Here is a 225637-nt window from a genome sequence, read left to right as displayed (position 1 = left end):
GGTCTTCATGCTCTATCTGCAGCCCGAGTTCATGCTGGGCATGGCCGACCAGCTCTGGGCCTGCTTCTGAAATTGAAGCGCGGCAAAGGCCTGGCGGCACAATGGCGGCCGCTTTCAATTCATTTCCGAAATTTCACATGCACGCAGCCACGCCGCCTTCGCCCTGGATCCAACGCTGGTCGCATCTTCTGGCACCCGAGGCCACCGTGCTCGACGTGGCCTGCGGCCCTGGCCGCCACATGCGCTGGTTCCATGCACGCGGCCATGCAGTGACGGGCGTGGACCGCGATGCCCAGGCCCTGGCCGGCCTGCAGGGCGTGGGCGAGCTGCTGTGCGCCGACATTGAAAACGGCCCCTGGCCCCTGCCCGGCCGGCAGTTCGGTGCCGTGGTCGTGACCCACTATCTGTGGCGCCCGCTGTGGCCGGCGCTGCTGGGCAGCGTGGCCCCCGGCGGCGTGCTGCTGTACGAAACCTTTGCCCAGGGCAACGAGGCCTTCGGCAAGCCTTCCCGCCCCGATTTCCTGCTGGCGCCCGGCGAGCTGCTGCAGGCCTGCGCGGGCTGGCACATCGTGGCCTACGAGCACGGCCAGCTGGGCGAGCCCGATCGCGTGGTCCAGCGCATTGCGGCACTGCGCCCCGATGCAACAGGCCGGGAACCCGTGGCCATGCTGGCGCATCAGAAGGCGTCAGGCTCTGCAATCGCCTGAATCCCTACAGGCGACCGCCTTGGGCCTGCCTCCGACACTCGTTAGAATGATCCTTTCCCGTTTTTTCTTGCGGACATGACATCCTCCTCCGTCGCTCTCACTGGCAGCATCGTTGCCCTCATCACGCCCATGCACGAGGACGGTAGTGTTGACTACCCGGCGCTGCGAAAACTCATCGACTGGCATGTGGCCGAGGGCACGGACTGCATCGGCGTGGTGGGAACGACAGGCGAATCCCCCACCGTCAACGTGGAGGAACACTGCGAAATCATCCGCGTGTCCGTCGAGCAGGCTGCGGGCCGCGTTCCCGTGATGGCAGGCTGCGGCGCCAACAGCACGCACGAGGCCATCGAGCTGGCCCGCTACGCCAAGAAGGTCGGTGCCGACAGCCAGCTGCAGGTCGTGCCCTACTACAACAAGCCCACGCAGGAAGGCCAGTACCAGCATTTCAAGGCCATTGCCGAAGCGGTGGGCGACCTGCCTGTGGTGCTCTACAACGTGCCCGGCCGCTCGGTGGCCGACATGCAGCACGACACCGTGCTGCGCCTGGCGCAGATTCCCGCCATCATCGGCATCAAGGAAGCCACGGGCAACATCGAACGCGCCCAGTGGCTGATCCGTGAAGTGCCCGAAGGCTTCGGCGTGTACTCCGGCGATGATCCGACCGCTGTGGCACTGATGCTGTGCGGCGGCCACGGCAACATCAGCGTCACGGCCAACGTGGCGCCGCGCCTGATGAGCGATCTGTGCAAGGCGGCCCTGGCCGGCGACGTGCGCACCGCCATGGACATCCAGATGCGCCTGATGCCTGTGCACAAGAACCTCTTCGTCGAGGCCAACCCCATTCCCGTCAAGTGGGCCGCAGCCCGCCTGGGCCTTTGCGGCCCGGCCATGCGCCTGCCGATGACACCCCTGAGCAAGAATCTGGAAGCCACCGTGGAAGCCGCCCTGAGCTCCGCTGGCCTGCTGTGAGGCGCCCCGCCCCACCGACCGAACGCACCAAGGATATTCGCGTGAAACAGCCCATTGCACGTCTGAGCCTGCTGAGCCTGGCCATCGGCCTGACAGCCTGCACGACCACGTTCCAAGAGAGCAAGATCGACTACAAGAGCGCCGGCAAGCAGCAGGCGCCCACCCTGGAAGTCCCGCCAGACCTGACACAGCTGTCCACGGACTCCCGCTACGCCGTGCCCGGCGGCGTGGTCTCCGCCGCCGCCATGGAAGCCAACTCCAAGGCGCAAAAGCCGGCAGAGGGCCGAACGGCCACCGCCGCCCTGGGCGATGTGCGCATCGAGCGCAATGGCGAGCAGCGCTGGCTGGTGATCAAGCGTCCGGCCGACCAGCTGTGGGAGCCCGTGCGCGACTTCTGGCTGGAAAACGGCTTCATCTTCACCACTGAAGACCGCCAGCTCGGCATCATCGAAACGGATTGGGCCGAGAACCGCGCCAAGATCCCGCAGGACGTGATCCGCAAGACGCTGGGCAAGGTCTTCGACGGCCTGTACTCCACCAGCGAGCGCGACAGGTTCCGCACCCGCCTGGAGCGCTCGGCCGACGGCTCCACCGAGGTCTACATCACGCACCGCGGCATGCAGGAGGTGTACACCAGCGCCCAGAAGGACCAGACCATCTGGCAGCCGCGCCCCTCCGACCCGGAACTGGAAACCGAATTCCTGCGCCGCCTGATGGTCAAGCTCGGCGTGAGCCAGGAGCAGGCCGACGCCGTGGCCAAGGCCAACACCACCACGGCAGCCGCCACCGGCAGCGTGCGCATGGAATCCGCCAACGGACAGCCCGTGCTGCAGATCGACGAAGGCTTTGACCGCGCATGGCGCCGTGTCGGCGTGGCCCTGGACCGCACGGGCTTCACCGTGGAAGACCGCGACCGCAGCCGCGGCATCTACTTCGTGCGCTATGTGGCGCCCGATGCCAAGGTCGAGCCCAAGGGATTCTTCAGCAAGCTGTTCAGCCGCTCGCCCGACGCGGCTGCGCCGGTCAAGTACCAGATCCAGGTGCGCAGCGAGGGCGACAAGTCCACGGTCACCGTGCTCAACACCCAGGGCCAGCCAGAGACCTCGGCCAATGCCCAGCGCATCGTGCGCGTCATCACCGACGACATGAAGTAGGCGATCCTCACGTCGGGATTGAGGCTGCAGCCGCCGCCCTCGCCTGCAGCCACCGCGCATTCACTTGCCGGTGGCTTTTTTGCATACGGGCCGTCGTGCATAGACCATGGATATGCATGACCGGGCCCTGGTGGACGAAAAAAAACCGCAGCCCGAAGGATGCGGTTTTTTCGCAGCACAAGCCTAAGCCTGTGCCACCAGCGAAGGCCGGATTACTGCTTGGTGGCTTCCTTGGCGGCAGCGTCGGCAGCAGCCTTGGCGGCGTCTGCAGCAGCAGCGTCAGCAGCGGGAGCGGCAGGTGCAGCTGCGTCAGCGGCGGGCGCTGCGGGAGCAGCTGCGTCGGCGGCGGGAGCAGCAGGAGCGGCTTCTGCGGGAGCGGGAGCTGCCGGCGCGGGAGCTTCAACAGCAGGAGCGGGAGCGGGGGCCGGAGCCTCTTCCTTCTTGCCGCAAGCGGCCAGAGCTGCAGCAGCGATCACGGTAGCCAGGATCAGAGAGTTCTTCATCACAGTTTCCTAGAGAGTAGGTAAGAAGACAGTAAACAGGAGGGCCCCGCCATTGCGACACCGGATGCAGGCAACCGGAGCGCTACGGCCAAGCCGCGTCAAAACATTCATTCGACTCGCGTCAGATTATAGGGAGGTTTTCCCGAAGCTGACCGAAACTGACAGCCTCAGAACAATTCCGCACAAATCCTCTTGCAAAGTCCGGATGGGGCAGTGGATTGACTGCCTTGACATGCACTGTGTAACAAAAGCAGGTGGCTGTCAATTTACTGACGGACTCAAGACAATTCTTTACAAATCTAACGAAGTCCGCCCTTGTTCAGCAGCACGCTGTCAACAGTGAATGCCCGAACTTAGCATGCCTGTGGCGCAGCGTCTACCCGGTTCAGGACAGCTTGCCGCCACGCACCCAGCCTGCGTCAAACCACGAGGACAGCAGCTCCAGCGCATCGTCGCTGGCCTTGGCCAGATCGGTGCGCGACAGCGCGCGCGTGTCGGCCAGCTTGCGCATCAGCGTGGCATCGCGGCCACCGGCCAGATAGCTTTCTCCGTTGATGAAGATGTGCCTGGCGTCATACATCATGCGGGTGCGGCGGTCCAGGACCACGCTCTCGAACATGCCGTTTTCCTCGCCATGCTCGAACCACACATTGGCCTTGGGCTCGGTCATGTACTCGCCCAGAGCGCGCTCCAGCGCCAGCGGCTCGGCCAGCGCGCGTTCCAGCGACTTGCGGGCGAAATCGTGCAGGCTGGCGGGAATCTCGCCCGGGGCTTCGACGGCCGGCTGGTCGGGATCGCGGTAGACGACCGGCACTTCGGGCTCATCGGGCTCGTCGGACATGCGCAGCAGCAGCTCGCGGGCCAGCTCGTCGCGCGCGGGCGAGCGAAAGCCGATGGAGTACGTCATGCACTCGCCTTCGGCGATGCCGTCATGGGCCCACTTCGGGGGCAGGTAGAGCATGTCGCCGGGCTCGAGCACGAATACCTCTTCCGGCTCGAAATGCGAGAGCACCTTCAGCGGCACATCGGGCTGCAGCGACAGGTCCTTCTGGCGGCCGATGCGCCAGCGCCGGCGGCCATGGGCCTGCAGCAGGAAGACGTCGTAGCTGTCGAAATGCGGGCCGACGCCGCCCTGGTCGGTGGCAAAGCTGATCATCAGGTCGTCCAGCCGCGCCTCGGGCACAAAGCGGAACTGCTGCATCAACTGGTGCACGCCGTCGTCGTGCAGGTCCACGCCCTGCACAAGCACGGTCCAGCCGGGCTTTTGCAGCGAAGGCAGGCTGCGGCGCGACAGCGGGCCGTGGCTGAGCTTCCAGTGGCCACCGTCCTGCTGCTGGATCAGGCGCGATTCCACACCGTCCTCGCCTGCCATGGCCAGCAGCCTGGCGCGCGGAATCAGGGGCTTGAAGCCCGGGATCGCCTGGCGCACCAGCAAGGGCTTCTTGTGCCAGTGGCGGCGCATGAATTGGGAAGCGGTAAGCCCGCCCAGCAGGGCAAGCGGGGTGTTGGTGTCCATGAAATGGTCCGAAATGAGCAGAAAGACAGGGCGGCATTGTCCTATGCGGCCATTGCCCTGTCCTGGCGCCAGCGCAAGCCGGCCCGAAATGGCCGGACGACGCTCAGCCCGCAGCCTTGCGCATGGCCCTGAAATCCGAGGGCGCCAGGCCCGTATAGGCCTTGAAGGCCCGGCTGAAATGCGCGCTGCTGCCAAAGCCGCAGTCCATGGCGACTTCGGTGATGGTGCGCTGCGCATGCTCGGGCAGCAACAGCTCGCGCATGCACAGCTCCAGCCGGCTGTGCTGTATGAAGGCGCCCAGGCTGGTCTGGCTGTCCGCAAAGGCGTTGTGCAAATGGCGCTTGCTGCAGTTGAGCGCGGCGGCCACGGACTCCACCGACAGGCCCGGATCGCGCAGATGGGCCACCACATGGGCGCGTATGCGGTCCTGCAGCGCCAGTTGCTGGGTGCCTGCCGTGCCCTGCCCGGCCAGCTCCTGCAGCGAAAGGTGGACCATGTCCACCAGCAGCTCGCCCGCGCGGCGCGCCAGATGCGGGGCCATGCCGGGCAGCTCCTGGTAGGTGCTGCGCATGGTCTCCAGCGCGATGCGGGCGATGCCCGAGCTGCCGCCCACGTTGCGCCCCATCAGTCCTTCCAGCCGGACGCCCCGGTCCACGATGGCCTGGCGCGGCAGCATCACGATGAGGTGCTCCGACCATTCGGGATTGGCCACCTCGTACTCCTGCGCCGTGTCATAGATGACCCAGCTGCCCTTGCGCACGCTGGCCTCGCGGTTGTGCTGGCGCACGCTGGCCACGCCCTCCCAGGGCGCAACGATCTTCAGATAGGGCGACTCATGGGCACGCAGGCCCTGCATGCTGCGCATGACGCGGTGGCGGCCCGCCTCCAGCCGGGTCAGGACCACATCGCCGGCATTGGCCACGCGCACATGGCCCTCGAACAGGCGTTCGCCATAGAGATCGGTATCCAGGCCCGCAAACAGGCTCGACATCCAGGCATGCCAGGCCGACGCCGTCTCGCCGGGCGGCAGTCCGTCGGTGCTCAACACCATGGCATCGGTCATGTGCGGTCTCTCCTGATCGCCGCACGCGGGAAGGATCTGTGTGCGGCCATGGACGTGATTATGGGAAAGTGCAGGCCCGTCGCGCCCCATGGCTTTCCCCGCGGACAGCCAGGACAAGGGTAAACCCCGGAGCCTGTGCACGATCCGTCATGCGCTTTGTGCGCGCAGCGGGCTGCCTGCGCCATCGCCTGCTTCTACGATGACCGGCACGCCCGGCAGCGCCAATGCCAACGCCATTGCCAACGCCACAACCGCATACCAAGGAGACAGTCATGATCGAACAAACCATGCTCATCGCAGGCCAGGCCGCACAGGCCGGCAATGGTGCCACCTTCGAGCGCCGCAACCCGCTGGACGGATCGGTGGCCACGCGCGCCCCGGCCGCGACGCCGCAGGATGCCGTGCGCGCGGTCGAAGCCGCGCAACAGGCCTTCCCCGCCTGGGCCGCGCTGGGCCCGACCGAGCGCCGCCAGATGCTGATGAAGGCATCGCAGGCGCTGGAGGCCAAGACCGAGGCCTTTGCCGCCGCCATGGCCGCCGAGACGGGCGCCTCGGGCATCTGGGCCGGCTTCAACGTGCACCTGGCCGCCAACATGTTCCTGGAGGCCGCATCGCTGACCACCCAGATCAATGGCCAGATCATTCCCTCGGACGTGCCCGGCAGCCTGGCCATGGCCGTGCGCCAGCCCGCTGGCGTGGTGCTGGGCATTGCGCCCTGGAATGCACCCGTCATCCTGGCCGTGCGCGCCATCGCCACGCCGCTGGCCTGCGGCAACACCGTGGTGCTCAAGGGCTCGGAGCTGTGCCCCGCCACGCACGGCCTGATCATCGAGGCCCTGCAGGAAGGCGGCCTGCCGCCCGGCGTGGTCAACTTCGTGACCAATGCGCCCGAAGATGCCGGCGCCGTGGTCGAGGCCATGGTGGCCCACCCGGCCGTGCGCCGCGTGAACTTCACGGGCTCCACGCGCGTGGGCCGCATCATCGGCCAGACCTGCGCCAAGTACCTCAAGCCCGCCATCCTGGAGCTGGGCGGCAAAGCGCCCTTCGTGGTGCTGGACGATGCAGACATCGACGCCGCCGTGGCCGGCTGCACCTTCGGTGCCTTCGCCAACTCGGGCCAGATCTGCATGTCCACCGAACGCATCATCGTGGACGAGGCCGTGGCCGGGGATTTCCTGGACAAGCTGGTGGCCCGTTCCACCTCGCTGCCGCTGGGCGATCCGCGCAAGGGTCCCGTGGTGCTGGGCTCGGTGGTGGACATGGCCACCGTGGAGCGCGCCAACCGCCTGATCGACGACGCGCTGGCCAAGGGCGCAAAACTGCTGTGCGGCGGCAAGGCCACCAACACGCTCATGGCCGCCACGCTGATCGACGGCGTCACGCCCGAAATGGACATCTTCCGCGAGGAAACCTTCGCCCCCGTCAAGGCCATCGTGCGCGTACGCGGCGAGGAGCAGGCCATCGCCATGGCCAACGACAACGAATTCGGCCTGTCCTCGTCCGTCTACACCCGCGATACCGCACGCGGCTGGCGCGTGGCCGCGCGCATCGAGGCCGGCATCTGCCACGTCAACGGTCCCACCGTGCATGACGAGGCACAGATGCCCTTTGGCGGCGTGAAAAACTCGGGCTACGGCCACTTCGGCGGCCAGGCAGGCATCGACGCCTTCACCGAGACGCGCTGGATCACCATGCAGACCGCGCCCCGCCACTATCCGTTCTGATCGGCAGGACTCGCCGCCCGGCCTGCGCAGCAGCCGGGCCGCCGTGGGAAAATCGCGCCAACGCGGCCGCCGGCACGCCTTCGTCAAACAAGGGCGCGCGCGGCGGTCTTTCTTTTTCCCCACTGCGGCATGGGCCGCACAAGCTGCACACCATGGAAATCACAGAACAATGCGTGGTCGCTCTGACCTGGACCCTCAAGGACACCCTGGGCGAGGAACTGGACGTGCTCGATGAGCCCGTGGAGTTCCTGGTCGGCGGCGACGACCTGCTCAAGCGCATCGAGGAGGCCCTGCAGGGCCACGGCCAGGGCAAGGTCCTGGACCTGCACCTAGAGCCCGAGGAAGCCTTCGGCGACTACAACGAAAGCCTGATCTTCCTGGAGCCGCGCGCCCTGTTCCCGGCAGAGCTGGAAGAAGGCATGAGCTTCGAGGCCAGCGCCCTGCCCAAGGGCTGCAGCGCCGTGCAGCCCGACCTGCTCTACACGGTGACCGAGATCTATCCCGAGCATGTGGTGCTGGACGGCAACCATCCGCTGGCCGGCATCGCGCTGCGCCTGCACCTGAAGGTCGAAGGCGTGCGCGAAGCCACCGAGGAGGAAATCGGCCGCGGCTCGGCCGGCACCGGCTTCTTCCGCATCCAGCCCATGGCACCGGGCAACGACACGCTGCACTGAAATTGCCGCGCTGAAATGGCAAAGGGCTCCCTTCAGGGAGCCCTTTTGCATGGAGCGAGCCTGGTACTCAGCGCAGAAGCTGGTTGTTGTCCACGCGCACGCTCTCGCCTACGCGCAGCTGCGGATTGCTCTGGTAGTCGAACACGCGCGTGCTGCCGTCGTTCAACTGCACGGTGACACGGTAGACATCGCGCAGGTCGCCAGGGCCGGTGTTCTTCTCGATGGCATTGCCCGCCATGGCACCGCCCACCACGCCCGCAATGGTGGCGATGTCGCGCCCACTGCCCTTGCCCACCTGGCGGCCCAGCACCCCGCCGACCACGCCGCCCACCACGGCCCCGGCGCCTATGCCCGAGCCGCCAATGCCGCTGGGCTGCTGGATCTGCACCAGTTGCACATTGGTCACACGCCCCTGCTGCACATAGCCACCGCCGCCCGGGTAGGCCGTGCCGGGCTGGCCGCCGCCGGGATAGCCACCGCTGGGGTAGCCGCTGGTCGGATAGCCCCCGGCTGGATAGCCGCCGGCAGGGTAGCCGCCACCCGGGTATCCGCCCTGCTGGGGGTAGCCCGCGCAGGCGCTGAGCATCAGCGCGGCAATGCAGCCGGCGCCCATGGCGCTCAAGCGATGAATGGAAGGCATGAGATTCTCCTGTGTACTGTCCGTGGATCGATCAAGGGCAGCCACCGGACCGGCCAGCGGCTGCATACCGCTTCAACGTCCCAGGCCCCATGCCTGCCGACCGGACAGAACACTTGCTGACAAAAATCAGCCCGCCGGCCCGGCCTCAATTGCGTGCGCGAATGCTGAGCACGTTGCCGTTGTTGCCATCGACATAGAGCTTCACGGGACGGCCATCGCCGGTCTGGCCCTTGACCTGGTAGAGGCCGTCTTCCCACTCGATCTCGCGCAGGTCGCGGTAGCCCAGGCCTTCCATGCGCTCGAAGACTTCGCGGATGCTCAGCCCCGGCCCCTGGAAGGCGCCGCGCACGGAGGCCACCGTGGTGGCCACGGCTTCGCCGGCCTGCACGGTCACCGAAGGACCGCCCGTGGCGGCGGCCTGGGCCTGCACCTGGGCGACCATCCCGGCAGTGGCGATCAGAACAATGCCCAGGCCCGTCAGGCCATGGCGTGCAGCGCGGGAAATCAGTTGTCGGATGGAAGGCATGAGGTTCTCCTTGGCATGTGAAGGTCGGCGTCTGGGCCGGCGTCTGGGCCGGCGACTGGGCCGGCGACTGGGCCGGCGACTGGGCCGGCGACTGGGCCGGCGACTGGGCCGGCGATTGGGTCGGCGATTGGGCTGGCGATGCATTCGAAAAGGCCGCATCTGCCGGCTGCTGCGCCTTCGTTTCCGGTGGATTGCGACGGCGTGCAGCCATTGTTCGATGCAGGCCATGAACGCAAGCTGAAGCAGCCGTTCATCCGAGGTTCATCCACGCTGGGCTATAAAGTTTTCCATGCCCACTCCATCCTTCTCCATTCCTCGCAGGTCCTGGATGCTGCTGGCCGCACTGCTGCTGATGGCGGCGGCCCTGGCCTCCTGGACCACGCCCTCGGATGCCGGCGACAGCGACCATGAACTCGCTCGCCAGGCCTTGCAGCAAGGCCGCGTGCTGCCGCTGCGCACCGTGCTCGACCAGGTCGAGCGCGACTACCAGGGCCAGGTCATCAAGGTCGAGTTCGAGCATGACGACGGCCGCTTCATCTACGAGATCCGGCTGCTGCAATCGGGCGGCCGCGTGGCCAAGCTCAAGATCGATGCACGCGATGGCAAGGTGCTGAGCTTCAAGCGCAAGGACTAGACGCAGATGCGAATCCTCGTGGTGGAAGACGAGCCCACGCTGAGCAGCCAGCTCGTGCAGGCGCTGCAGCAGGCCGGGCATACGGTGGAGACGGCGGCCGACGGCGCAACGGCCCAGTACCTTGGCGAGGTCGAGGAGTTCGATGCCGCCGTGCTGGACCTGGGCCTGCCCGTGCGCGATGGCCTGACGGTGTTGCGCGCCTGGCGCGACCAAGGGCGGGTCATGCCGGTGATGATCCTCACGGCGCGCGGCGCCTGGCATGAGAAGGTGGCCGGCATGGATGCCGGCGCCGACGACTATCTGGCCAAGCCCTTCCACATGGAAGAGCTGATGGCCCGCCTGCGCGCCCTGCTGCGCCGGCTCAGCCCGCACGCCAGCGCCCAGTGGCAATGCGGCCCCATCGTGCTGGACTCGCGCCAGGCGCGTGTGAGCGTGGCGGGCCAGCCGCTCACGCTGACCAGCCATGAATTCAAGGTGCTGGCCCTGCTGATGCAGCGCGTGGGCCAGGTGATATCGCGCACCGAGCTGTCCGAACACATCTACCCGCAGGACAGCGACCGCGACTCCAACACCATCGAGGTCTTCGTCGGCCGCCTGCGCAAGAAACTGCCGGCCGGCAGCATAGAAACCGTGCGCGGAATGGGCTACCGGCTGGTGGAAGGCGCGCCCGCTGCATGAACGCACCACAGGAAAGACAGGTATCCCGGCTCGGTGATTCGCTGCGCCTGCGCCTGCTGGCCGGCACGCTGGCCTGGGTGCTGGCGGCCGTGCTGCTGGCCGGCTGGGGACTGCGCGGACTGTTCCGCGATCACATCGCGCAGCAGTTGCAGGCGCAGTTGGTGCTGCAGCTCGACCAGCTCAGCGCAGCCGTCAACAGCCTGCCTGGAGGGCGCATCGAAGTCGGACTGGCCGTGGGCGATCCGCGCCTGGCGCAGCCGCTGTCAGGCCTGTACTGGCAGATCGACCAGGTGAGCGATGGGGCGGGCCCACCCGAGAAGGCCGGCCTGCTGCGCTCTCGTTCGCTGTGGGACCAGACGCTGGACTGGCGCCAGTTCCGGGCCGATGCCGGCAATCCCGGCGAACACCGGGAAGACACGGCGTTGAGCACGGGCATGCTGCCCGATGGCCAGGGCCACCCGCTCGTGGCCGTGGCACGCCCCCTGCAATTGCCCGAAGCCGACGCGCCGCCGTTGCGCCTGATCGTTGCGGCCGACAGCGCCCTGCTGGCCGAGCCCATGCAGCGCTTCACCACCATGCTGATCGCCGCACTGGGCACGCTGGCGGCCGGGCTGGCGCTGGCCGTGGTGCTGCAGCTGCGCCTGGCGCTGCGGCCGCTGCAGTTGCTGCGCACAGGCCTGGCCGACGTGCGCAAGGGCGCCACGCCGCGCCTTGAAGGCCGGTTTCCGCAGGAACTGCGCCCCCTGGTGCAGGAGTTCAACCATGTGCTGGATGTGAACGCCGACATGGTCCAGCGCGCGCGCACGCAGGCCGGCAATCTGGCCCATGCGGTGAACACGCCGCTGTCCATCCTCGGCAATGCCGCCGCGCAGGAAGGCGGGACGCTGGCCGAGTTGGTCCGCGAGCAGGTCGCCAGCGCCAGCCGCCAGGTGGACCACCATCTGGCACGCGCCCGCGCTGCGGCCCGCCAGGCCACAGGCCTGCGCACGCCGCTGGAGCCGCCGCTGGCCTCGCTGGTGCGCACCATGGAGCGGCTGCACGCCGGCCGCGGCATCCGCTTCACGCTGAAGGGGGATGCGCAGCCTTGGGACTTTCTGGGCGACGGCCAGGACCTGATGGAAATCCTGGGCAACCTGCTGGACAACGCCGGCAAATGGGCGGCCCAGGCCGTGAGCCTGGAAGTCCAGGGCCTGGAGCACGATCAGGCCGGCGGCCCCTTGCTGCTGACAGTGGACGATGACGGCCCCGGCATCGAAGACGCCGACCTTGGCCGCATCTTCGAGCGCGGCGAGCGCCTGGACGAACGCAGGCCCGGCGCAGGCCTGGGCCTGGATATCGTGCGTGACCTGGTGCAGACCTATGGCGGCAGCATCGCGGCCAGCCGCTCGCCGCTGGGCGGCCTGCGCATGCAGCTGCGCCTGCCCGGAGCGCGACGAGAGGCATGAGCGCGGGAGGCCGCAGGGCAGCGGCTCAACCCCCTCTCAGCGCACGCAGCACCTGCACCAGGGTGTCTGCCTGGGGAAACAGCCAGTCGGCCGCAGCGCCCAGCGCCACGGCGGCCACCAGCGCGCCCAGCACCGGCTTCCAGCTCAGGCGCAGCGCGGCCAGCAGCCAGCCTTCGCGCTCCACCACGTAGAGCGTGCGCGCCATCAGCAGCGCAAAGGCCACCTCCACCGCCACGGCCAGGAACAGGTCGGCCCCAAAGACCAGCCACAGCAGCGACCCGGCGCCCGTGACCGCGACCAGCAGCGCCGCAAACACCAGCAGCACCGGCACCAGGACGACAGCGCCTTCGTCCAGCCCATCGATGCCGGGCACGTCAAAGCCTTGCGACGCCGAGGAAGCGGCCTCGGACATGGCACCGCCGTCGTCCCAGCTGCCGCTGGAGCCACCGCCGCCATAAGAGCCGCCCTGCCCGCTCTCGAATCCGCCAGCCTCGGGCGTGCGGGCCGGTGAAGAACCGCTGCCGCCGGGCGTCACATCGGGAACATCGGACACCTCCCAGTCGCGGCGCAGCATGCATTCGGCCCACAGGCGCAGCAGCAGCAGATACAGCAGATAGCCGCAGACCAGGGCCACGCCGTAGCGCAGCGCCATGCTGTGCAAGCCCGCATGCAGCAAGGCCAGGCTCAGCAGCGACATGCCGGCCAGGCTGAGGCCGCCCGTCAACGCCGCATGCAGTCGCAGCCAGTGGCGCTGCTGCAGGCGCCACCGCATGCGGTCTTCCTGCGTGAGCACCACGCGCGTCCACGACGCGGATGGGCGATGGCGCGTGCGCCGGGATGGCCTGGCCATGCGGACTCCTCCCTGAAGCGATGCCCTGGCAGCGCAGCTGCGGGCGATGTCTGGCGGAAAGCCTTATTGCTTGCCGGTGGAGCCGTAGCCGCCCGCACCGCGCTCGGAGGCCGACTCGAACTCCTCGACCACATTGAAGCTGGGCTGCACCACGGGCACGATGATCAGCTGGGCCAGGCGGTCCATGGGCTGCAGCGTGAAGGCCGTGGCCGAGCGGTTCCAGGCGCTGACCATGAGCTGGCCCTGGTAGTCGCTGTCGATCAGGCCGACCAGGTTGCCCAGCACGATGCCGTGCTTGTGGCCCATGCCCGAGCGCGGCAGGATCATGGCGGCGTAGCCGGGGTCCTTGAGGTACATGGCCATGCCCGTGGGCACCAGTTGCCATTGGCCGGGCTCCAGCGTCAGCGGCGCATCGATGCAGGCGCGCAGGTCCAGGCCCGCGCTTCCCGGCGTGGCGTAGGCGGGCATGTTCTCGCGCAGGCGCGCGTCAAGGATCTTGATATCAACGTTCATGGAAACAATCTGGGGAGCGCCTCACGGCAGGCTCTCTTGAAAAGCAAAGCGCGCATTGTGCCCCGCGCCGTCACCCGGACGACTTGAGCCCGCTGCGAAAGCCTTTGACGATGGCATTGATGATGGTGAGCAGCAGGATGAAGGGGCCGACGCCCGGAATCACCACGGCCAGGATCAGGCCGATCACGATACCCAGCAACTGGCCCGGACCTATCTTGAAGACCGTCTTCTTGACAGCCTTGGCGGCGGAGGAGGCCTGGGCTTGCTGTGCCCGCGCCGCCTGCCGGCCGCGATCGGCCCTGCCACCATTCCTGTCGCCTGCAGACGGCGGGCGCCCCGGCAGGGCAGGCACCGACGCCTGCTGCGCAGCAATGCGCGCCTTCTCGGCCGCAGCCTGCACCTGCTCGCGCACGCGCTCGACCACGGACTGGGACTGCGCGCCCGGAGTGGCCACCGCGTCGGTGAAATCGCTGCGTCCCTGCGCCATCCAGCCATGGGCCGCAGAGCGGTACAGGGGGCTGGCGCGCAGCAGCTCATCCACATAGCGCACATAGTCGCCGTGGCGGGGACCTTCGTAGGTGTTCTGTGACATGCGGGCCTTCGGTGGTGTCAAGGGGCGGGCGGCAGGCGCCGGGCGATCTCGGCCACCAGCTGGCGCGCCAGCAGGGACTTGGAGGCGTGCGGCAACTCCTGGGTGCCGGACTCGTCGATCAGCAGCAGGGCATTGTCATCCCTCCCAAAGGTTGCGGGACCGATATTGCCCACCAGCAGCGGCACCTGCTTGCGCAGGCGCTTGGCGCTGGCGTACTGCAGCAGGTCATGGCTTTCGGCGGCGAAGCCCACGCAGTACAGCCGTCCGCTGCGTGCGGGCTCGGACTGCGCGGCGGCCGCCAGGATGTCGGGGTTCTCGACGAAGGTCAGCGTGGGGGTCTGGCCCGAGCCGTCCTTCTTGATCTTCTGGTCTGACGCCGTGGCCGGGCGCCAGTCGGCCACGGCCGCCGTGGCGATGAACACGCCAGCCTGGGGCAGTTGCTGCTGCACGGCATCGAACATCTGCTGCGCCGATTGCACGTCGATGCGCTGCACGCCGCGCGGCGTGCGCAGGTGCACGGGCCCGGCCACCAGGGTTACCTGGGCGCCCGCCTCGCGTGCGGCGCGCGCAATGGCAAAGCCCATCTTTCCGCTGGAATGGTTGGTAATGCCGCGCACGGGGTCGATGGCCTCGAAGGTAGGGCCCGCCGTGACCAGCACCTGGCGGCCCTGCAGCAGCTTGGGCGTGAAGAAGGCAGCCAGCTCCTCCATGATTTCCTCGGGCTCGAGCATGCGGCCGTCGCCCACCTCGCCACAGGCCTGGTCGCCCGTTCCCACGCCCAGCACCAGCGCGCCGTCGGCGGCCACCTGCGCCAGGTTGCGCTGCGTGGCCGGGTGTGCCCACATCTCGCGGTTCATGGCCGGAGCCAACAGCAGGGGCACGCGGTCCATGGGGCGCGCCAGGCACATCAGGCTCAGCAACTCGTCGGAGCGGCCCTGCACCAGGCGCGCGATGAAGTCGGCGCTGCAGGGCGCGATCAGCATCGCGTCGGCCTCGCGGCTGAGGTTGATGTGGGGCATGTTGTTGGGCTCGCGCGCGTCCCACTGCGATCCGTAGACGGGGCGGCCCGACAGCGCCTGCATGGTCACCGGCGTGATGAACTGCTCGGCCGCCTCGGTCATCACCACCTGCACGGTGGCCCCGGCCTGTACCAGCAGGCGCACCAGCTGGGCAGATTTGTAACAAGCCACGCCTCCGGAGAGGCCGAGCACCAGATGTTTACCAGCGAACACTTCAGTCATGGCGCGCAATTTAGCAGAGCCGCAACGTCCGAGCAGCCCCGCGCGGCGCGGCGAATTCGGCAGCGCATCTATAATCCTGCTTTACCACCACCAATAAAAGACATGACCAAATTTGTCTTCGTCACAGGCGGTGTGGTGTCTTCCCTGGGCAAGGGAATCGCCTCAGCCTCCCTTGCTGCGATCCTCGAATCGCGCGGCCTCAAAGTCACTCTCATCAAGCTGGACCCGTACATCAACGTGGACCCGGGCACCATGTCGCCCTTCCAGCACGGTGAAGTGTTCGTGACCGACGATGGCGCAGAGACCGATCTGGACCTGGGCCACTACGAGCGTTTCATCGAAACGCGCATGAAGCAGTCCAACAACTTCACCACCGGCCGCATCTACCAGAGCGTTCTGGAGAAGGAGCGCCGCGGCGACTACCTGGGCAAGACCGTGCAGGTGATCCCTCACGTGACCAATGAAATCCAGGAGTACATCAAGCGCGGCGCCGGCATCGGCACGCCGGATGCCGTGGACGTGGCCATCTGCGAAGTCGGCGGCACGGTGGGCGATATCGAGTCCCTGCCCTTCCTCGAAGCCGTGCGCCAGCTGGCCCTCAAGCAGGGCCCCAACAACACGGCCTTCGTGCACCTGACCTACCTGCCCTGGATCGCCACGGCCGGCGAGCTCAAGACCAAGCCTACGCAGCACACCGTGCAGAAGCTGCGCGAGATCGGAATCCAGCCCGACGCCCTGCTGTGCCGCGCCCAGCACCGCGTGCCGGACGAGGAAAAGGAAAAGATCTCGCTGTTCACCAACGTTCCCGAATGGGGCGTGATCTCCATGTGGGACGTGGACACCATCTACAAGGTGCCCCGCATGCTGCACGAGCAGGGCCTGGACGGCCTGATCTGCGACAAGCTGCGCCTGAACACGCCGCCCACCAACCTCAAGCGCTGGGATGACCTGGTCCACGAGACCGAGCACCCGCAGGGCGAGGTCAAGATCGCCATGGTCGGCAAGTACGTCGAGCTGTCGGACGCCTACAAGTCCGTCAACGAGGCGCTCAAGCACGCCGGCATGCAAAGCCATGTGGCCGTGAAGATCACCCATGTGGACTCCGAGACCATCAGCGACGCCAATGCGCGCGACAAGCTCTCGCAGTACGACGCCATCCTCGTGCCCGGCGGCTTCGGCTCGCGCGGCGTGGAAGGCAAGATCTCCACGGCCCGCTACGCCCGCGAAAACAAGGTGCCCTACCTGGGCATCTGCCTGGGCATGCAGGTGGCCACCATCGAGTACGCCCGCCATGTGGCCGGCCTCGAAGGCGCCAACTCCACCGAGTTCGACCCCAAGTCCGCCAACCCCGTGATCGCCCTGATCACCGAGTGGAAGGATGCCGACGGCACGGTCAAGACCCGCGACGAGAACTCCGACCTGGGCGGCACCATGCGCCTGGGCGCGCAGTCCTCCGACGTGCAGGCCGGCACGCTGGCCCACAGCATCTACGGTGACGTGGTCACCGAGCGCCACCGCCATCGCTACGAAGCCAACGTCCAGTATCTGGACCAGCTGCGCGAAGCGGGCCTGGTGATCTCGGCGCTGACCCAGCGTGAGCAGCTGACCGAGATCGTCGAACTTCCCAAGGAAGTTCACCCCTGGTACATCGGCGTGCAGTTCCACCCCGAGTTCAAGTCCACGCCGTGGAGCGGCCACCCGCTGTTCAATGCCTTCGTGAAGGCTGCGATCGAGCGCCAGAAGGCACCGCGCAAGTCCTGAGCCCCGCAACGCCGCCCACCATTTCCCAAGGAATCCCCACCATGAAACTCTGCGGCTTCGACGTCGGCCTCGACCGGCGCTTCTTTCTCATTGCAGGTCCCTGCGTCGTCGAGTCCGAGCAGCTGCAGATGGACGTGGCGGGGCAGCTCAAGGAAATCACGGCGGCCCTGGGCATCCACTTCATCTTCAAGAGCAGCTACGACAAGGCCAACCGCAGCTCGGGCGCCAGCTTTCGCGGCCCGGGCATGGACAAGGGCCTGGAGATCCTGGCCAAAGTGAAGAAGGACCTGCAGGTCCCCATCCTGACCGACGTGCACACCGAGTCCGAGATACCGGCCGTGTCCCAGGTCGTGGACGTACTGCAGACGCCGGCCTTCCTGTGCCGCCAGACCGACTTCATCCGTGCCGTGGCCCAGTCGGGCCGGCCGGTGAACATCAAGAAGGGCCAGTTCCTGGCCCCGCATGACATGAAGAATGTCATCGACAAGGCCCGCGCCGCCGCCAAGGAGGCCGGCCTGCCCGAGGACAGCTTCATGGCCTGCGAGCGCGGCGCCAGCTTCGGCTACAACAATCTGGTCTCGGACATGCGCAGCCTGTCCATCATGCGCGAGACCGGTGCGCCCGTTGTCTTCGATGCCACGCACAGCGTGCAGCTGCCCGGCGGCAACGGCACCAGCAGCGGCGGCATGCGCGAGATGGTGCCCGTGCTCTCGCGTGCGGCCGTGGCCGTGGGCGTGGCCGGACTGTTCATGGAAACCCATCCCAATCCTCCCTGCGCCCTCAGCGACGGCCCCAACGCCGTGCCGCTCAAGCACATGAAGGCCCTGCTCGAAACCCTGGTCGCGCTCGACGACGTGACCAAGAAGAACGGCTTCCTCGAAAACGATTTTGGAGTCTGACCCATGGCCAGCGGCTACATCATTGCGTCCGTCACCGTCACCAAGCCCGAGCAGTACGAGGAGTACCGCAAGTGGAGCACCGAGGCCATGCGCGCGCATGGTGCCGAAGTCTGCGTGCGCGGCGGCAAGGTCGAAGTGCTCGAAGGCGACTGGAATCCCGGCCGCACCGTGATCCTCAAGTTCCCCAGCTTCGAGGCCGCCAAGGCTTTCTACGACACGCCCGAGTACCTGCGTGCCCGCGAAGCCCGCGAAGGCGCGGCCATCATGCGCATGGTCTGCGTCGAGGGTGTCTGACCAGATCAATCAATCCATCACTTCCGGAGGAGGACACATTGAAAAAAGCCACAAAAATCATTTCATCGACGAGCATTGCCTTCATCCTGGCCGCTTGCGGCGGCGGCAGCGATGGTCCTCACGAGACAGTATCTGCGGAAAGCTGTTTTGACATCGCAACGTATTCCCCTGGGAGCGCGATCCAGCAAAAATACGAGGATACGAGGTCAAGCCCACCAGGAAGATCTCTCTCGATCAGCATTGCAAGCACCAATGCCACATTCAATGGGAAATCGGATCTTCTTGCATATGAGGAGATGAGAAGTCCTACCGAATATCTGCCAATGGGATTTGGTAGCTCACTCCAGACAAGCTACCTAAGCCCAATAACAGAAAAGGAGCTTACGACTCATGGAAAAGAATCAGAATTTGCCGCAGCGCAATTAAAATCATTTGAAAAAGTAATCTACACCCCCGCGTGGACAGATAAAAAATTCAAGCTAAAGCAAGGCGAATCTCTGAAATATTCCATAGCCGGCAATAGCACAACATCCTCCATCAGTAGCCCCATCCCGGTGAGCAAGGACATCAGCACTGAAATAGAGGTGGTTTTTGAAGGAAAAAATGCAGTAGCCATTGGATCCAGATCGGTCACTGCCTGCAGATTCAATTACAGCACACACCGCGAATGGATCTATAAAGGAATACTCATCAAGATGGATGATGGCACTGGCAAGACCATCTTGACAACTGAAGAACTGACCCGGAACGGTCAGCCTTATTAATCGTATTCTCCAACTCTCTGACAAGAGGTAAAAATTGAGTGCAATCGTTGACATCGTAGGCCGCGAAGTGCTGGACAGCCGCGGCAACCCCACCGTCGAGTGCGACGTGCTGCTGGAATCGGGCGTGATGGGCCGCGCGGCCGTGCCTTCGGGCGCGTCCACCGGCTCGCGCGAAGCCATCGAGCTGCGTGACGGCGACAAGAGCCGCTACCTGGGCAAGGGCGTGCTCAAGGCCGTCGAGCACATCAACACCGAGATCTCCGAAGCCGTGCTGGGCCTGGACGCCTCCGAGCAGGCCTTCCTGGACAAGACCCTGATCGACCTGGACGGCACGGACAACAAGGGCCGCCTGGGCGCCAACGCCATGCTGGCCGTCTCCATGGCCGTGGCCCGCGCCGCTGCCGAAGAGGCCGGCCTGCCGCTGTACCGCTACCTGGGCGGCATGGGCGGCATGCAGCTGCCCGTGCCGATGATGAACGTCATCAACGGCGGCGCACACGCCAACAACAGCCTGGACCTGCAGGAATTCATGATCATCCCCGTGGGCGCGCCTTCGTTCCGCGAAGCCGTGCGCTGGGGTGCCGAAGTCTTCCACGCGCTCAAGAAGATCATCCACGACAAGGGCATGAGCACGGCCGTGGGCGACGAAGGCGGTTTTGCGCCTTCCGTGGAAAACCACGAAGCCGCCATCCAGCTGATCCTGCAGGCCATCGAAAACGCAGGCTACAAGGCCGGCGAACAGATCGCCCTGGGCCTGGACTGCGCCGCCAGCGAGTTCTACAAGGACGGCATGTACGTGCTGGCCGGTGAAGGCAACCTGACGCTGACCGCCACCCAGTGGACCGACATGCTGGCCGGCTGGTGCGACAAGTACCCCATCATCTCCATCGAGGACGGCATGGCCGAAGGCGACTGGGATGGCTGGAAGATCCTGACCGACCGCCTGGCCGCCAAGGTCCAGCTGGTGGGCGACGACCTGTTCGTCACCAACACCAAGATCCTGAAGGAAGGCATCGACAAGAAGATCGCCAACTCCATCCTGATCAAGATCAACCAGATCGGCACGCTGACCGAAACCTTCGCCGCCATCGAAATGGCCAAGCGCGCAGGCTACACGGCCGTGATCTCGCACCGCTCCGGTGAAACCGAGGATTCGACGATTGCCGACATCTCCGTGGGCACCAACGCAGGCCAGATCAAGACCGGCTCGCTGAGCCGTTCGGACCGCATCGCCAAGTACAACCAGCTGCTGCGCATCGAGGAAGACCTGGGTGACATCGCCCACTACCCCGGCCGCGAGGCTTTCTACAACCTGCGCTGAAAAGCGTTAGGCTTGCAAGCCATCGGGCCTGCAAGCCTTTTTCCTGTCAGCGATATCTGCCCCCATGGTCAACCGCGTCGTCCCCATTGTCCTGCTCGCCCTGCTGGCTGCCGTGCACGCGCAGCTGTGGCTGGGCCACGGCAGCGTGGCCTATGTGAAGGAACTGCAGCAGCAGATCCACGACCAGAACGTGGCCAACGCGCTGGAAAAAGCCGAGAACGACCGCCTGGCCTCCGAGGTCAACGACCTCAAGGACGGCTTGGCCATGGTCGAGGAAAAGGCCCGCAGCGAACTGGGCATGGTCAAGCCCAACGAGATCTTCGTGCAGATCGTGCGGCGCTGAGGATTGGGATTTCCTGCACCAAGGCCGGCTTCATGCCGGCCTTGTGCTTTTGCAACAAGGCGCCTGCGCCCCTTGCCCGGGCCTGCGCGCAAGCCGAGACAGGTACTTGGACACAGACCGCTTGCCCCCGCCCCCGGTGATTCTTCTGGGATCGCCACCCGCGCTCGCGCTTTCCATGGCCCATGCACTGCGCCAGGCCTGGCGGCACCACGGAGCATCTCCTGCCGACTGGCAATGCCTGGCGGCCGAGCCGGGGCAGTCTCTGCCGGAACATGGGGCCGTCTACCTGCTGGGACTGGATTGGAGAGCCTCCGTCACCGAGCACGAAGGGGTGAGCGATGGCCCTGCCGCACAGCTCCAGCATTGGCGCGACCAATTGCAAAGCCAGTCACGCGACTACGTGGTGCTCTACGGCAATACCGCCCGGCAATGGCAACAGCTGGCCGAGTCGCTCAGGCTCAAGGCTCCGCAAATGGACTGGTCCTGGCTGCCCGCAAGCCCCGCGCAACGCGGCGCCCGCCTTCGCCCCTACGGCTGCGAGCAATGCAGCGACCCGGACTGCGAGCGGCGATTGTTCGACGCGCTGCGCAGCGGGCGAGACTGAAGCCGGGCGTATTTACTGGACGTTCGTCGAGGTCGGCGGCTGCTTGCCGGCCTCGGTGAACAGCTGAGCTGCGTCGATGGGATCGAATTCGTACTGCTTGCCGCAGAAGTCACAGCCCACCTCGATGCTGCCGCGCTCCTCCAGGATGCTCTCCACCTCTTGGGAGCCCAGCGACACCAGCATGGACGCCACACGGTCACGGCTGCAGGTGCACGCAAAGCGCGGATGCTCCTCGTCCTGCTGGGGCACGAAGCGCATCAGCTTCTCTTCCCAGAACAGGCGGCGCAGTATGGTCTCCACATCCAGCGTGAGCAGCTCGTCGCGCGTGAGGCTGGAGGCCAGCGTGGCGATACGGTTGTAGTCCTCGTTCAGCCCGATGGCATCCTGACCCGACTGCTCGCTTTCGGTGGCAGCGGCCAGGTTGGCCTCACCCTTGACCGGCATGCGCTGGATCAGCAGGCCGGCGGCCACCTGGTCGTCGGCCGCCAGCACCAGCACGGTGTCCAGCTGTTCCGACTGCAGCATGTAGTGCTGCAGCGCATCGGACACCTTGGTGAAGCGCCGGCCCTGCGCATCCTGCAGCGGCACCACGCCCTGGTAGGGCTGCTGGCCCGGCTGGCGCCCCTTGGGGTCCAGCGTGATGGCGCAGCGGCCGCCGCCGTGCACATTGAGCAGTTGTTCCAGCGTGGCGCCTTCGGGAGGGTCGCCGATCAGGGTGGCGGTGGCGCGCAGGCCGAAATCGGACTGCACCTCGGCCACAGCCAGCTTGACCGGGCCATCGCCCATGACCTGGAAGACCAAGGCGCCGTTGAACTTGATATTGGACTGCATGAGCACGCCCGCAGCCGCCATTTCTCCCAGCAGTTCGCTCACGGCAGCGGGGTAGGCGCCGGTCTCGCCGTTGCCCGCGCGGCGCTGCAGGATTTCCTGCCAGGCATCGGTGAGGCGAACGATGGAGCCGCGCACGGGCAGGCCTTCGAAGATGAATTTATGCAGTTCAGACACGCTGATGGATTCCGTAAAAAAGTGCCGGGCCTCGCTCAGCCCAGCTTGCGCAGCCCGGTCTTGAACCGGCGCGCATTGTCGACATAGTGTTGGGCGCTGCGGCGCAAGCCCTCGATCTGCTCGGGCGTCAATTGGCGCACGGCCTTGGCCGGGCTGCCGATGATCATCGAGCCATCGGGAAATTCCTTGCCTTCGGTGATGAGTGCTCCGGCGCCGACCAGGCAGTTGCGGCCGATCTTCGCGCCGTTGAGCACCACGGCACCAATGCCTATCAGCGACTCGTCGCCAATGGTGCAGCCATGCAGCATGACCTGGTGGCCCACGGTCACGTGGCGCCCCACGACCAGCGGCTTGCCCAGGTCGGCATGCAGCACGCTCGCGTCCTGGATGTTGCTGCCCTCACCGATGGTGATGCTCTCGCAGTCGCCGCGCAGCACGGCGCCGAACCAGATGCTGGCGTCTTCGGCCAGCTGCACATTGCCCATCACTTCGGCGCTGTCGGCCACCCAGGCCGACGCCGCCACTTCAGGGGCCACTCCATCCAGTTCATAGATCGCCATGGGTCTTTGTCTCCGTCAATTATTGGTGATGGCAGGAAACCTAGAATTGTAGGGATGGAGTTACGTCACCGCGCCCTTGAGGTCTTGTGCCTCACGGACCCCGAAGAAAAGGCCGCCGCCGCGTTGGACATGTATGCGCGGCAGGCGCTTTATTCAATAGCACCGCAGGCACCGGCCCTGCCGGATCCCGCGCCGGACCTGCCGGGCCGCCCGCTGCGGCCCGAGCTGCGCCACCACACCGCCGTTGCAAGGCGTTCGCCGGCGACGCCGGAAGGCCGGGCCGTGCTGATCCACGCCATAGCCCACATCGAGTTCAACGCCATCAATCTGGCGCTGGACGCCGTCTGGCGCTTTGACGGCATGCCGCAGCAGTACTACCTGGACTGGCTGCAGGTGGCCGCCGAGGAGGCCAAGCACTTTCGCCTGCTGCGCGAGCATCTGCGTGCGCACCTGGGCCACGACTACGGCGATTTCCCGGCCCACCAGGGCCTGTGGACCATGTGCGAGAAGACCGCCCATGACGTGGTGGCCCGCATGGCCCTGGTGCCGCGCACGCTGGAGGCGCGCGGCCTGGACGCCACGCCCCAGATCCAGAACAAGCTGCGCAACACGCGCGCGCCCGATGCGCTGGCGGCGGTGGACATCCTCGACATCATCCTGCGCGAGGAAGTGGGCCACGTGGCCATAGGCAATCATTGGTACCGCTGGCTGTGCGAGCGCGAAGGCCTGGAGCCCGAGGCCCACTACCAGGCGCTGACCCTGCGCTACGAGGCGCCGCGCCTGCGCCCGCCCTTCAACGAACGCGCACGCCGCGCCGCAGGCTTCACCGATACTGAACTGGCCTGGTTGCAGCAGGTCTGAAGAAAGCCTGCCTGCGCCGTGCGGACAGGCCCAGGCCGCTCGTGAAGCCACACAATGGTTTACAAACTAGGATGGGTCCGACTCCGCAATCGGACTTGTCCCAGCAGACACTGCCTGTCGGCATATTTATTCAGAACATTCCTACAATCAGATCTGCTGCTTCCCGTGTCCCTTCGACCGAACACTCCATGACCGAATTGCCTGTCCATCTCTTCAACGATGCCCCTGTGGCCAGCCCCGCGTCCACGGATCGGGGAATGATTGCGCGCCAGGCCATCGTCAACGGGGTGCAGCAGATCATCGGCTATGAGCTTTTCAACCGTTCGCGCGCCTACCCGGACCATACGGCGGCCTCGGATGTGTCCCTGGTGTTCACGGCCCTGTCGCATGCGGGCGAAGAAGATCTGGTTGGCACCAAGCTGATGTTCGTCAACTGCACGCATGAAAGCCTGGCCGGCGGGCATCTGGAGCTGCTCAACCCCGACAAGGTGGTGCTGGAGATACCGCCGCTGGGCCTGGCCGCCCAGCAGGAGGTACAGGCCCGCCTGCCCATCCTCAGCAATCTGCGCGCACGCGGTTTCAACCTGGCCTTCAATCACACGGTGCTGGAGTCCGCCTATGCAGCCTGGCTGCCCCTGGCCGACTACATCAAGTTCGACCTGTCCGTGCTGGCCCCTGACCAGTTGGCCGTGCTGGTCAATTTTGCCGGCCGCCACACGCGCGCCGAGCTGATCGCCGAGAAGGTGGAAAGCGCCCAGCAGCATGAGCAGGTGGGCCGCCTGGGCATACAGCTGTTCCAGGGCTTCTGGTTCGCGCGGCCCACGGTGGTGCGCACCAAGCTGCTGTCGCCCTCGCAGCAAAGCATTGTCCAGCTGCTGAATCTGGTGCGCCAGCAGGCCAGCACCGATGCCATCGAGGATGTGCTCAAGAAGGATGCGGGCCTGGCCTTCAACCTGATGCGCCTGATCAATTCCGTGGGCTTCGGCGTGCAGCGCGAGATCACCTCGTTCCGCCAGGCCGTGATGCTCATGGGCCTCAAGAAGCTGTTCCGCTGGGCGGCCATGCTGCTGACCGCATCGCGCAACGGCGGCCCGCCGCCGGCCATCGGCCAGACCGCCGTGATCCGCGGGCGGCTGATGGAGCTGCTGGCCCAGGAATCGCTGAGCGAGGAAGACTCCGACCAGGCCTTCGTCGTCGGCATCTTCTCGCTGCTGGGCAGCATGCTGGACCTGCCGCAGGACGTGGCCATGAGCCTGATCCCCGTGCCCGATGCCGTCTCCGCCGCCGTGCTGCGCCACGAAGGCGTGCTGGGCGAGCTGCTGATCCTGGCCCAGGCCTGCGAAGCCAGCGACGATGCAGCCTTCCACCGCAGCGCAGGCGCGCTGCGCCTGAGCAGCCAGCAGATCAACTGGGCCCATCTGCAGGCCCTGGCCTGGACCGACCAACTGGCAGACAGCTCGCTATAGCTATAAGCTATAGAACGCCATCGAAAGCCATCGCTCATCCATCTTTCTCAGCTTCCAAATGACTACCAACGACAACTCCTCCGCTCCGCCGCCCCCCCTGCCAGCCGGGGTGGAGGACGGGCAGGTGGCCGTCATTGCGCGCCAGGCCATCGTCAACGAGGCGCGCGATGTCTTCGGCTATGAGCTTTTCGACCGCTCCACGGCCCAGCATGCGCACACGGCGGCCTCCGATGCCGCCCTGCTCTTCAACGCGCTGTCGTATGCGGGCGCCGAAGCGCTGGTGGGCAAGAAGACGGTCTTCATCAACTGCACGCATGACAGCCTGGCCGGCGGCCACCTGGAACTGATCCACCCCGACAAGGTGGTGCTGGAGGTGCCCACGCTGGGCGAGAACGCCACGGCTGCCGATATCGAGGAACGCCTGCCCACCTTCCAGGCCCTGCGCCAGCGCGGCTTCCGCCTGGCCTTCAACCAGCACCTGCTGCGCCGCGCCTATGCCAGCTGGCTGCCTGCGGCCGCCTTCATCAAGCTGGACATGCAGACCTTCGCACTGGCCGATGCCGAGACCCTGGTGAAGTTCGCGCGCGCCCATACCAATGCCCAGATCGTGGCCGAAAAGGTCGAGACCTCCGAGCAGTTCGAGCGCATGCGCGACCTGGGCGTGCGGCTGTTCCAGGGCTTCTGGTTCGCCCAGCCGCAACTCGTGCAGGCGCGCACCATCCGCCCCACGCAGGCCACCATCATCCAGCTGATCAATCTGGTGCGCCAGCAGGCCAGCACGGACGAGATCGAAGCCCTGCTCAAGAAGGATCCCACGCTGTCCTTCAACCTGCTGCGCTTCATCAACTCCTCGGGTTTCGGCCTGTCGTGCGAGATCACCTCGTTCCGCCACGCGGTGATGATCCTGGGTCTCAAGAAGCTGTTCCGCTGGGCGGCCCTGCTTTTGACCACTTCGCGCGCGGGCGGCACGCCGCCGGCCGTGGGCCAGACCGCCGTGGTGCGCGGGCGCCTGATGGAGTTGCTGACGGCCGAGCTGCTCTCGCCCGAGGAGTGCGACAACGCCTTCGTGGTCGGCGTGTTCTCGCTGCTGGACGTGATGCTGGGCCAGCCCATGGAAAAGGCGCTGGAGTCCATCGCCCTGCCCCAGCCCGTGATCGATGCGCTGGTGCACAACAAGGGCGTGTTCGCGCCCTTCCTGGAGTTGACGCGTGCCTGCGAAAGCGGCGATGACGAAGGCTTCGCGCGCGCAGCCAATGCACTGCAGCTGTCCAACCACCAGGTCAACTGGGCGCATCTGCAGGCCCTGGCCTGGGCCGACAATCTCACGGCGGACGAGCCCATGGCATAGGCGGGCCCCGCACATCCGGCACCAAAGACAAAGGGCTTGCGGCCATGACGGCTGCAAGCCCTTTTTGCATGGGCGCCGGTGGCGCCCTGCGCTCCATCAATTGAGCTTGATGCCGGCTGCGCGAATGATGCGCGCGTTGGACTGGGACTCGGCCTCGATCTGGCGTGCAAAGTCCTCGGCCTTGCCGCCCATGGCCACGTTGTCGGTGGCCTCCAGCTTGGCGCGCATGTCCGGCTGGGCCAGCACCTGGTTGATCTCGGCATTGAGTTTTTGCAGCACGGGCGCAGGCGTTCCAGCGGGCGCGAAGATGCCGAACACCGAGGTCATGTTGGCGCTCTTGTAGCCCAGTTCAGCCAGCGTGGGAACGCCGGGCAGCGACTCCAGGCGCTGGGGTGCGCCCACGGCCAGGGCCTTGAACTTGCCCGCCTTGATGTGCTGCAAAACGGCCGGGCCGGCATTGGTGGACAGCACTTCGAACTGCGCGCTCAGGCCGTCATTGAGCTGCTGCCCGCCGCCCTTGTAGGGAATGTGCGTGATCCGGACCTGCGAGGCATGCATGATCTGCTCGAGCATGATGTGGCCCAGCGAGGCGAGGCCGGCCGTGGCCCAGCGCACTTCACCGGGCTGCGCCTTGGCCTGGGCCACCAGCGCATTGAAGTCGGCCGCCGTGGAGCGGGCCGTGCCCAGCAGCAGCACGGGCGAGTACATCACGCTGGTCACGGGCACCAGGTCGCGCTGCGGATCGAACAGGGGCTTGCCCAGGTGCGGGCTCAGCGTCAGCGGGCTGATGGAGGAAAAGCCCAGCGTGTAGCCATCGGGTGCGGCCTTGGCCACCAAGTCCAGGCCGATGGCGCCGCCGGCGCCGGCCTTGTTGTCCACCACCACGGGCTGGCCCAGGCGGGCGGCCAGCTTCTCGCCCAGGGCGCGGGCCACCACATCGCTGACGCCGCCGGCCGGGTAGGAAACCACCACGCGGATGGGCCGGCTGGGCCATGCCGCATCGGCAGCCGACGCAGACATCGGCAGGGCCGCGGCAGCCACCGTCGCCGCCAGCATGGAAGTCACCAGCACATGCCGGCGCAGGAAATCAGTCATCGAGAACTCCGCAGAAACACATCGAACACGGCGGTGATTGTTGTGCAAAGCACATATCCCCGAGGCGGGCTTTGCCACTTCGACGGTTTCAACGCCAGAAATAGGCAATCCGGCGAACCGACCACATCCAATCAACCACGCGGATGGTGCAAAGCGTGCAGGGCCTTGAGCCGCTCGCGCGCCACATGGGTGTAGATGGTGGTGGTGGAGATATCGGCATGGCCCAGCAGCATCTGCACCACGCGCAGGTCTGCGCCATGGTTGAGCAGGTGGGTGGCGAAGGCATGGCGCAGCGTGTGCGGCGACAGCGGTGCCGTGACACCCGCAACCTGCGCGCAGCGCTTGACGATGACCCAGAACATCACGCGGCTCATCGCAGCCCCGCGCTGGGTCACGAAGACCGCATCGCTGCGCTGCCCGCCCAGGATGGCACCGCGCGCCGTGGCCAGATAGCGCTCCAGCCACCAATGTGCCTCCTGGCCGAAAGGCACCAGTCTTTCCTTTTGCCCCTTGCCGGTCACGCGCAGCACGCCCGAGCGCAGATCGATGCCATGCATCGGCAGATCCACCAGCTCGCTCACGCGCAGGCCGCTGGCGTACATCAGCTCCAGCATGGCGCGGTCACGCAGGCCCAGCGGCGTATCGACATCGGGCGCCTTGAGCAGCGCCTCCACCTGAGCCTGCGTCAGCGTATGCGGCACGCGCGGCGGCTGCCGTGCCGCCAGCATGCGCACCGTGGGATCGGCCGCAATGCGCTGCTCGCGCAGCGCCCAGTGGTAGTAGCGGCGCAGCACCGTCAACCGCCGGTTCGACGAACTGGCCTTGGTCTGCTCCACGCGCACCGCGAAATAGCCCTGCAGTTCCAGCTCGCCCGCCGCATCCAGCGCCAGCGGCGGCCGCTGGTGCGCCAGCCACCGCCCCCAGGCCGTCAGATCGCGGCGGTAGGCCGCCAGCGTATTGCGCGACAGCCCGTCCTCCAGCAGCAGCGCATCCATGAACAGGTCCAGCGCATCCAGGCTGGCCGGCAGCGGCGCGGGCCAGGATGCAGGATCGGCAGCAGGTTCGGCTTCGGCAACCGAGGGGGACATGATGGAAGCGGCAGGCACTTGGGACATCCCATCAAGCCTACAACGAAAAAAACCCGAGGTCCGCAAGGAACCTCGGGCTCTGATCCAACCGCTCTGGGCGGTGCTTACTCCAGCGTGAGTTTTTGCTGGGCAACCACCTTCTTGTAGGTCTCGTACTCTTCCTTGATCTGCTTGGCGAACTCTTCAGGCGAGTTGCCGATGACCAGGGAGCCCGTGTCCTCGATGCGCTTGCGCACGGCCGGGTCCTGCAGCACCTTGCGCACGGCGGCGTTGATCTTGTCCACCACATCCTTGGGCATGTTCTTGGGGCCCAGGATGCCGTAGTAGGCCATGCGGTTCACCGGCTCCAGGCCCACTTCCTTGAAGGTGGGCACATTGGGCAGCACGGCCAGGCGCTGGGGCGCGGCCACCACGATGGGCACCAGGCGGTTGTCCTTGATGAACGGCAGGGCCGAGGGCAGGTTGTCCAGCACCATGGGCACCTGGCCCGCCACCACGTCGTTGAGCGCAGGGCCCGCGCCGCGGTAGGGGATGTGGGTGACGAAGGTGTTGGTCAGGCTCTTGTACAGCTCCATCAGCATGTGCTGGATGCCGCCCGTGCCCGAGGACGCATAGGAGTACTTGCCCTGGGACTTCTTGAGTTCGGCCTCGAAGCTCTTGTAGTCCTTGGCGGGGAACTTGGGGTTCACCGCAATCACGTTGGGCGTGGCCGCCACGTTGATGATGGGCGTGAAGTCCGTCAGCGTGTTGTACGAGATCTTGGGATTGATCGCGGGGTTGGTCGCCGTGGTCGAGACCGTGGCGATGCCCAGGCTGTAGCCATCGGGCTGCGAGCGCGCGGTTTCCATGGCGCCGATGACGCCACCGCCACCGCCGCGGTTGTCCACCACCACGGGCTGGCCCAGTTCCTTGGTCAGGGGTTCGGCGATCACGCGGGCGATGATGTCGGTCGTGCCACCGGGGGCGAAGGGCACCACCAGCTTGATCGGCTTGGTGGGATAGGCCTGGGCCAGGGCTCCGGTGCTTGCGAGGACCAGGGTCAGGCCCATCCAGCTGCGACGATTCATACAAGATCTCCTTTTGGGGGTCGTGTTGACGAAGAAGGTTTCATGGACATCCGCAAGGCCGTGCCTGCGGATGGATGGTCTGCGAAACGAAGGCTCGCAAACGCTGCCACGGAACAGCCATGGTGGGGCCTGGAGCCCGCTGCGCGCTTGACGGTCGTCAGGACCTGCGCTTTCGGATCGGCTGTGTGGACCCCAGCGATGCTAAGGCCCGGGGCCCGGTTGTCACAGTTTGTCGCAGCACTGATTTCCCGGTGTTTACCCCTAGCCTCGCGCCATGGTTTCTCGGGAGACGCGGCGACTGCGGGGTTGCGCTTATGCTCTGCCCCCGTGAACTACGCCGTGCTGCTCTTCCCCGATTTTTCGCTCATCGTGCTTGGCTACGTGCTGTGCCGCTTCACACAGCTCAACCGCACGGTCTGGCAGGCGGTGGAGGCGCTGGTGTACTACCTGCTGTTCCCGGTGTTGCTGTTCCACTCCATCGTCAAGAGCCCGGTGGACTGGGGTGCCACCTCCCACTTGCTGGCCGCTGGCGTGTGTGCGGCCCTGGTCGGCATCGGCCTGGCCTACAGCCTGCCCTGGTGGCCGGGCCTGCGCGGCCGGATCGACACACGCGAGCATGCCGGCGCCGTGCAGGTGGCGTTTCGCTTCAACTCCTTCATCGGCCTGGCGCTGGCCAGCCGGCTGGCGGGGCCTGAGGGCCTGCTGTTCATCTCGGTGCTGATCGGCGTCAGCGTGCCGCTGTGCAATATCGCGGCCGTCTGGCCCATGGCGCGCGGCAGCAACCAGCATTTCCTGGGGCAGCTGGTGCGCAATCCGCTGATCGTGGGCACGCTGTCGGGCTTGGTGTTCAGCGCGCTGGGGTTGAAGCTGCCGGCGCTGATCGAGCCGTCGATCTCCCGCATAGGCGCAGCCTCCATCGCGCTGGGCCTGATGTCGGCCGGCGCCGGCATGCAGTTCGGCGCGCTGGCCGCCGGCAAGCTGCTGGCCGTGTGCCTGCTGGCCGTGCGGCATCTGGTGCAGCCGCTGATCGCCTATGCCATGGTGCGGGCGTTTGGCCTGAGCGGTGCGCAGGCGCTGATCCTCATGGCCTTCTCGGCCCTGCCCACCGCATCGTCGTGCTATGTGCTGGCCGCACGCATGGGCTACAACGGCTCATATGTGGCGGGGCTGGTCACGCTGTCCACGCTGCTGGGCGTGCTCAGCCTGCCGTTTGCGCTGAGCCTGCTGCAGTTCTGATGCCGCTGTGCCGCGGCGCCCCTACAGCACGGCACGCATGTCGTCCGTGAAGGCGGCCGTGATGTCGTCCTGGCGTGCGCGCTTCCTGGCCACCATGGTGATGTCCACGTCATAGCTGAAGAGGGATTCGTCCAGCGCATGCAGCAGGCCGGCAGCCACATAGGGCGCCGCGTAATGCTCTGGCAGGTAGCCCAGGTGGGCGCCTGACAGGATGAGGATGGCGGCCGCCTCCATGTTGTCCGCCTCTGAGGTGACATGGCGCGGGCGCCCTGTCAGCGGTGCCTGCGGCAGCGGATAGGTGCGCCAGGTCCAGTCGGCCTCGCCCGCCTCCTGCGCGCCGATGCGGCCCGCGCGTGCGGCAAATGGATGGCTGGCGCTGCAATAGGCCACCTGCCTTTCGCTGAACAGCAGCGTGTATTCCAGCGCCGGCGCACGGTGCAGGAAATAGCCCACCGCGACCTGCAGCTCGTCGCGCAGCAGCATTTCCTCCAGCTCGCGCGGCCCGCGCACCAGCACCGACAGGCGCACGGCCTCGTCGCGCTGGCGAAAGCGCTGTATGGCCCGCCCCATCAACGCGTTGTATTCCGTGGGTGCATTGCCGATCAGGCCGATGGCCAGGCTGCCGACCAGTTGCCGGTGCATGTTGCGCGCCTGCGCGCTGAATCCTTCCAGGCCCTGCAGTGCAGCGCGGGCCAGGTCGACGAAGCGCCGGCCCTTGGCCGTCAGGCGAAAGCCGCCGCGCCCGCGCTCGCACAGGCTGAACCCCAGGCGTGTCTCCAGCGTGGACAGCTGGCTGCTGAGCGTGGACTGCCCCACGCCAAGAATGGCCTGCGCAGCCGATACACCGCCCGCGTCGACGATGGCCAGAAAAACGCGCAGCAGCCGCAGGTCGAGATCTGAAACGGTATGGAGCATGGGGTTTTCACTCAGCAAAGATCGATGTTCATCGATGTTTGTAGATGGAACTTGAAATGGATGCAAGCCCGGCTGCTGTCTAGCATTCACGGCTGTTGCGGCGCGCTTCGGTTCACCGGAGCACGCCGCCAGCGCAGAACAAGAGGGGCGGTCCGTGACATTCACTTGCGTGAATACCGCTGTTTCAGAAGGACCCTGCACACGGGGTCGGAACAAAAGGGGAGAGAGACCATGGTGCTTGATATCTCGGTGGTAGTGATCTACGCGGCAGCCATGCTGCTGCTGGGCTGGTACGGCATGCGCCGCGCGAAGACGCAGGAGGATTTTCTCGTGGCGGGCCGCAACCTCGGGCCGGGCCTGTACATGGGCACCATGGCCGCCACGGTGATCGGCGGGGCCAGCACGGTGGGCACGGTACGCCTGGGCTACGTGTACGGCATCTCGGGCTTGTGGCTGTGCGCGGCTCTGGGTGCGGGTCTGCTGGTGCTGAACCTGTTCCTGGCCAAGCCCCTGCTCAGGCTGCGCATCTGCACCGTGACCCAGGTGCTGGAGCGGCGCTACAGCGCCCGCACCCAGCAGGCCAGCGCACTGGTGATGCTGGCCTATGCGCTGATGCTGGCGGCCACGTCGGTGATCGCCATCGGCACCGTGATGCAGGTGCTGTTCGACCTGCCTCTGTGGATCTCCATCCTGGTGGGCGGGGGCGTCGTGGTCATCTACTCGGCCGTGGGCGGCATGTGGTCGCTGACGCTGACGGACATCGTGCAGTTCGTGATCAAGACCGCGGGCCTGATGCTGATCCTGCTGCCCATCTGCCTGTACCGCGTGGGCGGCTGGGACCAGCTGGTTGAACGGCTGCCTGCGTCCAGCTTCGATGTCACATACATCGGCTGGGACACCATCGCCACCTACTTCGTCATCTATTTCTTCGGAATCATGATCGGCCAGGACGTGTGGCAGCGCGTGTTCACGGCCCGCAGCGAACGCGTGGCCGCCGTGGCGGGCAGCCTCGCCGGCCTGTACTGCGTGGTCTACGGGCTGGTCGGCGCCCTGGTGGGCATGGCGGCGCGGGTGCTGCTGCCGGAACTGGACAATCCCAACAACGCCTTTGCCGCCATCGTGCAGGCCAGCCTGCCGGACGGCGTCCGCGGCCTGGTGATCGCTGCCGCGCTGGCCGCCATGATGTCCACCGCCAGCGCGGCCATGCTGGCGGGCTCCACCGTGCTGGCCGAAGACCTCGTGCCCCTGCTGCGGCAAGGCAAGCCGCTGGCCGATGTGCGCTGGCACCGGCTGCTGACGCTGCTGGTGGGCCTTGCCGTGCTCGGCATCGCCCTGGTGGTGGACGACGTGCTCAATGCCCTGACCACCGCCTACAACCTGCTCGTGGGCGGCATGCTGGTGCCGCTGATCGGCGCCATCTACTGGCGCCGCGCCACCACGGCGGGCGCCATTGCCAGCATGCTGCTGGGCTGCGCCACGGCAGTGGTCTTCATGGTCCGCGACGGATTGGCCGCCAACACGCCGATCTACGCCAGCCTGGCCATGAGCACGGCCAGTTTCGTCCTCATCAGCCTGGCGCAGCGCTCGCAGCAGCGCTCCCTGTCGGGCATCCAATCCTGAACCAAGGGACACCCATGACCCTCTTTACTGCAGACAGGCTGGCCGCGCTGCGTGCGCGCTTCGGCGGAGACAACGAGTCCGTCATCCACGATCCGCATTTCCGCACCGTGGCTGCCCACATCATCGACGCCAGCGGCACGCGCAGCGCACCCTACGCAGGCATTCCCACGCTGCTGGATGCCCCCATGCACCCCATGGACTGGAGCCGCCCGGACTTCGGCGAACTGCAGGCCGCGCTGATCGGCGTGCCCATGGACCTGGGCATCAGCAACCGCAGCGGCTGCCGCTTCGGGCCCAGGGCGCTGCGCGCGATAGAGCGCGTGGGCCCCTACAACCATGTGCTCAGATCCGCGCCCACGCGCGAGCTGCGCGTGGCGGACATCGGCGACGTGCCGCTGTCCAGCCGCTACAGCCTGGATCAGTCGCACCGCGACATAGAGTCAGCCTTCGCGAAGATCCATGCGGCCGGCGTGATTCCGCTGTCTGCAGGCGGAGACCACTCCATCACCCTGCCCATACTGCGCGCGCTGGGCCGCGACCAGCCACTGGCCCTGGTCCACTTCGATGCCCACTGCGATACTGGCGGCCCCTTCGACGGCAGCCGCTTCCACCACGGCGGCCCCTTTCGCCAGGCCGTGCTGGATGGCGTGCTCGACCCCACGCGGACCATCCAGATCGGCATACGCGGCGCGGCCGAATATCTCTGGGAGTTCTCCTACGAGTCGGGCATGACGGTGATCCACGCAGAGGACCTTCCCGCGCTGGGCGTGGACGGCGTCATTGCCCGCGCACGCGAGGTGGTGGGTGATGCGCCCGTCTACGTCTCCTTCGACGTCGACTGCCTGGACCCGGCCTTTGCGCCCGGCACGGGCACGCCCGAGGTGGGAGGCCTGACGGTGCGCGAAGCCCAGGCCATGGTGCGCGGCCTGGCCGGCATCCACATCGTGGGCGGTGACGTGGTCGAGGTCTCGCCCGCCTACGACGCCACCACCAACACCGCCCACGCGGGCGCGCAGATGCTGTTCGAAATCCTCAGCCTGATCTGCGCACGCCACGCCGACCGAGGCGCCGCAAGCCCTGTCTAGGTGCCCGCCCCGTCCCCGTGCCAGGTGGACGGCCCCATGCCCTCCACCCCCGCCTCACGCAGCAGCTCCAGCGGCGTGCTGCCGTAGCGTGCCCTGAAGCGCCGGGAAAAATGCGCGAGCGAGTTGAAGCCGCAGCGCTGCGAGATTTCCGTGACGCCCAGCGTTCCCGGCTTCGCTGCGCGCAGCAGCGCATGGGCGCGCTCCAGTCGATAGTCCATGAGTTCGGCGCTGAGGCTGGTGCCTTCGCGCGACAGCCGCGATTGCAGCGAGCGCACGGAAAGTCCCAGCCTCGATGCCACGCGCTCCGGCCCCAGCGCCGGGTCCGGATATTGGCGGGCGATCAATTGGCGCACCCGGCACAACAGCACGTGCATGGGCGCGTCAGGCCGGGCTGCAGCACTTTCGGCCCCGGCCTGCAGCACGGTCTTCAAGGTGTTGATGACCAGATCGGACAGCTGCGCGGACTCGCCCTCGGGCAGGGGCGCCTGCCATGCATGGATCAGTTGCATCTGCTGGACGAGCAGCTGCAACGACGCGCAGTCAGGCAGGCTGCGTGCCAGCAGTTGCGAAGCCATGCCTGCGCACGAATCGATCAGCGCCAGCGGCACGGCCAGCACGAGCAGGTCCACGGCTTCGTCCTGCCAGATGCGGTAGCCGCACCGCTCGTCCAGCAGGAACAGTTGGCCGGGCTGCGCATGCGACTCGCCGCCCGCAACCGCCGCGCCCGGCCCATCGAGCGCAGACACCCGGGCGCGACCCTTGAGGTAGAGCAGGCACAGCAGGCTGGCCGGGCTCGCGCGCTGGCAACCCGCCTGCAGGCGCTGCATGCCGTGGCCCGCCGCCATCTGGATGCGGTTGAACACCACCGCGCCCACGCCACGCGATGTGAGCACGGCCTCGAAGCGCTCGGGCCGCGCCACCAGGGGCGTGTGCGGCATCTGCGCCTCACGGCTGGCATCGCTCCAGAATTGCGCTCGCCCCAGGGGGGCGACATGCATCGTGGACCACCGGTTGTATGTCATACATTCCTCGCCCGGCGCGCAGCGCGCGGCCTGTTTTTGTGAGGGGCTGTGCGGGGAAGTCGATCGCGCCCCGGGGACTCGGGCAGACGGACCGACGACAGGGCCACGCGGCAGCATGAACCCTGGATTTTCGGGATTCCGGCGCCATCAGGCCATTGGACCATTCTGAAAATCGGCAGTCGACCGGGATGAATTCCTAGGCCGTTGCGCCGAAGCGGCCCGGATCACCGCGCGATGGCTGGCAGCCGCTCGCTCCACAGCGTGGACTGGTTGCGGCCATTGCGCTTGGAGTAGTACAGCGCCGCATCGGCCCGCTCCAGGCAGCCCTGGGCCGATGCATCGCTGCGCTGCAGCTCGTACACGCCCAGGCTGATGGTGATGTGCAGGTCTCCGGCCTTGCCCGCATCGATGGCCTGCCCGGCAATGGCTTCGCGCAGGCTTTCGGCGCGCCGCAGGCCCACCTCCGCATTGGTGTCGGACAGCAGCACAGCGAATTCCTCGCCGCCCAGCCGGCCCACCATGTCTTCCCTGCGCATCTCCTGCGCCACCGAGGCCAGCAGTTCCTTGAGCACGATGTCGCCCACCGCGTGGCCGTAGCCGTCGTTCACCTGCTTGAAGTGGTCTATGTCCAGCATGATCAGCGTGGAATGCGCGACCAGGCCGCTGCGCAGATGGTCCAGCTCCATCGCCAGCCGCTCCAGGAAGGCGCGACGATTGGGAATGCCCGTCAGCGCGTCGGTCAGCGCCAGCGTTTCCAGCTGGGATTCGCGCTGCTGCCGCTCCGTCGCATCGTGGAAGACCCAGCAATGGCCGATGGAGCGGTCGCCGTCGCGCAGCTGCATGCCCTCGATCTCCACATAGTGGCCATCGGGCAGCGCATGCAGGGAGCGGCCGGCCACGGGCCCTGCGCTGAGCACGTCCGCCACCGACGCCGGCAGCAGCTGGATCAGCGCCGGCATGCCCAGCCCCACAAGGGCGGCAGGCGCCATGTCCAGTTGCAGGGCAGCGGCCAGCATGCGGTTGGCCGCCAGCACATGGCGGCCCTGCGCGTCGGTGACCAGGATGCCTGCGGGAAAGCGGTCGATGATGGCCTCCAGCCGGTGCTGGGTCTCGGCCAACGCGGTCTCGGCGCGCCGGCGCGCATCGGTGTCGATCATGGTCCAGATGACGCGGCCATCGTCCTCGTCGGGGTCCAGCAGCGAGCCCTGCATGTCGAACCAGTGGTCCGAGCCCGACGGCATGCGCAGGATCCATTCCGTGCGCACCGTGCCGCGTGCGTTGAGCTGCCCGTACAGCTGGCCGAAGCGTTCGAAACTCTCGTCGCTGACATGCAGCGAGCGCAGGTTCACGCCACCGGGCAGCCGCTCCGTCTCGATCTGGAAGGTCTGCGCCGCGCGCTCGTTGGCATAGAGGATTTCGCGCTGGGGACCGGCCATCACGATGAGGGCGCTGCCCCGGTCCAGCAAGGCCTTGATCAGGCGGGACTGCTCCACGCGCTGCTGTATGTCGGTGTGCGTGCCCAGCATGCGCACGGGCTTGCCGTCGGCATCGCGCTGGGTGATCTCGCCGCGCGACTCCACCCACAGCCAGCTGTCGGCCGAGCCGCGCAGCCGCATCTCCACACGGAAGTCGGCCCCGGCCTCGGCATGGCGCTGCAGCCGCGCCAGCACGCGCGCCCTGTCCGAGGGATGGACCATCGCGCAGAAGGCGTCGTAGTTCATGGGGAACTGGCCTGCCTCGAAGCCCAGCATCTGGTAGCAGCGCGCATCCCACTCCACATGGCCGCTGCGGCAGTCCCACTCCCACAGGCCGTCACGCACGGCGCCCACCGTCAGGCGCAGGCGCTCCTCGCTGTGGCGTATGGATTCCTGTATGGCCTGGTCCTGCGTGACGTCGTGCACATAGCCATGCCACAGCAGCGAGCCGTCTTCCTCCTGCTGCGGCCGGGCGTGGCCGTGCAGCCAGCGCAGCTCGCCTCCAGGCCCGTAGACGCGGTATTTGTGCTCCCAGACATCCTTGCGCCCCACGCTGTCCTGCACCGAGGTCGCCAGGGCGGGCAGATCCTCGGGGTGCACGCGCTTGAGCAGTTCATGGTCGGCGAACCGGACGGCGTCGGCCCTTGCGCCATGCAGCTCGAAGAACCCCGGGCTGGTGAAGGGAAACTGGAACTGGCCATCCGCGCCGATGCGGAACTGGAACAGCCCCCCGGGCACCTCCTGCGCCAGCCGCGCGAAGCGCCGCTCGCCCTGCAGCCGCATGCGCTCGCTGAGCTGGCGCTGGCGCGCCAGCCACAGCGTCAGCAGTACGGCCAGCAGCAGCACCGCCGTGCCTATGCCATTGCGCAGCAGGCCGCGCTCCAGCGATTCCTCCAGCGATTCGAAGATGGCCTTCTTGTCCAGCCCTGCGCTGACGATCAGCGGATAGCCCTCCACCCTGCTCCAGGCATACATGCGCAGCACGCCATCGACCGAGGACTCGGCCTCGTAGGTGCCGCGCTCCATGGCCGGCGCGAACTGTGACACGCGCACATCGGAGACCGAACGCCCCATCACCTCGTCCTGTCCCTGCGAGCGCGCCAGATAGACACCGTCGGTGCGCAGCAGCAAGATCACGTCCTTGGCGCCATCGAAGATGGACTGGAAATACCCCGAGATGTAGTCGGGCGACAGCGACAGCACCAGCACGCCCGAGAAGCGCCCCTGGCGGTACAGCGCGCGGCTCAGCTGTATGGTCCATTTATGGGAGACGCGCCCCTGCACGGGCCGGCCGATGAACATCCCCATGGTCTCGCGGTTGGCATGGACCTGGAAATGCTCCCGGTCGCGGATCGAGACCTTGGCGGCCCGGGTCTGCGCATCCTGCTGCAGATTGGAGTAGACGATGTCCCCGCTCTCGTCGGCCACGGCGATCTGCAGGAAGGTGCCGGCCGGATAGGCATCGAAGGTGGTCTGCACGGCATGCTGAAAGACGTCGGCCTCGCCATCGGCAAAGTCGGACTCCAGGCCGCGCATGGTGTAGTCCAGGCCGGACAGCAAGGTCTGCACCTGCACCGAAACCGCATGCGACATCTGCCCCACGCGCAGCCAGGACTGGGCTTCGGTGAAGTTTCGCTGCGTGCGATGGTTGTCCACCAGCACCGTCCAGTACGCCACCGTGGCCAGCAGCACGCAGCACAGGCCTACCCAGACGGCCACGGCGGTCTGGGTGAGAGGTTCGGCGTTCAGCAGACGGAAAGGCTTTGCGCGCATATCGAACACCATGTTGAGTCACACAGACCCCGCGCCCTCAGGGGCGGTGGCCCGCAACAGGCCGCCGGGGAGCCCTCAGACTGAGCGCAACAATTGTTTCACACACCAGCGCCCCGGCTTATCAGCTCAATCCGATCTTTGCGACAGTGCCCAGGCCACATGCTCGCGCACCATGGCGTCGGGATGTTCGGCGCGGCTGGCCAGCGCCTGGCGCAGTGCCGTATCGCCGGTTTCACGCCAGGCGTTTCCCAGCGCCACGGCCACGTTGCGCAGCCAGCGCGCATGGCCTATGCGCCGGATGGGACTGCCTTCGGTCAGGCGCAGGAAGGTCGCCTCGTCCCAGGCGAAGAAGTGCACCAGCTGCCCGCCAGCCAGAATCTCGCGCGCATCGAAATCAGGCAGGCGGCTGGGCTGGGCAAACTTGTTCCAGGGGCAGGCCAGCTGGCAGTCGTCGCAGCCATAGATGCGATTGGCCATCAGCGGCCGCAACTCCTCGGGAATGGCGCCCGCATGCTCGATGGTCAGGTAGGAAATGCAGCGCCGCGCATCCACCCGGTGCGGCGCCACGATGGCGCCCGTGGGGCAGGCCGTGATGCAGGCTGCGCAGCTGCCGCAGTGCGCGGTCACCGGCGCCGTGGGCTCCAGCGCCAGGTCCACATAGATCTCGCCCAGGAAGAACATGGAGCCTGCCTCGCGGTTGAGCACCAGCGTGTGCTTGCCGCGCCAGCCCTGGCCGCTGCGCCGGGCCAGCTCGGCCTCCAGCACGGGCGCGGAATCGGTGAAGGCGCGGTGGCCGAAGGGGCCGACCTCCTGGGCGATGCGCTCTGCCAGCTTCTGCAGCCGGTTGCGCAGCACCTTGTGGTAGTCACGGCCCCGGGCATAGACGGAGACGATGCCCTCGGCGGGCCGCTGCAGCCTCTCCCACTCCATGGCCTGCCAGGCGCCGGGCGCGTCGGCGGGCGTGTCGCGCGGCAGGTAGTCCATGCGGGCCGTGATCACGCTCACGGTGCCCGGCACCAGCTCGGCAGGCCGCGCGCGGCGCAGTCCGTGGGCCTGCATATAGTCCATCTCGCCATGGAACCCCTGGGCCAGCCACTGCATCAAACCCGGCTCCGCAGACGACAAATCCACGCCAGCCACGCCAATTTGGGAAAATCCCAGTTCGCGGGCCCAGCCTTGCATCAAAGGAACCAATTGACTGCTGCACAACATACTCCCTCGATTGTAGAAAGCGCCCGGCCGCAGGATGCGGAAACTGCGGGCCATCGCTGGATATGGGGCAGCGAGGAAGACACGCAGCGGTTTGCGCAGCAGCTCGCGGACCATCCGGCGCTGCGCAATGCCTACGTCACGCTGCACGGCGACCTGGGCGCCGGCAAGACCACGCTGGTGCGGCACTGGCTGCGCGCACTGGGCGTGCAGGGCCGCATCAAAAGCCCCACCTATGCCGTGGTGGAGCCGCACGAGGCGCCGGGCCTGTCCATCTGGCATTTCGACTTCTACCGCTTCGACGATCCGCGCGAGTGGGAGGATGCAGGATTTCGCGATATTTTCGCCAGCCCCGGTCTCAAGCTGGCAGAATGGCCCGAAAAGGCCGCAGCGCTTACGCCTGCGGCAGATATAGCTATTCATATCGAAGCAATCGACGAGACGCAGCGCCAGGTGAGCCTGATCGCCGGCACGCCCGTCGGACGCGCCGTGATCGAAGCACTCAAGGCATGAGCGACGCCCAACCCTTCTCCTATCCGTCCGGCCTGTCGCGCCGCAACCTGCTGCAGGCGGGCTCCATCGTGCTGCTGCTGGGCCGCCAGCACATTGCGCACGGCGCCACCATCGTGGCCGTGCGCGTCTGGCCTGCGCCAGAGTACACGCGCGTGACCATCGAGTCCGACCGGCCGCTGGCTGCCAAGCAGTTCTTCGTGGACCAGCCGCCTCGGCTGGCCGTGGACATCGAAGGCATCGACCTCAATCCCGCGCTGCGCGAGCTGGTCGCCAAGGTGCGCTCCGACGACCCCAACATCGCATCCATCCGCGTGGGCCAGAACTCGCCCAGCGTGGTGCGCCTGGTGATCGATCTCAAGCAGCCCGCCAAGCCCCAGGTCTTCACCCTGCAGCCGGTGGCGGCCTACAAGCACCGGCTGGTGTTCGACCTGTACCCGGCCAAGGCCGTGGACCCGCTGGAGGCGCTGATCAGCGAGCGCCTGCGTGATGCCTCCGGCGACGACACCGCCGTGGCGGCGGCACCTCCACCACCTCCTGCACCCGCAATGCCCCGCCCCCCAGGCGCCGCGGCGCCGGCCCCCGACCCCCTGGGCGACCTGATCGCCCAGCACAGCGGCGGCCCGGGCGGCAAGACGCCTGCGCCGCCGCCTGCCGTGATCGCGCAGGCGCCGGCTCCCGCGGCTGCGCCGCGTCCTCCTGCCCCAGCGCCTGCGCCCGTTCCGGCCCCTGCCCCCATTGCCGCGCCCAACATCGCCACCTCGCGCCAGACCGACCGCATCATCATCGTGGCGCTGGACCCGGGCCACGGCGGCGAGGACCCCGGCGCCACCGGCCCCAGCGGCACGCGCGAGAAGGATGTGGTGCTCAAGATCGCCCACCTGCTGCGCGACCGCATCAACAACACCCGCATCGGCGGCAGCCCCATGCGCGCCTTCATGACGCGCGACGCCGACTTCTTCGTGCCGCTGGCCACCCGCGTCGAGAAAGCCCGGCGCGTTCAGGCCGACCTTTTCATCAGCATCCATGCCGATGCCTTCACCACGCCGGCCGCGCGTGGCGCCAGCGTCTTTGCGCTCAGCGACAAGGGCGCCTCCAGCACGGCCGCGCGCTGGCTGGCCAACAAGGAAAACCAGTCCGACCTCGTGGGCGGGCTGAACATGGGCTCGCAGGACCAGCACGTGCAGCGCATGCTGCTGGACATGAGCACCACGGCCCAGATCAAGGACAGCCTCAAGCTCGGCGGCGCCCTGCTGGGCGAGATCGGCAACATGGCCAAGCTGCACAAGCCGCGCGTGGAGCAGGCCGGCTTTGCCGTGCTCAAGGCGCCCGACATCCCCAGCGTGCTGGTGGAGACCGCCTTCATCAGCAACCCCGAGGAAGAAGCCCGGCTGCGCAGCAGCGCCTACCAGGTGCAGCTGGCCGACGCGCTGATGCGCGGCATCCGCAACTACTTCGCGCACAACCCGCCGCTGGCCCGCAGCCGCTCCGTCTGAGCCGCGAGGGTTGCCACAGGCACGGCGGCATGCCGTCCGCCGCCGCTGTCGGACAGGCAGGACCGGACGCTTCCAAACCGCCCGGCCCCAGCTCGGGCAACTCTCCTACCACGGCCGCAGGCCGTGAATGAGAGCATGCCAACATGTTCCACACAATGCTTGCGCCACCATCCATCCGCCGAAGCAACGCAGGCCACGACAGGAGATGAACATGAAGACACGCCTTTATTCCATTGCCGCCGCTGCCGCCATTGCCTTGTTCTCTGCCGGCTGTTCCACCAACCCCAGCAACGCCCAGATCGGTACCGGCGTCGGCGCCGTGGCCGGTGGTGTGGTGGGTGACGCGCTGTTCGGCAGCACGCTGGGCACCGTGGGCGGCGCAGCCGCCGGCGCACTCATCGGCAACGAGGTGGGCAAGCGCAACGACCGCCGCTGACCCCTGCCGCCGCCGTTCGGCCACTGAACGAAAAAGCCCCTTGCGCCATCACGGCGCAAGGGGCTTTTTGCTGTGCGCTGAAGGCTCAGGAAGCCGTCTTGGGCGCGCGGCCCGCGCGCCATGCGCCGAAGATGGCGATCAGGCCCGGCACCAGGATCAGGCCCCAGATGATCTTCTCCAGGTTCTCGCGCACCCAGGGCAGGTTGCCGAAGAAATAACCGGCGGCGCTGATGCCGAACACCCAGACAATGGCTCCGCCCACGTTGAACGCCGTGAACTTGCCTCGGTCCATGGCAGCCACACCGGCCACGAAGGGGGCAAAGGTGCGGATGAACGGCATGAAGCGCGCCAGCACGATGGTGATGCCGCCGTAGCGCTCGTAGAACGCATGGGCCTGGTCGAAGGCACGCCGGTTGAACCAGCGCGAATCCTCCCACTGGAACACCTTGGGCCCTATGTAGCGGCCTATGGTGTAGTTGCACTGGTCGCCCAGCACGGCCGCCACCAGCAGCACGGTGCAGGCGATCGAATAGTCCATCAGCCCCACGCCGCACAGCGCGCCGACGATGAACAGCAGCGAGTCGCCGGGCAGAAAGGGCATGACCACCACGCCCGTCTCCACGAAGACGATGAGAAACAGCAGCGCGTACACCCAGGGTCCATAGGCCACGACGAAGGCCTCCAGGTGCTTGTCTATGTGCAGGATGAAGTCGATCAGGAACTGAATGATTTCCAAAAGAAGGTCCTCCGCGGCGGGCGCCGCACCGGCCCGTACTGTACTTCGCCGGCATGCCCCCACAGCCGAGCCAGAGCCGATCGCACCGCCGCGCACACCGGCGCTTGCATGGAACTACAAATGCTTGGAATCGCGCCTGTTTTGTTACACAACTTGATAAAACTCTACGAAAAACTCACGAGTGCGTCAGCTTTTTGCAGGCAAAGTCCTTGCATGCCGTCGGCACCGCCGGCCTGGCCTCACCACCATCATCAGGACAAAAGGAAGCAAGCCATGAACAAGACCCTTCGCACCTTCGAGCGCATGACTGAACGCAAGTCGGGCACCACCATGGGCCGCAGCCTGGCCGTCGCCGCCCTTGTGGCCGGCGCGCTGGCCCTGGGCGGCTGCGCCCACCGTCCCAACAACGCGCAGCTGGGCACGGGCGTGGGTGCCGTGGCCGGTGGCGTGCTGGGCAGTGCCCTGTTCGGCACCACGCTGGGAACCGTGGGCGGCGCGGCCGCCGGTGCGCTGGTCGGCAACCAGATGGGCAGCAACAGCGACCGTGCCGGCCGCCGCCGCTGAGGCCGCGCGGCCCCGGCCGCCCTCATCAAAGAGTGCCCCCGGCTCTGGCCTTTGTGGCCGGGGACGCCTCTTGGAGCCGCCTGTGCGGCTCCTTTTTTTGCGCGTGCCCAAGGCACTCCGACCCCATTCCCACAGGCCTCAAGCGGTGGATGCGAGCCCCTAGAATTGCCCTGTGAACGCATCCACCCCCTCCCCCGACACCCTTCCCCGCCGCCCCATCCGTGACCTGCCCGACGAGCTGATCAGCCAGATCGCGGCCGGCGAAGTCGTCGAGCGTCCTGCCTCGGTGGTGCGCGAACTCGTGGACAACGCCCTGGATGCCGGTGCCCGCCAGATCAACGTGCGGCTGCTGGCCGGCGGCGTGCGCCTGATCTCGGTGGAGGACGACGGCGGCGGCATCCCGCGCGATGAGCTGCCCGTGGCGTTGCGCCGCCATGCCACCAGCAAGATCACCGATCTGCACGACCTGGAGACCGTGGCCACCATGGGCTTTCGCGGCGAGGCGCTGGCGGCCATCTGCTCGGTGTCGGAGGCGTCCATCCTCTCGCGCCCTGCGGGCCAGGACTCGGCCTATCTGCTCGATGCGCGCAGCGGCGAGCTGCGCCCCGCCGCGCGCAACCAGGGCACGACGGTCGAGGTCAAGGAGCTGTTCTTCTCCACCCCGGCCCGCCGCAAATTCCTCAAGAGCGATGCCACGGAGCTGGCCCACTGCATAGAGTCCGTGCGCCGCCATGCCCTGGCCCGGCCCGACGTGGGCTTTGCCATCTGGCACGAAGGCAAGCTGGTCGAGCAGTGGCGTGCCGCCGGCAGCATGTCGGACGAAGCCCTTGCGCGCCGCCTGGGCGATGTGCTGGGCGACGCCTTCGTGCAGAACTCCGTGACCGTGGAGCACTGGTCGGGCGCCGTCCATGTCACGGGCCGCGCGGGCATTCCCGATGCGGCGCGCTCCCGTCCCGACCACCAGTTCTGCTACGTCAATGGCCGCTTCGTGCGCGACAAGGTGCTGACCCACGCCTCGCGCAGCGCCTACGAGGATGTGCTGCACGGCCACAAGCAGCCCGTGTATGCGCTGTATGTGGAGATCGACCCCGCGCGCGTGGACGTGAACGTGCACCCCACCAAGATCGAAGTACGCTTTCGCGACAGCCGCGAGGTGCACCAGGCCGTGCGCCACGCCATAGAGAACGCGCTGGCCGCACCGCGTGCCGCCGCAGCAGCCGCTGCGGCTGCCGAAGAGGCCGCGCGCACGCCCGAGCTTGCGCCCGCCGCTGCGGCAGCGCCGGCCACGGCGCCCAAGGCATCCATGCCCGCCTGGCCCCAGGCCCGCATGAGCTTTGGCGATGAGCAAGGCGGCCACAAGGTCAGCAATATGGCGGGGCTGTGGGCCCCCATGCGCGAGGCCGCAGCCGCAACGATTGCAAGTCCGGCCCAGGCCTTGGCCGCCGAGCAGCCAGCCGTGCTCGCCGTACCCGCTGTGCCCACTGCTGCCCTGGCCCCCGTCAGCTACGCGCCCCCGGCTTACGCGCCGGCCGTCCAGTCCCCGACTGTTGCCGTTGCCGAGCCTGCTCCTGCGGATTTCTCTGCGCCCCGCACATCATCCGCAGCGGCCCCGGCAGCGTCCGACGAGCCCGTCTGGCCCCTGGGCCGCGCCGTCGCCCAGATCCACGGCGTCTACATCCTGGCCGAGAATGCCCAGGGCATGGTCGTGGTGGACATGCATGCGGCGCACGAGCGCATCGTCTACGAGCAGCTCAAGAATGCCGTCAATGCGGCAGAACAGATCCCCAGCCAGCCGCTGCTGATTCCCGCCACCTTCGCCGCCACACCCGAGGAAGTGGCCACGGCCGAGGCCCATGGCGACACGCTGCAGGCCCTGGGCATGGAGGTTTCCCCCTTCTCGCCCAAGACGCTGGCCGTGCGTGCCGTGCCCGCCACCCTGGCCCAGAGCGATGCCGTGGAGCTGGCGCGCAGCGTGCTGGCCGAGCTGGCCCAGCACGACGCCAGCACCGTGGTGCAGCGCGCGCGCAATGAGATCCTGGCCACCATGGCCTGCCACGGCGCCGTGCGCGCCAACCGCCGCCTGACGCTGGACGAGATGAACGCCCTGCTGCGCCAGATGGAAGTCACCGAGCGCTCCGACCAATGCAACCACGGCCGCCCCACCTGGCGGCAGATGAGCATGAAGGAGCTGGACGCGCTGTTCCTGCGCGGTCGCTGAACCTGCGCGGCTGCCGTCAGCGCCGTCAGCGTCGTCAACACCGTCAGTCGCGCATGTTCGCGAAGGCCGCGAGCTTCTCGTACTTGCGGTCTTCCTCGGCGATCAGGCGCGCCAGGTCCTCGCGGCCCGTGGCCGGCACCATGCCTGCATCTTCCAGGCGCTTGCGCACGGCGGGCTCGGCCAGCGCCTCCTGAAGGGCCGCCGTGATGTGCTGCGCGGTGGCGGCGGGCAGCCCGCGCGGCGCCATCAGCGCAAACCAGCCCACCAATTCATAGCCGCGCAGCGGCGCCAGCTCGGCCATGGCCGGAACCTGGGGCAAGGCGGACAGGCGCTGCGCGCTGGTGACCGCCAGCGGCACGATGCGCCCGCTCTGCAGGAACGGTTGCGCCGCCGTGGGCGAGAGCACGGCCAGGTCCAGGCTGCCGCCCGCCAGGTCGCTGGTCAACGGCGCCACGCCGCGGTAGGGCACATGGGTGATGGAAACACCGGCGCGCTGCTTGAACAGCTCTCCCGCGAAATGCAGGGTCGACCCCACGCCCGAGCTGCCGTAGCTGAGCTTGCCGGGCTGGCGCTTCGCCAGCTCCAGCAAGTCGGCCATGCTCTTCACGCCCAGGCCCGGGCGTGCGGCCAGGATCAGCGGGCCGGTGGCCACCAGGCCCAGCGGCGTGAAATCGCGGCGGCCGTCGTAGCGCTGCGCGGGGTTGACGATGCGCGTGGCCACCAGCTCGTTGCTGGCGCCCACCAGCAGCGTGTAGCCATCGGCCGGTGCCGAGGCCACGCGCTGGGCCGCAATGGCGCCGGCCGCCCCGCCCACGTTGTCCACCACCACCGTGCCGCGCAGCCGCGCGGCCAGCGCATCGCCCACCACGCGGGCGACCAGGTCCACCGAACCACCGGCCGGGTATCCGACGACCAGCTTCAAGGGCTTGGCAGGAAAGCTGCCCTGGGCAGCAGCCGGCAGGGCCAGCCCCAGCGCAGCGGCGCCCAGAAGGCTGCGGCGGCTCAGGACCTGGCGGGCCTCGGAGGAGAGAGGAAATGCAGTGCGCATGGTGGCAATCGCAGGTGAAGTCGTGAAAGGAATCCGGTGCGGGCGCGGTGCCTCAGGCGGCGGACAGAAAACGCCGGGCCAGCTTCACCCAGTAGGTGGCTGCCAGCGGCAGGATGCGGTCGTTGAAGTCGTAGCCGGGGTTGTGGACCATGCAGCCGCCCGTGCCATGCGTGTCGCCCACGCCGTTGCCCACGATCAGATAGCTGCCCGGGCATTGTTCGAGCATGAAGGAGAAGTCCTCGCTGCCCGTCAGCGGCTGCAGGTCGGCGATCAGCCCCTGCTCGCCCAGCCAGTCGCGCGCCACCTCGCGGGCGAAGGCCGTGCTGGCCGCATCGTTGACCAGGGCCGGATAGCGCCAGCGGTAGTCCACCACGGCCTCGGCCCCCAGCGTGGCGGCCTGGGCATGGGCCAGCGCGGTGATGCGTTCGCGCAGCAGGGCACGCACCTCGGGCCGGTAGGCGCGCACGGACAGGCGCAGCTCCACCTCGCCAGGGATCACGTTGGGCGCATCGCCGCCATGAATGGCGCCCACGCTGACCACGGCCATGTCGCGGGGATCGACATTGCGCGAGACCACGGTCTGCAGCGCCAGCACCAGGTGGGCCGCCGCCACCACCGGGTCGGCCGACAGGTGCGGGGCCGAGCCATGGCCGCCCTTGCCGCGCACGGTGATGATCACCGTGTCCGACGAGGCCATGAACGAGCCCTCGCGAAAGCCGAACTGCCCCTCGGCAAAGCCCGGCATGTTGTGCAGCGCAAAGATGGCATCGCAGGGGAAGCGCTCGAACAGGCCGTCCTCCACCATCTTGCGGCCGCCGCCCAGGCCCTCCTCGGCCGGCTGGAAGATCAGGTGCAGCGTGCCGTCGAAGCCGCGTGCCTGGGCCAGCTCGCGCGCGGCGGCCAGCAGGATGGCGGTATGGCCGTCGTGCCCGCAGGCATGCATGCGGCCCGCATGGCGGCTGGCGTAGGGCAGGCCGGTCTGCTCGTGGATGGGCAGCGCATCCATGTCGGCGCGCAGGCCCAGCCGGCGCGTGCCCGAACCGCAGCGCAGCGTGCCGACCACGCCCGTGCCTCCCAGCCCTCGATGCACTTCATAGCCCCAGGAGGCCAGGCGCTCGGCCACCAAGTCGCTGGTGGCGAACTCCTCGAAGGCCAGCTCGGGATGGGCATGCAGGTGATGGCGCAGGGCCACCATCTCGGCCTGCGTGGCGCGTATGCCGGCAAGCACCGGATCGGCGGCTTCGGCCGTGGTGGAAACGGGCGGGTCAATGTTCATGCCCGCAGTCTAGGAAGCGTGGGCAGCGGGCGGAAGACCGCCAGCGCCTGCCCTGCCAGGCATTGCCTGTCATCCCCCGGCATGCGCCGATCACAGCAATGGCAGGGATGGCGGCCATGGCACGAAACCTGCAAGATCGGCCCATGAATTCCCAGCCCCACCTCGATGCCGGTCCCGCCATGAAGCTGCACCAGATGCGCTACCTCGTCGCCGTGGCCGGCTGCGGCAGCGTGCGCGCCGCGTCACGCGCGCTGGGCATCACCCAGTCGGCCATCACCCAGGCCCTGCGCGAGCTGGAGGAAGGCCACCGCCTTGCGCTGTTCGAGCGCCAGAGCAGCGGCATCGTCCTCACGCCGGCCGGGCGCACGCTGCTGCGCCATGCCCAGCTGATCACCGGGCAGATGGCCCAGGCCGAGGATGAAATGGCCCGCCTGCGCGACACCTGCGCCGTGGCGCGCCTGTCCGTGGGCGTGACGCCCTGGGTGGGCCAGAGCCTGCTGCCCCATGTGCTGCGCGCCTTCCGCGCCGAACTGCCCCAGGTGCGGCTGGAGCTGTTCGAGGGCCTGTCGGCCGTGGCCCATCCGCGCCTGCGCGAAGGCACGCTGGACCTGCTGATCGGCCGCGTGCCCTCGGGCCCCTCGGGCGGCGACCTGCACGGCACGCCGCTGTTCCGCTATGACGCCACCGTCGTGGCCCGCACGGGCCATCCGCTGGCAGGCGCCCGTTCGCTGGCCGAGCTGATGGACTGCGACTGGCTGCTCAACTACACGCCGCCTGAAGAAGACGACCTGGTGCGGCGCCTGTTCCTGCGCCATGGCCTGCCCGTGCCCGTGGGCCATATCCACCTGGTGCATTCGGCATCGCTGCTGCTGCACCTGATCGCGCACAGCGACATGCTCTCGTTGTGCCCCTGGCCGCTGATCGAATCGGGCGTACCCCAGGGCACCCTGGTGCCGCTGTCCCTGCGCGAGCAGTTCGAGCCCCACACGGTGGGCGTGGTCCAGCGCGGCCACGGCCCCCTGCCCTGGGTGGCCGAGCGCTTCGTGCACCACCTCATGGAGCAGGTCCACGCCTGCCGCCACAGCCCGGACCCGATGCTGCAGCGCGTGTTCCGCTCCATTGACGTGCTGGCCTGAGGGTGCCTCAGCGCAACGTGGCCTGGGCCACCGGCACGTTCGCCGATTCGCCGGCCGGCACGTCAGCCGGCACATCCCAGCCCCCGCCCAGCGCGCGGATCAGGCCCACGGCGGCCTGGTACTGCGCAGACTTCACCTGCAGCGCCTGGCGGCGGTTGCGCAGTTCGCTGCGGCGCGCATCCAGCAGATCCAGCTGGCTGACGTAGCCGTTGCGGTAGCGCGTGTCCGACAGGCTGGTGGCGCGCTGGGCGGCCACCACGGCCTGGCCCTGCACGGTGGACTGCTCCTGCAGGATGCGGATGGAAGACAGCTGGTCCTCCACCTCCTGGAAGGCCACCAGCGCCTGCTGGCGGTAGGCGGCCAGCGCGGCATCGAGCTGCGCGCCTGCGGCCTGCACGCCGGCCTCGCGCCGGCCGCCGTCGAACAGCGGCAGCGACAGCAAGGCGCCCACGCCCCAGGAGCGCATGGACCACTTGAACAGGTCACCGACCTCGGGCGAGGCATGGCCGGCCGCGCCGGTCAGCGAGATGCTGGGGAACCATGCCGTCTTCGCCACGCCCACGCGCGACTGCGCGGCGAACACGGCGCGCTGGGCGGCCGAGATGTCGGGCCGGCGCATCAGCACCGTGGCCGGCACGCCGGCAGGGATGGCGGGCAGCGCCGTGGTCCAGGCACCTTCGCCCAGGCCGAAGCGCGAGGCCGAGTCACCCACCAGCACGGCCAGCGCATGCTCGACCTGGGCGCGCTGGCGGTCCAGTGCCAGCGCGTCCGATTCGGTGGCCGACAGCTCGGCCTGGATGCGCGCCACGTCCAGCTCGGCAATGTCGCCGGCCTGCAGCCGCCGCTCCGACAGGCGCAGCGTGTCGCGGTAGGCCTCCACGGTCTCGCGCATCAGGGCGCGCTCGGCGTCCAGCGCGCGCAGCTGCAGATAGGTCTGCGCGACCTCGGCCTGCACGGCCAGCCGCGTGCTTTGCAGCAGGGCCTCGCGGCCCTCGGCGTCCAGCCGCGATGCGTCGGCCGCCTGGGAAATGCGGCCGAACAGATCGACCTCATACGACAGGTTCAGCCCCGCATTGACCAGGGTGGCAGGCCGCGTGCCCGAGGCCTTGTCCAGCCCCGCGCCGCGCGTGGCCCCTGCGCCCAGGCCCAGTTGGGGCAGGCGCTCGGCATTGGCGCTGCGCGCCAGGGCGCGGGCCTCGGCCAGGCGTGCGGCCGCGGCCTGGATGCCCTGGTTGTCCAGCGTGGCCTTGTCCACCAGCGCGTCCAGCGCCGGGTCGGCAAAGGCCAGCCACCATTGGCCTCGTGCCTGGGCTTCAGCGGGCAGGGCCTGGGTCCAGCCCGCCTGCGGCGCGGCGCCCTGCTCCTTGAAGGCAGGGGCGGCCGGCAGCTCGGGCAGGCTCTGGGACACGCTGGCGCAGCCGGCCAGGGCCAGCGCCGCCACCAGGGGCAGCAGACGCCTGGACAGTTTCGAAAGCGATGGGATCTTCATGATCGGTTCCTGTTCTTGTGGTGTGGGCTCATTCATGCTCGCCACGCGCAGCAGAGGGCATGGGCAGCGCGCCGCCACCCGAGGCATGGCCGTGGGCGGGTGCATGTGCAGGGGCCTCTTCCTCCATCTCTGGACCATGCTGCTTGAGCGGCCGGTTGCCTGCCAGGCGGCGCATCAGCACGTAGAACACGGGCGTCAGGAACAGGCCGAAGGCCGTCACCCCGATCATTCCCGAGAACACGGCCACGCCCATGGCACGGCGCATTTCCGAGCCCGCGCCCGTGGACAGCACCAGGGGCAGCACGCCCATGACGAAGGCCAGCGAAGTCATCAGGATGGGGCGCAGGCGCAGCCGGCTGGCCTCGATGGCGGCCTGTATGGGCGTGCGGCCCTCGAACTCCAGCTCCCGTGCGAACTCCACGATCAAGATGGCGTTCTTCGCACTCAGCCCCACCAGCACGATGAGCCCGATCTGCGTGAAGACGTTGCTGTCGCCGCCCGACAGCCAGACGCCGGTCATGGCCGCCAGCAGGCCCATGGGCACGATCAGGATGATGGCAATCGGCAGGGTCAGGCTTTCGTACTGCGCGGCCAGCACCAGGAACACCAGCAGGATGGCCAGCGGGAACACCAGCACCGCCGAATTGCCGGCCAGGATCTCCTGGTAGGTCAGGTCGGTCCATTCGAAGTCGATGCCCTTGGGCAGGGTCTCGGCCGCGATGCGCTTGATGGCGTCCTGTGCCTGACCCGAAGAGAAGCCCGGTGCGGCACCGCCGTTGATGTCGGCCGTGAGGTAGCCGTTGTAGCGCATGGCGCGCTCGGGGCCGAAGCTGGAATCCACCTTCATCAGCGCCGACAGCGGAATCATCTCGCCCGAGCTGGAGCGCACCTTGAGCATGCCCACGTCCTCGGCACGCGCGCGGTAGGGCGCGTCGGCCTGCACGCGGACGCTGTAGGTGCGGCCGAACTTGTTGAAGTCGTTCGCATACAGGCTGCCCAGGTAGATCTGCATGGTGTCGAAGATGTCCGTCACCGGCACGCCGAGCTGGCGCGCCTTGGTGCGGTCGATGTCGGCATACAGCTGGGGCACGTTGACCTGCCAGCTGGTGAACATGCCGGTCAGCTCGGGCGTCTGGTAGGCCTTGGCCATGAAGGCCTTCACGGCCGCGTCCATCTGGTCATAGCCCAGGGAGGCGCGGTCTTCCAGCTGCAGCTTGAAGCCGCCCGTCGTGCCCAGGCCCGCCACGGGTGGCGGCGGGAACATGACGATGAAGGCGTCCTGGATGCCCGCAAAGGCCTGGTTGAGCTGGCCGGCCACGGCACCGCCGCTCTGGTCGGCGCGCTTGCGCTCGTCGAAAGGCTTGAGCGTGGCGAAGACGATGCCCGAGTTGGAGCTGTTGGTGAAGCCGTTGATGGACAGGCCCGGGAAGGCGATGGTGTCCTCCACGTTGGGGTTGTCCTTCATGATCTCGCCCATGCGGCGGATCACCTCGTCCGTGCGGTCCAGCGTGGCGCCGTCGGGCAACTGGGCAAAGCCGATCAGGTACTGCTTGTCCTGCGCGGGCACGAAGCCCGAAGGCACGGCCTTGAACAGGCCGAAGGTCACGGCGATCAGCGCCAGGTAGATGGCCAGCATCAGCGCCTTGCGCGAGATCACGCGGCCCACGCCGCCGCTGTAGGCCTCGGAGCCCCGGTGGAACATGCGGTTGAAGCCGCGGAACAGCCAGCCGAAGGCCCGGTCCATGCCGCGCGTCAGCGCGTCCTTGGGCGCATCGTGGCCGCGCAGCAGCAGGGCCGCCAGCGCGGGCGACAGCGTCAGCGAGTTGATGGCCGAGATCACCGTGGAGATGGCGATCGTCACCGCGAACTGCTTGTAGAACTGGCCCGTGAGGCCGCTGATGAAGGCCAGCGGCACGAACACCGCCACCAGCACCAGGGCGATGGCGATGATGGGCCCGGACACTTCGCGCATGGCGCGGTAGGTGGCGTTGCGCGGCGTCAGGCCCGCCTCGATGTTGCGCTCCACGTTCTCGACCACGACGATGGCGTCATCCACCACGATGCCGATGGCCAGCACCAGGCCGAACAGGCTCAGCGCGTTGATGGAAAAGCCCAGCAGATGCAGCACGGCGAAGGTGCCGATCACCGACACCGGCACGGCCAGCAGCGGGATGATGGAGGCGCGCCAGGTCTGCAGGAACAGGATCACCACCAGCACCACGAGCACGATGGCCTCCAGCAGCGTGTGCACCACCGATTCGATGGAGGCGCGCACGAACTGCGTGGGGTCGTAGGCGATGCGGTACTCCAGGCCCTCGGGCATGTTCTTGTTCAGGGCCTCCATGGTCTTGCGCACGTTGGCCGAGATCTCCAGCGCATTGGAGCCCGGCGCCTGGAACACGCCCATGCCCACGGCCGGGTCGTTGTTCAGCAGCGAGCGCAGCGAATAGTCGGCCGCGCCCATCTCCAGGCGGCCGATGTCGCGCAGGCGGGTCACGGCGCCGTCGGCGCCGCTCTTGACGATGATGTCGCCGAAGTCCTCCTCGCTTTGCAGGCGGCCCTGGGCGTTGATGGACAACTGCATGTCCACGCCCGGCAGTCCCGGCGAGGCGCCGACCACGCCGGCCGCAGCCTGCACGTTCTGGCCACGGATGGCGGCCACCACATCGCTGGCCGACAGGCCGCGCTGCGCCACCTTCTGCGGGTCCAGCCACACGCGCATGGCGTAGTCGCCGCCGCCGAAGATCTGGATCTGGCCCACGCCCTCGATGCGCGCCAGCGGGTCCTTCACGTTCAGCACCGCGTAGTTGCGCAGGTAGTTGATGTCGTAGCGCTGGTTGGGCGAGACCAGGTGCACCACCATGGTCAGGTCGGGTGCGCTCTTGACCGTGGTGATGCCCAGGCGGCGCACTTCCTCGGGCAGGCGCGGCTCGGCCTGCGAGACGCGGTTTTGCACCATCTGCTGCGCCTTGTCGGGGTCGGTGCCCAGGCGGAAGGTGACGGTCAGCGTCATCACGCCGTCGCTGGTGGCCTGGCTGCCCATGTAGAGCATGCCTTCGACGCCGTTGATCTGCTCTTCCAGCGGCGTGGCCACGGTCTCGGCGATCACCTTGGGATTGGCGCCCGGGTACTGGGCGCGCACCACCACGGACGGCGGCGCGACCTCGGGGTATTCCGAGATCGGCAGCCCGCCCATGGCGATCAGGCCGGCGATCAGCATCAGCAGCGAAAGCACGCCCGCGAAGATAGGCCGGTCAATGAAGAATTTGGATAGGTTCATGGTGTTTGGCTCCGCCACGGCAAAGCGCGGCCCATGCCGCCTGCGGTCAGGCGGCATTTCAGAGGCAGGAAAGGTGTGCGGCTAGATCAGGACTTGGTTGCGTCAGCCACTTGTTCGGCTGCCTGCCGGGTGCCCGGCTGGCGGGCATCGGCCCGCGCATCCATGGACACCTCCTTGGGCGCGACCAGGGCGCCGGGGCGGATGTGCTGCAGTCCGTTGACGACCACGCGTTCGCCGGGCTGCAGGCCCTGGGTCACGTTGCGCAGGCCGTTGACCGAGGCGCCCAGCACCACCTCGCGGTAGACGGCCTTGTTGTCGCCGCCCACCACCATCACGTACTTCTTGCTCTGGTCCGTGCCGATGGCGCGCTCGCTGACCAGCAGCATGCTGCTGTCGCGCGCCTGGCCCATGCGGATGCGGGCGAACTGGCCGGGCATGAGGGCGCCGTCCTTGTTGTCGAAGGCCGCGCGCACGCGCACCGTGCCGCTTCGGGCATCGACCTGGTTGTCGATCAGCTGCAGCCGGCCCTCGAAGGGCGTGCTGCCGGCCGTGGCCGTGCCCATCTGCACGGGAATGCTGTCGATCCTGGCGCGGTTGCCCGCGCCGCCGCCCAGCTCCTTGAGCGCGCGCGTGATGACCTGCTCATCGGCATCGAAGCTCGCATAGATGGGGCTGACCGAGACCAGCGTGGTCAGCACCGGCGCGCCCGGGCCTGCGGCCACCAGGTTGCCCACGGTGATCTCGCGCTTGCCGATGCGGCCCGACACGGGGGCGCGCACCTGGGTGTAGCCCAGGTTCAGCCGCGCCGATTGCAGGGACGCCTGGGCCGCGCGCAGATTGGCCTCGGCCTCGCTGCCTGCGTTGATGCGCTCGTCCAGCTCGCGCTGGGCAATCGCCCGCTCGTCCCACAGGCGGCGTGCGCGCTCCTGCTCGCTGCGTGCATAGGACTGGCGTGCCTGGGCCGAGGCCACCTGGGCTTCGGCACGCTCGACCTCGGCCGCATACGGTGCGGGGTCGATGGTGATCAGCAGATCGCCCTGCTTGACCAGCGCGCCCTCGCGAAAGTGCACGGCCTGCACGGCGCCAGCCACGCGGGAGCGGATGTCCACGCGCTCCACGGCTTCAAGGCGGCCCGAGAACTCGTCCCAGGCGGTGACCTCGCTTTCGGCGACCGTGGCCACCGACACAGGCGTGGCGGCGGGCTGGGCGCTGGCGGGCGCGTCATCGGCCTTGGCATCGAAGCCGTGCAGGCCGAACAGGCCGGCGCTGACGGCGAGGATGGCCGCAGCGGCGGCCGGCAGCTTCCAGCCCTTGCGCTGGGCCGAGGCGGAAGAAGAGGGTGAGGAGGATGAGGTGGATTGGGTGGACATGGTGTTTTTTTGCGTAATTCAGGGAACACGATGCCCGCCCGGCGCCTGAACGCGCCGGGAAGGCGGAATCGAAATGGGAAAACGGGGGCAGCAAGGTTCGCCGGCTGCGGCGGCGCGGGGCCTAGCCCGGTGCTGCGGGCTTGTTCATGGTGGCCTCGAAGAAGTCATGCACATGCTGGAACACGGCGGCGCTGCAGGCCGTACAGGCCTCGGCCTCGGACAGGGCCTGCGGCCAGTTCGACGCGCTGGGCAGCACATGGCTGCTGGCCGTCACGCCGGCCGCGCGCAGGCGGGCCGCATAGGCCTGGGCCTCGTCGCGCAGCGGGTCGTCGCCACCCACCAGCACCAGGGCCGGCGGCAGCTGGGCCAGGCGCAGCGAGCTGCCGGGCACGGCATAGGGATGCATGGCGTCCTTGGGGCAGCTCAGGTACTCGCGCCAGCCCGTGGCCCAGCGGCATTCGCCGGCCTCGGGCGTGGCCTCGCGCTGCGAGGCGGTGCCGGTGCAGGGATCGAGCATGGGCGACACCAGGATCTGGCCCGCCAGCGGAGGGTGGCCCCGGTCTCGCGAGATCACGGCCACGGCGGCGGCCAGGTTGCCGCCGGCTTCTTCACCCGCGAGGAACAGCGGCGCGCCCTTGCCCGCCATCTTCACGCGGTGCTTGTACAGCCACTGCAGCACGGCGTAGCCCACCTCGATGGGCTGGGGAAACGGATGCTCGGGCGCCAGCGGATAGGCCAGCGACACCACGACGGCGCCCGCCTCGGCCAGCAGCCGGCCGATGTAGCGCCCGTTGTCCAGCGTGCCGCAGACAAAGGTGCCGCCATGGAAATGCAGCACCAGAGGCGAAACCGTGCCGGGCCTGCGCTGGCCATAGGCGCGCGCAGCCACGGTGCCGTGCTCGGGCAGCTCGATGGAGAATTCTGTTTCGGCAATCTGCGCCCCGGCGGCGGGGCCGTTCGGAGGCGACGAGGAAGTGGACATGGCGCGAACCTGCGGCAATGGTCGATGGTTGGAATATAGGCGGCGCCGGCCATGTCTGAAATAGCAACGCAGCCATCGCTCTGTTTCCGTTTCACGAACAATCGCCCGATACCGCGCATGTGAGAATTCCGCCGAGCCGGCATTCCCTTGCCGGGCGCTGCAGGAGCAACTTTCCATGGACCAGATCCAGGCCATGCGTGTCTTCGTTCGCGTGGTGGAAGCCGGCAACTTCACCCGCGCCGCCGATTCGCTGGACCTGCCCAAGGGCACGGTCACCAAACAGATCCAGGCGCTGGAGGCGCGCGTGCGCGTCAAGCTGCTCAACCGCACGACGCGGCGCGTCACCGTCACGCCCGATGGCGCCGCCTACTACGAACGCGCGGCACGCCTGCTCAACGACTTCGACGATCTCGAAGCCAGCATGGTCAACACCCAGACCGCGCCCAGCGGGCGGCTGCGGCTGGACGTGGGCAGCTCCATGGCCCGGCTGATCATCATTCCGGCGCTGACCGAATTCTGCGAACGCTATCCCGACATACAGATCGACCTGGGCGTGGGCGACCGCCTGGTGGACCTGATCAGCGACAACGTGGACTGCGTGATCCGCGGGGGCGAGCTCAGCGACCAGTCCCTGGTGGCGCGCCGCATCGGCTCGATGAACTGGGTCACCGTGGCCTCGCCCGCCTACCTGGCACGCCATGGCGTGCCCCAGCATCCGTCCGAACTGGATACGAAGCACCAGATCGTCGCCTTCTTCTCGGGCCATACGCGGCGCATGTACCCGCTGGAATTCCAGCGGGGCGATGAATCCATCGAGGTGGCGGGCAACTACCGCATCGCGGCCAACGACAGCAATGCCTACACGGCCGCCGTGCTGGCGGGCTTTGGCATCGCGCAGTTGGTCACGGCCTTTGCCCAGCCGCTGATCGACAGCGGCGAACTGGTCGAGGTCCTGCCCGATTGGACCCAGCCGCCGCTGCCCATTCACGTGGTCTACCCGCCCAACCGCCACCTCAGCGCCAAGGTGCGGGCCTTCGTGGACTGGGCGGCCGACCTGTTCGCGCGCCATCCCCAGCTGCAGCGCAGCTGAAAGGCCGGCGATGGGATGGCCGGGCGGGCCCAAGCCCCGTCCGGCTGCAAGGCCTTCCCAGCCACTCTTCATGTCAGCGGGCATGGCGCCAGCCATTCCCATTCGCCATGACCATGCACGCCACCGGATACGGCCGATCCAGGAGCCTGCCTGCCCGCCCACTGCTGCACGCAGCTTTCTGCCATGCACCAAATACCGTCAATCCCCTCTGAAGATGCACCGAAACACGGCACGAAGGCACCAAGCTCGGGCGCCGCTCACCAAAACGATGCATGACGGCATAACTTTTAGGCATAATCTTGGTTTGCACTCACCCCTCCCCGCAGCCGTTTTTAGTCAGAGGTTTTTTCCATGAAGTACGAGTCCGTCGGCCAGTTCCTTGATGAAGTCGCGCAACGCAATCCCGGCCAGCCCGAATTCCTGCAAGCCGTCACCGAAGTGATGGAAAGCCTGTGGCCCTTCATCGAGAAGAACCCCAAGTACGCCGAGCACGGACTGCTGGAGCGCCTGGTCGAGCCCGAGCGCGTGGTCATGTTCCGCGTGAGCTGGACCGACGACAAGGGCCAGGTGCAGGTCAACCGCGGCTTCCGCATCCAGCACAGCATGGCCATCGGCCCCTACAAGGGCGGCCTGCGTTTCCACCCCTCGGTCACGCTGTCGGTGCTCAAGTTCCTGGCGTTCGAGCAGACCTTCAAGAACGCGCTGACCACGCTGCCCATGGGCGGCGGCAAGGGCGGCTCGGACTTCGATCCCAAGGGCAAGAGCCCCGCTGAAGTCATGCGCTTTTGCCAGGCCTTCGTCACCGAGCTGTTCCGCCACGTGGGCCCGGACACCGACGTGCCGGCAGGCGACATCGGCGTGGGCGGCCGCGAAGTGGGCTTCATGGCCGGCATGTACAAGAAGCTGTCCAACAGCGCCGCCAGCGTGTTCACGGGCAAGGGCCTGTCCTTCGGCGGCTCGCTGATCCGCCCCGAAGCCACCGGCTACGGCACCGTCTACTTCGCCCAGGAAATGCTGGCCACGCGCGGCCAGTCCTTCGCAGGCAAGACCGTCTCCATCTCCGGCTCGGGCAACGTGGCCCAGTACGCCGTGGAGAAGGCCATGCAGCTGGGCGCCAAGGTGGTGTCGGTCTCCGACTCCTCGGGCACCGTGTATGACCAGGACGGCTTCACCACCGAGAAGCTGGCCATCCTGATGGACGTGAAGAACCACCGCTACGGCCGCGTGGACGAGTACGCCAAGCTGGTGGGCGCCGAGTTCCTGCGCGGCAAGACGCCGTGGCACCTGAAGGTGGACGTGGCCCTGCCCTGCGCCACGCAGAACGAACTGACCGAGGAAGATGCCAAGGTGCTGATCGCCAACGGCGTGGTCTGCGTGGCCGAAGGCGCCAACATGCCCTCGACCATCGAAGCCGCCAAGGCCTTCGAGAAGGCCGGCGTGCTGTACGCACCGGGCAAGGCCAGCAATGCCGGTGGCGTGGCCACCTCGGGCCTGGAGATGAGCCAGAACGCGGCCCGCCTGTCCTGGCCCGCCGAGGAAGTCGATGCCCGCCTGCTGCAGATCATGCAAGGCATCCACGCCGCCTGCCTGAAGTACGGCAAGCGCGAGGACGGCACGGTCAGCTACATCGACGGCGCCAACATCGCCGGCTTCGTCAAGGTAGCCGATGCCATGCTGGCCCAGGGCGTGATCTGAGCATCAGCGCTCCCCATCCCTGACGAAAGCCCATGCAGCCTGCTGCATGGGCTTTTTTCATGGAAAGAGATGGATTCGCGCGCCTTACCTGTCGCGCACCGCATCGGCCAGCGCCGCCCAGGCCTTGAGCGTCAGCGCATGCGTGAAGGCCGCGCCCGCCACCGGGTGCGATGACAGCTTGACCACCACCATCTGCGCGGCCGGGTTCACGTGGATGAACTGGCCGTGAATGCCGGCGGCCTCGTAGGCGCCATCGGCGTTGTGCAGTACCCACCATTGGTTGCGGTAGCTGTAGCCGGGCCGCGCGGCCTGGATGCCGCGGAACTTGAACTGCTCGCGGTCGCCGCCGCGCGCAATGTCGTCCAGTACCGCCTTGTCGAAGATCTTGTGGCCGTTGAAGCTGCCGCCCAGGCGCAGCATCTCGCCCACGCGCGCCAGGTCACGCGCCGTGGCGTTCAGGCCCGCGCCCTGCAGCGGCGTGCCGGTGCTGTCCACCATCACATAGGCGTCTTCCTGCATGCCCAGCTTCTGCCAGATGTTCTCGCTCATGAGATCGCTCCAGCGCCGGCCCGTGACGCGCGAGACGATCCAGCCCAGCACCTCGGAATGCACGGTGCGGTAGACAAAGCCCTCGCCATGCGTGCCTTCCTTGGGCAGCGTCTTGAGGAAGTCGTACACATTGGTCGGCCCCGCGTAGCCGGGCGGGCGCGGCAGCATGCCCGAGGCCCAGGAGTAGCCGAAGATCTCGGTCTTGGGGTCGGTGTAGTCCTCGCGAAAGCGCACGGCCCCGGTCATGTCCATGACCTGGCGCACCGTCATGTCGCCCCAGGCCGAGCCTTCCAGCTCGGGCACGTATCTAGTGACCAGGGCCTGGGGGTCGATGCGCCCGTCGTGGGCCAGTTGCGCGGCCATCAGGCCGGTGAACGATTTGGTGACCGAGAACAGCAGGTGGGGCGAGCTGGCCTGCATCTGGTTCTGGTAGCGCTCGAAGACCACCCGTCCCTTGTGCAGCACCACGATGGCGTCGGTATAGGTGCGGTCCAGCCACTGGTCCACGGTGATGGGCTGGCCCTTGTCGTCGTCAAAGCGCAGGCCGCCCAGGGCCATGGGCGCTTCGGGCAGTGACGAGGGCGCCGCCGCGCCGCGCCGGATGTTCTGCGTGGGCTGGATTTCGCGCAGGTGCTGCACCACCCAGCGCAGCTGCGGATAGCGGTAGCCGTTGGACACGTCCACGCGCTTGTCGGCGGCCGGCGGAAAGCCCTGCATCAGCCCCAGCTGCTCCAGGCGCACGCTGTCGGGCGGCGGCAGCGCGGGCGCTGCGGGGGCCTGTGCCTGGGCCGCCACCCAGCCGGGCAGTAGCACCAGCAGGGCCATGGCATGCCGGGAACGCCGAAAGAGCGGACTGACCATCGTTGTCTCCTTGGTTTTTGGAAACGGCCAGTCTTGCAGAAAGCCCCCGGCCGGTCACGGGTGTTCGCCCGCCCGCAGGCCGCAAGGCTGTCGTCTGCGCGACGAAGGTTTTAGTGGGGCATTCAGCGGCGCATCAAGGCCGCATCGCACCAGCGCTGCGCCACGGCCGGAGAAGTGGTGCAGACCGTGTCGTGCGTCACCGTGGTCACGGCGCGCTCCAGCAGCTGGATGTCGGCCTCGTGCTGGCGCGCCACATGCGGGTCCTCGAAGAAGATCACGCGCTGGCAGCGGCGGTCCAGCACCAGGTCGGCGATCTGCGCATCGCCGCCCAGCGGGCCGCTGTTGTAGCGGTCCACCCAGGGCCGGTCCTCGGGCCAGCCACGGCTCCAGGCCATTTCGTTGAGGCGCTGGCCCGTGGTGCCCGTGCCCACGCGCCGGCCAAAGCGCGACAGCAGCTCGAAGTTGCGCGCCGCGAAATCCAGCATGGTGGGCTTGAGCGCATCGTGGGCGATCAGCGCCAGCGTCTGCTGTGCGTAGTCGTGAAAGCGCTGCGCACCGGCATCCTTGGGCAGACCTGCCTGGATGCGCTCCATCTCGACCCAGTCCCGCGCCGAGGCCACGGTGGACAGGAAGGGCTTGCCATGGATCACGCACTGGCGCTTGAGCGCCACGGCCTCGGGAAAGATGGAGGACGGATCCACCGGGTCGGTGAAATAGATGGCCCCGTCGATGGTGCGCTCGTCGCCTTCCACGCCCACCACCTCGGCCACCAGTTTCATCAGCCCGCCTTCGCGGCCATAGGGATAGCGGCGCAGGCCCCGGTAGGACGCCAGCATGCCGGCCGCCTGGATGGCATCGAAGGTGCGGCCCACGGCATGCAGGCCCAGCTGCAGCTCGCGGATGCCGGACTCGCAGGCGCGCAGCCAGCCGAACAGTGCGGCATCCTCGGTTTGGTGGTGGATTCGGTTGGCGGCCAGGCCCAGGCGTATCGGCATACAGGTTCACTCATCAACAGTGGGGAGAGGCCCGTGCAGCCAGGACAGCCTGCGGACCAGCGGCAAGAATAGCGCCAATCCATGACAGCGCCGGCCGGCACGGCAGCGGCGCTGAACTTTTGGCCGGCCCGTGCATCCATTGTTGCGTCATGCCCTCACTGCTTTCCCACCTGTGGCCCCGACGGCGCCTGCACCGGCTCACGGCAGCGCTGGGCGTGGCCGCGCTGCTGGCGGCCAGCGGCTGCTCCGTGCTGGACACCAAGCAGCGCGAATGGATCTTCCAGCCCAGCGACCGCAGCTGGCCCGGCGCCAACACGGCCGGCATGGAAGATGTCTGGATCGACATGCCAACGCAGGACGGCGCCCGCCTGCATGCGCTGTGGCTGCCCCAGCCGGCCACGGCCGGCAACGCCCCCGTGCTGCTGTACCTGCATGGCGCGCGCTGGAACGTTGCCGGTTCCTCGCCGCGCATCCGGCGGCTGCACGAACTGGGCTTTTCGGTGCTGGCCATCGACTACCGGGGCTTTGGCAAGAGCAGCGCCGGCCTGCCGTCCGAGGAATCGGCCGCCGAGGACGCACGCGCAGGCTGGGACTGGCTGGGCCGGCACGCTCCGGGCCGGCCGCGCTTCATCTTCGGCCATTCGCTGGGCGGCGCCATCGCCATCGACCTGGCGCGCAGCGTCCAGGATGAGGCCGGCGTCATGGTCGAGGCCACCTTCACCAGCATTCCCGACGTGGTCCGCAGCTTCCGCTGGGGCTGGCTGCCCGTGGGGCCGCTGATCACCCAGCGCTTTGCCTCCATCGACAAGGTGGCCGGCATAGGCTCGCCGCTGCTGGTCGTGCACGGCAGCGCCGACCCGCTGATCCCCGCCACGCTGGGCCGCCAGCTGTTCGACGCGGCCAGCGAGCCCAAGCGCTTTGTGCTCATCGAAGGCGGCAACCACCACAACACCCAGTCGCGCGCCATGGAGCAATACCGGCAGGCGCTGGGCGAGCTGTTCGGGCTGCGCCTGCTCGCACAGGCGCCCACCGCGCCTGCAAGCCCGCGCTGAGCGGCGCAGCCTGCGCCGCCTTCCGCGCTACGGGCAGCTTGCCGCGTTCTGCGAGATCACGGCACGCAACTGCCGCGTGGTGGTGCTGTCATCCGGGCCCACGGTGTTGCGCGTGTAGCGGCAGCCATAGGTCGGCGCGGCCACCGTGGCGGCCGTCTGCACATCGTCACCGCCCGGCTTGGCGCCGCCCTGCTCCCACTGCACCATGGCATCGAAGGCCTCCACCTGCTCGGCCACGGTGAAGTCGCAGTGCGATGCGCCGCGGATGGCGCGCTGCACCAGCCAACGGTCCTTGCCCTTGTCGGCCACGCGTCGCTGGTAGATCTGCTGCATGCTGAACGGCACATACAGGTCGCCCAGCGTGTGCAGCGTCACCACGGGAATGCCGATGTCGCCTGGGCTCACGGGAATCCAGCGCAGGCCGTCGCGGCGCAGCCGGTTGGCATCGGGCGCGGCCGTGCGCTTTTGCGCGGCGGCATTGAGCGCGGCCGAGGCCGCTGCATCCCCATCGATGCGGTAGGTGAAGCGGTTGGTATCGGTCACGTTGCGGTTCAGGATGCCGTTGACCGAGCCGTCGCTACCGAACACGCCCCAGACCGGAGCGAACGAGCCGCCCACGGCCACACCCAGGTCGAACAGCGGGCGCGGACCGCCCGTGAGATTCTGGATCACCGACAGATAGGCGCGGCCCGTCGCGGTAGGTGCAGACGGGAAGGTCGTGAACAGGGCCGATGTCACCTTGCCCTGGATGGCCGCCCAGTCGGTGACGGCATGCTGGGCCTCGCCCGCCAGGGCCTGGGCAGTGACCTGGGCTGCCGCGAAGTAGTCGAACAGCTGGGTATCGCCCATCACGCCGCACATGGGCACGGCGCCCTGGTAGCGCACCTTGTTGCGGGCCGTTGATTGGGCTTCGGCCTCGATGGCCGCCGCCGTGACATGGCCGCCCATGGAATGGCCGGTGATGTACAGGCGCTGCGGCTGCGCCAGCGGCCGGCCGTGGGATGCGGCCAGGCGGTTGAAGGCCAGCGCCAGCGCGTTCGTGTCCTCCACGCCGGCGCGCACGTCGTAGTAGTTCTTGCTGTAGCTGGATGCTGCCCAGGCATAGCCGTTCTGGATCAGGTAGCGGCGTATGGACGGATTGGTGACGTTGAGCGCACTGCCCTCGCCCGCATAGCCGTGGGCATACATCACCAGGCGGCCATTCCAGTTGGCCGGCACCTCGATGCGGTAGGCCGCGCCTTCCAGCACTCCGGCCCAGCGGCTGGTGCTGGCATTGTCCACCGTGTCGCCAGCGGCAGCCGCCAGCGCATCGAACGTGGTGGCAGAAGGATTGGCCGGCGCAAAGCTGCGGCTGTCCTGGGCCCGGGTTTCCTCGGGCGCATCACCGTCCCCCCCGCCGCAGGCCGCAAGGCCCGTGACCGCCAGCAGACCGAGATACTTCCAACGATTCCAACGCAGGGCTCGCATAAGACTGTCTCCTTGGGATGAAGGTTTGAAGGGGAACGCGCGCAAAAAATCCGTTTCAAGGGGGAGTGCCGACGCAGCCTATGCCAGACAACTGGCCCGCCATGCGGGTAGGAACCCGCAAGCAGGGGCTGCCGGCTGTCACCCAGATGACTGTCGCCTTGCGATAACATCCGCGCTTGCGGTGCAGGCCGCACCCGGACCTGCGGGAAGGGTTGAACCCACCTGTATGCGCCTCTCGGCGTTTTTCTCTTGCCACATGCCTTTGTGCGCCAAGCTGCAGGTCATTGGCCTTCGTGCACGGAGGTATCCCTGTGAAACGCATTCCCGCCCGGCCCGACATGGGCCATCTCAAGAAACAGGCCAAGCAACTGCTGGCCGCCTATCGCGCAGGCTCGGCCCAGGCCATGGAGCAATTGCGCGCCCACCTGCCCGCTGCCCGGGGCCGCACGAATGAGGCGCTGGCCGCCATGGACCTGCGGCTGCACGACGCCCAGTCCGCCGTGGCGCGCGAGCACGGTTTCGCCTCATGGAGCGAGCTGTCAGGCTACGTCGAGGCATGCCAGCGCCTGGCGGCGGACCTAGAGACATCCCGGCTGCACTGGCTGGCCCTGGTCTATGCCGGCGATGTGGCGGGCGGCACGCACCGCGCGCAGCCCGCGCTGGCCCGGCGCCTGCTGGACGAGCGGCCGGAGCTGCCGGGCAATGATCCCTGGATGGCCTGCGCCATCGGCAACCTGGCCGCGCTGCGCGAAGCCACGCACAGAGATCCCGGCTGGCTGCAGCGCGCAGGCGGGCCGCTGGGACTGCCGCCGCTGGTCGCCGTCACGCACTCGTGCCTGCTGCGTCTGCCCGAGTTCGCCGAGCCGCTGCGCGCCTGCGCGCGCTGGCTGCTGGACGCGGGCGCCGACCCGCTGCAGACCGTGGGCAATCGCTGGCCGCCGGCCTCGCTGCAGGCGCCCTCCGAGACCGAGCGGCTGTCAGCACTCTATGGCGCAGCAGGCCAGAACCATGATGCGCAACTGACGCAGATGCTGCTGCAGGCCGGGGCCGACCCCAACGACGGCGAATCGCTCTACCACTCTCTGGAAGGCACGCCGGCCAGCCGCGAATGCACGCGGCTGCTGCTGCAGGCGGGCGCGCGCGTGGAGGGCAGCAATGCCCTGTTCCGCGTGCTGGACCTGGACGATGAGCAGGCCCTGCGCCTGCTGCTGGACCACGGCGCCGATCCGAACGAGGACAACGGCCAGGGCGAATGGGGCCGCCCGCTGCTGTGGGCCATACGCCGGCTGCGCTCGCCCGCCCACGTGCAGGCCTTGCTGGATGCAGGAGCCGACCCGGCCACCCGCACACCGCAAGGCCTGGGCGCCGCCCGCCTGGCACGGCGCTTTGGCCTGGCAGACGTGGCCGTCCTGCTGGAACAGTCCACGGGCGCTGAAACCGCCACGCCCGAAGAACAGTTCGTAGCCGCCTGCGCCATGGGCGACCGGGCCCGGGCCGGAGGGCTTCTCGCGTCCCACCCGGGTCTGCTGCAAGGACTGTCTCACGAGCAGCTGCGCATGCTGCCCGAACTGGCAGCCCTGGGCCGCATGGAGGCCGTGCGCTGCATGGTGGAACTGGGCTGGCCCATCGCTGCGCGCGGCGGCGACTGGGATGCATCCGCACTGAACCAGGCCGTTTTCCGTGGCGATGCCGCCATGGCGCGCTTCCTGCTGGAGCACGGCGCACAGTGGACCGAACGCCACGCCTATGGCGACAACTGCGCAGGAACCCTGTGCTGGGCATCGCTGAACCGGCCCGAATCCACGGAACCCGGCGGCGGCGACTGGCTGGGCTGCGCCCAGGCCCTTATCGACCACGGCATGCCCCTGGCCAGGCCCGACCCCGAGGCGCCCGGCTGCGTGCTCATCGACGGCAACCGGCAGCGGTATCCGGACGAGATCACGGATTTGCTGCTAGGGGTTGACGCGGACTAGGTCCGCCCGACCCGAAAACCCGTCCTGCCGGCTGGCCCGGCAGGATTCAGCTGCAGTGCCTGCATGGGTCAGAACAGATCAAACCGGCTCATGTAGGCATCGCATGCCAGCAGCCACGCATGTTCATCATTGGACCCCGAAGGCGGCGGGCCGATGAAGTTGTTGAGCCGGGATCTGGCGCGCAAAGGCTTGAGCAGGCGTGCCGCCTCGCCAAAGGCGGGCAGCGTCAGCCCCTGGTCCATATCCCCCAGTCCTGGGAAATCTCCTGCCCGTATCCCCAGACAGTTGCCTACATCCCCAGCCGAAAGATACTGGCTGGCCTGAACCTGCTTGCGCACCGCATCCCGACCACCCAGCTTTTCCAGCAAGGCATCACTCACAAAACTCAGCCAGTTGATGCTGTACATGGCGTTGTTGAAGTCATGGCTCATCAGCGCAAGACTGCCCAGGGCATTCAAACCCGGGAAACGCTGCAGGTAGGGATACAGTATTTGCTGCCCTTTGCCGTCGGGTCCGATATTGCGTTCTTCCACTGCGGGCATGACGCCCCAACCTGCAATGGCCCAATAGGGCTGCATCAACTCCACAATCTGGGTGGTGAGGCGGCCCACATTGCGCTCTGGCGGTTGATCCATAATCCACCACGCGGGAAATGCCATGCGAATGAAAGACATGGCCGGGCCCTTTTTTATCGACCCATATCTCTCACGATACCAAATACCTTCATCATTCTCAATACGGCAATAAAGGCGAAAGTCTTGCGCATTATTCTCCCACACCTCAGGAGGATTTGGCTTACCCGAAGCCATATGAAATATCAGGGCATAACCTTTTGGGTTATCAAAGCTTTTCTGCTTCTTTGCAGCCAACTTTCTTTGTGCTATCGCGCTGGTCAGCATGGCAGGCATTCCGTCGTACCAATAAACCAGTTTCTCCTTCCCTACAGCCTCACAAAAAAGATCGACCACTTCCCATGCACGCTCACGCACGGCCAATGAATCCCCGTCATGGAACACCATCTCGATCGTCCAGCCTGCTCTTGCACAAATACGTCCAAATTGATTCTGTAATACCAGCGCCTTGAGAATATCCATCGTCGCCACGGTGGCTTTTTGCAGTTCTCTGGTGCTCAAAGGTTTGTTGAAGTCTTTTGCCATATCCATCCTCCATATTTCACTCAATCCAATCCATCAACTTCAGAATGACAACCCGAGGAATCTCGCCAGTGCGCTCCCTACCGCACCAACACCTCGCAGTGCCCTCCCCAGTGCGGATGCACCGGCCGCAGCCCCGACGGCCGCCGCCGTATCCTTGTTCACCCGCTCTGCCAAAGAGATGGCCTTTTCCCTGTTGGCCTGCCATCGCGCTGCCTGGTTCAACACGCCTTCGTTCGCACTTTCTCCATCGCTGTCGCAAGCGCAGCTTCCGGCGTCCAAGGCATCCTTGAGAAACTTGTCTTCAAAAATATGTGAATAGGCCTGATGCTGTGTCCTGCCGTCTGTCCCTTCCGCATTGGAAAAGCCATCCCCCGGAAACTTCATCTCATAGACCCGCTGCACGTTGTCCAGCACAGGCGGCAGGCGCGGGTTCTTCACCACGACCACATCCGGAATGCGCGAGCCCGCAGGCCGGCTGCGCGTGGGGCGCACGGGCTCGTTGCGCGACATGACAGGTGCTCTGTTCAGGTACGGCACTTCCTGCTTGTAGTAGCCCCGGTAGCCTTCAAACCCATCGGCCTGCATGACCACGCCGGCCACGCAGCGCTGGCCCAGGCCGCCGGTCATGCAGCAGCAAAACAACTCGCACAGCGCCCTGCGGTCCAGTTCGTTGTCGAAGTCCCGGGTGCCGCATACCTTGTTGAAGCCCACAAGCACGACAGCCTTGCACAGGTCCCTGGACCGCTTCAGGCGATTGAGGGCAATGAAGGCGGGAACCAGTTGCCCGCAGCTCATGTATCCGAGCGGATGGCCGGTGGCCGCTCCACTGCCCCATTCAACTCGTGGAAACGCCCTGCGCGGCTCAATGGCGCATGGATGTCTATCCTGAATGTCATTGGCTCCTTCGCCTGTGAAAGGCGCTCCCTTCCTTCTGAAAGGAAAATAATAGGAGCAATGAATTGGGCACGTAAATCCTATTTTCCAGAGATTTCCAGGACTGAGCTGCCCGCAATTGGCAGCGGTCTCCTCTGAAAACTGGCAGAAAAAAGCCTAGGACAAGCAATGGCCAGAAAGCCTGTTTCAGGCGCCGCTCTCGCCTGTCACTCGGCAATCACCTACTGCTGCAGGTCAAAGCCCCTGCGCTCCCGCACGCTCGTGCAGCCAGCGCCGCAACACAAATCCCAGCCACAGCGCCGTGAACACGGCCGCGCCAAAGACCCAGCCCGACAGCGCGCCTGCCATGCTGCCCGACAGCAGCGTGCCAATGGTGCAGCCCAGCCCCGTCATGGCGCCCCAGCCCAGCAAGGCGCCACCGGCCAGGCCGCGAGCCGCATCGCGCCAGGTGGGGCGGCGCGGCGTCCACTGGCGGCTGGCCACGGCGGCGCCCCAGGCGCCGGCCACCAGGCCCAGCAGCAGCACGGCATGGGGCGTGAGCAGGCTGTTGAGCACGGCCGTGGCGCATCCGCCCAGGGTATCCAGGCCGTGCAGGCGCTCGGGCACCCAGCCGCCCGCCTGGGCCCAGCCGCGCACGGTGCTGCCCAGCGTGGTGGTCACTCCCAGCGGCCGCATGCGCACGATGGCGGCGGCCGCGATCAGGCCCACGGCCAGGCCGCCCAGCGCGGCGTTCCAGCGGCCTTGCCACAGTGACAGCCACAGCTGGCGCAGGCCCGGTGGCTGCGCCGGTTCTGCCGCAGGCCGGGGCCGTGCGCGGCCCGAGCGCCCATGAATGCGCCAGACCCAGGCCGCCAGCAGGCCCAGCACGGCCAGTTGCAGCGCCAGCGCGCCGCCATAGCCCAGATGGGCCGGCAGCCAGATGACGGGTGCATCGGCAATGGCCAGGCTGTACAGCGGGTTCCAGCTGCGAAACCCCAGCACGAAGCCCAGGCCCGTGCCGACCAGGGCAAACGGCGCCACGGGCGAGCCCTCGCCCAGCCGGTACCAGTGGGCGCTGATGCACGAGCCCGAGACCGACATGCCCGCTCCAAAGGCCAGGCCCGCAAGGACCAGCACCCAGCTCACGGGACCTATGTGCATGTCGGGCGGCAACTGCCCGGGCTGGGGCACGGCCACCCAGCTGCCCAGCACCACGGTCATGCCCGCCGAGCCCACGGCCAGCGCCAGCAGGATGGAGAGCACGCCGCGCGGGTCGCCGAACTCGAACCAGTCGCGCGCATGGCAGTAAAAGCAAAAGCGCGAGCGCTGCAGCACCAGCCCCAGCAGCAGGCCCAGCGCCAGCGCAAAGACCAGGGTGCGCCCGCCGCCTTGCAGCTGCAGCTGCGCCGCCACAGGCCAGGCTGCGGCCAGCACGGCGGCCAGGGGCAGCCATCTGGTCCAGTCCCTTGCCCTGTGCCTGCCATTCACGTTCTGCGTGTGCTCACCGGTCACGCTTGTCATTCCTGCCCCCTTTGTTGCCATCCGCGCATAAAAAAAGGGCCCGCAGTCTGCGGGCCCCAAAGGAGCCGAGCTTTTGCCAAAGCCACACGTCACGCACCTGATCCGTCGAACCAAGAGCACTGACACCCCTCGCCCGGCCCCCGCCTTCAAGACAGGTTGATCGACGGCGGGATCATTTCGCGGCCCAGATCGTGCCGGCCGGGTTGTTGATCGGCACACCCACGGAGTTGCCGTATTCGGTCCACGAGCCGTCGTAGTTGCGCACCTGGTAGCCCAGGATCTTGGACAGCGCAAACCAGGTGTGGCTGGAGCGCTCGCCGATGCGGCAATAGGTGATGACGGGCTTGCTGCCGTCGATGCCCACGCCCGCATAGAGCTTCTTGAGTTCTTCGGCGGACTTGAAGCTGCCGTCCTCGCGCACGGCCTGCCCCCAGGGCACGTTGACGGCGCCGGGGATGTGGCCGGCGCGGATGGCCAGCTCCGGCACGCCGGCCGGGGCGAAGACCTTGCCCTGGTATTCGTCGGCCGAGCGGATGTCGACGAGCCTGGCGTCGCTGCGACCTTCGGCCGAGGCCAGCGCATCGGTCAGGCGCGCGCGCAGCGCGGTGTTGACCTTGCCCACGCGGTAGGTGGTGGCCGCATATTCCGGAGCGCGGTTGTTGAGGGGGCGGTTTTCGGCCTCCCACTTCTTGCGGCCGCCGTCCAGCAGCTTGACGTTCTGCACGCCATAGATGTCGAAGACCCAGGCCCCCCAGGCCGCGAACCAGTTGTTGGTATCGCCGTACAGCACGACCGTGGTGCCGTCCTTCACGCCGGCCTGCGACAGCAGTTTCTCGAACTGCTCCTTGCCCACGATGTCGCGGCGCACCTTGTCGTTGAGATCGTTGTGCCACGAGAAATTGACCGCGCCCGGCACATGGGAGCGCTCGTACAGGCCGGGGTTGACGCTGACTTCGACGATGCGCACGTCGGCGCGGTTGAGGTTGGCCGCCAGCCATTCGGTGCTGACCAGCGGACCTTCGGGAACGGGCGCATTGGCATGGGCCGTGCCGCCGATCAGGGCCGCGACGTACAGCACGGTGCAGGCACCCTGGCGCAGGGTGGCGGGGATGGTGGAGAAAGCGGTCGGCGTTGCCATCACGGTCCTTTGTTCGCAGTTGCGTTGATTGCTCGGTTGGGGTCGGGTTGCTCTGCAATGCAATGTAGGCAGGGGCGGGCCGGTTCCCAACTGCGCAATCCGCAGATGGATATGCGCCGCCAAGGCATGGACAGCGGCACCCCGGGTTCTCTGCTACCCTCGGGCGCCTATGTCAGCGCCCCTGTCTCCCGCCGTCGCGCAAGCGCAGCCGGCCATGTCCCCCGTCCTGGTCGTCATCCTGCTCGGCCTGCTGCTGGGGCTTCAGCCGCTGGCCACAGATCTGTACCTGCCCGCCCTGCCCTCGATACAGGCAGCCTTCTCCACCCAGGTGTCCCAGGTGCAGCTCACGCTGACGGCCTTCCTGCTGGCCTTCGGCTGCTCGCAGCTGGCCTGGGGGCCGCTGTCCGACCGCTTCGGGCGCAGGCCCATCCTGCTGGCCGGCATGTCCATCTATGTGCTGGCCGCGCTGGGCAGCGCCAGCGCCGAGACCATGGAATCGCTGATTGCCTGGCGCGCGCTGCAGGGGGCATCGCTGGGCGCCGGCGTGATGTGTGCGCGCGCCATGGTGCGCGACCTGTTCGCGCCGCACCTGGGTGCCCAGGTCATGTCCAAGGCGCTGACCGGGCTGGGCGTGATCGCCTTCCTGAGCCCCGTCAGCGGCAGCCTGCTGGTGGATTCGCTGGGCTGGCGCGCCACCATGCTGGCCCAGGCCGTGATGGGTGCGCTGGCCCTGCTGCTGGTGGCCCTGCGCTTCACGGAGACACTGGCCCGCACCAATCCCACGGCGCTGCAGCCGCTGGCCCTGGCGCGCAACTGGATCACCATCGTGCGCCACCCGGGATTCCAGTCCTACCAGTTGCTGACCTGCTGCACCTATGCGGCCCTGTTCACCAACCTGGCCGCATCTTCCTTCACCTATATCCATGTGCTGGGCGTAAGCCGCACGGGCTACGGCCTGCTGATGGGCAGCAATGCGCTGTGCTACATCGCGGGCACCTTCCTGTGCCGCTGGCTGCTGCAGCGCATGGATGTGCGGCGCGCCGTGCAGATTGCCGGGCTGGCCAGCCTGCTGTCGGCCACGGCCATCGGCATTGCGGCGCTGGCCGATGCGCGCAGCCTCTGGGCCTATGCCCTGCCCTTCTATATCTTCCAGATCGCCCATGGCGTGCACATGCCCTGCGGCCAGAGCAATGCCATCGCGCCCTTCCCGCAGTCGGCGGGCACGGCCTCGGCGCTCAACGGCTTCACCATGATGCTCATCGCCTTTGCCATGGGACACTGGCTGGGCCTGCACCTGGACGGCCAGTCCACCCGGCCCATGGCCTTCGGCATCTGGTTCTGGGGCGTGTGCACGGCCCTGGTCGCCTGGGGGCTGGTGCGCCGCCACGGCGGGGTCGATGGCCACCGCTGATTTTCATTTCCTGCGTTTGCGTTTTTTGAATGTCCACCGCTTCCCCGCTCCCCTGCCTGGCCATCGCCGGCCCCACCGCTTCCGGCAAGACCGCTGCCGCCCTGGCCCTGGCCAGGCTGCTGGCCGAACGCGGCCAGGCCGCAGAAATCATCAGCGTGGACTCGGCCCTGGTCTATCGCGGCATGGACATCGGCACGGCCAAGCCCACGCCCGAAGAACTGGCTGCGTGCCCCCATCACCTGATCGATATTCGCGACCCGCTGCAGGCCTACAGCGCGGCCGAGTTCGTGCAGGACACGCAGCGCCTGGTGGCCGAGATCCGCGCGCGCGGCGCCCTGCCGCTGCTGGTGGGCGGCACCATGCTGTATTTCAAGGCCCTGCAGGATGGCATTGACGACATGCCGGCCGCCGACCCCGCCGTGCGCGAGCGGCTGGACGCCCAGGCCACCGAGATCGGCTGGCCCGCCATGCATGCGCTGCTGGCCCAGGTCGATCCCGCCACGGCCGCACGCCTGGCGCCGGCCGACAGCCAGCGCATACAGCGCGCGCTGGAGGTCTGGCATGTGTCGGGCAAGCCGCTGTCCAGCTTTCATACGCGGGCGGGCAAGGATGCGGCACAGGGCCTGATCAGCCCCGGCGGTTTCTTCTCGCTGGAGCCGCAGGACCGCGCCTGGCTGCATGCGCGCATCGCCCAGCGCTTCGACGCCATGCTGGACGCCGGTTTCATCGACGAAGTGCAGCAACTGCGCGCGCGCGGCGACCTGCACCTGGACCTGCCCTCCATCCGCTGCGTGGGCTACCGCCAGGCCTGGGAATCGCTGGACGGCCTGTACTCCATGAACTCGCTGCGCGAACGCGGCATTGCCGCCACGCGCCAGCTGGCCAAGCGCCAGATCACCTGGCTGCGCAGCATGCCCGCCCGCCATGCCATTGCCTGCGATGCGCCCGATGCCCAGCAGCAACTGCTGCAGGCAGCGATGGCCGTGGTGGCTGCAGCAAACCTGGCCCGCAACGGCTGAACAGGAAACCGCCTTCATGACTGCCGCGCCCCGGGACAACACGCCGCTGACTCAGCCGCCGCTGCTTCAGGTCCAGGGCCTGGCGCGGCGCTACCGCAACGACGGCGGCACGGAAACCGCCGTCTTCGAGAACGTGGACTGCAGCGTGGCGCGCGGCGAGTTCGTGGCCATCGTGGGTGACTCGGGCGTGGGCAAGTCCACCTTTCTCAACTGCCTGGCCGGGCTCGATGAGTGGCAGCAGGGCCGCGTGCTGCACGAAGGCCAGGACCTGTCGGCCCTGGATGAAACCGGCCGTGCGCTGTGGCGGCGCAGCCATGTCGGCTTCGTGTTCCAGGCCTTCCATGTGCTGCCGCACCTGGATGTCTGGCACAACGTGGCCCTGCCGCTGATGCTGCTGCAGCGGCTGGATGCGGCGGGCCGCCAGCGCGTGCAGCAACTGCTGCAGGCCGTCGGGCTGCAGGGGCTGGAGCAGCGCCTGCCCTGGCAGCTCAGCGGCGGCCAGCTGCAGCGCGTGGCCATTGCACGTGCCCTGGTCCACGGCCCGGCCCTGCTGCTGGCCGACGAGCCCACGGGCAACCTGGACCCCGGCACGGCCGCACAGGTCATGGAGCTGCTGCTGCAGCAGACCCGCGAGCACCAGGCCGCCCTGGTGCTGGTCACGCACTCCATCGAGGCCGCTCGCCGTGCCGACCGCCTGCTGCGCCTGACCGCACAGGGCATGCAGCCCGCCTAGCGCCAGAGACCATCCGCCCATGCTCGCCCTGCTTCGCACCTTTTCCTGGCAGGAGCTGCGCCAGCATCCCTGGCGCACGGCCACCGCCCTGGTGGCCATCATGCTGGGCGTGGCCCTGGGCTTTGCCGTGCACGTGATCAACCAGTCCGCGCTCGATGAGTTCTCGCGCGCCGTGCGCACGGTCAGCGGCCAGCCGGACCTGGAGCTGCGTGCCATGCAGGGCGGCTTGCCCGAATCGCTGTATGGCCGTGTTGCGCAGCAGCCCCAGGTCAGCCTGGCCGCACCCTGGATCGAAGCCACGGCCCTGGCCGGCACCGCCACGCCGGTGCAGTTGCGCGTGCTGGGCGGCGATGCGCTGCGGCTGGCGCCCGTGGCGCCTGCGCTCATGCCCCGGCTGTTCGATGGCGGCGGGCGGCTGGACCTGTTCGCGCCCGATGCGGTCTTCCTCAATGCAACGGCACTCGAAGCCCTGGGCCTGACGCCGGAGCAGGCGCGGCACACACCCCTGCCATGGCAACTGGGCGGGCGCGCGCAGACCCTGCGCATCGCGGGCACGGTCGCCGCATCCGGCCCGCCGCTGGCTGTGATGGACATCGGTGCGCTGCAGGACAGCCTGCAGCGCTGGGGCCAGGTGGACCGCATCGATGTGCTGCTGGCCGAAGGCGCCACGCGCGAGTCCCTGCTGGCCGAACTGCGCCGCCTGCCCGACTGGCCCGCCCAGGCCCTGGCCGGCCGCCCCGGCGACGACCAGCAGCGCATTGCCGAGATGTCGCGCGCCTACCGCGTCAACCTCACGGTGCTGGCCCTGGTGGCGCTGTTCACGGGGGCGTTCCTGGTGTTCTCGGTGCTGGCGCTCAGCGTGGCCCAGCGCGCGCCGCAGTTCGCCCTGCTGGCCGTGCTGGGACTGACACCGCGCCAGCGCCTGGGCTTGGTGCTGCTGGAGTCGCTGCTGCTGGGCATGGTGGGCAGCGCGGCCGGCATTGCGCTGGGCGCGGGACTGGCCTGGCTGGCCCTTCACCTGCTGGGCGGTGACCTGGGCGGCGGCTACTTTGCCGGCGTGCAGCCTGCGCTGCAGTGGAGCGCCGGCGCCGCGCTGACCTTTGGCCTGCTGGGTGTGGCCGCCACCGTGGCTGGCGGCTGGTGGCCGGCGCGCCAGGCGATGGAGTTGCCGCCCGCCGCCACGCTCAAGGGCCAGGGCGCGGGCTCCGAACGCGCGGCGCGCGGCCTGCCGGCCCTGCTGCTGATGGCAGCCAGCGTGGCCCTGGCCTTTGTGCCGCCCGTGGCCGGCATTCCCCTGGCCGCCTATGCCGCCGTGGCCCTGCTGCTGCTGGGCGGCATGGCTGCCCTGCCCTGGCTGCTGGGCCAGCTGTTGCGCCTGGTGCCGCAATCGCTGCTGCGCCAGCCGCTGGCCCTGCTGCCCGTGGAGCGCGCACGGCGCATGCGCCGCAGCACCACGGTGGCCGTGGGCGGCGTGGTGGCCAGCCTGAGCCTGGCCGTGGCGCTGACCGTGATGGTGGCCAGCTTCAGGGACAGCATGATCGCCTGGCTGGATGCCGTGCTGCCCGCCCCGCTGTACCTGCGCACGGCCGGCAGCGCAGGCCGTGCCGATGCCGCGCCCCTGCCCGCCGATCTGGCGGCGCGCATTGCCGCCCTGCCTGGCGTGCAGCGCGCCCAGCCCATGCGCAGCACCAGCCTGTGGCTCAGCCCGGATCGCCCTGCCGTCAGCCTGCTGCTGCGTCCGCTGCATGGCCCCCAGGGCCAGCAGTTGCCGTGGATACAAGGCCCCGTGCAAGCGCCCGCTGGCAGCACGCCCGTCTATGTCAGTGAAGCCGTGGCCCAACTCTATGGCGTGCGACCGGGCCAGGAGTGGCCGCTGCTGGCCCAGGCCCTGCCGTCGGAAGATTCCCGCGTGTTTGTGGCCGGCATCTGGCGCGACTATGTGCGCCAGTTCGGCGCCATCGCCATGGACTGGGACGACTACCAACGGCTTGCCGACGGCAGCGCCACCACGGCAGGCCCCACCGAAATCGCCATCTGGCCGGACGGCGACGACACGGCCACGGAGCAGCAGCTGCAGGCGCGCATCCAGTCGCTGATGGCCGGGCCGGGCGCCGCGCAGGCACTGGAGTTCGCCAGCAGCGGCGCGCTGCGCGAGCGCTCCATGCGCATCTTCGACCGCAGCTTTGCCGTGACCTACTGGCTGCAGGCCGTGGCCATCGGCATCGGCCTGTTCGGCATCGCGGCCAGCTTCAGCGCCCAGGTGCTGGCGCGGCGCAAGGAATTCGGCCTGCTCGCCCACCTGGGCCTGACGCGGCGCGACATCCTGGCCGTGGTGGCCGGCGAAGGCATGGCCTGGACCACGGCCGGCGCCATCGCCGGCAGCCTGCTGGGCCTGGGCGTTGCCGTGATCCTGGTGCACGTGGTGAATCCGCAAAGCTTTCACTGGACCATGGAGCTGTCCCTGCCGTGGCCCCGCCTTTTGGCGCTGGCTGCCAGCGTGATCGCAGCAGGCACGCTGACGGCCTGGCTGGCCGGGCGTGCGGCGGCAGGGCGCGAGGCAGTGCTGGCGGTCAAGGAGGATTGGTAAACCCCATCCCCAGCTACATACCGATAGCTAAATGAAAATGAAACCACCCAATCAATTGTTAATTTTTCTTACAGAAGAATTAATTTCTATCTGATCATCTGCCCGAATTCGGCGGGACACGACCTACATAGAAGGCCCCCTGCCTCGACAAATCAGACCAGGCACATCACCGCCTGGATTCGGGAGATCGGACTCATGGCAGGTTTCGGAAAACGTTGGGCTGCGTCGCTGGCCCTGGGCACGGCGCTGTGCGGCTCGGCCTGGGGGCAGATTGTCTTTCCTCCAGGCTCCAGCATCGATCTGGCTGGCGGTTCGTTCAATTCGTTTTGCGTCCCCGTTTCGATGGGCGGGGAACTGGCCCTGGGCACGGGCACCTTCGATTCGGGGTCCTTTGCCTTTGACGCGGGCTCCACGGTGACCGGCACGGGCGGCCAGCTCAACATCGGCGGCGACCTGACGAGCGCGGCGGCACTGAATCTCGGCACCAGCAGCGTTGTGCTTTCAGACACCTGTGCACCCGGAACGACCCTGACACTCAGCGGCAATATCGTCGTGAAGGATCTGACACTGATCAGCACCGGCCCGACACCCCCGACCATCGTTCTTCCCGCAGGTACCAACCTCACCGTGCTGGGCACGCTCACGCTGGGCTCTCCCGGCAAGCCGGTGGTGCTGACCTCTTCCGGCCCTGGCACCGCCGTGGTGACCATGGGGCCGTCGGCGACCCTGGTCAACAGCAGCGGCAGCGTGGTGCCTGGCAACGTGCAGATCGGAGCGACTGTGGTGACGGCTCCAGCCAGCATCCCCACGCTCAGCACCTACGGGCTGATGCTGATGAGCCTGCTGCTCGGCGGCATGGCCCTGCACCGCCAGCGCCGCGCAACACGCCTCTGAGCAGGCCGGGCGCCCCGGCATCCGGCCCCTGGGCCGGCCCATTCTTCTTCCATCCTGGCGCCCGCCACGCGGGTGCCGGCTTTCCGCGCGTATTCATCCAAGCAGCATCTGAACCATGGACCGTCGCAACTTCCCCATCCCTCCCCGCCTTCTCTGGTCGCTGTGCATCAGCGCGGGAATCTTCAGCCCGGCAGCCCATGCCGCCGACGTGAGCATCACTATGCCGGCCGGTGGCAATTTCGTGATCAAGAATTCTGCGGGGGCCGAACGCTTGCGGGTACAGAACACAGGGGAGGTGCTGGTACCAGCCCTGCCTGCCGATGCAGCCACTGGCAACCAGCTGCTGTGCGTTGACGGCGCCACGGGGCAATTGGTGCATTGCGCGCCGGGTGTGGGCGGCGGGGCAACTGGCGCTACGGGAGCCACAGGTGCGACCGGCGCCACAGGGGCAACAGGCCCAGCAGGCGTGACCGGCGCCACGGGGGTGGCTGGACCGACAGGCGCAACGGGAGTCACTGGTCCGACTGGGGCCACCGGTGCGGGCACCCCAGGCACCACGGGTTCGACGGGGGCCACTGGCGCGACTGGACCCACCGGACCTACAGGGGCCACGGGTGCAACCGGCCCGACGGGCCCGACCGGCATGACAGGGGCTACGGGCGTGACAGGGGCCCAGGGTGACACAGGTCCCACAGGGCCCCAGGGCGCGCAAGGCATTCAGGGAATCCAGGGCATCCAGGGCGTGACGGGTGCCACAGGAGCTGGACTTCAAGGCCCCACAGGCCCTGCAGGAGTCCAGGGGCCTGCAGGCTCGGGTGGGTTTTTCCAGACGTATACAACTCCTGCCCGCGGCAACAGCGCTGGCAACGGCACAATTTATTTGTTTGCCAACGGCGGCGGTAACACATTCGAGACCGATGCGCAGCGCATGGTACACACCTCATGCACCAATGCTTCATTGCGCGCCATGCTGACAGAGAACAGGGCGTTGAGCCTGACGCTGCAGCTGCGTCGAGGCGTGAACGAGAACTTCTCCAATGTGTCGGGCGTGCCAATCTGTACGCTTTCCAATGCCAACCCCACATGTGATGTGTCCGGCCCCGCCACTTACGCACCAGGCGACACCATGACTGTGCAGTTGGTTGGCACCCAGGCCTTCAATACGGCGGTTACCGGTTTGATCGTGGTGGCCTCCTGCCAGTGAGCTCGCTATGCGACCTGCGCGCCGCGTCCATATCTGCCTGAACATGATCGTCAAGAACGAGGCCCCGGTGATCGCGCGTTGCCTGGCCTCGGTCAAGCCGTGGGTAGACCATTGGGTGATCGTGGACACGGGCTCCAGCGATGGCACGCAGGACCTGGTGCGCCAGTGCATGGAGGGCGTGCCCGGCAGCCTGCACGAGCGGCCCTGGGTGGACTTCGCCCACAACCGCAACGAGGCGCTGGAGCTGGCGCGGCCGCACGGCGACTACCTGCTGTTCATCGATGCCGACGAGCAGTTGCGCGTGCCCGAAGGCTTTGCATGGCCGGCGCTGGAGGCGGACGGCTGCATGCTGTCCTGCCACATGGCGGGCACCGAATACCAGCGCAATGCGCTGATCGCCACGCGCGTGGACTGGCGCTGGGAAGGCGTGCTGCACGAGTACCTGACCGCCCCGGCGCACCAGCCCTGGCAGATGCTGGCGGGGCCGTTCATCGATGTCTCGCACGATGGCGCGCGGGCCCGGGACCCGCAGACCTACCTGCGCGACATCGCCGTGCTCGAAAAGGCCGTGCGCGAGCAGCCCGGCAACACGCGCAACGTGTTCTATCTGGCGCAAAGCCACCGCGACGCGGGCCAGATCGAGTCCAGCCTGCATTGGTACCGGCAGCGCGCCGCCATGGGCGGCTGGGCCGAGGAGCAGTGGTTTGCGCTGTTCCAGATCGGCGTGCTGCTGGAGCGCTCGGGCGCCGAGCCAGCCTCCGTGCGCGAGGCCTATCTCACCGCCTATGCCGCGCGACCGCAGCGGGCCGAGCCCCTGTGCGAACTGGCGCGCTACCACCGCGAGCGGTCCGAGTTCGCCCTGGCCTGCCTCTATGCGCGCCAGGCCGCCGCGCTGCCGCGCCCGGCCGAGGACATCCTGTTCATCGACGCCCAGGTCTATGCCTGGCGCGCACTGGACGAGCTGGCCGTCAGCGCCTTCTACACCCCGCTGCGCGACCTGGGCCGCGCCGCGCTGCAGCAGTTGCTGGCCGAACGCCGCTACCCTGCCAGCGAGCAGGCACGCATCGAGGCCAATCGCCCCTTCTATGGCCTGTAGCCGCCTGGGCCGGGCGGCCTGCGACAATGGCCGCCATGCCGCACACCACCTCCCCCTGGCTGCATGAAGCCATCAACCGCATCGAGGCCGACTACCAGCGCAGTGCCGACACGCACTTGATACCGCTGCCCCTGCCCGGCTTTGCCGGCCTGGGGATCGACCTCTACCTCAAGGACGAATCCACCCATCCCACGGGCAGCCTCAAGCACCGGCTGGCGCGCTCGCTGTTTCTCTATGCGCTGTGCAATGGCTGGGTGCACGAGGGCTCGACCATCGTCGAGGCATCGAGCGGCTCCACGGCCGTGAGCGAGGCCTACTTCGCGCGCCTGCTGGGCCTGCCCTTCGTGGCCGTGATGCCGCGCAGCACCTCGGTGGAGAAGATTGCACTGATCGAGTTCTACGGCGGCCGCTGCCATCTGGTGGACAGCGCCGCCCAGGTCTATGACGAGGCACGCGCCGTGGCCGCGCAGGCCGGCGGCCACTACATGGACCAGTTCACCTATGCCGAGCGCGCCACCGACTGGCGTGGCAACAACAATATTGCGGAGAGCATGTTCACCCAGATGCGGCGCGAGCGCCATGCCGTGCCGCGCTGGATCGTGGTGGGCGCGGGCACGGGCGGCACCAGTGCCACCATCGGCCGCTACGTGCGTTTCCAGCGCCATGCCACGGGCATCTGCGTGGCCGACCCCGAGGGCTCGGTGTTCGCCGCCTACCACCGCACGGGCGATGCCACCCTCACCGCGCCGGGCTCGCGCATCGAGGGCATAGGCCGCCCGCGCGTGGAGCCCAGCTTCGTGCGCACGCTGGTGGACCGCATGGAGGAAGTGGCGGACTGCGATTCCCTGGCCGCCATGCGCAGCCTGTCCGCACTGCTGGGCCGGCGCGTGGGGCCGTCCACGGGCACCAACTACGTGGCCATGCTCAGGCTGGCCAGCGAGATGCGCCAGCGCGGCGAGCAGGGCTCCATTCTTTCGCTGCTGTGCGATGCGGGCGAGCGCTACCTGCCCACCTACCATGATGCGGACTGGGTGATGCAGCGCATCGGCGACTGCGGGCCGGCCCAGGCGCGCATCGCGCAGCTGCAAGGCTGATCCATGATGCCCCTGCCCCGCCGCCATCTTCTGGGCCTGGCTGCCGGCCTGGGCCTGGGGGCGGCAGGACTGCCCGCCCAGGCACTGCCGCCACGCACGCTGGTCTTCCCGCGCGACCACGGCAGCCACCCCGGACTGCGCACCGAGTGGTGGTACATCACCGGCCAGGCGCGCGCAGCGGGCCGGGCCTGGGGTTTCCAGATCACCTTCTTCCGGTCGCGCGTACAGGCCACGCAGGAGCTGCGCTCCGCCTTTGCAGCGCGCCAGTTGCTGTTTGCCCATGCGGCGCTGTGCGATGTGCAGGGCGCTCGCCTGCACCACGACCAGCGCATTGCGCGCGCGGGCTTCGGCATTGCCCAGGCCAGCGAGACCGATGCCGACGTGCGGCTGCAGGACTGGTCGCTGGCCCGCACCGATGAAGGCGCTGCCGAGCGCTATACCACGCGCCTGCGCAGCAGCACATTCGCCCTGGACCTGCACTTTGACACCCGCCTGCCCCCCTTGCTGCAGGGCCGCGCCGGCCTGTCGCGCAAGGGTCCCGAACCCGATCAGGCCAGCTACTACTACAGCCGCCCGCAGCTGCAGGTGAGCGGCACGCTGGAACTGGCAGGCCAGCGCATGGCGATAGAAGCCGCACGCGAACCCGGCGACAACCGCGCCTGGCTGGACCATGAATGGAGCCAGGCTTTGCTGCACCCCGAGGCCGTGGGCTGGGACTGGATAGGCATGAACCTGTTCGACGGCGGCGCGCTCACGGCCTTTCGCGTGCGACGGGCGGATGGCAGCGCGTTGTGGGCCGGCGGCTCGCTGCGCGGTGTGGATGGCACGCTGCAGGTCTTCGCCCACGATGCAGTGCAGTTCACGCCGCTGCGCCACTGGAGCAGCCCTGCCAGCGGAGCGCGCTACCCCGTGCAATGGCAGGTGGACACGCCCGCAGGCCGCTTCATCGTGAACGCCCTGGTCGATGACCAGGAGCTGGACAGCAGCGCCTCCACCGGCGCCATCTACTGGGAGGGCCTGTGCAGCCTGCAAAAGCCCACCAGCCCGGGCCAGGAGGCGCGAGCCGGTCAGGGATACCTGGAGATGACGGGCTACGCCCGGCCGCTGCAGTTGTAGCTATGGCAGTCAACAGCATGGGCACGTAGCCCACCCCCTTGAAACCGTCCCAACCCGGCTCTCAAGGGGTACGCTTTTTCTGCAGCCGGACGATCAGCTCGCCCATGATGCCCTTGCGGAACAGCAGCACGCAGACCACGAAGATCAGGCCCGTGACGATGGTCACCGACTCGCCCAGCGTGGAGAACCACTCCACGCCCGTGAGACGCTGCAGGAAGAGGCCGAACTCGCCGATCTTGTTCTCCAGCATGACCACCACGGCCGATCCCAGGATGGGGCCGGACAGCGTGCCCAGGCCGCCCATCAGCGTCATCAGGATCACGTGGCCGGAGGTGGTCCAGTGCACATCCGACAGCGTGGCAAAGCCCAGCACCACGGTCTTGAGCGAACCGGCCAGGCCCGTGAGCGCGGCCGAGATCACGAAGGCCAGCAGCTTGAAGCGCGCCACGTCGTAGCCCAGCGAGGTCGCGCGCGGCTCGTTCTCCTTGATGGCCTTGAGCACCTGGCCGAAGGGCGAGTGGATGGTGCGCACGATCAGCAGGAAGGCCAGGACCACGATGACCAGCGTGACGTAGTACATGGTCATGTCGCTGGCCAGGTCGATGAGGCCGAACAGCTTGCCGCGCGGCACGCCCTGCAGCCCGTCCTCACCGCCCGTGAAGGGCGCCTGCAGGCACACGAAGAACAGCATCTGGGCCAGCGCCAGCGTGATCATGGAAAAGTAGATGCCCTGGCGGCGGATGGCCAGCCAGCCGAAGATCAGCCCCAGCAGCGCGCCGCCGGCCGTGCCGGCCAGCATGGCCAGCTCGGGCGTGAAGCCCCAGCCCTTGATGGCGTAGCCCGTCACATAGGCCGCGCCGCCCAGGAAGGCCGCGTGGCCGAAGGACAGCAGGCCCGTGTAGCCCAGCAGCAGGTTGAAGGCCGAGGCGAACAGTGCGAAGCACATGAGCTTCATCACGAACACCGGATACGCGCCCAGCAGGGGCGCCGCCAGCAGGCCCAGCAGCAGCAGGCCATAGCCCCAGGGGGCAATGCGTTGAACGAGAGTCTTGGATTTCATGTGGTCGGCCCCTTGTCCTCGTTCTTGTTATTTCTCTTTGCCGAACAGGCCGGCGGGGCGGATGAGCAAAACGATGACCATGATGAAGAACACCACGGTGGACGATGCCTCGGGCCAGAAGACCTTGGTCAGGCCCTCGATCACCCCCAGGCCCAGGCCGGTGAGGATGGAGCCCATGATGGAGCCCATGCCCCCGATCACCACCACGGCGAAGACCACGATGATGAGGTTCTGCCCCATCAGCGGCGTGACCTGGTAGACGGGCGCAGCCAGCACGCCGGCAAACGCCGCCAGGGCCGCGCCGAAGGCATAGGTCAGCGTGATCATCACGGGCACGTTGACGCCGAAGGCCTCGACCAGGCGCGGGTTCTCGGTGCCGGCCCGCAGGTAGGCGCCGATGCGCGTCTTCTCGATCATGAACCAGGTGGCCACGCAGACCACGATGGAGGCGAGCACCACCCATGCGCGGTAGTTGGGCAGGATCATGAAGCCCAGGTTGGTCGCGCCCTCCAGCAGCTCGGGCGTGTCGTAGCCCAGCCCCGAGACGCCGTAGACCGAGCGGAACAGGCCCTCGATCAGCAGCGACAGGCCCAGCGTCAGCAACAGGCCGTAGAGATGGTCGAGCTTGTAGATCCAGCGCAACAGGAAGCGCTCGATCAGCACCCCCAGCAGGCCCACCAGCAGCGGCGACAGCACCAGCATCACCCAGTAGTTGATGTTGAAGTAGCTCATGGCCATCCAGGTGACCATGGCGCCCAGCATGAACAACGCGCCGTGGGCGAAGTTGATCACGTTGAGCAGGCCGAAGATCACCGCCAGCCCCAGGCTGAGGATGGCGTAGAACGAGCCGTTGACCAGCCCCAGAAGGAGCTGGCTCATCAGGCCTGGCAGGGAAACACCAAAGATTTCCATGGGATGCAACTGTCGTGGTTGGCCGGGTGGCGGTTGAGGGTCAGTGGCGGCGCAGCGTTACTTCCACAGCGCGCACTTGGTCTCGGCCTTGGTGGTCCAGACCTGGTCGGCGGGCAGCGTGGCCACGACCTTCAGGTAGTCCCAGGGCTTCTTGGACTCGGCGGGCTTCTTGACCTCGACCAGGTACATGTCGTGGGCAAAGGTGCCGTCGGGACGGATCGAGCCCTTGCCGTAGAAGTCGTCGATGGGCGTGCTCTTGAGATGGGCCATGACCTTGTCGGCATCCGTGGACTTCACGGCCTGCACGGCCTTGAGGTAGCTGGTCACGGCCGAGTAGTCGGCGGCCTGGATGGAGGTGGGCATGCGCTTGGTCTTGGCAAAGAAGCGCTCGGCGAACTTGCGCGCCGCGTCGTTCTGGTCCCAGTACCAGCTGGTGGTGAACTGCATGCCTTCGGTGTTCTTCAGGCCCAGGCTGTGGATGTCGGTCAGGAACACCAGCAGGCCCACGGTCTTCATGCTCTTGTTGATGCCGAATTCCTTGGCCGCCTTGATGGCGTTGATGGTGTCGCCACCGGCATTGGCCAGGCCCAGGATCTGGGCCTTGGAGGCCTGCGCCTGCAGCAGGAAGGACGAGAAGTCCGAGGCATTGAGCGGATGCTTGACGCCGCCCACCACCTTGCCGCCCTTGGCCTTGATCACCGCCGTGGTGTCGTTCTCCAGCGCGTGGCCGAAGGCGTAGTCTGCCGTCAGGAAGAACCAGTCCTTGCCGCCGCGCTCCACCACGGCCGTGCCCGTGCCCTTGGCCAGGGCCACGGTGTCATAGGCGTAGTGCACGGTGTAGGGATTGCACTGCTCGTTGGTCAGCGCCGACGAGCCTGCGCCGCTGTTGAAGTGCACGCGCTTTTTCTCATTGGCCACCTGCGACACCGCCAGGGCCGTGCCGGAGTTGGTGCCGCTGAACACCAGCGAGATACCCTGCGTGTCCACCCACTCGCGCACCTTGGAGGCGGCGATGTCGGCCTTGTTCTGGTGGTCGGCGCTCAGCAGCTCGATGGGCTGGCCCAGCACCTTGCCGCCGAAGTCATCGATGGCCATCTGCATCGCGGTGACGGCATTCTTGCCTTCCACGTCCGCATAGAGGCTGGACATGTCGGTCACGAAGCCGATCTTCACCTTCTCCTGTGCCATGGCAAGCGGGCTGGCCAGGCCGGCGGCGGCCAGCATGCACGACAGTGCGGTCAGTTTTGCTTTCATTGGTGTCTCCTTCGCGTTGATGTCTTGGGTTTTTTGTCACAGGGCCATGGCAGGAATGCAGCCGGCGAGCCCCAGGCGCCAGCCACGATGGATATCCGGGTCAGACTCCGAGCAGTTCGTTGAGCACGGGCATCTTGGCCTGCAGCTCGGCCGCGCCGAAACGCTCGACCACATGGCCGTGCTCGACCACGTAGAAGCGGTCGGCCAGCGGCGCCGCGAAGTGGAAGTTCTGCTCCACCATCACCACGGTGTAGCCCTTGGTGCGCAGCATGGTGATCATCCGGGCCAGCGCCTGCACGATGACGGGGGCCAGGCCTTCGGAGATCTCGTCGAGCAGCAGCAGCCGCGCGCCGGTACGCAAAATGCGCGCCACCGCCAGCATCTGCTGCTCGCCGCCCGACAGGCGCGTGCCCTGGCTGTGGCGGCGCTCGGCCAGGTTGGGGAACATGGCGTAGATCTCGTCCACGCTCATGCCCTGCTGGCCGGTCTTGAGCGGTGGCGGCAGCATCAGGTTCTCCTCGCACGAGAGGCTGGAGAAGATGCCGCGCTCTTCCGGGCAGTAGCCCACGCCCAGGTGGGCAATGCGGTGCGTGGGCAGGTGGATGGCCTCCACGCCATTGATCCTGATCGAGCCCTTGCGTGCGCCCGTCAGCCCCATGATGGCGCGCAGCGTGGACGTGCGGCCCGCGCCGTTGCGCCCCAGCAGCGTGACTACCTCGCCGGGCTGGACCACCAGGTCCATGCCGTGCAGCACATGGGATTCGCCATACCAGGCCTGCAGGCCCTTGATTTCCAATGCCGGTGCAGTCATCTCAATGCGCTCCCTGCAACTGGCCGTCGGTGGTGCCCATATACGCTTCCATCACTTGCGGGTTGCGCGAAACTTCCTCGTATGGCCCCTCGGCCAGCACGGCGCCGCGCTGCAGCACCGTGATGCGGTCGGCGATGGTGGAGATCACCTTCATGTTGTGCTCCACCATGAGAATCGTGCGGCCTGCCGAGACCTTCTTGATCAGCTGGGTCACGCGGTCCACGTCTTCGTGGCCCATGCCCTGGGTGGGCTCGTCCAGCAGCATCAGCTCGGGCTCCATGGCCAGCGTGGTGGCGATCTCCAGCGCGCGCTTGCGGCCATAGGGCAGGTTGACGGTGACCTCGTCGGCCAGGTCCTGCAGGCCGACTTCGGACAGCAGCTGCATGGCGCGGTCATTGAGCTGCGAAAGGCTTTTTTCGCTGCGCCAGAAATGGAACTCGGTGCCCAGCTTGCGCTGCAGGCCGATGCGCACGTTCTCCAGCAGCGTGCAATGCGGGAAGACGGCCGAGATCTGGAAGGACCGGATCACGCCACGGCGCGCGATCTGCGCCGGCGCCTCCTGCGTGATGTCCTCGCCGTTGAAACGGATGGTGCCGGAGGTGGGCTCCAGGAACTTGGTCAGCAGATTGAAGCAGGTGGTCTTGCCTGCGCCATTGGGGCCGATCAAGGCATGGATGGAGCCGCGGCGCACCGAAAGGTCCACCTTGCTCACCGCCGTAAATCCCTTGAACTCTTTGGTCAGGTTCCGGGTTTCGAGAATAACGTCGCTCATGTGCGCTTCGCCTGCTCCGTTGATGCTGCAAGCCGCCAACGCGTCGCCAGAGGCTCTGGTGGGCGTTGTGCAGGGTCGGACGCATCGTAGGCTTGCCGACGTTGTGCACCGCAGCGGGAAAACGCCTACGTAGGTGCTCCTAAGCACAGGCCCTGCCCCGCACTGCAGCATGGCGCATCAAGACGAGTCGCCGCAAAAACAAGAAGCAACCACTCACACTTGAAATAATCAAGCAGTCACGGGGCTGCAAGGCGCCGCGGCTGCAGGCGGGCCCTAGGGTTCTCCATCACCTCGGCCCGGCGACGCCCACGCGGAAGGCCAGAGCGCTTCCAAAGAGATAGCAAACTACCCTTTTTGCGGCTTGGCAGACAGCGACCAATGTCTGCTGCCTTACGGGAAACACCCAGGTGGGCAATCTCCCTGTGGCCTGCTCAGTCACTATGCGAAAAGCCGCGGATATGCTTGGGTTTGTCGCCCCATCAATTGAATGGCGACAAAGCGACTCGAAGCGCTACTCAATCAATAGCGCCAGGTGATTGCCTGGCATGGGAATTGGCGATCGATCGCCATGAGCGCAATTGTCGCCGCCAAGACAGCATGTGCCCGGAGCAAGTTACTGCAGCGTTTCCTTGCTGCCTTGCGGCAAGGCCAATGGAACCACGGCAATGCCTTCGTCCAGCAATTGCATGGCCTGCTCGGGACTCGCCTTGCCGCGGATGGCGCGCTCTTCGGTCTCGCCGTAGTGCATGCGGCGGGCTTCATCGGCAAAGCGTTCGCCCACGTCCTCGGTCTGCTGCGCGACCTTGCGCGACCACTGCAGCCAGGCGGCCTGCATGGCCTGCAATTGCTCACGCGCCTGGGGCGGCATGGCCGTTGAAGCAGCGGCTGCCGCGCTGGCGGCCGAGGCGGCTGCAGCAGGCTCTGCCGCCGCAGCCGGGGGCAAGCTTGCAGGCTTGGCGCCAAGATTGATGCGGGGGGCGCTCAGGCGCTTGGTGATGTCGCTGTGGCCGCAGACGGGGCACAGCACCAGCTGGCGCTGCAGCTGGCTCTGGAAATCCTCTTCCGAGGCGAACCAGCCCTCGAAGAGATGGCCCTGCGGGCAATGGAGGTCGAGCACTTTCATCGCGCACCCTCATCCATGAAGCAACCGGCACCGCGGCCTCAGCCGCGGCGGTGAATCAGGAAACGATAGACGAAACCCGGGAATGCCAGTGTCAGGAACAACGCCCCCGTGATGGCATAGAACTCCCAGCCCTGGGGTGCAATCTGCCCCACGCGGCGCTCCAGCAGCAGCGCCACGCCGCCGACGATGAAGTACAGCAGCACCATCTCCAGCAGGCACAGGGCCAGCGGCTTGCGCTGGGTGCGCAGCGGCCCCAGCTGCAGCCAGCGGGGGTTGAAGAAAGGCAAATTGGCTGCCACAAGGGCAGCCAATATCACGAGCCAGATCGAAGCGGTTTGCGACAAGCCGATGTCCTCACCGCAGGGCCTTGTGCGCAAGGCCCTGCACAGGGAAAGTGGATCAGGAAGCCAGGGCGCGCACGACGGCGTCGGCGCACAGGGCCATCAGGCCGCCGGGCAGGATGCCCAGACCCAGCACCAGGGCGCCATTGAGGGTCAGCACCACGCGCACGTCCAGCGAAGCGGAAACGCTGGTGGCGGTGATGGGCTCATCGAAGTACATGACCTTGACGACGCGCAGGTAGTAGAAGGCGCCGATCAGCGACATGACCACGGCGAACACGGCCAGGGCGATGTACAGGCTGTGGCCCGAAGCCACCAGCGCCTGCAGCACCGACAGCTTGGCGTAGAAGCCGACCAGGGGCGGAATGCCGGCCATGGAGAACAGGCAGATCGCCATCACGCCGGCATACAGCGGGCTGCGCTGGTTCAGGCCGGCAAAGTCGGCGACCTCTTCGCTCTCGAAGCCTTCGCGGGCCAGCAGCTGGATCACGCCGAAGGCGGCCAGCGTGGTCAGCACATAGGTCACCACGTAGAACATGGCCGAGCTGTAGGCGTTCTCGACGGTGGCCGGATCGACCTTGCCGTCGACCACACCCGACATCAGGCCCAGCAGCACGAAGCCCATCTGCGAGATGGTCGAGTAGGCCAGCATGCGCTTGAGGTTGGTCTGCTGCAGGCCGGCCAGGTTGCCGACCAGCAGAGAGGCAATGGCAAGCACGGCCAGCATCTGCTGCCAGTCGATGGCCAGCGGCAGCAGGCCGTCCACCAGCAGGCGGATGACGATGGCGAAGGCCGCCAGCTTGGGCGCGCCACCGATCATGGTGGTGATGGCCGTGGGAGCACCCTGGTACACGTCGGGGACCCACATGTGGAAGGGAACCACGCCCAGCTTGAAGGCCAGGCCGGAGACCACGAAGACCAGGCCGAACACCAGCACCTGGTGCTTGATTTCGCCCGAGTTGATGGCCTTGAACACCTGGCCGATGTCCAGCGAACCGGTCGCGCCGTAGAGCATGGACATGCCGTACAGCAGGAAGCCGCTGGCCATGGCGCCAAGCACGAAGTACTTCATCGCGGCCTCGACCGAAGCCGTGTGGTCGCGGCGCAGCGCCACCAGGGCGTAGCTGGACAGCGTCAGCAGCTCCAGGCCCAGGTAGATGACCAGGAAGTTGTTGCCCGAGATCATGATGAACATGCCCAGCAGCGCGAGCATGGCCAACGTGAAGAGCTCGCCGCCGCGCAGCATGTCGCGGTCGGCGGCATAGGGTCGGCCGTAGACCAGGGTGACCATCATGGCCACGGTGGCGAAACACTTGAGCCAGTTGCCCATGGCGTCGGAGACGACCATGTTGCCCCAGCCATAGAACGTGTTGCCACTGGAGGCATACATGCCTTGCAGCACGGCCACCACGCCCAGGGTCAGCAGTGTCAGAACATAGGTGCCCGTGCGGCGCGGGCTTTTGACGCCCAGGTCCACCAGGGCGATCACGCAGGCCATGACCAGGAGAAGGATCTCCGGATAGATGGCCAGCCAGCTGATGTTGTCAATCATCTCGATTCTCTCGTTTCAGTCTGGTCACTGCAGCTTGCTCATGGCCACATGCTTGAGCAGCTCGGCCACGGACACATCCATCACGTCAGTGAAGGGCTTGGGATACAGGCCCATGTACAGCACGGCGATGGCCAGCAGACCCAGCACCAGGAACTCGCGGTTGCCGATGTCGGTCAGGCCGCGCACATTGTCATTGGTGACAGGACCCAGGTAGACGCGCTTGTACATCCACAGCGTATAGGCCGCGCCGAAGATCAGCGCCGTGGCAGCGCCCAGGCCGATCCAGAAGTTGTATTGCACGGCGCCCAGGATCACCATCCACTCGCCGACGAAGCCGGCCGTCGCGGGCAGGCCGCAGTTGGCCATGGCGAACAGCAGCGCGAAGGCCGCGAACTTGGGCATGGTGTTGACCACGCCGCCGTAGGAAGCGATTTCACGCGAGTGCACGCGGTCGTAGAGCACGCCGATGCACAGGAACATGGCGCCCGACACGAAGCCGTGGGCAATCATCTGCACGATGCCGCCGGCAATGCCCAGCGGATTGAAGATGAAGAAGCCCAGGGTCACGAAGCCCATGTGGGCCACGGACGAGTAGGCCACCAGCTTCTTCATGTCCTTTTGCACCAGGGCGACCACGCCCACGTAGATCACGGCGATCAGCGACAGGGCGATGACCAGCCAGGCCCACTTGTGCGAGGCATCGGGTGCGATGGGCATGGAAAAGCGCAGGAAACCGTAGGCGCCCAGCTTCAGCATGATGGCGGCCAGCACGGCGGAGCCGCCGGTGGGCGCTTCCACGTGCACGTCGGGCAGCCAGGTGTGGACCGGCCACATCGGCACCTTCACGGCAAAGGCCGCGAAGAAGGCGAAGAAGATCAGCGTCTGGGCCGTCATGGACAGCGGCAGCTTGTGCCAGTCGAGGATCTCGAAGCTGCCACCCGACTGGGTGTACAGGTAGATCACGGCGACCAGGGTCAGCAGCGAACCCATCAGCGTGTACAGGAAGAACTTGAAGGCCGCATAGATGCGGTTGGGACCGCCCCAGATGCCGATGATCAGGTACATCGGGATCAGCGTGGCCTCGAAGAACACGTAGAACAGCAGGCCGTCCAGCGCGCTGAACACGCCGACCATCAGGCCGGACAGGATCAGGAAGGCGCCCATGTACTGGTTCACGCGCTCGGTGATGTTCTCCCACGACGCGATCACGACGATCACGGTGATGAAGGCGGTCAGCGGCACGAACCAGAACGAGATGCCATCCACGCCCAGGTGGTAGTGGATGTTGAAGCGCTCGATCCACAGCGCCTTCTCCACGAACTGCATGGCAGCCGTGCTGTTGTCGAACTGCTGTATCAGCGGCAGCGTGACGGCCAGGCCTGCCAGCGCGCCGACCAGGGCCAGCCAGCGCACTGCCTTGACCTGATCCTCGCGGCCCAGGGCCAGCAGGAGGGCGCCGAAGGCGATCGGCACCCAGATTGAAAGACTCAACCAATGCATTTTTGTTCTTCCCCTACTACTTGTTGAGCCACACGAAATACGTCATGAGAGCGAACACGCCCAGCAGCATGACCAACGCGTAGTGATAGAGATAGCCCGACTGCAGCTTGCGCACCCACTGGCCGATGCGGCCGATGAGCTTCCACGAGCCGTTGACGATGCCGCCATCGATGATGGCCTGGTCGCCGACCTTCCAGAAGAAGCTGCCGAAGGCGCGTGCGCCGCGGGCGAAGATGTTCTCGTAGACCCAGTCCACGCCGTACTTGCCTTCCAGTGCCTGGTAGACACCGATCTTCTGCATGGACGACTTGATGGCGGCAGGCACTTCGGGCTTGACCATGTAGAACAGGTAGGAGACGACGACGCCTGCCAGTGCCAGCCAGAACGGCGCGGCCGTGAAGCCGTGCAGCGCCATGGGCACCCAGCCGTGGATCTTCTCGGCCAGCTCGGCCATGGCGCCGTGCTTGCTGCCATCGACGTGGATCACGCCCTTGAAGAAATCACCGAACAGCATGGGCATCAGTGCCAGGGCACCGATCACCACCGAGGGGATGGCCAGCAGCATCAGCGGGCCGGTCACGACCAGCGGCGACTCATGCGGCTTGGCATCGTGGCCATGGCCGTGGTGGTCGTCATGGGCGTGGTGGTCATCGTGGCCATGGTGGTGCGCATCGGGATTCTGGTCGTAGCGCTCCTTGCCGTGGAAGACGATGAAGTACAGGCGGAAGGAGTAGAAGGCCGTGATGAACACGCCGGCCAGCACCGCGAAGTTGGCGAAGCCAGCACCCGGCAGGTTGGTGGCGTGCACGGCCTCGATGATGGCGTCCTTCGAGTAGAAGCCCGAGAAGAACGGCGTGCCGATCAGCGCCAGGTTGCCCAGCAGGAACGTGATCCAGGTGATGGGCATGTACTTGCGCACGCCACCCATCCAGCGGATGTCCTGGTTGTGGTGCATGCCCATGATCACCGAGCCGGCGCCAAGGAACAGCAGGGCCTTGAAGAAGGCGTGGGTCATCAGGTGGAACACGGCCACCGAGTAGGCCGAGGCGCCCAGGGCCACGGTCATGTAGCCCAGCTGCGACAGCGTGGAGTACGCGATCACGCGCTTGATGTCGTTCTGGATGATGCCCAGCACGCCCATGAACAGCGCCGTGATGGAGCCGATCACCAGGATGAAGCTCAGCGCGGTGTCCGACAGCTCGTACAGCGGCGACATGCGCGAGACCATGAAGATGCCGGCCGTCACCATGGTGGCGGCGTGGATCAGTGCCGAGATGGGGGTCGGGCCTTCCATCGAATCGGGCAGCCAGGCATGCAGCGGGAACTGGGCCGACTTGCCCATGGCGCCGATGAACAGGCAGATGGCCGTCACCGTCACCAGCAGCCAGCCGGTGCCCGGCAGCAGGGTGTTCTGGATCTCGGGCAGCTTGGCGAAGATCTCGCCGTAGTTCATGGTGCCCGTGTATGCAGCGATCAGGCCGATGCCCAGGATGAAGCCGAAGTCGCCCACGCGGTTGACCAGGAAGGCCTTCATGTTGGCGAAGATGGCCGAGGGCTTGTTGTAGTAGAAGCCGATCAGCAGGTACGACACCAGGCCCACGGCTTCCCAGCCGAAGAACAGCTGCAGCAGGTTGTTGCTCATGACGAGCATCAACATGGAGAAGGTGAACAGCGAGATGTAGGAGAAGAAACGGTTGTAGCCGTCATCTTCCTGCATGTAGCCGATGGTGTAGATGTGCACCATCAGCGACACGAAGGTCACCACGCACATCATCATGGCCGTGATGCTGTCGATCAGGAAACCGACTTCCATCTTCAGCCCGCCGATTTCCATCCAGGTGTAGATGGACTGGTCGAAGCGCGCCCCGTCGAAGATCACGCTGTTGAAGGTGATGGCCGACAGGATGAAGGCGATCAGCACGCCCAAAATCGTGAGGGAATGGCTGCCGCCGCGACCGATCTTGTTGCCGCCGAAGGCCGTGCCCCAGATACCCGCGAGCGCGGAACCCGCCAGCGGTGCCAGCGGCACCGCCAGGAGCATGGATGCAGAGAGTGTTTGACTCATTCTTAAGAACCTTGCAAGTTACGGCGGACTCAACCCTTGAGGGAGTTGAGATCTTCCGCATTGATGCTGGTCTTGTTGCGGAACAGAAGCACCAGGATCGCCAGACCGATGGCCGACTCGGCCGCTGCCACTGTCAGGATGAAGAACACGAACACCTGTCCGTGCATGTCACCCAGATAGCTGGAGAAGGCCACGAAGTTCATGTTGACGGCCAGGAGCATCAGCTCGATGGCCATCAGCAGCACGATCAGGTTCTTGCGGTTCAGAAAAATGCCAACGACGGAGAGCGCGAACAGCATGGCGCCCAGCGTCAAGTAATGGCCCAAAGTCAGCGTCATGCTTTTGTCTCCACGGCGGGGGTTGCCTCGGCGGCCGGTGCCTGCGGCGCCTGGGTGACCGGCACCTTGACCAGCTCGAGGCGATCCTTTGCGCGCACGCGGATCTGCTGGGCCGGGTTCACTGCCTTGCTGTCCTTGCGCTTGCGCAGGGTCAGGGCGATGGCGGCGATCATGGCCACCAGCAGGATCACGGCAGCGATCTCGACGGGGTACAGGTATTCGGTGTACAGCAGCTTGCCCAGGGCCTGGGTGTTGGAGTACTGCACGGTCTGGCCGGCAGCGTTGACCGTGGCCGCAATGGCCTTGGGCTCCTCGACACCGCTGAAGCCGCCCATCAGCACCATGCCCATTTCAAAGGCGATCAGTGCGCCGATCAGGGCAGCGAAGGGGAAATGCTTCCAGAAGCCCTGGCGCACGGCGTCGATGCGGATGTCCAGCATCATCACCACGAACAGGAACAGCACCATCACGGCGCCCAGGTAGACCAGCACCAGGGTCACGCCCAGGAACTCGGCCTTGAGCAAAAGCCAGATGCCGGCAGCCTGCGAGAAGGCCAGGATCAGGTTGAGCACGGCGTGCACGGGGTTGCGCGCCGTGACGACCCGGAAGGCTGCAAACAGCAGCACGACCGAGAACAGATAGAAGAAACCAGTTTTGGCGTCCATGGATCGAATCTTTTCAAGTGATCAAGGAGCCGCTTCAGCGGTACTTGGCGTCCGCAGCCTTGGCGGCGGCAATCTCGGGTTCGTAGCGATCGCCAACGGCCAGCAGCATGTCCTTGGTGAAGTACAGGTCGCCGCGCTTTTCTCCGTGGTATTCGAAGATATGCGTCTCGACGATGGAATCCACCGGGCAGCTTTCCTCGCAGAAGCCGCAGAAGATACACTTGGTCAGGTCGATGTCGTAGCGCGTGGTGCGGCGCGAGCCGTCGTCACGCACATCGGACTCGATGGTGATGGCCATGGCCGGGCAGACCGCTTCGCACAGCTTGCAGGCGATGCAGCGCTCTTCGCCGTTGTCATAACGGCGCAGGGCGTGCAGTCCGCGAAAACGCGGCGACAGAGGTGTCTTTTCTTCGGGGAACTGCACCGTGACCTTGCGGCGGAAGGTGTAGCGGCCAGTCAGGGCCATGCCCTTGGCCAGTTCCCAGAGCATGAAGCTCTTGAAGAAATCTTTGATCGAAAATGGGGTAGCAGCAACCGCAGACATTCTTGCTCCGCTCAGTTCCAGATGTTCCAAGGCGAGTGCATCCAGCCACCCACGATGACCAGCCACACCAGGGTGACGGGAATGAAGATCTTCCAGCCCAGACGCATGATCTGGTCATAGCGAAAGCGCGGGAAGGTGGCACGGATCCAGATGAACATGGACACGACCAGGAAAGTCTTCGCCGCCAGCCAGATCCATCCGGGGATGAACGACAGGAAGTCGAACGGAGGCAGCCAGCCGCCCAGGAACATGATCACGGCCAGGATGGACACCAGCCACATGCTGGCGTACTCGGCCAGGAAGAAGATGGCAAAGCCCATGCCCGAGTACTCGACCATGTGGCCGGCCACGATTTCGGCTTCGCCTTCGACCACGTCGAAGGGGTGGCGGTTGGTCTCGGCCACGGCCGAGATCAGGTACACCACGAAGATCGGCAGCAGCGGCAGCCAGTTCCACGACAGGACGCTGGCACCCATGCTGGCGAACTGGCCCTGGCCCTGGCTCAGCACGATCTGCGTCAGATTCATGCTGCCCGTGACCATGATCACCACCAGGAAGCAGAAGCCCAGCGCGATCTCGTAGCTGACCATCTGCGCCGAGGCGCGCAGCGCGCCCAGGAAGGCGTACTTGGAGTTGGAGGCCCAGCCGGCAATGATCACGCCATAGACTTCGATGGACGTGATGGCCATGATCAGCAGCAGGCCGGCGTTGACGTTGGCCAGCGCCACTTCGGGACCGAAGGGGATCGCCACCCATGCCGCCAGGGCGGGCATGATGGCCATCACGGGACCCACGTAGAACAGGCCCTTGGCGGCAGCCGTGGGCTGGATCAGTTCCTTGGTCAGCAGCTTCAGGCCATCGGCCAGGGGCTGCAGCAGGCCGAAGGGACCCACGCGGTTGGGACCCATGCGAACCTGCATGAAGCCCAGCAGCTTGCGCTCCCACAGCGTCAGGTAGGCCACGGCGCCCATCAGCGGGGCGACGATGGCGACGATGCCCAGCAGGATCCAGAGCACGGGCCAGGCCACGTCGGTCCACCAGGGGGCGGCGATCAGGCCGGCACCGGCCGTCTTGAGTGCGTCAATCATGCGGCGCCTCCCTCACGAGCCTGACGTGCATCTGCCGTCAGTTGCAGCGACGTCGCGCGGCGCACGATGCTGTCGAGCTGATAAATGCTGGCCACCACGGGCGCGGCATGGCCAGCGCCGTTGGCGATGGAATTCACGGCAGGCGCACCATTGCCCAGCAGGTTGGCCGGCACGCTGGTGGCGCCGGCGGTGGCGGCTGCGAGCACGTCCTGCGACGTCTCGTAGTCCACGCCCTGCACGCCCAGCAGGTTGGCCAGAACGCGCAGCACCTTCCAGCCCGGACGGGCTTCGGCCAGCGGCTTGACCACGGCATGGAAGCTCTGCAGGCGGCCTTCGGCGTTGACGAAGCTGCCCGAGGTTTCCGTGAACGGGGCGATGGGCAGCAGCACGTCGCTGAATTCCATGTTGGCCTTGAACGGGCTCAGGGTCACGACCATCTCGGCCTTGCCCAGTGCCTCTGCGGCGCGGGCGCCGGCAGCGGAGTCGAACACGGGTTCGTTGTTCAGCAGCAGCACGGCCTTGAGGCCGCCGGCCAGCATCTGGCCTGCGTTCAGGCCCGAAGCGGCAGGCTGTGCGCCCACCCACTGCGCGCCCACCGTGTTGGCGGCTTCGGTCAGGTAGCCGACCGAGGCGCCGGTCTGCTCGGCAATCCAGTTGGCCAGCGACAGCAGGGTCGATGCCTGTGCGTGGTGCGCAGCGGCATTGCCCAGCAAGATGGCCTTGCGCTCGCCGCGCAGCAGCGCGGTGGCAATGGCCTGGGCCTCGGCATGCACGTCGGCGGCGGCCACGGGAGCGGCAACACCTTTTTCCTGCGCCACGGCGGCGGCCACATCGGCCAGCGCCTGGGCCCAGTCCGGGGCTGCCACGATGGACGCCGTCACCGGCATGGCCCAGTCGTAGACACGCTCATTGATGGCGAGCACGGTGCAGCCCTGCTTGGCCGCCTGGCGGATGCGCTGCGCGAACAGCGGATGGTCCTTGCGCAGGTTGGAGCCGAGCACCAGGACGCCTTGCAGCTTGGAAAGCGAGGCGATGGGCGTGCCCAGCCACTGCACGCCCTGGGCGGCGGTGAACTCGGCGTTGCGCAGGCGATGGTCGATGTTCTCGCTGCCCAGGCCGCGCACCAGCTTGCCTGCCAGGAACAGCTCTTCCAGCGTGCTGTGCGGGCTGACCAGCGCACCGATGGCGGAGGCGCCATGGTCGTTCTTGATCTGGCGCAGGCCGTTGGCCACGTATTCGAGGGCCGTCTGCCAGTCGACTTCCTTCCACTCACCGCCCTGCTTGAGCATGGGGCGGGTCAGGCGTTCGTCACTGTTCAGGGCTTCGTAGGAGAAGCGGTCGCGGTCGGCGATCCAGCACTCGTTGACCTCTTCGTTCTCGAAGGGCACGACGCGCAGGACCTTGTGGTTCTTGACCTGGACGATGAGGTTGGCACCCGTGGAATCATGGGGCGAGACCGACTTGCGGCGCGACAGCTCCCAGGTGCGGGCGCTGTAGCGGAAGGGCTTGCTGGTCAGCGCGCCCACGGGGCAGATGTCGATCATGTTGCCCGACAGCTCGGAGTCCACCGTATCGCCCACCACCGTGGTGATCTCGGAGTGCTCGCCGCGGTTGATCATGCCCAGCTCCATCACGCCGGACACTTCCTGTCCGAAGCGCACGCAGCGGGTGCAGTGGATGCAGCGGCTCATCTCCTGCATGGAGATCAGCGGGCCCACGTCCTTGTGGAAGACCACGCGCTTTTCTTCCTCGTAGCGCGAGGCGGAGCTGCCGTAGCCCACGGCCAGATCCTGCAGCTGGCATTCGCCGCCCTGGTCGCAGATCGGGCAGTCCAGCGGGTGATTGATGAGCAGGAACTCCATCACCGATTGCTGTGCCTTGATCGCCTTCTCGCTCTTGGTGCGCACGATCATGCCCTGCGTCACGGGCGTGGCGCAGGCGGGCATGGGCTTGGGGGCCTTTTCCACGTCCACCAGGCACATGCGGCAGTTGGCGGCGATGGAAAGTTTCTTGTGGTAGCAGAAATGCGGGATGTAGGTGCCTGCCTTCTCGGCTGCATGCATGACCATGCAGCCCTCGGCGACCTCCACCTTCTTTCCGTCCAGTTCAATTTCAACCATATGCTTTTCTCGCGATCAGGCGGCGTGGACCGTCTGCTTGGAAGCGTTCTGGATCTTCGCTTCAAACTCGTGGCGGAAGTGCTTGATCATGGCGCGCACCGGCATCGCTGCCGCATCGCCCAGCGCACAGATCGTGCGCCCCATGATGTTCACGGACACCGAGTCCAACAGCTCGATGTCTTCAGGACGGCCTTCGCCGTGCTCGATTCGGTTGACCACGCGCCACAGCCAGCCCGTGCCTTCGCGGCAGGGAGTGCACTGGCCGCAGGACTCGTGCTGGTAGAAGTAGGACAGGCGCAGCAGGCTCTCGACCATGTCGCGCGAGTCGTCCATCACGATCACGGCGCCCGAGCCCAGCATGGAGCCGGCCTTGGCGATGGAGTCGTAGTCCATCGTGCATTCCATGATGATGTCGGCCGGCAGCACGGGCGAGGACGATCCGCCGGGGATCACGGCCTTGAGCTTGCGGCCCGTGCGCACGCCGCCCGCCAGCTCCAGCAGCTTGCTGAAGGGCGTGCCCAGCGGCACTTCGTAGTTGCCGGGCAGGTTGACGTCGCCGCTGACCGAGAAGATCTTGGTGCCGCCATTGTTGGGCTTGCCGCACTCCAGGTACGCAGCACCGCCGTTGCGGATGATCCAGGGAACGGCCGCAAAGGTTTCGGTGTTGTTGATGGTGGTGGGCTTGCCGTACAGGCCGAAGCTGGCCGGGAACGGCGGCTTGAAGCGCGGCTGGCCCTTCTTGCCTTCCAGCGACTCCAGCAGCGCAGTCTCTTCGCCGCAGATATAGGCGCCGAAGCCATGGTGCGCGTGCAGCTGGAAGCTGAAGCTGCTGCCCATGATGTTGTCGCCCAGGTAGCCGGCAGCGCGGGCTTCCTCCAGCGCGGCCTCGAAGCGCTCATAGGCCTCGAAGATTTCGCCGTGGATGTAGTTGTAGCCCAGGGAGATGCCCATCGCGTAGGCCGCGATGATCATGCCCTCGATCACGATGTGGGGGTTGTGCACCAGGATGTCCCGGTCCTTGCAGGTGCCCGGCTCGCCTTCGTCCGAGTTGCACACCAGGTGCTTCTGGCCCGGGAACTGGCGGGGCATGAAGCTCCACTTCAGGCCCGTGGGGAAACCTGCGCCGCCGCGGCCGCGCAGCCCCGACTCCTTGACGGTGGCGATCACCTGATCCTGCGTCAGGCCTTCGCTGCCGTCCTTGCCCAGGATCTTGCGCAGCGCCTGGTAGCCGCCGCGTGCCTCGTAGTCCTTGATGGACCAGTTGGCGCCGGTCAGATCGGCATAGATCTGGGGATTGATGTGGCGGTCGTGGAAGCAGGTCTCGCTGCCCGAAGCGGCAAACCTGGCCAGGACCGATTGTGCGGCGGCGTTCATGCCTTGCCCTCCGCGGCGCGCAGGCCGTCGATCAGTTCGTCGAGCTTTTCGTTGCTCATGAAGCTGCACATGCAGCGGTCGTTCACCAGCATCACCGGCGAATCCGCGCAGGCACCCAGGCACTCGGACTGCTGCAGCGTGAACATGCCGTCGGGCGTGGTCTCGCCCATCTTGATGCCCAGGCGGGATTCCAGATGGTGCAGCGCCTTGTAGCCGTCGCGCAGCTGGCAGGGCAGGTTGGTGCAGACGTTCAGCTTGAACTTGCCCACCGGCCGCTGGTTGTACATGTTGTAGAACGTGGTGACTTCGTGCACCGCGATCTCGGCCATGCCCAGGAACTCGGCGATCACGGCCTCGCTCTCGGGACTGACCCAGCCCTGTTCCTGCTGCACGATGGACAGGCAGGCCATCACGGCCGACTGCTTCTGGTCGGCCGGGTACTTGGCCACCTCGCGCGCAAAGCGCTCCTTGGTCGCTTCGGTAATCATCGGTCAACGTCTCCAAACACGATGTCCAGGGTACTCAGCACCATCACGGCGTCGGCCAGCATGTGGCCTCGGCACAGTTCGTCCATGGCGGACAGATTGGCGAATCCCGGCGGACGGATCTTCAGGCGGTAGGGCTTGTTGGCCCCGTCGCTCACGATGTAGATGCCGAACTCCCCCTTGGGGTGTTCGATGGCCGCGTAAGCCTCGCCTTCGGGCACGCGGAAACCTTCGGTGAAGAGCTTGAAGTGGTGGATCAGCTCTTCCATGTTGGACTTCATGCCTTCGCGCGGCGGCGGGGCGATCTTGTGGTTGTCCACGATCACCGGGCCCGGGTTGGCACGCAGCCAGTCCACGCACTGCTTGATGATGCGGTTGGACTGGCGCATTTCGGCCACGCGCACCAAGTAGCGGTCGTAGCAGTCACCGGTCTTGCCCACGGGCACGTCGAAGTCCATGCGGTCATAGACCTCGTAGGGCTGCGACTTGCGCATGTCCCAGGCCACGCCGGAGGCACGCAGCATGGGGCCGGTCAGGCCCAGGTTCATGGCACGCTCGGCCGTCACCACGCCGATGTCCACGTTGCGCTGCTTCCAGATGCGGTTGTCGGTCAGCAGGGTCTCGTACTCGTCGGCGCACTTGGGGAAGCGCTGCGTGAAGTCGTCGATGAAGTCCAGCAGCGAACCCTGGCGGTTGCGGTTCATGACCTCGACCGAGCGCGCATTGCGCACCTTGCTGGCCTTGTACTGCGGCATGGTGTCGGGCAGGTCGCGGTAGACGCCGCCCGGACGGAAATAGGCCGCGTGCATGCGCGCGCCGGAGACCGCCTCGTACATGTCCATGAGGTCTTCGCGCTCACGGAAGGTATAGATCAGCGTCGTGGAGCTGCCTGCATCGTTGCCGCTGGAGCCCAGCCACATCAGGTGATTCATGATGCGGGTGATCTCCGAATACATCACGCGGATGTACTGGGCGCGAATGGGCACTTCGATGCCCAGCAGCTTCTCGATGGCCAGGCAGTAGGCGTGCTCGTTGCACATCATGGACACGTAGTCCAGCCGGTCCATATAGGGCAGCGACTGGATGTAGGTCTTGCTCTCTGCCAGTTTTTCCGTCGCGCGGTGCAGCAGACCGATGTGCGGGTCTGCACGCTGCACCACTTCACCGTCGAGCTCCAGCACCAGGCGCAGCACGCCGTGCGCTGCCGGGTGCTGCGGACCAAAGTTCAGGGAATAGTTCTTGATTTCAGCCATGGTCGTCCATCAAAAAGGCGCCTGCAGCGCCTTCAGTGCAGGCCCCCGTAGTTGTCTTCGCGGATGATCCGCGGCGTGATCTCGCGGGGCTCGATGGTGACCGGCTGGTACACCACGCGCTGCTGTTCGGGGTCATAGCGCATCTCCACATGGCCCGACAGCGGGAAGTCCTTGCGGAAGGGATGGCCGATGAAGCCGTAGTCGGTCAGGATGCGGCGCAGGTCGTCATGGCCATCGAAGACGATGCCGAACAGGTCGAACGCCTCGCGCTCGAACCAGTTGGCGCCGGCCCAGATGGGAGTGACCGAAGCCACCACCGGAAAATCGTCGTCGGTACAGAAGACGCGAACGCGCAGGCGCTGGTTCAGGCTGATCGACAGCAGGTGGGACACCACGGCAAAGCGCGGCCCTTCGCGGCCGACTTCCGCATAGGTGGAATAGTCCACGCCACACAGGTCCACCAGAACCTCGAACCGGCAATCCGGGGCGCTGTGCAGAACCTGCATGGCCTCCAGATAGTTGGCAGCGGACACTTCGACCGTCACCTCGCCCAGGGCCACGGTCACGCTGCGCGCCTTGTCGCCCAAGGCAGCAGCCACCACATCCCGAAGCACTTCGGGGTGAATCGCAATAGCAGTCATCATCTAGCCCTTAGACGCGAGCGATGGTATGGGTGCGGCGGATCTTCTGCTGCAGCTGGATGATGCCGTAGATCAGGGCTTCCGCCGTGGGGGGGCAGCCAGGCACATAGACATCGACCGGCACGATGCGGTCGCAGCCACGCACCACGGAATAGCTGTAGTGGTAGTAGCCGCCGCCATTGGCGCACGAGCCCATGGAGATGACCCAGCGCGGCTCGGACATCTGGTCATAGACCTTGCGCATGGCGGGCGCCATCTTGTTGCACAGGGTGCCGGCCACAATCATCAGGTCCGACTGGCGGGGGCTGGCACGGAAGACCTCCGAGCCAAAGCGGCCAATGTCGTAACGCGCCGCCGCAGCGTGCATCATCTCGACCGCGCAGCAGGCCAGACCAAATGTCATGGGCCACAGCGAGCCCGTCTTGGCCCAATTCACCACCGAGTCGTAACTCGTGGTGATGAAGCCTTCCTTCATCACGCCTTCGATCATCGTGTTTCCTTAGTGAACCCGCATCAGTCCCAGTCCAACGCACCCTTCTTCCATTCGTAGACAAAGCCCACGACGAGAACGGTCAGGAAAATCAGGACAGCGGCGAAACCAGCCCCACCCACGTCCCGAAGCGCAACGGCCCAGGGCAGCAGAAAGGCGATTTCCAAATCAAATAGGATGAACAGGATGGCGACGAGGTAGTAGCGCACATCGAATTTCATGCGCGCGTCTTCGAAGGCCTCGAAGCCACATTCGTAGGGAGAGTTCTTGGCGGCATCGGGCCGGTTCGGACCCAGCACATACCCCAGTACCAGAGGAACTACGCCGACACCCATGCCGACGAGAATGAACAAGAGAACGGGAAGATACTGGTCGATGTTCATCGTGTGCGGCTACCTTGAAAGGCATGCCCGCACCGATCAGCCTGATCAGCAGGGCAGGCTCTTAGTTATATCTTGGTGCCGTCGGCGAGACTCGAACTCGCACAGCTTTCGCCACTACCCCCTCAAGATAGCGTGTCTACCAATTTCACCACGACGGCTACGTCTCGATTTCGGCTGGCTCTTTATCTTCGTTGCAAAGATTCCGCCTACCGAACAATCTCTAGATTCTACTCTGAAAAACCCTCGGACCAGAAGGACCGAGGGCTTTGTTCGAAATTATTTCGTGGGGATCTGGGCCGCACCTTCAGCACCGGCAGCAGGCGCCTGACCTGCCGCAGGAGCAGGCACTTCGCCAGCAGCGCCAGGGACGGCGGGAGCCGGTGCCGTGATGGGGGCCACGCCTTCCAGCACGCTGCCCGAGCTGACGGGACGCGCATTGCTCAGATAGGCCAGCGCCAGCGTGGTCACGAAGAACACCGTGGCCAGGCCTGCCGTGGAGCGCGACAGAAAGTTCGCGCTACCCGAGGCACCGAACAGGCTGCCGGAGCTGCCGCTGCCGAACGAGGCGCCCATGTCGGCGCCCTTTCCGTGCTGGATCAGGATCAGGCCGATCATGCCGAGTGCCGACAGCATCTGGACGGCGAGGATCACGCTTGCGAATGCATTCATTGGTTGTACCTGCTAGTAACGCGAGAGCTAAAAAAGCGAATGGAGAAACTGCTCCGGCTCACTGGGCCGCAGCGATGATGGTCAGGAAATCCGGCGCCTTGAGCGACGCCCCGCCCACAAGACCACCGTCAATGTCGGCCTGGGCCAGAAGCTGGGCTGCATTGGAGGCATTCATGCTGCCGCCGTAGAGCAAGGGGATGCGATCAGCCTGCCGGCTGGCAGCCGCCAGCTGGGCGCGCAGCACGGCATGCACCTGCTGCGCCTGCTCGGGTGTTGCGGTCCTGCCGGTGCCGATGGCCCAGACAGGCTCGTAGGCCACGACCAGCTCACTGATGCACTGACCCACCTGATGGATCACGGCTGCCAGCTGGCGCTTGACGACTTCCTCGGTCTGCCCCGCCTCGCGCTCTGCCAGCGTTTCGCCCACACAGACGATGGGCGTGACGCCCTTGGCCAGCGCAGCCTGCGCCTTCAAGGCCACCACGGCATCGGTTTCACCATGGTATTGGCGACGCTCCGAGTGCCCCACCAAGGTGTAGCGCACGTCAAAATCCTGGAGCATGGCAGCCGAAAGCTCGCCCGTGTAGGCGCCCGAGTCATGCTGCGACACATCCTGCGCAGCCACGCCAATGGACGAACCTGCAAGCTCGGCCTGGGCCTGGGCCAGATAGGCGGCCGGCACGGCCACCGCCACACCCGCATTTCCACCTTCGGGCAGCCCCTGCTTGAGGGCCTTGAGCAACACGGCATTGGCAGCCAGGCTGCCATTCATCTTCCAGTTGCCGACGATGAGTTTCTTCTTCATGGTTACCACGTCAAAACGATTTTGCCGGTGTGCTGACTCGACTCCATCAGCGCGTGCGCCTTGTCGGCATCAGCGGCAGCAAAGGTGCTGTGAATCACAGGGCGGATACCGCCTGCCTCGATGAGCGGCCAGACCTCGCGCCGCAGCGCCTGGGCGATGGCCGCCTTGAAGGCGACAGGACGCGGACGCAGCGTGGAGCCCGTCACCAGCAGGCGACGGCGCAGGACCAGGCCCGCATCGAACTCCGCCTTGATGCCGCCCTGCACCGCAATGATGACCAGACGGCCATCCTCGGCCAGGCTCTGCACTTCGCGCGCCACATAGCTGCCCGCCACCATGTCCAGGATCACGTCCACGCCCTTGCCGTCGGTGATGCGCTGCACCTCCGCGGCAAAGTCCTGGGTACGGTAGTTGATGGCATGGTCGGCGCCCAGCTTCAGGCAGTCGGCGCATTTGGCATCGGAGCCAGCCGTCACGATGACCGTGGCGCCACGCGCCTTGGCCAACTGGATGGCCGTCACGCCAATGCCGCTGCTGCCGCCCTGCACCAGCAGGGTTTCGCCCGCCTGCAAGGCGCCGCGATCGAACACATTGCTCCAGACGGTGAAGAAGGTTTCAGGCAATGCCGAAGCCTCCACCTCGCTGAGCCCCGCCGGGATGGGCAGGCACTGGGCCACTGGCGCAACGCAGTACTCCGCATAGCCACCACCGGCCAGCAGCGCGCACACGCGGTCGCCCACACGCAGGCCTGCCAGCCGCATGGCGTCGTCGTCACCCGACACGATCACCCCGGCCACTTCCAGCCCGGGCAGATCCGAGGCACCGGGCGGCGGGGCGTAGTGCCCCTTGCGCTGCAACACATCAGGACGATTGACACCGCTGGCCGAGACCTGGATCAGCAACTCCTGCGCGCCGGCCACGGGCAGCGGACGCTCGCCCAGGCGCAAGACCTCGGGACCACCAAAGTCCGTGAGTTCCACGGCACGCATGATTTGCTTTTCCATTTTTCGACCTCGCAATCCCTGTCAAAAATGCCACAAGCGCTGAACAGGTCAGCGCTTTTTCCAGACACCGCATGCACCTGCAAGGCCCCCCCTTTTTGGGGAACGGCCTTGCCAGGCATTACTGCTGCTGTTGCTGTTGCTGCTCGCCCTCGGCAGCCGGACGACCGCCTTCACGGGGCTCGCGAGGTTCACGCGGCTCGCGGTACTCGCGTTGCTGGCGGGGCTCACGCGGCTGGCGGAACTCACGCTCGGCAGGCGCGGGGCGCTCGCTGCGCTCCATGCCGGCAGGACGCTCGGTCAACGCCTTCAGCGACAGCTTGACACGACCCTTTTCGTCGGTCTCCATGACCTTGACCTTGATGATCTGGCCTTCCTGCAGGTAGTCGGCGACGCGCTCCACGCGCTCGTGGGCAATCTGGCTGATGTGCAGCAGACCGTCCTTGCCTGGCAGCAGGTTCACGAGAGCACCGAAGTCCAGGATCTTGGTGACCGGGCCTTCGTAGATCTTGCCGATTTCGACTTCGGCAGTGATCTCTTCGATGCGGCGCTTGGCTTCGTCGGCCTTGGCGGCATCGCTGGAAGCGATGGTGATGGTGCCGTCTTCGCCGATGTCGATCTGCGTGCCGGTCTCTTCGGTCAGTGCACGAATGGTGGAGCCGCCCTTGCCGATCACGTCACGGATCTTCTCGGGGTTGATCTTCATCGTGTACAGCTTGGGAGCGAAGGACGAGATCTCGGCCTTGGCTTCGCCCATGGCTTCCTGCATCTTGCCCAGGATGTGCATGCGCGCTTCCTTGGCCTGGGCCAGGGCGACCTGCATGATTTCCTTGGTGATGCCCTGGATCTTGATGTCCATCTGCAGCGCGGTGATGCCGCTGGTGGTGCCGGCCACCTTGAAGTCCATGTCGCCCAGGTGATCTTCGTCACCCAGGATGTCGGTCAGCACGGCGAAGCGGTTGTCTTCCTTGATCAGGCCCATGGCGATGCCGGCCACGTGGGCCTTCATCGGAACGCCCGCATCCATCATCGACAGGCAGCCGCCGCAGACCGAGGCCATGGACGAGGAGCCGTTGGACTCGGTGATTTCCGACACCACGCGAATGGTGTAGGGGAACTCTTCCTTGCTGGGCAGGCAGGCCGCCAGGGCGCGCTTGGCCAGACGGCCGTGGCCGATTTCGCGGCGCTTGGTCGAGCCCATGCGGCCCACTTCGCCGGTGGCAAAGGGAGGCATGTTGTAGTGGAACAGGAAGCGGTCCTCGAACTCGCCAGCCAGCGCGTCGATGCGTTGTGCATCGCGCTCGGTGCCCAGCGTGGACACGACCAGGGCCTGCGTCTCGCCGCGCGTGAACAGGGCCGAGCCGTGCGTGCGGGGCAGCACGGAGTTGCGGATTTCGATGGGACGCACGGTGCGCGTGTCGCGGCCGTCGATGCGCGGCTCGCCGGCCAGGATCTGGCTGCGAACGATGCGTGCCTCGATGTCGAACAGCATGCCTTCGACCTTGACGCCGTCGAACTCCACGCCCTGGGCCGTCAGGCCGGCCTTCACGGCGGCGTAGGCTTCGCGGCAGGCCTGCGTGCGGCTTTGCTTGTTGCGGATCTGGTAGGCCTCGCGCAGGGCTTCGTCACCCAGTGCGGCCACCTTGGCGATCAGCTCTTCATCCTTGGCGGGAGCGACCCAGTCCCAGACGGGCTTGCCGGCTTCGCGCACCAGTTCATGGATGGCGTCAATGGCGATGCGACCTTGCTCGTGGCCGAAGACCACGGCGCCCAGCATCACGTCTTCAGGCAGTTGCTGCGCCTCGGACTCCACCATCAGCACGGCAGCTTCAGTACCGGCCACGACCAGATCCATCTGCGAATCCTTGCGCTGGGTCTGGCCGGGGTTGAGCACGTACTCGCCATTGATGTAGCCCACGCGGGCTGCACCGATGGGCCCGTTGAACGGAATGCCCGACACGGACAGGGCGGCCGACGTGGCGATCAGGGCGGCGATGTCGGCATCGACTTCGGGGTTCAGCGACACGGTGTGGATGACCACATGCACGTCGTTGTAGAAGCCTTCGGGGAACAGCGGGCGGATCGGGCGGTCGATCAGGCGGCTGGTCAGGGTTTCGAGTTCGCTGGGCTTGGCTTCGCGCTTGAAGAAGCTGCCGGGGATCTTGCCTGCGGCGTAGGTCTTCTCGATGTAATCGACGGTCAGCGGGAAGAAGTCCTGGCCGGACTTGGCCTGCTTGGACGCCACCACGGTGGCCAGCACCACGGTGTCATCGATGTTGACCAGCACGGCGCCGGAAGCCTGGCGGGCGATCTCGCCGGTTTCCATGGTGACCGTGTGCTGGCCCCACTGGAAGGTCTTGGTGACTTTGTTGAAGATGGACATTGTTGCTCCTAGGGAATGTTGGCCAGATGCACTCATCCGGCCATGATGGAGAGCAATTCAGAACACGATGCCATTCCATTGCTGGATTTCTTGCTATCAAATCCGCAGCAATGGAATGACACAGCTTCGCTCTGTCTTGCTTTCTCCGAAGTAAAAAACGCCTGAGCTAGACAGGCTAACTCAGGCGTTTCGATCTCCCACCGTGCTTACTTGCGCAGGCCCAGCTTGGCGATCAGTGCGGTGTAGCGATCAGCGTCCTTGGACTTGAGGTAGTCCAGCAGCTTGCGACGGCGGCTCACCATGCGCAGCAGGCCACGGCGACCGTGGTGGTCCTTGGCGTGTTGCTTGAAGTGAGGGGTCAGCTCGTTGATGCGTGCGGTCAGCAGGGCCACTTGCACTTCTGGGCTACCAGTGTCGTTGGCAGAGCGTGCGTTGGACTTGACGACTTCAGCCTTCACGGAAGATGCGATCATTTTTTTTCCTTGGAAATTGGCGCCTCAAAGACAAAAGCAAGGAGGCAGCCTTGGTTACTTGCGCCGGGACTGGAAAGGCCCCGACGTGCGTCTTGCACCATGCAAAACCCTGGGATTATAACAAGCACGCCCGGACCGGCATCCACACCTGATTTGCGCCCTTTGCCACTTCGGCCTGCTGGCCGCCCAGAATCCCGCAAAGCCCGCGCCAAAGGCATGCCGTCACGAAGCACGGATATGTGGTGCGCAGGCATTCCATACACCAAGGGAGGGCCACGCCATGGCAGTGCGTTTTTCATTCATTCCATCGACCCGACAAGCGCAGCTGCGGCAATGCGCCCTGCTCTGCCTGGTCGCGGCCCTGGGCCTGCCTGCCCAGGCTGCGTCCCATCGCGCCGACGCATCGGCTGCGCAAGGCTCCAAGCGCAAAAAGGGCGGGCAGCGGGTCCGGGTGCCGACGCAGCGCAGCAGCTCAGACGAGTCGCCCGAGCAACGCGACAAGCGGCTTTACCGCGAATGCCAGGGCAGGCACAACGCCGGAGCATGCGCCGGATACACCGGGCAGCCGCCGGGCAGGCGCCAGCGCTGACACGCTCCCAGAAACAGTCCTAGGCCGGCCTCGAATACCCAAAAATCCGGCAAAGCCTTGCCATCATTGGATTTTTTCGCACCTCTGCACGCCTGAATTCAGCCCCATTCACGGCACAACTCCTATTTTTTGACCAGAGAAACAGATTGGTCTGAAAGACATGCACGAACAACCCCAATAGATTGAGCGGCGCACGAAACAAGCAGCAACAACCAGCGTTGCGCAAGCCAATCGACGGGGAGGGATTCAAGACATGTCATCGACCAGGCCTCAGGCTCGCCCGGGCGCCGAAGGCTTCACTGCCATCGAGTTGATGGTGGTCGTCGCCATCCTCGCCGTGCTCACCACGCTGGCAGCTCCCAGCTTCAACCTCATCATCGAGCGCTGGCGTGTTCGCCAGACCGTCGAGGCCCTGCAATCGACGCTGCAGTACGCGCGCTCCGAAGCCGTGCGGCGCGGTGGCGGCGTTTTCATCCAGAAACTGCCCCAAGGCACCAAGGGCTGCACCCTGGCGGCGCAGCACGCCGACTGGGGCTGCGGCTGGGTGGTGTTCGTCGACCGCAATGGCAACAGGCACTGGGATCCCAAGGAGGAGCTGCAGCGCTTCGACACGCCCGCCCGCACCCTCGTCACCCGCTCCCGGTCTGCCTCCATCATCAGTGTGGACCGCTGGGGTCAGTTGGGCGGACTCACCGCCATGGGCTTCGCCATTGCGCCATCTCCGGCCGGAATCACTTCCGCCGCAACCCAAGGCATTTGCGTCTCGTCCGGCGGACGCATCCGGGTGGTCGGCCAGGAGGGTATTCCATGCGCCTGACACGTACCCGCAATCGGCATCCCAATGGCTTTACCCTGATCGAAACCCTGGTCGCCACCGTCATCACGGCCCTGGGTGTTCTGGGAATCCTGGGACTGCAGATGCGCACCCTGGCCGACAACCAAAGCGGCGTGCGCCGCGCCCAGGCCATCCGGCTGATCGAGGACCTCAGCGAGCGCACGCACGCCAACCCCAACTCCCTCGGACAGATCGGCCGCTACGTTTCCGACTGGAATCACGCCCCCGAATCCGTCGCCGACTGCAGTGCCGCCGCATGCGGCCCGGACGCAATGGCCAGCTACCACCTCGCACGATGGAAGGCATCCGTTCGCCAACTGCTGCCAGGCGGGGCCGCCAAGGTCTTCCTCGCAGGAGACGAGGCAGCCGCCAGCGCCGGCAATGGGCGCCAGCTGGGGATCATGATCAGTTGGCGCGAGAACGAAAAGTCCGGCAAGGCCGACTACAAGGACCCCATCGGGCTTGATGGCAATGGCGATCGCATGCACGGCGATCAGGCCATGGCCTGTCCTGCAGGCAGAACCTGCCACCTGCAATACATCGCACTCAGCGCTCGCTGCGCTCCCTACCTTGCAAACAACGCAGTCCAGCTCTTCTGCGCAGGCCCATGAATCCCCATCGCATCGCCACCGCCATTGCGGCCAGACCGCGCCAACGCGGCCTGAGCCTCGTCGAACTGCTGGTCGGACTTTTCCTGGGACTGCTGATCATCGGCGTGGCCATGGGCGCACTCATGGCGTCACGCGCCGTGTCCGCCACCATCAGCGATGCCAGTCAGTTGCAACAGCAGGCTTCCCATCTCTTCCGTGTCATGGGCCGGCAGATCCGGCAGGCGGGGTCCCTGCGGCTGCTTCTTGCATCACACAAGAGGGCAACAGAAGCCATTGACGTGGCAGACCCCGTTGCATTCGAGGCGGGCGCACTGGACTTCAACCCCGCGCACGACACCATCCAGGGCCTCGATGCACCCGGGCGCTCCCAATACAAGCTCGCCGTGGGCTACAGCAACTACACGCAGCCGCTGCACACATCGGCCATCGAGACCTCACTGCAGCGCAATTGCCTGGGGCAGACCAACAGCGACAGCCTCATCCTGAGCCGCTTTGTCCTGGACGCCAGTAAAAACACCCTGCGCTGCGCCGGAGCGCCCTCCGCGGGTGCCCAGCCCCTTGCCAGGAACGTCGCCAACTTCCAGGTGCGCTACCTGATCCAGGCGGCGGGGGGCGCCGCCCGCATCCAGTATGTCAACGCAGCCGCCGTAGGCCAGGACTGGCCTCGCGTCGTCGGCGTCGAGGTCTGCCTGGTGCTCTTCGGCAACGAGGCCATCGACATGCCCGCCAACAGCAGCTATACCGACTGCGCCGACAGCGACGGTACGGCCGAATCCATCCACATGGCCACGCTGCCTGCGCCCAGGACGCGGCGCCTGCACATGGTCTTTCGCAGCGTGTACCAGTTGCGCAGCCAGGGGTTGGCCGGATGACGCACAAGGCTGCAGGCATGCGACATGCCCATACCTGCGCAGCTCAGCGCCAAAAAGGCATCGCCCTGTTCATCGTGGTGGTCCTGGTCATGCTGTCCATGCTGCTCGCCCTGTGGGCATCGCGCAGCGCACTGTTCAACGAAATGTTCGTGGGCAACGATGCCGACTACCAGCGTGCCCTGGAGGCTGCACAGGCCTTGCTGCAGGATGCCGAACTGGATATTCGGGGCGAACAGGCCAGCGGCGCCGCCTGCGCCGCCAGCAGCAGCCAGCCATCCGTCTGCCGCAGCGGTGCAGGCATCGCACAGTTCCCCCGGGAAACCGGGGAAGTCGGCCTGCTGCTGGCCAGCCTCGCTGAGGCCACACCCACTGGATGCCGCGATGGCCTGTGCACCAAGCGCACGGGACCTCAGGACTTCTGGAACAACGCGGACGAAGGCCAAGGGATCACGCTGGGCCAGATGACTGCCGCTGACGTCGGCGCACGCTACGGCCAGTTCACGGGCGCCATCGCTGGCGGAAAGAGCGACTCCATCCTGGCAAATCGTGAGGCAGGAAAGGGAGGCTGGTACTGGATAGAGATCCTGCCCTATGACGTCAACGCAGGGAACTCGGGCGTCATCGCCAACGGCTCACCCCGACTGGCCCTTTACATGCAGCCCCAGGTGATCTATCGCATCACGGCCATTGCCCATGGCCGCAAGAGCAACACCCAGGTGGTGATGCAGCAGACCTATGCCCGGCAGAAACGCCGCGACTGACTCAGGACACCTGACATGCCCCACCTCTGCCCTCCCTGGCTCCGGCGCATCCTGCTGCCAGCGCCGACAGCCGCAGCCATGGCCGCTGCAGTCCTGGCCGCGCAAAACAGCCAGGCAATGGATATGACCCAGTCGTCGCTTGGGCCCCGAGTCAAGGTCACGATAAAGCCTGGCCTGCCGGCGCCCATCCAGGTCCAGCAGGTCTCGGAGGCAGACACTCCAGTTGCCAGGGTTCAGGCAGATGGCACCGAATTCGCCGCGCCCATTGAAGACTGCCCGGCCGGACAACAGGCAGATGCCAAGGGCCGCAGCAGCTCCATGGCCTCCAGCGGCAGCGTGATTACGCGGGCCGGCGTGGACATATTCAGCGCCCGCTACAGCGCAAAAGCGGCCTGGAGCGGCTGGATCAGCGCAGAAACCGTCCAGGCCGATGGCAGCCTCTCCGCAACAGCCGGCTGGCAAGGCAAAACCACGGCCGGCCACCTGGATGCACTCAGCGACGAACAGGCAATCAATGACCGTCTGATCCTGACCTGGAGCGACAGACTGCAAAGAGGCGTGTCCTTCAAGTGGAATGAACTCGACCACCTGCAGAAAGCCTCCCTGGGCATCGATGCCGAAGGAAGAGCAGACAACCTGGGCAAGCACAGGCTCAACTTCATACGCGGCGACCGCCGCATGGAAGCGCCGGGACAACCGCCGCGCGTTGGCCCCACCCGTCCTTTTCGCCAGCGCAGCTCGCGCCAGGGCGACATCGTCAACTCCCAGATCTGGCATACCGGCCATCCCGTGGACAACTGGCCCCTGCCGGGCTATGCCGCCTATACCCTCGCCCAGCAGAACCGCCAGCCCATGATCTATGCAGGCGGCAATGACGGCATGCTGCATGGCTTTTCGGCCACCGACGGCAGGGAAAAGATCGCCTACATCCCACGAGGCGTGATCTCCGGACTGGCAAGACTTTCCGACCCCGACTACGACGCCCGGCATCGCTACTTTGTGGACGGCTCCGCCATGAGCGGCGACATCCCCTCGGGCAGCGTTGCGTCCTCGCAGTGGCGCACTGTGCTGGCTGGCATGGCGGGCGCCGGAGCCAAGGGCTACTTCGTGCTAGACATCACCCATCCGGAGGCTTTCAGCGAGTCCGGTGCCAGCTCGCTGGTCCTGCTCGACCGAACCCAGACACGCAACAGCGATCCCGGCGACTGCGCCAGCCTGGATGAGATGCGCCAGCGCGCCACTTGCCAGGAAAACAAGGACCTGGGCCATATTTTGGCGGCGCCCGTGCTGGACGATGCCAACCCGCAACGCAGCACTCAGATCACGCAGTTGAACAACAACCGCTGGGCACTGGTGACGGGCAACGGCTACCACAGCACCAACCAGCGGCCCGTGTTGCTGATCCAGTACCTCGATGGCAACCAGGAGCTGTTGCGCCTCGTTGCCACGGGCAATACCCCAACCGGCACCACCCCCGAGACTACCCGCAACGGACTCTCCGCCCCGCGCCTTGTGGACATCAATGGAGACGGCCGGCCCGATGTGGTCTACGCAGGTGACATCCAGGGCAATCTGTGGAAATTTCTCATCGCCAGCGGTGCCTCCTCCCGCTGGGGCGTGGCCTTCGACGGCCGGCCGCTGTACACAGCCTGGGGTGGCAGTTCTCCATCGGCCACTCGCAACCTGCGTCAAGCCATCACCGCCCCTCCTTCCGTACGCGCCAATGACCGGCGCAGGGCCAGCAAAAATGCCAAAGAAGGGCGCGAGCGCTTGACGGCAGGCGGCATGCTGGTGGCATTCGGTACCGGACGCCACATCACGCGGCAGGATTCTGGCAACACAGCGGTCCAGAGCATCTATTCCATCCTCGACAGCACCCGCTACAGGCTGCTCGCGGACGGCAGAGTGCAAGCTTGCCTCGATGGCAAGGATTCGGACTGCAGGCAGCCTGACGGACAGCGAGCGGCACCCGTTTCAGGCATCGGAGAACTGGCCAGGCGCTCGGTGAACCATCAGCCGGCAGCGGCGGCCGGCCAAGGCTTCTGGCGCGTTGACTCCACGACCGACCTCGACTGGACGCGGCACAAAGGCTGGTACATGGACCTGCCCCTGCCGGGCGAACGCCTGCTCAAGCCAATGGGCTTTCACGACGGCAGCAACATCCTCGCGATCTACAGCCAGATACCTGCAGGATCCCTCAGACGCCCCGGCGAAAGCGCAAGCCCGCCCGACGCCTGCAATGCGAGCGAGGAGCGCCAATTCCTGACATTCATGAACATCATGGATGGCAAGCGACCCGGCGTTCCGTTGATGGACAGCAACGGCGATGGGGTCTACGGCACGGCAGATGAGGAGGTCTCGCGCGCAAGCGTCGCCAGGGGATCCCAGGCCTTGCTCCACAAGGGCCATCACGCCATCGGCTACGACGCCGAAGGCCGTCGCAATGTACTCGCCCGCATGCCGGAGCAATCCCTGCGCCCCAGCTGGCGCCAAATGAAATGAGGCACCACATGCGCCGCCCTCGATCCCCAGGATTCACGCTCATCGAACTCATGATCGTCGTGGCCGTCATCGTCATCCTCGGCACGGTCGCCGTCCCCAGCTACAACGAGTACATCCGCGCAGTCCACCGCGCCGACGCCCGCGCCGGCCTGCTCCAGGCCCAGCAATGGCTGGAGCGCGCCGCCACCGCCAACGGCACCTACCCCACCGAGCTGCCTGCAGACCTGACCTGGGCCCACGACTCCAGCAAGCGCTACACCATCGACTTCCTGTCAACCAGCGGCCACGACGACGACACCTACACCCTGATCGCCACACGCCGCGGCTCCCAGTTCGGTGACCGATGTGGCGATTTCACGCTGACCCATACGGGCGAGCGTGATGCGCTCGGCCTGGGTGTGAATACCACTGCGGTGGAGTGCTGGGGGCGGTAGTCTTACAAGTTCAGAGTGCCAGCTTCTTGACCTGTTGCTGCGCATCCGCGACACAAGGATCCAAGGAGATCCGAGCAAGTGCGTCTAACTGGGAGATTTACGCCCCTTCACTCCCTCTCGCTCAGCAATCGGCAAGTGACTGCCAGACGAACTGAGCGGAGGTTTACAAAGCGCACCACTCATCCCGCTGCCTGAGCCATCCATCCGGAATGAACTCCCAACGCGCATCCAGAAATCTAGGATGCGCCAATGTACGCTGCCCCTCCCACATCCAGCCTGTCCAGCCAACAACTAAGGCTGGCCACACGTGGCTTCACCACAATCGAACTGATGGTTGTGATCGCCATCATCACCATACTGGCTGCGTTGGCAGCACCCAGCTTTCGGCCACTCATCGAACGATGGCGTGTACGCGCAGCGACCGAAGACCTTCAATCCACCCTCTATTACGCGCGCTCAGAAGCCATCAAGCGCGGTGGAAAGATCGTCCTCAAAAAGATCGCCAGTGGCAATGGCTGCACCGCGGCCGACGCCAATACACAGTGGGGTTGCGGCTGGACTGTCTTTATCGATGCCAACAACAACGCCACCCAGGACTCCGGTGAACTGACGCTTCAGACATCTTCTGCCCCTACCAAGCTGGAAATCAATCTCGCAAGCAGCAACGGATATATCACGGTGGACCGTTGGGGCCAGCTTGCCAGCGCCGGAAGCAGCAGTTTCAATTTCCGCCTCTTCCCCCAAGGCTCAAATGCCACCAACTCGGCCGCTGCAACGCTTTGCGTGGCAGCAGGAGGAATGATCCGCCGATTGAATACGGGGGATGGCACATGCTGAATCCCAAAAAATCCTTCTTTCAATCCCGCGTTGCCAAAATCGGGCTACCTCCTTTGCTTTCCATGAATATCCATCATGGCTTGCAGATCTGCGATGCAGCAACAGTACCAAGAACCACCATGAAAACAATACGTGCGGCCAATATTCAATCTGGCATCAGCCTGATCGAATCTCTTGTTGCCATTGTCGTGATGTCGTTGGGCATTCTTGGGATTCTCGGCTTGCAACTGCGAAATCTCGCAGATACCCAAACCAGCCTCAACCGCGCCCAAGCCATTCGACTGATAGAGGATTTGAGCGAGAAAATTCAAGCCAACCCCAATGGACTGGGCAGTCTGAGTGCATATGAAAGCACCTGGAATGACACACCTACAGGCACGTGCGCAACAGACGGATGCGCCTTGTCGGAGATGGGTGCCTACGACGTCAAACAATGGAAAGAGGCTGTCAAAGCAACTCTCCCCAAGGGAGACGCGGCCATTTTTATCAGCGCGGTAGACAGCGCCGCTGAAAACCGCCGACAACTGGGTGTGATGGTTGCCTGGAAGGCCAATGAAAAGGAACACAAGGCAGCCGATGGAAGCAACGATGAAAAATATACCGAGCCATTTGCACCAGCCAATACAGGGAGTGCCCGCATAAGCTGCCCAGATGGGTTGATATGCCACCTCCAATATATTCAACCTAACCAGCGCTGCACCCCTTTCCCCATGGGATCGTTAAATGGCAACGTACCCGTTTATTGCCCAGGCTGAATCCAGAAACTAAAGAGATAGTTCATGAGAACAAATACACACCACTCAACCAGAAAATTAGCTCCTCCGTTGCTTCAGGCGGGAGCTACACTTCTTGAGCTGTTGGTAGGCATCACCATAGGACTCTTGACGGTGGCAGTAGGCATCGGTGCCTTGATGATTTCTCGGGGTGTCTCAGGAACAGTCAGCGATGCCAGTAACATGCAACAGCAAGCCGCTTATGCCTTTCGGGTAATTGGCTCACAGGTTCGCCAAGCGGGCACCATTCAACTGAGCCTTGATGCCACTGCATTCACACCTTCAGAGACGTCCTATGCCATGCTGCCCGTAGCATTCGACCCCCCAGATCCTGCTGGACAACGCCCGATGTTTAGCAGAGGAGAGAAAATGCTTAGAGGCATTGACACCCCCAGCAGCAGCGAGTATGCCTTGAGCATTGGATATCAAAATTATCAAGAACAAATAACACCTCCTCCCCCTGCAACGGCTCTGGTTTCCGGGAATCAGTTGCGAGACTGCCTTGGTGAAAACAAGGGCGTGTCATCAAACTATGTTATAGAGAGCAAATTTCGAATATCTAGCGATAACGAGCTTGTCTGCGAAGGTGTCGGCGGCACTGCAAAACCAATAATCCGCAATGTCAAAGACATGAAGATTCGCTATCTCATACAGGAACCTACCAGTGCAAAAACTGGGTTTCCCAAAACCATATATGCCAATGCCTCCACAGCCTCTTCATCGCCTAACGGTTGGCGCGATGTATATGCAATCGAAGTCTGCCTGGAGTTGGAAGGCACAGAAACCCTAGATACAGCGGGAGCCAACTACACGAAATGCGATGGCAGCTCTGTTTCTCGAGGGAATCGCCTGCGTATGGTCTTCAAAAACACTTTTCAAATTCGTAGCCAAGGCCAGGTGCAATCATGAATGGCACGCCCCATCCTCACCATTCACCCTCCGGTCTTCTTCGAAGGTCCAGGCAGCAGGGCATCTCGCTATACGTCATCATCGTGCTGGTTCTTCTATCCATGCTTTTGGCTTTGTGGGCATCGCGAACCACATTACTTAACGAAATGATTGTCGGCAATGATGCAGATTACCGTCGAGCATTCGAGGCAGCACAAGCCATGCTGCAAGATGCAGAAATGGATATACGCGGCGTCAACACTGACGGCTCCTTCTGTGTCCCAGACTCTTCCAAAGGAGATATTTGTCGCAGAACAACTTCCGCGTATTTCGACATAGAGACAAAGGATCTCCCTAAGCTCATTAATTTCCTGGATACCCAGGATTCAAAATGCTACAAAGGCATCTGCCAGAAGTTCAAAGATCCACAGGATTTTTGGCATGACCCTGACCGCCTTGCTCAGATGACTGCAGCAGATGTTGGCGCACGCTATGGACAGTTTACGGGAGCAAAAACTGGCGACGCAGGAAACCCGATACTCAACATCACAGCCACTCCAAGCGATATGAGGCAAAGGCGTGGAGCCTGGTATTGGGTTGAAGTCCTTCCCTATGTAGACCCCAACATTTCCCTGCTAGGTGGAGTTCCACCTGGCTCCAACGTGGAAACATTTTCACCCTCCCGGAAGAAAAGATGGGTATATCGCATTACGGCATTGGCCAGAGGACTAAAACCCGGAACAGAGGTTGTACTCCAATCTGCCCTTTCCCTCAGCTTGGCCGAATAAATAGACGGAGAAAATCATGAAACGTCCTTCATTTCCACAGCAAGCCCTCGTCTGCGCCTTGATCTCCGCATTCACGAATCCATCAGCATTTTCCGCAGAGATCCCGCTTGCACAGTACCCTGCAGGTTCGGCACACAAAATGCCCATACCGAACGTGGTGTTGTCGGTTGATGATTCGGGAAGTATGGCCTGGAATGATGCGGGAGGCAGTGCAACGAGCAGTCAGCCGTCACGCATCTCTTCACTGAAGAACGGTCTGAAAAATGTCCTGATCAATACCAGCAAGTATGACAACCAGTTTCGTCTGGCATGGCAGTCAATGTGGCGATGCAATGATATCCCCAGCAGCCAGTCAGGATGCGATGGCAAGAATGCCATGGCAGTTTTCTCCGGCACGCACAAAACAAATTTTTCCACATGGGTGGACTCCATATCCGCCAGTGGTGGCACACCATCTCATACGATGATGTGGAATGCAGGTCAATATATGAAGACCACTGGCAAGGATAGCCCGTGGAATGCGACTCCTGGCGTGGCCGATAGCAGGCCCATTTCATGCCGCAGGGCATACCACGTCTTCATGACCGATGGTGGCTGGAACAGTTATCTGCCAAGCACCAGCTTTGATGCATTCGACTTTCAAACCAAGATGATCAGCACCCATGCGGAGGCCATTGGAAATTCAGATGGAACAAGCAAGGCACTTCCACAGCCGGATGCATCGAAATATGGTCCCACACTGACCTATAGCACGACAAGCGACCAGACCAAGATATATCGAGACAACTATGGTGGGGGCACGAAAAAACAAACCATCAGCAGAAAAGACTATTATTACGCATACCCTACTCTTGCCGACATGGCTTTTCATTATTGGTCGACTGATTTACAACCCAACATCGGGAACCAAATACCCTTTGAGCCCAAAAAATCGACGGATGAGACATTCAAGATGGGCAACAAATCTGTGACCATCAAACCAGAATGGAATCCCAAGAATGATCCGGCAACATGGCAGCACCTTGTCACCCATACGATTGGGTATGGTGCACGCGCCAGCAATTGGGACAACAGTGGAAGCAATCCTATTTTCACGAATGGCATGTACGGAGACGGCTTCACAGAAGCCATCTTAGGCACCAAGACGTGGACGGATGCTACCGACACTGATTACGACGGCAGTTACACCAGCGGAAGTCGCCGCGGCCAAGCCATTACCGATTATGTCCGCCCTGAAGAGCTATGGCACATGGCAATTAACAGTCGTGGGAAATTCTTCCCCGTACAGACCGGTGCCGACCTGGAAAAGGCATTTGACGAAATTTTCACATCGATTGTCGCGGACAATACAAGTCCGCTGACAGGCTTCACCAGTGCTTCAAGCTCCATCAGCCGCAACAATACGGAATCCTTCCAATCAGGCTACGTTGCTGCCGAGGATCTCAACTCAAACAAGAACCGCTGGAGCGGCTTTGTCGCATCCGAGAAAATCTCTATCGTCGTAGATCCACAGAATCCTCAGAAAATTACTTGGACCACGGCCCCAAACCCATCATGGGGTACCAATCCAAACAAAACAGCTCCTAACAATCACATGACCACTGCTGACAAGCTTGATGCCTTGTCCCCGGCAGACATTACCTCTCGACTGATCCTGTCCCACGATGGAAGCGCCGGGATATCTTTTGAGTGGGGAACGACAACACCACTGAGCACCGCACAACAAGCACTTCTTAATCTCACGCCCAGCGATGGTCGCGGCAAAGACAGAGTCAACTATATTCGCGGAGATCGCAGTAAGGAAGAGAATCAGACTAATGGCGTTTTTCGCCAGAGAAAGTCCCGCCAAGCAGACATTGTTAACTCCAACATCTGGTACGCAGGCCCTCCATCGCTAAGCTACAGTGCGAATAGCTATATCAGCTATGTCGGCGTGCAGAGCAAGCGCATCCCAATGCTTTATGTAGGTGGCAATGATGGCATGTTGCATGGTTTCTCCGCAATTGATGGCTCTGAAAAAATAGCCTACGTTCCACGCGGAGTCATCAAGAACCTTCCAGAGTTCTCCAATACTGGATACACTCACAGATATTATGTGGATGGATCGCCTTTTACAGGTGATGTCAATCTTGGGACGCAGAATTCTGCCAATTGGGCCACCTACCTAACCGGCACACTGGGTGCCGGAGGAAAGGGTTATTTTGTTCTTGATGTCACAAAACCAGGAACCACCGACGGGCTGATTTCCTCGAACTTTACAAAGACCAATGCCAGCACCCTGGTTGTCATGGACAAAACAGATGCCGTTGACGACGATATTGGTCATATTTTCGGAACCCCGGTGGTTGATGAGGCGAACCCTCAAAGAGCATTGCAAATCACGCAAACTAACAATGGGCGCTGGGCAGTCATCATGGGCAACGGCTACAACAGCATCAATGAAAGGCCTGTTCTGCTGATTCAATATCTGGACGGCAACAAGGAACTCCAGAAAATCTCTGCCGTCCCCGTCACCAATCCCAAGAATGTGGAAGCAGATCAGAATGGTCTATCCACTCCACAGTTCCTTGACGTCAATGGAGATAGCATTCCGGATATCGTCTATGCAGGAGATCTGCGTGGAAATCTCTGGAAATTCGACATCTCCAGCAATAATGCATCCAATTGGGGCGTCGCCTTCGATGGTCAGCCATTATTCACTGCCACCTATTCCACGGGGGTGACCGGCAGTGCCACAAGCCGGCAACCGATCACCACGCCACCAGTGCTACGCCCGAATAGACAGGTAGGCGGACTGATGGTTGCCTTTGGGACGGGCCGCAGCCTTACTGAAGGTGATCGCACGGACACCGACTCCAAGCAGACCGTCTATTCCGTTCTTGACAACACGCGCTATAAAATAAGCTTGACGGGAGAAAATAAAGGCAAGGTAGTCTCACAAACCTCAGACCCCACCCCTGCAACCGTATCCCGCTCCCAGCTAATGAGTCAAATGATCGAAGGCGCCAAGAAAAGTGGAGAAGGATCAAGCGCCAGCCGTGATTTCTGGGCGGTCACTGAAAATCGCGCCATTTTTGACTGCCAAGGAAAATCAAATTGCACTGCGGTCAAAGGATGGTATTTCGACCTACCAGAAGCTGGAGAGCGTGTCCTCAGGGCCATTGAGTTCTTTGACGGAAGCAGTGTTCTCGAAATCATGAGTGAAGTACCGGCATCTGGAGGCGCTACAGCTGGTTCTGAAGAAAGTTGTGAACCGACACCAAAGGCCGCGAAGCCTTTTCGCACCCTGCTCACAATTGATCAAGGAGCACGCCCACGGACACAGATTCTCGACCAAAATGGAGATGGTCTCTACAACTCCGGTGACAAATATGCCAACCGCATGACGGCAGATACCAAAGAACTTCGCTTCAGTACAAAGACACTGCAGATCCGTAAGGGCAGCAGCAGCAGTGGTGGTGGTGGTGGTGGTGGTGGCGGCTGCGGCACCAATTGCGATTCTTTAGCAAAAATCCCAGAGTTGCTGCTGCGCCCCAACTGGCGACAACTCAATTAATGAAGATTGATGAAAATAAAATCATGAAAACAAGATACGGTGGATTTACACTGATCGAATTGATGATTGTGGTCGCCGTGGTAGGCATACTTTCAGCCATCGCCATGCCGAGCTACAACGAATACATCCGACGCGGGCATCGAGCAGAAGCCAGGGCGGGCCTATTGCAGGCGGCACAATGGTTGGAGCGTGCAGCCACCTCCAATGGAACCTACCCACTTACTGCCGCGTTCCCCGCTTCCTTGAAGACGGTTCCTTCCAGCCGCTACGACATTTCATTGAATTCAACAGATGGAAGTACTTTTACGCTGACAGCCACACCCAAGGGAGCCCAAGCCAACGACAAGTGCGGCAACTACACCTTGACGCAAAGCGGCCTGCGTGGAGCCAACGGAGCCACGACAGGCACCATCGTTACCGACTGCTGGGGCAAGTGAGCACTGGGTAGATGCCAATCCGCCAGGCGCTGATCGAGCCCAGGCTTGTTACCATCCCAGGCACCATGACAAACACCGTGCCACACATGCACCAAGCGCTTGGGCTCGCCGCCCAGGCGCTTTTTCTTTCCTCCCCCAATCCGCGCGTGGGCTGCGTACTGGTGGCACCTGATGGCCGGGTTGTTGGCCAGGGGTTCACCCAGCAGGCTGGTGGCCCACATGCCGAAGTGATGGCGCTGCGCGATGCCGCAGCACAGGGTAAGGATGCGCGCGGAGCCACCGCCTATGTGACGTTGGAGCCTTGCTCGCACCAGGGCCGTACAGGTCCCTGCTGCGATGCCCTGATCGCTGCAGGCGTTGCCAAGGTGGTAGGCGCACTCACCGATCCCAATCCCCAGGTAGCTGGCCAAGGTTTTGCGCGGCTGCGTGCTGCAGGTGTACAGGTGGAGGTGGGACCAGGTGCAGCCGAATCGCGCGAACTGAACATCGGCTTCTTCAGCCGCATGCTGCGCGGCATACCGTGGGTGCGCATGAAGGCCGCCAGTTCCCTTGACGGCGCAACCGCATTGCACAACGGTGTCAGCCAATGGATCACCTCGCCCGAGGCACGTGCCGACGGCCATGCCTGGCGCGCGAGGGCCTGCACCCTGCTGACGGGCATAGGCACGGTGCTGGAAGACGATCCGCGTCTGAACGTGCGTGAAGTGCCTACCCAGCGCCAACCGCGCATCGCGGTGGTGGATAGCCGGCTGGACACGCCGCTCACCGCCCAGGTACTGAAGACGCCCGGCGGCTGCCTTATCTACACCAGCAGTCAGGATACTTTGCGGTCCGAAGATTTGCAGGCGGCTGGCGCGACGATCATCCACATGCCCAACGCGCACGGCAAGGTGGACTTGGCCGCCATGCTGCGTGACCTGGCCGCGCGCGGTACGAACGAGCTGCATGTGGAAGCAGGCTTCAAGCTCAATGGCTCGCTGATACGCGAAGGGCTGGTCGATGAACTGCTGCTGTACCTGGCCCCCAAGCTGCTGGGCACGGGTGGCATGGGCATTGCCAGTTTCGGGCCGCTGGACGCGCTGTCCGAGGCCCTTGCGCTGGAGTTGCACGATGTGCAGCGTATAGGGCCGGATCTGCGCGTTGTCGCTCGTGTTGAAGGGCGCGCCAGCTTCTGACGCGGACAGCAGCTTCCTGGACCAGCGGCTGGCGCAGCCGTCCGACACCCGATTGACCGATCCTTGGGCCAAATCTTTGAATCATGTCCGGCGCTCGCAACCTACAGCCTCTTCCATCCGTCAGCCTCTTCCGAGGCCTGCGGACCACGCTTGTCCTGCTGGTGTCCGCCGTGGTCTGCGGCTGCGCCAGCAGCTTGCCCTCTCAGGTCGATCGCCCCGTCACTGCCGCCTTGGAAGCCCCGCAAAGCACGCCATTGGGCTCTTTGGTGCAGCAATTGCGGCCAGCCAGCGTCAGGCCTCAAACCTCCGCCTTCACCCTCCTGTCCGGCGCCCAGGCCGCCTACGGCGCACGGCTGGCCCTGGTCGAGGGAGCGCAGCAGACGCTGGACCTGCAGTACTACGCCATCCATGCCGACGAGAGCACGCAGCGCCTGCTGCGCGGCGTGGTGGAGGCGGCGCGGCGTGGCGTGCGGGTGCGGGTGTTGCTGGACGACTTCCACAGCACGGGGGCGAATGCGCAGGTCATGCGGCTGGCCTTTGTGCCGGGCATAGAGATGCGCATGTTCAACCCGCTGGCGGGCGCACGCAGTTCCGTGCTGGGGCGGGCCTATACGCTGTTGACGGATTTCCAGCGGGCGCAGCAGCGCATGCACAACAAGCTCTTCATTGCCGACAACGCCATGGGCGTGATCGGGGGGCGCAATCTGGGCGATGCGTATTTCGACGCGGACAGCGCCAGCAATTTCGTGGACCTCGACGTGCTGGCTGCGGGGCCGGTGGTCGGCGATCTGTCACGCAGCTTCGACAGCTATTGGAACAACCCGCGCGCCTATCCCGTTCAGTCGCTCATCAGTCTCAAGGAGCTCAAGCAGCTGCGCGAGCGCTTTGCCGATGATGGCGATCAGGCGCAGGACGAGGACCCTACGCCTGCCGTTGCCGCCGAAGAGGCAAAGACGGCTGAGCAGGCCGCCGCACACAGCCGCATCATCTGGGACCAGCAGCCTATGGATTTGCGCAAGGCGCCATGGACCTGGGCCTCGGCCGCCGTGCTGGTGGACCAGCCGGCCAAGATCCCGCTGGACAGGGATGACAGCCCGAGCACCAGCGCGGACGCGTCTGCGCCAGCCACACCCGCCCCGAACAGCCCGCAGGCCAAGCCTGCTGGCACGCTGCCCATGGGCCAGCCAACTCCGGCCTTGCGCCAGGCGGCGCGCCCGGTGCTGGAGGCCGATTCGGTAGTGGACGGCTTGCTGGCCCTGGTCCGCAAGACGCGGCGCGATCTGCTGGTGGTCTCGCCCTATTTCGTGCCCGGTCCGGACATGATGGAGGCGTTTCGCGGCGCGCGGCAACGCGGGGTGCGCGTGCGCATCCTGACCAATTCGCTGGCCTCCAATGACGCGCCCCTGGCCCATGCCGGCTATGCGCGCCACCGCAAGGCGCTGCTGGAGATGGGCGTTGAACTCTATGAGATGCGCAGCACGGCGGCCAGTGTCCGCTCTGCGTTTGGCTCGGGCAGCAGTGGCGGTGGAGGTCCTTCAGGCGCCACGGGTGCCTCGCGCGCCATGCTGCACTCCAAGCTGCTGGTGGTGGATGGTCACCTGGTGGCAGTCGGCTCGATGAATCTGGACCTGCGCTCGCAACTGCAGAACACCGAGATCGCCCTGCTCATCGCCAGCCGCGAGTTCGGCAGGCTGGCCACGCAAAGTATTGACGAGGGCCTGCAGGACGGCAGCTGGCGCGTGGAGATCGACAAGGATGGAGGACTGGTCTGGCGGGCCTCGGAAGACAGCGACCGCGCCGACGAGCACAGCGAGCCCGATGCCAGCTGGGGCCTGCGCCTGATGCTCAAGCTCCTGGGCCCGCTGGCTCCGGACCACCTGCTGTAGGCGGACGACAGCGCTACAACCCCGCCCACTCCTGGCGCCGAGCCAGCGCCTGGACCCAGAGGGTGATCTCGCGCTGATCGGTCTGGGTGCGCACCTCCTGATAGGCCTGCTCGGCCTCGGGAAAGCGGCGGCGCAGCAGGTTCAGCCATTGCTTGAGACGGCCTGCGCGCTGGCGCGGCTCCAGGTCCTCGCAGACCATGTCCCAGAAGCGCTGAACCTGGGGCACGAGGTCGCTCCAGCACACCTCGGCGGCCGGGGTCTGCTCACCTTCAACGGCGGCGCGAATGGCCAGCGCCAAGCCCGGGTCGGCAACGATTCCCCGCCCCAGCATCAGGTCGCTGCAACCCGATTGCTCGCGGCAGCGCAGCGCCTCCTGCACCGTCCATATCTCGCCGTTGGCCACCACGGGCACGGTCACGGATTCGCGGATGCGCGGGATCATCTCCCAGTAGGCGGGCGGGCGGTAGCCATCGAGCTTGGTGCGGGCATGAACGACGATTTCGCAGGCACCGCCAGCCTGCATGGCCTGGGCGCATTCGGTCATCAGGGCGGTATCGTTGAAACCCAGCCGCATCTTGGCCGACACGGGCATGGCCGCTGGCACGGCGGCACGCACGGCGCCCACCACGCGCGCAATCTGTTCCGGGTCCTGCAGCAGCGCAGCGCCGCCGCCGTGGCGGTTGACGACCTTGGCCGGGCAGCCGAAGTTCAGGTCGATGCCCTCCGGCCCCAGGCGCGCCAGATTGGCCGCGTTGGCCGCCATGCTGTCCGGGTCCGATCCCAGCAACTGGGCCCGCACGGGCACCCCCGCCAGCGTCCGGCTGCCATTGTTCAATTCCGGCATGGTGCGCAGGAATACCTTGTCGGGCAGCAGCGTCCCCGTGACGCGGATGAACTCAGAGACGCAGCGGTCCGCACCGCCCACGCGCGTGAGCACATCGCGCAGCACGAAATCAAGCAAGCCCTCCATGGGCGCCAGCAACAGTCTCATCAGCTGTGTTCCGGGACCTGCAGCCCCGTCTTCCTGTTACAGATCAAACAATATTCCTGCGGCCCGTATTGGCCGCCTGCCCCTTCGAATCGCCCCTCATCAAGGCGGCGGCAGGCGATTGTGCCCTTGCCGCAGCAAGTTGCACCGGACCAGTTGTCATGGCTTTTTCACGCCACGGTCATTCATGTAACGTGCAATCAGGGCTTGTCGACTCCCCCGCCCCAACCATGCTGCTGCAAAAAACCGCCAAGGCCCTTGAAGAGCTGCAGCCCGGCCGGCGCAGCCTGCCGCTGCGCGAGCGCTCGGTGCTGCTGATGGCCGATGGCCGCACCGAGGAGCAGCTGCAGCAGGTGCTGGGTGCCCAGGCCAGGGAGCTGGTACAGCAGCTGATAGACAGCGGCCATCTGCAGCGCCTGGCCGGCAATGCCATCGAAACATCGCCCCAGCCGCAGGGCCCCGCGATGGCGCCAGCCGCTGCCAGGGAACCCTCTTCACCAGGCCCTGCCGCCACGCTGAATCTGGCCGGCACACGCATGTATCTGTTCGACCTGTGCGAGCGCATGTTCGCCAACCGCCATGAGGACAAGGCCCAGGTGCTGCGCCATCTGCTGCGCGAAGCGCGCGACCTGGCGGCTCTGCAGGCCGCCGCCTTGCAGCTGCTGCAGACCGTGCAGGAGCATGCCGGCAACGAGCGCGCGGATGCGCTGCGCGAGCGGCTGCAGCATCTGCTGCCCCAGCAGGCAAACGAGTCAATGGCAGCGCAAGGCGCCTGACCGGGATGAAAGCGTGGGTGCCGGCGATCAGCGAGGCGCCAGGCGCCACAGCGAGGTGACTTCGGCAGCGCGTGCGGCGTGCAGCGGATCGGCAGCGTCCGCAGCCTTCCCATGGCGCGGGCGGATGTCCTCTCGGCCCAGGACCTGCAGGCCAGCGGCCTCGATCCACTCCAGCAATTGCTCGCGCGAGCGCAGTTGCAGATGCTCGGCCAGATCCGACAGGATCAGCCAGCCTTCGCCGCCCGGCAGCAGATGCGCTGCAAGGCCTTGCACAAAGCCGCGCAGCATGCGGCTGCCTTCGTCGTAGACGGCCTGCTCCAGCAGGGAGCTGGCCTTGCCCGGCAACCACGGTGGATTGCAGACCACCAGGGCGGCCCGGCCTTCGGGGAACAGGTCTGCCTTGCGCAGGCTCACGCGCTGCGCCAATCCCAGTCGCTGCAGGTTGTCCTGCGCACAGGCCAGGGCCCGGTCGCTCAGATCGGTGGCCACCACCTGCCGCACGCCACGGTGCAGCAAGAGAGCGGAAAGCACACCCGTGCCCGTGCCGATATCCCAGACTGCGGCATCGGCCTGCTGGGCTGCGGCCGGCAGGGGCGCCTGCGCCACCAGATCCAGGTACTCGCCGCGCACCGGGGAGAACACGCCGTAGTGCGGATGAATGCTGAACTCCGGCATGCCCGGCACAGCCAGGGCCACGCCCTTCTTGCGCCACTCATGCGCACCCAGCGCGCCCAGCAGTTCACGCAAGGGAACGATGACGCTGCGCGCACCCTGATCGGCGGGAATGTCGCCCCAGGCCTCGCGGCAGGCCTCGCTCCAGTCCGGTGCGCGGCGCAGGGCGCAATGCCAGCTGGCATCGAGCTCGATCATCACGCTGGACAGAATGCGTGCCCGCTGCGCCAGCGCCTGGCGGTGCAGGTGGAAGGCATGGGGAAAGACAGGCTTGGCGTCTTCCTTGCCGGCCCGCCGATGGCGAGCCTTGGCGGACGTCTCACGTGCAGGCTTGTCCAGGCGGCGGCCCAGCGCCGACAGCAATTGCCTGGCATTCTGGAAATCGCCGCGCCACAGCATCGCCTGGCCTTCGCAGGCCAGGCGGTAGGCGCTGTCGGCAGACAGGCTGTCGTCGGCGATGACGATGCGGCGCGGTGCGGTCATGGTGCTGTCCGCGCGCCACAGCGCTGCCTGCGTGGCCTCGTTCTCCTGCCATTGCAGCAGGGACCAGTTCTGGGAAGAGGACAAGGCCTGCTGCTCCGTGAGTGATTTAGGGGGAAAGCGGGTCGGAGACCCGATCAGTTCAGTGCGCGCTTGAGCCGCACTTCCTCGATCTTGAGACCGCCCACCTGGGCCGTCTTGGCGGTGGACATTTCGCGCTTGAAGCCGGCGAGCTCGTGAAAGCGCAGCGCGCGTTCATTGCGCAGCGGCACCCACGACGTGACATTGGTGCAGCCTTCTTCAAGCAGGCCGTCGCGTGCGGCGTCCCACAGGGCCACGCCCACACCCTGATTCCAGTGGGTAGGTGCAGCATAGATGGCCCAGATTTCACCGGTGGTCTGGCGCGACTTCTCATCGCGCGAGCGGTCGAAGCCGACGAAGCCGACGATCTTGTCGCCATCGATGGCGACCTGAACCTGGGGCTCGCAAAATTCAATGGCTTCGCGCCAATAGGCCTGGCGTTTTTCTACCGACGACATGCTCTTGAGCTGGTCATCGGGAACCAGACCTCGGTAAGCCTCCATGGCGGAAGCAGTATGGATCTGGGCAATCGCTTTTGCATCGCGGAGAGTGGCTGGACGAACCTGGATACTAGACATGGAAAAACCGAAACGAAAACAGGTGAAAATAGAAGGGCGTGATTTTCACCGGAATCGCGCTTTTTGCGTGCATCGAGCCCCTTAGCCATGCACGCAAGTACGGCTGTGCTCGTTTTCTTGCCCTCGGCTATCGGATGTGCTATGTGCTCTTCAAAAAAGAGCAGCTAGTGCATGCAACACAAGGCTCGCCAAGGAATCAGTTGACAATTCCTCACGATGCAGGCATGCCCGGCAGCACGCCCGATCGAGCCATTGCTCACAGCCAGCGGCGCATCAGTTCCATGATGCGATCGAACTTCGCACCATAGGGCGGATACAGCATGGCGGCCCCTGACCAGCGCGACTGCACGAACACCGCCTTCTGATGGCTCAGCCGCGCAAAGCCCTGCTCCGAATGATAGGCACCCCAACCGCTGTCGCCCACGCCACCGAAGGGCAGGTTCTCGTGCGCGAAGTGCAGCAGGGTGTCATTGACCGTCACCCCGCCGCTGATGGTGCGTGACAGCACCGCATCACGCACCTTCTCGTCGCGGCCGAACCAGTACAGCGCCAGCGGCCTGGGCCCGGCATTGATGGCCGAGACCACGTCGTCCAGCCTGTCGTAGCTGATCACGGGCAGGATGGGGCCGAAGATCTCCTCCTGCATGAGCTGCATCTGGCTGGTGGCATTGAAGACCAGGGCCGGTGCCATCTGGCGCTCCACGGCATCACCCCAGGCCATGTCCGCCCCCTCCTGGCTGGCGCCGCCGTCCTCCATCCATTCGACATGGGCGCCCATGCCCTGGGCCTGGCGCAGCATCTGCCGCAGGCGGGCCAGGTGGCGCTTGGTGAGGATGGCGGCATAGTCCGGGTTGCCGGCAAAGCGCGGGAACAGCCGCTGCGCGGCGGCGCGAAAGGCCTCGGCGAATTCGGCCTCCTGTCCACGCGGCAGCAGCACGTAGTCGGGGGCAATGCAGGTCTGGCCTGCGTTGACGAGCTTGCCATGTGCGATCTTGAGCGCTGCCTCCTTCAGGTCGCAGTCGGTGGAGACGATGCAGGGCGACTTGCCGCCCAGCTCCAGCGTGGTCGGCGTCAGGTGCGCTGCGGCCGCCTGGGCCACGCGCCGGCCCACGGCCGTCGATCCGGTGAACAGCAGATGGTCGAAGTGCAGGCCCGAGAACTGCGTGGCCACGCTCACATCGCCCTCGATCACGGCGAACTCCTCGGGCGCAAAGAACTGCCCCACCAGCGCGGCCAGTTGCGCCGACGTGTGCGGCGTGAGTTCGCTGGGCTTGAGCATGACGCGGTTGCCCGCTGCCAGGGCCGTGATGGCAGGCCCCAGCGCCAGCTGCACCGGATAGTTCCACGGAGAGATCACCCCCACCACGCCCAGCGGCTGGCGCTCTATCCACCCACGGCCCGGCATGAGCATCAGCGGCGTGCGCACCCGCTGGCGCCCCGACCAGCGCGCCAGATGGCGCAGCGTGTGCTTGAGCAGGTTGCGCAGCACGAACAGCTCCACCATCTCGGTCAACCGTGGCGAGCGCATGCCGAAGTCGGCCTGCACTGCGGCAGCCAGCACGGGGCCGTGCTCGTCCAGCAGCTTTTGCATGCGCAGCAGCCTCTCGCGGCGCACCAGCAGCGGCACGTCCACCTGCGCCCGGCTGGCCTGGTACTGAAGTTCGAAGACGCGATGAAGATCCATCTGGGTCATAGGGCTCAATGGTAAGAAGACGCGGCAGACGCTCTCATGCTGCACAGGCCGCCTGCGGATTGGCTGGATACGGCGGCAAGCAGCCAGAACGGCTCGGAGAAAAAAAAGGGAGCCTTGCACGGGCTCCCGAGGGTTACAGACTATACGGGCCGATATGCGCGGCCTGGGCGCGAAGATGCGCAGGCCGCGTAAAGGCTGCAGCAAGACGCTTCAGGGCTCGCGCACTTCACGGGGCTGAACGTCGGTCACCTCGCCCGCTCCCGGCAGCACGCCTGCGCCTGCACCTGCGCGACGGCCACCGCCTTCAGCCGCGCCGTAGGCGCGCTGCGGGCGCTGGGCCATCCACTCGGAGCCGGAGCGGTAGACGGTCTGCCAGCCAGCCCGCGGGCTCATGCGCATGGCCCAGGGCATGACCGGCTGGCCGGTGAGCCTGGCCCACAGCGCCCGCACGGCCCAGACCAGGGCCAGCAGCGCAGCTGCGGTGAGCAGGCTGACAAAGAAGACCAGGCCCACAAGCATCAGCAGGATGCGAACGGCCCAGCGGGTCAGGGTGGCGACGAAATCGTTCAAAGCAAAGCCTTTCTTGGCTGGCCCGGTGCGTCAGGCGGAGTCTGCCGCATCGAACCGGAATACGCCCGGTTCCTGTACCGGGTCCACATGCACCGCAATCGTGCTCTTGGGCGGGAAGCGCCCTTCGAGCAGCAGTTTCGACAACGGATTCTCGATCCGCTGCTGTATCGCGCGCTTGAGCGGCCGGGCCCCGAAAACGGGATCGAAGCCCACCTTGGCCAGTTCGGCCAGTGCCTGGTCGGACACCTGCAGCGCAAGGTCCATTTTCTCCAAACGCCGCTCCAGCAGCTTGAGCTGAATCCTTGCGATCGACTCGATATTCTTCGCGTCGAGCGCGTGGAACACCACGGTCTCGTCGATGCGGTTGAGGAATTCGGGTCGGAAATGGTTCTTGAGTTCCCCCCAGACCGCGTCTTTCACATCATCGTAATCCTCGCCGACCATGGCCTGGATCAGCAAAGAGCCTATGTTGCTCGTCATCACGATGACCGTATTCTTGAAGTCCACGGTGCGGCCCTGGCCGTCGGTCAGCCGGCCGTCGTCCAGTACCTGCAGCAGCACGTTGAAGACGTCGGGATGGGCCTTCTCCACCTCGTCGAGCAGCAGCACGCTGTAGGGCTTGCGGCGAACGGCCTCGGTCAGGTAGCCGCCTTCCTCGTAGCCCACGTAGCCGGGCGGCGCGCCGATCAGGCGGGCCACGGAATGCTTTTCCATGAACTCGCTCATGTCGATGCGCACCAGATGGTCTTCGCTGTCGAACAGGAAGCCGGCCAGCGCCTTGCACAGTTCCGTCTTGCCCACGCCCGTGGGGCCCAGGAACAGGAAGGAACCGGTGGGCCGGTTGGGATCGGACAGGCCCGAGCGCGAACGGCGGATGGCGTTGGCCACGGCCGAGATGGCCTCGTCCTGGCCGACGACGCGGTCATGCAGCCGGTCTTCCATGCGCAGCAGCTTGTCCTTCTCGCCCTGCATCATCTTGGCCACGGGAATGCCCGTGGCACGGCTGACCACCTCGGCAATCTCCTCGGCGCCCACATGGGTGCGCAGCAATCTGTGGGCGGGCGCACCGCCCTGCCCTTGCTCGCTGGCCTGGGCTTCATTGAGCTGCTTTTCCAGCGAGGGCAGCTTGCCGTACTGCAGCTCGGCCACCTTGTTGAAGTCGCCCTTGCGCTTGAGCTCGTCGATCTGGATGCGGATCTGGTCGATCTCCTTGCGGATCTGCTCGGAGCCCTGGGCGCTGGCCTTCTCGCTCTTCCACACGTCTTCGAGGTCGGCGTACTCGCGCTCCAGGCTGCCGAGTTCCTCCTCGATCAGTTGCAGGCGCTTTTGCGAGGCCTCGTCCTTTTCCTTCTTCATGGCCTCGCGCTCGATCTTGAGCTGGATCATGCGGCGCTCGAGCTTGTCCATGACCTCGGGCTTGGAGTCGATCTCGATCTTGATCTTGGCCGCAGCCTCGTCGATCAGGTCGATGGCCTTGTCGGGCAGGAAGCGGTCGGTGATGTAGCGGTGGCTCAGCTCGGCCGCGGCCACAATGGCCGGGTCGGTGATGTCCACGCCGTGGTGGGCCTCGTAGCGCACCTGCAGGCCGCGCAGGATGGCGATGGTGTCCTCGACCGAGGGCTCCTCGACCAGCACCTTCTGGAAGCGCCGCTCCAGCGCCGCATCCTTTTCGATGTACTTGCGGTATTCATCGAGCGTGGTCGCGCCGATGCAGTGCAGCTCGCCGCGCGCCAGGGCCGGCTTGAGCATGTTGCCCGCGTCCATGGCGCCGTCGGCCTTGCCGGCACCGACCATGGTGTGGATCTCGTCGATGAACAGGATGATGCGCCCCTCTTCCTGGGCCACTTCCTTGAGCACGGACTTCAGGCGTTCCTCGAAGTCGCCGCGGTACTTGGCGCCGGCCAGCAGGCCCGCCATGTCCAGCGACAGCACGCGCTTGTTCTTGAGGCTTTCGGGCACCTCGCCGGCCACGATGCGCTGGGCCAGGCCCTCGACAATGGCGGTCTTGCCCACGCCGGGCTCGCCGATGAGCACGGGGTTGTTCTTGCTGCGGCGCTGCAGCACCTGGATGGAGCGGCGGATTTCGTCGTCGCGGCCGATCACCGGATCGAGCTTGCCGATGCGCGCGCGCTCGGTCAGGTCCATGGTGTATTTCTTGAGGGCCTCGCGCTGGCCTTCGCCTTCGGCACTGTCCATGGTCTGGCCGCCGCGCACGGCGTTGATGGCCGACTCCAGGCTGGAGCGCGTCACGCCGCTTTCCTTGAGCAGTTGGCCCGCACGCGTGGAGGCGCCGCTGCTGTCGGTCAGCGCCAGCAGGAACAGCTCGCTGGCAATGAACTGGTCGCCGCGCTTGAGGGCTTCCTTCTCGGTCGCCTGCAGCAGGCGGCCCAGCTCGGAGCCGACCTGCACCTGGTCCTGATGCTGCACGCGCGGCAGGTCTGCCAGGGCCTTCTCGGCCGCGGCCTGCAGCTGGCCCACGTTGGCGCCGGCACGCTGCAAGAGCGAGCGCGGACCGTCGTCCTGGCGCAGCAGCGCCACGAGCAGGTGCAGGGGTTCGATATTGGATTGGTCACCGCCCAGGGCCAGCGTTTGCGCGTCGGCCAGGGCTTCCTGGAACTTGGTTGTCAGTTTGTCGATTCGCATGGTGTTTCTTTTCGCTCCTGAAACAGGGTCATTGCGATTTATCTGATACCGGCAGGGCAAATTTCAAGCCATGCCCGGCCCGCAAGGACAGACGCTTGCGCCAGATCAAGGCCGGCGAGGCCGGCCATCCTTCTCAAGCATTGCGCTGAAAGATCGAGAACTGCGTAGGCGTAACGCCCAAATGCGCCCGGAAGCTGCGCACCAGGTGGCTGGCGCTGGAAAAGCCGCAATCCAGCGCCAGCTCGGCCAGCGGCGGCACGTTGCGCGCAGACAGGGCACGCCGTGCCCGGGCCAGGCGCTGCTGCAGCACCCATTCGTGCACCGTGCAGCCCATGCTCTGGCGGAACATGCGTGCGAAATGGAATTCCGAAAGGCAGGCCTGTCTCGCCAGTGCCGGCAGCGACACGGCCTTGGAGTCATGCAGATGCGCCTCGATATGGGCAAGCACCCTGCGCCGCACGGCCGCAGAGAGCCCGCCCAGCGGCCGCTGCAGCGCCTGCACCTGGCGCGGCGTGGCGGACTGCAGCACCAGCCGGTCCACCAGCTGCTGGCCAATGGCATCGGCCGCCAGTTGCTGCTGCGGGTCCTGCCAGTCCAGCTGCATCAGCGCACGGGCACCGGCGTGGAAGGCCTGATCGTCCCCGTAGATCTGCGCACGCAAGGTGCGCGAGCGGGGCTCGGCATCCAGCATGCGGACCACGCGCCCCGCCCAGGCCAGGTCGGACACATACAGGTGCAGGAACTGCACGGGCGATCGCACCAGCCAGTGCGATTCGTCCTCTGGCGTGAAGATGCAGATGCGCCCCGGCGCCCCCATGGCCTCGGGCCGCGCCTTGAGCTGCGAGCCCTCGCCGCCGGCCAGGTAGACCGACAGCGTGTGGTGACCGGGCTGGCAGTAGCGCACCTCGTCGTCCACATTGGCCCAGACGGCCAGCTCCACCCCCTCGCTCAGGCGCACGCGCCGCTGCAGCCGGGCCTTGGAGCGTGACAGCACCTGGCACAGGTGGCTGGAGGGCAGCTCGGGCAGCGGCGTGGGCGTCATGGCAGCGATTGTGGTCCCGCAGCCATACCGACGCATGGCGCCAGGCCATCAAACCGCAGGAATCTGCCATGCCCGCCCAGCCTGCGGCGCCATCATCACCGGCCATGACTGCCACCCTCTATGCCCTGGTCGTGCTGATCTGGGGTTCGACCTGGATCGCCCTGAAGCTGCAGCTGGGCACCGTGCCCGTGGAGCTGTCCATTGCCTACCGCTTTGCGCTGGCCGCCGTGCTGATGTTCGCCTGGCTGGCCTGGTCGCGCCAGCTGCGCGTCCCACGCGGCCCGGCGCTGCCGCGCGTGCTGGCCCAGGGCCTGTGCCTGTTCAGCTTCAACTTCGTGTGCTTCATGCATGCCAGCGAGACGCTGGCCAGCGGCCTGGCCGCCGTGGTGTTCTCCAGCGCCAATCTCTGGAACGCGCTGCTGGCGCGCATCATCCACGGCCGCAGGCTGGCGCCCCATGTGCTGGCCGGCAGCCTCTTCGGCCTTGCAGGCCTGGTGGCGCTGTTCTGGCTCGAGCTGCGCGCAGGCCGGCATGCCAGCCTGCCCGGCCTGGCCTGGGCCGTGCTGGGCACGCTGTGCTTTTCCTGCGGGAACATGCTGTCGGCCTCGCTGCAGTCCATGGGCTGGCGGCCGGCCCAGACCAATGCCTGGGGCATGCTGGCCGGCACGCTGCTGCTGACAGGCTATGCGCTGGTGGCAGGCCTGCCCTGGCGCTTCGATGCCAGCTGGACCTATGTGGGCTCCTGGCTGTACCTGGCCATTCCGGGCTCGGTGATCGCGTTCACGGCCTATCTGACCCTGGTCGGGCGCCTGGGCCCCGAGAAGGCGGCGTATGCGACGGTGCTGTTCCCCATCGTTGCGCTCAGTATCTCGGCCCTTTTCGAAGGCTATGTGTGGACGCCGCTGGCCGTGGGTGGCCTGCTGCTGGTGATGTTCGGCAACCTGCTGGTGTTCCGGCCGCCGCAATGGTTGCGGGGTGCCGCACTGCGCAGGGCCTGAAGCGTCAGCTCACTGGCGCCAGCGCGCCAGCGCCTCTTCGTCGCTGACGCGCGCATCCACCCAGCGCGCGCCCTCGGGCGTCTGTTCCTTTTTCCAGAAAGGCGCCAGCGACTTGAGGTAGTCCATGATGTATTCGCAGGCCTGGAAAGCCATGCCCCGGTGCGATGCAGTGACGGCCACGAGCACGATCTGGTCCATGGGCTGCAACGGGCCGATGCGGTGGATGACGCGCGCGCCATGGATGCCGAAGCGCTGGACCGCCTCGTCGATGATGGCCTCGATGGATTTCTCGGTCATGCCCGGGTAGTGCTCCAGCTCCATGCTTGCCACGGCGGCGCCCTCGTTGCGGTCGCGCACGGTGCCTATGAAGCTGCATACCGCGCCCACGCGGGCGTCGCCGGAGCGCAGGGCGGCGAGTTCGGCCGATACGTCGAAATCCTCGGTCTGGATGGATACACGGGCTGCTTGCATGCCCGCATTGTCGCAGGGCGGCGGCGCGCCAGAAGGCGATGAACGCGGTAGCATTGCCCTCCCCCGCCCCCAGCGCTTTTTTGCTGCGGCGGGCCACGCATGGCCACACTCACGATCACCACCCCCGAATACACGCTCTATCCCTCGCCGCGCAACGAGCAGCGCGTGGTCTACGAGCACCAGCTGTTCGTGCCCCATCCCTACACCATCATCCACCTGCCCGACTACGGCTTTCGCGGCAAGGCCACGCTGTTTGCAGCCCACCGGCTGGGCGACGGCAAGATGGGCCAGCTGGTGAGCTGCGAGCTGGCCGAAGACATCGCACGCTTCGAACGCCTGTTCGAACCCGATTGAGGCGCGCCATGGACGAGACCAGCCAGATACAGCCGCCGCCGAGCTTTGCCGCCCTGTATGCCGACCGGCACGGCCGGCTCAAGGCATCGATTGCAGACGTGGTCGGGCGCTATGAACTGTGCGAGGACCTGGCCAGCCACCTGGTCGAGCAGGCACAGACGCTTTACCACTCGGGCAATTCCTCGGAGCAAGGCGTGCTGCTGGGCATGCACGCCGGCCTGGCTGCCGAAGGCTCCATCGTCAGCCCCGGCGAGGCACGCTGGATCGTGCAGCGCCTGGCCGAGCTGCTGGAGTGGCAGGCACCGCTGCTGCCCGATGCATCAACCCCTCCCGGCGCCGAAGGCGCAGCCTGAAGGTCACCACCGAGGCGCTCAGGCGCGCTACACTGCGCGCCATGCCTGCCATCTTTGCCTTCCCCACATGCCACGGCGATGCCGTGCGCCTGTGCCTGGGCAAAGCCTGCAAACCCCAGCTCGTCTGACCGGAGCTGAGGTTCCGTCCAGATGAGCGACGGAACCGGCCCGGCAGCCTCCATCTCCCCTTCCCGCATCCCTTCAGGCGCCTGCCTTTCCGCCCTCGGTCTGGCCGGTGGCTGCGTCCGGTCGTTCATTGTTTGAATCACCCGAAGGGATCTTCCATGTCTTTGCCTTCCACCACCTCGCCACAGGCCCGATTCCAGGGGCTGTGGCTTCCGCTGGTCACGCCCTTTCTTCCTGGAGATGAGGCGGCGGTGGACCACGGGGCGCTGCGCGCCCTGGTGCAGCACTACAACGCCAGCGGCATCGCCGGCTACGTGGCCTGCGGCTCGACCGCCGAGGCCGCCGCGCTGAGCGAAGCGGAGCACGATGCCGCCCTGTCCACCATCCTCTCAGCGGCCCAGGGCATGCCCGTGGTCATGGGCGTTTCGGACTGCCACCTGGGGCATGCGCTGGCCCGCGTTCAGGCACTGAACGCCCTGCCGCTGGCCGGCATTCTGGTGCCCGCGCCGCACTACATACGCCCATCGCAGGCAGGCCTGCTGCAGTGGTTCACGGCGATTGCCGAGCGCAGCGCCCATCCGGTCATCGTCTACGACATTCCCTACCGCACCGGCGTGGTGCTGGAGCTGGCCACGCTGCGTGCGCTGGCCGCACATGAGCGCATCGTGGCCATCAAGGATTGCGGGGGCGATGCCGCCAAGACCCAGGCGCTGATTGCCGATGGACAGCTGCAGGTGCTGGCCGGCGAAGACGCGCAGATCTTTTCCACGCTGGCCCTGGGCGGCGCGGGAGCGATTGCTGCCAGCGCGCACGCGCATACAGGGCACTTCGTCGAGCTGATGCAATGCCTGGAGCGCGGCGACCTGCCCGCTGCCCGTGCGATGTGGGAGCCGCTGCAGCCGCACATCGCCGCCTGCTTTGCCGAGCCCAACCCCGCCCCCATCAAGGCCTTGCTGGCGCAGCAGGGCCGAATGCGGGCAACGCTGCGGGCACCCATGCAGCCGGCATCGGCCGCGCTGGCGCAGCGGCTGGCCGGGATTCAGCTGCCGCTGCTGCCGTCCGCAGACAGTGTTGCCGAACGCAGGTCGGCGTAGCGGTTCAGGATGCGCTGCACCTGACCGTGCGTCCACTCGCCACCCCGGGCCGCGGCAATGCCGCGCGCATTGAGTTCGGCGGCCATGGCGCGGTGCGTCAGGCCGCGCGCCTGCAGTTCGGCGAACAGCGCCTCATGCTGCTGGGCAAAGGCATCGGCCGTGGATTTGCGCTTTTCCACGGTGGCGCGCAGGTTGTCTGCGCCTGCACGGCCCAGTTGCACGCCGCGCGCCTTGGCTTCGGACAGGGCCTTGCGCGTGCGTGCGCTGATGGCCTGGTCCACGGGCTTGTCGGTGGTCATTTGGGTCAACCTCCGGTCACGGGGGGGAAGAAAGCCACCTCGTCCCCCTGGCGAATGGCGGCACCGGCATCGCACAGGACCTGGTTCAGCGCCATGCGCACGGCCTTGCCAGGGGCCAGCGCTTCGGCGGCTGCACCGCCACGCGCAATCAGTTCCTCACGCAGCGCGCCCACGGTGGCGGCCTCGGTGGACAGGGTTTCGCTGCCCGTGCCCAGGGCTTCGCGGATGGAGGCGAAATAGCGCACGGTGATGGTGATGGCGATGGGGACGGCCTGGCTCATGACAGCAGCTCCGAAAAGGCGATGAAGCGCACCCGGTCGCCCGGCGCAATGGCCTGGCCTGGCGGGTTGTCCACCACGCCATCTCCCCAGGCTGCCGAGGTCAGCACGCCCGAACTCTGGTTGCGGAACAGCTCCAGGCCACCGCCCTCGTTGTAGCGCACGCGCAGGAATTCGCGGCGCTTGTCCCCGCGCGGCCAATGGAAGTCGGCGCGCACCTCGACCGAGCGCGGCAGCGCCTGCTGCACGCCCTGCAGGCGCAGCACGAAGGGGCGCACCAGCAAAAGGAAGGTGACGAAGCTGGAGACCGGGTTGCCGGGCAGGCCGATGAAGTGGGCAAAGCCTTCGCCCTCGCGGTTCACGCGGCCATAGGCGAAGGGCTTGCCGGGCTTGACGGCGATCTGCCAGAGGTCGAGCTGGCCCAGCGCCTGCACGGCGGGCTTGACATGGTCTTCCTCGCCGACCGACACCCCGCCGCTGGTCAGGATCAGGTCATGCGCGCGGGCCGCCTCGCGCAAAGCATCCACAGTGGCCTCGCGCCGGTCGGGGACGATGCCGAAGTCGGTGACCTCGCAGCCCATGCGCTGCAGCAGGGCGCGAAGGAAGAATCGGTTGCTGTTGTAGATGCTGCCGGGCGGCATCTGCTCGGGCGCGACCGTGCCCGGCATGACCAGCTCGTCGCCCGTGGAGAACAGGGCCACGCGCGGCTTGCGTGCCACGCGCAAAGAGGCCAGGCCGATGCTGGCGGCCAGGCCCAGCTCGGCCGGCGACAGGCGCGTGCCGGCCGCGATGACGGTGGCGCCGCGCCGGATGTCCTCGCCCGAGCGGCGTATCCATTGCCCGGCCTCGGGCCGCGCCTTGATGCGCACGCGACCGTCTTCCAGAACTTCGCAGTCTTCCTGCATGACGATGGCATCGGCACCTTCGGGCACCGGAGCCCCCGTGAAGATGCGCGCCACCGTGCCCACGGCCAGCGGCTGGCCCACGGCGCCTGCGGGGATGCGCTGCGAGACGGGCAGCTCGGCATTGCCCTGCGTGCATTCGGCGCTGCGCACGGCGTAGCCGTCCATGGCGCTGTTGTCCTGGGGCGGCACCTGCAGCGGCGAGACGGCGTCGGCCCGCAGCACGCGGCCATCGGCGTCAAAGCAGTCCACGGTGTCATCGCCAGCCAGCGGCAGTGCCTGGGCCAGCAGTTCGGCCAGCGCTTCGTCAAGGGGCTTGAGCGGGGCTCGCATGGTTTTTCTCCTAGTCTTGGCCGCTATCAGGTGCACGGTAGCGCAGGCGCTCCCCCTGATCCAGCAGCCATTGCAGTATCTGCGCTGGCGCGTTGAGGTCCAGCACGGGCTGGCGCGGCGGCTCGGGCAGGCGGGCCGGCGCATCGGTTGCCAAGGCCAGCACATGGGGATCGTGCGGGAACAAAGGCGCCTGGGTCTTGCCGGCGCTGGTGCGCTCGGGCTGCTCGCGCCAGATTTCTATCTTGGGCAGGTCGGCGTGCTTGAAACCTTCTACCAGCACCCAGTCCACGAGGGGGTCCAGCTCGGCCAGCATGTCGTGCACCGACAGCTCCGTGGGCCGGGGGAATTCGCGCATCAGCGCCAGACGGCGATCGGAAGCCAGCACCACCTCATAGGCACCCGCCTTGCGGTGGCGCCAGCTGTCCTTGCCCTCGTGATCGACATCGAAATGGTGGTGGGCATGCTTGACCACCGAAACGCTGAGCCCCTGCGCACGCATCAGCGTGATCAGGGGCTCCACCAGGCTGGTCTTGCCCGAGCCGGAGTAGCCGGCGAAGCCGATGACCTTCATCGCCATGCACTCCAGCTGCGGACCTGCGGACAGCCCGGCCGTGGCATCAGTCGCAATGCCGGGCGATGTAGGCCTTGACCTGCTCGGCGTCGGCCGGCAAGTCGGTCACGCGCTTGGGCAGGTCCTCGATGCCTTCGAACTTGGCCGGGCGATCGGGCAGGCGGCCCAGGACCTCCTCGATGGTGGCGGCGAACTTGATGGGCAGTGCCGTCTCCAGCACGATCATGGGCACGCCGGCCTGCAGCTGCTCGCGCGCCACCTTGACGCCGTCGGCCGTGTGCGTGTCGATCATGGTGCCGAAGCGCTCGAAGGTATCGCGGATGGTGGCCAGGCGGTCGGCATGCGTGCTCTTGCCGCTGACGAAGCCGTAGCGGGCAGCAGCTTCCTGGAACAGCGGGTTGCCGCCCAGGTCGAAGCGGCCCTGGCGTGCCACGCCCTCGGCGAACAATTCGCGCGTGGCCTGTCCATCGCGACCCAGCAGGTCGAACACGAAGCGCTCGAAGTTGCTGGCCTTGGAGATGTCCATCGAGGGGCTCGATGTCTCGTAGGTGTGCTCGCTGCCGCGCACCACGTAGGCGCCCGTGCGGAAGAACTCGTCGAGCACATCGTTCTCGTTGGTTGCCACCACCAGGCGCGCTATCGGCAGGCCCATCTGGCGCGCCACGTGGCCGGCGCAGATGTTGCCGAAGTTGCCACTGGGCACCGTGAAGCTGACCTTCTGGTCATTGCCCTGCGTGGCCTGCAGGTAGCCGGCGAAGTAGTAGACGACCTGGGCCAGCAGGCGGGCCCAGTTGATCGAGTTGACCGTGCCGATCTTGTACTTCGCCTTGAAGGCGTGGTCGTTGGAGACGGCCTTGACGATGTCCTGGCAGTCGTCGAACACGCCTTCGATGGCGATGTTGTGGATGTTGGCATCCTGCAGGCTGAACATCTGGGCCTGCTGGAAGGGGCTCATGCGGCCGCGCGGGCTGGTCATGAACACGCGCACGCCCTTTTTGCCGCGCATGGCGTACTCGGCGGCGCTGCCGGTGTCGCCGCTGGTGGCGCCCAGGATGTTCAGCTCCTCGCTACGGCGGCCCAGTTCGTACTCGAACAGGTTGCCCAGCAGCTGCATGGCCATGTCCTTGAAGGCCAGCGTGGGGCCGTTGGACAGGGCTTCGAGCCACAGGCCGTCTTCCAGCGGGCGCAGCGGCGTGATCTCGGCCGTGCCGAACACCTGCTGCGTATAGGTCTTGGCGCACAGGGCGCGCAGATCCTCGGCCGGGATGTCGTCGATGTACAGGCTCAGGATCTCGAAGGCCAGGGCCGCGTAGCCCTGCTCCTTGTAGATGCTGCGCAGCTCGCCCAGGCGGGCGGCATCGATCTGCGGATAGCGCTCGGGCAGGTACAGCCCGCCATCGGGCGCCAGGCCCTCGAGCAGGATGTCGCAAAAGCGCTTGCGGTCCGCGTGGCCGCGCGTGGAAAGATAAAGCATGTCGCTTCCTCGTCAGTATTCTGTGAGACGGGGCGCGGCCGATGCCAGGGATGCCGAGCAAGGGCCGCCCCGCAGCGAGGGCGTCGTCCCCCTCCCGCGTGCGAGAGAGGGGGAAGCGGCGCAGCCGCTCAGGGGGTGTCTTAGTTCAACTCTTCCTTGCGGATGCGGTTGATAGGGGCCAGCACCGTGGGCAACTGCTGGATCTGCGCCAGGGCAGCATCCATGTCGCCTTCGCGCGTGGCGTGGGTCAGGATGATCAGGTCGGTCTGCGGCACGCCCTGGCTGCCTTCGCTGTCGCCGCTCACCTCGCCAGCCTCGCGCTGCAGCAGGGCATCGATGCTGATGCCGGCACCGGCGAGGATGCTGGTGATCTTGGCCAGCACGCCGGCTTCGTCGGCCACGCGGATGCGCAGGTAGTAGCTGGTGACCACCTCGCTCATGGGCAGCACGGGCAGCTCGCCACCTGCGGCGACCAGCGTGTTCGACTGGAAGGCCAGCGGGGGCACGCGGTGCTCGGGGTCGGCCGTGTGCAGGCGGGCAATGTCCACCAGGTCGGCAATCACGGCGCTGGCCGTGGGCTCGGAGCCCGCGCCCTTGCCGTAGTACAGCGTCGTGCCCACGGCGTCGCCATGGACGACGACGGCGTTCATCGCGCCTTCCACGTTGGCGATCAGGCGCTTGGTCGGCACCAGGCTGGGGTGCACGCGCAGCTCGATGCCCTTGTCCGTGCGCTTGGTGATGCCCAGCAGCTTGATGCGGTAGCCCAGTTGCTCGGCGTACTTGATGTCGGCCGCAGACAGCTTGGTAATGCCTTCCACATGCGCCTTGTCGAACTGCACGGGAATGCCGAAGGCGATGGCGCTCATCAGCGTGACCTTGTGGGCGGCGTCCACGCCTTCGATGTCGAAGGTCGGATCGGCTTCGGCATAGCCCAGGCGCTGGGCCTCCTTGAGCACCACGTCGAAGTCCAGGCCCTTGTCGCGCATCTCGGACAGGATGAAGTTGGTCGTGCCGTTGATGATGCCGGCCACCCACTGGATCTGGTTGGCCGTCAGGCCTTCGCGCAGCGCCTTGATGATGGGGATGCCACCGGCCACGGCCGCTTCGTAGGCCACCATCACGCCCTTCTCGGCGGCGGCCTTGAAGATTTCGCTGCCATGCACGGCCAGCAGGGCCTTGTTGGCCGTGACCACATGCTTGCCGGCGGCAATGGCCTCCAGCACCAGGGCCTTGGCAATGCCGTAGCCGCCGATCAGCTCGATCACCACGTCGATCTCGGGGTTGGCGATGATCTCGCGCGCATCGCCGACCACCTTGGCCGTGTCGCCCACGACGGAGCGTGCGCGTTCCGTATCCAGGTCGGCCACCATGGCAATCTCAATACCGCGGCCCGCGCGGCGGCGGATCTCTTCCTGGTTGCGCTGCAGCACGTTGAAGGTGCCGCTGCCCACGGTGCCAATGCCCAGAAGGCCTACTTGGATCGGTTTCATAAACTACTTGCCAGTCAAAAAATGCTGCGGCGCCCAGAGGGTGCGCGCCGGCAGCCGGTAAAAAGCGATGGTCGGCGCAAGGCCCTCTCCCCCGCCGGCCCCCGCACAGTTCAGCCGCGGTCCGTGCCGTGGCGCTTGCGGTATTTCTCGAGGAACACGGCCAGGCGGCGGATGGCCTCGCGCAGGTCGGTGTCGTGCGGCAGGAAGACGATGCGGAAATGGTCGGGGTGCGGCCAGTTGAAGCCTGTTCCCTGCACCAGCATGACCTTGGTCTCCTGCAGCACTTCCAGGAAGAACGCCTGGTCATCCTTGATCGGGTAGATCTCGGGGTCCAGGCGCGGGAACATGTACAGCGCGGCCTGCGGCTTGACGCAGCTCACGCCGGGGATTTCGGTGATCAGTTGGTAGGCCAGGTCGCGCTGCACGCGCAGCCGGCCGCCTTCCTGCACCAGCTCGTCGATGCTCTGATGCCCGCCCAGCGCCGTCTGCACGGCCCATTGGCCAGGCACATTGGCGCACAGGCGCATGTTGGAGAGCATGTTCAGGCCCTCGATATAGTCCTTGGCCGCCTTCTTGTCGCCCGAGACCACCATCCAGCCGGCGCGGTAGCCGCAGCTGCGATAGGCCTTGGACAGCGAGTTGAAGGTCAGCGTCAGCACATCGGTGGACAGGCTGGCCAGCGGCGTATGCACGACGTCGTCGTAGAGCACCTTGTCATAGACCTCGTCGGCGAAGATCACCAGGCCATGCTCGCGGGCCAGCGCCACGATGCTTTGCAGCAGCTGCTTGCTGTACAGGGCACCTGTCGGATTGTTGGGGTTGATGACGACGATGCCCTTGGTGCGCGGCGTGATCTTGGCGCGGATGTCGTCCAGGTCGGGCATCCAGCCGTTGGACTCGTCGCACATATAGTGCACGGGCGTGCCGCCGGACAGGCTGGTCACGGCGGTCCACAGCGGATAGTCGGGCGCCGGCAGCAGCATCTCGTCGCCGTCGTCCAGCAGCGCGTTCGTGGCCAGGCTGATCAGCTCGGATGCGCCATTGCCCAGGTAGATATCGTCCAGCGTCACGCCCAGGATGCCCTGGCGCTGGGTTTCGTGCATCACGGCCTTGCGCGCCGCGAAGATGCCCTTGCTGTCCGAGTAGCCTGCCGAATTGGGCAGGTTGCGGATCATGTCCTGCTGCACTTCCTCAGGAGCGTCGAAGCCGAACACGGCCAGATTGCCGATATTGAGCTTGATGATCTTCTGGCCGTCCTCTTCCATCTTCTTGGCCGCGTCCATGATGGGCCCGCGGATGTCATAACAGACGTTGGCTAGTTTTGCGGATTTGAGAACGGTTTTCATGCTGAGAATATGAAAGTGGCCGGCGCGGGCTTGCGGCCTTCATGCACGCCAAAGTGCCCCATGCACCCTGGTGAAACCTATAATTTGACCACAGTTCCGCAATGCAGCATCGCCCTGGCCCCGACCCATGTGGCGGCCACCCCCATCGCGCAGACCGCGCCACCCTCATCCATGAAATTCCACGCCGACAAATCCGAAGCACAGAGCATCACGGGCTATGGCACCGGCTGGGTCGCTGTGGACCGGGAAAAGTTCGAACACAGCCTGCTTGTCGGCGCCAAAGGCCTGCGCCAGGCCTGGGACTGCGCCCGCTTCGAAGACCTGACGCCTGAGCATTTCGAGGCCCTGTCCCAGCTGGATGCAGAGGTCATCATCCTGGGCAGCGGCCAGCGCAACCGCTTCCCGCCAGCGGCCTGGCTGCGCCCGCTCATGGCCCGACGCATCGGCCTGGAAAGCATGGATACGCAGGCCGCGTGTCGCACCTACAACATCCTTGCCAGCGAAGGCCGTAACGTCGTCGCGGCCCTACTCTTGGAGTAGACTCCTGCCCCCCTGATTGGGAGAAATTCCGTTTTCAGGGTAAAATTGCAGGTTGCGGTTGGGGGCATTTCCGATAAAAGCAAAAACACAAACACGGCCCTCGGCATTTCAACGACTACACCCGAGAGATATAAGCGCATGGCGATCGTTGTCAACAAACCCCTTCCCGAATTTGAAGCCAACGCTACCGGCGGGATCAAGGTGACCAACACCTCCCACACGGGCCAGATTCTGATCCTGTATTTCTACCCCAAGGACAATACGCCTGGCTGCACCACCGAAGCCATGCAGTTCCGCGACAAGTACAAGGACTTCGTGAAAGCTGGCGCCACCGTGTTTGGCGTCTCGCGCGACAACATGAAGTCGCACGACGACTTCAAGGAAAAGCTGGAACTGCCGTTCGAGCTGATCGCCGATACGGAAGAGAAGATGTGCCACATGTTCGGCGTGGTCAAGAACAAGATCATGTACGGCAAGAAGGTGAAGGGCATCGAGCGCTCCACCTTCCTGGTCGGAGCCGATGGCCTGCTGGTGCAGGAATGGCGCGGCCTGAAGGTTCCCGGTCACGTTGACGAGGTCCTCAAGGCTGTCAAGACCCTGAAGGCATTGAAGCAGGCTGCCTGATAGCAACAATCCGACAGGTGACAGAGTGCCGGCCGACATATTCAGGCCGTCCGCCTATGCATAATGGGGCAATGCCTCTTAGCAAAGACGCTTTTCCCTGTCACCCCTCCAAAGCCGCCTCGGTTTCCAGGCGGCTTTGTGCTTTTTGATCCTTGTTGAGGAACGGTTCGTCCACCATGCCCCTGCCCCCCGCACCCGGCCGCCGTGCCGCCAAGCTCCCCCCCGAAGCCTTTCTTCCCGTGCGCGGTGCCCAGCACGCAGACCCCCTGCCCGCTGACGATCTTCCCGATGCAGTCGAGGCCGTAGCTGCCGCCGCGCCACGCAAGCGCAAACCGGCCCCGGCCTCCGCCTCCAACACCACCGCCACAGCCGCAAAGCCCGCACCGGCGCGCGGCCGCAACGCCAAGCCCGCATCACCGGCACCGGCTCCTGCAGCCGCGACTGCAGCCCCGGCCCATCGGCAGCGCCGTGCAACCGACAATTCCAACGCAACGGCAGCGCCGTCCAGCGCCCGGTCGACCAACAGGTCGGCCACGGAAGCCAAGCCGGCAGCACTGCTGGCAGCGCCGGTTCGCCCACGCCGCACGCGCACAGGCCCGAAGACGCTGTTCGTGCTCGACACCAACGTGCTGCTGCACGACCCGACCAGCCTGTTCCGCTTCGAGGAGCACGACATCTTCCTGCCCATGGTGGTGCTGGAAGAGCTCGACGGCCACAAGAAGGGAATGACCGAAGTGGCGCGCAACGGCCGCCAGGTCAGCCGCACGCTGGATTCACTGGTCGCCTCCCAGCCCTCCGAGACGCTGGACAAGGGCCTGCCGCTGAATGCCACGGGCCAGCGCAGCGCCACCGGCATGCTGTATTTCCAGACCGAACCACTGGAGACCTCGTTGCCCGACAGCCTGCCCCAGGGCAAGGCGGACAACCAGATCCTGGGTGTTGTCGCCGCGCTGCGCAAGAAGTTCAGCGAGCGTGAAGTCGTGCTGGTGTCCAAGGACATCAACATGCGCGTCAAGGCACGCGCCCTGGGCCTTGCGGCCGAGGACTACCAGAACGACAAGGTACTGGACGACGGCGACCTGCTGTACGCAGGCGCCCTGGCCCTGCCCCAGGACTTCTGGGCCAAGGCCGGCAAGAACGTCGAAAGCTGGCAGGAAGGCGCCATCACCTACTACCGCATCAGCGGCGCCATCGTCGACCAGCTGATGATCAACCAGTTCGTCTACCACGAGGCACCGGGCGAGCCCAGCCTGTTCATGCGCGTGACCGAGATCCGCGACAAGACGGCCGTGCTCAAGACGCTCAAGGACTTCGGCAATCCCAAGTACGCCGTCTGGGGCGTCACGGCGCGCAACCGCGAACAGAACTTCGCGATGAATCTGCTGATGAACCCGGACATCGACCTGGTCACGCTGACCGGCACGGCCGGCACGGGCAAGACCCTGCTGGCCCTGGCCGCCGGCCTGTCCCAGGTGCTGGACGACCGCCGCTACACCGAGATCATCATGACGCGCGCCACGGTCAGCGTGGGCGAGGACATCGGCTTCCTGCCCGGCACCGAGGAAGAGAAGATGGGCCCCTGGATGGGCGCCCTCGACGACAACCTCGAATTCCTGGCCAAGGGCGATGGCGGCAATGCCGGCGAATGGGGCCGCGCCGCCACCAACGAGCTGATCCGCAGCCGCATCAAGATCAAGAGCATGAACTTCATGCGCGGCCGCACCTTCCTGAACAAGTACGTCATCATCGACGAGGCCCAGAACCTGACGCCCAAGCAGATGAAGACCCTGATCACGCGCGCCGGCCCCGGCACCAAGATCATCTGCATGGGCAATCTGGCGCAGATCGACACGCCCTACCTGACCGAGGGATCGTCGGGACTGACCTACGCCGTGGACCGCTTCAAGGGCTGGCCCCACAGCGGCCACATCACGCTGGCGCGCGGCGAGCGCTCGCGCCTGGCCGACTTCGCCAGCGAGGTGCTGTAAGCCATGGCGATCAGCTGGATCACGGCGCTGAAGCTGGTGCCCTGGGGCGATGTCATCGAGGCCACCCCCCAGGTCGTCAAGGCAGCCAAGAGCCTGCTGCGCAAAAAGGATGCGGAGCAGGCGGTCGTCGCGCAGCCGGCTGCAGCCGGCGAGCCGCTGGCAGCTCCGCGCTCGGCTGGCGAACAGGCTCTGCTGCTGATCCAGGCCCAGGAAGCCCGCATCACGCAGCTGGAGCAGTCACAGCGCCAGTCGCTGGAACTGATCGAGAAGCTGGCCGAGCAGAATGCCCAGATCGTGGCCACCGTGGGTGCGCTGCGCACGGGCGCCCAGCGGCTGGCCTGGGCCTGTGCCATCCTCGGCGCCTGCGTGGCAGGTCTGCTGATCCATGCCTGGCGTACATAGACCGCCCACTGCAAAAAACCAAACGGCCCCTCGGGGCCGTTTTTCATGGAAAGCCTGAAAGCCAAGCGCTGCAATCAGTACTCGTCGCCACCACCGTAGCCCACGGCCAGGTTCTCGAAGCGCGTCTGGTTTTTCTGGAAGAACAGCTTGACCGTGCCGGTCGGGCCGTTACGCTGCTTGCCGATGATGACTTCGGCGATGTTGGGCTCCTTGCTGTCCTTGTTGTAGTAGTCATCGCGGTAGATGAACATGATGATGTCGGCATCCTGCTCGATGGCGCCCGATTCGCGCAGGTCGGACATCATGGGGCGCTTGTCGGTGCGCTGCTCCACCGAACGGTTGAGCTGGGACAGGGCAATCACCGGGCACTGCAACTCCTTGGCCAGCATCTTCAAGCCCCGCGAAATCTCGCCCAGCTCGGTCGCACGGTTGTCGGAACTGGCGGCCGAACCCGAGCCGCTCATCAGCTGCAGATAGTCGACCACGATCAGGCCCAGCTTGCCGCAGGTACGCGCCAGGCGCCGCGCATTGGCGCGCAGCTCCGTAGGCGACAGGCCGGGCGTCTCGTCGATGTGCAGGGACACCGTGCGCAGCCGCTCGATGGCTTCCGTCAGGCGCGGCCACTCGTCATCGTTGAGCTTGCCCGTGCGCAGATTGCCCTGGTTGACGCGGCCGATGGAGCCGACGATACGCACCGCCAGCTGGGCCGCGCCCATTTCCATGGAGAAAATGGCGACCGGCAGGCCTTCGTTGAGCGCCACGTGCTCGGCGATATTCACCGCAAACGAGGTCTTGCCCATCGAGGGGCGTGCGGCCAGCACCACCAGGTCGCCAGCCTGCAGGCCACTGGTCATGCGGTCCAGATCGACGAAGCCCGTGGGCACGCCGGTCACGTCCATGGGGTTGTCGGCCATCTCCTGGACACGGTCCAGCAGGTCCACCACCAGCGTGTCGAGCGACTGGAAGCCCTGCTTGTTGCGCGCCCCCTCCTCGCCGATGGCCAGGATCTTCTGCTCGGCCTCGTCAAGGATGCGGTCCACCGTCTTGCCCTGCGGATTGAAGGCATTGGTGGCGATGTCATCACTGGCCGTCACCAGCTTGCGCAGGATGGAGCGCTCGCGCACGATCTCCGCGTAGCGCCGGATGTTGGTGGCACTGGGCACGTACTGCGCCAGCTGGTTCAGGTACAGCAGGCCGCCAATTTCCTCGGCCTTGCCCATGCCCTGCAAATGCTCGTACACCGTGATCACGTCGGCCGGCTTGCTGGCATTGATCAGCTTGCCGATGGCCTCGTAAATCAGCTTGTGCTCATGGCGGTAGAAATCACCATCCACCAGCAGATCGCCCACGCGGTCCCAGGCACTGTTGTCCAGAAGCAGGCCACCCAGCACGCTGGACTCGGACTCCATCGAATGCGGCGGCACGCGCAACTGCGCGACCTGCTGGTCGCCAGCGGGCAGCAGCGGTGCGAACGCATCATCGAGATCGAGCGGGGGCATTACGGACGACATGGAATTCCTGGAGATGAGCCCGCCATCGTAGCGGCTGGCAAAAGGCCGCGCCACCCGGCGTCATCACCCGGGCGCGGCAAAGCAAAAAGCCGCCCGAAGGCGGCTTTTTGGTGATACGGGACAAGCCCCGGATCAGGAGTGGTCGCCGTAGACCGACACCGACACTTCGACGCTGACGTCGGTGTGCAGTGCCACGACCACGGTGGCGTCGCCCACGGTCTTGATGGGACCGTTGACCAGGCGAACTTGCGACTTGGCAACGGCGAAACCGGCCTTGGTCAGTTCTTCGGCGATGTCGGCATTGGTCACCGAACCGAACAGGCGGCCGTCAACGCCAGCCTTCTGGGTCAGCTTGACGTTCACGCCGTTGAGCTTTTCGCCCAGTTGCTGGGCAGCAGCCAGCTTTTCAGCCGCTTGCTTTTCCAGTTCGGCGCGCTTGGCTTCGAACTCGGCCTTGGCGGAAGCCGTGGCGCGACGGGCAGCGCCCGTGGGGATCAGGAAGTTGCGGGCGTAGCCGTCCTTGACCTTGACGATATCGCCGAGGCCACCGAGGTTCACAACCTTGTCGAGCAGAATGACTTGCATGGGTTGTATTCCTTAGATCTTGTGCTGGTCAGAGTAAGGAACCAGAGCCAGGAAGCGGGCGCGCTTGATGGCAGTGTTCAACTGACGCTGGTAGATGGCGCGCGTGCCGGTCAGGCGAGCGGGGACGATCTTGCCGTTTTCACCGATGAAGTCACGCAGGGTGTCCACATCCTTGTAGTCGATTTCTTCGACGCCGGCGACGGTGAAGCGGCAGAAGCGCTTGCGCTTGAACAGCAGCGACTGCGTGTTGCGCTTGGGGCGCTTGTCCTTGTTGAATTTCTTGAACGTGGCCATTTCTGGACCTCTTGAAAATTAGTTTTGTTGAATGTCCTGGATGTGAAGAACCAGCAATTTGCCGTTGCGGGGCGTTGCCAGGAAGCCTTGGAACTTCCACTGGCTGCCGAGCGCCTGGCGGGCCAGCTTTTCAGCCAGCGCGCCAAAGGCCACCGCCTTGACAGATGCCGTCACGCTGCGCTCGCTTCCCGCCTCTTTCTGCCGCGACGCATGCTCGAGTCGCAGTTCAAGGGCTGGCAGCCCTGCCGGCGTGTAGCGCAGTGCTTGAAGCTCTGCGATGGCGGCCGTCAGTACAACGTGGTTCTCCACTCCTTCAGGTTCTGACAGGGCTGGGCTCAGGCCTGTTCGGTCTGGCTGGCCTTGCGGGCCTCTTCACGCTCGACGGTCTTCATCATCGAGGAAGGCGCAGTGTCGGCCTTCTTCTTCTGAACCGTCAGGTGACGCAGCACGGCATCGTTGAACTTGAAGGCATGCTCCAGCTCAGCCATCACAGCCTGGTCGGCTTCGATGTTCAGGCACAGGTAGTGGGCCTTGGCGAGCTTGTTGATCATGTAAGCCAGTTGGCGACGGCCCCAGTCTTCTTCGCGATGGACCTTGCCACCGCCAGCGGTGATCATGCCCTTGTAGCGTTCCAGCATGGCAGGAACCTGCTCGCTCTGATCCGGGTGGATCAACAAAACGATTTCGTAATGACGCATATCGACTCCTTTTGGGAAAACGCCGCCCACTGCGTCTTGTAGCGGTGCGGCAAGGCAAAGCATTGGATTCTAGCGCAGCCCTCTTCCATCTGTACACTTCGCACTGCCCGAGACCCCGGATCTGTGTGGGGCTTTTGCCCCGTCGCCCGGCTTTTGCCCTCACCGTGTACCTCTGCCGCGCGGATGCACATGCACAAAGCCCTTGAAAATACACCGATCCGCTCGCATCTCGATTCAAGATCGTGCAATCGCCTGGCCTCCAGTCTGGCGACCGCTTTGTTTTGTAGCTGAAGTCTCTATCCATGTCTGAACAAAACTCCAACCCCTTGCAAGACGCAGCCCCGGAAGAAATCGAAGCCGCCATGGCGGCCAATGCAGCCGACGAGCTGCAGCGCCTGCAGGCCGAGCTGGCCGAACTCAAGGCCAAGAGTGCCGAGCTGGCAGACCAGTTCCTGCGCGCCAAGGCCGAGGCCGAGAATGTGCGCCGCCGCGCAGAAGACGAAGTCTCCAAGGCGCGCAAATTCGGCATCGAGAGCTTTGCCGAAAGCCTTCTGCCTGTCTGCGACAGCCTGGATGCCGCCCTGGCCATTCAACAGGCCACGCCGGAACAGCTGCGCGAAGGCGCCGACGCCACGCTGCGCCAGCTGACCTCGGCCCTTGAGCGCAACAAGGTCGTGACCATCAATCCGGCTGCCGGCGAGAAATTCGACCCCAACCTGCACCAGGCGATCAGCATGGTGCCTGCACAGCAGGAAGCCAACACCGTGGTGTCGGTGCTGCAAAAGGGCTACCTGATCGCCGACCGCATCCTGCGCCCGGCCCTCGTGACCGTGGCCCAGCCCCAGTAAGCGGGCACTCACGGCAGCACTGACAAAAAAGGGGACAAGCCCCTTGAAGCTGCGCGAGCCGGCCACAAGTTAGCAGTCATTCAAACATTTCACAGAACGCGGAGAGAACTCAAAATGGGAAAAATCATCGGTATTGACCTGGGCACCACCAATAGCTGCGTGGCCATCATGGACGGCAACACCACGCGCGTGATCGAGAACAGCGAAGGTGCGCGCACCACGCCGTCGATCATTGCGTACCAGGAAGACGGCGAGATCCTCGTCGGCGCCTCGGCCAAGCGCCAGGCGGTCACCAACCCCCGCAACACCATCTATGCCGCCAAGCGCCTGATCGGCCGCAAGTTCGACGAGAAGGAAGTGCAAAAGGACATCGACCTGATGCCCTACACCATCTCGCGCGCCGACAACGGCGACGCCTGGGTGGAAGTGCGCGGCCAGAAGCTGGCCCCGCCGCAGATTTCCGCCGAAGTGCTGCGCAAGATGAAGAAGACCGCCGAGGACTACCTGGGCGAGCCCGTGACCGAGGCCGTGATCACCGTGCCCGCTTACTTCAACGACGCCCAGCGCCAGGCCACCAAGGACGCCGGCCGCATCGCCGGCCTGGAAGTCAAGCGCATCATCAACGAACCCACGGCGGCGGCCCTGGCCTTCGGCCTGGACAAGACCGACAAGGGCGACCGCAAGATCGCCGTGTATGACCTGGGCGGCGGCACCTTCGACGTGTCCATCATCGAAATCGCCGATGTGGACGGCGAAAAGCAGTTCGAAGTGCTGTCGACCAACGGCGACACGTTCCTGGGCGGCGAAGACTTCGACCAGCGCATCATCGACTACATCATCACCGAGTTCAAGAAGGAACAGGGCGTCGATCTGTCCAAGGACGTGCTGGCCCTCCAGCGCCTGAAGGAAGCCGCCGAGAAGGCCAAGATCGAGCTGTCGAACTCGGCCCAGACCGACATCAACCTGCCCTACATCACGGCCGATGCCTCGGGTCCCAAGCACCTGAACATCAAGCTGACCCGCGCCAAGCTGGAAAGCCTGGTCGAGGACCTGATCGAGCGCACCATTGCGCCCTGCCGCACGGCCATCAAGGACGCAGGCGTGTCCGTGTCCGACATCGATGACGTCATCCTGGTCGGCGGCATGACCCGTATGCCCAAGGTGCAGGAAAAGGTCAAGGAATTCTTCGGCAAGGATCCCCGCAAGGACGTGAACCCCGACGAAGCCGTGGCCGTGGGCGCCGCCGTGCAGGGCCAGGTTCTGTCGGGTGACCGCAAGGACGTGCTGCTGCTGGACGTGACACCGCTGTCGCTGGGCATCGAGACGCTGGGTGGCGTGATGACCAAGATGATCACCAAGAACACCACCATCCCGACGAAGTTCGCACAGACCTTCTCGACGGCCGACGACAACCAGCCTGCCGTGACGATCAAGGTGTTCCAGGGCGAGCGCGAAATGGCTTCGGGCAACAAGATGCTGGGCGAGTTCAATCTCGAAGGCATCCCGCCGGCCGCGCGTGGCGTGCCCCAGATCGAAGTGGCCTTTGACATCGACGCCAACGGCATCCTGAACGTGTCCGCCAAGGACAAGGCATCGGGCAAGGAAAACAAGATCACCATCAAGGCGAACTCCGGCCTGTCCGAGGAAGAGATCCAGAAGATGGTCAAGGACGCCGAGCTGAACGCCGCCGACGACAAGAAGAAGCTGGAACTGGTCCAGGCCCGCAACCAGGGCGAAGCTGCCGTGCACAGCGTCAAGAAGAGCCTGGGCGAGCATGGCGACAAGCTCGACGCTGGCGAGAAGACCGCCATCGAGAGCGCCGTCAAGGACCTGGAAGAAGCGCTCAAGGGCGAGGACAAGGACGCCATCGACGCCAAGACCACGGCGCTGATGACGGTCAGCCAGAAGCTCGGCGAGAAGATGTACGCCGATGCACAGGCAGCGGGCGCCCCCGAGGCAGCCGCCGCCGCAGCAGCCGCCGGTGCTGCAGGCGCCTCGGCCGGTGCTGCAGCCGCTGACGACAACGTCGTCGACGCCGAAGTCAAGGAAGTCAAGAAGGACTGAACCCAGCGCGTGGTCCCTTGACGACCGCTTGCCGCCGCGCTCGGCCCTGCCAAGGGGCTGACGCGGCGTTCCTGTTCTCACTGACTGGCTAGCAAACACCATGTCCAAACGCGATTTTTACGAGGTCCTCGGCGTTGCCAAGAACGCCTCGGACGACGACATCAAGAAGGCTTATCGCAAGCTGGCGATGAAGTACCACCCTGACCGCAACCAGGGGGATGCCGCACGCGAGGCGGAAGAGAAATTCAAGGAGGCCAAGGAGGCCTACGAGATGCTCTCCGACAGCAACAAACGCGCGGCCTACGATCAGTACGGCCACGCAGGCGTGGACCCCAACCGCGGCATGGGCGGCGGCGCAGAAGGCTTTGGCGGCTTTGCCGAGGCCTTTGGCGACATCTTCGGCGACATGTTCAACCAGGGCGGGCGGCGCGGCGGCGCAGGTGGCGGCCGCCAGGTCTACCGTGGCAACGACCTCAGCTATGCCATGGAGATCACGCTGGAGGAAGCCGCCCACGGCAAGGATGCGCAGATACGCATCCCCAGCTGGGACAGCTGCGACACCTGCCACGGCAGCGGCGCCAAGCCCGGCACCAGCGCCAAGACCTGCACCACCTGCAACGGCATGGGCAGCGTGCAGATGCGCCAGGGCTTCTTCAGCGTGCAGCAGACCTGCCCGCACTGCCGAGGCACGGGCAAGATCATTCCCGAGCCCTGCACCAGCTGCGGCGGCCAGGGCAAGGTCAAGCGCCAGAAGACGCTGGAAGTGAAGATTCCCGCAGGCATCGACGACGGCATGCGCATCCGCTCCTCGGGCAACGGCGAACCCGGCACCAATGGCGGGCCTGCAGGCGATCTCTACATCGAGATCCGCATCAAGGACCACGACATCTTCGAGCGCGATGGCGACGATCTGCACTGCAACGTGCCCGTGAGCTTCATCACGGCGGCGCTGGGTGGCGAGATCGAGGTACCCACCCTCTCGGGCAAGGCGGCCATCGACATCCCCGAAGGCACCCAGGCCGGCAAGCAGTTCCGCCTGCGCGGCAAGGGCATCAAGGGCGTGCGCTCCAGCTACCCCGGTGACCTGTACTGCCACATCGTGGTCGAGACGCCCGTCAAGCTGACCGAGTACCAGCGCAAGCTGCTGCGCGAGCTGGAGGAATCGCTCAAGAAGGGCGGCGCCAAGCATTCGCCCAGCGGCGAGAGCTGGACCGACAGGCTCAAGAGCTTCTTCAGTTGATGCAGCACTGAGCCCCCAACAAAAACGCCTCTTCCGAGGCGTTTTTCATTGGTGCATCCTCAACAGGGCTCAGGGAGCGGGTTTGGCCTTCCAGGCCGCCGCCTGCCGCTCCGCACGTGCGCGCTCTGCCGCGCTCAGCGGCTGGGCCATGCTGTCGCGCTTGGCCGTCAGAGAGCTGTCCTTGCCCGCTGCCAGCAGCATCCAGAAATAGGCCTGCGACGGGCTGCGCTCCACGCCCTTGCCCGAGGAATAGAGGCTGGCCAGATTGGACTGCGCCAGCGCGTCGCCCTGCTGGGCGGCACGCTCCAGCCAGCGCGCGGCCTGCTTGTCGCTGGCAGGCACGCCCTGGCCATTGGCATACAGAACGCCCAGGTTGGACTGGGCTGCGGCACTGCCCTGCTCGGCCGCCTTCTCCAGCCAGTGTGCGGCCTGCGCCATGTCGCGATCGACCACGCCACCCTCTGCATAGAGCATGCCGGCGTTGAATTGCGCATCGACATGGCCCTGGCCTGCCGCCGCCACGAACCAGCGCAGCGCCTGCACCACATCCTCGGCCACGCCCCGGCCCGTGGCATACATCACGCCCAGGCTGTACTGGCCGGCCGCCTCCCCCTGTTCGGCCGAGCGCTGGAACCATTGCACGGCCTGGACGGGATCCTTGGCGGCTCCGCGCCCCTCGGCCAGCATCAGGCCCAGGTTGTTCTGTGCCACGGCGTCACCCTGCTCGGCCGCCTTGCGATACCACTGCACGGCCTGCGCGTCGTCGCGCACCACGCCACGGCCATTGGCGTACATCAAACCCAGGTCGGACTGAGCCGGCGCATAGCCTTGCTGGGCCGATTTCTCATACCACCGGGCGGCAGTCTCCGCATCCAGGGCAACGCCCTGGCCGCGCTTGTACAGCGAGCCCAGCGCGTACTGGGCGCTGGCCTCGCCCTGCTCGGCATGCTGCTGCAGCGCTGCAAGCTCGGCAGCGCTCAGGCCGGACTCACCCTTGGACGCGCCGCCACCTGCGGCTGCAGCTGCAGCCCCCGCTGCGGCAGCGCCGGCCACCACGCCTGCAGCGGCGGCCGCCTTGGCAGGTGCGCTGCGGGTGGTGGCAGGTGCCGGCTTGCCCTTGGATTTGACGGCGGTCTTGCCTGTCGGCCTCGCAGCTGCCTTGGCCGCAGGCTTGGCGGGGGCCTTCGCGCCGCTCTTGGCCGTGTTCTTCGCCGGTGGCTGCGGCTTGGCAGACGCCGGGACGGCCATGCAGGACAGGGCTGCGGCCAGCAGCAATGACAGGCCTGCAGGCAGGGCTCGCAGGCCCGTCGGGTATCGATCGTTCATATGCTCTTATTTTTGCAGCAATCCATGCAGGCGACTGGCGCAAAGATTGACAAATTCTTTCAGTATGCAACCGGCGTTCCGGCGGGCATGGCTGCCCGCAGCCATCGCCACGAGGCATGACCCCCATCTCCATGAAATCGCACGACATCACCAAAGACATCGCGCTTGAAGATGACAGATCGATGACTTGTGCGAGAAAATCCATTCAACTTCTCCTAATGAGAAGCCTGAACCCCACCACATGAAGAATTCAGAGCGCAGTTTTGCACGGCGCATAGACCTTACCTCCTTGCAGCTGTTCGTGGCTGTCTGCGAACTTGGCAGCATCGGACGAGCGGCAGAGCGCGAGTTCATCGCCGCTTCGGCGGTGAGCAAGCGCCTGTCCGACCTCGAGGCCACCGTGGACACGGCCCTGCTGTATCGCCACAGCCGTGGCGTGACACTCACTCCTGCCGGCGAAAGCCTGCTGCACCACGCGCGCAACGTGCTGTATGGCCTGGAGCGCATGCAGGGCGAGCTGTCCGAGTACGCCGATGGCGTGCGCGGCCATGTACGCATCCACGCCAATATGTCGGCCATCGTGCAGTTCCTGCCGGAAGACCTGGGCGTCTTCGCGCGCAAGCATGGCCAGGTCAAGATCGACCTGCAGGAGCAGCTCAGCCCCGCCGTGCTGGCGGCGGTGCAGGAAGGCACGGCCGACATCGGCATCTGCTCCATGGCATACATGCCGCTGGGCAATGGCCAGGCCACTCCCGCGCTGCAGCACCGCCCCTACCGCGAGGACCGGCTGGTCGTCGTGGTGCCCGAGCAGCACGCGCTGGCGCACAGCGACAGCGTGGCCTTTGCCGATGTGCTCGAATGGGACATCGTCAGCCTGCAGGCCGGCTCCTCCATCAGCCTGGCCATGCGTGCGGCTGCGGCCCAGGCCGGGCATGCGCTGCACCAGCGCATCCAGGTCACCAGCCTGGATGCCATGTGCCGCATGATCGACAACGGCCTGGGCGTGGGACTGATCCCCGACCGCGCCTTCGAGCTCATGCACGGCGTGGGCCATCTGCGCGCCCTGGAGCTCAGCGACGACTGGGCACGGCGCGAGCTGAGCATCGTGGCGCGCGACTTCGACGCGCTACCCGTTACGGCCCGCCTGCTGGTGGAGCACCTGAGCCCGCCGGCCAGCGCATCCTGAAGGCCCCTTGGCCCCCGGATGCACATCCAAGAATTTCCCCACGACACCAACCATTCGAGAACGCCATGGGACGCACCCTCTACGACAAGATCTTCGACGAGCATGTCATCCACACCGAGGATGACGGCACCGCCGTCCTCTACATCGACCGCCACCTGGTGCACGAAGTCACCAGCCCCCAGGCCTTCGAAGGCCTGCGCATGGCCGGCCGCAAGCTGTGGCGCATCAGCTCCGTGGTGGCCACGGCCGACCACAACACACCCACCGACGGCTGGGAGCGCGGCTATGACGGCATTGCCGACCCCATCAGCAAGGAACAGATCACCACGCTGAACACCAACATCGGCGAGTTCGGCTCTGCGGCCTTCTTTCCCTTCATGGACAAGGGCCAGGGCATCGTCCACGTCATGGGTCCCGAGCAAGGCGCCACCCTGCCCGGCATGACCGTGGTCTGCGGCGACAGCCACACGTCCACGCATGGCGCCTTCGGCGCACTGGCCCACGGCATCGGCACCTCCGAAGTCGAGCACGTGATGGCCACCCAGACCCTGCTGGCCAAGAAGGCCAAGAACATGCTGATCAACGTCAGCGGCAAGGCGGCGCCCGGCATCACGGCCAAGGACATCGTGCTGGCCATCATCGGCAAGATCGGCACGGCCGGCGGCACGGGCTACACCATCGAGTTCGCAGGCGAGGCCATCCGCGACCTGAGCATGGAAGGCCGCATGACGGTCTGCAACATGGCAATCGAAGGCGGCGCGCGCGCCGGCCTGGTGGCCGTGGACGATAAGACCATCCAGTACGTCAAGGGCCGCCCGCTGGCCCCCACCGGCGCCGAATGGGACGCCGCCGTCGCCTACTGGAAGACGCTGCACTCGGACCCCGACGCAAAGTTCGACCGCGTGGTCGAGCTGCAGGCCAGCGACATCGTGCCGCAGGTCACCTGGGGCACCTCGCCCGAAATGGTGCTGGGCGTGGATGCCCGCGTGCCCGATCCCGACAAGGAAAAGGATGCCAGCAAGCGCGGCGCCATCGAGCGCGCGCTGACCTACATGGCGCTGGAACCCGGCAAGGCCATCGACGACATCTTCGTGGACAAGGTCTTCATCGGCTCGTGCACCAACAGCCGCATCGAAGACATGCGCGAAGCCGCCGCCGTGGTCAAGAAGCTGGGCCAGAAGGTGGCACGCAACATCAAGCTGGCCATGGTGGTGCCCGGATCGGGCCTGGTCAAGGAGCAGGCCGAGCGCGAAGGCCTGGACCAGATCTTCAAGGCGGCAGGCTTTGAATGGCGCGAACCCGGCTGCTCCATGTGCCTGGCCATGAACGCCGACCGCCTGGAGCCCGGCGAGCGCTGCGCCTCCACCAGCAACCGCAACTTCGAAGGCCGCCAGGGCGCGGGCGGACGCACCCACCTGGTGAGCCCCGCCATGGCCGCTGCCGCGGCCATCCACGGCCACTTCGTGGACATCCGCAGATTCTCCTGAACCCGCAACTGCCCCCGCCAGCACACCATGAAGCCTTCCTTCTCGATCCTCCTGATCGGCCTGGCCTTCACCCTGGCCGCCTGCAATACCGTCAAGGGCATTGGCCAGGACGTGCAAAGCGCGGGCAGCGCCATCGAACGCGCCGCCCGCTGAACCCTGAATTCGATACTGCCATGCAACAATTCACCGTGCACAAGGGCCTTGTCGCCCCCATGGACCGCGAAAACGTCGACACCGACGCCATCATTCCCAAGCAGTTCCTCAAGTCGATCAAGAAGACCGGCTTCGGCGTGAACCTGTTCGACGAGTGGCGCTACCTGGACCATGGCGAACCCGGCCAGGACCCGGCCTCGCGCAAGCCCAACCCCGACTTCGTGCTCAATCAGCCGCGCTATGCGGGCGCCTCCATCCTGGTCGCACGCAAGAACTTCGGCTGCGGCTCCAGCCGCGAGCACGCGCCCTGGGCCCTGGACCAGTACGGCTTTCGCGCCATCCTGGCACCCAGCTTCGCCGACATCTTCTTCAACAACTGCTTCAAGAACGGCCTGCTGCCCATCGTGCTGCCCGAAGCCACGATCGACATGCTGTTCAACGAGATCGCCGCCTTCCCCGGCTACGAGCTGACCATCGACCTGGACCGCCAGGTGATCGTGCGCCCGCAGGGCGAGGAGATCCCCTTCGACGTCATTGCCTTCCGCAAGTACTGCCTGCTCAACGGTTTTGACGACATCGGCCTGACCCTGCGCCATGCCGACAAGATCCGCGCCTACGAGGCCGAGCGCCTGGCCACCAAGCCCTGGCTGGCCCACACGCTGGTGCAGCGCTGATCGATCTCCACTTGCGCGCATCAATGGGCCGCAGGCGTTGCTGAACCAGCCGCCGGCGGCCTTCCACCATCCGAACAGTCTCTCAAAAGGAACACCATGAAAATCGCAGTCTTGCCCGGTGATGGCATCGGCCCCGAAATCGTTGCGGAAGCCGTGAAGGTGCTGGGCGCCCTGGGCCTGGACTTCGACATGCAGACCGCCCCCGTGGGCGGCGCTGCCTACGAAGCTGCCGGCCACCCGCTGCCCGAATCCACGCTGAAGCTGGCCATGGAGTCCGACGCCGTGCTGTTCGGCGCCGTGGGCGACTGGAAGTACGACACGCTGGACCGCCCGCTGCGCCCCGAGCAGGCCATCCTGGGCCTGCGCAAGCACATGGGTCTGTTTGCCAACTTCCGCCCGGCCATCTGCTATGCGGAGCTGACCCATGCCTCCAGCCTCAAGCCCGAACTGGTCGCAGGCCTGGACATCCTCATCATCCGCGAGCTGACCGGCGACATCTACTTCGGCCAGCCGCGCGGCCGCCGCGTGGCCACCGACGGCCACTTCCCCGGCGCCGAGGAAGCCTTCGACACCATGCGCTACTCCAAGCCCGAGATCGAGCGCATCGCCCACGTGGCCTTCCAGGCCGCGCAAAAGCGCAGCAAGCGCGTGACCAGCGTGGACAAGGCCAACGTGCTGGAAACCTTCCAGTTCTGGAAGGACGTGGTCACCGAGGTGGGCCAGCAGTACCCCGACGTGCAACTGGACCACATGTACGTGGACAACGCCGCCATGCAACTGGTCAAGGAGCCCAAGCGCTTCGACGTGGTGGTCACGGGCAATATGTTTGGCGACATCCTGTCCGATGAAGCCTCCATGCTCACCGGCTCCATCGGCATGCTGCCCTCCGCCTCGCTCAACGCCAAGGGCCAGGGTCTGTACGAGCCCAGCCATGGCTCGGCCCCCGACATTGCGGGCAAGGGCATTGCCAATCCGCTGGCCACCATCCTGTCGGCTGCGATGATGCTGCGCTTCTCGCTGAACCAGGAGGCTGCTGCACAGCGTATCGAAGCCGCCGTGCAAAAGGTCCTGGCCCAGGGCCTGCGCACGGCCGACATCCACAGCGAAGGCACGACCAAGGTCTCCACCCGCGAGATGGGCGATGCCGTGGTGGCCGCGCTGGCCTGACGTCCACGACAGCCGCGAGCCTCCGGGCTTGCGGCTGCCCTGCCTGACCAGGATTTTCCAGAACTTGGCAAAGCGTCAAAACAGACGTCTGCTTTTCGCCATTTCGACGAAGATATTCATCAAACAGACATTCTCTTTCCTGGCGTATTCGCTAGAATGACTGCTCTTATGTTTGCCGCCCGCCCGTTCCTCCTGCTGAACATTGCACCCGCCGCCCAGGCTGGTGTGGCCGTGCGCGCAATCACATCCACAACCATTACGACAATCAAAGGCTGACCCAGCCCGGTTCGTCGTGCGCCCTCACCTGGCCCAGACGAGCCGGGCGACAACAGTCTTGATCCAGCACTGTTTTCACACTGAAAGGGCGTTTCAAAAATGAGCAAGCAATTGGTAGGCCTGGTGGGCTGGCGCGGCATGGTCGGCTCCGTGCTGATGGACCGCATGCAGGCAGAGGGCGATTTCGACCTGATCGAGCCCGTTTTCTTCTCCACCTCCAACGCCGGCGGCAAGGCCCCGGCCATGGCGAAGACCCACACCGAGCTGCGCAATGCCAACGACATTGCCGAGCTGTCCAAGTGCGACATCATCATCACCTGCCAGGGCGGTGACTACACCAAGGAAGTCTTCCCCCAGCTGCGCGCCTCGGGCTGGAACGGCCACTGGATCGATGCCGCATCGTCGCTGCGCATGGAAGGCGATGCCGTCATCGTGCTCGACCCCGTCAATGAAGGCCTGATCCAGTCCAAGCTCGCCGCGGGCGGCAAGAACTGGATTGGCGGCAACTGCACCAACTCCATCCTGCTGATGGGGCTGGGCGGCCTGTTCAAGGCCGGTCTCGTGGAATGGGTCAGCTCCATGACCTACCAGGCAGCCTCCGGTGGCGGCGCCAACCACATGCGCGAACTGCTCAAGGGCATGGGCGTGGTGCATGCGGCCGTGGCCGACGAGCTGGCCACGCCCGCCTCCGCCATCCTGGATATCGACCGCAAGGTGGCTCAGACCATCCGCACCGATGTGCCCACCGAATTCTTCGGCGCGCCTCTGGCTGGCGGCCTGATCCCCTGGATCGACGCACAGCTGGACAACGGCCAGTCCAAGGAAGAGTGGAAGGGCCAGGCCGAGGTCAACAAGATCCTGGGCACGGAGCAGACCATTCCCGTCGACGGCCTGTGCGTGCGCATCGGCGCCATGCGCTGCCACAGCCTGGCGCTGACCCTCAAGCTCAAGAAGGACCTGCCCCTGCAGGAGCTGGAAGCCATCATCAAGTCCGGCAACCCCTGGGTGAAGTGGGTGCCCAATGAACGCGCCATCACCGTCAAGGAACTGACGCCCGCCGCCATCACCGGCGGCCTGGAAGTCGGCGTGGGCCGCGTGCGCAAGCTGAACATGGGCCCCGAATACCTGTCGGCCTTCGTGATCGGCGACCAACTGCTGTGGGGCGCCGCCGAGCCGCTGCGCCGCATGCTGCGCATCCTGCTGGCCGCCTGAGCACCGCCGGCTTGAGCCAACACAAAAAGCGCCATGTCCTGGCCCGGGACATGGCGCTTTTTTCGGCTTTAAACCCTGTGCGATTGGGCACAATGCCCAAGTCTCTTGTCCCCTGACTGTAGGCGGTTGCCTACAATCACCGAAGATACATTGTGTTTCTTCTCGTTGCCGTTCGACAACAACTGGCAGCGTTCACCGGCAACCAGACGCTTGCGATCCTATAGCGTGGCCGACAATGCGACCCAAGCACCTTGGTATATGGCGTGCCATCTATCCCCGGGTAAATTTCAATTACATGTGCAAACGCGGGCATCCTCACAATAACAATAGTGCCCGCCCAATTGCATCCACACAGGTTTGACGCTTTATGCATCGTTGGAAACTCTCTGTGCTGGCCGCTGCGGCCGTCGTCTCGGTCGCACTGCCCGCCTCCGAGGCCTGGGCACTGGCTCTGGGCCGGGTGAACGTGCAATCGGCCCTGGGCGAGCCCCTGCGTGCCGAAGTCGAAATCCCCCAGATCACGGCGGCTGAAGCAGAAGGCCTGCGCGTGGGCGTGGCCTCTCCCGGCGTCTTCCGCACCCAGGGCATGGAGTACAACGCCACGGCCAGCCAGGTGCGCGTCAGCGTGCAGCGTCGCGCGGACGGATCGGCCGTGCTGCGACTCACAAGCACCCAGCCCGTCAACGAGCCCTTTGTCGATCTGGTGATCGACGCCAGCTGGGCCTCGGGCAACCTGCAGCGCAACTACACCCTGCTGCTGGATCCGCCCACCCTGCAAAAGCTGCCGCCTGCCGTGACGGCTGCGGCCCAGGCCTCCGCCCCCGAACCGGGCGCCGCACCGCGCCGCGCCGCGCCGGCCCCCTCGCCAGCTGCCGCAGGCAACACCGAGGAAAGCCGTCCAGCCCCTGCTCCGGCAGCCCCGCGCCGGAGCACCGCATCAGCCCGCGACCGCGCTGCTGCAGCGCCGGCGCCGACCGAAGCATCCGAGGTCCGCATCAAGACCGGAGACACGGCTGGCCGCATTGCCGCCGCCCACCTGCCCGCAGGCGTTTCGCTGGACCAGATGCTGGTGGCCATGCTGCGCTCCAATCCCAAGGCCTTCATCAACGGCAATGTGAACCGCATGCGCTCCGGCGCCGTGCTCACCGTGCCTGACGAGGCCACGGCACAGGCCACCTCGCCGCGCGAGGCGCGCCAGATCGTTGCAGCCCAGTCCCGGGATTTCAACCAGTTCCGCCGCCAGCTGGCCAGCGCCGCACCAGCCGCGCCCGTGGCATCGGCCAATCGTGAAGCATCGGGCAGCGTCCAGGCCCAGGTCGAAGACCGCAAGCCCTCCACCGCCGCACCCGACAAGCTCACCCTGTCCAAAGGTGCTGTCAAGGGCGTGGAGGCAGACGAGCGCCTGGCCAAGCAAAAGCAGTCCGACGACCAGGCATCGCGCACGGCCGAACTGCAGCGCAACATGTCCGAGCTGAGCCAGATCGCCGCCGCCACCAAGCCCGCCGAAGGTGCTGCTGCAGCACCTGCCTCGGCAGCCAGCGGCACGGCAAACGGCGTTGCTGTGCCGGGCGCGCCGACCGTGCCTGCAGCGCCTGAAGCTGCAGCACCCCAGACAACGCCCCCGGCCCCGGCGGCGACTGCCGACGCAGCCGCTGCGGCCGCTGCCGCCACCGCTGCGCCAGATGCCGCAGCCAATGCTGCCGGCCCGGCAGCGCCCGCGGCAGAAGCCGTGCCCGCCACGCCCGCTCCTGCCGAGCCGCCGAAGCCCAAGCCGGCCCCCGCCCCCGTCGCACCGATCGCCGAGCCCAGCTTCATCGATACGCTGATGGAAGATCCCACCATCCCGCTGGCCGGCGCCGCCTTGCTGGCCCTGCTGCTGGGCTATGGTGGCTACCGCGTCATGCAGCGCCGCCGCGCTGCCGCAGCCTCCAGCGAAAGCGCCTTTGGCGACAGCCAGCTCGCGGCCGATTCCTTCTTTGGAGCCAGTGGCGGCCAACGCGTGGATACCGGCACATCGAGCCAGCTGTCGGGCACCTCCATGCACTACTCGCCCAGTCAGCTCGATGCCGGCGATGTGGACCCCGTGGCCGAGGCCGATGTCTACCTGGCCTATGGCCGCGACCTGCAGGCAGAGGAAATCCTCAAGGAAGCCCTGCGCACCGATCCCAGCCGCACCGCACTGCACCAGAAGCTGGCCGACATCTACGCCAAGCGCCATGACCGCAAGGCCTTCGAGGCCGTCGCGCAGACCCTGCACGGCCTGACCCAGGGCAAGGGCGTGGACTGGCAGCGCCTGGCCGACCAGGGCCGCATCCTGGACCCGGAAAACGCCCTCTACCAGCCTGCCGGCGCCGCGCCCCTGTCTGCTGCCGCCGTTGCCGGCGGCGCCGCAGCGGCAGCTGCCGGACTGGCGGCCGCCTCGCTGGCCAGCCGCCCCCTGGACATGGAGGCGCACCGCGAAGGCCCTGCCACCCTGCCCATGGACCTGGACATGGACCTCAACATGGACCTGCCCGGCGGCCTGGCCGATGCCAGCCTGCCCGCGCAGCACGCCAGCCCGCTGCCCGCACCGGCCCCCATGCCCAGCGAACAGGACTTTGCCGCGCTGGAGCCCACGCTGCGCGCGCCGCTGGAGCCCATGCAGCCCGCAGCAAGCGAGGCGCCTCGCATGGATCCCCGCGTGGAGCCGCCTGCTGCATCGCTGGACATGCCCGGCTTCCAGCCCACGGCCCATGCCTCGCTGACGGATGCCCTGAACCACAGCAGCGCCATGAGCGACATGCAGCCGACCGAGATGCTGCCGCTGGACATGCCCGTCACACGGCAGGTCACGGACAGCTTCCCGGCCACCGAACCCTCGCCCCTGACCAGTTCCACCACGGACGACAGCCACGCCAGTACCGATCTGCTGTCGCTGGACGCCATGGAGTTCAACCTGGAAGACCTGGGCACCGAGGCGCCAGCCCAAGCGCCGGCAGCAGCGCATTCGGGCGGCGTGCTGGAAACGGCGGCCAAGGCCAAGCCTGAACCGGCCGAATCGCTGGAATTCGACCTGGGCAGCCTGTCCCTGGACCTGGGCAATGACGCCCCCACGGCCGCAACGCCGCCTTCGGCGCCCGAAGACCCGCTGGCCACCAAGCTCGCCCTGGCCCAGGAATTCAATGCCATCGGCGACAGCGACGGAGCCCGTACACTCATCGAGGAAGTGATCTCCGAGGCCCACGGCGATCTCAAGGCCAAAGCCCAGCGCCTCCTTGCCGAGATAGACTGAAGCCCGACGGCGCCTGCCCAGGCGCCGCACCGGTTTCGCGTGACAGGGTGGCGCAAGCCGCCATGGAAAACTGACAACTTGATGCACACCCAACCCATGCCGGAGGCCTCGCCATGCGCGTAGCCCTCGGCGTCGCCTACAACGGCCAGCGCTACAGCGGCTGGCAAAGCCAGCTGTCTGGCAACACCATTCAAGATCATCTCGAAGCGGCCCTGGGCCGCTTTGCCGCTCAGGAGGTGCACACCCTCTGCGCGGGCCGCACCGATGCCGGCGTGCACGGCCTCATGCAGGTCGTCCACTTCGACACGCCGCTGGACAGGGCCCCGTTCTCCTGGGTCCGTGGCACCAACACCTTCCTGCCGCCGGACATCGCCGTGCAATGGGCCCAGCCCGTGCCCGACTCCTTCCATTCACGGGCCTGCGCCACAGCCAGGCGCTATGCCTATGTGCTGCTGCAGTCGCCCGTGCGGCCCAGCGTGGAGGCCGGGCGTGTGGGCTGGGTGTTCCATGCACTCAACGGTGACGCCATGCAGGCCGCCGCCCAGCACCTGCTGGGAGAGCACGATTTCAGCTCGTTCCGCGCGTCGGGTTGCCAGGCCAAATCCCCCGTCAAGACACTGCACCGCCTGTCCATCACCCGCCGCATGGCAGGCGACGGCGCCCAGATGGCCGCGGCCAGCTCCATGCGTCCCGGGGATGCAGCCATGGAATGCTGCTACTGGCGATTCGAGTTCGAGGGCAGCGCCTTCCTCCACCACATGGTGCGCAACATCATGGGCTGCCTGCTCGCCGTAGGCCAGGGCACACACGCGCCGCAGTGGATGCAACAGGTGCTGGAGGCGCGCTCCCGCGATGCCGCCGCGCCCACCTTCTCGCCGGACGGCCTGTACTTTCTGGGTCCCGTATACGATCCTTCATGGGGCCTTCCTTCGCGCAGCCCGGCCTATGATTGGCTCCCGTGAACGAGCAGGCCTTCCCCCATTCTTCAGCCCCCATGCAGCGCACCCGAATCAAGATCTGCGGACTCACCCGCGAACAGGATGTGGACGCAGCCGTGGCCGCCGGCGCCGACGCCGTGGGCTTTGTTCTCTACGCCCCCAGCCCGCGCGCCGTGACGGTGCAGCGTGCCGCCGAGCTGGCGCGGCGCCTGCCGCCCTTCGTGACACCGGTGCTGCTGTTCGTCAATGAAAGCGCCGCCAACGTGATGGCCGCCTGCGCCGCCATCCCGGGCGCCTGCGTGCAGTTCCACGGCGACGAGTCGCCCGAGGACTGCCTTGCCGCCACATCGGGCGGCACCCGCGCCTTCCTGCGCGCCGCGCGCATTCCCCTTGGTCCCGATGCCGCGCGCTTCGACCTCGTAGAATATGCCCAGCGTTACTCGAAAGCCCAGGCCATACTGCTCGACGCCCATGTCGACGGCTATGGTGGTGGCGGAAAAGCATTCAATTGGTCACTCCTTCCACCAAACGTCGCCTCTCACCTCGTTTTGTCTGGTGGACTCACGCCTGCAAACGTGACCGATGGCATCTTGCAAGTGCGCCCGCGAGGACTCTCGCTGGCCGTTGATGTCAGTTCCGGCGTCGAGGCCGATGGTCCCGACGGCAAGCCCCTCAGGGGCATCAAGGACGCCGGCAAGATACACCGATTCATCGCCGCCGTGCGCGCGGCCGATGACCAACTTTTGCAGACAAGCCATGTTCGAATACCAGTACCCTGACGCATCTGGCCACTTTGGCCGCTTCGGCGGCAGCTTTGCCAGCGAAACCCTGACCCACGCTCTGACCGAGCTGCGCGACGCCTACGCCAAGTACCAGAACGACTCGGAATTCGTTGCCGAATTCCAGTCCGAGCTGGCCCATTTCGTCGGCCGCCCCTCGCCCGTCTACCACGCGGCACGCATGTCGCGCGAGATGGGAGGCGCGCAGATCTACCTCAAGCGCGAAGACCTCAACCACACGGGCGCGCACAAGATCAACAACGTGATCGGGCAGGCCATGCTCGCGCGGCGCATGGGCAAGCCCCGCATCATTGCCGAGACGGGCGCCGGCCAGCACGGCGTGGCCACGGCCACCATCTGCGCGCGCTACGGCCTCGAGTGCATCGTCTACATGGGCTCCGAGGACGTGAAGCGCCAAAGCCCCAACGTCTACCGCATGCGCCTGCTGGGCGCCACCGTGGTGCCAGTGGAATCGGGCAGCCGCACGCTCAAGGATGCGCTCAACGAGGCCATGCGCGACTGGGTGGCCAACGTGGACAACACCTTCTACATCATCGGCACCGTGGCCGGCCCCCACCCCTATCCCGCGATGGTGCGCGACTTCCAGAAGGTCATCGGCGAGGAATGCCTCACGCAGATGCCCGAGTTCCTGGGCGCCGACCGCCAGCCCGACGCCGTGGTCGCCTGCGTGGGCGGCGGCAGCAATGCCATGGGCATCTTCCACCCCTATATCCCGTTCGAGAACACGCGCCTGATCGGCGTGGAGGCTGCGGGCGAGGGCCTGGACAGCGGCAAGCACTCGGCCTCGCTGCAGCGCGGCAGCAGCGGCGTGCTGCACGGCAACCGCACCTTCATCCTGCAGGACGAGAACGGCCAGATCACCGAGACGCACAGCATCAGCGCCGGCCTTGACTATCCCGGCGTCGGCCCCGAGCACGCCTGGCTGCAGGAACTGGGCCGCGCCCAATACGTGGGCATCACGGACCAGGAGGCCTTGGACGCCTTCCACTACCTGTGCCGCACCGAAGGCATCATTCCCGCCCTGGAGTCCAGCCATGCCGTGGCCTATGCCATGCAACTGGCCAAGACCATGCGCGCCGACCAGTCCATCCTCGTGAACCTGTCCGGTCGCGGCGACAAGGACATCGGCACCGTGGCCGATCTCTCGGGCGCCGACTATTACGACCGTCCCTCCATGCGCGGGCTCACGGTCAAGGGAGGAGCAGCTCAATGAGCCGCATCACCACGACTTTCACCAAACTTCAGGAAGATGGCCGCAAGGCCCTGATCCCCTACATCACCGCGGGCTTCCCGTTCGCGGCCATCACGCCGTCGCTGATGCACGGCATGGTGGAGGCTGGCGCCGATGTGATCGAGCTGGGCGTGCCCTTCTCCGACCCCATGGCCGACGGCCCCACCATCCAGAAGGCTGGCGACCGTGCCATCGCCAACGGCGTGGGCCTGGTGCAGGTGCTGGCCTATGTGCGCGAGTTCCGCCAGAAAAACCAGACCACGCCCGTGGTGCTGATGGGCTATGCCAACCCGGTGGAGCGCTACGACCAGATCCACGGCAAGGACCGCTTCGTGGACGATGCGGCCGAAGCCGGCGTCGACGGCCTGCTCATCGTGGACTACCCGCCCGAGGAGTGCGAGGCATTCGCCGCGCAACTGCGTGCGCGCGACATGGACCTCATCTTCCTGCTGGCACCCACGTCCACCACCGAGCGCATGCAGCAGGTGGCGCGCGTGGCCAGCGGCTATGTCTACTACGTCTCGCTCAAGGGCGTGACCGGCTCGGGCGCGCTCGACACGGCAGCCGTGGAAGCCATGCTGCCGCGCATCCGCGAGCACGTGAGCATTCCCGTGGGCGTGGGCTTCGGCATCCGCGACGCGGCCACGGCACAGGCCATCGGCCGCGTGGCCGATGCGGTGGTGATCGGCAGCCGCATCATCGAGATGCTGGACGGCCAACCCCACGAAAAGATCGTCCCCCTGACCATCGACTTCCTGCGCGGCGTGCGCAAGGCACTCGACGCGTAGGTCGCATAATGCAGCCCTTGCATGCGGCCCGGTGCCGCATGCCCTGCGCCTGAAAAGGAAACACCATGTCCTGGCTTGAAAAACTCCTGCCTGCCAAAATCCAGCAAACCAACCCTACGGATCGCCTCCAGCAGATCCCCGAAGGTCTGTGGATCAAGTGCCCGAGCTGCGAGACCGTGCTCTACAAGGCCGATCTGGAGAAAAACCAGAACGTCTGCCCCAGCTGCAGCCACCATCACCGCATCGGCGCGCGCGCCCGCCTGAACCATTTCCTGGATGCCGAAGGCCGCTATGAGATCGGCCAGGAAGTCATTCCTGTCGACGCCCTGAAGTTCAAGGACAGCCGCAAGTACCCCGAGCGCCTCAAGGAAGCGCTGGAGAACACCGGCGAGACCGATGCCCTGGTCGTCATGGGCGGCGCCATCAAGAGCGTCAATGTGGTCGCAGCCTGCTTCGAGTTCGAATTCATGGGCGGCTCCATGGGCTCCGTGGTCGGCGAGCGCTTCGTGCGTGGCGTCGAGACCGCCATCGAGCAGAAGGTCCCCTTCATCTGCTTCACCGCCACCGGCGGCGCGCGCATGCAGGAAGGCCTGCTGAGCCTGATGCAGATGGCCAAGGCCAACGCCGCGCTCACGCGCCTGGCCAAGAAGGGCCTGCCCTACGTCTCGGTGCTGACCGATCCCACCTTCGGCGGCGTCTCCGCCAGCTTCGCCTTCGTGGGAGACATCGTCATTGCCGAGCCCAAGACCTTGGTCGGCTTCGCCGGCCCGCGCGTGATCGAAACCACGGTGCGCGTGAAGCTGCCCGAAGGCTTCCAGCGCGCCGAGTTCCTGCAGGACAAGGGCGCCGTGGACATGATCGTGGACCGCCGCGAGCTGCGCGACCGCATCGCCGCATCGCTTGCCATGCTGCAGCGCCTGCCGGCCGACGCTGTTCAGTAAAGCCTCGCGCAGACACAGAAAAGCCGCCGCAGGTGGGTGCCTGCGGCGGCTTTTTCACGCCCGGGAAACTGGGGAAATCAGGCCAGCAGCATCAGGCCCGAGCCCTGGATATAGCCCAACACCATCAGCGCGATCTGCAGCAGCACCAGGGCCACCAGTGCCGACAGATCGATACCGCCGATCAGGGGCACGATGCGGCGAATGGGCCGCAGCATGGGCTCGGACAGGCGCTGCAGCACGCCGTACATCGGCGACTGCGGCTGCACCCACGACAAGATGACATAGATCAGCAGCACGCCCACCATGCCCGACAGCGCCACGCGCGCCAGGCCGCACAGGGCCAGCCACGGCAGGGCGAGCACATTGGACTGCCCGCCCATCAGCAGCCACAGCAGCACGAACTGCAGCATCTGCAGCAGGAAGGCCGCGATCAGGCTGGACATGTCCCAGCGCCCGGCCGGCTTGATGACGCGGCGCAGCGGCATCACGATCCAGTCGGACAGCGCAAACACCAGTTGGCCGACCGGGTTGCCGAAGGGAATGCGCTGGGCCTGCATGTACATGCGCAACAGGCAGACGCCGGTCAGCAGGCCAACGACCACATCGAGCAAAAAGGAAACGATCTGAAAAAGCATGGCGTTGTAGGACTGCGAGAGGAAGATCGGACCACGGCCAGCCGGCCTTGGCACAGCATGGGATGATAGCTGCCGCATCCCGCCCATCACATGACCGCCCATACCGCACTGCACTCCCTGCCGCTTTTCCCTCTGGGCAGCGTCCTTTTTCCCCAAGGCCTGCTGAGCCTTCGCGTCTTCGAGGTCCGCTACCTCGACATGATCCGCAAGTGCGAGCGCACGGGAGCCCCCTTCGGCGTGGTGGCATTGCAGGCCGGCAGCGAAGTGCGCAAGGCCGGTGCGGCCGCCGAGCAGCTGCATGCCGTGGGCACGCTGGCACGCATCGTCCAGCTGCAGCAGCCCCAGCCCGGCCTGCTGCACCTGCAGTGCGAGGGCACGCAGCGCTTTCGCATGCAGGATCACCGGCAGCTGCCCCACGGCCTGTGGGTGGCCGATGTGCAGTTGCTGCCTGCCGACACCGCCGTCCCCGTCCCCGATCACCTGCTCGCCACGGCCCAGGCCCTGGCCCAGGTGCTGATGCAGCTGCACGCACGATCCACCGACGCCGACCATGCCCGGCTGCCCAGCGCCGAACAGATGGGCGACTGCGGCTGGGTGGCCAACCGCTGGACCGAGCTGCTGCCCCTGCCCGTGTCCATCAAGCAGCAACTGATGGCCTTAGACAGCCCGCTGGTGCGGCTGGAGCTGGTGGCGGATGTGCTGGAACACAGCGGCATAGGCAATTCGCAGGGGACGGCGCCCGGCTCCCCGCCCGCTGCGCACTGACGAATTGGCGGTCCTGCGGCGTCATACCGCAGCAAGGTCCGGCACATTGACGGCACCACGCACCGAAAGCGCGGCAAAAAACTTAAAATCGCGGATTCAGCCCGCCAGCTGCGGGGCCTGCCGGTGGCATTTGCTGCTGCCGCTGCATTTTCCAGCCCTTCCCGCCTGGCTTTTTTTCGGCTTTCCCCGATTTCCCCTCCGGCTTTTTTCCGGCCCCTCGGCGTTTTGCGCTGGCGCTCATTGTCATGACCGAACACAACACACCATCTGCAGCGGACCAGACCGCTCCCCAGGACGAAAACCAACTCATCGCCGAGCGCCGCGAAAAACTCAAGGCCCTGCGCGAACAGGTGCGTGAACAGGGCGGCGTGGCCTTCCCTAACGACTTCAAGCCGGCCGACCGCGCCGAGGCCCTGCAGCAGGCCCATGCCGACAAGAGCGCCGAGCAGCTCGACGCCGAATCCGTGCAGGTCAGCCTGGGCGGCCGCATGATGCTCAAGCGCGTCATGGGCAAGGCCAGCTTCGCCACCATCCAGGACGGATCGCTGGGCCCCACGCACGGCCGCATCCAGCTGTACATCACGCGCGACACCGTGGGCGAGGAGGTCTATGCGGCCTTCAAGCGCTGGGACCTGGGCGACATCCTGGGCGCCGAAGGCACGCTGATGAAGACCAAGACCGGCGAGCTGTCGGTCAAGGTGCAGACGCTGCGCCTGCTCACCAAGAGCCTGCGCCCCATGCCTGACAAGTTCCACGGCATGGCCGATCTGGAGCAGAAGGTGCGCCAGCGCTACGTGGACCTGATGATGGACGAGCAGGCCCGCCGCCGCTTCATCGCGCGCAGCAAGGCCGTCTCGGGCATCCGCGAATTCATGGTGGAGCATGGCTTCCTGGAAGTGGAGACGCCCATGCTGCATCCCATTCCCGGCGGCGCCAACGCCAAGCCCTTCGTCACCCACCACAACGCGCTGGACCAGGAGATGTACCTGCGCATCGCGCCCGAGCTGTACCTCAAGCGCCTGGTGGTCGGCGGCTTCGAGCGCGTGTTCGAAATCAACCGCAACTTCCGCAACGAAGGCATCTCGGTGCGCCACAACCCCGAGTTCACCATGATGGAGTTCTATGCGGCCTACTGGAACTACCGCGACCTGATGGACTACACCGAGGCACTGGTGCGCGACGCCGCGCAAAAGGCCGTGGGCACGCTGCAGCTGACCTACGGCGGCAAGCCCGTGGACCTGTCCCAGCCCTTCCAGCGCCTGACCATTCCCGAGGCCATCGTCAAGTTCACCGAAGCCGGTGACAAAGTGGCCGACCGCGAATGGCTGACCAATGCCCTGCGCAAGCTGGGCATGACGGAAGAAAAGGACCGCCTGTCCACCCGTACCCTGGCCAGCCTGCAGGTGCTGTACTTCGAGGAAGTGGTCGAGGAAAAGCTCTGGCAGCCCACCTTCATCATGGAGCACCCCACCGAGATCTCGCCGCTGGCACGCGCCAATGACGAGCGCCCCGAAGTCACCGAGCGCTTCGAGCTGTACATCACGGGCCGTGAATTCGGCAACGGCTTCTCCGAACTCAACGACGCCGAGGACCAGGCCGCGCGCTTCAACGCCCAGGTCCAGGCCAAGGACGGCGGCGACGACGAAGCCATGTACTTCGACCACGACTTCGTGCGTGCCCTCGAGTACGGCATGCCCCCCACGGGCGGCTGCGGCATCGGCATCGACCGCCTGATGATGCTGCTGACCGACAGCGCCAGCATCCGCGACGTGATCCTGTTCCCCGCCCTGCGCCGCGAACAGTAACCCCCCGGCATCCAGCGCCTGCGCGCATGGCCAACTGAAGCCGCCTGCGTTCCCTTGGGAGCCAGGCGGCTTTTCCCTATACTGGCTCGCCATGCACATCCCCACCTACTGGGCGCAGGCGCGCCTGCGGCATGAAAGCCGCCCCACCCACGGCATCACCGTCCAGCGCTGGGGATGGTCCGACACCAGCCAGGAGGCTGCCCAGGCCCACGCCCAGGAGCGTGCCGCCAAGGCCCTGCAAGACGCCCGCCATGCGGCGCTGCCCCCAGGCGAGCCGCGCATGGAATGGAAGAACGAGTACGCGCTCGACGGCTTCAGCACCCCCATACGCGAAGAAGTCCTGCAGCGCCGCGACGGCACGGTGATGACGCGCAACAGCTACGGCGCCCACTGCCTGAACACCGAGCGCGTGGCCATCGCCGATATCGACCTGCCCGAGCCGCCCAGCGCTGTGCGCTTTCCCGTCGTGACCCTGCTTTTGCTGGCTTCGGCCGCCACCTGGCTGGCCCGGCTGGCACCGCACAAGAACAATTCGAGGATGGTGGCCACGGCGCTGGTCGTGCTGCTGCTGTTCCTGGCCATGCGGCGCGTGCAGCGCTGGTGGGAGGCGCGGCAGGCGCGCCGGCGCGCGGCCACGGACTCGCCGTCCGCACGCGCCATGGAGCGCGTACAGGCCTTCCACCAAAGCCATGCCGACTGGGGGCTGCGCGTCTATGAAACGCCCAAGGGCCTGCGTGTCATCGTCACGCATACCGATTTCGCACCCGACGACCCTGCCGTCGCGCAGTTGTTCGACGCCTTGCAGGTGGACCCGCTCTATGCCCTGCTGTGCGAGCGCCAGCAGTGCTTTCGCGCCCGCGTATCGGGCAAGCCCTGGCGCATGGGCCTGACCGGACTGTCCACCTCGCTGCGCCGCTGGCCCCAGCCCGAGCAGACGCGGCAAGAGCGCCGCCAGTGGGCGCTTGCCTATGACGAAAAAGCCCAGGGCTTTGCAGCTTGCAGGCTGCTGCAGCAACTGGGCAACCCACGCCTGTGTGCGGCCGCCGACGCCTTCGTGCAATGGCACGACGAAGCCAGCCGGGCCCGCACGGCCCTGCCCCTGGCCTGAAGAAAGCCGGGCATCCACAATCGCACACGAATACAACGACCGACTTACACTGGCGCCACCCCCATGCCGCGTACTGCGCAGCCCCCTGACCCATTTCTGGTCTCACAACCCTGAAGGCCATGCCCGCTGCCCCACCACCTTCGCCCACCGACAGCACCGACTCTCCCGCCATCGAGCCCACCGGAGCGCGCTTCGCCAAGCCGACGGACGAGGCATCGCCGTTTTGCGTGCTGGTCGTGGAAGACCAGGCCTCGGTACGCACCAGTCTGGTCAGCGAGCTGCTGCATGCCGGCGTGACCCGCGTGCTGGAGGCTGCCGATGGCCCCAGCGCCCTGGCACTGTTCCGCGAGCAGCGCCCCGACCTCGTGCTGCTCGACATCCGTTTGCCGGGCGAGGACGGCTACTGGGTGGCCCGCCAGCTGCGCGAGGCCGAGCCCGGCGAGTGGACGCCCGTCATCTTCCTGTCCGGACTGGACAATGACCTGGACGTGTGGCGCGGCATCGAGGCCGGAGGCGACGACTACCTGGTCAAGCCCGTCAAGCCCATCGTGCTCGTGGCCAAGCTGCGCGCCATGCGCCGCCTGCTGGACATGCGCCGGCGCCTGGTATCGCTGTCGGCCGAGCTGCATGAGGCCAACCAGAAGCTCAACGAAATGGTCGAGCTCGACCAGCTCACGGGCCTGGTCAACCGCCGAGGCTTCGACCGCATCCTGCATGCCGAGATCGCCTCGGCCCGCCGCGAGGGCCAGCCGCTGACGCTGATGCTCTGCGACCTGGACCATTTCAAGCGCTACAACGACACCTATGGCCATGTGCATGGCGATGAATGCCTGAAACAGATAGGCCGCCTGCTGCGCGAGGTCTGCGTGCGCCCGCGTGACGTGGCGGCGCGCTATGGCGGCGAGGAATTCGCGCTCATCCTGCCGCGCACGCCACGCTCGGGGGCCATGACGTTCGCGCGTGCCGTGGGCCAGATGCTGCGCGTGCTGCGCATACGCCACCCCGACTCACCCCATGAATCGGGCCTCACGCTGTCGGGCGGCATCACCACCTGCGTCCCCGACGAATACACCAGCGCCGAAGCCATGCTCATGCGCGCCGACCAGGCCCTGTACGCGGCCAAGGCGCAGGGGCGCGACCGCTTCTTCAGCTTCGAGATGCAGATGGACACGGTGGAGCAGCGCCGCACCTGACTGCCGGGCCTTGCGCCTGCGCTTACGATCGCAGCTCAATGCCGGGCGCGCGCAAGCCGCGCATCCGGGTCCTGAATGCGGATTGCTGTTTCCTGAATGTTTGAAGTTATGCGTGGTTTTCAAGCGCACCTGCCCGCCTGGATGCAGGATTGGCTGGAGTTCATCATCCCCGGCGCCCAGATCCTGCTGATCATCGGTGCGGCCTGGCTGCTCAATCGCCTGGTTCGCCGGCTGATCGCACGCGCGGGCAGGCACTACGGCCTGCCGCCGGAGCTGCTGGTGCCGCTGCGCGGCGTGTTCCGCTGGATTCTCATCGCCGCCACCGTGCCGCTGGTACTGGAGCGCCTGGGCGTCTCGGCCACCGTGCTGTGGACAGCCTTCACCGGCTTTGCCACCGTGGGCGCCGTGGCCTTCTTTGCGGCCTGGAGCGTGCTGTCCAACCTGTTCTGCGCCCTGCTCATCGTCATCGTCGGGCCCTTTCGCCTGGGCGACTACATCGAGGTGCTGGACACGGCCGAAAAGCCCGGTGCCAAGGGCCGCGTGATCGACATCAACATGCTCTACACCACCTTGCAGGATGCCCATGCGCCCGATGGCTCACCCAATCTGCTGCAGATCCCCAACTCGCTGATCTTCCAGCGCGTGGTCCGGCGCTGGAAGGGTGGCCTGGGCGCGGATGGCGAGCATGCCAGCCATGGCGAGGAGGAGCGCGCCATCCGGCTGACCACGCCGCATGATGCCCAGCCCTCGCAGCCTCCCATGCACACGACCAACTAAGGCCGGTACCCCATGAAAAAAGCCGCCGCCCGGCAAAGGGACGGCGGCTTTGTCATTGGGCAGCGCCTCAGGGCTTGCGCGGCCGGACCTTGCTGGCGGCCAGCTTGGCGTTGGTTCGCGCCTGCTCCACATCCTGGGCGCGCGCCAGGGCCACGCCCATGCGGCGCTTGACGAAGCTCTCTGGCTTGCCGAACAGGCGCAAGTCCGTGCCCGGCACGGCCAGGGCCTCGTCCACGCCGTCGAACACCAGGCCTTCGGCATCCTGCCCGCCATAGATCACGGCGCTGGCGCCGGGATTGCGCAGCGAGGCATCCACGGGCAGGCCCAGGATGGCGCGCGCATGCAGCTCGAACTCGCTTTGCCACTGCGTGGCCAGCGTGACCAGCCCCGTGTCGTGCGGGCGTGGCGAGACTTCGCTGAACCAGACCTGCTCGCCCTTGACGAACAGCTCCACGCCAAACAGGCCCAGGCCGCCCAGGTCGTCGGTCACCGCCTTGGCGATGTCGCGCGACTTCTGCAGCGCCGCCGGGTGCATGGGATGGGGCTGCCAGCTTTCCACATAGTCGCCGGACTGCTGGATGTGGCCGATGGGATCGCAGAAATGCGTCTGCACCTGGCCGTCCGCACCCTTGGCGCGCACCGTGAGCTGGGTGATTTCGTAGTCGAAGTCGATGAAGCCTTCGACGATCACACGGCCATGGCTCACGCGGCCGCCGGCCATGGCGTAGTCCCAGGCCTTGGCCACGTCGTCCGGGCCGTCCAGCTTGCTCTGGCCCTTGCCCGAGCTGCTCATCACGGGCTTGACCACGCAGGGAAAGCTGATGGCGGGCTGGCCATCCGTGCCGTCGATGGCAGCCTGCAGTTCCTGCTGCGAATCACAGAAGCGGTAAGGGCTGGTGGCCAGGCCCAGCGTCTCGGCGGCCAGGCGGCGAATGCCTTCGCGGTCCATGGTCAGGCGCGCGGCGCGGGCCGTGGGGATCACGGTGACCACGCCTGCCGCTTCCAGCTCTTCGAGCATGGGCGTGGCAATGGCCTCGATCTCGGGCACGACCAGGTGGGGTTTCTCGGCCTCGATCAAGGCCTTGAGCTGGGCCGGATCGCTCATGGTGATGGTGCGTGCGTGGTGGGCCACCTGCTGACCGGGCGCGTTCTCGTAGCGGTCCACGGCAATGGTTTCCACGCCCAGGCGCTGCAGCGCGATCAGCACTTCCTTGCCGAGTTCGCCGCTGCCCAGCAGCATGACTTTGGTGGCATGGGGGGAGTAAGGGGTTCCAAGGGTGGTCATCTGCGCGTCCGGTGAGCCAGGCAGAGCCTGGGCAAGATAAGAAAGAGAGGGAGGCAGGCCTGCACGGCCCGCAGCAGCCCCCGATCATAGGGTGCCGACACAGGCGCCGCCTACAAACCCAGCGCCTGCGCGAGGTTGCATCGCGCCCGTGCCTCCAGCCGTTGCCGGAACCAGTCAGTGCAGTAGATGGCCTCGCGCTGCATGAAGCCCAGCAACACCTCGCGGCGCCTGGCGCGGTACAGCGGCAAGGGCACCCATTCGTACTCGGCCCGCACCTGTACCTCGTACTCGGCAAACCGCAGAGGGTCGGCCGCGAGAATGCCCAGGTCGGCATCCACCAGCAGTTGGGCGTCAATCCCGTACGGCTGTGCCGCGTGGCAGGTCGCCATGATCAGGCCGTGCACGCGCCCGGCCACCTCCGCCGGCAGGCCCTGCCCGCGCACCACGGCCACGGCCCAGTCGGCGCTGCGCGCCTCGTTGTCCTTGGCCTGGGTTTCGTAGACGGCATCATGGAACCACAGCGCCAGCGCCACCTCGCCGGGACGCTCGGCCAGGCCCAGCGCCGGCTGCAGCAGGGCCATGGCCTCGCCCAGATGCTGCAGCGTGTGGTAGTGGCGCTGGGGCTCGCTGTAGCTTTGCAGCAGCTCGGCCAGCACAGGCTGCGGCGCGCTGGCGCCCAGTGCGGACCAGGCATGCTGCCAAGATGCCTGCCAGGTCTGCAGCGATGCATCGTTTGCGCTGGGCATTTCGGCCCCTGGTCCAACCTGGGTCATCGCCTGCTCCTTGGGTCTTCAGAAGATGCCGGGTGCCAGAGCCCGCAACGGCGCACCCGCCGGTGACAGCAGCCAGGCCAGCAGGCAGCAGTTGATCCCCACGGTGATCCAGAATACCAACTGGAACGAGGCCTTGCTGGACTTGTGCCGCAGCAGCCCTTGCGCGAGCAGCGCGCCAGGCCAGCCGCCCAGCAGCGCCAGCAGGTGCAGACGGCCTTCGCTGGTACGCCAGCGGTCGTGCACGGCGGCGGACTTGTCGAATCCGTAGACCATGAAGGTCACCAGGCTTGCCGCCGCATACAGGCCGAACAGTGCCCAGGGCATGCGGCCAATCCAGGCAACGGCCATCAGCACGCAGAAGAAGGCAGCGGCCAGCCCCACTGCCACCTGGCCTCGCACAGTTGACTGAGGCCGCGAGGACATGCCGGCACGGCGTCGCCGCGCAGGCTGCGGATGGCCGCTCCTGGACTCGCCAATGAAGGCGACATCCTGGGCGCGCCATTTCCCCTGGGCGTTGCGGCCGGGCACGTAGCTGACGCGCTCGCCGCCCTCGGGCCTGCGGCGGCGATCGGTGAAGGACTTGATGTGGACAAAGACCGGCGCCCCGCCGCCATCGGGCTCGATGAAGCCGAAGCCCTGCTCGTCCTTCCAGCCGGTGATGCGCCCCTGTTGCCGCATGGCGGGCTCAGTGGCGGCCAGCGGCGGCCGGCGACGCAGCAGGCTTGCGGGGCTCGCCCAGGCAAATGCCTATGTCGCGCGCCATGGTGAGCAGGCCGTGGTCCAGCGGCACGGTGCGCTGGGTGTTGGCCACGCGTGAGATTTCCACGCTGCCGATCTGCCCGCCCTGCAGCGTGACCATGCGCCCAAAGCCGCCGGACAGCACCAGCTGCGCCGCATGGTGGCCGTACTGCGTGGCCAGCACGCGGTCAAAGGGAGTGGGGTCGCCCCCGCGTTGCACATGGCCCAGCACCGTGGTGCGCACCTCGCTCCTGAGATGGGGCTGCAGGCGCTCGCGCAGCACATGGCCGACGCCACCCAGGCGTACGGGGTCCGGGCTTTGCTCTATGCGCTCACGCACCGTGAGGCTGGCACCGCTTTCCTTGGCGCCCTCGCCGATGCAGATGATGGTGTAGCGCTGGCGCTGCTCGCGCATGCGGCAGAAATCCACGATGGCCTGCAGGTCGTAGTCGATCTCGGGCAGCAGGATGACGTCGGCCGCACCGGCAATGCCGGCCTCCAGCGCCAGCCATCCGGCATGGCGCCCCATGGTCTCGACGATCATCACGCGGTGGTGGCTGTTGGCTGTGCTCTCGATGCGGCGCAGCGCCTCGGTGGCCGTGGCCACGGCGGTGTCGAAACCAAAGCTGCGCTCGCAGTTGGCAATGTCGTTGTCGATGGTCTTGGGCACGCCCACGCAGGTCAGGCCCACCTGTTCGGCCAGGCCATGCGCCAGGCTCATGGTGCCGTCGCCGCCGATGGCCACCACCACGTCCAGTCCCAGCGCCCGGACGTTGCGACCCACATGCTCCAGCGTGGCCTCATCGCGCAGGGGATTGGCGCTGTTGCTGGTGCCCAGGATGGTGCCGCCCACATGCAGGATGCCCGAGACCTCGTCCCAGCCCAGGGGCTTGACGCCGGGCGGGTCGAGCATCAGGCCCTCGAAGCCGTCGGCAATGCCCAGCACCTCGCACTGGCCGTGGTTGATCAGGGACTTGGTGACCGCACGGATCACCGCATTCAGGCCGGGGCAATCGCCACCTCCGGTCAGCACGCCAACGCGCATGGGAAAACTCTCCTGTGAAAACACTTGGCGTGCGCGTCCTCCATGGCCCGCACAGCCTTTGCAAAGCCCGCCAGGCCTCAGCCGGCCAGCCGCTGCGCTCGTCAATCCATCAAGGCAGCAGGTCCAGCGCCTGGAGGTAGGCCGGCTGGCGCATGAGGTCGTCCCAGGGCTGGGGCACGGTCTCCGGCAGCAGGGCCAGGCGGCGCGATTCGCTGTCGGCATCGGGCTGCCAGCGGCCACTGCGCTGCGCGGCCTCCATGCCGGCCAGCAGCTCGTCCACATGCTCGCCCAGGCCCAGGCTCTGGTTGCACAGCAGCACCATGTCGCAGCCGGCCTCCAGCGCGGCCAGGGCTGCGTCGGTGTAGCCGATGAGTTGCCCGTCGATGCGGCGCGCGCCCTCCATGCTCAGGTCATCGCTGAAGATGGCGCCGTCGTAGCGCAGGCGGCTGCGCAGGATGTCCTTGAGCCACTTGGCGGAAAAACCGGCCGGGCGCCTGTCGACCTTGGGGTAGATCACATGGGCCGGCATCACGGCCGTGAGCACGCTGGACAGCCAGGGATAGGGCGCGGCGTCCTCGCCCAGGATGGCGGTGAGGCTGCGGCCATCGACCGGAATGTCCACATGCGAGTCGGCCTTGACGAAGCCGTGGCCGGGAAAGTGCTTGCCGCAGTTGCCCATGCCGGCCTGCAGCAGGCCGTGCATGAGGCTGCGGGCCAGCGCCGCCACCACGCGCGGGTCGCGGTGGAAGCTGCGGTCGCCGATGACGCTGCTGGCACCGTAGTCAAGGTCCAGCACCGGGGTGAAGCTGAAATCCACGCCGCAGGCGCGCAGTTCGGTGCCCAGCACGTAGCCGGCCGCCGTGGCGGCGTTCATGGCAGCCAGGGCGCCGCTGCCTTCGCGCTGCCTGCTGCCCTTGCCGTCGTCCATCCACATCTGGCCGAAGGCGCGCATGGGCGGCAGATGCGTGAATCCGTCGGCACGAAAACGCTGCACGCGCCCGCCCTCGTGGTCCACGCAGATCAGCAGGTCGGCTTTGACGCCCTTGATATCGGCGCACAGCTGCACCAGTTGCTCGCGGCTTTCCCAGTTGCGGGCGAAGAGGATGATGCCGCCGACCAGCGGATGCGCCAGGCGCCGGCGGTCCGCGTCGGTGAGCGCCTTGCCGGCGATGTCGATGATCAGGGGTGCGTGCTCGGTCATGCTATGAATCCTGTGGAGTCAAAAAAGCCAGCGCTGCGCCGGCCGGGTGTCAGGCGCGGCGCTCGACCACGCAGAAGCTGGCCGCATAGTCGCTCTCGTCGGTCACGGACAGGTGAACCTGCAGGTTCCGTGCCTCGAACCATTCCTTGAGCGCGCCGTGCAGCACGATGGCTGGCTGGCCACTGGGCAGCTTGACGACCTCGCAGCTGCGCCAGGTCATGGGCATGACCATGCCCATGCCTATGGCCTTGGAAAAGGCCTCCTTGGCGGAAAAGCGCGTGGCGACGAAGCGGATGCCGCGCTCGGGCCAGCGCGCGCGGCGGGCTCGCCAGGTGGACAGTTCGCCTTCGGCCAGCACCTTCTCGGCGAAACGGTCGCCATGGCGCTCCAGGCTGGCGCGGATGCGGCGCACGTCGCAGATGTCGGTACCGATGCCGTAGATCATGGATTCGCTCCGCGAAAGCTTCAGGCGCGCGCCGCCATGCCCTGGTCTATGCACTGCTGGTAGGCGCGCACGGTTTGGGCGTAGCCCAGCTCCAGCGCGTCGGCGATCAGCGCATGGCCGATGGAGACTTCGAGCAGGCCCGGCACGCGCGCCACGAAGGCGGCCAGGTTGTCGCGGCTGAGGTCATGGCCGGCATTGATGCCCAGCCCGGCGTCCAGCGCAGCCTGGGCCGCCGCCGCGTAGGCCTGCAGTTGAACTTCCTGGTCTGCCGTGCCCCAGGCGGCCGCATAGGGCTCGGTGTACAGCTCGACCCGGTCGGCGCCTGCGGCGCGCGCAGCGGCCATCTGTGCGGGAACCGGGTCCATGAACAGGCTGACGCGCACGCCGAGTTGGCGGCATTCGGCGATCAGCGGCTTCAGGCGCTCGGCATCCTGCGGGAAGTTCCAGCCATGGTCGCTGGTGAACTGGTCCTCGCTGTCGGGCACGAAGGTGGCCTGATGCGGGCGCGTGGCCCGGATGAAGTCCATCAGGTTCTGCGTCGGGTTGCCCTCGATGTTGAACTCCGCCTGCGGCCAATGCTTCATCAGCGCATGCAGTTCATAGACATCTTCGCTGCGGATATGGCGCTGGTCGGGACGCGGATGGATGGTGATGCCCTGGGCACCGGCCTCCAGGCAGATGCGCGCGGCGCGCGTCACGCTGGGAATGCCCAGATGGCGCGTGTTGCGCAGCAGCGCAACCTTGTTGACATTGACCGACAGCGCCGTGCGCTGCGAAGCGTGGGAAAGATTCATAGCGATTGCAGATCCATCATCAGCTGGCGGGTGCGCAGCATGGGACTGCCGCAATGGTATTGCAGCAAGGCCCTCAGTTGGGGCTTGAGGGCCAGCGCCGCCTCGGGCTGGGCCACCACATGCAGTGTGGCGTTGAAGGCCTGCCGTGCCTGCAGCGCGCTTTCAATGGCCTGCCACTGCGCAGCGCCCAGCACGGCGCGCTCGCCCTGCAGCGCCGGGCGCAGGCCGCCTTCGGCCACCAGCGCATAGCGACGCCCCTCGGCCAGCGGCGCCAGCGTGGCGCTTTCCTCATTCAAGGCAGGCAGATGGCCCAATTCGCGCAGCAGCAGCAGCTCGAAGGTGCGCAGCACGGGCTCGATGGCATCGCCATGCTGGCCTGCCAGCACGCGCACCACACCGGCATAGATGTCGAACAGCGCCGCGTAGGGATCGTCGCGCGCCAGCAGGCGCATCAGCAGCTCGTTGAGGTACAGGCCCGACAGCAGGGCGTCACCCTGGGGCATGACATGCCCGCCCACCCACTCTGCGCCCTTGAGGGTATGGATCTCGCCATTGCCCTCGCCGCCCAGGCTGTAGCTCAGGCTCAGCGGCTGCAGCGGCAGCAGCACGGGGCGAAAGTTCGAGGTCGGCCGCTTGACGCCCTTGGCCGCCAGCGCCACGCGGCCCCGGTGACGCGTGAAGACCTCAAGGATCAGGCTGGACTCGCTCCAGTCGTAGCTGTGCAGGACAAAGGCCGGCTCGTCCGAGACACGCTTGGCGCTAGCCATGGACGCAGGGCCTTGCGGTAAGGGTGCTCACTCGTAGCCGAACGAACGCACGCGGGCTTCGTCGTCGGCCCAGCCGGAGCGGACCTTGACCCAGACTTCGAGGAAGACCTTGGCATCCATGAGCTTTTCCAGCTCCTGGCGCGCCTCGGTGCTGATGCGCTTGAGGCGCTCGCCCTTCTCTCCGATGATCATGGCCTTGTGGCCGTCGCGCTCGACCACGATGGTGGCCGCCACGCGGATGAAACGCTTGTGCTGCTTGCTGGCCTCTTCCTCGAACTTGTCGATGACCACCGTGGAGGTGTAGGGCAGCTCGTCGCCCGTGAATCGGAACAGCTTCTCGCGCACGGTCTCCGAGGCGAGGAACTTCTCGCTGCGGTCGGTCAGCTCGTCGGCGGCGTACATCCAGTCCTGCTCGGGCAGGTACTTCTCGCAGATGCCGAACAGGCGCTCGATGTCTCCCTTGTTCTTGGCCGACATGGGCACGAACTCGGCGAACGGATGGCGCTCCTGCATGCCCTTGAGCCAGGGGGCAATCTCGGCACGGCGGCCCACGGTGTCCAGCTTGTTGGCAATCAGCAGCGTGGGGATGCCAGGCTTGAACAGCGACAGCACCTTGGCATCGGCCAGCGTGAACTGGCCGGCTTCCACGACGAACAGGATCAGGTCCACGTCGCCGATGGCGCCCATCACGGTCTTGTTGAGCGACTTGTTCAGTGCCGTGCTGTGCTTGGTCTGGAAACCCGGCGTATCGACAAAGATGAACTGCGTCGCGGCGCGCGTGCGAATGCCCGTGATGCGGTGGCGCGTGGTCTGCGCCTTGCGCGAGGTGATGCTGATCTTCTGGCCCACCAGCGCATTCATCAGCGTGGACTTGCCCACATTGGGCTTGCCGACGATGGCGATCAGGCCGCAGCGCTGCGGGCCGGTCGGCACCTCGGGTGCCGGGGTGTCATCAGCAGCGGATGCCGTGCGAGCTGCGCCAGCGCCGGGCTTGGCCGCAGCCAGCAGGGCGTCAAGTTCGGCGGCGGTCTGTGCCGGCGCCGGGGGTTTGTCTTGGTTCATGCGTGTCTTGCTTTCAATAGTTCCAGCATGGCTGTGGCAGCCGTCTGCTCGGCGGCCCTGCGCGAGGCACCCGTTCCCCGGGCCTGCAGTTGCAACTCGGCAATCGCGCAGGCCACCTCGAAGGTCTGGCGATGGGCGGCGCCCGTGGTGGCAACCACTTCGTACTGCGGCAGCTTCATGCGCCGCCCCTGCAGCCATTCCTGCAGGGCCGTCTTCGCATCCTTTTCGGCTGCGCGCATGTGGGGGTTGATGTCCACGCCCTCGAAGAGATGGTGTACCACCTTCTCGCCCGCAGCGTAGCCGGCGTCCAGATACACTGCGCCGATCAGGGCCTCGACCGCATCGGCCAGGATGGAGGGGCGTTGCTTGCCGCCCGACTTGGATTCGCCTTCGCCCAGGCGCAACAGATCGGGCAACTGCAGCCTCAGCGCGATCTGGTGCAGCGTGCCTTCCTTGACCAGGTTGGCGCGCACGCGGGACAGATCGCCCTCGGGCATGGAACTGAGCCGCTGGTAGAGCAGGCTGGAAATGGCAAGATTCAGCACCGAGTCACCGAGGAATTCCAGGCGCTCGTTGTTGTCTGCCGAGAAACTGCGGTGCGTGACGGCACGCTGCAGCAATGCAGGCTCGGCAAATTGATGCTGCAGCCTCAGCTGCAGCGCATTCAGTAAGGGAGGCACCTATTGGGTCTGCTTCTTAAAACGGTAAGTCAGGTAGGCGGGGCCCACGAGATGGATCTCGCGCGAATATTCGAACCCCACCACCACACGGTCATTGATTTTGGTCACCTCGAGGTCTGCGCCCTTCACGGATGTGAAGTCATCAATGGCGGCGGAACGCTCGAAGCTGGCCTTGACCTCGGCCACGGAATTGCCTTCGCGGGCCGCCTTGTTGGCGGCCTTGACGATGGCCTGGTACTCCAGGAAGACCGGCACTGATTGTGCGCCCACGGCCACCACACCCACGCCCAGGGCAATCACAAACACCAGTCCCAGAAAGGACAGACCGCGCTGGCGCGAACGCCGGTTGTTCGATGTCAACATGCTTTTTCCTCCTCCGATGTGAATCCCTCGCGCATGCCTGGGGGCATCCGGCCCTCAGGCATGCATGTGATCAATGGAAGCCGCCGATGCGCTTGAAATCCCCGAAGTTCATCCAGACGAAAAAGGCCCGGCCAACGATGTTCTTGTCGGGCACAAAGCCCCAGTATCGGGAATCCAGCGAATTGTCGCGGTTGTCGCCCATCATGAAGTACTGGCCCTCGGGCACCTTGCAGGTGATGCCTTCGACGCTGTAGCGGCAGTTCTCGCGGAACTCGAAGCCGCTGGCACCCTGGATGAATGCGGGCACGTCCTGGTTCACGATCATGCGGTGCGGCTTGTCGCCCAGCGACTCCTCGTACTGCTTGAAGTAGCGCATCGCGTCCTTGTCGAAGAAGTCCGGCAGTTCGCTGACCGGGACTTCCTTGCCATTGACCGTCAGCCGCTTGTTCAGATAGGAGATCTCGTCACCCGGCAGGCCCACCACGCGCTTGATGTAGTCCAGGCTGGGTTGCGGAGGATAGCGGAACACCACCACATCGCCGCGCTGCAGCGGCTGGCCCTGGGTGATCTTGGTGTTGATCACCGGCAGGCGCACGCCGTAGGTGAACTTGTTCACCAGGATCAGGTCGCCCACGAGCAGCGTGGGGATCATGGAGCCCGAGGGAATCTTGAACGGCTCGAACAGGAACGAGCGCAGGACAAAGACGATGGCGATCACGGGGAACAGGCCCGCGGTCCAGTCCAGCCACCAGGGCTGCATGAGGATGCGGCCCTTGGCCTCTTCCGACACCTCGATGTCGGTCTTGGCGATGCCCATGCGGTCGAGTTCTGCGCGGCGCGCCACGGCAGCCTCCTCGATGGCCACGGCGGCGCGGCGGCGGCGGGGCAGGAAATACAGCCGTTCGGCCACCCAGTACAGGCCAGTGACCACGGTGGCCAGGAACAGCAGCAACGCGAAGTTGCCCTCGATGAAGCCCGTGTACCAGGCGCCGATATAGCCCACGAAAGCCGCCAGCACGACGGCCGTAATCCATTGCATGGCTTGCATCAATCCTCCACTTGCAAGATGGCCAGGAAGGCCTCCTGAGGCACTTCCACCGAACCGATCTGCTTCATGCGCTTCTTGCCGGCCTTTTGCTTCTCCAGCAGCTTGCGCTTGCGGGTGATGTCGCCGCCATAGCACTTGGCCAGCACGTTCTTGCGCATGGCCTTGACGGTTTCCCGAGCAATGATGTTGGCGCCGATGGCGGCCTGGATGGCCACGTCGAACATCTGGCGGCTGATGATCTCGCGCATCTTCGCCACCACGGCCCGGCCGCGGTACGTGGCCTGGGAGCGGTGCACGATGATGGACAGCGCATCGACCTTCTCGCCGTTGAGCAGGATGTCCACCTTGACCACGTCGGAGGCGCGGTACTCCTTGAACTCGTAGTCCATGGAGGCATAGCCGCGCGAGACCGACTTGAGCTTGTCGAAGAAGTCCAGCACGATCTCGCCCAGCGGCATCTCATAGGTGAGCATCACCTGGCGACCGTGGTACTGCATGTTGATCTGTACGCCACGCTTCTGGTTGGCCAGCGTCATCACCGGACCCACATAGTCCTGCGGCATGTACAGGTGCACGGTCACGATGGGCTCGCGCACCTCCTCGATACGGCCGGCATCGGGCATCTTGGACGGGTTCTCGACCTGGATGACCTCGCCATCGCCCTTGACCACTTCGTAGACCACGCTGGGCGCGGTGGTGATCAGATCCTGGTCGAATTCGCGCTCCAGGCGCTCCTGCACGATTTCCATGTGCAGCAGGCCCAGGAAGCCGCAGCGAAAGCCGAAGCCCAGCGCCTGCGAGACTTCAGGCTCGAACTGCAGGGAAGAATCGTTGAGCTGGAGCTTTTCCAGCGCATCGCGCAGCTGGTCATATTCGCTGGCTTCGGTGGGGTACAGACCCGCGAACACCTGGGGCTTGATTTCCTTGAAGCCGGGCAGGGCCTCGGTGGCAGGGCCCAGATTGTTGGGAAGCTTCTTTTCCAGCGTGATGGTGTCGCCCACCTTGGCTGCCTTGAGTTCCTTGATGCCGGCGATGATGTAACCCACCTCGCCGGCGCGCAGCGCGTCGCGCGGCACGTCGGCCGGAGTGAACACGCCAAGGTTGTTGGCTTCGTAGGCAGCGCCCGAAGCCATCATCTTGAAGCGCTCGCCACGCTTGAGTTCACCATCGACCACGCGCACCAGCATCACGACGCCCACGTAAGTGTCGAACCAGCTGTCGATGATCATGGCGCGCAGTTGGCCATTGGGATTGCCCTTGGGCGGCGGCACCTTGGCAACCACGGCCTCCAGGATCTCGTCGATGCCCATGCCGGTCTTGGCCGAGCAGGGAATGGCATCGCTGGCATCGATGCCGATGACGTCCTCGATCTCTGCCTTGGCGTTGTCGGGGTCGGCCTGCGGCAGATCCATCTTGTTGAGAACGGCCGTCACTTCCACGCCGAGATCCAGCGCGGTATAGCAGTTGGCCACGGTCTGTGCCTCTACGCCCTGAGAGGCGTCCACCACCAGCAGCGCTCCCTCGCAGGCCGACAGGGAACGCGAGACTTCGTACGAGAAGTCCACGTGGCCGGGCGTGTCGATGAGGTTGAGGTTGTAGACCTGACCATCCTTGGCCTTGTACTGCAGGGCAGCCGTCTGCGCCTTGATGGTGATGCCGCGCTCTTTTTCGATATCCATCGAGTCCAGCACCTGGGCTTCCATGTCACGGTCAGCCAGGCCTCCGCAACGCTGGATCAGGCGGTCGGCCAGCGTCGACTTGCCATGGTCGATGTGCGCAATGATGGAAAAATTTCTGATGTGGTTCATCAACGAGAAGGACTGCTAGTGAAAGTGGAAAACGACAGGGTCGGCGCGCAAGAAAAAAGGGCGCGTCCATGAACGACGCGCCCCGAACCAACAATCTCTGGCAACTGCGATAGTTGGGACTTTATTGTAGGCAAAAAGGGCTGGAAACCAAGCCCTGACAAGGCCTGCAAAGCTCCGGGCTTGATCTGTCACAATTATTTATCAACAGTTTATCAACAGACCCGACAAGCCATTTCTAGCCCGTCGATCACCGGATAGTGCGGTGCTTTTGCACCGCAACAATTCTCTTTGAAAACAGGTTTCTGACGCCTTGAGCCGTCACGCTTTGGTGGGGCATTTTACCCAATGCCCCAAGGGGCATGGGCAGGCCTTGATCCGGATTCCGAGGGTATTCCCCAGTACCCCGAAAAACCGGCCTGCCCCAGCCCCTCAACGGGCAGGACGGATGAGCACGTACTGTGCCCATTCGCCGCGGCGCACCAGAAGGTTCACCGGCTTGCTCTTGTCCACCTTGGCCAGCGTGGCCTCGAAGCTCTTGAGCCCCGTGATCTCGACATTGGCCAGTTGCAGGATCACATCACCTTCGCGCAGGCCTGCGCGTGCTGCCGCCTCGACAGCGGCCGTCACGCGGACACCGCCCTTGATGCCCAATTCCCTTTTCTGGGCATCCGTGAGTTCGGCCAGCGTCAGGCCCAGCGACTGGGAGACCAGGGTGCTGCCCTTGCCTGCAGCCTTTGCCTGGGGAGCGCCATCGGGCTCGACTTCGGCGATCACCATGGTCAGATCCTTGGCGGCTCCGCGGCGGAATACGGTGATGGTGCTGCGCGTTCCGGGCTTGGTGTTGCCCACCAGACGCGGCAGGTCGGCGACCTTCTCAATGGCCCTCCCATCGAACTTGATGATCACATCACCCGCCTCGACGCCAGCCTTGGCGGCTGGGGAATCGGGTTCCACGGCAGAGACCAGCGCACCCTGAGCCTTGCCCAGGCCGATGGATTCGGCAATGTCCTTGGTGACCTGCCCGATTTGCACGCCGATGCGCCCTCGCGTGACCTTGCCGGTGGCGCGCAGTTGGTCGCTGACGCGCACGGCCTCGTCGATCGGAATCGCGAAGCTGATCCCCATGAAACCGCCGGAACGCGAATAGATCTGGCTGTTGATGCCCACGACCTCGCCGCGCATGTTCAGCAACGGGCCGCCCGAGTTGCCGGGATTGATGGCCACATCGGTCTGGATGAAGGGCAGATAGTCTCCCGTGTCGCGCTGCTTGGCGCTGACGATGCCTGCGGTGACCGAGTTGTCGAGGCCGAAGGGCGATCCGATGGCCATCACCCACTCACCGACCTTGAGACGGTTCACGTCGCCGATCTTCACGGCGGGCAGTCCGGTGGCATCGATCTTGACCACAGCCACGTCGGTGCGCTTGTCGCTGCCCACGATCTTGGCCTTGAACTCACGCTTGTCGGTCAGCGTGACGATGACCTCGTCAGCGCCTTCGACCACGTGGGCATTGGTCATCACAAAGCCGTCCGCCGTCAGGATGAAGCCCGACCCCACGCCACGCGGCTGTTCCTCGTCAGGCTGTGAACGCGGCTGGGGGCGTTGGCGCGGCACATTGGGCACGGGCAGGCCGAAGCGGCGGAAGAACTCGAGCATGTCCTCATCCATGCCCAGCGCCTCGGCAGAGTTGGCCGACGCCTTCTCCAACGTGCGGATGTTGACCACGGAAGGCCCTACCTGCTCGACCAGGTCGGTGAAGTCCGGCAGACCCCGCACCACGGCACCGCTTTGCGCATGAGCGGCACTCACCGGCACCAGCATTGAGGCGCTGCCAGCAGCCAGCGCCAGAACGCCTGCCAGTGTGCAGGACTGCAGCGTCTTCCATCGAACTGTGGTCATGGTGATCCTTTCCTTCTCAATCATTGTGTTGCCCCCGTGCCCATTGCGCCCGGGCGGCCTGTTCAGATACGCGGTGCCGACTTGCATCTCGGACGAACGCCACATTCTGGCGCAGTCCCGGTATGCACCGGCCAGACGATGGCTCAGAAGCCTGAAAGACGCTGTTAGTTCCCGAATCGGCAGCATGCATGCGGCGCGAACCGCCGTGCATGGGCCACAAATGACTGCACCCGCGTCCATTTCAATGCCGAACGGCTGGACGCGGGTGCAAAAGAAGGCAGGAGAGTCATGCTCTCCTGCGGGATTCAGCGCTGGTTCGCGCGCGGTGCCGAGGCGAAGTTGGCATTGCGCAGGAAGCTGGCCGGCATCTGCAACGTGGCCGGACCACTGTATTGCGGATGGGAGGCCAGCAGCGCATCCAGGCGCGGATCACGCAGCATGACGCTTTGGCCGTAAGGGCCTGCCACAGCCACCACCGAAGAGGATTGGGCCGTATCTCCGAGAGGGAAGTCCTGGGCATTTCCAGCGACAGCAGCCGCTGCAGGCGCCCCCGTTTCAAGGGCGGCCAATGCCCGGCCCGGCGCCGCGCCGGGGCCTGCAGGCGCGCCGAGCATCACGCTCCAGCCAATGGCAGCCACGGCCGCCACGGAAGCAAAACCCGCAGCCATCTTCCAGCGGAATACCGACGCATTGGCTGCATCGTGCAGCGGCGCGCCATTGACGACGGCCCTGCCGTGCGCCGGGCGCGCGACCTGCTCCAGCTCGTCTGCGGCGACGGGAACCAGGGGGCGGCGCGGCTCGTTGGCCAACTGGGAGCGGATTCCGGAAAGCAGATCGTGCCGGCTGTGGTGCGCCAGCTCAGGAGAGCGCAGCACATCGCCCACCAGGTGGTACATGCGCCATTCCTGCTGGCCTGCATCGCTTTGCGCATAGGCCAGCGCGGCCTGCAGCTCCGCGGCAGAGAGTTCGCCATCAGCCAATGCCGACAATTGTTCGCGCTTCGTCAGATCGTCATTCATGATCAATCACCTGCCTGTCTGCTCTGAGACCCTGTACCCAAAAAATGCGCCACCCGATGGCCATCACCCGTTGCTACCACCGCTTGCCAGACTGGCGCTCCAGCAAAGGTTTGACTCTCGCTGAAATCGCTTCGCGTGCACGGAAGATGCGTGAACGCACGGTGCCTATGGGACAACCCATGGCGTTCGAGATTTCCTCGTAGCTCAGGCCTTCGATTTCCCGCAACGTGACGGCTTGACGGAGATCTTCGGGCAAGGCCTCCATGGCGGCGTTGACTGCCTGGGCAATCTCCTGGGCCGCCAGGATCGTTTCGGGTGTTTCTTCGGTGGTTAGTTCCTGGCTGAGCCGGGAAGTTTCATCATCGTCATCCCCGTTGTGTAACGCGCTTTCGGTGATCAGCGGCGAGCGCTTCATGTCCAGCAGCGCCTTCTTGGCAGTATTCACGGCGATGCGATACAGCCAGGTGTAGAACTGGGCATCACCCCGGAACTGGTGCAGCGCCCGATAGGCCCGGATGAAGGTTTCCTGCGCAATGTCAGGCACCAGGTCCACGTCGCGCACCATGCGGCCAATGAGGCGCTCGATGCGGCGCTGGTACTTGATGACCAGCAGCTCGAAGGCCCGCATGTCTCCTGCGTTGGTGCGCTCGACCAGAGCCAGGTCGCTGTCGGCAGAAGAAGGCGGGAATTCGGGAGGCGTCATGAAATCGGTGAAGACGGGCCGTGGCGGCCCTGGCGCAGTCACTGCGCGCGTTCTGTAGGTCTGGGCGGGAAATATACAGCACGCCGCAAATCACCCCAGGTTTCAGGACTCTGCCTGTAAGACAGCAGCAGCCAGCGGGAGCTTCGCCAGCGCAAAGACCCCGTCGAAACGGGTCTGGCCTGCGCCCATAGCCATTGACCACCGTCAGCGCGCACCTGCAGCAGCACCGGCTGCGCATCGTCGGCAGCGGCTGCCTCACCAAGCCACCACTGCGCGCCATCCCATGCAACAAAGCCTCTGCCCAGGGCGCGCCATCCATGCCACATGCCTGCAGCTGCAACCAGAGAGCCCGTGACAGCCACGACGGCAGGCCCCCATCCGGACTGAAGATCAAGCGCCCACGCCAGCAAAAGCATGGCCGCCAGCAGCCAAAGCGCGCACAGGCATGCGACCGACCCACGCGGTGGATTCAGCGGATGGCGGACTGCGGGCGGGGCATGGCGTGACGTCATGCCTGCAGTGTCGCAAAACCGCAGCATGTCTGACATGCGTTCCACCCCTGCCGGACGCGCCCTGACCCATGGGAGAAATAAAAAAGCCCGCTCCCTTGCGGGGCGGGCCTTTCATGGTGAGGTGTGCAGGCCTCAGATTCGCTTGAACACCAGCGTTCCGTTGGTGCCGCCGAACCCGAAGTTGTTTTTCACTGCCACTTCGATCTTCGCATCCCGTGCCGTGTTGGCGCAGTAGTCGAGATCGCACTCGGGATCCTGGTTGTCCAGATTGATGGTCGGGGGAATCTTCTGCTCGTGCAATGCCAGCACGGTGAAGACGCTCTCGATGCCGCCAGCGCCACCCAGCAGGTGACCGGTCATGGACTTGGTCGAGCTGACAACGATTTTCTTGGCGTGATCGCCCAGAGCCGCCTTGATGGCATTGGTCTCGTTGAGGTCGCCCAGCGGCGTGGATGTGCCGTGCGCATTCAGATAATCGATCTGGTCGGCGTTGATGCCGGCGTTGCGCAGAGCTGACAGCATGGCGCGGCGCGGGCCGTCCATGTTGGGCGCCGTCATGTGGCCGGCATCGGCACTCATGCCGTAGCCGCACAGTTCAGCATAGATCTTGGCACCGCGGGCCTTGGCATGCTCGTACTCTTCCAGCACCAGCACGCCTGCACCTTCGCCCAGCACAAAGCCGTCGCGGTCCTTGTCCCAGGGACGCGAGGCGGCCTTGGGATCATCATTGCGCGTGGACAGTGCGCGCATGGCGGCAAAGCCGCCGACGCCCAGCGGGGAGACCGTGGCTTCCGTGCCACCAGCCACCACCACATCGGCATCGCCGTATTCAATCATGCGTCCTGCTTCGCCTATGCAGTGCAGCCCGGTCGTGCAGGCAGTCACCACGGCGAGATTCGGCCCCTTGAAGCCAAACCGCATGGACACATGGCCAGCCACCATGTTGATGATGGAGGCAGGCACGAAGAACGGCGTGATGCGGCGCGGTCCGCGCGCAGCCAGTTCTGCGTGGGTGTTCTCGATCAGCGGCAAGCCGCCGATGCCCGAACCGATCACACAGCCGATGCGCGTAGCCAGATCATCCGACAAGGCCTCGCCCGTGGGCAGACCTGAGTCCTGCACGGCTTGCGCCGCAGCAGCGATGCCGTAATGGATGAAGGTGTCCATGGAGCGCGCATCCTTGGCGCTCATGTACGACTCCACATCGAATCCCTTGACCTCGCCCGCAATCTTGCAGGCAAAGTTCGAGGCATCGAACTTGGTGATGAGGTCAATGCCGGACTGGCCGGCCAAAAGATTGGCCCAGGCGTCGCCCACCGTGTTACCCACGGGGGAGATGCAACCCAGGCCGGTCACGACAACGCGACGACGGCTCATGCGTAAAACCTTCTGCTGATCGCTCGGGTCAGGGCCCTGTCAGGCCTTCTGGTGGGTGTTGGCGTAGTCGATGGCGTTTTGCACCGTCGTGATCTTTTCCGCGTCTTCGTCGGGGATCTCGATGCCGAATTCATCTTCCAGGGCCATCACCAGCTCCACCGTGTCCAGGGAGTCAGCACCCAGATCAGCCACGAAGGCCTTTTCGTTGGTGACTTGAGACTCTTCAACGCCGAGTTGTTCGGCAATGATTTTTTTGACACGTGCTTCGATATCGCTCATGGTTTCCCTCTGGGGGTTGTGAATGAACCCGCGATTCTAGCCGTTTCGGACCTTACGCCCTCTTCAGCCGGCCGTCGCGAGGAAACGGCCTCTTCGGTTGCAAGCAACGGCGGCTTCTGGCAGGGATCTGCCCGCAGCCGCCGCAGCGCTTACATGTACATGCCGCCGTTGACGTGCAATTCCTGGCCGGTGACGTAGCCTGCGCCCGCCGATGCGAGATAGACCACGGCATGGGCGATGTCGCTGGGCTGGCCCAGATCACCCATGGCGATCTGCGATTTCAGGGCATTTTTCTGCTCTTCAGGCAGCTCCGCCGTCATGTCGGTGGCGATGAAGCCCGGAGCCACGCAATTGACCGTGATGCCGCGGCTGCCCAGTTCACGGGCCAGCGCACGCGTCATGCCGGCAACGCCGGCCTTGGCAGCTGCATAGTTGGCTTGACCAGGGTTTCCGGAGGCACCAACGACGCTGGTGATGTTGATGATGCGTCCGAAGCGCTGCTTCATCATGGGCCGAATGGCCGTACGGCTGACTCGGAAAACCGCCTTGAGATTGGTGTCGATCACCGCATCCCAGTCATCGTCCTTCATGCGCATGGCCAGGGTGTCGCGCGTGATGCCGGCATTGTTGACCAGCACATGCAGGCCACCGTCATTCTTGACGATGCTGTCGATCAGGGCATCGACGGCGGTCACGTCCGTGACATTGAGGTTCACGCCACGGCAGCCTTCATGGGCCGACAGGGCCTGGCTGATCTTCTCGGCACCACCATCGGTGGTGGCCGTGCCGATCACGCGGTAGCCGCGTGCTGCCAGCTCCTGGGCAATGGCGGCACCGATGCCGCGCGAGGCACCCGTCACCAGGGCAACCTGGGGCTTGTTCTGGTTGTCAGTCATGCGAGGGATTCTTTCACGTCGGCCAGCGTGGCCGGGTCATAGAGGGCAGCGGCCGTCAGGTCCGCGTCAATCCGCTTGGTCAGGCCCATCAGCACCTTGCCGGGACCGCACTCGACGAGGTGGACGACGCCGCGGGCCTTCATGGCCTGAACGCATTCCACCCAGCGCACCGGGCCGAAGGCCTGGCGATACAGCGCATCGCGAATGGCGTCGGCATCCTGCTGCACAGTCACATCGATGTTGTTGAGCACTGGGATGCGCGGTGCAGCCAGCACGGTGGCAGCCAGCGCCGCCTTGAGCTTTTCGGCCGCAGGCTTCATCAGGCTGGAATGGAAAGGCGCCGACACCGGCAGCGGCAGCGCACGTTTGGCGCCTGCGGCCTTGAGGGCCTCGCAGGCCTTCTCGACAGCCGCCTTGCTGCCGGCAATCACGGTCTGCGAGGGGTCGTTGAAATTCACGGCCTCGACGACTTCCGCACCACCCAATGCCGCCGTGACTTCTGCGCAGCCTGCGCGCACCTTGTCGGCATCCAGCCCCAGGATGGCAGCCATGGCACCGGTTCCCACGGGAACGGCCTCCTGCATGGCAGCCGCGCGCAGCCGCACCAGCGGCGCAGCCTGGGCCAGGGTCAGCACACCTGACGCTACCAGGGCCGAGTACTCACCCAGCGAGTGACCCGCCACAACGTCGGGCAGCGCGCCGCCTTCGGCCTGCCAGACGCGCCAGGCAGCCACACCGGCCACCAGCATCACAGGCTGGGTATTGGTGGTGAGCGCCAGAGCTTCCTTCGGCCCCTGCTGGATCAGCTGGCCGATGTTTTCGCCGAGGGCATCGGAGGCTTCGACCAAGGTCTGGGCCACGACGGGATGGTCACCCCATCCGTCGAGCATGCCTACCGATTGCGAACCCTGACCAGGAAAGACGAATGCAAACTTCTTCATGATTTTCAAAAATAAAGGCCGCGCCATGGGCGCCTGCCCTCAGGCAGGCATCCCGCATCACATCTTGAGAAGTACCGCGCCCCAGGTGAAGCCGCCGCCAACACCTTCCAGCAGCACGGTCTGACCGGGCTTGACTTGGCCACTGCGCACGCCGTGGTCCAGCGCCAGGGGGATCGAGGCAGCCGACGTGTTGCCATGCTGGTCCACCGTCACCACCACCTTGTCCATGGACAGCTTGAGCTTGCGCGCCGTGCTTTGCATGATGCGGATGTTGGCCTGATGGGGGATCAGCCAGTCGATGTCGGCATCGGTGAGCCCTGCCTTGTCCAGCGTGGCGCGAGCAGCCTTCTCCAGCACGCCGACCGCCAGCTTGAACACGGCTTGCCCATCCATCTTCAGCAGCGGATCACCGAGGATCTGGCCACCGGAGACATTGCCTGGCACGCACAGGATGCCGACATGCTTGCCGTCGGCATGCAGGTCGGAAGCCAGGATGCCTGGCTGCTCGGACGCCTCCAGCACCACGGCTCCGGCACCGTCACCGAACAGCACGCAGGTCGTCCGGTCGTTGAAGTCCAGGATGCGGCTGAATACTTCGGAGCCCACCACCAGCGCGCGGCTCGCAGCGCCGGACTGGATCATGGCGTCGGCCACGGTGAGGGCGTAGACAAAGCCGCTGCATACGGCTTGCACATCAAAGGCCGCACAGCCATTGGCGCCGAGCTTGTTTTGCAGGATGCATGCCGTGGACGGGAAGACCATGTCCGGCGTCGATGTGGCGACGATGATCAGATCGATATCCTGCGGCTGGCAGCCGGCGGCTTCCAGCGCCTTCTTCGATGCCTCCAAGGCCAGATCGCTGCTGGCCACTTCTGGCGCGGCAAAGTGTCGGGCATGGATGCCGGTGCGCTCGACGATCCACTCGTCCGAGGTCTCGATGCCGCGCTGGGCCAGTTCGGCTGCCAGATCGTGATTGGTGAGTCGGCGGGGTGGCAGGTAACTGCCCGTGCCGGTGATGCGTGCGTAGCGTCTCATCTGTATTAGGGCGCCGACGGTCCCGATTCCGACTGCGCAGCCAGCAACAGAGGCAGGGCTGCGGAGATACGGGTACGGACACGGTCGAGCAGGTTGTTGCGGGCCGCATCATACGCGCGCTTCAGCGCGTGCTCGAAAGCCAAGGCATCGGCCGATCCATGGCTTTTGAAGACCAGCCCGCGAAGGCCCAGCAGCGCCGCGCCGTTGTAGCGGCGATGATCTACGCGCCTCATCAAAGCAGTTAGCACCGGATAGGCAACGATAGCCGCCATTTTGGTGAAGATGTTGCGCTTGAACTCCTGCTTGAGGGCATTGGAGATCATGGACGCCACGCCCTCGGAAGACTTGAGAGCCACGTTGCCCACAAAGCCATCACAGACCACGACCTGGGTCGTGCCCTTGAAGATGTCGTTGCCTTCGACGTTGCCGTAGAAATTCAGATGACCGGCCTTGCCGGCCGCGCGCAGCAGTTCGCCAGCGCGCTTGATGACCTCGCTGCCCTTGATCTGCTCCTCGCCAATGTTGAGCAGACCCACCGAGGGCGCCTCTTCGTTGTTCAGGGCAGACACCAGGGCCGAGCCCATGACGGCGAACTGCAGCAGATGCTCGGCCGAGCAGTCCACATTGGCACCCAGGTCCAGCACCGTGGTGGCCTCGCCCTTGGCATTGGGCAACTGGGGCGCGATGGCAGGGCGATCAATGCCATCGAGCGTCTTGAGCAGGTAGCGCGAGATGGCCATCAGCGCACCCGTGTTTCCAGCCGACACAGCAGCGGCAGCCGCGCCATCCTTGACTTGCTGGATGGCGATGCGCATGGAGGAATCCTTCTTCCTGCGCAGCGCCATCTCGATCGGATCATCCATGCCGACCACTTCCGAGGCCGGCACCACACTGGCGCGCTCATGCGCAAAGCCAGCCAGCGCATCGGGCTGGCCAACCAGCAGCAGCCGGGCATCGGGGTGGGAATCGAGGAACTGGCGGCACGCCGCAAGCGTGACGCGGGGGCCGTGATCACCCCCCATGCAGTCAACGGCCAAAGTGATCATGTGCGACTGGCAAGCCTGTTGCAAGGCCTGGAAAGATAGGAGCAACCATCAGAAAAAACAAAAGCCCGCGCTACGAAAACTGTAGCCGCGGGCCCTGCGGGAACGGTCGAAGATCAGGCTTCGGACTTGTTCTTCAGCACTTGACGGCCGCGGTACACGCCGTTGGGGCTGATGTGGTGACGCAGATGGGTTTCACCGGTGGTGGGTTCCACGGCAATGCCAGGCACATTCAGTGCGTTGTGCGAACGGTGCATACCGCGCTTGGAGGGGGACTTCTTGTTCTGCTGAACAGCCATGATGGCTCCTGTGTATCTGAAAAGGGTTGGTAAAAAACGCGATCAGCCCATTAAAGACACGAGGGGGTTTCGCGCGAAGCCCTTGATTATAGCGCAATCGCTTTTCCCGGCCTCGGCCTTTTTTCTGGACATCGCAATCAATCGGCTGACTTGCCCACATCCAGCCCGCGCAGCACGGCAAATGGATTGGGCTTGTCCTCGCTGGCCTGCTCGAAGTCTGCGTCACTGGACTGCATGCTCACCGGCTCGGGGCAGCTGTCGTGGCGTGGCACCACGGGCAACTCCATGAGCAGCTCATCCTCTATGAGTTCAAGCAGGTTGAATTCGCGGCTGAGCACCAGCAGGTCCTCGTCGCTCTCGTCATCCTCGGACTCGGCCGTGGTCTCGTCCGCAACAAAGCGGAAAGACCTATCGACCTGGAGGGAGATGGGTGCCACAGTGAGGCAGCGTTGGCACACCATCGGAACGACAGCATCGGCCTGCAGATGCAGCCAGACCTGACCCGAGCCGCCGGTTTGCTCGACCAGTTCGCCGTCAGCCTGCCAGTGCACCTCGCCGTGCCCATCAGCGGCATCCGGCTGCGCATCCTCGGCCAGACGAGGAAAGGCCGAAAGCGCCGACTGACCCTGGAGATGGCCCGCCGATTGCGCAAAAGCGCGAACATCGAGACGGACCGCAGAAAATTCCTTGCTCATGCGGGCAGTGTAAGAGAATCCGGGCATGCAAGCTTCCCACCTCGCCTTAGCCCAGGCTCCCGGCCTGGCACGCCCCCTGATCCTTGGCTCCACCTCACGCTACCGCCGCGAACTTCTGGAGCGGCTGCAACTACCATTCCAGACCGTGTCCCCGGAAGTCGATGAGACGCCGCTGACCGGCGAAACACCGCATGCACTTTCGTTGCGACTGGCCCTGGCCAAGGCACAGGCCGTGGCGGCGCTGCACCCGGGCGCCGTCGTCATCGGCTCCGACCAGGTACCCGAACTGGATGGCATGCCGCTGTCCAAGCCCGGCACCCACGAGCGCGCCACCGAACAACTGCGCCAGATGAGCGGGCGCCAGATGAATTTCCACACCGCCGTGAGCGTGGTCTGCCGGGAAAGCGGCTTTGCCGAGACCGATGCGGTCACCGTCCAGGTCCGGTTTCGTGATCTCAACGACGCGGAGATCGAACGCTACCTGCGCGCCGAACAGCCCTATGACTGCGCAGGCAGCGCCAAGAGCGAAGGACTGGGCATCGCGCTGCTGGATGCCATCGTCAGCGACGACCCCACGGCGCTGATCGGCCTTCCGCTGATCCGCACCTGCCAGCTGCTGCGCGCCGCAGGGGCCGTGCTGCCATGAACGATGCTGCAACCCAACCCACCAGAGGAACGCTCTATCTGGTGCCCGCGCCGCTGGACTTCGGCTGCGACGAGCAAACGCCGCTGACGCAGGTCCTGCCCGATGGAACACTGCGCACCGCTGCACGCCTGACCCACTGGATCTGCGAAAACGCCAAAAGCACGCGCGCCTACCTGAAGCGCATTGACGCACTGCACGCCCTGGCCCAGCCCTTGCAAGCCCAGCAGATCACAGAACTGCCGCGCGAGGCCCACAAGAAGGGCGACCACGGCGACAAGGGCGCGGCGGTCTTCGATGCCAAGCCACTGCTCGCCCCCTTGCTGCTGGGCCACGACATGGGACTGGTCAGCGAGGCCGGAATGCCCGCCGTGGCCGACCCCGGCAGCTCCATCGTGCGCGCCGCGCATGATCTGGGCATACGGGTCGTGCCCCTGATCGGTCCGGTGTCGTTGCTGCTGGCCCTGGCCGCCAGCGGACTCAACGGACAGAACTATGCCTTTGTGGGGTACCTGCCGCAGGACGCTGGCGGGCGGGTTCAGCGCATCAAGGAGCTTGAAGCCCTGGCATTGCGCCAAGGCCAGACCCAGCAGTTCATAGAGACGCCCTACCGCAACGCCGCGCTGTGGCAGGCCCTGCTGCAGACGCTGCAACCCCATACGCGCCTGGCGCTGGCCTGCGGCCTGACACTGGAGAGCGCCCGCATCGAAAGCCGTCTGGTGCGCGAATGGCGCCAGCACAAGGAAGTGCCGGACAACCGCACGCCGGTGGTGTTTTCCATCGGTCGCTGAGACTGTCTTCCTCGATGAGCAAAAAAAAGCCCGCCTTCCACAAGAAGGCGGGCTTTTTGCATCTTGGCAGACGCCAGGGAAATCAGCGCAGAGACGGAAGGCTGGAGCGCAGCGCCTGAACGGCACCTCCACCGAAGGCCGCGCCAAAACGCTTGGCCAGGCGCTCGGCCACGTTGTCGCGGCGCGTGTAATCCACCACCTCTTCCGCCTTGACCACTTCACGGGCCACGTAGTCAAGACTGCCCAGCTTGTCGGCCAGGCCCATCTCCACGGCCTGCTGACCCGTCCAGAACAGGCCGCTGAACGTCTCGGGCGTCTCGTGCAGGCGATCGCCACGGCCGGCCTTGACCACATTGATGAACTGCGAGTGGATCTGGCCCAGCATCTGATGGGCATGGGCGCGCTGTGCTTCGGACATGGGACTGAACGGGTCCAGGAAGCCCTTGTTCTCGCCAGCCGTCAGCAGGCGGCGCTCCACGCCCAGCTTTTCCATGGCGCCCGTGAAGCCGAAGCCATCCATGAGTACGCCGATGCTGCCCACGATGCTGGCCTTGTCGACAAAGATCTCGTCGGCTGCGGCAGCAATGTAATAAGCAGCCGAAGCGCAGGTTTCCTCCACCACGGCATACAGGGGCTTGTCGTACTTGCCCTTGAGCCGCACGATTTCGTCATTGATGATGCCGGCCTGCACCGGGCTGCCGCCTGGCGAGTTGATCAGCAGCACGACGGCACGCGAGCCCGAGTCCTCGAAGGCGCTGCGCATGGCGGCCACCACGAATTCCGCGCTGGCGTCGGCGCCTGCAGCGATCTCGCCCTTGACCTCGACCACTGCGGTATGCGGAGAGGAGCTGGTCGTGGTCGCCGTGTCCTTGGCAAACAGCACCCACAGGACCACCAGGATGAGTGCCGTCCACAGCAGGCGGCCGAAGAGGCGCCAGCGGCGCGAGGCGCGCTGCTCGTTGATGGTGGCGAAGACCAGCTTTTCCAGCACGTCCCGCTCCCAGCCGCTCGATGCCGCCGTTCGCGCATCGGCAGCCGCCGCGGCGGGCGTGGCCCGGGCCCACAGGTCCGCACCCGGGGAAGGGTGCGATGCGGAGCCAGGATTTTCCGGGGGTATGGGGGAAGTCATGTCAGAACTCGACGGGTTTCAGGTTATCGGCAGTATGCCAGTGCACCACCCCCGCGCTTTCGCTCAGGGAGATTTTCACCAGGCCGCCACGGCAGGGGCCGCCAGCGCAGGCGCCGCTGTCCGGCGCATAGACCGCACCATGGGTTGCGCACAGCAACCAACGCCCGGAATCATCGAAAAAGCGGTCTGGCTGGTAGTCCATCTCCATGGCCACGTGCGTGCAGCGGTTCAGATAGGCATGCGCCTGTCCCTCGAAGCGGATGGCGAATGCGCGGCAGGCATGCCCCGCGTAGACCACGTCGAAAGGCACGGCATTCGCACCTTCCTGCAAGGCCTCGCTGGCACACAAAACGATGCGATCAACGGTCACCAGCGCACCTCACAAGCATGGATTCCCGCGCTGACGCGGCCATGACGACTCAACCATGGGCCAGCAGCCACTGATGCAAATCCGCAACACTCTGCGCCACATGCAGCGGCTGCAGCACGCCAAAGCCGTCGGTGGGATGCGCGCCATAGCCCACGCCCACACTGGCACAGCCAGCATTGCGGGCCAGTTCCAGGTCGTGCGTGGTGTCGCCGATCATCAGCACGCGGCCAGGCTCCACGCCGAATTCGGCCATCAGCTCCTGCAGCATCAGCGGGTTGGGCTTGCCGGCGGTTTCGTCCGCCGTGCGCGAGCTGTCGAACATGCCGCGCAGTTGCGGGTCCTGCAGCGCATCGTTCAGACCGCGCCGGCTCTTGCCCGTGGCCACGGCCAGCAGGTGGCCGCGCTCGCGCAGCGCCGCCAGCATGGGCAGCACGCCGGCGAACAGGCTGATGTCGTCCTGATGCTTGATGAAATGGTGGCGATAGCGGTTGCCCAGCTCCGGGTATTTCTCGGGCGACACATCGGGCGCCGCACGCGCCAATGCCGGCATCAGCGCCATGCCGATCACATAGGAGGCCGCCTCATTGCTGGGGGGCGTGCCTCCCACATCGGCCACGGCCGCCTGAATGCACTTGACGATCACCGCGGTGGAATCCGACAGCGTCCCATCCCAGTCGAAGGCGATGAGGTCGAAGCGGCGCGCACGGTATATCTCGGAAGAACCAGGAGTTGTCATGTCTGCAAGGAGTCAAATCCGGCGTCAGCCGGCGAAACGGGCCAGCTCCTCGGGAAGCTCGGCGCGCAATTCCACCCGCTCACCACTGGACGGGTGTGTGAACTGTAGCCGCCACGCGTGCAGGAACATGCGTTTGAGCCCCTGTTTCTGCAACCGGCGGTTCAGGTCGAAGTCCCCGTACTTGTCATCCCCCGCAATCGGGTGCCCCTGGCTGGACAGGTGCACGCGGATCTGGTGCGTGCGCCCGGTCTTGATGGTCACCTCCAGCAGGCTCATGGCCGGCAGACCCAGCAGGGGCTGGGGCGCCAGCGTGCTGCGAACGCGCACCAGCGTGACGGAGCGCATGCCGTCAGGATCATCGGCCGTGGTCACCCGCACGCGGCGCTCGCCGTCGGCCTGCAGGTATTTGTGCAGCGGCAGATCAATCACCTTGCGGTTGGCAGGCCAGGTGCCCTGGACCAGCGCCAGATAGGTCTTGCCGGTTTCGCGCTCGCGGAACTGGTCCTGCAGATGCGTCAGCGCCGAGCGCTTCTTGGCCACCAGCAAGATGCCGGATGTCTCGCGGTCGAGCCGATGCACCAGCTCCAGAAAGCGGCTTTGCGGCCGCGCCTGGCGCAATTGCTCGATGACGCCAAAACTCACGCCCGAGCCCCCGTGCACGGCCACACCGGCAGGCTTGTCGATGGCAATCAGATGCTCGTCTTCCAGCAGACTGGGGAAATCCCTGGCGGGTGCAGGCCGCTCGGCCTTTTCGGCGACTTTTTCGGAAATGCGCACGGGCGGCACGCGAACGACATCGCCGGTCGAGACGCGGGTTTCCGCACTGACGCGCCCCTTGTTGATGCGCACTTCTCCACTGCGGATGATGCGATAGACATGGGTTTTGGGAACGCCCTTGAGATGGCGTATGAGAAAGTTGTCCAACCGCTGTCCGGCCGAATCGTCATCGACTTCGATCAGCCGCACTGCGGCAGTGGCTGCGTTCAGGGAACGGTCGTCTGCCGGTTTGCCCTCTATAATGTGTTTCACCTGTGCCGAACTATTTATAAGTGGTTGATTCTCATGGAGTTTAGTCCAAACAACCATTTCCCCGCACAGGCAGGTCGATGCCATCCGGTGTCATGCACGCGAAACAGCAGGAAAAGATGGCCTGCGAAGTTCGTCGTTGCATCGGTTGTGGCTGACGAATTGAAACACTGATACGGAATCTCAAGCTGGCAGAAGGGGTCGGACCCGGCGTCCGCCGCTGCCAGCGGATCAAAAGCGAGCATGTGGATCTTTTGGGCATGGATGGTCACGCTGTGGAGCAGGAAAACGCCTGCGCCCAGGATCATTGCCGCCCCCAAGCCTCCCGCCTGCCCCGCACGTGCAGCAGCTTCGCTTGAAGCTGGACGGCGTGCCTCTCTCATCGCTCTCGTCCCCCTGCCCTTGCCCCCATTGCTGACTTGAGCCAGGTCTCAAGAAGCAAGGCATTCGGCGATTCCTTTCGTTTCAATGCGTCAGTCCGGCATCTCGGCTCCCTCGCGAGCCTGTCTTTGATTACAAGTCAAAGGCGTGACGGTCTGGCAGCAGAGGCTGCACCCCGGCGCGCCCCAGAGAAAACGAATAAAGGAAACGCATCATGAAACGGATGCTCATCAACGCCACGCAGTCGGAAGAGCGGCGCCTTGCCATCGTCGATGGACAAAAGCTCCTCGACTACGAGATCGAGATCGAAGGACGCGAGCAGCGCAAGGGCAACATCTACAAGGCCGTGGTCACGCGCGTGGAGCCCAGCCTTGAGGCCTGCTTCGTCGACTACGGCGAGGACCGCCACGGCTTCCTGCCCTTCAAGGAAATCTCCAAGCAGTATTTCGCCGAAGGCGTCTCGCCCAGCCAGGCCCGCATCAACGAAGTCATCCGTGAAGGCCAGGAACTGATCGTCCAGGTCGAGAAGGAAGAGCGCGGCAACAAGGGCGCGGCCCTGACCACCTTCATCTCGCTGGCCGGCCGCTATGTGGTGCTGATGCCCAACAACCCGCGCGGCGGTGGCGTCTCGCGCCGCATCGAGGGCGAGGACCGCGCCGAACTCAAGGAGGCGATGGACCAGCTCGAGTACCCCAAGGGCATGTCCATCATTGCGCGCACCGCCGGCATCGGCCGCACCGCGCCCGAGCTGCAGTGGGACCTGAACTACCTGCTCAAGCTGTGGAACGCCATCGACGGCGCAGCCAAGTCGGCCAAGGGCGCCTTCCTGATCTACCAGGAATCGAGCCTGGTGATCCGCGCCATCCGCGACTACTTCAACGGCGACATCGGCGACATCCTCATCGACACCGACGACATCTACGAGCAGGCGCAGCAGTTCATGCAGCACGTCATGCCCGAGCATGCCGCCCGCGTCAAACGCTACCGTGACGATGCCCCCCTGTTCAGCCGTTTCCAGATCGAGCACCAGATCGAATCGGCCTACGCTCGCACCGTGACCCTGCCCTCGGGCGGCGCCATCGTCATCGATCACACCGAGGCCCTGGTCTCCATCGACGTGAACTCGGCCCGCGCCATCAAGGGCGGCGACATCGAGGAAACCGCCACCCGCACCAATCTGGAAGCCGCCGACGAAGTCGCGCGCCAGATGCGCCTGCGCGACCTGGGAGGCCTGATCGTCATCGACTTCATCGACATGGAGGAGAGCAAGAACCGCCGCGAAGTCGAGAATCGCCTGCGCGACGCGCTGCGCCAGGACCGTGCGCGCGTGCAGTTCGGCACCATCAGCAAGTTCGGTCTCATGGAAATGAGCCGCCAGCGCCTCAAGCCCGCCCTGTCCGAAGGCGCGCACATCAACTGCCCGCGCTGCGGCGGCTCCGGCCATATCCGCGATACGGAAAGCTCTGCGCTGCAGATCCTGCGCATCATCCAGGAAGAGTCCATGAAGGACAACACGGCCGCCGTGCACTGCCAGGTGCCCGTGGAAGTGGCCAGCTTCCTGCTCAACGAAAAGCGCGGCGAGATCACCAAGATCGAACTCAAGCAGCGCGTCAACGTGATCATGGTCCCCAACAAGTCCATGGACACGCCGCACTACAAGCTCGAGCGCCTCAAGCACGACGATGCGCGCCTGGAAAGCATGGAAGCCAGCTACAAGCTGGCCGAAGAGCTGGACACCGAAACCACGGTGACACGCCGCTCGCAGGAGCCTACCAACAAGCAGACACCCATGATCAAGGGTGTGCTGCCGGACATGCCGGCTCCCATTGCCGAGCCCCGTCCCGAAGGCAGCCGCAACCGCCCGGCCAACGGCCAGCAGCGCGACGCCAAGCCTGCAGCCACGGCGGCAGCGCCCGCACCGGCCGCCGCCCCCGTCGTGGTCCGCGAACAAGGCTTCTTTGCCTGGCTCAAGAGCCTGTTCGGCTTTGGCGCGGCACCTGCGCCGGTCGCAGCGCCCGTGCCGGCTGCCGAAGCCCCCGCACGCGAAGGTCGCCGTGACGGCCGCAACGACAGCCGTGGCCGCCGCAACGAACGCAATGGCGAGCGTGGTGGTGAGCGCACCGAGCGCAGCGGTGAGCGCGCCGGCGCCCCCAACGCCGAGCGCCAGGCTGGCGGTGGCGATCGCAACCGCCGCAATGCCGAGCGTGGCGAGCGCACGGAACGCGGTGAACGTGGTGAGCGCCCGGATCGTGGCGAGCGCGGTGAACGCACCGACCGCGGCGAACGCCGCGGCCGTGGCGAGCGCAGCCGCGACGGCGAAAACCGCCAGCCGCTGGAGGCCGTGAACGCCTCCGCAGCCCTGGCGGCAGATGGCAGCACCCTCGAGCAGCGTCCCGAGCGCGCGCCGCGTGGCGACCGCCAGGAACGCGGCGAAGGCCGCCGCGAGCGCGGTGAACGAGGCGAGCGTGGAGATCGCGCCGAACGCGGTGAACGCAGCGAGCGCCAGCCCCGTCAGTTCGAAGTCGCGCCCGAGTCCGAAGAAAAGCTGGACAACCAGGCCCAGCAGCAGGACCAGTCCCTGGACAACGCTGCTCCCGCCTCCGGCGAAGAGCAGCCGCGCCAGCGTCGTTCGCGCGACCGCTACGGCCGTGACCGCCGCGAGCGTGGCGATCGCGGTGACCGTGCAGAGCGCGCGCCGCGTGAAGCCGAAGGCGAAGCCGTGCAGTCCTTCGAGGCCTCCGTGCCCGAGCAAGACCAGCAGCCAGCCCGTCGCAGCTACTTCAACGCCGCCAACTCTGCTGCCGAAGTCCAGGCCCCCGAAGCCGTGGCCGAAGCCCCAGTGGCCGCACAGCCTGCGGCAGTTGTGGAAGTGCAGCAACCCGTCGCGGTGCCCGAGCAGCAGAGCGCGGCCTTCGCGCCGGTCGCACCGGCCCCTGTGGCGGCCCCTGCCGTGACGGCAGACGTGCCAGCACCTGCTGCACCTGCCGCTTCTGCTGCTTCTGCCGCAGCCGAGCCCGCTGCAGCCAAGGCCGCTGAGGCAACCGCAGAACGCGGCCTGCCCAAGGTCCAGGCCTACCAGTTGCCCGTGTCCGAGCTGCAGGCGCTGGCCGCCGCCTCGGGCCTGCAATGGGTGGGCTCCGATGCCGACAAGGTGGCCGCTGCGCAGGCAGCCATCGCGGCCGAACCGCAGCCCGAGCGCGTCGTGCGCGAGCGCCCGCCCATGGTCGTGCTGGATGACGGTCCTCTGATCCTCGTGGAAACACGCAAGGACCTGAGCGACCTGCAGCTGCCATTCGAGTAGCAACCGCAGGGCGTGGCCCATGTCTGACCACAGACAGTGACGACACAGGGGCCCTCGCGGCCCCTGTTTGTTTCTGCCGCCACCACCGTCCATCTGTCTTTCCTCCCTCTCTATCCTGGAGCTTGCGTCCCGCCATGCTGTTGCTGCTCTCCCCCGCCAAATCGCTGGACTACGACACACCGCTGCCGCCGAAGCTGCCACACACGCTTCCCGTCTTCTCCGAACAGCCGCTGGAGCTGATCGAAGTGCTGCGCCGCCAATCGCCGCAGCAACTGTCGGAACTCATGGGCATCAGCGACAAGCTGGCTGCGCTCAACGTGGCGCGCTACGAGGCCTTCAGCCCTCGCTTCACGGCCACCAATGCCCGCCAGGCGCTGCTGGCCTTCAACGGTGATGTCTATGAAGGCCTGCAGGCGCGCAGCCTGGACGCCGAAGACCTGGACTGGGCGCAGCAGCACATCGCCATCCTCAGCGGCCTGTACGGCGTGCTGCGTCCGCTGGACCGCATGCAGCCCTACCGCCTGGAAATGGGCACCCGGCTGGAGACCGCGCATGGCAGCAACCTCTACCAGTTCTGGGGCAGCCGCATTGCCGAGTACCTGAACCAGCGCGCGGCCCGGCAGCCGGCGGGCGAGCGCGTCGTCGTCAACCTGGCTTCGCAGGAATACTTCAAATCGGTAGACTTGAAGCACCTCAAGCCCCCGGTGGTGGAATGCGCGTTCGAGGATTACAAGAACGGCGCCTACAAGATCATCAGCTTCCATGCCAAACGCGCGCGCGGGCTGATGGCACGATTTGCCATACAGCAACGCGCTCGCAGCGCGGCTGAACTCGAAGCCTTCGATCTGGAAGGCTACGCACTGGCGCCAGCTTCCTCGACGCCTGCGCGCCTGGTGTTCCGCCGCAAGACCGCTGACTGAGCCTCGCCGGCCACCGGCCGGCCCCGGCCTCGATGCCTTTGGAGTCCATTCACTGCGGCAAGGGCCGCACTGCACGCCATGAGCCTCAAATCCTCACCAGATTCCCCGAGCACCGCGCAGGACCTGCCGGCGGGTCTCACGCCTGAACTCATGCAATGGGTACGCGACCAGCGCGCATCCGGCATAGGGCCTGCGGCCCTGCTGCGCTCCATGCGCGACGTGGGCTGGAGCGAAGAACTGGCCCGGCGGGCGTTGGACCTGCCCCACCAAGGCGAAGCGGCGCCACCGGCCGTCGTCGTCTCGGCCTCCTCGCTGCCGGAGCCGGACCTCTCCCAGGACCCCACCAGCATCGATGTCGGCGACCGCAAGGTCCAGGTACTGGTCAGCATGCGCAACCCGCGCATCGTGGTCTTCGGCAACCTGCTCTCGCATGAGGAGTGCGACGCCATCATCGCCGCCGCGCGTCCGCGCATGGCGCGCTCGCTCACCGTGGCCACGCAAAGCGGCGGTGAAGAGATCAATGACGACCGCACCAGCAACGGCATGTTCTTCCAGCGCGGGGAAACCGGCATCGTCCGCCAGTTGGAAGAACGCATCGCCCGCCTGCTGCGCTGGCCGCTGGACCACGGCGAAGGCCTGCAGGTGCTGCACTACGGCCCGGGCGCCGAGTACAAGCCCCACCACGACTACTTCGCGCCCGGCGAACCCGGCACGCCCACCATCCTCAAGCGCGGCGGCCAGCGCGTGGGCACGCTGGTCATCTACCTGAACGAGCCCGAGCGCGGCGGCGCCACCATCTTCCCCGAAGTGCCGCTTCAAGTGGTTCCGCGCCGGGGCAACGCCGTCTTCTTCAGCTATGAGCGCCCCGACCCCTCCACGCGCACCCTGCACGGCGGCGCGCCCGTGCTGGCCGGCGAAAAATGGATCGCCACCAAATGGCTGCGCGAGCGCGAATTCCACTGAAGAGCCAGCGAACCCGGGCGTACCCACCCTTATTGACCTTATATGGCCGCCCATGCCTGCGGGCATGGAAATTCAGTTAGCTTCAAAGCCTGGGTCCACGCGCTCCGCGCGGACCGTCCAGGCCTGACCAGCGCCGGCACGGCCGGCCCTTTTTCCATGAACACTCCCGAACAATCCCAGCTGGGCAAAAGCTCTGCCTACATCGACCAGTACGCCCCCTCGCTGCTGTTCCCCCTGCCCCGCGCGCCCAAGCGCGAGGAAATCGGCATTCAGGGAAGCCAGATGCCCTTCTTCGGCGCCGACCTGTGGACGGCGTTCGAACTGTCCTGGCTCAACCTGCGCGGCAAGCCGCAGGTGGCTCTCGTGCATTTCACGATCCCCTGCGAGACCCCCAATCTCATCGAAAGCAAGTCGTTCAAGCTCTACCTCAACAGCTTCAACAACACCCGCCTGTCCGACGCTGCCGAAGTCCAGGCACGCCTTCGCACCGACCTGGCCGAAGCGCTATGGCGAGGCAGCGAGCAAAAGGGCAGCATCGGCGTGAAGATCATCGGCCTGGACCGCTTCGACCAGGAAATGGTGCAGGAACTGGACGGCCTGCTGCTGGACCGCCTGGACGTGGAATGCACGCAGTACCAGCCCGCCCCAGAGCTGCTGCACGCCAACCACGAGGAAGCGCCCGTCACCGAGACCCTCGTCAGCCACCTGCTCAAGAGCAACTGCCTGGTCACAGGCCAGCCCGACTGGGGCAGCGTGCAGATCCGCTACAGCGGCGCGCAGATCGACCAGGAAGGCCTGCTGCAATACCTGGTGAGCTTCCGCAACCACAACGAATTCCATGAGCAATGCGTGGAACGCATCTTCATGGACATCTGGACCCGCTGCCGCCCCATCAAGCTCTCGGTGTACGCACGCTACACGCGCCGTGGCGGCCTGGACATCAACCCGTTCCGCACCAGCCATCCTGGCGCGCTGCCGGCCAACGTGCGCTCTGCACGGCAGTAAAAGGACGCGGCCGGCCATCCTCAGGCCGGCCGTCATTTCAAGCTTTTCACCGGCATGCCGACGCCGCAGCGGCATGCCCGCACTCCTGCCCATCGAGCCCCGCGCCCAGGCTCCTGTCGGCGGCCCGCACCTGAATTCTGAAAAACAGGAATCGTCCTGCATCGATTCAGATTGACTTTTCAGATCACCCAATTTGAGCCTATTTCGCCTCGATTTATCTGCCACGGATGGATCGTCGAAAACACGGAATTCATTAAATAGCTTGCTATTGAAATGGCAGCAAAAATCTCCGTCGATGCATTCAGAAACATCGTCAGGAGTTGTCTTAGAGACAAGCGAGAAAAAAGTTCATAGGCTTGGCGGCACAAGAAATGACTTCAGGCAGCAATGAATCGCCGCCTGAAAGTCAGGCATAGGCAGGTGCCTTTTTCCTGCCAATGCCCCACGCAGAACTGTCCTGGCGCACAGCGCCAAAGCGGCAGTCCACCGCCAACCTTGAGGGAGAGACCATCCATGCATCGCTTTCATTCAGCGCCTTGACGCAGTGCGCTGACGCCAAGGCCCTGTGCCTGGGCAAGGCTGATTCCCTGCACATGCGCAATTCGGAAGAACCGCCAGCCACCGCCCTGGTGCCCGCTTATTCATGAATTGCGTTTTCCCTTTTTCCCGTTTTCTGCGATGCACGGCTGCGGCCCTGCGTCTGCCTGCTCACGTCCCTACAGATTTCTTCCACCAGCACAGGAGCTTTTGCATGACCACCTTCAATACATCACTGCAATCTCGCAAGCAACGCGGCCAAGGCATGACCGAGTACATCATCATCGTGGCCCTGATTGGTGTGGCCGCCATTGCCGTCTACCAATACTTTGGCCAAACCATCCGCGCCCAGACATCGGGCATCGCCAACGAAGTCGCGGGCAAGTCCGCCAAGGAGGCCATCAAGGACGCAAAAGCCGCCGCCGGCAATGCCGATATAGAGCGCAAGGAAAAAGGCCTCGACGCCTACGAGAACAAGTAAGCGGGCCTGCCCATGTGCACCATCACCACCCTGCGCGGCGGTCGGATACGGAGGCGGGACGGGCAACGCGGGCAGGCACTGATCTACGGCATCTTTGTCCTGATCGGTGCACTGGCCTCGCTGTTCTTTCTGTTCAACACCGGCCAGCTCTCCCAGGAAAAAACCAAGCTCGTCAGCACGGCCGATGCCGTGGCCTACAGCGCCGGCGTGATGCACGCGCGGGCGATGAATTTCAAGGCCTACGGCAATCGCGCCCTGATCGCCAACGAGGTGCTGGTGGCGCAGATGGTGAGCCTGTCCTCGTGGGCGCAATACGCACAGACCCACGCGGAGAACCTGCCCACGCAGTTCCCCGAATGTGCTGACTACACCGGTTGGGGCGCATTGATCGGTGCTGCATTCCACTACAACGAGATGTACGCGATCATGTGCTACGCCACCGTGCAGTACGCGGGCCAGTACATCCAGCAGATGGCCAAGATGGTGCCGTCGCTGGCATTCGATACGGTCACAGCCGTGGAGGCCAACAAACAGGCAATACAGAAGGCGCACAACCTGCTGCACGCCCGCTCCTACCTGCAGAGCATTCGCCGCAGCGTTATGCAGGACGTGGCCCAGGCCAACTACGCGGGCGACGGCAGCGTGAAGGTGCTGCCCCTGGGCCCTGGCATCGCCGTGGCGCTGACTGACGACCTGGATGGATTTACCCAAAGCTATACCGGCAAGGACCGGGGCCGCATGGCAGAGCTGGCCGTGTATGCGGCCCACAGCGACAGATTCACCAAGGAACGCGTCTGGACGGCCGAGGCAGAAGTGCCCGGCCCAGACGAGATCTGCATTGCGAGAGAGCGCAAAAGCGAGGTGCGCCGACGCGGCGGCACCGAACTGGTCAACTACGACGAGTGGATCGCCGAAGACACTGAGTCCTTCTGGCGCGCCCAGCGAAGGGGTGGACTCATCCCACGCTGCCGGCTCAGGGAGGAGCCCATTGCCTGGGGCGAACAGCAGGCCCATCCCGAGGATCAGGATGATTCAGGCGCCTGGTTGGGAGGTGCGCGCACCAACGCAAAGGCGTCCAGCCAGGCCTCATCCAACAAGTGGCGCCAATACACCGGCCTGCCCAGCTACTACGACCTGAGCCAGCCGCAACTGGACAAGAACGACCCCACGCTGCGGTTCAGCGTGCGCCTGTCGCGGGCGCACAGCCAATTGCGCACCTCCGATAGCGCCAGCCAGATAACCAGCACTTCAGACAGCCGCATCAACGCCTATCAGAGCCAGGTCGCCCAAGGCGAAATGGTGGCCGTTGCCACGTCCGAAGTGTTCTTCGAACGCCCTTTGGCACAGCGTCATAACCGCTATGGCGCAAGCCAGGGGCTCCCGCTGGAGCTGCCCAGCCTGTTCAACCCCTACTGGCAGGTACGCCTTATCCACTCCCAAACCGATGTACTTGGCCAGCAGATACGCCAGGGAGGGCAGATCCCATGAACCTCCTGAACCGCGCCCGCTACCCAAGGCGGCAGGCAGGCCAGGCCCTGGTCGAATTCCTGGCCATGGCAGCGCCCCTGCTGGGCCTGTTCCTGCTGATGCCCATGATCGGCAAGTACCAGGACATTGCCCATGCCACCCAGATGGCCAGCCGCTATGCGGCCTTCGATGCCACGGTGCACAACGACGCGGCAGGCAGCTCCAAGCAGCCTGACCAACTGGCAGCCGAAGTGCGCAGGCGCTACTTCAGCCGCCCCGATGCCCCCATCAAGACGGGCGACACGGCAGGTGATTTCGACGCGCACCGCAATCCGCTGTGGACGGACCCTGCAGGCAATCCGCTGATCCCGCGTTTTTCAACCATCTCGGTCAGCTTTGGCGAAAGCCAGTCCACAGCGCACAGCAATGCCTTCAAGGCCAGCAGGGACGGCGTGCCATTTCGCATAGTCCCCCTGGCCAGCCACACACAGCTTGACCTGCGCGCCCAGGGCATATACCGCGCCAACATCTCCGTGCCACTGGCCAACCTGCCCGCAGGCATCCAAAGCTACACCCCCTTCGACCAACTGGACCTGCGCGTCACACGCCACACCAGCGTGCTCATCGAGCCTTGGGCCTCGCGCTCCGTGGAGCAGACCATGGACCGGTTCGGCCGGCTGGCGCCGCTCAACAGCCTGTTCTCCCCGGTGGAGACGCTGCTGGATGTGGCCATACCGGTCTTCGAGTTGATGGAGGTGCCGGCCCCCAAGTTCGGACGCCTGGACAAGTGGCAGGACATTGTTCCGGCAGACAGGCTCAGGGCCGAATGATGACAACGGCCCGCATGCTCCGTTCCATCTGCCTGAGCCTGCTGACGCCAGGGCTCACCCATGCCTTTGCGCAGGCCAACTGGCCCGAGATCCCGCTGCCCGAACATGCCAGGAGCTACCACATCGGCCAGCAGATGGACCTGGACGGCCTGCCCATGCGGCTGACCGGCTTCGCCACCCGCAGCACACCCAGGCAGACCGGCGACTGGTTTGTGCGCACCCTGGGCCAGCCCCTGATGGACGACCAGCGCGATGGCCAGCGCATTCTGGGCCGCGCCCAGGGCGAGCACTACCTCACCATCCGACTGGAACCCGCCCCCGACGGCGGCACGCGTGGCCTTGTCGCTGTCACCCACCTGCGCGCAGCCTTGAGCGGCAAGGCCCGCAGCCAGGGGGAAAGAGCCCGATGGCGGCGCCTGCTGCCAGCGGGAACCGAGATCGCCAGCCTGCTGAACACCCAGGCCGGTGGCCAGCTGTCCACCCATCTCGTTGCCACGAACAGGCACGGCGAGGCGCTCAATGCGCAACGCCTCACTGCGGCGCTGCAGGAGCAGGGCTATGCGCTGGAACGCCGCTTCGACGCCGCCACAGACACCAAGGCCCACGCGTTCGGCTCTGAGACCGGCGCCATCACGGTGCTGATGCGCGGCCCGGGCAAAGAGGCGACGGCCGTCATTTCCCGCAATGCGCGGGGCCTCACCAGCATCGTTCTCGTCACCAGCGTGGCGGTGGGGACCGCGCCATGAAGCTTGCCCATCGCCTGCGCGGCCAGTCCTCGGTGGAGTACGCCGTGGTCTGCGCGGCCCTGGCCTTCGCGCTGGGCGTCGGCATGGTGGACAGCAACAGCGTGCTGCACCAGTTGCTGCTCGCCCTGCAGGCTGCCTACCAGAAGTTCAGCTTCGCCCTCTCCCTGCCCATTTGACCCGTCAGCCATGAACTCCGCACTCGCCCGAATCACCGCCCTGCGTCCCAACAAAACCTGGGTCGCTCTTGCCATGGCCCTGGCCATCGGCCTGGGCGCAGCCGTCATTGCACGCAGTTACCTGCATCGCCAGATGGAGGCCATAGAAGCGCGCGGAAAAAGCAAAACCCGGCCGCTGATCGTTGCCAAGCGCAATCTCAGCAAAGGCGAGCCCATATCCAAGGAGACCATTGCCGTGCGCGACGTTCCCCACGACTACGCGCACTCGCTGGCCATCGGCCCCGAGGATTTTTCCCGCATTGCAGGCCGCGCGCTGGAGCATGGCATGCAGCACGGCGACATCCTGCTGTGGAACCTGCTCGAAGGCGACAAGGTGCCGACCTTCTCGGCCCGCATCGAGGTAGGGCGGCGCGCCATCACCGTGCATGTGGACGAGATCAACTCCATCTCGGGCCTGCTGGAGCCGGGGGATGCCATCGACCTGATGCTCACCCTGGATCAGAAAGGCCGCAAGACCACCTTTCCACTGCTGCAGAACGTCCAGGTCATGGCCACCGGCCAGCGGTCCGTGGATGACCCCAGAAGCGGTGAGCGGCGCCAGTATTCCACCGTCACGCTGGACACCACCCAGGCGCAGGCCCGCAGCGTGATCATCGCGCGCGAGGCGGGAAAGATCACCGCCTTGCTGCGCAACCCCAAGGACTCGGAGGTTGTCGAAGGAGACAGCGCGGCCATGGCCGCCCTGCTGGGCCTGGCAGGCGACGTGCAGTCCCTGATTCAGACAGCGGGCGCAGCGCAATCGCCGGGCCGAACCGTTCCCGTGCTCTATGGCGGGCGCCGCCTGGACTTCAAGCCCGAAGACCTGCTGCTGCGCCAGGACAAGGCCCCCGATGCCGGCGAAGGCCCGCCCGAGGCAGCCGCAGCCCCCACGCCTGTGCAGCCAGCCCCGCAAGCCGCATTGCAACCAGGCCAGGCTCCCCTTTTTCCCGCGTCCTTCCCGATCCAGCCAGGCGCGTTGCCTCGCTGACGGCGCCTCACCTGCTCCTGCCTTTTTCTTCGCTCCATGCGCCTGATCCCAATGTCCATCCGTTCAGCCCCCACTGCATCCCTGTCCGCCCGCTCCAGTCCAACGCCCTTTCTGCATGCCTTGCGCTGCGGCTTCGTGCTGGCACTGGGCTGGAGCCTGGCCGGCCCGGCAACAGCCCAGATACCAGAGGATGCAACAGGCTCTGCGCAATCCCTCGGCATGCCGGGTGGATTCGCGCCCACGCTGCAGGGCGTGCCCAGCCGCGAGGCTGCGGCGGGCCAGCCGTACCGCCCCATACAGAAACCGGACGACCAGGCTCAGGTGCCGGAAATCGAGATGTTCGTGGGCGAATCGCGCGTCTTCCCCAGCCCCGGCGTGGCGCGCATTGCCGTGGGCAATGGCCGGGTGCTGACGGCCGCCGCGCTGGACGAGCGCGAGGTCATCATCTTCGCCAACGAGGTCGGCACCTCCTCGCTGTTCGTGTGGAACGCCGACGGCCGATATCAGCGCGTCAAGATCCATGTGGTGCGCGGCGACACAAGCCGCCACGCGCGCGAGATCGCAGCCTTTCTCAGCACCATCCCCAACGCGCGGGCCTCCATCATTGGAGACAAGGTGGTGGTCGAAGGGGACCATCTCAGCGATGTCGATCTCAAGAAGATCGAAGACCTCAGAAAGCACTACCCGCAGATCATCAACTTCACCAACCAGATCGGCTGGGAGCAGATGGTGCTCATGGACGTGAAGGTGGTCGAATTCCCGGTCAATGAGCTGCGCGAATTCGGCTTGCGCTGGACCGCCCAGGGCGGGGCCAGCGTGGGAGGCATCTGGTCGCCGGCGCGGCGCGGCCATCAGCCCGGTCTGGTCATCGGCGTCCAGAACCCACCGATCACCCCGGAAAGCGGTGACAAAGGCCCGCTGCCCCGAGGCCTGAACGTCCTCACCGCCGTCAACATGGGCCTGACAGCCAGGCTGGACCTGCTGGCCCGTGACGGAAAGGCCAGCATTCTTGCCCAGCCCCAGCTGTCGGCGCGCAATGGCTCCAAGGCCGAGTTCCTGGCCGGTGGCGAATATCCGTACTCCGTGGCCACGATCTACGGCCCCGTGGTCATGTTCAAGCCCTACGGCGTCAAGCTGCGCATCACGCCGCGCGTGGACCGCAACGGCGTCATCAGGGCCGAGATCGACAGCGAGGTCAGCAACATCGACCCATCGTTCTCCACGCCCTCGGGGCCCGGGTTGAGCACTCGGCGCACCTTCACCGAATTCAACGTCCAGGACGGCGAGACCATGGTGCTGGCCGGCTTGCTGTCGCGCAAGGGTGGCGACAACGTCGACAAGGTTCCCTTCCTGGGCGACCTGCCCGTGCTGGGTGCCCTGTTCCGGTCCCAGCGATTCCAGAACGAAGAGACCGAATTGGTGGTGTTCGTCACGCCCACGGTGATCAACAGCCGCTCGCCGGGCCTGCTGCAGCGCGTGGAAGACGCCGGTGCGCGCCTGGGCCAGCGCTACGGTCCCCAGCCCTACCTGACCGAACCCGGCCCTGCGCCCGAGCATCCTCCCCGGCTGGCGCCCCTGCCTGTGGCCAGCGCAAGCGCCAGCATCGCGGCGCCTGTGCAGGAACTCCCCGCGCCAGTGCGGCCCCTGCCCGCACCGGCCACCGCGACCCTGCCCGAACACTGGCCCGCCCTGCCGCACACCGGCAACCCGCTGGCCTCCGCGGCAGCAGCGGACCAGCCGCTGGTCAACCACTGGCGCGTGGTGCATGACGGGCTGGCCTTGCATGCCGAACCTCGGGCGCAAAGCGACACCCTGCTGCAACTGGGCCAAGGCAGTTTCGTGCGTGCCGCACCCGGTTCATCTGCCGCCCACAACCCGCACTCCGGCTGGCGCGCGGTGGCGGTCGCAGCCCTGACGGGCTGGGTGCGCGATGAAAGCCTGCAGCCCGTCGCGCACGTTCCCGGCATGAAGCCCGCACCCGACGGACCCCATGCGCGCCAGGCGCGGCAAGGCCGGGCTCTCACGCCCCATGAATCCGGCACCACCACGGGCCACTCCGCACCAGGCATCTACCGCGTGGGCCTTGATGGGCTTGCCCTTCGCGTGTCCCCCGACATCAACGCCCCCGTCCTCCAGAACCTGCCCGTGGGCAGCCTTGTGCAAGTGCTGCCCCAGGCCCCGCAGGCCCAGTTCTCGGCCGTGCGCATCAATGACCGGCTGGGCTGGGCCGAGACCCAGTGGCTTTCTCCCCTGACCTCCGCAACCGGCAGCCCCCCATGATCGACCTTGAAATCATCCACCCCGACGGCCGGCACCAGCCGTTGAGCGTGCCCGATATGTGCTCCATCGGCAAAGGCTCCCAGTGCGAAGTCCGCCTGGACAACTGGCGCCTTGCCAAGGAGCATGCACGCCTTTTCACCAGCCCCTCGGGCGTGCTGATCGACGACGCAGGCAGCTTCGGCGGCGTGCTGGTCAACGGTCAGCGCATCACCGCCCAATACGGCCCGCTGCAAAACGGCGACCTCATCGGCATTGGCCCGTTCCAGTTGCGCATCCTGAACAGCGGTGAAGAGCCGCAAGCCGCGCCTTTTCCTGTACCGGCCGCAGCGCATGCCGCCGCCACAGCGCCCATGCAGAGCACACAGGACACGGCGCTGGCAGTGCCTGCCGACGCGCCCGAGCCTGCGGCAGCCGAGCCCGGGGAAGCCCACTTTCAGGCGCTGCAATTCGAATGGCGCAAGCGCCTGCACACCAAGCTCATCGACACCATGGACCTGCGCCGCCATGACGTCTCCAGCATGTCCGACGAACACCTGCGCGCCGAGGCGGACCGGCTCATCGCCAGAACGCTGCAGGACATGGACGACGAGATACCGGCCCAGCTGGACCGCAACGCGCTGCGCAGGCAGGTTCTGGACGAGGCCGTGGGGCTGGGGCCGCTGGAGGAATTGCTGGCCGACGAAACGGTCAGCGAAATCATGGTCAACCGCTTCGACGAAATCTATGTCGAGCGCGCGGGGCGCCTGCAAAAGCATGCCCTGAGCTTCACCAGCGATCGCGCCGTCATGGGCGTGATCGAGCGCATCGTGGCACCGCTGGGCCGGCGCATCGACGAATCCTCGCCCATGGTCGATGCACGGCTCAAGGACGGCTCGCGCGTCAACGCCATCATCGCGCCGCTGGCGCTCAAGGGCTCCACGCTGACCATCCGCAAGTTCGCCAGGCGCAAGCTCAATGCCGCCGACCTTGTGCAGTTCGGCGCGCTCAGCCCGGCCATGGCCGACTTTCTGCGCATCTGCGTGGAGGCCCGCAAGAACATCATCGTCTCGGGCGGCACGGGGTCTGGCAAGACCACGCTGCTCAACATCCTGTCCAACTTCATCCCGTCCGGCGAACGCGTGATCACCGTCGAGGACGCCGCCGAACTCAAGCTGGCCCACGAGCATTTGATCAGCCTGGAGTCGCGCCCCGCGAATGTCGAAGGCAAGGGCGGCGTGCCCATCCGAGAACTGGTGCGCAACACCCTGCGCATGCGCCCGGACCGCATCGTGGTCGGCGAATGCCGCGGCGCCGAGGCGCTGGACATGCTCCAGGCCATGAACACGGGCCATGAGGGATCTCTGACCACGCTGCACGCCAACACCCCGCGAGACGGGCTCGCCCGGCTGGAGACCATGGTGCTGATGGCCGGCATGGAACTGCCCTTGGCGGCCATACGCGAGCAGATCGCCAGCGCCGTGGACATCATCGTGCAGCAGACCCGCTTTGCCTGCGGCACACGCCTGGTCACCCACATCTGCGAAGTCAGCGGCATGGAAAGCGGAAAGATCCAGCTGCAGGAGCTGTTCCGCTTTGCCAACAAAGGCTACGCCGCCCAGGCCAACGGCCTGGCCAAGGTGCAGGGCCTGTTCACCGGCTGCGACGTCGTTCCCCACTTCTACGACGAACTGCGCGCCAGCGGCCATGCGCTGGACCTGGATATCTTCCGTCCGGGCTCCGAGAGCGCGGACCTGCATGCCGGAGAGCGGCCATGAGCGGGCTCTCGCCAGACACCGTCCTGGCCCTGATCACGGCCGTGGTCGCCCTCTGCGTCGGTCTGCTGACATGGCTGGCCTTGGACCTGGGAGGCTCCACGCTCAGGCGCTACCGGGCCGGCTTCACGGAGCGCGCCGGCTTTCAGGCCGCGGAATTCTTCCTCTTCATCGACCCGCGCAAACTCTTCCTGGCCAACCTGGCAGTCATGTCGCTGGGCGGCGTGCTGGTGTGGCTGGTCAGCGGCAGCCATCTGCTGGCTGTGCCCGCCTTCTTCGCGCTGGGGCTGCTGCCCCGGCTGCTGTACCGGCACATGCGCAAGCGCCGGCTGCGCAAGTTTGAAGAGCAGTTGCCCGATGCGCTGATGATGCTCAGCGGCGGCCTGCGCGCCGGCATTGGCCTGAGCAGCGCCATCGCCCAGCTTGTGGCCGAGTCCCGCCCGCCGCTGAGCCAGGAGTTCTCGCTGATGCTGCGCGAGCAGCGCCTGGGCGTATCCCTGGAACAGGCACTCAATCACCTGAGCCTGCGCGTGCCCACCCAAAGCACCGTGCTCATCACCTCGGCCATGCGCATCGCCAGCGAAACCGGAGGCGGCCTGGCCGAGACCATGGAACGCACGGCCTCCACCGTGCGCAGCCGGCTGCAAATGGAAGCCAAGATCGGCTCCCTCACCGCCCAGGGAAAACTGCAGGCCTGGGTCGTCGGCGCCCTGCCCCTCGTCCTCATGCTCATCCTCGACCGGATGGAGCCTGAAGCCATGTCCATGCTCTGGCACTCCCGCGTGGGCTGGGGGGCGCTGGCCGTGATCGCCTGCTTCGAGGCCATGGGCATCTATGTCATCCGAAAGATCGTCGCCATCGACGTCTGAAGGCCGCGCCATGGACTCCAACACCGTGATACTCGCCCTGATCGCTGTGGCAGCCGGACTCAGTGCTGCCCTGGTGGCCTGGCTCCTGGGCCACTCGATGAGCAGCGTTCCCGCCGAGGACCGCAGCTACAAGGATCCGCCGCCACTGGCCCTGCGCATGGTCTGGTGGCCCATCCAGTGGATCAGCCACCACCTGTCGCCCCGGCTCGGAACGGGCAGAACCGCGCAAGCCGTGCAACTGCGGTTGCGACAGGCGGGACTGGACTACGCGCTCAGTCCTGCGCAGTTCATCGCCAGCCGCATCGTCGGCGCCGGGGTGGCCGCGCTGGCGGCCTGGTGGCTGGTCTCCAGCTTCGACGGCCTGTCCCGGGGCGCCGATGGCGGTGCACGCCACATCGCCCTGCCCATCTATCTGCAGGCCATGGCCGCAGGCGCACTGCTGGGCTGGGCCTACCCCGCCATCTGGCTCAGGGATCGCATCGCCGTGCGCCGGCGCGAACTGCTGCGCATGCTGCCCTTCTTCCTGGACATCATCACGCTGTGCGTGGAAGCCGGCCTGAACATGCAGGGCGCCATGACCCAGGCCGTGGCCAAAGGCCCCCAGGGACTGGTGCGCGACGAATTCCAGCGCGTGCTGCGCGACATACGCGCCGGCAAGGCGCGTGCCGAAGCACTGCGCGGCATGGCCGAGCGCCTGAACGAACCGAGCGTCGCCAACTTCACCTCCGCCGTGATCCAGGCAGAGAGCATGGGCATGAACCTCGGCCCCGTGCTGCGGGCACAGGCTGATCAGCGCCGCTCCGAACGCTTCATGCGCGCGGAAAAACTCGCGATGGAAGCGCCCGTGAAGATGCTCTTTCCGCTGATCGCCTTCATCTTTCCCTGCACCTTCATCGTCTTGCTGTTCCCCATAGCGATGAAGCTGCTGAACTCGGGACTGTGATGCAGATGCCGCCCTCCCCCTTCCTGGTGCGCCAGGCCTGCGGCTTCTGGCAGCGCCTTGCCGGCCTCATGGGCCAGGCCCAACCCGCCGCCCGCTGCGCATTGCTCATCGCGCGCTGCACCAGCGTGCACACCTGCTTCATGCGGCAGGCCATCGACATCGTCTACCTCGACCGGCAGGGCCGCATCACCGGCCTGCGCCCTGGCGTTGACCCCTGGCGCTTCAGCCGGGGCGGACGCGGCAGCGCCCATGTGCTGGAGATGCGTGCAGGTGCCATCGCCTGCCAGGGCCTGGTGCCGGGCATGCAGTTGCAGCCCTGGCCCATCGAAGGTGCCGGGGCTGCGCTGAACGTCTGCGCCTTCACCCCTGACGGGTCCAACTCCTAATGCAACGCCGAGGAGGTGCCCACACAACGCATTGCCCAGAACACACCAAAGTGAATTGCCAGCCGGCCCTGCCGGCCTTCCTCCACTACGCATTGAAAAACCGACGGACATGCACCATCCATCCATCACCTCTCCCACAGACCACGGTGCCACGCACATGCGGCTGACACACCCTTCATCCTGGCTACTGGCCTGCGCCGCTGGCCTGGCCCTGACCGCCTGCGGTGGCGGCTCCGGCAACGAAGGCGGCGCGGGAGACCCAGGCCCCGGAGGCACCGCCAGTTCCGGCGTCTTCATCGCCCCCTCAGGCCCGCTGTGCACCAAACTCAGCAGCACGGGCAACTGTCTGCAACCCACCTCATCGGCCATTGAGGAGTCTGACCTGATCAAACTCATCACCGATCCCGATGCACAAACGTCGTTGATCGATTTCAGCGGCATGGGTGTGATCCACAACACCACACTCACCTATAGCCAGCAGCCGGGCCAGGCCATCGAAAGCAGTTTCATCTACAGCTCCTACGGCATGGCAAGGCGCGACTTCCAGGTAGGGCGCAACACCTTCATCGTGCAGGGCAGGCAGTACCCGCAAGTCACGCACTACCCGGAGGCGGGCCAGAGCCACTACAAGAACATCAGCGGCGATGCAGGCGTCATCTTCCTCGTAGGACCACCGGACCAGCACGAGGAAGGCATCTGGGGCACCACCTTCTCGGAAGGCCAGAACCTCAGCATGGTCGGCCGCATGCCCAACATGCGCAGCGAAAACACCAACTGGATTTCCGCCATCAGACTGCTCACCGACCAGAGCCAGGCGCCGAGCGAGCCGACCGTGACCTATATCGGCAGTGTCAGCACGCTGGCCGGCACGGCACAACGGCTGGACCCGTACACCACCGACATACTGAACACCGGCGTCAACTACGAGGCGGAATTCAATACGGCCACGGGCAAGCTCACTGGCGTAAAGATCGACTACACAGACCCCAAAAGCCAGAGGCGCACAGTGATGGAAGTGCCAGAGCTGACGTTTGTGAACTCGCAGTTGATCCCTGACTCGCGCAGCCAACGCATCAACGTCGTGCTGGAAGGCCCTGCGAGCGACGTCCGCGCAGATGCTCCACGGCCCGACACACCCCTCACCCGGCAGGACTACACCCTCGATGGCCTCGAAGGCGAAATCACCGGCAAGCAGGCCGAGATCATCCACATCCTCGGCGCCGGCCCCCAGGGCACCATGCAATTGATGCTGATGCGCAAGGACAAGGCCGGACCGGACGTGCCCATCCACATCCCCCTGCCACACCCAAACAGGCCCTGAAGCATGGCCAGCGGGTGGATACAAGCCCGTCCGCCGGCCGCAAACCTGCAGGCATCCTCATGCGCCAGAGCACCTCATTCCGCAGGCCGCGCCAGCGCGGCAGCGCCATGGTCGAGTTCACCGTGGTCGGCCCCATCATCTCCCTGCTGGGGCTGGCCCTGCTGCAGTACGGCCTGGTTTTCTTCAACAAGAACCAGATCAATCACGCCAGCTTCATGGCCGCCCGCGCGGGCACCATGGCCCATGCGCGCATGGACGATATCCGTGACGCCTATCTGCGCGCCATGGTTCCGCTGTATGGCGGTGGCAGCAACAGCACCGAACTGGCGGATGCCAAGACAAAGGCCAAGCTCGACCTTGAAGGCCACCTGCGCATAGACCTCATCAACCCCACGCGCGAGAGCTTCGACGACTGGAGCGCTCCCCACCTGAAGCAGAAATACGGCGTGCGAGCCATTCCAAACGCCGGCCTGGCGCACCGGGACAAAAAAGACATAGGCAGCAAGTCGGCCCAGAGCGTTCAGGACGCCAACCTGCTCAAGATCCGCGTCACCCACGGCTACGAACTCAAGATCCCGCTGGTGCGCGGCATCTACCAGCACTACCTGCGCTGGCTGGACGACGGCAGCGACCCCTTCCACACCGAACTCATCCAGCACGGTCGACTGCCCATCGTCGCGCAGGCCACCTTGCACATGCAAAGCGACGCTATGGAAAGCGATGCCACGGTATCCATCCCCGACACAGGCAACAAGGGCAATCCGCAGGACCCAGGCCAGCCCGATACATCGGAACCCGGTGAACCGCCCGATTGCGAAACCGTGGGCTGCACCACGGTCGGGCCGCCGGGGCCGGGCGATGAGGGTGAAGAAGACGGTGACGGTGACGGTGGCGGTGGCGGAGATGGAGATGGAGGCAATGAAGGCGATGGCGATGGAAACGACAAGGACTGCAAAGGGGCTGAATGCCCTAGTTGCGAGGGGAAAGCATGATGCTCACTAGGACGTACCTCATTCAGTTGCTGCACAGCGCCCTGCTGTGCCTCGCCGCACTGCTGGCCCAGGCCACGCCCACCCTGGCGACTGCCGCCCCCAACCTGGGCGGCGGCTCCAGCAAATGCGACCCCACCGTACAAAGCTGCGCCCCCGGCACGGGCGGCGGCATCGACCTCGGCGGCGGCGGTGGCGGCTCGGGCGGCGGCACCTGCACCCCCACGCCCGGCGGCAGCCCCTGCGGCGGCGCCGGCCCCGCCACCCAGGGCAACTCCAGCAGCACCAACCAGGGCGCAGGCAACCCCATCCACCTCATCAACGGCAACAAACACCAGCGCGAAGTGGACATGCCCGCCTTGCCCGGC

At 65.7% G+C, this 225637-nt stretch carries 211 protein-coding genes, 1 tRNA gene and 1 pseudogene (1 of these 213 cut by a window edge); 104 read left to right on the top strand and 109 right to left on the bottom strand.

The window, feature by feature from the left end; all coding sequences use genetic code 11:
• From ACF8ME_RS20815 to bamC, 4 genes are all read left to right on the top strand, one after another.
• Positions 1–70 carry the 3' portion of a hypothetical protein gene (locus ACF8ME_RS20815; protein WP_016447625.1) on the top strand. It extends 80 nt beyond the left edge of the window, so the window shows 70 of its 150 coding nt (coding positions 81–150); its start codon lies off the left edge, out of view; the stop codon is at positions 68–70.
• A gap of 67 nt (positions 71–137) precedes the next feature.
• Complete coding sequence (locus ACF8ME_RS20810) at positions 138–707, top strand: class I SAM-dependent methyltransferase (protein WP_310041131.1); 570 nt, start codon at positions 138–140, stop codon at positions 705–707.
• A gap of 75 nt (positions 708–782) precedes the next feature.
• Entirely contained in the window at positions 783–1679 is an 897-nt protein-coding gene (gene dapA / locus ACF8ME_RS20805; protein WP_016447627.1) for a 4-hydroxy-tetrahydrodipicolinate synthase, read from the top strand.
• A gap of 41 nt (positions 1680–1720) precedes the next feature.
• Positions 1721–2833 carry an outer membrane protein assembly factor BamC gene (gene bamC, locus ACF8ME_RS20800; protein ID WP_016447628.1) on the top strand — a complete coding sequence of 371 codons (1113 nt, stop codon included), beginning with the start codon at positions 1721–1723 and terminating at the stop codon, positions 2831–2833.
• A gap of 212 nt (positions 2834–3045) precedes the next feature.
• Here the strand turns inward: bamC and ACF8ME_RS20795 are convergent, their stop codons facing one another.
• From ACF8ME_RS20795 to ACF8ME_RS20785, 3 genes are all read right to left on the bottom strand, one after another.
• Positions 3046–3336, bottom strand: coding sequence for a hypothetical protein (locus tag ACF8ME_RS20795; RefSeq protein WP_074920994.1), 291 nt, complete (start codon positions 3334–3336; stop codon positions 3046–3048).
• 385 nt (positions 3337–3721) lie between these two features.
• A complete protein-coding gene (locus ACF8ME_RS20790; protein ID WP_392418045.1) occupies positions 3722–4852 on the bottom strand; it encodes a JmjC domain-containing protein in 1131 nt (376 codons plus the stop codon).
• 103 nt (positions 4853–4955) lie between these two features.
• Positions 4956–5915, bottom strand: a complete 960-nt coding sequence (locus ACF8ME_RS20785) for a helix-turn-helix domain-containing protein (RefSeq protein ID WP_279494603.1) — start codon at positions 5913–5915, stop codon at positions 4956–4958.
• A gap of 272 nt (positions 5916–6187) precedes the next feature.
• Here ACF8ME_RS20785 and ACF8ME_RS20780 point away from each other — a divergent pair, with 272 nt between their 5' ends.
• Positions 6188–7639 (top strand): aldehyde dehydrogenase, encoded by a 1452-nt coding sequence (locus ACF8ME_RS20780; RefSeq protein WP_392418042.1) that lies wholly within the window; start codon positions 6188–6190, stop codon positions 7637–7639.
• A 152-nt stretch (positions 7640–7791) separates the two neighbouring features.
• Positions 7792–8313 (top strand): peptidylprolyl isomerase, encoded by a 522-nt coding sequence (locus ACF8ME_RS20775; protein WP_272206528.1) that lies wholly within the window; start codon positions 7792–7794, stop codon positions 8311–8313.
• Between the two features lie 67 nt (positions 8314–8380).
• Here the strand turns inward: ACF8ME_RS20775 and ACF8ME_RS20770 are convergent, their stop codons facing one another.
• Entirely contained in the window at positions 8381–8953 is a 573-nt protein-coding gene (locus ACF8ME_RS20770) for a glycine zipper 2TM domain-containing protein (protein ID WP_392418040.1), read from the bottom strand.
• A 145-nt stretch (positions 8954–9098) separates the two neighbouring features.
• Positions 9099–9479, bottom strand: coding sequence for a PepSY domain-containing protein (locus ACF8ME_RS20765; protein WP_392418038.1), 381 nt, complete (start codon positions 9477–9479; stop codon positions 9099–9101).
• A gap of 328 nt (positions 9480–9807) precedes the next feature.
• Here ACF8ME_RS20765 and ACF8ME_RS20760 point away from each other — a divergent pair, with 328 nt between their 5' ends.
• The 3 genes from ACF8ME_RS20760 to ACF8ME_RS20750 are packed head-to-tail and all read left to right on the top strand — an operon-like array spanning position 9808 to position 12236.
• Positions 9808–10113 carry a PepSY domain-containing protein gene (locus ACF8ME_RS20760; RefSeq protein WP_012206897.1) on the top strand — a complete coding sequence of 102 codons (306 nt, stop codon included), beginning with the start codon at positions 9808–9810 and terminating at the stop codon, positions 10111–10113.
• Between the two features lie 6 nt (positions 10114–10119).
• Positions 10120–10791 (top strand): response regulator transcription factor, encoded by a 672-nt coding sequence (locus ACF8ME_RS20755; RefSeq protein WP_212646503.1) that lies wholly within the window; start codon positions 10120–10122, stop codon positions 10789–10791.
• On the top strand, positions 10788–12236 hold the full coding sequence (locus tag ACF8ME_RS20750; RefSeq protein WP_392418035.1) for a sensor histidine kinase: 1449 nt from the start codon (positions 10788–10790) through the stop codon (positions 12234–12236). Before ACF8ME_RS20755 ends, ACF8ME_RS20750 begins: the two co-directional genes overlap by 4 nt.
• A gap of 25 nt (positions 12237–12261) precedes the next feature.
• Here ACF8ME_RS20750 and ACF8ME_RS20745 read toward each other — a convergent pair whose 3' ends face one another.
• From ACF8ME_RS20745 to coaBC, 4 genes are all read right to left on the bottom strand, one after another.
• Complete coding sequence (locus ACF8ME_RS20745; RefSeq protein ID WP_392418034.1) at positions 12262–13086, bottom strand: hypothetical protein; 825 nt, start codon at positions 13084–13086, stop codon at positions 12262–12264.
• A 63-nt stretch (positions 13087–13149) separates the two neighbouring features.
• A complete protein-coding gene (gene dut / locus ACF8ME_RS20740; protein ID WP_017404378.1) occupies positions 13150–13599 on the bottom strand; it encodes a dUTP diphosphatase in 450 nt (149 codons plus the stop codon).
• 70 nt (positions 13600–13669) lie between these two features.
• On the bottom strand, positions 13670–14191 hold the full coding sequence (locus ACF8ME_RS20735; RefSeq protein ID WP_203400536.1) for a hypothetical protein: 522 nt from the start codon (positions 14189–14191) through the stop codon (positions 13670–13672).
• A gap of 17 nt (positions 14192–14208) precedes the next feature.
• Positions 14209–15432 carry a bifunctional phosphopantothenoylcysteine decarboxylase/phosphopantothenate--cysteine ligase CoaBC gene (gene coaBC, locus ACF8ME_RS20730; RefSeq protein ID WP_016447641.1) on the bottom strand — a complete coding sequence of 408 codons (1224 nt, stop codon included), beginning with the start codon at positions 15430–15432 and terminating at the stop codon, positions 14209–14211.
• A gap of 102 nt (positions 15433–15534) precedes the next feature.
• Here coaBC and ACF8ME_RS20725 point away from each other — a divergent pair, with 102 nt between their 5' ends.
• The 7 genes from ACF8ME_RS20725 to ACF8ME_RS20695 all read left to right on the top strand — a co-directional run bounded on the left by ACF8ME_RS20725 (position 15535) and on the right by ACF8ME_RS20695 (position 21418).
• A complete protein-coding gene (locus tag ACF8ME_RS20725; protein WP_016447642.1) occupies positions 15535–17193 on the top strand; it encodes a CTP synthase in 1659 nt (552 codons plus the stop codon).
• Positions 17194–17234: 41 nt separating this feature from the next.
• The gene (gene kdsA, locus ACF8ME_RS20720) at positions 17235–18092 is read left to right on the top strand and encodes a 3-deoxy-8-phosphooctulonate synthase (RefSeq protein ID WP_016447643.1); all 858 of its coding nucleotides are present in this window, start codon (positions 17235–17237) and stop codon (positions 18090–18092) included.
• A 3-nt stretch (positions 18093–18095) separates the two neighbouring features.
• Positions 18096–18386, top strand: coding sequence for a DUF1330 domain-containing protein (locus ACF8ME_RS20715; RefSeq protein ID WP_016447644.1), 291 nt, complete (start codon positions 18096–18098; stop codon positions 18384–18386).
• 38 nt (positions 18387–18424) lie between these two features.
• Positions 18425–19150, top strand: coding sequence for a hypothetical protein (locus ACF8ME_RS20710; protein ID WP_155524693.1), 726 nt, complete (start codon positions 18425–18427; stop codon positions 19148–19150).
• 34 nt (positions 19151–19184) lie between these two features.
• Positions 19185–20471 (top strand): phosphopyruvate hydratase, encoded by a 1287-nt coding sequence (eno, locus tag ACF8ME_RS20705; protein ID WP_012206907.1) that lies wholly within the window; start codon positions 19185–19187, stop codon positions 20469–20471.
• Between the two features lie 64 nt (positions 20472–20535).
• A complete protein-coding gene (gene ftsB / locus ACF8ME_RS20700; protein ID WP_017404372.1) occupies positions 20536–20814 on the top strand; it encodes a cell division protein FtsB in 279 nt (92 codons plus the stop codon).
• Positions 20815–20989: 175 nt separating this feature from the next.
• Positions 20990–21418, top strand: coding sequence for a hypothetical protein (locus tag ACF8ME_RS20695; protein WP_046987553.1), 429 nt, complete (start codon positions 20990–20992; stop codon positions 21416–21418).
• A gap of 12 nt (positions 21419–21430) precedes the next feature.
• On the opposite strand, the gene ACF8ME_RS20690 is transcribed toward ACF8ME_RS20695, so the two are convergent.
• Both ACF8ME_RS20690 and ACF8ME_RS20685 read right to left on the bottom strand, forming a co-directional pair.
• Positions 21431–22423, bottom strand: a complete 993-nt coding sequence (locus tag ACF8ME_RS20690) for an Hsp33 family molecular chaperone HslO (protein WP_392418032.1) — start codon at positions 22421–22423, stop codon at positions 21431–21433.
• 35 nt (positions 22424–22458) lie between these two features.
• A complete protein-coding gene (locus ACF8ME_RS20685) occupies positions 22459–22983 on the bottom strand; it encodes a gamma carbonic anhydrase family protein (protein ID WP_016451248.1) in 525 nt (174 codons plus the stop codon).
• Between the two features lie 54 nt (positions 22984–23037).
• On the opposite strand from ACF8ME_RS20685, the gene ACF8ME_RS20680 reads away from it, so the two are divergent.
• The 3 genes from ACF8ME_RS20680 to ACF8ME_RS20670 all read left to right on the top strand — a co-directional run bounded on the left by ACF8ME_RS20680 (position 23038) and on the right by ACF8ME_RS20670 (position 26658).
• A complete protein-coding gene (locus ACF8ME_RS20680; protein WP_046240924.1) occupies positions 23038–23844 on the top strand; it encodes a ferritin-like domain-containing protein in 807 nt (268 codons plus the stop codon).
• Between the two features lie 188 nt (positions 23845–24032).
• A complete protein-coding gene (locus ACF8ME_RS20675; protein WP_016451246.1) occupies positions 24033–25310 on the top strand; it encodes an EAL and HDOD domain-containing protein in 1278 nt (425 codons plus the stop codon).
• A 58-nt stretch (positions 25311–25368) separates the two neighbouring features.
• On the top strand, positions 25369–26658 hold the full coding sequence (locus ACF8ME_RS20670; protein ID WP_016447651.1) for an EAL and HDOD domain-containing protein: 1290 nt from the start codon (positions 25369–25371) through the stop codon (positions 26656–26658).
• 96 nt (positions 26659–26754) lie between these two features.
• Here ACF8ME_RS20670 and ACF8ME_RS20665 read toward each other — a convergent pair whose 3' ends face one another.
• From ACF8ME_RS20665 to ACF8ME_RS20655, 3 genes are all read right to left on the bottom strand, one after another.
• Positions 26755–27753, bottom strand: coding sequence for a tripartite tricarboxylate transporter substrate binding protein (locus ACF8ME_RS20665; RefSeq protein ID WP_016447652.1), 999 nt, complete (start codon positions 27751–27753; stop codon positions 26755–26757).
• Between the two features lie 131 nt (positions 27754–27884).
• Positions 27885–28841, bottom strand: a complete 957-nt coding sequence (gene xerD, locus ACF8ME_RS20660) for a site-specific tyrosine recombinase XerD (protein WP_338500833.1) — start codon at positions 28839–28841, stop codon at positions 27885–27887.
• Between the two features lie 104 nt (positions 28842–28945).
• Complete coding sequence (locus ACF8ME_RS20655) at positions 28946–29908, bottom strand: tripartite tricarboxylate transporter substrate binding protein BugE (protein ID WP_016447654.1); 963 nt, start codon at positions 29906–29908, stop codon at positions 28946–28948.
• A gap of 327 nt (positions 29909–30235) precedes the next feature.
• On the opposite strand from ACF8ME_RS20655, the gene ACF8ME_RS20650 reads away from it, so the two are divergent.
• Positions 30236–31144, top strand: a complete 909-nt coding sequence (locus ACF8ME_RS20650) for an AEC family transporter (protein WP_185070480.1) — start codon at positions 30236–30238, stop codon at positions 31142–31144.
• A gap of 21 nt (positions 31145–31165) precedes the next feature.
• Here the strand turns inward: ACF8ME_RS20650 and ACF8ME_RS20645 are convergent, their stop codons facing one another.
• Positions 31166–32059, bottom strand: coding sequence for a LysR family transcriptional regulator (locus ACF8ME_RS20645; protein WP_392418031.1), 894 nt, complete (start codon positions 32057–32059; stop codon positions 31166–31168).
• 231 nt (positions 32060–32290) lie between these two features.
• Here ACF8ME_RS20645 and ACF8ME_RS20640 point away from each other — a divergent pair, with 231 nt between their 5' ends.
• Positions 32291–33679, top strand: coding sequence for a sodium:solute symporter (locus ACF8ME_RS20640; RefSeq protein WP_392418029.1), 1389 nt, complete (start codon positions 32291–32293; stop codon positions 33677–33679).
• A 14-nt stretch (positions 33680–33693) separates the two neighbouring features.
• Positions 33694–34764: an agmatinase gene (speB, locus tag ACF8ME_RS20635; RefSeq protein WP_392418027.1), complete on the top strand. Its 1071-nt coding sequence runs from the start codon at positions 33694–33696 to the stop codon at positions 34762–34764.
• Here the strand turns inward: speB and ACF8ME_RS20630 are convergent.
• From ACF8ME_RS20630 to queG, 3 genes are all read right to left on the bottom strand, one after another.
• Complete coding sequence (locus ACF8ME_RS20630; protein WP_392418026.1) at positions 34761–35786, bottom strand: helix-turn-helix transcriptional regulator; 1026 nt, start codon at positions 35784–35786, stop codon at positions 34761–34763. The genes speB and ACF8ME_RS20630 overlap by 4 nt on opposite strands.
• A gap of 224 nt (positions 35787–36010) precedes the next feature.
• Positions 36011–39046 carry a diguanylate cyclase gene (locus ACF8ME_RS20625; RefSeq protein WP_392418025.1) on the bottom strand — a complete coding sequence of 1012 codons (3036 nt, stop codon included), beginning with the start codon at positions 39044–39046 and terminating at the stop codon, positions 36011–36013.
• 114 nt (positions 39047–39160) lie between these two features.
• Complete coding sequence (gene queG / locus ACF8ME_RS20620; protein WP_034399415.1) at positions 39161–40216, bottom strand: tRNA epoxyqueuosine(34) reductase QueG; 1056 nt, start codon at positions 40214–40216, stop codon at positions 39161–39163.
• A gap of 12 nt (positions 40217–40228) precedes the next feature.
• Between queG and tsaE the strand changes: the two genes are divergently transcribed.
• The 3 genes from tsaE to ACF8ME_RS20605 all read left to right on the top strand — a co-directional run bounded on the left by tsaE (position 40229) and on the right by ACF8ME_RS20605 (position 42685).
• Positions 40229–40756 (top strand): tRNA (adenosine(37)-N6)-threonylcarbamoyltransferase complex ATPase subunit type 1 TsaE, encoded by a 528-nt coding sequence (gene tsaE / locus ACF8ME_RS20615; protein ID WP_016447663.1) that lies wholly within the window; start codon positions 40229–40231, stop codon positions 40754–40756.
• A complete protein-coding gene (locus ACF8ME_RS20610) occupies positions 40753–42249 on the top strand; it encodes an N-acetylmuramoyl-L-alanine amidase (protein WP_392418023.1) in 1497 nt (498 codons plus the stop codon). The genes tsaE and ACF8ME_RS20610 overlap by 4 nt, the downstream gene beginning before the upstream one ends.
• 211 nt (positions 42250–42460) lie before the next feature.
• On the top strand, positions 42461–42685 hold the full coding sequence (locus ACF8ME_RS20605) for a glycine zipper domain-containing protein (protein ID WP_016447665.1): 225 nt from the start codon (positions 42461–42463) through the stop codon (positions 42683–42685).
• An 85-nt stretch (positions 42686–42770) separates the two neighbouring features.
• Here ACF8ME_RS20605 and ACF8ME_RS20600 read toward each other — a convergent pair whose 3' ends face one another.
• A complete protein-coding gene (locus ACF8ME_RS20600; RefSeq protein ID WP_016447666.1) occupies positions 42771–43421 on the bottom strand; it encodes a DedA family protein in 651 nt (216 codons plus the stop codon).
• 273 nt (positions 43422–43694) lie between these two features.
• Here ACF8ME_RS20600 and ACF8ME_RS20595 point away from each other — a divergent pair, with 273 nt between their 5' ends.
• Positions 43695–43985 (top strand): glycine zipper 2TM domain-containing protein, encoded by a 291-nt coding sequence (locus ACF8ME_RS20595; RefSeq protein ID WP_016451238.1) that lies wholly within the window; start codon positions 43695–43697, stop codon positions 43983–43985.
• Between the two features lie 172 nt (positions 43986–44157).
• Complete coding sequence (gene mutL / locus ACF8ME_RS20590) at positions 44158–46203, top strand: DNA mismatch repair endonuclease MutL (protein WP_392418021.1); 2046 nt, start codon at positions 44158–44160, stop codon at positions 46201–46203.
• Positions 46204–46246: 43 nt separating this feature from the next.
• Here the strand turns inward: mutL and ACF8ME_RS20585 are convergent, their stop codons facing one another.
• Both ACF8ME_RS20585 and ACF8ME_RS20580 read right to left on the bottom strand, forming a co-directional pair.
• Positions 46247–47251, bottom strand: coding sequence for a Bug family tripartite tricarboxylate transporter substrate binding protein (locus ACF8ME_RS20585; RefSeq protein WP_392418019.1), 1005 nt, complete (start codon positions 47249–47251; stop codon positions 46247–46249).
• 52 nt (positions 47252–47303) lie between these two features.
• Positions 47304–48527, bottom strand: coding sequence for a M20 aminoacylase family protein (locus tag ACF8ME_RS20580; protein WP_392418017.1), 1224 nt, complete (start codon positions 48525–48527; stop codon positions 47304–47306).
• 116 nt (positions 48528–48643) lie between these two features.
• On the opposite strand from ACF8ME_RS20580, the gene ACF8ME_RS20575 reads away from it, so the two are divergent.
• Positions 48644–49663 (top strand): LysR family transcriptional regulator, encoded by a 1020-nt coding sequence (locus ACF8ME_RS20575; protein WP_392418016.1) that lies wholly within the window; start codon positions 48644–48646, stop codon positions 49661–49663.
• Positions 49664–49670: 7 nt separating this feature from the next.
• On the opposite strand, the gene ACF8ME_RS20570 is transcribed toward ACF8ME_RS20575, so the two are convergent.
• From ACF8ME_RS20570 to ACF8ME_RS20555, 4 genes are all read right to left on the bottom strand, one after another.
• The gene (locus tag ACF8ME_RS20570; protein WP_392418014.1) at positions 49671–51152 is read right to left on the bottom strand and encodes an efflux transporter outer membrane subunit; all 1482 of its coding nucleotides are present in this window, start codon (positions 51150–51152) and stop codon (positions 49671–49673) included.
• A gap of 28 nt (positions 51153–51180) precedes the next feature.
• Entirely contained in the window at positions 51181–54432 is a 3252-nt protein-coding gene (locus tag ACF8ME_RS20565; RefSeq protein ID WP_392414731.1) for an efflux RND transporter permease subunit, read from the bottom strand.
• Positions 54433–54518: 86 nt separating this feature from the next.
• Positions 54519–55802: an efflux RND transporter periplasmic adaptor subunit gene (locus ACF8ME_RS20560; RefSeq protein ID WP_016447674.1), complete on the bottom strand. Its 1284-nt coding sequence runs from the start codon at positions 55800–55802 to the stop codon at positions 54519–54521.
• Positions 55803–55923: 121 nt separating this feature from the next.
• Positions 55924–56784 (bottom strand): alpha/beta hydrolase, encoded by an 861-nt coding sequence (locus tag ACF8ME_RS20555; RefSeq protein WP_016447675.1) that lies wholly within the window; start codon positions 56782–56784, stop codon positions 55924–55926.
• Between the two features lie 175 nt (positions 56785–56959).
• Here ACF8ME_RS20555 and ACF8ME_RS20550 point away from each other — a divergent pair, with 175 nt between their 5' ends.
• Together ACF8ME_RS20550 and gdhA are read left to right on the top strand one after the other, a co-directional pair.
• On the top strand, positions 56960–57874 hold the full coding sequence (locus tag ACF8ME_RS20550; RefSeq protein ID WP_016447676.1) for a LysR family transcriptional regulator: 915 nt from the start codon (positions 56960–56962) through the stop codon (positions 57872–57874).
• 351 nt (positions 57875–58225) lie between these two features.
• On the top strand, positions 58226–59569 hold the full coding sequence (gdhA, locus tag ACF8ME_RS20545) for an NADP-specific glutamate dehydrogenase (RefSeq protein ID WP_016447677.1): 1344 nt from the start codon (positions 58226–58228) through the stop codon (positions 59567–59569).
• A gap of 84 nt (positions 59570–59653) precedes the next feature.
• Here gdhA and ACF8ME_RS20540 read toward each other — a convergent pair whose 3' ends face one another.
• Both ACF8ME_RS20540 and ACF8ME_RS20535 read right to left on the bottom strand, forming a co-directional pair.
• Complete coding sequence (locus ACF8ME_RS20540) at positions 59654–60979, bottom strand: serine hydrolase domain-containing protein (RefSeq protein WP_392418011.1); 1326 nt, start codon at positions 60977–60979, stop codon at positions 59654–59656.
• Positions 60980–61101: 122 nt separating this feature from the next.
• Positions 61102–61974, bottom strand: coding sequence for a methylglyoxal synthase (locus ACF8ME_RS20535; protein WP_016447679.1), 873 nt, complete (start codon positions 61972–61974; stop codon positions 61102–61104).
• A 149-nt stretch (positions 61975–62123) separates the two neighbouring features.
• Between ACF8ME_RS20535 and ACF8ME_RS20530 the strand changes: the two genes are divergently transcribed.
• Positions 62124–63026, top strand: a complete 903-nt coding sequence (locus ACF8ME_RS20530; protein WP_392418010.1) for an alpha/beta hydrolase — start codon at positions 62124–62126, stop codon at positions 63024–63026.
• A gap of 27 nt (positions 63027–63053) precedes the next feature.
• Here the strand turns inward: ACF8ME_RS20530 and ACF8ME_RS20525 are convergent, their stop codons facing one another.
• Positions 63054–64493, bottom strand: a complete 1440-nt coding sequence (locus tag ACF8ME_RS20525) for an alpha/beta hydrolase family protein (RefSeq protein ID WP_392418008.1) — start codon at positions 64491–64493, stop codon at positions 63054–63056.
• A 311-nt stretch (positions 64494–64804) separates the two neighbouring features.
• Between ACF8ME_RS20525 and ACF8ME_RS20520 the strand changes: the two genes are divergently transcribed.
• Positions 64805–66466, top strand: coding sequence for an ankyrin repeat domain-containing protein (locus tag ACF8ME_RS20520; protein WP_392418007.1), 1662 nt, complete (start codon positions 64805–64807; stop codon positions 66464–66466).
• Between the two features lie 68 nt (positions 66467–66534).
• On the opposite strand, the gene ACF8ME_RS20515 is transcribed toward ACF8ME_RS20520, so the two are convergent.
• The 4 genes from ACF8ME_RS20515 to ACF8ME_RS20500 form a co-directional block, all read right to left on the bottom strand.
• On the bottom strand, positions 66535–67623 hold the full coding sequence (locus tag ACF8ME_RS20515) for a type VI immunity family protein (protein ID WP_160852130.1): 1089 nt from the start codon (positions 67621–67623) through the stop codon (positions 66535–66537).
• Positions 67624–67662: 39 nt separating this feature from the next.
• Positions 67663–68418, bottom strand: a complete 756-nt coding sequence (locus ACF8ME_RS20510; RefSeq protein ID WP_047217353.1) for a hypothetical protein — start codon at positions 68416–68418, stop codon at positions 67663–67665.
• Positions 68419–68751: 333 nt separating this feature from the next.
• Entirely contained in the window at positions 68752–70017 is a 1266-nt protein-coding gene (locus ACF8ME_RS20505; RefSeq protein ID WP_046988803.1) for a YeeE/YedE family protein, read from the bottom strand.
• A gap of 172 nt (positions 70018–70189) precedes the next feature.
• Positions 70190–71155 (bottom strand): sulfurtransferase, encoded by a 966-nt coding sequence (locus tag ACF8ME_RS20500; RefSeq protein WP_392418005.1) that lies wholly within the window; start codon positions 71153–71155, stop codon positions 70190–70192.
• Positions 71156–71369: 214 nt separating this feature from the next.
• Between ACF8ME_RS20500 and ACF8ME_RS20495 the strand changes: the two genes are divergently transcribed.
• The 9 genes from ACF8ME_RS20495 (at position 71370) to ACF8ME_RS20455 (ending at position 82309) form a co-directional block, all read left to right on the top strand.
• On the top strand, positions 71370–72566 hold the full coding sequence (locus ACF8ME_RS20495; RefSeq protein WP_047472926.1) for a multidrug effflux MFS transporter: 1197 nt from the start codon (positions 71370–71372) through the stop codon (positions 72564–72566).
• A gap of 29 nt (positions 72567–72595) precedes the next feature.
• Positions 72596–73585, top strand: a complete 990-nt coding sequence (gene miaA, locus ACF8ME_RS20490) for a tRNA (adenosine(37)-N6)-dimethylallyltransferase MiaA (protein ID WP_392418003.1) — start codon at positions 72596–72598, stop codon at positions 73583–73585.
• 16 nt (positions 73586–73601) lie between these two features.
• Positions 73602–74318 (top strand): ABC transporter ATP-binding protein, encoded by a 717-nt coding sequence (locus ACF8ME_RS20485; protein WP_277848852.1) that lies wholly within the window; start codon positions 73602–73604, stop codon positions 74316–74318.
• A gap of 19 nt (positions 74319–74337) precedes the next feature.
• On the top strand, positions 74338–76905 hold the full coding sequence (locus tag ACF8ME_RS20480; RefSeq protein ID WP_392418000.1) for an FtsX-like permease family protein: 2568 nt from the start codon (positions 74338–74340) through the stop codon (positions 76903–76905).
• A gap of 195 nt (positions 76906–77100) precedes the next feature.
• Positions 77101–77799 carry an IPTL-CTERM sorting domain-containing protein gene (locus ACF8ME_RS20475; protein WP_392417998.1) on the top strand — a complete coding sequence of 233 codons (699 nt, stop codon included), beginning with the start codon at positions 77101–77103 and terminating at the stop codon, positions 77797–77799.
• An 880-nt stretch (positions 77800–78679) separates the two neighbouring features.
• The gene (locus ACF8ME_RS20470) at positions 78680–79003 is read left to right on the top strand and encodes a hypothetical protein (RefSeq protein ID WP_082254695.1); all 324 of its coding nucleotides are present in this window, start codon (positions 78680–78682) and stop codon (positions 79001–79003) included.
• 7 nt (positions 79004–79010) lie between these two features.
• Positions 79011–80099 carry a glycosyltransferase gene (locus ACF8ME_RS20465; protein WP_392417996.1) on the top strand — a complete coding sequence of 363 codons (1089 nt, stop codon included), beginning with the start codon at positions 79011–79013 and terminating at the stop codon, positions 80097–80099.
• Between the two features lie 26 nt (positions 80100–80125).
• Positions 80126–81193: a PLP-dependent cysteine synthase family protein gene (locus tag ACF8ME_RS20460; protein ID WP_016447693.1), complete on the top strand. Its 1068-nt coding sequence runs from the start codon at positions 80126–80128 to the stop codon at positions 81191–81193.
• 3 nt (positions 81194–81196) lie between these two features.
• Positions 81197–82309: a lipocalin-like domain-containing protein gene (locus tag ACF8ME_RS20455; RefSeq protein WP_392417994.1), complete on the top strand. Its 1113-nt coding sequence runs from the start codon at positions 81197–81199 to the stop codon at positions 82307–82309.
• 61 nt (positions 82310–82370) lie between these two features.
• Here the strand turns inward: ACF8ME_RS20455 and ACF8ME_RS20450 are convergent, their stop codons facing one another.
• The 27 genes from ACF8ME_RS20450 to rpsO all read right to left on the bottom strand — a co-directional run bounded on the left by ACF8ME_RS20450 (position 82371) and on the right by rpsO (position 108411).
• Positions 82371–83369 carry a branched-chain amino acid ABC transporter permease gene (locus ACF8ME_RS20450; protein WP_016447695.1) on the bottom strand — a complete coding sequence of 333 codons (999 nt, stop codon included), beginning with the start codon at positions 83367–83369 and terminating at the stop codon, positions 82371–82373.
• A gap of 27 nt (positions 83370–83396) precedes the next feature.
• Positions 83397–84281 carry a branched-chain amino acid ABC transporter permease gene (locus ACF8ME_RS20445; RefSeq protein WP_012206960.1) on the bottom strand — a complete coding sequence of 295 codons (885 nt, stop codon included), beginning with the start codon at positions 84279–84281 and terminating at the stop codon, positions 83397–83399.
• Between the two features lie 57 nt (positions 84282–84338).
• Complete coding sequence (locus ACF8ME_RS20440; RefSeq protein ID WP_016447696.1) at positions 84339–85535, bottom strand: ABC transporter substrate-binding protein; 1197 nt, start codon at positions 85533–85535, stop codon at positions 84339–84341.
• A 100-nt stretch (positions 85536–85635) separates the two neighbouring features.
• Positions 85636–86346, bottom strand: a complete 711-nt coding sequence (locus ACF8ME_RS20435; protein ID WP_016447697.1) for an ABC transporter ATP-binding protein — start codon at positions 86344–86346, stop codon at positions 85636–85638.
• A gap of 1 nt (position 86347) precedes the next feature.
• Positions 86348–87118: an ABC transporter ATP-binding protein gene (locus ACF8ME_RS20430; RefSeq protein ID WP_046239141.1), complete on the bottom strand. Its 771-nt coding sequence runs from the start codon at positions 87116–87118 to the stop codon at positions 86348–86350.
• 613 nt (positions 87119–87731) lie between these two features.
• Positions 87732–88241: a DUF1178 family protein gene (locus ACF8ME_RS20425; RefSeq protein ID WP_034363788.1), complete on the bottom strand. Its 510-nt coding sequence runs from the start codon at positions 88239–88241 to the stop codon at positions 87732–87734.
• A gap of 38 nt (positions 88242–88279) precedes the next feature.
• Entirely contained in the window at positions 88280–88585 is a 306-nt protein-coding gene (locus ACF8ME_RS20420) for a DUF2818 family protein (protein WP_016447700.1), read from the bottom strand.
• Between the two features lie 55 nt (positions 88586–88640).
• Positions 88641–90134 carry an NADH-quinone oxidoreductase subunit NuoN gene (nuoN, locus tag ACF8ME_RS20415; protein WP_016447701.1) on the bottom strand — a complete coding sequence of 498 codons (1494 nt, stop codon included), beginning with the start codon at positions 90132–90134 and terminating at the stop codon, positions 88641–88643.
• Between the two features lie 24 nt (positions 90135–90158).
• Entirely contained in the window at positions 90159–91634 is a 1476-nt protein-coding gene (locus ACF8ME_RS20410; protein WP_046239124.1) for an NADH-quinone oxidoreductase subunit M, read from the bottom strand.
• Positions 91635–91650: 16 nt separating this feature from the next.
• On the bottom strand, positions 91651–93699 hold the full coding sequence (nuoL, locus tag ACF8ME_RS20405) for an NADH-quinone oxidoreductase subunit L (RefSeq protein ID WP_026062052.1): 2049 nt from the start codon (positions 93697–93699) through the stop codon (positions 91651–91653).
• Positions 93700–93728: 29 nt separating this feature from the next.
• Entirely contained in the window at positions 93729–94037 is a 309-nt protein-coding gene (nuoK, locus tag ACF8ME_RS20400; RefSeq protein ID WP_016447704.1) for an NADH-quinone oxidoreductase subunit NuoK, read from the bottom strand.
• Entirely contained in the window at positions 94034–94702 is a 669-nt protein-coding gene (locus ACF8ME_RS20395; RefSeq protein WP_012206970.1) for an NADH-quinone oxidoreductase subunit J, read from the bottom strand. Before ACF8ME_RS20395 ends, nuoK begins: the two co-directional genes overlap by 4 nt.
• 34 nt (positions 94703–94736) lie before the next feature.
• The gene (gene nuoI, locus ACF8ME_RS20390; RefSeq protein WP_016447705.1) at positions 94737–95246 is read right to left on the bottom strand and encodes an NADH-quinone oxidoreductase subunit NuoI; all 510 of its coding nucleotides are present in this window, start codon (positions 95244–95246) and stop codon (positions 94737–94739) included.
• Positions 95247–95257: 11 nt separating this feature from the next.
• Positions 95258–96334 (bottom strand): NADH-quinone oxidoreductase subunit NuoH, encoded by a 1077-nt coding sequence (gene nuoH / locus ACF8ME_RS20385; RefSeq protein ID WP_016447706.1) that lies wholly within the window; start codon positions 96332–96334, stop codon positions 95258–95260.
• Positions 96331–98454 (bottom strand): NADH-quinone oxidoreductase subunit NuoG, encoded by a 2124-nt coding sequence (gene nuoG / locus ACF8ME_RS20380; RefSeq protein ID WP_016447707.1) that lies wholly within the window; start codon positions 98452–98454, stop codon positions 96331–96333. Before nuoG ends, nuoH begins: the two co-directional genes overlap by 4 nt.
• A gap of 15 nt (positions 98455–98469) precedes the next feature.
• Positions 98470–99828: an NADH-quinone oxidoreductase subunit NuoF gene (nuoF, locus tag ACF8ME_RS20375; protein WP_016447708.1), complete on the bottom strand. Its 1359-nt coding sequence runs from the start codon at positions 99826–99828 to the stop codon at positions 98470–98472.
• Positions 99825–100316: an NADH-quinone oxidoreductase subunit NuoE gene (nuoE, locus tag ACF8ME_RS20370; protein ID WP_016447709.1), complete on the bottom strand. Its 492-nt coding sequence runs from the start codon at positions 100314–100316 to the stop codon at positions 99825–99827. Before nuoE ends, nuoF begins: the two co-directional genes overlap by 4 nt.
• Positions 100313–101566, bottom strand: a complete 1254-nt coding sequence (locus ACF8ME_RS20365) for an NADH-quinone oxidoreductase subunit D (RefSeq protein WP_016447710.1) — start codon at positions 101564–101566, stop codon at positions 100313–100315. The genes nuoE and ACF8ME_RS20365 overlap by 4 nt, the downstream gene beginning before the upstream one ends.
• 32 nt (positions 101567–101598) lie before the next feature.
• Entirely contained in the window at positions 101599–102207 is a 609-nt protein-coding gene (locus ACF8ME_RS20360; protein ID WP_026062051.1) for an NADH-quinone oxidoreductase subunit C, read from the bottom strand.
• Positions 102208–102217: 10 nt separating this feature from the next.
• A complete protein-coding gene (locus ACF8ME_RS20355; RefSeq protein WP_012206978.1) occupies positions 102218–102697 on the bottom strand; it encodes an NADH-quinone oxidoreductase subunit B family protein in 480 nt (159 codons plus the stop codon).
• 23 nt (positions 102698–102720) lie between these two features.
• Positions 102721–103080, bottom strand: coding sequence for an NADH-quinone oxidoreductase subunit A (locus ACF8ME_RS20350; RefSeq protein ID WP_012206979.1), 360 nt, complete (start codon positions 103078–103080; stop codon positions 102721–102723).
• Between the two features lie 73 nt (positions 103081–103153).
• Positions 103154–103238 (bottom strand) — tRNA-Leu (locus ACF8ME_RS20345).
• Between the two features lie 118 nt (positions 103239–103356).
• Positions 103357–103749, bottom strand: coding sequence for a preprotein translocase subunit SecG (gene secG / locus ACF8ME_RS20340; RefSeq protein WP_392417992.1), 393 nt, complete (start codon positions 103747–103749; stop codon positions 103357–103359).
• Positions 103750–103807: 58 nt separating this feature from the next.
• The gene (gene tpiA / locus ACF8ME_RS20335; RefSeq protein ID WP_017404094.1) at positions 103808–104554 is read right to left on the bottom strand and encodes a triose-phosphate isomerase; all 747 of its coding nucleotides are present in this window, start codon (positions 104552–104554) and stop codon (positions 103808–103810) included.
• A gap of 2 nt (positions 104555–104556) precedes the next feature.
• Positions 104557–105558, bottom strand: coding sequence for an NAD(P)H-quinone oxidoreductase (locus tag ACF8ME_RS20330; RefSeq protein ID WP_016447714.1), 1002 nt, complete (start codon positions 105556–105558; stop codon positions 104557–104559).
• A 118-nt stretch (positions 105559–105676) separates the two neighbouring features.
• Positions 105677–107938: a polyribonucleotide nucleotidyltransferase gene (gene pnp, locus ACF8ME_RS20325; RefSeq protein WP_392417991.1), complete on the bottom strand. Its 2262-nt coding sequence runs from the start codon at positions 107936–107938 to the stop codon at positions 105677–105679.
• A 206-nt stretch (positions 107939–108144) separates the two neighbouring features.
• Positions 108145–108411: a 30S ribosomal protein S15 gene (gene rpsO, locus ACF8ME_RS20320; RefSeq protein ID WP_012206984.1), complete on the bottom strand. Its 267-nt coding sequence runs from the start codon at positions 108409–108411 to the stop codon at positions 108145–108147.
• 842 nt (positions 108412–109253) lie between these two features.
• Here rpsO and ACF8ME_RS20315 point away from each other — a divergent pair.
• From ACF8ME_RS20315 to ACF8ME_RS20250, 14 genes are all read left to right on the top strand, one after another.
• Positions 109254–109817 carry a GspH/FimT family pseudopilin gene (locus ACF8ME_RS20315; protein ID WP_016451209.1) on the top strand — a complete coding sequence of 188 codons (564 nt, stop codon included), beginning with the start codon at positions 109254–109256 and terminating at the stop codon, positions 109815–109817.
• Positions 109808–110446 carry a type IV pilus modification protein PilV gene (pilV, locus tag ACF8ME_RS20310; protein ID WP_392407305.1) on the top strand — a complete coding sequence of 213 codons (639 nt, stop codon included), beginning with the start codon at positions 109808–109810 and terminating at the stop codon, positions 110444–110446. Before ACF8ME_RS20315 ends, pilV (ACF8ME_RS20310) begins: the two co-directional genes overlap by 10 nt.
• Positions 110443–111318 (top strand): PilW family protein, encoded by an 876-nt coding sequence (locus tag ACF8ME_RS20305; RefSeq protein ID WP_392417990.1) that lies wholly within the window; start codon positions 110443–110445, stop codon positions 111316–111318. The genes pilV (ACF8ME_RS20310) and ACF8ME_RS20305 overlap by 4 nt, the downstream gene beginning before the upstream one ends.
• The gene (locus ACF8ME_RS20300; protein WP_016447720.1) at positions 111315–112079 is read left to right on the top strand and encodes a PilX N-terminal domain-containing pilus assembly protein; all 765 of its coding nucleotides are present in this window, start codon (positions 111315–111317) and stop codon (positions 112077–112079) included. The genes ACF8ME_RS20305 and ACF8ME_RS20300 overlap by 4 nt, the downstream gene beginning before the upstream one ends.
• Positions 112080–112157: 78 nt before the next feature.
• A complete protein-coding gene (locus ACF8ME_RS20295) occupies positions 112158–114581 on the top strand; it encodes a pilus assembly protein (RefSeq protein ID WP_392417988.1) in 2424 nt (807 codons plus the stop codon).
• An 8-nt stretch (positions 114582–114589) separates the two neighbouring features.
• Positions 114590–115015, top strand: coding sequence for a type IV pilin protein (locus ACF8ME_RS20290; protein WP_026062047.1), 426 nt, complete (start codon positions 114590–114592; stop codon positions 115013–115015).
• Between the two features lie 249 nt (positions 115016–115264).
• Complete coding sequence (locus tag ACF8ME_RS20285; RefSeq protein ID WP_392407310.1) at positions 115265–115852, top strand: GspH/FimT family pseudopilin; 588 nt, start codon at positions 115265–115267, stop codon at positions 115850–115852.
• Positions 115846–116607 carry a type IV pilus modification protein PilV gene (gene pilV, locus ACF8ME_RS20280; protein WP_392407311.1) on the top strand — a complete coding sequence of 254 codons (762 nt, stop codon included), beginning with the start codon at positions 115846–115848 and terminating at the stop codon, positions 116605–116607. The genes ACF8ME_RS20285 and pilV (ACF8ME_RS20280) overlap by 7 nt, the downstream gene beginning before the upstream one ends.
• Before the next feature lie 24 nt (positions 116608–116631).
• Positions 116632–117534, top strand: coding sequence for a PilW family protein (locus ACF8ME_RS20275; protein ID WP_392417986.1), 903 nt, complete (start codon positions 116632–116634; stop codon positions 117532–117534).
• Positions 117531–118301: a pilus assembly protein PilX gene (locus ACF8ME_RS20270; protein WP_392407312.1), complete on the top strand. Its 771-nt coding sequence runs from the start codon at positions 117531–117533 to the stop codon at positions 118299–118301. The genes ACF8ME_RS20275 and ACF8ME_RS20270 overlap by 4 nt, the downstream gene beginning before the upstream one ends.
• Before the next feature lie 16 nt (positions 118302–118317).
• Positions 118318–121857 (top strand): pilus assembly protein, encoded by a 3540-nt coding sequence (locus ACF8ME_RS20265; RefSeq protein ID WP_392417984.1) that lies wholly within the window; start codon positions 118318–118320, stop codon positions 121855–121857.
• A 23-nt stretch (positions 121858–121880) separates the two neighbouring features.
• Positions 121881–122294 (top strand): type IV pilin protein, encoded by a 414-nt coding sequence (locus tag ACF8ME_RS20260; RefSeq protein ID WP_154836330.1) that lies wholly within the window; start codon positions 121881–121883, stop codon positions 122292–122294.
• Positions 122295–122380: 86 nt separating this feature from the next.
• The gene (gene ribD, locus ACF8ME_RS20255) at positions 122381–123469 is read left to right on the top strand and encodes a bifunctional diaminohydroxyphosphoribosylaminopyrimidine deaminase/5-amino-6-(5-phosphoribosylamino)uracil reductase RibD (protein WP_392417982.1); all 1089 of its coding nucleotides are present in this window, start codon (positions 122381–122383) and stop codon (positions 123467–123469) included.
• 83 nt (positions 123470–123552) lie between these two features.
• Complete coding sequence (locus ACF8ME_RS20250; protein ID WP_392417980.1) at positions 123553–125355, top strand: phospholipase D-like domain-containing protein; 1803 nt, start codon at positions 123553–123555, stop codon at positions 125353–125355.
• A 13-nt stretch (positions 125356–125368) separates the two neighbouring features.
• Here the strand turns inward: ACF8ME_RS20250 and ACF8ME_RS20245 are convergent, their stop codons facing one another.
• Positions 125369–126346: a tRNA-dihydrouridine synthase gene (locus ACF8ME_RS20245; RefSeq protein WP_016447731.1), complete on the bottom strand. Its 978-nt coding sequence runs from the start codon at positions 126344–126346 to the stop codon at positions 125369–125371.
• Between the two features lie 227 nt (positions 126347–126573).
• Here ACF8ME_RS20245 and ACF8ME_RS20240 point away from each other — a divergent pair, with 227 nt between their 5' ends.
• Positions 126574–127119, top strand: coding sequence for a hypothetical protein (locus ACF8ME_RS20240; protein WP_212644981.1), 546 nt, complete (start codon positions 126574–126576; stop codon positions 127117–127119).
• Positions 127120–127146: 27 nt separating this feature from the next.
• Here ACF8ME_RS20240 and ACF8ME_RS20235 read toward each other — a convergent pair whose 3' ends face one another.
• The 6 genes from ACF8ME_RS20235 to ACF8ME_RS20210 all read right to left on the bottom strand — a co-directional run bounded on the left by ACF8ME_RS20235 (position 127147) and on the right by ACF8ME_RS20210 (position 134878).
• Positions 127147–128358, bottom strand: coding sequence for a class I SAM-dependent methyltransferase (locus tag ACF8ME_RS20235; RefSeq protein ID WP_047326630.1), 1212 nt, complete (start codon positions 128356–128358; stop codon positions 127147–127149).
• A 50-nt stretch (positions 128359–128408) separates the two neighbouring features.
• Positions 128409–128930 (bottom strand): GNAT family N-acetyltransferase, encoded by a 522-nt coding sequence (locus ACF8ME_RS20230; protein ID WP_026062042.1) that lies wholly within the window; start codon positions 128928–128930, stop codon positions 128409–128411.
• A gap of 256 nt (positions 128931–129186) precedes the next feature.
• A complete protein-coding gene (locus tag ACF8ME_RS20225) occupies positions 129187–130623 on the bottom strand; it encodes an aldehyde dehydrogenase family protein (protein WP_016447735.1) in 1437 nt (478 codons plus the stop codon).
• A 210-nt stretch (positions 130624–130833) separates the two neighbouring features.
• Entirely contained in the window at positions 130834–131193 is a 360-nt protein-coding gene (locus ACF8ME_RS20220) for a hypothetical protein (RefSeq protein WP_016447736.1), read from the bottom strand.
• A 30-nt stretch (positions 131194–131223) separates the two neighbouring features.
• On the bottom strand, positions 131224–133836 hold the full coding sequence (clpB, locus tag ACF8ME_RS20215) for an ATP-dependent chaperone ClpB (protein WP_151019235.1): 2613 nt from the start codon (positions 133834–133836) through the stop codon (positions 131224–131226).
• Positions 133837–133969: 133 nt separating this feature from the next.
• Positions 133970–134878 (bottom strand): AraC family transcriptional regulator, encoded by a 909-nt coding sequence (locus tag ACF8ME_RS20210; protein ID WP_017404082.1) that lies wholly within the window; start codon positions 134876–134878, stop codon positions 133970–133972.
• 104 nt (positions 134879–134982) lie between these two features.
• On the opposite strand from ACF8ME_RS20210, the gene ACF8ME_RS20205 reads away from it, so the two are divergent.
• Complete coding sequence (locus ACF8ME_RS20205) at positions 134983–135876, top strand: DMT family transporter (protein WP_392417977.1); 894 nt, start codon at positions 134983–134985, stop codon at positions 135874–135876.
• A 9-nt stretch (positions 135877–135885) separates the two neighbouring features.
• Here the strand turns inward: ACF8ME_RS20205 and moaE are convergent, their stop codons facing one another.
• Positions 135886–136347, bottom strand: coding sequence for a molybdopterin synthase catalytic subunit MoaE (gene moaE, locus ACF8ME_RS20200; protein WP_016447740.1), 462 nt, complete (start codon positions 136345–136347; stop codon positions 135886–135888).
• A gap of 99 nt (positions 136348–136446) precedes the next feature.
• Between moaE and ACF8ME_RS20195 the strand changes: the two genes are divergently transcribed.
• The 3 genes from ACF8ME_RS20195 (at position 136447) to dapA (ACF8ME_RS20185) (ending at position 138274) form a co-directional block, all read left to right on the top strand.
• Positions 136447–136701: a hypothetical protein gene (locus ACF8ME_RS20195; protein ID WP_016447741.1), complete on the top strand. Its 255-nt coding sequence runs from the start codon at positions 136447–136449 to the stop codon at positions 136699–136701.
• An 8-nt stretch (positions 136702–136709) separates the two neighbouring features.
• Complete coding sequence (locus tag ACF8ME_RS20190; RefSeq protein ID WP_034363797.1) at positions 136710–137054, top strand: hypothetical protein; 345 nt, start codon at positions 136710–136712, stop codon at positions 137052–137054.
• A gap of 284 nt (positions 137055–137338) precedes the next feature.
• On the top strand, positions 137339–138274 hold the full coding sequence (gene dapA / locus ACF8ME_RS20185) for a 4-hydroxy-tetrahydrodipicolinate synthase (protein WP_392417975.1): 936 nt from the start codon (positions 137339–137341) through the stop codon (positions 138272–138274).
• Here the strand turns inward: dapA (ACF8ME_RS20185) and ACF8ME_RS20180 are convergent.
• The 7 genes from ACF8ME_RS20180 to ACF8ME_RS20150 all read right to left on the bottom strand — a co-directional run bounded on the left by ACF8ME_RS20180 (position 138220) and on the right by ACF8ME_RS20150 (position 144967).
• A complete protein-coding gene (locus ACF8ME_RS20180) occupies positions 138220–138573 on the bottom strand; it encodes a recombinase family protein (RefSeq protein WP_017404077.1) in 354 nt (117 codons plus the stop codon). The two genes, dapA (ACF8ME_RS20185) and ACF8ME_RS20180, sit on opposite strands and share 55 nt — an antisense overlap.
• A 5-nt stretch (positions 138574–138578) precedes the next feature.
• Positions 138579–138854 carry a molybdopterin converting factor subunit 1 gene (moaD, locus tag ACF8ME_RS20175; RefSeq protein WP_013801032.1) on the bottom strand — a complete coding sequence of 92 codons (276 nt, stop codon included), beginning with the start codon at positions 138852–138854 and terminating at the stop codon, positions 138579–138581.
• Positions 138851–140086 (bottom strand): gephyrin-like molybdotransferase Glp, encoded by a 1236-nt coding sequence (gene glp / locus ACF8ME_RS20170; protein ID WP_212644974.1) that lies wholly within the window; start codon positions 140084–140086, stop codon positions 138851–138853. The genes moaD and glp overlap by 4 nt, the downstream gene beginning before the upstream one ends.
• 10 nt (positions 140087–140096) lie before the next feature.
• Positions 140097–140657, bottom strand: a complete 561-nt coding sequence (mobB, locus tag ACF8ME_RS20165) for a molybdopterin-guanine dinucleotide biosynthesis protein B (RefSeq protein WP_392418149.1) — start codon at positions 140655–140657, stop codon at positions 140097–140099.
• A 46-nt stretch (positions 140658–140703) separates the two neighbouring features.
• Positions 140704–142131 (bottom strand): threonine synthase, encoded by a 1428-nt coding sequence (gene thrC, locus ACF8ME_RS20160; RefSeq protein ID WP_392417972.1) that lies wholly within the window; start codon positions 142129–142131, stop codon positions 140704–140706.
• A 140-nt stretch (positions 142132–142271) separates the two neighbouring features.
• Positions 142272–143621 carry a homoserine dehydrogenase gene (locus ACF8ME_RS20155; RefSeq protein WP_016447749.1) on the bottom strand — a complete coding sequence of 450 codons (1350 nt, stop codon included), beginning with the start codon at positions 143619–143621 and terminating at the stop codon, positions 142272–142274.
• Between the two features lie 110 nt (positions 143622–143731).
• Positions 143732–144967: a pyridoxal phosphate-dependent aminotransferase gene (locus ACF8ME_RS20150; protein ID WP_016447750.1), complete on the bottom strand. Its 1236-nt coding sequence runs from the start codon at positions 144965–144967 to the stop codon at positions 143732–143734.
• A 171-nt stretch (positions 144968–145138) separates the two neighbouring features.
• On the opposite strand from ACF8ME_RS20150, the gene ACF8ME_RS20145 reads away from it, so the two are divergent.
• From ACF8ME_RS20145 to ACF8ME_RS20130, 4 genes are all read left to right on the top strand, one after another.
• Positions 145139–145507 carry an Mth938-like domain-containing protein gene (locus tag ACF8ME_RS20145; protein ID WP_392418147.1) on the top strand — a complete coding sequence of 123 codons (369 nt, stop codon included), beginning with the start codon at positions 145139–145141 and terminating at the stop codon, positions 145505–145507.
• A gap of 138 nt (positions 145508–145645) precedes the next feature.
• Positions 145646–146131: a peroxiredoxin gene (locus tag ACF8ME_RS20140; protein ID WP_012207021.1), complete on the top strand. Its 486-nt coding sequence runs from the start codon at positions 145646–145648 to the stop codon at positions 146129–146131.
• Positions 146132–146307: 176 nt separating this feature from the next.
• Positions 146308–148119, top strand: a complete 1812-nt coding sequence (locus ACF8ME_RS20135) for a PhoH family protein (protein ID WP_392417970.1) — start codon at positions 146308–146310, stop codon at positions 148117–148119.
• A gap of 3 nt (positions 148120–148122) precedes the next feature.
• On the top strand, positions 148123–148521 hold the full coding sequence (locus ACF8ME_RS20130) for a hypothetical protein (RefSeq protein ID WP_047326624.1): 399 nt from the start codon (positions 148123–148125) through the stop codon (positions 148519–148521).
• A 74-nt stretch (positions 148522–148595) separates the two neighbouring features.
• Here the strand turns inward: ACF8ME_RS20130 and dnaB are convergent, their stop codons facing one another.
• From dnaB to rpsF, 5 genes are all read right to left on the bottom strand, one after another.
• Complete coding sequence (gene dnaB / locus ACF8ME_RS20125) at positions 148596–150032, bottom strand: replicative DNA helicase (RefSeq protein WP_016447754.1); 1437 nt, start codon at positions 150030–150032, stop codon at positions 148596–148598.
• 132 nt (positions 150033–150164) lie between these two features.
• Complete coding sequence (gene rplI / locus ACF8ME_RS20120; RefSeq protein WP_016447755.1) at positions 150165–150617, bottom strand: 50S ribosomal protein L9; 453 nt, start codon at positions 150615–150617, stop codon at positions 150165–150167.
• Between the two features lie 12 nt (positions 150618–150629).
• Positions 150630–150911 (bottom strand): 30S ribosomal protein S18, encoded by a 282-nt coding sequence (gene rpsR, locus ACF8ME_RS20115; RefSeq protein ID WP_012207026.1) that lies wholly within the window; start codon positions 150909–150911, stop codon positions 150630–150632.
• An 18-nt stretch (positions 150912–150929) separates the two neighbouring features.
• A complete protein-coding gene (priB, locus tag ACF8ME_RS20110) occupies positions 150930–151220 on the bottom strand; it encodes a primosomal replication protein N (protein ID WP_016451191.1) in 291 nt (96 codons plus the stop codon).
• Between the two features lie 26 nt (positions 151221–151246).
• Complete coding sequence (gene rpsF / locus ACF8ME_RS20105; RefSeq protein ID WP_012207028.1) at positions 151247–151609, bottom strand: 30S ribosomal protein S6; 363 nt, start codon at positions 151607–151609, stop codon at positions 151247–151249.
• Positions 151610–151911: 302 nt separating this feature from the next.
• Here rpsF and grpE point away from each other — a divergent pair, with 302 nt between their 5' ends.
• The 3 genes from grpE to dnaJ all read left to right on the top strand — a co-directional run bounded on the left by grpE (position 151912) and on the right by dnaJ (position 155761).
• Complete coding sequence (gene grpE, locus ACF8ME_RS20100; protein WP_016447757.1) at positions 151912–152457, top strand: nucleotide exchange factor GrpE; 546 nt, start codon at positions 151912–151914, stop codon at positions 152455–152457.
• 114 nt (positions 152458–152571) lie between these two features.
• Entirely contained in the window at positions 152572–154521 is a 1950-nt protein-coding gene (gene dnaK, locus ACF8ME_RS20095; RefSeq protein ID WP_016447758.1) for a molecular chaperone DnaK, read from the top strand.
• A gap of 100 nt (positions 154522–154621) precedes the next feature.
• Positions 154622–155761: a molecular chaperone DnaJ gene (dnaJ, locus tag ACF8ME_RS20090; protein WP_017405356.1), complete on the top strand. Its 1140-nt coding sequence runs from the start codon at positions 154622–154624 to the stop codon at positions 155759–155761.
• A gap of 69 nt (positions 155762–155830) precedes the next feature.
• On the opposite strand, the gene ACF8ME_RS20085 is transcribed toward dnaJ, so the two are convergent.
• A complete protein-coding gene (locus ACF8ME_RS20085; protein WP_392417968.1) occupies positions 155831–157087 on the bottom strand; it encodes an SEL1-like repeat protein in 1257 nt (418 codons plus the stop codon).
• Between the two features lie 241 nt (positions 157088–157328).
• Between ACF8ME_RS20085 and ACF8ME_RS20080 the strand changes: the two genes are divergently transcribed.
• The 12 genes from ACF8ME_RS20080 to accD all read left to right on the top strand — a co-directional run bounded on the left by ACF8ME_RS20080 (position 157329) and on the right by accD (position 171211).
• Positions 157329–158273 (top strand): LysR substrate-binding domain-containing protein, encoded by a 945-nt coding sequence (locus ACF8ME_RS20080; protein ID WP_016447761.1) that lies wholly within the window; start codon positions 157329–157331, stop codon positions 158271–158273.
• A 65-nt stretch (positions 158274–158338) separates the two neighbouring features.
• Complete coding sequence (gene leuC, locus ACF8ME_RS20075; protein ID WP_047217380.1) at positions 158339–159760, top strand: 3-isopropylmalate dehydratase large subunit; 1422 nt, start codon at positions 158339–158341, stop codon at positions 159758–159760.
• Between the two features lie 27 nt (positions 159761–159787).
• Entirely contained in the window at positions 159788–159913 is a 126-nt protein-coding gene (locus ACF8ME_RS20070; RefSeq protein WP_012207035.1) for an entericidin A/B family lipoprotein, read from the top strand.
• A 20-nt stretch (positions 159914–159933) separates the two neighbouring features.
• Complete coding sequence (gene leuD / locus ACF8ME_RS20065) at positions 159934–160587, top strand: 3-isopropylmalate dehydratase small subunit (protein ID WP_016447763.1); 654 nt, start codon at positions 159934–159936, stop codon at positions 160585–160587.
• Between the two features lie 96 nt (positions 160588–160683).
• On the top strand, positions 160684–161754 hold the full coding sequence (gene leuB / locus ACF8ME_RS20060) for a 3-isopropylmalate dehydrogenase (protein WP_016447764.1): 1071 nt from the start codon (positions 160684–160686) through the stop codon (positions 161752–161754).
• A 375-nt stretch (positions 161755–162129) separates the two neighbouring features.
• Positions 162130–163242: an aspartate-semialdehyde dehydrogenase gene (gene asd, locus ACF8ME_RS20055; protein ID WP_016447765.1), complete on the top strand. Its 1113-nt coding sequence runs from the start codon at positions 162130–162132 to the stop codon at positions 163240–163242.
• A 367-nt stretch (positions 163243–163609) separates the two neighbouring features.
• Positions 163610–166513, top strand: a complete 2904-nt coding sequence (locus ACF8ME_RS20050) for a FimV/HubP family polar landmark protein (protein ID WP_392417965.1) — start codon at positions 163610–163612, stop codon at positions 166511–166513.
• A 113-nt stretch (positions 166514–166626) separates the two neighbouring features.
• On the top strand, positions 166627–167475 hold the full coding sequence (gene truA, locus ACF8ME_RS20045) for a tRNA pseudouridine(38-40) synthase TruA (RefSeq protein WP_016447767.1): 849 nt from the start codon (positions 166627–166629) through the stop codon (positions 167473–167475).
• 32 nt (positions 167476–167507) lie between these two features.
• Positions 167508–168230 carry a phosphoribosylanthranilate isomerase gene (locus tag ACF8ME_RS20040; protein WP_016447768.1) on the top strand — a complete coding sequence of 241 codons (723 nt, stop codon included), beginning with the start codon at positions 167508–167510 and terminating at the stop codon, positions 168228–168230.
• Positions 168208–169464, top strand: a complete 1257-nt coding sequence (gene trpB, locus ACF8ME_RS20035; protein WP_392417963.1) for a tryptophan synthase subunit beta — start codon at positions 168208–168210, stop codon at positions 169462–169464. Before ACF8ME_RS20040 ends, trpB begins: the two co-directional genes overlap by 23 nt.
• Complete coding sequence (trpA, locus tag ACF8ME_RS20030) at positions 169461–170270, top strand: tryptophan synthase subunit alpha (RefSeq protein WP_016447770.1); 810 nt, start codon at positions 169461–169463, stop codon at positions 170268–170270. The genes trpB and trpA overlap by 4 nt, the downstream gene beginning before the upstream one ends.
• A 65-nt stretch (positions 170271–170335) precedes the next feature.
• On the top strand, positions 170336–171211 hold the full coding sequence (gene accD / locus ACF8ME_RS20025) for an acetyl-CoA carboxylase, carboxyltransferase subunit beta (RefSeq protein ID WP_016447771.1): 876 nt from the start codon (positions 170336–170338) through the stop codon (positions 171209–171211).
• Positions 171212–171288: 77 nt separating this feature from the next.
• On the opposite strand, the gene ACF8ME_RS20020 is transcribed toward accD, so the two are convergent.
• On the bottom strand, positions 171289–171846 hold the full coding sequence (locus ACF8ME_RS20020; RefSeq protein WP_016447772.1) for a YggT family protein: 558 nt from the start codon (positions 171844–171846) through the stop codon (positions 171289–171291).
• Positions 171847–171936: 90 nt separating this feature from the next.
• Between ACF8ME_RS20020 and ACF8ME_RS20015 the strand changes: the two genes are divergently transcribed.
• The 5 genes from ACF8ME_RS20015 (at position 171937) to ACF8ME_RS19995 (ending at position 177494) form a co-directional block, all read left to right on the top strand.
• Positions 171937–172611 carry an LON peptidase substrate-binding domain-containing protein gene (locus ACF8ME_RS20015; protein ID WP_392417961.1) on the top strand — a complete coding sequence of 225 codons (675 nt, stop codon included), beginning with the start codon at positions 171937–171939 and terminating at the stop codon, positions 172609–172611.
• Positions 172612–172856: 245 nt separating this feature from the next.
• Positions 172857–174416, top strand: coding sequence for a lysine--tRNA ligase (lysS, locus tag ACF8ME_RS20010; protein ID WP_016447774.1), 1560 nt, complete (start codon positions 172857–172859; stop codon positions 174414–174416).
• A gap of 91 nt (positions 174417–174507) precedes the next feature.
• Positions 174508–175524 carry a hypothetical protein gene (locus ACF8ME_RS20005; RefSeq protein WP_392417959.1) on the top strand — a complete coding sequence of 339 codons (1017 nt, stop codon included), beginning with the start codon at positions 174508–174510 and terminating at the stop codon, positions 175522–175524.
• A gap of 119 nt (positions 175525–175643) precedes the next feature.
• On the top strand, positions 175644–176717 hold the full coding sequence (locus ACF8ME_RS20000) for a diguanylate cyclase domain-containing protein (RefSeq protein ID WP_016447776.1): 1074 nt from the start codon (positions 175644–175646) through the stop codon (positions 176715–176717).
• 108 nt (positions 176718–176825) lie between these two features.
• Complete coding sequence (locus ACF8ME_RS19995; RefSeq protein WP_392417957.1) at positions 176826–177494, top strand: mechanosensitive ion channel family protein; 669 nt, start codon at positions 176826–176828, stop codon at positions 177492–177494.
• A gap of 67 nt (positions 177495–177561) precedes the next feature.
• Here the strand turns inward: ACF8ME_RS19995 and purT are convergent, their stop codons facing one another.
• From purT to ACF8ME_RS19875, 24 genes are all read right to left on the bottom strand, one after another.
• Complete coding sequence (gene purT, locus ACF8ME_RS19990) at positions 177562–178779, bottom strand: formate-dependent phosphoribosylglycinamide formyltransferase (protein ID WP_392417955.1); 1218 nt, start codon at positions 178777–178779, stop codon at positions 177562–177564.
• 110 nt (positions 178780–178889) lie between these two features.
• Positions 178890–179552: an N-methyl-D-aspartate receptor NMDAR2C subunit gene (locus tag ACF8ME_RS19985; RefSeq protein ID WP_392417953.1), complete on the bottom strand. Its 663-nt coding sequence runs from the start codon at positions 179550–179552 to the stop codon at positions 178890–178892.
• Positions 179553–179570: 18 nt separating this feature from the next.
• The gene (locus tag ACF8ME_RS19980) at positions 179571–180230 is read right to left on the bottom strand and encodes a DUF1294 domain-containing protein (protein ID WP_392417952.1); all 660 of its coding nucleotides are present in this window, start codon (positions 180228–180230) and stop codon (positions 179571–179573) included.
• Positions 180231–180237: 7 nt separating this feature from the next.
• Positions 180238–181335, bottom strand: a complete 1098-nt coding sequence (locus ACF8ME_RS19975; protein ID WP_016447781.1) for a 6-phosphofructokinase — start codon at positions 181333–181335, stop codon at positions 180238–180240.
• Positions 181336–181444: 109 nt separating this feature from the next.
• On the bottom strand, positions 181445–182536 hold the full coding sequence (gene nagZ, locus ACF8ME_RS19970; RefSeq protein ID WP_016451181.1) for a beta-N-acetylhexosaminidase: 1092 nt from the start codon (positions 182534–182536) through the stop codon (positions 181445–181447).
• Between the two features lie 49 nt (positions 182537–182585).
• On the bottom strand, positions 182586–182981 hold the full coding sequence (acpS, locus tag ACF8ME_RS19965) for a holo-ACP synthase (RefSeq protein WP_016447783.1): 396 nt from the start codon (positions 182979–182981) through the stop codon (positions 182586–182588).
• Between the two features lie 20 nt (positions 182982–183001).
• Positions 183002–183775 (bottom strand): pyridoxine 5'-phosphate synthase, encoded by a 774-nt coding sequence (locus ACF8ME_RS19960; RefSeq protein WP_016447784.1) that lies wholly within the window; start codon positions 183773–183775, stop codon positions 183002–183004.
• Positions 183772–184542, bottom strand: a complete 771-nt coding sequence (gene recO / locus ACF8ME_RS19955) for a DNA repair protein RecO (RefSeq protein ID WP_016451180.1) — start codon at positions 184540–184542, stop codon at positions 183772–183774. Before recO ends, ACF8ME_RS19960 begins: the two co-directional genes overlap by 4 nt.
• A 27-nt stretch (positions 184543–184569) precedes the next feature.
• Positions 184570–185604: a GTPase Era gene (era, locus tag ACF8ME_RS19950; protein ID WP_016447786.1), complete on the bottom strand. Its 1035-nt coding sequence runs from the start codon at positions 185602–185604 to the stop codon at positions 184570–184572.
• On the bottom strand, positions 185601–186284 hold the full coding sequence (rnc, locus tag ACF8ME_RS19945; protein WP_012207060.1) for a ribonuclease III: 684 nt from the start codon (positions 186282–186284) through the stop codon (positions 185601–185603). Before rnc ends, era begins: the two co-directional genes overlap by 4 nt.
• Complete coding sequence (locus ACF8ME_RS19940; RefSeq protein WP_016451179.1) at positions 186285–186647, bottom strand: DUF4845 domain-containing protein; 363 nt, start codon at positions 186645–186647, stop codon at positions 186285–186287.
• A gap of 70 nt (positions 186648–186717) precedes the next feature.
• Positions 186718–187695, bottom strand: a complete 978-nt coding sequence (gene lepB, locus ACF8ME_RS19935; RefSeq protein WP_016451178.1) for a signal peptidase I — start codon at positions 187693–187695, stop codon at positions 186718–186720.
• Positions 187695–189503: a translation elongation factor 4 gene (lepA, locus tag ACF8ME_RS19930; protein ID WP_016447789.1), complete on the bottom strand. Its 1809-nt coding sequence runs from the start codon at positions 189501–189503 to the stop codon at positions 187695–187697. Before lepA ends, lepB begins: the two co-directional genes overlap by 1 nt.
• A gap of 429 nt (positions 189504–189932) precedes the next feature.
• On the bottom strand, positions 189933–191402 hold the full coding sequence (locus ACF8ME_RS19925) for a DegQ family serine endoprotease (RefSeq protein ID WP_392417949.1): 1470 nt from the start codon (positions 191400–191402) through the stop codon (positions 189933–189935).
• Between the two features lie 305 nt (positions 191403–191707).
• Entirely contained in the window at positions 191708–192421 is a 714-nt protein-coding gene (locus ACF8ME_RS19920; RefSeq protein WP_016447791.1) for a sigma-E factor negative regulatory protein, read from the bottom strand.
• Between the two features lie 73 nt (positions 192422–192494).
• Positions 192495–193124: an RNA polymerase sigma factor RpoE gene (rpoE, locus tag ACF8ME_RS19915; protein WP_016447792.1), complete on the bottom strand. Its 630-nt coding sequence runs from the start codon at positions 193122–193124 to the stop codon at positions 192495–192497.
• 644 nt (positions 193125–193768) lie between these two features.
• Entirely contained in the window at positions 193769–195013 is a 1245-nt protein-coding gene (fabF, locus tag ACF8ME_RS19910; RefSeq protein WP_016447793.1) for a beta-ketoacyl-ACP synthase II, read from the bottom strand.
• A 39-nt stretch (positions 195014–195052) separates the two neighbouring features.
• Positions 195053–195292, bottom strand: coding sequence for an acyl carrier protein (gene acpP / locus ACF8ME_RS19905; protein ID WP_003058049.1), 240 nt, complete (start codon positions 195290–195292; stop codon positions 195053–195055).
• 149 nt (positions 195293–195441) lie between these two features.
• Positions 195442–196188 (bottom strand): 3-oxoacyl-ACP reductase FabG, encoded by a 747-nt coding sequence (gene fabG, locus ACF8ME_RS19900; protein ID WP_392417948.1) that lies wholly within the window; start codon positions 196186–196188, stop codon positions 195442–195444.
• On the bottom strand, positions 196185–197129 hold the full coding sequence (gene fabD / locus ACF8ME_RS19895) for an ACP S-malonyltransferase (RefSeq protein ID WP_026062373.1): 945 nt from the start codon (positions 197127–197129) through the stop codon (positions 196185–196187). Before fabD ends, fabG begins: the two co-directional genes overlap by 4 nt.
• A 57-nt stretch (positions 197130–197186) precedes the next feature.
• Positions 197187–198164 (bottom strand): beta-ketoacyl-ACP synthase III, encoded by a 978-nt coding sequence (locus tag ACF8ME_RS19890; protein WP_016447796.1) that lies wholly within the window; start codon positions 198162–198164, stop codon positions 197187–197189.
• Positions 198165–198169: 5 nt separating this feature from the next.
• The gene (gene plsX, locus ACF8ME_RS19885) at positions 198170–199210 is read right to left on the bottom strand and encodes a phosphate acyltransferase PlsX (RefSeq protein WP_016451174.1); all 1041 of its coding nucleotides are present in this window, start codon (positions 199208–199210) and stop codon (positions 198170–198172) included.
• Between the two features lie 113 nt (positions 199211–199323).
• Positions 199324–199506 (bottom strand): 50S ribosomal protein L32, encoded by a 183-nt coding sequence (rpmF, locus tag ACF8ME_RS19880; RefSeq protein WP_012207072.1) that lies wholly within the window; start codon positions 199504–199506, stop codon positions 199324–199326.
• A 137-nt stretch (positions 199507–199643) separates the two neighbouring features.
• A complete protein-coding gene (locus ACF8ME_RS19875; RefSeq protein WP_016447798.1) occupies positions 199644–200201 on the bottom strand; it encodes a DUF177 domain-containing protein in 558 nt (185 codons plus the stop codon).
• A gap of 25 nt (positions 200202–200226) precedes the next feature.
• On the opposite strand from ACF8ME_RS19875, the gene ACF8ME_RS19870 reads away from it, so the two are divergent.
• Together ACF8ME_RS19870 and ACF8ME_RS19865 are read left to right on the top strand one after the other, a co-directional pair.
• The gene (locus ACF8ME_RS19870; RefSeq protein ID WP_046985931.1) at positions 200227–200847 is read left to right on the top strand and encodes a Maf family nucleotide pyrophosphatase; all 621 of its coding nucleotides are present in this window, start codon (positions 200227–200229) and stop codon (positions 200845–200847) included.
• Complete coding sequence (locus ACF8ME_RS19865) at positions 200844–201635, top strand: SAM-dependent methyltransferase (RefSeq protein ID WP_016447800.1); 792 nt, start codon at positions 200844–200846, stop codon at positions 201633–201635. Before ACF8ME_RS19870 ends, ACF8ME_RS19865 begins: the two co-directional genes overlap by 4 nt.
• Before the next feature lie 82 nt (positions 201636–201717).
• On the opposite strand, the gene ACF8ME_RS19860 is transcribed toward ACF8ME_RS19865, so the two are convergent.
• Genes ACF8ME_RS19860 through ACF8ME_RS19845 form a run of 4 tightly spaced genes read right to left on the bottom strand, consistent with a single transcriptional unit; the run spans position 201718 to position 204956 of the window.
• Positions 201718–202764, bottom strand: a complete 1047-nt coding sequence (locus ACF8ME_RS19860; RefSeq protein ID WP_016451171.1) for a S49 family peptidase — start codon at positions 202762–202764, stop codon at positions 201718–201720.
• A gap of 1 nt (position 202765) precedes the next feature.
• The gene (locus ACF8ME_RS19855; protein ID WP_016451170.1) at positions 202766–203134 is read right to left on the bottom strand and encodes a Rieske 2Fe-2S domain-containing protein; all 369 of its coding nucleotides are present in this window, start codon (positions 203132–203134) and stop codon (positions 202766–202768) included.
• Between the two features lie 49 nt (positions 203135–203183).
• Positions 203184–203870 carry an HAD family hydrolase gene (locus ACF8ME_RS19850; RefSeq protein WP_016451169.1) on the bottom strand — a complete coding sequence of 229 codons (687 nt, stop codon included), beginning with the start codon at positions 203868–203870 and terminating at the stop codon, positions 203184–203186.
• Between the two features lie 24 nt (positions 203871–203894).
• The gene (locus ACF8ME_RS19845; protein WP_016447804.1) at positions 203895–204956 is read right to left on the bottom strand and encodes an RluA family pseudouridine synthase; all 1062 of its coding nucleotides are present in this window, start codon (positions 204954–204956) and stop codon (positions 203895–203897) included.
• Between the two features lie 535 nt (positions 204957–205491).
• Here ACF8ME_RS19845 and ACF8ME_RS19840 point away from each other — a divergent pair.
• The 18 genes and pseudogenes from ACF8ME_RS19840 to ACF8ME_RS19755 form a co-directional block, all read left to right on the top strand.
• The gene (locus ACF8ME_RS19840) at positions 205492–208578 is read left to right on the top strand and encodes an Rne/Rng family ribonuclease (RefSeq protein WP_392417946.1); all 3087 of its coding nucleotides are present in this window, start codon (positions 205492–205494) and stop codon (positions 208576–208578) included.
• Between the two features lie 134 nt (positions 208579–208712).
• Positions 208713–209498 carry a peroxide stress protein YaaA gene (gene yaaA / locus ACF8ME_RS19835; RefSeq protein WP_016447806.1) on the top strand — a complete coding sequence of 262 codons (786 nt, stop codon included), beginning with the start codon at positions 208713–208715 and terminating at the stop codon, positions 209496–209498.
• A 78-nt stretch (positions 209499–209576) separates the two neighbouring features.
• Positions 209577–210461, top strand: a complete 885-nt coding sequence (locus tag ACF8ME_RS19830) for a 2OG-Fe(II) oxygenase (RefSeq protein ID WP_016447807.1) — start codon at positions 209577–209579, stop codon at positions 210459–210461.
• Between the two features lie 156 nt (positions 210462–210617).
• Positions 210618–211466: an NADPH-dependent 7-cyano-7-deazaguanine reductase QueF gene (queF, locus tag ACF8ME_RS19825; protein WP_043791423.1), complete on the top strand. Its 849-nt coding sequence runs from the start codon at positions 210618–210620 to the stop codon at positions 211464–211466.
• A 751-nt stretch (positions 211467–212217) separates the two neighbouring features.
• Complete coding sequence (locus ACF8ME_RS19820) at positions 212218–212484, top strand: Flp family type IVb pilin (RefSeq protein ID WP_034363829.1); 267 nt, start codon at positions 212218–212220, stop codon at positions 212482–212484.
• Positions 212485–212496: 12 nt separating this feature from the next.
• Positions 212497–213972: a pilus assembly protein TadG-related protein gene (locus tag ACF8ME_RS19815; RefSeq protein WP_244387892.1), complete on the top strand. Its 1476-nt coding sequence runs from the start codon at positions 212497–212499 to the stop codon at positions 213970–213972.
• Positions 213969–214781 carry a hypothetical protein gene (locus ACF8ME_RS19810; RefSeq protein WP_392417944.1) on the top strand — a complete coding sequence of 271 codons (813 nt, stop codon included), beginning with the start codon at positions 213969–213971 and terminating at the stop codon, positions 214779–214781. The genes ACF8ME_RS19815 and ACF8ME_RS19810 overlap by 4 nt, the downstream gene beginning before the upstream one ends.
• A 14-nt stretch (positions 214782–214795) precedes the next feature.
• Entirely contained in the window at positions 214796–215527 is a 732-nt protein-coding gene (locus tag ACF8ME_RS19805) for a hypothetical protein (RefSeq protein WP_017406514.1), read from the top strand.
• Positions 215524–215703, top strand: coding sequence for a hypothetical protein (locus ACF8ME_RS19800; protein ID WP_016447814.1), 180 nt, complete (start codon positions 215524–215526; stop codon positions 215701–215703). Before ACF8ME_RS19805 ends, ACF8ME_RS19800 begins: the two co-directional genes overlap by 4 nt.
• A gap of 10 nt (positions 215704–215713) precedes the next feature.
• Complete coding sequence (gene cpaB / locus ACF8ME_RS19795) at positions 215714–216730, top strand: Flp pilus assembly protein CpaB (RefSeq protein ID WP_017406515.1); 1017 nt, start codon at positions 215714–215716, stop codon at positions 216728–216730.
• Positions 216731–216781: 51 nt separating this feature from the next.
• The gene (locus ACF8ME_RS19790) at positions 216782–219010 is read left to right on the top strand and encodes a pilus assembly protein N-terminal domain-containing protein (protein WP_392417942.1); all 2229 of its coding nucleotides are present in this window, start codon (positions 216782–216784) and stop codon (positions 219008–219010) included.
• The gene (locus ACF8ME_RS19785; protein WP_392417940.1) at positions 219007–220764 is read left to right on the top strand and encodes an ATPase, T2SS/T4P/T4SS family; all 1758 of its coding nucleotides are present in this window, start codon (positions 219007–219009) and stop codon (positions 220762–220764) included. Before ACF8ME_RS19790 ends, ACF8ME_RS19785 begins: the two co-directional genes overlap by 4 nt.
• Positions 220761–221630 carry a type II secretion system F family protein gene (locus tag ACF8ME_RS19780; protein ID WP_016451158.1) on the top strand — a complete coding sequence of 290 codons (870 nt, stop codon included), beginning with the start codon at positions 220761–220763 and terminating at the stop codon, positions 221628–221630. Before ACF8ME_RS19785 ends, ACF8ME_RS19780 begins: the two co-directional genes overlap by 4 nt.
• A gap of 10 nt (positions 221631–221640) precedes the next feature.
• On the top strand, positions 221641–222573 hold the full coding sequence (locus ACF8ME_RS19775; protein WP_061287407.1) for a type II secretion system F family protein: 933 nt from the start codon (positions 221641–221643) through the stop codon (positions 222571–222573).
• A gap of 5 nt (positions 222574–222578) precedes the next feature.
• Positions 222579–222959, top strand: coding sequence for a DUF192 domain-containing protein (locus tag ACF8ME_RS19770; protein WP_227469496.1), 381 nt, complete (start codon positions 222579–222581; stop codon positions 222957–222959).
• A gap of 157 nt (positions 222960–223116) precedes the next feature.
• On the top strand, positions 223117–224280 hold the full coding sequence (locus ACF8ME_RS19765; RefSeq protein WP_392417938.1) for a hypothetical protein: 1164 nt from the start codon (positions 223117–223119) through the stop codon (positions 224278–224280).
• A gap of 59 nt (positions 224281–224339) precedes the next feature.
• Positions 224340–225272 carry a TadE/TadG family type IV pilus assembly protein gene (locus ACF8ME_RS19760; protein ID WP_392417936.1) on the top strand — a complete coding sequence of 311 codons (933 nt, stop codon included), beginning with the start codon at positions 224340–224342 and terminating at the stop codon, positions 225270–225272.
• Positions 225272–225637, top strand: a pseudogene (locus tag ACF8ME_RS19755) (hypothetical protein); the annotation flags it as partial. The gene ACF8ME_RS19760 and the pseudogene ACF8ME_RS19755, both read left to right, overlap by 1 nt.

This window comes from Delftia sp. WSY_7 (assembly GCF_043104845.1).
In the GTDB taxonomy this organism is placed as follows: Bacteria; Pseudomonadota; Gammaproteobacteria; order Burkholderiales; family Burkholderiaceae_C; genus Comamonas; species Comamonas tsuruhatensis.
Note: the sequence above shows the minus strand (reverse complement) of the source record. Positions and strands in the feature narration are given on the sequence as shown.

Bases quoted from the DNA above. Each gene is read 5' to 3' on its own strand.
- ACF8ME_RS20810 (WP_310041131.1), top strand. From the start codon at position 138: ATGCACGCAGCCACGCCGCCTTCGCCCTGGATCCAACGCTGGTCGCAT.
- dapA (WP_016447627.1), top strand. From the start codon at position 783: ATGACATCCTCCTCCGTCGCTCTCACTGGCAGCATCGTTGCCCTCATC.
- ACF8ME_RS20795 (WP_074920994.1), bottom strand. From the start codon at position 3,336: ATGAAGAACTCTCTGATCCTGGCTACCGTGATCGCTGCTGCAGCTCTG.
- ACF8ME_RS20790 (WP_392418045.1), bottom strand. From the start codon at position 4,852: ATGGACACCAACACCCCGCTTGCCCTGCTGGGCGGGCTTACCGCTTCC.
- ACF8ME_RS20785 (WP_279494603.1), bottom strand. From the start codon at position 5,915: ATGACCGATGCCATGGTGTTGAGCACCGACGGACTGCCGCCCGGCGAG.
- ACF8ME_RS20780 (WP_392418042.1), top strand. From the start codon at position 6,188: ATGATCGAACAAACCATGCTCATCGCAGGCCAGGCCGCACAGGCCGGC.
- ACF8ME_RS20775 (WP_272206528.1), top strand. From the start codon at position 7,792: ATGGAAATCACAGAACAATGCGTGGTCGCTCTGACCTGGACCCTCAAG.
- ACF8ME_RS20770 (WP_392418040.1), bottom strand. From the start codon at position 8,953: ATGCCTTCCATTCATCGCTTGAGCGCCATGGGCGCCGGCTGCATTGCC.
- ACF8ME_RS20765 (WP_392418038.1), bottom strand. From the start codon at position 9,479: ATGCCTTCCATCCGACAACTGATTTCCCGCGCTGCACGCCATGGCCTG.
- ACF8ME_RS20760 (WP_012206897.1), top strand. From the start codon at position 9,808: ATGCTGCTGGCCGCACTGCTGCTGATGGCGGCGGCCCTGGCCTCCTGG.
- ACF8ME_RS20755 (WP_212646503.1), top strand. From the start codon at position 10,120: ATGCGAATCCTCGTGGTGGAAGACGAGCCCACGCTGAGCAGCCAGCTC.
- ACF8ME_RS20750 (WP_392418035.1), top strand. From the start codon at position 10,788: ATGAACGCACCACAGGAAAGACAGGTATCCCGGCTCGGTGATTCGCTG.
- ACF8ME_RS20745 (WP_392418034.1), bottom strand. From the start codon at position 13,086: ATGGCCAGGCCATCCCGGCGCACGCGCCATCGCCCATCCGCGTCGTGG.
- dut (WP_017404378.1), bottom strand. From the start codon at position 13,599: ATGAACGTTGATATCAAGATCCTTGACGCGCGCCTGCGCGAGAACATG.
- ACF8ME_RS20735 (WP_203400536.1), bottom strand. From the start codon at position 14,191: ATGTCACAGAACACCTACGAAGGTCCCCGCCACGGCGACTATGTGCGC.
- coaBC (WP_016447641.1), bottom strand. From the start codon at position 15,432: ATGACTGAAGTGTTCGCTGGTAAACATCTGGTGCTCGGCCTCTCCGGA.
- ACF8ME_RS20725 (WP_016447642.1), top strand. From the start codon at position 15,535: ATGACCAAATTTGTCTTCGTCACAGGCGGTGTGGTGTCTTCCCTGGGC.
- kdsA (WP_016447643.1), top strand. From the start codon at position 17,235: ATGAAACTCTGCGGCTTCGACGTCGGCCTCGACCGGCGCTTCTTTCTC.
- ACF8ME_RS20715 (WP_016447644.1), top strand. From the start codon at position 18,096: ATGGCCAGCGGCTACATCATTGCGTCCGTCACCGTCACCAAGCCCGAG.
- ftsB (WP_017404372.1), top strand. From the start codon at position 20,536: ATGGTCAACCGCGTCGTCCCCATTGTCCTGCTCGCCCTGCTGGCTGCC.
- ACF8ME_RS20695 (WP_046987553.1), top strand. From the start codon at position 20,990: ATGGCCCATGCACTGCGCCAGGCCTGGCGGCACCACGGAGCATCTCCT.
- ACF8ME_RS20685 (WP_016451248.1), bottom strand. From the start codon at position 22,983: ATGGCGATCTATGAACTGGATGGAGTGGCCCCTGAAGTGGCGGCGTCG.
- ACF8ME_RS20680 (WP_046240924.1), top strand. From the start codon at position 23,038: ATGGAGTTACGTCACCGCGCCCTTGAGGTCTTGTGCCTCACGGACCCC.
- ACF8ME_RS20675 (WP_016451246.1), top strand. From the start codon at position 24,033: ATGACCGAATTGCCTGTCCATCTCTTCAACGATGCCCCTGTGGCCAGC.
- ACF8ME_RS20670 (WP_016447651.1), top strand. From the start codon at position 25,369: ATGACTACCAACGACAACTCCTCCGCTCCGCCGCCCCCCCTGCCAGCC.
- ACF8ME_RS20665 (WP_016447652.1), bottom strand. From the start codon at position 27,753: ATGACTGATTTCCTGCGCCGGCATGTGCTGGTGACTTCCATGCTGGCG.
- xerD (WP_338500833.1), bottom strand. From the start codon at position 28,841: ATGTCCCCCTCGGTTGCCGAAGCCGAACCTGCTGCCGATCCTGCATCC.
- ACF8ME_RS20655 (WP_016447654.1), bottom strand. From the start codon at position 29,908: ATGAATCGTCGCAGCTGGATGGGCCTGACCCTGGTCCTCGCAAGCACC.
- ACF8ME_RS20645 (WP_392418031.1), bottom strand. From the start codon at position 32,059: ATGCTCCATACCGTTTCAGATCTCGACCTGCGGCTGCTGCGCGTTTTT.
- ACF8ME_RS20640 (WP_392418029.1), top strand. From the start codon at position 32,291: ATGGTGCTTGATATCTCGGTGGTAGTGATCTACGCGGCAGCCATGCTG.
- speB (WP_392418027.1), top strand. From the start codon at position 33,694: ATGACCCTCTTTACTGCAGACAGGCTGGCCGCGCTGCGTGCGCGCTTC.
- ACF8ME_RS20630 (WP_392418026.1), bottom strand. From the start codon at position 35,786: ATGACATACAACCGGTGGTCCACGATGCATGTCGCCCCCCTGGGGCGA.
- ACF8ME_RS20625 (WP_392418025.1), bottom strand. From the start codon at position 39,046: ATGGTGTTCGATATGCGCGCAAAGCCTTTCCGTCTGCTGAACGCCGAA.
- queG (WP_034399415.1), bottom strand. From the start codon at position 40,216: ATGCAAGGCTGGGCCCGCGAACTGGGATTTTCCCAAATTGGCGTGGCT.
- ACF8ME_RS20610 (WP_392418023.1), top strand. From the start codon at position 40,753: ATGAGCGACGCCCAACCCTTCTCCTATCCGTCCGGCCTGTCGCGCCGC.
- ACF8ME_RS20605 (WP_016447665.1), top strand. From the start codon at position 42,461: ATGAAGACACGCCTTTATTCCATTGCCGCCGCTGCCGCCATTGCCTTG.
- ACF8ME_RS20595 (WP_016451238.1), top strand. From the start codon at position 43,695: ATGAACAAGACCCTTCGCACCTTCGAGCGCATGACTGAACGCAAGTCG.
- ACF8ME_RS20585 (WP_392418019.1), bottom strand. From the start codon at position 47,251: ATGCGCACTGCATTTCCTCTCTCCTCCGAGGCCCGCCAGGTCCTGAGC.
- ACF8ME_RS20580 (WP_392418017.1), bottom strand. From the start codon at position 48,527: ATGAACATTGACCCGCCCGTTTCCACCACGGCCGAAGCCGCCGATCCG.
- ACF8ME_RS20575 (WP_392418016.1), top strand. From the start codon at position 48,644: ATGGCACGAAACCTGCAAGATCGGCCCATGAATTCCCAGCCCCACCTC.
- ACF8ME_RS20570 (WP_392418014.1), bottom strand. From the start codon at position 51,152: ATGAAGATCCCATCGCTTTCGAAACTGTCCAGGCGTCTGCTGCCCCTG.
- ACF8ME_RS20565 (WP_392414731.1), bottom strand. From the start codon at position 54,432: ATGAACCTATCCAAATTCTTCATTGACCGGCCTATCTTCGCGGGCGTG.
- ACF8ME_RS20560 (WP_016447674.1), bottom strand. From the start codon at position 55,802: ATGTCCACCCAATCCACCTCATCCTCCTCACCCTCTTCTTCCGCCTCG.
- ACF8ME_RS20555 (WP_016447675.1), bottom strand. From the start codon at position 56,784: ATGTCCACTTCCTCGTCGCCTCCGAACGGCCCCGCCGCCGGGGCGCAG.
- ACF8ME_RS20550 (WP_016447676.1), top strand. From the start codon at position 56,960: ATGGACCAGATCCAGGCCATGCGTGTCTTCGTTCGCGTGGTGGAAGCC.
- gdhA (WP_016447677.1), top strand. From the start codon at position 58,226: ATGAAGTACGAGTCCGTCGGCCAGTTCCTTGATGAAGTCGCGCAACGC.
- ACF8ME_RS20540 (WP_392418011.1), bottom strand. From the start codon at position 60,979: ATGGTCAGTCCGCTCTTTCGGCGTTCCCGGCATGCCATGGCCCTGCTG.
- ACF8ME_RS20535 (WP_016447679.1), bottom strand. From the start codon at position 61,974: ATGCCGATACGCCTGGGCCTGGCCGCCAACCGAATCCACCACCAAACC.
- ACF8ME_RS20530 (WP_392418010.1), top strand. From the start codon at position 62,124: ATGCCCTCACTGCTTTCCCACCTGTGGCCCCGACGGCGCCTGCACCGG.
- ACF8ME_RS20525 (WP_392418008.1), bottom strand. From the start codon at position 64,493: ATGCGAGCCCTGCGTTGGAATCGTTGGAAGTATCTCGGTCTGCTGGCG.
- ACF8ME_RS20515 (WP_160852130.1), bottom strand. From the start codon at position 67,623: ATGGCAAAAGACTTCAACAAACCTTTGAGCACCAGAGAACTGCAAAAA.
- ACF8ME_RS20510 (WP_047217353.1), bottom strand. From the start codon at position 68,418: ATGAGCTGCGGGCAACTGGTTCCCGCCTTCATTGCCCTCAATCGCCTG.
- ACF8ME_RS20505 (WP_046988803.1), bottom strand. From the start codon at position 70,017: ATGACAAGCGTGACCGGTGAGCACACGCAGAACGTGAATGGCAGGCAC.
- ACF8ME_RS20500 (WP_392418005.1), bottom strand. From the start codon at position 71,155: ATGGCAACGCCGACCGCTTTCTCCACCATCCCCGCCACCCTGCGCCAG.
- ACF8ME_RS20495 (WP_047472926.1), top strand. From the start codon at position 71,370: ATGTCCCCCGTCCTGGTCGTCATCCTGCTCGGCCTGCTGCTGGGGCTT.
- miaA (WP_392418003.1), top strand. From the start codon at position 72,596: ATGTCCACCGCTTCCCCGCTCCCCTGCCTGGCCATCGCCGGCCCCACC.
- ACF8ME_RS20485 (WP_277848852.1), top strand. From the start codon at position 73,602: ATGACTGCCGCGCCCCGGGACAACACGCCGCTGACTCAGCCGCCGCTG.
- ACF8ME_RS20480 (WP_392418000.1), top strand. From the start codon at position 74,338: ATGCTCGCCCTGCTTCGCACCTTTTCCTGGCAGGAGCTGCGCCAGCAT.
- ACF8ME_RS20475 (WP_392417998.1), top strand. From the start codon at position 77,101: ATGGCAGGTTTCGGAAAACGTTGGGCTGCGTCGCTGGCCCTGGGCACG.
- ACF8ME_RS20465 (WP_392417996.1), top strand. From the start codon at position 79,011: ATGCGACCTGCGCGCCGCGTCCATATCTGCCTGAACATGATCGTCAAG.
- ACF8ME_RS20460 (WP_016447693.1), top strand. From the start codon at position 80,126: ATGGCCGCCATGCCGCACACCACCTCCCCCTGGCTGCATGAAGCCATC.
- ACF8ME_RS20455 (WP_392417994.1), top strand. From the start codon at position 81,197: ATGATGCCCCTGCCCCGCCGCCATCTTCTGGGCCTGGCTGCCGGCCTG.
- ACF8ME_RS20450 (WP_016447695.1), bottom strand. From the start codon at position 83,369: ATGAAATCCAAGACTCTCGTTCAACGCATTGCCCCCTGGGGCTATGGC.
- ACF8ME_RS20445 (WP_012206960.1), bottom strand. From the start codon at position 84,281: ATGGAAATCTTTGGTGTTTCCCTGCCAGGCCTGATGAGCCAGCTCCTT.
- ACF8ME_RS20440 (WP_016447696.1), bottom strand. From the start codon at position 85,535: ATGAAAGCAAAACTGACCGCACTGTCGTGCATGCTGGCCGCCGCCGGC.
- ACF8ME_RS20435 (WP_016447697.1), bottom strand. From the start codon at position 86,346: ATGACTGCACCGGCATTGGAAATCAAGGGCCTGCAGGCCTGGTATGGC.
- ACF8ME_RS20430 (WP_046239141.1), bottom strand. From the start codon at position 87,118: ATGAGCGACGTTATTCTCGAAACCCGGAACCTGACCAAAGAGTTCAAG.
- ACF8ME_RS20425 (WP_034363788.1), bottom strand. From the start codon at position 88,241: ATGAAAGTGCTCGACCTCCATTGCCCGCAGGGCCATCTCTTCGAGGGC.
- nuoN (WP_016447701.1), bottom strand. From the start codon at position 90,134: ATGATTGACAACATCAGCTGGCTGGCCATCTATCCGGAGATCCTTCTC.
- ACF8ME_RS20410 (WP_046239124.1), bottom strand. From the start codon at position 91,634: ATGCATTGGTTGAGTCTTTCAATCTGGGTGCCGATCGCCTTCGGCGCC.
- nuoL (WP_026062052.1), bottom strand. From the start codon at position 93,699: ATGAGTCAAACACTCTCTGCATCCATGCTCCTGGCGGTGCCGCTGGCA.
- nuoK (WP_016447704.1), bottom strand. From the start codon at position 94,037: ATGACGCTGACTTTGGGCCATTACTTGACGCTGGGCGCCATGCTGTTC.
- ACF8ME_RS20395 (WP_012206970.1), bottom strand. From the start codon at position 94,702: ATGGACGCCAAAACTGGTTTCTTCTATCTGTTCTCGGTCGTGCTGCTG.
- nuoI (WP_016447705.1), bottom strand. From the start codon at position 95,246: ATGTCTGCGGTTGCTGCTACCCCATTTTCGATCAAAGATTTCTTCAAG.
- nuoH (WP_016447706.1), bottom strand. From the start codon at position 96,334: ATGATTGACGCACTCAAGACGGCCGGTGCCGGCCTGATCGCCGCCCCC.
- nuoG (WP_016447707.1), bottom strand. From the start codon at position 98,454: ATGGTTGAAATTGAACTGGACGGAAAGAAGGTGGAGGTCGCCGAGGGC.
- nuoF (WP_016447708.1), bottom strand. From the start codon at position 99,828: ATGAACGCCGCCGCACAATCGGTCCTGGCCAGGTTTGCCGCTTCGGGC.
- nuoE (WP_016447709.1), bottom strand. From the start codon at position 100,316: ATGATTACCGAAGCGACCAAGGAGCGCTTTGCGCGCGAGGTGGCCAAG.
- ACF8ME_RS20365 (WP_016447710.1), bottom strand. From the start codon at position 101,566: ATGGCTGAAATCAAGAACTATTCCCTGAACTTTGGTCCGCAGCACCCG.
- ACF8ME_RS20360 (WP_026062051.1), bottom strand. From the start codon at position 102,207: ATGACTGCTATTGCGATTCACCCCGAAGTGCTTCGGGATGTGGTGGCT.
- ACF8ME_RS20355 (WP_012206978.1), bottom strand. From the start codon at position 102,697: ATGATCGAAGGCGTGATGAAGGAAGGCTTCATCACCACGAGTTACGAC.
- ACF8ME_RS20350 (WP_012206979.1), bottom strand. From the start codon at position 103,080: ATGAACATCGACCAGTATCTTCCCGTTCTCTTGTTCATTCTCGTCGGC.
- secG (WP_392417992.1), bottom strand. From the start codon at position 103,749: ATGAATGCATTCGCAAGCGTGATCCTCGCCGTCCAGATGCTGTCGGCA.
- tpiA (WP_017404094.1), bottom strand. From the start codon at position 104,554: ATGAAGAAGAAACTCATCGTCGGCAACTGGAAGATGAATGGCAGCCTG.
- ACF8ME_RS20330 (WP_016447714.1), bottom strand. From the start codon at position 105,558: ATGGAAAAGCAAATCATGCGTGCCGTGGAACTCACGGACTTTGGTGGT.
- pnp (WP_392417991.1), bottom strand. From the start codon at position 107,938: ATGTCCATCTTCAACAAAGTCACCAAGACCTTCCAGTGGGGCCAGCAC.
- rpsO (WP_012206984.1), bottom strand. From the start codon at position 108,411: ATGATCGCATCTTCCGTGAAGGCTGAAGTCGTCAAGTCCAACGCACGC.
- ACF8ME_RS20315 (WP_016451209.1), top strand. From the start codon at position 109,254: ATGTCATCGACCAGGCCTCAGGCTCGCCCGGGCGCCGAAGGCTTCACT.
- pilV (WP_392407305.1), top strand. From the start codon at position 109,808: ATGCGCCTGACACGTACCCGCAATCGGCATCCCAATGGCTTTACCCTG.
- ACF8ME_RS20305 (WP_392417990.1), top strand. From the start codon at position 110,443: ATGAATCCCCATCGCATCGCCACCGCCATTGCGGCCAGACCGCGCCAA.
- ACF8ME_RS20300 (WP_016447720.1), top strand. From the start codon at position 111,315: ATGACGCACAAGGCTGCAGGCATGCGACATGCCCATACCTGCGCAGCT.
- ACF8ME_RS20295 (WP_392417988.1), top strand. From the start codon at position 112,158: ATGGCCGCTGCAGTCCTGGCCGCGCAAAACAGCCAGGCAATGGATATG.
- ACF8ME_RS20290 (WP_026062047.1), top strand. From the start codon at position 114,590: ATGCGCCGCCCTCGATCCCCAGGATTCACGCTCATCGAACTCATGATC.
- ACF8ME_RS20285 (WP_392407310.1), top strand. From the start codon at position 115,265: ATGTACGCTGCCCCTCCCACATCCAGCCTGTCCAGCCAACAACTAAGG.
- pilV (WP_392407311.1), top strand. From the start codon at position 115,846: ATGCTGAATCCCAAAAAATCCTTCTTTCAATCCCGCGTTGCCAAAATC.
- ACF8ME_RS20275 (WP_392417986.1), top strand. From the start codon at position 116,632: ATGAGAACAAATACACACCACTCAACCAGAAAATTAGCTCCTCCGTTG.
- ACF8ME_RS20270 (WP_392407312.1), top strand. From the start codon at position 117,531: ATGAATGGCACGCCCCATCCTCACCATTCACCCTCCGGTCTTCTTCGA.
- ACF8ME_RS20265 (WP_392417984.1), top strand. From the start codon at position 118,318: ATGAAACGTCCTTCATTTCCACAGCAAGCCCTCGTCTGCGCCTTGATC.
- ACF8ME_RS20260 (WP_154836330.1), top strand. From the start codon at position 121,881: ATGAAAACAAGATACGGTGGATTTACACTGATCGAATTGATGATTGTG.
- ribD (WP_392417982.1), top strand. From the start codon at position 122,381: ATGCACCAAGCGCTTGGGCTCGCCGCCCAGGCGCTTTTTCTTTCCTCC.
- ACF8ME_RS20250 (WP_392417980.1), top strand. From the start codon at position 123,553: ATGTCCGGCGCTCGCAACCTACAGCCTCTTCCATCCGTCAGCCTCTTC.
- ACF8ME_RS20245 (WP_016447731.1), bottom strand. From the start codon at position 126,346: ATGAGACTGTTGCTGGCGCCCATGGAGGGCTTGCTTGATTTCGTGCTG.
- ACF8ME_RS20240 (WP_212644981.1), top strand. From the start codon at position 126,574: ATGCTGCTGCAAAAAACCGCCAAGGCCCTTGAAGAGCTGCAGCCCGGC.
- ACF8ME_RS20230 (WP_026062042.1), bottom strand. From the start codon at position 128,930: ATGTCTAGTATCCAGGTTCGTCCAGCCACTCTCCGCGATGCAAAAGCG.
- ACF8ME_RS20225 (WP_016447735.1), bottom strand. From the start codon at position 130,623: ATGACCCAGATGGATCTTCATCGCGTCTTCGAACTTCAGTACCAGGCC.
- clpB (WP_151019235.1), bottom strand. From the start codon at position 133,836: ATGCGAATCGACAAACTGACAACCAAGTTCCAGGAAGCCCTGGCCGAC.
- ACF8ME_RS20210 (WP_017404082.1), bottom strand. From the start codon at position 134,878: ATGACGCCCACGCCGCTGCCCGAGCTGCCCTCCAGCCACCTGTGCCAG.
- ACF8ME_RS20205 (WP_392417977.1), top strand. From the start codon at position 134,983: ATGACTGCCACCCTCTATGCCCTGGTCGTGCTGATCTGGGGTTCGACC.
- moaE (WP_016447740.1), bottom strand. From the start codon at position 136,347: ATGCAAGCAGCCCGTGTATCCATCCAGACCGAGGATTTCGACGTATCG.
- ACF8ME_RS20195 (WP_016447741.1), top strand. From the start codon at position 136,447: ATGGCCACACTCACGATCACCACCCCCGAATACACGCTCTATCCCTCG.
- ACF8ME_RS20190 (WP_034363797.1), top strand. From the start codon at position 136,710: ATGGACGAGACCAGCCAGATACAGCCGCCGCCGAGCTTTGCCGCCCTG.
- dapA (WP_392417975.1), top strand. From the start codon at position 137,339: ATGTCTTTGCCTTCCACCACCTCGCCACAGGCCCGATTCCAGGGGCTG.
- ACF8ME_RS20180 (WP_017404077.1), bottom strand. From the start codon at position 138,573: ATGACCACCGACAAGCCCGTGGACCAGGCCATCAGCGCACGCACGCGC.
- moaD (WP_013801032.1), bottom strand. From the start codon at position 138,854: ATGAGCCAGGCCGTCCCCATCGCCATCACCATCACCGTGCGCTATTTC.
- glp (WP_212644974.1), bottom strand. From the start codon at position 140,086: ATGCGAGCCCCGCTCAAGCCCCTTGACGAAGCGCTGGCCGAACTGCTG.
- mobB (WP_392418149.1), bottom strand. From the start codon at position 140,657: ATGAAGGTCATCGGCTTCGCCGGCTACTCCGGCTCGGGCAAGACCAGC.
- thrC (WP_392417972.1), bottom strand. From the start codon at position 142,131: ATGCTTTATCTTTCCACGCGCGGCCACGCGGACCGCAAGCGCTTTTGC.
- ACF8ME_RS20155 (WP_016447749.1), bottom strand. From the start codon at position 143,621: ATGAAACCGATCCAAGTAGGCCTTCTGGGCATTGGCACCGTGGGCAGC.
- ACF8ME_RS20150 (WP_016447750.1), bottom strand. From the start codon at position 144,967: ATGAAAACCGTTCTCAAATCCGCAAAACTAGCCAACGTCTGTTATGAC.
- ACF8ME_RS20145 (WP_392418147.1), top strand. From the start codon at position 145,139: ATGAAATTCCACGCCGACAAATCCGAAGCACAGAGCATCACGGGCTAT.
- ACF8ME_RS20140 (WP_012207021.1), top strand. From the start codon at position 145,646: ATGGCGATCGTTGTCAACAAACCCCTTCCCGAATTTGAAGCCAACGCT.
- ACF8ME_RS20135 (WP_392417970.1), top strand. From the start codon at position 146,308: ATGCCCCTGCCCCCCGCACCCGGCCGCCGTGCCGCCAAGCTCCCCCCC.
- ACF8ME_RS20130 (WP_047326624.1), top strand. From the start codon at position 148,123: ATGGCGATCAGCTGGATCACGGCGCTGAAGCTGGTGCCCTGGGGCGAT.
- dnaB (WP_016447754.1), bottom strand. From the start codon at position 150,032: ATGTCGTCCGTAATGCCCCCGCTCGATCTCGATGATGCGTTCGCACCG.
- rplI (WP_016447755.1), bottom strand. From the start codon at position 150,617: ATGCAAGTCATTCTGCTCGACAAGGTTGTGAACCTCGGTGGCCTCGGC.
- rpsR (WP_012207026.1), bottom strand. From the start codon at position 150,911: ATGGCCACGTTCAAGAAATTCAACAAGGACAAGCGCCCCAAGCGCAAC.
- rpsF (WP_012207028.1), bottom strand. From the start codon at position 151,609: ATGCGTCATTACGAAATCGTTTTGTTGATCCACCCGGATCAGAGCGAG.
- grpE (WP_016447757.1), top strand. From the start codon at position 151,912: ATGTCTGAACAAAACTCCAACCCCTTGCAAGACGCAGCCCCGGAAGAA.
- dnaK (WP_016447758.1), top strand. From the start codon at position 152,572: ATGGGAAAAATCATCGGTATTGACCTGGGCACCACCAATAGCTGCGTG.
- dnaJ (WP_017405356.1), top strand. From the start codon at position 154,622: ATGTCCAAACGCGATTTTTACGAGGTCCTCGGCGTTGCCAAGAACGCC.
- ACF8ME_RS20085 (WP_392417968.1), bottom strand. From the start codon at position 157,087: ATGAACGATCGATACCCGACGGGCCTGCGAGCCCTGCCTGCAGGCCTG.
- ACF8ME_RS20080 (WP_016447761.1), top strand. From the start codon at position 157,329: ATGAAGAATTCAGAGCGCAGTTTTGCACGGCGCATAGACCTTACCTCC.
- leuC (WP_047217380.1), top strand. From the start codon at position 158,339: ATGGGACGCACCCTCTACGACAAGATCTTCGACGAGCATGTCATCCAC.
- ACF8ME_RS20070 (WP_012207035.1), top strand. From the start codon at position 159,788: ATGAAGCCTTCCTTCTCGATCCTCCTGATCGGCCTGGCCTTCACCCTG.
- leuD (WP_016447763.1), top strand. From the start codon at position 159,934: ATGCAACAATTCACCGTGCACAAGGGCCTTGTCGCCCCCATGGACCGC.
- leuB (WP_016447764.1), top strand. From the start codon at position 160,684: ATGAAAATCGCAGTCTTGCCCGGTGATGGCATCGGCCCCGAAATCGTT.
- asd (WP_016447765.1), top strand. From the start codon at position 162,130: ATGAGCAAGCAATTGGTAGGCCTGGTGGGCTGGCGCGGCATGGTCGGC.
- ACF8ME_RS20050 (WP_392417965.1), top strand. From the start codon at position 163,610: ATGCATCGTTGGAAACTCTCTGTGCTGGCCGCTGCGGCCGTCGTCTCG.
- truA (WP_016447767.1), top strand. From the start codon at position 166,627: ATGCGCGTAGCCCTCGGCGTCGCCTACAACGGCCAGCGCTACAGCGGC.
- ACF8ME_RS20040 (WP_016447768.1), top strand. From the start codon at position 167,508: ATGCAGCGCACCCGAATCAAGATCTGCGGACTCACCCGCGAACAGGAT.
- trpB (WP_392417963.1), top strand. From the start codon at position 168,208: ATGTTCGAATACCAGTACCCTGACGCATCTGGCCACTTTGGCCGCTTC.
- trpA (WP_016447770.1), top strand. From the start codon at position 169,461: ATGAGCCGCATCACCACGACTTTCACCAAACTTCAGGAAGATGGCCGC.
- accD (WP_016447771.1), top strand. From the start codon at position 170,336: ATGTCCTGGCTTGAAAAACTCCTGCCTGCCAAAATCCAGCAAACCAAC.
- ACF8ME_RS20020 (WP_016447772.1), bottom strand. From the start codon at position 171,846: ATGCTTTTTCAGATCGTTTCCTTTTTGCTCGATGTGGTCGTTGGCCTG.
- ACF8ME_RS20015 (WP_392417961.1), top strand. From the start codon at position 171,937: ATGACCGCCCATACCGCACTGCACTCCCTGCCGCTTTTCCCTCTGGGC.
- lysS (WP_016447774.1), top strand. From the start codon at position 172,857: ATGACCGAACACAACACACCATCTGCAGCGGACCAGACCGCTCCCCAG.
- ACF8ME_RS20005 (WP_392417959.1), top strand. From the start codon at position 174,508: ATGCACATCCCCACCTACTGGGCGCAGGCGCGCCTGCGGCATGAAAGC.
- ACF8ME_RS20000 (WP_016447776.1), top strand. From the start codon at position 175,644: ATGCCCGCTGCCCCACCACCTTCGCCCACCGACAGCACCGACTCTCCC.
- ACF8ME_RS19995 (WP_392417957.1), top strand. From the start codon at position 176,826: ATGCGTGGTTTTCAAGCGCACCTGCCCGCCTGGATGCAGGATTGGCTG.
- purT (WP_392417955.1), bottom strand. From the start codon at position 178,779: ATGACCACCCTTGGAACCCCTTACTCCCCCCATGCCACCAAAGTCATG.
- ACF8ME_RS19985 (WP_392417953.1), bottom strand. From the start codon at position 179,552: ATGACCCAGGTTGGACCAGGGGCCGAAATGCCCAGCGCAAACGATGCA.
- ACF8ME_RS19980 (WP_392417952.1), bottom strand. From the start codon at position 180,230: ATGCGGCAACAGGGGCGCATCACCGGCTGGAAGGACGAGCAGGGCTTC.
- ACF8ME_RS19975 (WP_016447781.1), bottom strand. From the start codon at position 181,335: ATGCGCGTTGGCGTGCTGACCGGAGGTGGCGATTGCCCCGGCCTGAAT.
- nagZ (WP_016451181.1), bottom strand. From the start codon at position 182,536: ATGACCGAGCACGCACCCCTGATCATCGACATCGCCGGCAAGGCGCTC.
- acpS (WP_016447783.1), bottom strand. From the start codon at position 182,981: ATGATCTACGGCATCGGTACCGACATCTGCGACGTGCGCCGCATCCGC.
- ACF8ME_RS19960 (WP_016447784.1), bottom strand. From the start codon at position 183,775: ATGAATCTTTCCCACGCTTCGCAGCGCACGGCGCTGTCGGTCAATGTC.
- recO (WP_016451180.1), bottom strand. From the start codon at position 184,542: ATGGCTAGCGCCAAGCGTGTCTCGGACGAGCCGGCCTTTGTCCTGCAC.
- era (WP_016447786.1), bottom strand. From the start codon at position 185,604: ATGAACCAAGACAAACCCCCGGCGCCGGCACAGACCGCCGCCGAACTT.
- ACF8ME_RS19940 (WP_016451179.1), bottom strand. From the start codon at position 186,647: ATGTTGACATCGAACAACCGGCGTTCGCGCCAGCGCGGTCTGTCCTTT.
- lepB (WP_016451178.1), bottom strand. From the start codon at position 187,695: ATGCAAGCCATGCAATGGATTACGGCCGTCGTGCTGGCGGCTTTCGTG.
- lepA (WP_016447789.1), bottom strand. From the start codon at position 189,503: ATGAACCACATCAGAAATTTTTCCATCATTGCGCACATCGACCATGGC.
- ACF8ME_RS19925 (WP_392417949.1), bottom strand. From the start codon at position 191,402: ATGACCACAGTTCGATGGAAGACGCTGCAGTCCTGCACACTGGCAGGC.
- ACF8ME_RS19920 (WP_016447791.1), bottom strand. From the start codon at position 192,421: ATGAATGACGATCTGACGAAGCGCGAACAATTGTCGGCATTGGCTGAT.
- rpoE (WP_016447792.1), bottom strand. From the start codon at position 193,124: ATGACGCCTCCCGAATTCCCGCCTTCTTCTGCCGACAGCGACCTGGCT.
- fabF (WP_016447793.1), bottom strand. From the start codon at position 195,013: ATGAGCCGTCGTCGCGTTGTCGTGACCGGCCTGGGTTGCATCTCCCCC.
- acpP (WP_003058049.1), bottom strand. From the start codon at position 195,292: ATGAGCGATATCGAAGCACGTGTCAAAAAAATCATTGCCGAACAACTC.
- fabG (WP_392417948.1), bottom strand. From the start codon at position 196,188: ATGACTGACAACCAGAACAAGCCCCAGGTTGCCCTGGTGACGGGTGCC.
- fabD (WP_026062373.1), bottom strand. From the start codon at position 197,129: ATGAAGAAGTTTGCATTCGTCTTTCCTGGTCAGGGTTCGCAATCGGTA.
- ACF8ME_RS19890 (WP_016447796.1), bottom strand. From the start codon at position 198,164: ATGAGACGCTACGCACGCATCACCGGCACGGGCAGTTACCTGCCACCC.
- plsX (WP_016451174.1), bottom strand. From the start codon at position 199,210: ATGATCACTTTGGCCGTTGACTGCATGGGGGGTGATCACGGCCCCCGC.
- rpmF (WP_012207072.1), bottom strand. From the start codon at position 199,506: ATGGCTGTTCAGCAGAACAAGAAGTCCCCCTCCAAGCGCGGTATGCAC.
- ACF8ME_RS19875 (WP_016447798.1), bottom strand. From the start codon at position 200,201: ATGAGCAAGGAATTTTCTGCGGTCCGTCTCGATGTTCGCGCTTTTGCG.
- ACF8ME_RS19870 (WP_046985931.1), top strand. From the start codon at position 200,227: ATGCAAGCTTCCCACCTCGCCTTAGCCCAGGCTCCCGGCCTGGCACGC.
- ACF8ME_RS19865 (WP_016447800.1), top strand. From the start codon at position 200,844: ATGAACGATGCTGCAACCCAACCCACCAGAGGAACGCTCTATCTGGTG.
- ACF8ME_RS19860 (WP_016451171.1), bottom strand. From the start codon at position 202,764: ATGACTTCCCCCATACCCCCGGAAAATCCTGGCTCCGCATCGCACCCT.
- ACF8ME_RS19850 (WP_016451169.1), bottom strand. From the start codon at position 203,870: ATGACAACTCCTGGTTCTTCCGAGATATACCGTGCGCGCCGCTTCGAC.
- ACF8ME_RS19845 (WP_016447804.1), bottom strand. From the start codon at position 204,956: ATGGTTGTTTGGACTAAACTCCATGAGAATCAACCACTTATAAATAGT.
- ACF8ME_RS19840 (WP_392417946.1), top strand. From the start codon at position 205,492: ATGAAACGGATGCTCATCAACGCCACGCAGTCGGAAGAGCGGCGCCTT.
- yaaA (WP_016447806.1), top strand. From the start codon at position 208,713: ATGCTGTTGCTGCTCTCCCCCGCCAAATCGCTGGACTACGACACACCG.
- ACF8ME_RS19830 (WP_016447807.1), top strand. From the start codon at position 209,577: ATGAGCCTCAAATCCTCACCAGATTCCCCGAGCACCGCGCAGGACCTG.
- queF (WP_043791423.1), top strand. From the start codon at position 210,618: ATGAACACTCCCGAACAATCCCAGCTGGGCAAAAGCTCTGCCTACATC.
- ACF8ME_RS19820 (WP_034363829.1), top strand. From the start codon at position 212,218: ATGACCACCTTCAATACATCACTGCAATCTCGCAAGCAACGCGGCCAA.
- ACF8ME_RS19815 (WP_244387892.1), top strand. From the start codon at position 212,497: ATGTGCACCATCACCACCCTGCGCGGCGGTCGGATACGGAGGCGGGAC.
- ACF8ME_RS19810 (WP_392417944.1), top strand. From the start codon at position 213,969: ATGAACCTCCTGAACCGCGCCCGCTACCCAAGGCGGCAGGCAGGCCAG.
- ACF8ME_RS19805 (WP_017406514.1), top strand. From the start codon at position 214,796: ATGCTCCGTTCCATCTGCCTGAGCCTGCTGACGCCAGGGCTCACCCAT.
- ACF8ME_RS19800 (WP_016447814.1), top strand. From the start codon at position 215,524: ATGAAGCTTGCCCATCGCCTGCGCGGCCAGTCCTCGGTGGAGTACGCC.
- cpaB (WP_017406515.1), top strand. From the start codon at position 215,714: ATGAACTCCGCACTCGCCCGAATCACCGCCCTGCGTCCCAACAAAACC.
- ACF8ME_RS19790 (WP_392417942.1), top strand. From the start codon at position 216,782: ATGTCCATCCGTTCAGCCCCCACTGCATCCCTGTCCGCCCGCTCCAGT.
- ACF8ME_RS19785 (WP_392417940.1), top strand. From the start codon at position 219,007: ATGATCGACCTTGAAATCATCCACCCCGACGGCCGGCACCAGCCGTTG.
- ACF8ME_RS19780 (WP_016451158.1), top strand. From the start codon at position 220,761: ATGAGCGGGCTCTCGCCAGACACCGTCCTGGCCCTGATCACGGCCGTG.
- ACF8ME_RS19775 (WP_061287407.1), top strand. From the start codon at position 221,641: ATGGACTCCAACACCGTGATACTCGCCCTGATCGCTGTGGCAGCCGGA.
- ACF8ME_RS19770 (WP_227469496.1), top strand. From the start codon at position 222,579: ATGCCGCCCTCCCCCTTCCTGGTGCGCCAGGCCTGCGGCTTCTGGCAG.
- ACF8ME_RS19765 (WP_392417938.1), top strand. From the start codon at position 223,117: ATGCGGCTGACACACCCTTCATCCTGGCTACTGGCCTGCGCCGCTGGC.
- ACF8ME_RS19760 (WP_392417936.1), top strand. From the start codon at position 224,340: ATGCGCCAGAGCACCTCATTCCGCAGGCCGCGCCAGCGCGGCAGCGCC.